This is a genomic window from Lysobacter sp. KACC 24251, assembly GCF_057747755.1.
This window is the reverse complement of the sequence record NZ_CM173222.1, coordinates 624,077-847,823: the sequence shown is the minus strand read 5'-3', so window position 1 is coordinate 847,823 and position 223,747 is coordinate 624,077. Positions and strand designations below refer to the sequence as shown.

At 67.7% G+C, this 223,747-nt stretch carries 215 protein-coding genes, 6 tRNA genes and 8 pseudogenes (2 of these 229 cut by a window edge); 75 read left to right on the top strand and 154 right to left on the bottom strand.

Annotated features, from left to right (window positions below; translation table 11 throughout):
• Positions 1-297, top strand: partial view of a 2-hydroxychromene-2-carboxylate isomerase gene (locus tag AC3ARF_RS04010; RefSeq protein WP_498930492.1) — the 3' portion only. It extends 336 nt beyond the left edge of the window; the window shows 297 of its 633 coding nt (coding positions 337-633); its start codon lies off the left edge, out of view; it ends in the stop codon at positions 295-297.
• 52 nt (positions 298-349) lie between these two features.
• Here the strand turns inward: AC3ARF_RS04010 and AC3ARF_RS04005 are convergent, their stop codons facing one another.
• Positions 350-1,438 carry a DNA topoisomerase IB gene (locus AC3ARF_RS04005; protein ID WP_498930490.1) on the bottom strand — a complete coding sequence of 363 codons (1,089 nt, stop codon included), beginning with the start codon at positions 1,436-1,438 and terminating at the stop codon, positions 350-352.
• Positions 1,435-1,734 (bottom strand): hypothetical protein, encoded by a 300-nt coding sequence (locus tag AC3ARF_RS04000; RefSeq protein WP_498930488.1) that lies wholly within the window; start codon positions 1,732-1,734, stop codon positions 1,435-1,437. The genes AC3ARF_RS04005 and AC3ARF_RS04000 overlap by 4 nt, the downstream gene beginning before the upstream one ends.
• Positions 1,735-1,954: 220 nt before the next feature.
• Between AC3ARF_RS04000 and AC3ARF_RS03995 the strand changes: the two genes are divergently transcribed.
• On the top strand, positions 1,955-2,914 hold the full coding sequence (locus tag AC3ARF_RS03995; RefSeq protein ID WP_498930486.1) for an SOS response-associated peptidase family protein: 960 nt from the start codon (positions 1,955-1,957) through the stop codon (positions 2,912-2,914).
• Positions 2,915-2,995: 81 nt separating this feature from the next.
• Positions 2,996-3,367, top strand: a complete 372-nt coding sequence (locus AC3ARF_RS03990) for a polyhydroxyalkanoate granule-associated phasin (protein ID WP_498930483.1) — start codon at positions 2,996-2,998, stop codon at positions 3,365-3,367.
• 23 nt (positions 3,368-3,390) lie between these two features.
• On the opposite strand, the gene AC3ARF_RS03985 is transcribed toward AC3ARF_RS03990, so the two are convergent.
• Positions 3,391-3,960: a cysteine hydrolase family protein gene (locus AC3ARF_RS03985; protein ID WP_498930481.1), complete on the bottom strand. Its 570-nt coding sequence runs from the start codon at positions 3,958-3,960 to the stop codon at positions 3,391-3,393.
• 218 nt (positions 3,961-4,178) lie between these two features.
• Here AC3ARF_RS03985 and AC3ARF_RS03980 point away from each other — a divergent pair, with 218 nt between their 5' ends.
• Positions 4,179-4,355: a hypothetical protein gene (locus AC3ARF_RS03980; RefSeq protein ID WP_498930479.1), complete on the top strand. Its 177-nt coding sequence runs from the start codon at positions 4,179-4,181 to the stop codon at positions 4,353-4,355.
• Between the two features lie 72 nt (positions 4,356-4,427).
• Here the strand turns inward: AC3ARF_RS03980 and AC3ARF_RS03975 are convergent, their stop codons facing one another.
• Together AC3ARF_RS03975 and AC3ARF_RS03970 are read right to left on the bottom strand one after the other, a co-directional pair.
• Entirely contained in the window at positions 4,428-4,715 is a 288-nt protein-coding gene (locus tag AC3ARF_RS03975) for a hypothetical protein (RefSeq protein WP_498930478.1), read from the bottom strand.
• Positions 4,716-4,802: 87 nt separating this feature from the next.
• Positions 4,803-5,825, bottom strand: a complete 1,023-nt coding sequence (locus AC3ARF_RS03970; protein ID WP_498930476.1) for a S41 family peptidase — start codon at positions 5,823-5,825, stop codon at positions 4,803-4,805.
• Positions 5,826-5,982: 157 nt separating this feature from the next.
• Here AC3ARF_RS03970 and AC3ARF_RS03965 point away from each other — a divergent pair, with 157 nt between their 5' ends.
• Positions 5,983-6,540 (top strand): hypothetical protein, encoded by a 558-nt coding sequence (locus AC3ARF_RS03965; protein ID WP_498930474.1) that lies wholly within the window; start codon positions 5,983-5,985, stop codon positions 6,538-6,540.
• A gap of 37 nt (positions 6,541-6,577) precedes the next feature.
• Here the strand turns inward: AC3ARF_RS03965 and AC3ARF_RS03960 are convergent, their stop codons facing one another.
• The 3 genes from AC3ARF_RS03960 to dbpA form a co-directional block, all read right to left on the bottom strand.
• Positions 6,578-7,051 (bottom strand): YaiI/YqxD family protein, encoded by a 474-nt coding sequence (locus AC3ARF_RS03960; RefSeq protein WP_498930472.1) that lies wholly within the window; start codon positions 7,049-7,051, stop codon positions 6,578-6,580.
• Positions 7,048-7,215, bottom strand: coding sequence for a hypothetical protein (locus AC3ARF_RS03955; RefSeq protein WP_498930471.1), 168 nt, complete (start codon positions 7,213-7,215; stop codon positions 7,048-7,050). The genes AC3ARF_RS03960 and AC3ARF_RS03955 overlap by 4 nt, the downstream gene beginning before the upstream one ends.
• Positions 7,216-7,319: 104 nt before the next feature.
• Complete coding sequence (gene dbpA, locus AC3ARF_RS03950; RefSeq protein ID WP_498930469.1) at positions 7,320-8,741, bottom strand: ATP-dependent RNA helicase DbpA; 1,422 nt, start codon at positions 8,739-8,741, stop codon at positions 7,320-7,322.
• A gap of 133 nt (positions 8,742-8,874) precedes the next feature.
• Between dbpA and AC3ARF_RS03945 the strand changes: the two genes are divergently transcribed.
• Both AC3ARF_RS03945 and AC3ARF_RS03940 read left to right on the top strand, forming a co-directional pair.
• Positions 8,875-9,165, top strand: coding sequence for a GIY-YIG nuclease family protein (locus AC3ARF_RS03945; RefSeq protein WP_498930467.1), 291 nt, complete (start codon positions 8,875-8,877; stop codon positions 9,163-9,165).
• Between the two features lie 107 nt (positions 9,166-9,272).
• Positions 9,273-9,491 (top strand): RNA-binding S4 domain-containing protein, encoded by a 219-nt coding sequence (locus tag AC3ARF_RS03940; RefSeq protein ID WP_498930465.1) that lies wholly within the window; start codon positions 9,273-9,275, stop codon positions 9,489-9,491.
• Position 9,492: 1 nt separating this feature from the next.
• Here AC3ARF_RS03940 and AC3ARF_RS03935 read toward each other — a convergent pair whose 3' ends face one another.
• Together AC3ARF_RS03935 and AC3ARF_RS03930 are read right to left on the bottom strand one after the other, a co-directional pair.
• Complete coding sequence (locus AC3ARF_RS03935) at positions 9,493-11,088, bottom strand: M20/M25/M40 family metallo-hydrolase (protein ID WP_498930463.1); 1,596 nt, start codon at positions 11,086-11,088, stop codon at positions 9,493-9,495.
• Positions 11,089-11,217: 129 nt separating this feature from the next.
• Positions 11,218-12,036, bottom strand: a complete 819-nt coding sequence (locus AC3ARF_RS03930) for a TrmH family RNA methyltransferase (protein WP_498930461.1) — start codon at positions 12,034-12,036, stop codon at positions 11,218-11,220.
• Between the two features lie 141 nt (positions 12,037-12,177).
• Between AC3ARF_RS03930 and AC3ARF_RS03925 the strand changes: the two genes are divergently transcribed.
• The gene (locus AC3ARF_RS03925; protein ID WP_498930459.1) at positions 12,178-12,600 is read left to right on the top strand and encodes a CBS domain-containing protein; all 423 of its coding nucleotides are present in this window, start codon (positions 12,178-12,180) and stop codon (positions 12,598-12,600) included.
• A 45-nt stretch (positions 12,601-12,645) separates the two neighbouring features.
• Here the strand turns inward: AC3ARF_RS03925 and AC3ARF_RS03920 are convergent, their stop codons facing one another.
• The 5 genes from AC3ARF_RS03920 to hutU all read right to left on the bottom strand — a co-directional run bounded on the left by AC3ARF_RS03920 (position 12,646) and on the right by hutU (position 17,763).
• Positions 12,646-13,323, bottom strand: a complete 678-nt coding sequence (locus tag AC3ARF_RS03920; protein WP_498930457.1) for a GNAT family N-acetyltransferase — start codon at positions 13,321-13,323, stop codon at positions 12,646-12,648.
• 91 nt (positions 13,324-13,414) lie between these two features.
• Complete coding sequence (locus AC3ARF_RS03915; protein ID WP_498930456.1) at positions 13,415-14,209, bottom strand: MOSC domain-containing protein; 795 nt, start codon at positions 14,207-14,209, stop codon at positions 13,415-13,417.
• A gap of 39 nt (positions 14,210-14,248) precedes the next feature.
• Positions 14,249-15,226 (bottom strand): hypothetical protein, encoded by a 978-nt coding sequence (locus AC3ARF_RS03910; RefSeq protein ID WP_498930454.1) that lies wholly within the window; start codon positions 15,224-15,226, stop codon positions 14,249-14,251.
• Between the two features lie 27 nt (positions 15,227-15,253).
• Positions 15,254-15,994 carry an energy transducer TonB gene (locus AC3ARF_RS03905; RefSeq protein ID WP_498930452.1) on the bottom strand — a complete coding sequence of 247 codons (741 nt, stop codon included), beginning with the start codon at positions 15,992-15,994 and terminating at the stop codon, positions 15,254-15,256.
• A 104-nt stretch (positions 15,995-16,098) separates the two neighbouring features.
• Positions 16,099-17,763: a urocanate hydratase gene (gene hutU, locus AC3ARF_RS03900; RefSeq protein ID WP_498930450.1), complete on the bottom strand. Its 1,665-nt coding sequence runs from the start codon at positions 17,761-17,763 to the stop codon at positions 16,099-16,101.
• Between the two features lie 183 nt (positions 17,764-17,946).
• On the opposite strand from hutU, the gene AC3ARF_RS03895 reads away from it, so the two are divergent.
• A complete protein-coding gene (locus AC3ARF_RS03895) occupies positions 17,947-18,531 on the top strand; it encodes a TetR/AcrR family transcriptional regulator (RefSeq protein ID WP_498930448.1) in 585 nt (194 codons plus the stop codon).
• A gap of 6 nt (positions 18,532-18,537) precedes the next feature.
• Here the strand turns inward: AC3ARF_RS03895 and AC3ARF_RS03890 are convergent, their stop codons facing one another.
• Positions 18,538-18,840, bottom strand: a complete 303-nt coding sequence (locus tag AC3ARF_RS03890; RefSeq protein ID WP_498930446.1) for a hypothetical protein — start codon at positions 18,838-18,840, stop codon at positions 18,538-18,540.
• Positions 18,841-19,068: 228 nt separating this feature from the next.
• On the opposite strand from AC3ARF_RS03890, the gene AC3ARF_RS03885 reads away from it, so the two are divergent.
• The gene (locus AC3ARF_RS03885; RefSeq protein WP_498930444.1) at positions 19,069-20,349 is read left to right on the top strand and encodes an alkaline phosphatase family protein; all 1,281 of its coding nucleotides are present in this window, start codon (positions 19,069-19,071) and stop codon (positions 20,347-20,349) included.
• 8 nt (positions 20,350-20,357) lie between these two features.
• Here AC3ARF_RS03885 and AC3ARF_RS03880 read toward each other — a convergent pair whose 3' ends face one another.
• The gene (locus AC3ARF_RS03880; protein WP_498930443.1) at positions 20,358-21,716 is read right to left on the bottom strand and encodes a formimidoylglutamate deiminase; all 1,359 of its coding nucleotides are present in this window, start codon (positions 21,714-21,716) and stop codon (positions 20,358-20,360) included.
• A 127-nt stretch (positions 21,717-21,843) separates the two neighbouring features.
• Here AC3ARF_RS03880 and AC3ARF_RS03875 point away from each other — a divergent pair, with 127 nt between their 5' ends.
• Genes AC3ARF_RS03875 through hutI form a run of 3 tightly spaced genes read left to right on the top strand, consistent with a single transcriptional unit; the run spans position 21,844 to position 25,166 of the window.
• The gene (locus tag AC3ARF_RS03875) at positions 21,844-23,424 is read left to right on the top strand and encodes an AlkA N-terminal domain-containing protein (RefSeq protein WP_498930441.1); all 1,581 of its coding nucleotides are present in this window, start codon (positions 21,844-21,846) and stop codon (positions 23,422-23,424) included.
• Complete coding sequence (locus AC3ARF_RS03870) at positions 23,421-23,927, top strand: methylated-DNA--[protein]-cysteine S-methyltransferase (RefSeq protein ID WP_498930439.1); 507 nt, start codon at positions 23,421-23,423, stop codon at positions 23,925-23,927. Before AC3ARF_RS03875 ends, AC3ARF_RS03870 begins: the two co-directional genes overlap by 4 nt.
• A 9-nt stretch (positions 23,928-23,936) precedes the next feature.
• Positions 23,937-25,166 (top strand): imidazolonepropionase, encoded by a 1,230-nt coding sequence (hutI, locus tag AC3ARF_RS03865; RefSeq protein WP_498930437.1) that lies wholly within the window; start codon positions 23,937-23,939, stop codon positions 25,164-25,166.
• Between the two features lie 65 nt (positions 25,167-25,231).
• On the opposite strand, the gene AC3ARF_RS03860 is transcribed toward hutI, so the two are convergent.
• The gene (locus tag AC3ARF_RS03860) at positions 25,232-25,423 is read right to left on the bottom strand and encodes a 30S ribosomal protein THX (protein ID WP_036137733.1); all 192 of its coding nucleotides are present in this window, start codon (positions 25,421-25,423) and stop codon (positions 25,232-25,234) included.
• 143 nt (positions 25,424-25,566) lie between these two features.
• Positions 25,567-25,977 (bottom strand): MerC domain-containing protein, encoded by a 411-nt coding sequence (locus AC3ARF_RS03855; protein WP_498930435.1) that lies wholly within the window; start codon positions 25,975-25,977, stop codon positions 25,567-25,569.
• Between the two features lie 84 nt (positions 25,978-26,061).
• Between AC3ARF_RS03855 and AC3ARF_RS03850 the strand changes: the two genes are divergently transcribed.
• Positions 26,062-28,242, top strand: a complete 2,181-nt coding sequence (locus AC3ARF_RS03850; protein ID WP_498930433.1) for a TonB-dependent receptor — start codon at positions 26,062-26,064, stop codon at positions 28,240-28,242.
• Positions 28,243-28,360: 118 nt separating this feature from the next.
• A complete protein-coding gene (locus AC3ARF_RS03845) occupies positions 28,361-28,915 on the top strand; it encodes a DUF1003 domain-containing protein (RefSeq protein WP_498930431.1) in 555 nt (184 codons plus the stop codon).
• Between the two features lie 80 nt (positions 28,916-28,995).
• On the opposite strand, the gene AC3ARF_RS03840 is transcribed toward AC3ARF_RS03845, so the two are convergent.
• Both AC3ARF_RS03840 and gltX read right to left on the bottom strand, forming a co-directional pair.
• Positions 28,996-29,493, bottom strand: coding sequence for a transcriptional repressor (locus tag AC3ARF_RS03840; protein ID WP_498930429.1), 498 nt, complete (start codon positions 29,491-29,493; stop codon positions 28,996-28,998).
• 9 nt (positions 29,494-29,502) lie between these two features.
• Positions 29,503-30,909, bottom strand: a complete 1,407-nt coding sequence (gene gltX, locus AC3ARF_RS03835; RefSeq protein ID WP_498930428.1) for a glutamate--tRNA ligase — start codon at positions 30,907-30,909, stop codon at positions 29,503-29,505.
• A 116-nt stretch (positions 30,910-31,025) separates the two neighbouring features.
• Between gltX and lpxH the strand changes: the two genes are divergently transcribed.
• Positions 31,026-31,754, top strand: coding sequence for a UDP-2,3-diacylglucosamine diphosphatase (lpxH, locus tag AC3ARF_RS03830; protein WP_498930426.1), 729 nt, complete (start codon positions 31,026-31,028; stop codon positions 31,752-31,754).
• Positions 31,755-31,802: 48 nt separating this feature from the next.
• Here the strand turns inward: lpxH and AC3ARF_RS03825 are convergent, their stop codons facing one another.
• From AC3ARF_RS03825 to AC3ARF_RS03785, 9 genes are all read right to left on the bottom strand, one after another.
• On the bottom strand, positions 31,803-32,309 hold the full coding sequence (locus AC3ARF_RS03825) for a COG3650 family protein (RefSeq protein WP_498930424.1): 507 nt from the start codon (positions 32,307-32,309) through the stop codon (positions 31,803-31,805).
• Positions 32,310-32,397: 88 nt separating this feature from the next.
• Positions 32,398-33,198 (bottom strand): ferritin-like domain-containing protein, encoded by an 801-nt coding sequence (locus AC3ARF_RS03820; RefSeq protein WP_498930422.1) that lies wholly within the window; start codon positions 33,196-33,198, stop codon positions 32,398-32,400.
• Positions 33,195-34,664, bottom strand: a complete 1,470-nt coding sequence (purF, locus tag AC3ARF_RS03815; RefSeq protein ID WP_498930420.1) for an amidophosphoribosyltransferase — start codon at positions 34,662-34,664, stop codon at positions 33,195-33,197. The genes AC3ARF_RS03820 and purF overlap by 4 nt, the downstream gene beginning before the upstream one ends.
• Positions 34,665-34,700: 36 nt before the next feature.
• On the bottom strand, positions 34,701-35,264 hold the full coding sequence (locus AC3ARF_RS03810; protein WP_498930418.1) for a CvpA family protein: 564 nt from the start codon (positions 35,262-35,264) through the stop codon (positions 34,701-34,703).
• 36 nt (positions 35,265-35,300) lie between these two features.
• On the bottom strand, positions 35,301-36,296 hold the full coding sequence (locus tag AC3ARF_RS03805; RefSeq protein WP_498930417.1) for an SPOR domain-containing protein: 996 nt from the start codon (positions 36,294-36,296) through the stop codon (positions 35,301-35,303).
• 81 nt (positions 36,297-36,377) lie between these two features.
• The gene (gene folC / locus AC3ARF_RS03800; RefSeq protein WP_498931745.1) at positions 36,378-37,640 is read right to left on the bottom strand and encodes a bifunctional tetrahydrofolate synthase/dihydrofolate synthase; all 1,263 of its coding nucleotides are present in this window, start codon (positions 37,638-37,640) and stop codon (positions 36,378-36,380) included.
• Positions 37,641-37,763: 123 nt separating this feature from the next.
• The gene (locus tag AC3ARF_RS03795; RefSeq protein WP_498930415.1) at positions 37,764-38,405 is read right to left on the bottom strand and encodes a histidine phosphatase family protein; all 642 of its coding nucleotides are present in this window, start codon (positions 38,403-38,405) and stop codon (positions 37,764-37,766) included.
• 150 nt (positions 38,406-38,555) lie between these two features.
• Positions 38,556-40,718, bottom strand: coding sequence for a S46 family peptidase (locus AC3ARF_RS03790; RefSeq protein WP_498930414.1), 2,163 nt, complete (start codon positions 40,716-40,718; stop codon positions 38,556-38,558).
• A gap of 769 nt (positions 40,719-41,487) precedes the next feature.
• Entirely contained in the window at positions 41,488-43,638 is a 2,151-nt protein-coding gene (locus AC3ARF_RS03785) for a S46 family peptidase (protein ID WP_498930412.1), read from the bottom strand.
• A gap of 278 nt (positions 43,639-43,916) precedes the next feature.
• Here AC3ARF_RS03785 and tdh point away from each other — a divergent pair, with 278 nt between their 5' ends.
• On the top strand, positions 43,917-44,954 hold the full coding sequence (gene tdh / locus AC3ARF_RS03780) for an L-threonine 3-dehydrogenase (RefSeq protein ID WP_498930410.1): 1,038 nt from the start codon (positions 43,917-43,919) through the stop codon (positions 44,952-44,954).
• A 149-nt stretch (positions 44,955-45,103) separates the two neighbouring features.
• The gene (gene kbl, locus AC3ARF_RS03775; RefSeq protein WP_498930408.1) at positions 45,104-46,312 is read left to right on the top strand and encodes a glycine C-acetyltransferase; all 1,209 of its coding nucleotides are present in this window, start codon (positions 45,104-45,106) and stop codon (positions 46,310-46,312) included.
• 78 nt (positions 46,313-46,390) lie between these two features.
• Here kbl and AC3ARF_RS03770 read toward each other — a convergent pair whose 3' ends face one another.
• From AC3ARF_RS03770 to AC3ARF_RS03755, 4 genes are all read right to left on the bottom strand, one after another.
• A complete protein-coding gene (locus AC3ARF_RS03770) occupies positions 46,391-46,642 on the bottom strand; it encodes a hypothetical protein (protein ID WP_498930406.1) in 252 nt (83 codons plus the stop codon).
• Between the two features lie 159 nt (positions 46,643-46,801).
• Positions 46,802-47,530, bottom strand: coding sequence for a pseudouridine synthase (locus AC3ARF_RS03765; RefSeq protein ID WP_498930404.1), 729 nt, complete (start codon positions 47,528-47,530; stop codon positions 46,802-46,804).
• 90 nt (positions 47,531-47,620) lie between these two features.
• Positions 47,621-48,136: a hypothetical protein gene (locus AC3ARF_RS03760; RefSeq protein WP_498930402.1), complete on the bottom strand. Its 516-nt coding sequence runs from the start codon at positions 48,134-48,136 to the stop codon at positions 47,621-47,623.
• A gap of 222 nt (positions 48,137-48,358) precedes the next feature.
• Positions 48,359-49,453, bottom strand: a complete 1,095-nt coding sequence (locus AC3ARF_RS03755; protein WP_498930400.1) for an OmpA family protein — start codon at positions 49,451-49,453, stop codon at positions 48,359-48,361.
• A gap of 339 nt (positions 49,454-49,792) precedes the next feature.
• On the opposite strand from AC3ARF_RS03755, the gene AC3ARF_RS03750 reads away from it, so the two are divergent.
• From AC3ARF_RS03750 to AC3ARF_RS03740, 3 genes are all read left to right on the top strand, one after another.
• Positions 49,793-51,823 (top strand): oxidoreductase, encoded by a 2,031-nt coding sequence (locus AC3ARF_RS03750; RefSeq protein ID WP_498930398.1) that lies wholly within the window; start codon positions 49,793-49,795, stop codon positions 51,821-51,823.
• A 333-nt stretch (positions 51,824-52,156) separates the two neighbouring features.
• Complete coding sequence (locus AC3ARF_RS03745) at positions 52,157-52,615, top strand: cell wall hydrolase (RefSeq protein ID WP_498930396.1); 459 nt, start codon at positions 52,157-52,159, stop codon at positions 52,613-52,615.
• 116 nt (positions 52,616-52,731) lie between these two features.
• Positions 52,732-53,349, top strand: a complete 618-nt coding sequence (locus tag AC3ARF_RS03740; protein ID WP_498930394.1) for a glutathione S-transferase family protein — start codon at positions 52,732-52,734, stop codon at positions 53,347-53,349.
• 277 nt (positions 53,350-53,626) lie between these two features.
• Here the strand turns inward: AC3ARF_RS03740 and prpC are convergent, their stop codons facing one another.
• The 3 genes from prpC to prpE form a co-directional block, all read right to left on the bottom strand.
• Complete coding sequence (prpC, locus tag AC3ARF_RS03735) at positions 53,627-54,778, bottom strand: bifunctional 2-methylcitrate synthase/citrate synthase (RefSeq protein ID WP_498930392.1); 1,152 nt, start codon at positions 54,776-54,778, stop codon at positions 53,627-53,629.
• A 248-nt stretch (positions 54,779-55,026) separates the two neighbouring features.
• Positions 55,027-55,911, bottom strand: coding sequence for a methylisocitrate lyase (gene prpB, locus AC3ARF_RS03730; RefSeq protein ID WP_498930391.1), 885 nt, complete (start codon positions 55,909-55,911; stop codon positions 55,027-55,029).
• A gap of 150 nt (positions 55,912-56,061) precedes the next feature.
• Positions 56,062-57,960 (bottom strand): propionate--CoA ligase, encoded by a 1,899-nt coding sequence (prpE, locus tag AC3ARF_RS03725; protein WP_498930389.1) that lies wholly within the window; start codon positions 57,958-57,960, stop codon positions 56,062-56,064.
• A gap of 287 nt (positions 57,961-58,247) precedes the next feature.
• Between prpE and AC3ARF_RS03720 the strand changes: the two genes are divergently transcribed.
• The 3 genes from AC3ARF_RS03720 (at position 58,248) to AC3ARF_RS03710 (ending at position 61,347) form a co-directional block, all read left to right on the top strand.
• A complete protein-coding gene (locus AC3ARF_RS03720) occupies positions 58,248-59,324 on the top strand; it encodes a sensor histidine kinase (RefSeq protein WP_498930387.1) in 1,077 nt (358 codons plus the stop codon).
• On the top strand, positions 59,321-60,094 hold the full coding sequence (locus AC3ARF_RS03715; protein ID WP_498930385.1) for a LytR/AlgR family response regulator transcription factor: 774 nt from the start codon (positions 59,321-59,323) through the stop codon (positions 60,092-60,094). The genes AC3ARF_RS03720 and AC3ARF_RS03715 overlap by 4 nt, the downstream gene beginning before the upstream one ends.
• A 194-nt stretch (positions 60,095-60,288) precedes the next feature.
• Positions 60,289-61,347: a DUF5694 domain-containing protein gene (locus AC3ARF_RS03710; RefSeq protein WP_498930383.1), complete on the top strand. Its 1,059-nt coding sequence runs from the start codon at positions 60,289-60,291 to the stop codon at positions 61,345-61,347.
• A 167-nt stretch (positions 61,348-61,514) separates the two neighbouring features.
• On the opposite strand, the gene AC3ARF_RS03705 is transcribed toward AC3ARF_RS03710, so the two are convergent.
• The 4 genes from AC3ARF_RS03705 to AC3ARF_RS03690 all read right to left on the bottom strand — a co-directional run bounded on the left by AC3ARF_RS03705 (position 61,515) and on the right by AC3ARF_RS03690 (position 64,861).
• Complete coding sequence (locus tag AC3ARF_RS03705; RefSeq protein ID WP_498930382.1) at positions 61,515-62,498, bottom strand: malate dehydrogenase; 984 nt, start codon at positions 62,496-62,498, stop codon at positions 61,515-61,517.
• A 60-nt stretch (positions 62,499-62,558) separates the two neighbouring features.
• Positions 62,559-62,915 (bottom strand): glutaredoxin family protein, encoded by a 357-nt coding sequence (locus AC3ARF_RS03700; protein ID WP_498930379.1) that lies wholly within the window; start codon positions 62,913-62,915, stop codon positions 62,559-62,561.
• Positions 62,916-62,930: 15 nt separating this feature from the next.
• Entirely contained in the window at positions 62,931-64,136 is a 1,206-nt protein-coding gene (locus tag AC3ARF_RS03695; protein ID WP_498930377.1) for a pyridoxal phosphate-dependent aminotransferase, read from the bottom strand.
• Between the two features lie 218 nt (positions 64,137-64,354).
• Entirely contained in the window at positions 64,355-64,861 is a 507-nt protein-coding gene (locus AC3ARF_RS03690; RefSeq protein WP_498930375.1) for a peptidylprolyl isomerase, read from the bottom strand.
• Positions 64,862-65,043: 182 nt separating this feature from the next.
• On the opposite strand from AC3ARF_RS03690, the gene typA reads away from it, so the two are divergent.
• From typA to AC3ARF_RS03675, 3 genes and pseudogenes are all read left to right on the top strand, one after another.
• Positions 65,044-66,891 (top strand): translational GTPase TypA, encoded by a 1,848-nt coding sequence (typA, locus tag AC3ARF_RS03685; RefSeq protein WP_498930373.1) that lies wholly within the window; start codon positions 65,044-65,046, stop codon positions 66,889-66,891.
• 68 nt (positions 66,892-66,959) lie between these two features.
• Positions 66,960-67,382, top strand: a complete 423-nt coding sequence (locus AC3ARF_RS03680; protein ID WP_498930371.1) for a DUF2127 domain-containing protein — start codon at positions 66,960-66,962, stop codon at positions 67,380-67,382.
• A 176-nt stretch (positions 67,383-67,558) separates the two neighbouring features.
• Positions 67,559-69,190 (top strand): annotated as a pseudogene (locus AC3ARF_RS03675) (amidase); the annotation flags it as partial.
• A gap of 336 nt (positions 69,191-69,526) precedes the next feature.
• Here the strand turns inward: AC3ARF_RS03675 and AC3ARF_RS03670 are convergent.
• The 54 genes from AC3ARF_RS03670 to AC3ARF_RS03405 all read right to left on the bottom strand — a co-directional run bounded on the left by AC3ARF_RS03670 (position 69,527) and on the right by AC3ARF_RS03405 (position 112,389).
• Positions 69,527-70,915 (bottom strand): class II 3-deoxy-7-phosphoheptulonate synthase, encoded by a 1,389-nt coding sequence (locus AC3ARF_RS03670; protein WP_498930369.1) that lies wholly within the window; start codon positions 70,913-70,915, stop codon positions 69,527-69,529.
• A gap of 92 nt (positions 70,916-71,007) precedes the next feature.
• Positions 71,008-71,508, bottom strand: coding sequence for a disulfide bond formation protein B (locus tag AC3ARF_RS03665; protein ID WP_498930367.1), 501 nt, complete (start codon positions 71,506-71,508; stop codon positions 71,008-71,010).
• 132 nt (positions 71,509-71,640) lie between these two features.
• Positions 71,641-72,012, bottom strand: coding sequence for a 50S ribosomal protein L17 (gene rplQ, locus AC3ARF_RS03660; RefSeq protein ID WP_498930365.1), 372 nt, complete (start codon positions 72,010-72,012; stop codon positions 71,641-71,643).
• A gap of 197 nt (positions 72,013-72,209) precedes the next feature.
• The gene (locus AC3ARF_RS03655) at positions 72,210-73,208 is read right to left on the bottom strand and encodes a DNA-directed RNA polymerase subunit alpha (RefSeq protein ID WP_498930363.1); all 999 of its coding nucleotides are present in this window, start codon (positions 73,206-73,208) and stop codon (positions 72,210-72,212) included.
• 52 nt (positions 73,209-73,260) lie between these two features.
• Positions 73,261-73,890 (bottom strand): 30S ribosomal protein S4, encoded by a 630-nt coding sequence (gene rpsD / locus AC3ARF_RS03650; protein WP_498930361.1) that lies wholly within the window; start codon positions 73,888-73,890, stop codon positions 73,261-73,263.
• 14 nt (positions 73,891-73,904) lie between these two features.
• Positions 73,905-74,297, bottom strand: coding sequence for a 30S ribosomal protein S11 (gene rpsK, locus AC3ARF_RS03645; protein ID WP_498930359.1), 393 nt, complete (start codon positions 74,295-74,297; stop codon positions 73,905-73,907).
• 12 nt (positions 74,298-74,309) lie between these two features.
• Positions 74,310-74,666, bottom strand: a complete 357-nt coding sequence (rpsM, locus tag AC3ARF_RS03640; protein ID WP_498930357.1) for a 30S ribosomal protein S13 — start codon at positions 74,664-74,666, stop codon at positions 74,310-74,312.
• Positions 74,667-74,981: 315 nt separating this feature from the next.
• Positions 74,982-76,340, bottom strand: coding sequence for a preprotein translocase subunit SecY (gene secY / locus AC3ARF_RS03635; RefSeq protein ID WP_498930355.1), 1,359 nt, complete (start codon positions 76,338-76,340; stop codon positions 74,982-74,984).
• A gap of 7 nt (positions 76,341-76,347) precedes the next feature.
• Positions 76,348-76,791 carry a 50S ribosomal protein L15 gene (gene rplO / locus AC3ARF_RS03630; protein ID WP_498931742.1) on the bottom strand — a complete coding sequence of 148 codons (444 nt, stop codon included), beginning with the start codon at positions 76,789-76,791 and terminating at the stop codon, positions 76,348-76,350.
• On the bottom strand, positions 76,791-76,988 hold the full coding sequence (rpmD, locus tag AC3ARF_RS03625; RefSeq protein ID WP_498930354.1) for a 50S ribosomal protein L30: 198 nt from the start codon (positions 76,986-76,988) through the stop codon (positions 76,791-76,793). Before rpmD ends, rplO begins: the two co-directional genes overlap by 1 nt.
• Positions 76,981-77,520, bottom strand: coding sequence for a 30S ribosomal protein S5 (gene rpsE / locus AC3ARF_RS03620; RefSeq protein ID WP_498930352.1), 540 nt, complete (start codon positions 77,518-77,520; stop codon positions 76,981-76,983). Before rpsE ends, rpmD begins: the two co-directional genes overlap by 8 nt.
• Positions 77,521-77,692: 172 nt before the next feature.
• Positions 77,693-78,046, bottom strand: coding sequence for a 50S ribosomal protein L18 (gene rplR / locus AC3ARF_RS03615; RefSeq protein ID WP_036137835.1), 354 nt, complete (start codon positions 78,044-78,046; stop codon positions 77,693-77,695).
• Between the two features lie 28 nt (positions 78,047-78,074).
• Positions 78,075-78,602 (bottom strand): 50S ribosomal protein L6, encoded by a 528-nt coding sequence (gene rplF / locus AC3ARF_RS03610; RefSeq protein ID WP_498930350.1) that lies wholly within the window; start codon positions 78,600-78,602, stop codon positions 78,075-78,077.
• A 14-nt stretch (positions 78,603-78,616) separates the two neighbouring features.
• Positions 78,617-79,012, bottom strand: coding sequence for a 30S ribosomal protein S8 (rpsH, locus tag AC3ARF_RS03605; RefSeq protein WP_498930348.1), 396 nt, complete (start codon positions 79,010-79,012; stop codon positions 78,617-78,619).
• Positions 79,013-79,123: 111 nt separating this feature from the next.
• Entirely contained in the window at positions 79,124-79,429 is a 306-nt protein-coding gene (rpsN, locus tag AC3ARF_RS03600; RefSeq protein ID WP_036137844.1) for a 30S ribosomal protein S14, read from the bottom strand.
• 18 nt (positions 79,430-79,447) lie between these two features.
• Positions 79,448-79,990 carry a 50S ribosomal protein L5 gene (gene rplE, locus AC3ARF_RS03595; protein WP_498930346.1) on the bottom strand — a complete coding sequence of 181 codons (543 nt, stop codon included), beginning with the start codon at positions 79,988-79,990 and terminating at the stop codon, positions 79,448-79,450.
• Between the two features lie 11 nt (positions 79,991-80,001).
• Entirely contained in the window at positions 80,002-80,316 is a 315-nt protein-coding gene (gene rplX / locus AC3ARF_RS03590; protein ID WP_036137850.1) for a 50S ribosomal protein L24, read from the bottom strand.
• Between the two features lie 15 nt (positions 80,317-80,331).
• A complete protein-coding gene (rplN, locus tag AC3ARF_RS03585) occupies positions 80,332-80,700 on the bottom strand; it encodes a 50S ribosomal protein L14 (protein WP_036137852.1) in 369 nt (122 codons plus the stop codon).
• 14 nt (positions 80,701-80,714) lie between these two features.
• Positions 80,715-80,984, bottom strand: coding sequence for a 30S ribosomal protein S17 (gene rpsQ, locus AC3ARF_RS03580; RefSeq protein WP_119719434.1), 270 nt, complete (start codon positions 80,982-80,984; stop codon positions 80,715-80,717).
• Positions 80,985-80,995: 11 nt separating this feature from the next.
• Positions 80,996-81,181 carry a 50S ribosomal protein L29 gene (rpmC, locus tag AC3ARF_RS03575; RefSeq protein ID WP_498930343.1) on the bottom strand — a complete coding sequence of 62 codons (186 nt, stop codon included), beginning with the start codon at positions 81,179-81,181 and terminating at the stop codon, positions 80,996-80,998.
• Positions 81,181-81,594, bottom strand: coding sequence for a 50S ribosomal protein L16 (rplP, locus tag AC3ARF_RS03570; protein WP_498930341.1), 414 nt, complete (start codon positions 81,592-81,594; stop codon positions 81,181-81,183). Before rplP ends, rpmC begins: the two co-directional genes overlap by 1 nt.
• Before the next feature lie 6 nt (positions 81,595-81,600).
• On the bottom strand, positions 81,601-82,347 hold the full coding sequence (rpsC, locus tag AC3ARF_RS03565; protein ID WP_498930339.1) for a 30S ribosomal protein S3: 747 nt from the start codon (positions 82,345-82,347) through the stop codon (positions 81,601-81,603).
• Positions 82,348-82,361: 14 nt separating this feature from the next.
• On the bottom strand, positions 82,362-82,697 hold the full coding sequence (gene rplV / locus AC3ARF_RS03560; RefSeq protein WP_036137913.1) for a 50S ribosomal protein L22: 336 nt from the start codon (positions 82,695-82,697) through the stop codon (positions 82,362-82,364).
• 10 nt (positions 82,698-82,707) lie between these two features.
• On the bottom strand, positions 82,708-82,974 hold the full coding sequence (rpsS, locus tag AC3ARF_RS03555; protein ID WP_036137865.1) for a 30S ribosomal protein S19: 267 nt from the start codon (positions 82,972-82,974) through the stop codon (positions 82,708-82,710).
• Positions 82,975-82,980: 6 nt separating this feature from the next.
• The gene (rplB, locus tag AC3ARF_RS03550) at positions 82,981-83,808 is read right to left on the bottom strand and encodes a 50S ribosomal protein L2 (protein ID WP_498930336.1); all 828 of its coding nucleotides are present in this window, start codon (positions 83,806-83,808) and stop codon (positions 82,981-82,983) included.
• A 12-nt stretch (positions 83,809-83,820) separates the two neighbouring features.
• Entirely contained in the window at positions 83,821-84,117 is a 297-nt protein-coding gene (gene rplW, locus AC3ARF_RS03545; protein WP_498930334.1) for a 50S ribosomal protein L23, read from the bottom strand.
• Entirely contained in the window at positions 84,114-84,719 is a 606-nt protein-coding gene (gene rplD / locus AC3ARF_RS03540; protein ID WP_498930332.1) for a 50S ribosomal protein L4, read from the bottom strand. The genes rplW and rplD overlap by 4 nt, the downstream gene beginning before the upstream one ends.
• A gap of 13 nt (positions 84,720-84,732) precedes the next feature.
• Entirely contained in the window at positions 84,733-85,386 is a 654-nt protein-coding gene (rplC, locus tag AC3ARF_RS03535; RefSeq protein ID WP_498930330.1) for a 50S ribosomal protein L3, read from the bottom strand.
• Positions 85,387-85,396: 10 nt separating this feature from the next.
• Positions 85,397-85,708, bottom strand: a complete 312-nt coding sequence (rpsJ, locus tag AC3ARF_RS03530) for a 30S ribosomal protein S10 (RefSeq protein WP_036137876.1) — start codon at positions 85,706-85,708, stop codon at positions 85,397-85,399.
• A gap of 467 nt (positions 85,709-86,175) precedes the next feature.
• On the bottom strand, positions 86,176-87,366 hold the full coding sequence (gene tuf / locus AC3ARF_RS03525) for an elongation factor Tu (RefSeq protein ID WP_498930309.1): 1,191 nt from the start codon (positions 87,364-87,366) through the stop codon (positions 86,176-86,178).
• Positions 87,367-87,437: 71 nt separating this feature from the next.
• Positions 87,438-89,555 (bottom strand): elongation factor G, encoded by a 2,118-nt coding sequence (gene fusA / locus AC3ARF_RS03520; RefSeq protein WP_498930327.1) that lies wholly within the window; start codon positions 89,553-89,555, stop codon positions 87,438-87,440.
• Positions 89,556-89,703: 148 nt separating this feature from the next.
• Complete coding sequence (gene rpsG, locus AC3ARF_RS03515) at positions 89,704-90,171, bottom strand: 30S ribosomal protein S7 (protein WP_036140071.1); 468 nt, start codon at positions 90,169-90,171, stop codon at positions 89,704-89,706.
• A gap of 69 nt (positions 90,172-90,240) precedes the next feature.
• The gene (gene rpsL / locus AC3ARF_RS03510) at positions 90,241-90,615 is read right to left on the bottom strand and encodes a 30S ribosomal protein S12 (RefSeq protein ID WP_036140069.1); all 375 of its coding nucleotides are present in this window, start codon (positions 90,613-90,615) and stop codon (positions 90,241-90,243) included.
• A gap of 287 nt (positions 90,616-90,902) precedes the next feature.
• Positions 90,903-95,141, bottom strand: a complete 4,239-nt coding sequence (gene rpoC / locus AC3ARF_RS03505; RefSeq protein WP_498930324.1) for a DNA-directed RNA polymerase subunit beta' — start codon at positions 95,139-95,141, stop codon at positions 90,903-90,905.
• 99 nt (positions 95,142-95,240) lie between these two features.
• Positions 95,241-99,392 carry a DNA-directed RNA polymerase subunit beta gene (gene rpoB / locus AC3ARF_RS03500; protein ID WP_498930322.1) on the bottom strand — a complete coding sequence of 1,384 codons (4,152 nt, stop codon included), beginning with the start codon at positions 99,390-99,392 and terminating at the stop codon, positions 95,241-95,243.
• A 284-nt stretch (positions 99,393-99,676) separates the two neighbouring features.
• Positions 99,677-100,048, bottom strand: coding sequence for a 50S ribosomal protein L7/L12 (gene rplL, locus AC3ARF_RS03495; protein WP_498930320.1), 372 nt, complete (start codon positions 100,046-100,048; stop codon positions 99,677-99,679).
• A 58-nt stretch (positions 100,049-100,106) separates the two neighbouring features.
• Positions 100,107-100,634 carry a 50S ribosomal protein L10 gene (gene rplJ / locus AC3ARF_RS03490; RefSeq protein ID WP_498930318.1) on the bottom strand — a complete coding sequence of 176 codons (528 nt, stop codon included), beginning with the start codon at positions 100,632-100,634 and terminating at the stop codon, positions 100,107-100,109.
• A 370-nt stretch (positions 100,635-101,004) separates the two neighbouring features.
• Positions 101,005-101,703 (bottom strand): 50S ribosomal protein L1, encoded by a 699-nt coding sequence (gene rplA, locus AC3ARF_RS03485; RefSeq protein WP_036140055.1) that lies wholly within the window; start codon positions 101,701-101,703, stop codon positions 101,005-101,007.
• Positions 101,704-101,706: 3 nt separating this feature from the next.
• The gene (gene rplK, locus AC3ARF_RS03480) at positions 101,707-102,135 is read right to left on the bottom strand and encodes a 50S ribosomal protein L11 (protein ID WP_498930315.1); all 429 of its coding nucleotides are present in this window, start codon (positions 102,133-102,135) and stop codon (positions 101,707-101,709) included.
• Positions 102,136-102,425: 290 nt separating this feature from the next.
• Positions 102,426-103,007, bottom strand: coding sequence for a transcription termination/antitermination protein NusG (nusG, locus tag AC3ARF_RS03475; protein WP_498930313.1), 582 nt, complete (start codon positions 103,005-103,007; stop codon positions 102,426-102,428).
• Between the two features lie 4 nt (positions 103,008-103,011).
• Positions 103,012-103,389, bottom strand: coding sequence for a preprotein translocase subunit SecE (secE, locus tag AC3ARF_RS03470; protein ID WP_498930311.1), 378 nt, complete (start codon positions 103,387-103,389; stop codon positions 103,012-103,014).
• Positions 103,390-103,482: 93 nt separating this feature from the next.
• Positions 103,483-103,558 (bottom strand) — tRNA-Trp (locus tag AC3ARF_RS03465).
• 136 nt (positions 103,559-103,694) lie between these two features.
• Complete coding sequence (tuf, locus tag AC3ARF_RS03460; protein WP_498930309.1) at positions 103,695-104,885, bottom strand: elongation factor Tu; 1,191 nt, start codon at positions 104,883-104,885, stop codon at positions 103,695-103,697.
• 38 nt (positions 104,886-104,923) lie between these two features.
• Positions 104,924-104,999 (bottom strand) — tRNA-Thr (locus tag AC3ARF_RS03455).
• Between the two features lie 40 nt (positions 105,000-105,039).
• Positions 105,040-105,113 (bottom strand) — tRNA-Gly (locus tag AC3ARF_RS03450).
• A gap of 91 nt (positions 105,114-105,204) precedes the next feature.
• Positions 105,205-105,290 (bottom strand) — tRNA-Tyr (locus AC3ARF_RS03445).
• A 137-nt stretch (positions 105,291-105,427) separates the two neighbouring features.
• Positions 105,428-106,519 (bottom strand): redox-regulated ATPase YchF, encoded by a 1,092-nt coding sequence (gene ychF, locus AC3ARF_RS03440; protein WP_498930307.1) that lies wholly within the window; start codon positions 106,517-106,519, stop codon positions 105,428-105,430.
• Positions 106,520-106,661: 142 nt separating this feature from the next.
• Entirely contained in the window at positions 106,662-107,243 is a 582-nt protein-coding gene (gene pth, locus AC3ARF_RS03435) for an aminoacyl-tRNA hydrolase (RefSeq protein WP_498930305.1), read from the bottom strand.
• A 54-nt stretch (positions 107,244-107,297) separates the two neighbouring features.
• Positions 107,298-107,915 (bottom strand): 50S ribosomal protein L25/general stress protein Ctc, encoded by a 618-nt coding sequence (locus AC3ARF_RS03430; RefSeq protein WP_498930303.1) that lies wholly within the window; start codon positions 107,913-107,915, stop codon positions 107,298-107,300.
• 127 nt (positions 107,916-108,042) lie between these two features.
• Positions 108,043-109,002 (bottom strand): ribose-phosphate diphosphokinase, encoded by a 960-nt coding sequence (locus AC3ARF_RS03425; RefSeq protein ID WP_498930302.1) that lies wholly within the window; start codon positions 109,000-109,002, stop codon positions 108,043-108,045.
• A 37-nt stretch (positions 109,003-109,039) separates the two neighbouring features.
• Positions 109,040-109,116, bottom strand: a tRNA-Gln gene (locus AC3ARF_RS03420).
• A gap of 14 nt (positions 109,117-109,130) precedes the next feature.
• On the bottom strand, positions 109,131-110,018 hold the full coding sequence (gene ispE, locus AC3ARF_RS03415) for a 4-(cytidine 5'-diphospho)-2-C-methyl-D-erythritol kinase (protein ID WP_498931740.1): 888 nt from the start codon (positions 110,016-110,018) through the stop codon (positions 109,131-109,133).
• 35 nt (positions 110,019-110,053) lie between these two features.
• Positions 110,054-110,710: a lipoprotein insertase outer membrane protein LolB gene (gene lolB, locus AC3ARF_RS03410; RefSeq protein WP_498930300.1), complete on the bottom strand. Its 657-nt coding sequence runs from the start codon at positions 110,708-110,710 to the stop codon at positions 110,054-110,056.
• Complete coding sequence (locus tag AC3ARF_RS03405; protein WP_498930298.1) at positions 110,707-112,389, bottom strand: tetratricopeptide repeat protein; 1,683 nt, start codon at positions 112,387-112,389, stop codon at positions 110,707-110,709. The genes lolB and AC3ARF_RS03405 overlap by 4 nt, the downstream gene beginning before the upstream one ends.
• An 83-nt stretch (positions 112,390-112,472) precedes the next feature.
• Here AC3ARF_RS03405 and hemA point away from each other — a divergent pair, with 83 nt between their 5' ends.
• From hemA to ppk2, 5 genes are all read left to right on the top strand, one after another.
• Positions 112,473-113,771, top strand: a complete 1,299-nt coding sequence (hemA, locus tag AC3ARF_RS03400; protein ID WP_498930296.1) for a glutamyl-tRNA reductase — start codon at positions 112,473-112,475, stop codon at positions 113,769-113,771.
• Positions 113,749-114,852 carry a peptide chain release factor 1 gene (gene prfA / locus AC3ARF_RS03395; RefSeq protein ID WP_498930294.1) on the top strand — a complete coding sequence of 368 codons (1,104 nt, stop codon included), beginning with the start codon at positions 113,749-113,751 and terminating at the stop codon, positions 114,850-114,852. Before hemA ends, prfA begins: the two co-directional genes overlap by 23 nt.
• Positions 114,849-116,579: an O-linked N-acetylglucosamine transferase, SPINDLY family protein gene (locus AC3ARF_RS03390; protein WP_498930292.1), complete on the top strand. Its 1,731-nt coding sequence runs from the start codon at positions 114,849-114,851 to the stop codon at positions 116,577-116,579. The genes prfA and AC3ARF_RS03390 overlap by 4 nt, the downstream gene beginning before the upstream one ends.
• A gap of 73 nt (positions 116,580-116,652) precedes the next feature.
• On the top strand, positions 116,653-117,081 hold the full coding sequence (locus tag AC3ARF_RS03385) for a helix-turn-helix domain-containing protein (RefSeq protein WP_498930289.1): 429 nt from the start codon (positions 116,653-116,655) through the stop codon (positions 117,079-117,081).
• A complete protein-coding gene (gene ppk2, locus AC3ARF_RS03380) occupies positions 117,078-117,857 on the top strand; it encodes a polyphosphate kinase 2 (RefSeq protein WP_498930288.1) in 780 nt (259 codons plus the stop codon). The genes AC3ARF_RS03385 and ppk2 overlap by 4 nt, the downstream gene beginning before the upstream one ends.
• Before the next feature lie 6 nt (positions 117,858-117,863).
• Here ppk2 and AC3ARF_RS03375 read toward each other — a convergent pair whose 3' ends face one another.
• Positions 117,864-118,475, bottom strand: coding sequence for a TlpA family protein disulfide reductase (locus tag AC3ARF_RS03375; RefSeq protein WP_498930286.1), 612 nt, complete (start codon positions 118,473-118,475; stop codon positions 117,864-117,866).
• Positions 118,476-118,478: 3 nt separating this feature from the next.
• Positions 118,479-119,747 carry a YihY family inner membrane protein gene (locus tag AC3ARF_RS03370; protein WP_498930284.1) on the bottom strand — a complete coding sequence of 423 codons (1,269 nt, stop codon included), beginning with the start codon at positions 119,745-119,747 and terminating at the stop codon, positions 118,479-118,481.
• Between the two features lie 58 nt (positions 119,748-119,805).
• Here AC3ARF_RS03370 and wrbA point away from each other — a divergent pair, with 58 nt between their 5' ends.
• The 3 genes from wrbA to AC3ARF_RS03355 all read left to right on the top strand — a co-directional run bounded on the left by wrbA (position 119,806) and on the right by AC3ARF_RS03355 (position 121,394).
• Positions 119,806-120,423 (top strand): NAD(P)H:quinone oxidoreductase, encoded by a 618-nt coding sequence (wrbA, locus tag AC3ARF_RS03365; RefSeq protein WP_498931738.1) that lies wholly within the window; start codon positions 119,806-119,808, stop codon positions 120,421-120,423.
• Entirely contained in the window at positions 120,420-120,779 is a 360-nt protein-coding gene (locus AC3ARF_RS03360; protein ID WP_498930282.1) for a DUF2069 domain-containing protein, read from the top strand. Before wrbA ends, AC3ARF_RS03360 begins: the two co-directional genes overlap by 4 nt.
• A 126-nt stretch (positions 120,780-120,905) precedes the next feature.
• Entirely contained in the window at positions 120,906-121,394 is a 489-nt protein-coding gene (locus tag AC3ARF_RS03355; protein ID WP_498930280.1) for an asparaginase domain-containing protein, read from the top strand.
• Positions 121,395-121,614: 220 nt separating this feature from the next.
• On the opposite strand, the pseudogene AC3ARF_RS03350 reads toward AC3ARF_RS03355, so the two are convergent.
• From AC3ARF_RS03350 to AC3ARF_RS03335, 4 pseudogenes are all read right to left on the bottom strand, one after another.
• Positions 121,615-121,845, bottom strand: a pseudogene (locus AC3ARF_RS03350) (proprotein convertase P-domain-containing protein); the annotation flags it as partial.
• A 132-nt stretch (positions 121,846-121,977) separates the two neighbouring features.
• Positions 121,978-123,687 (bottom strand): annotated as a pseudogene (locus AC3ARF_RS03345) (S8 family peptidase); the annotation flags it as partial.
• A 372-nt stretch (positions 123,688-124,059) separates the two neighbouring features.
• Positions 124,060-124,290: pseudogene (locus AC3ARF_RS03340) on the bottom strand (proprotein convertase P-domain-containing protein); the annotation flags it as partial.
• A 132-nt stretch (positions 124,291-124,422) separates the two neighbouring features.
• A pseudogene (locus tag AC3ARF_RS03335) lies at positions 124,423-126,132 on the bottom strand (S8 family peptidase); the annotation flags it as partial.
• Positions 126,133-126,573: 441 nt separating this feature from the next.
• Here AC3ARF_RS03335 and AC3ARF_RS03330 point away from each other — a divergent pair.
• Positions 126,574-129,519, top strand: coding sequence for a winged helix-turn-helix domain-containing protein (locus AC3ARF_RS03330; RefSeq protein WP_498930278.1), 2,946 nt, complete (start codon positions 126,574-126,576; stop codon positions 129,517-129,519).
• A gap of 11 nt (positions 129,520-129,530) precedes the next feature.
• On the opposite strand, the gene sufT is transcribed toward AC3ARF_RS03330, so the two are convergent.
• A complete protein-coding gene (gene sufT / locus AC3ARF_RS03325) occupies positions 129,531-130,082 on the bottom strand; it encodes a putative Fe-S cluster assembly protein SufT (protein ID WP_498930276.1) in 552 nt (183 codons plus the stop codon).
• Between the two features lie 101 nt (positions 130,083-130,183).
• Between sufT and AC3ARF_RS03320 the strand changes: the two genes are divergently transcribed.
• The gene (locus AC3ARF_RS03320; RefSeq protein ID WP_498930273.1) at positions 130,184-130,603 is read left to right on the top strand and encodes a hypothetical protein; all 420 of its coding nucleotides are present in this window, start codon (positions 130,184-130,186) and stop codon (positions 130,601-130,603) included.
• A gap of 18 nt (positions 130,604-130,621) precedes the next feature.
• Here the strand turns inward: AC3ARF_RS03320 and AC3ARF_RS03315 are convergent, their stop codons facing one another.
• Together AC3ARF_RS03315 and AC3ARF_RS03310 are read right to left on the bottom strand one after the other, a co-directional pair.
• Positions 130,622-132,097 carry an NAD(P)(+) transhydrogenase (Re/Si-specific) subunit beta gene (locus tag AC3ARF_RS03315; protein WP_498930271.1) on the bottom strand — a complete coding sequence of 492 codons (1,476 nt, stop codon included), beginning with the start codon at positions 132,095-132,097 and terminating at the stop codon, positions 130,622-130,624.
• Positions 132,094-132,393, bottom strand: coding sequence for an NAD(P) transhydrogenase subunit alpha part 2 (locus tag AC3ARF_RS03310; RefSeq protein ID WP_498930269.1), 300 nt, complete (start codon positions 132,391-132,393; stop codon positions 132,094-132,096). Before AC3ARF_RS03310 ends, AC3ARF_RS03315 begins: the two co-directional genes overlap by 4 nt.
• 202 nt (positions 132,394-132,595) lie before the next feature.
• On the opposite strand from AC3ARF_RS03310, the gene AC3ARF_RS03305 reads away from it, so the two are divergent.
• Genes AC3ARF_RS03305 through AC3ARF_RS03295 form a run of 3 tightly spaced genes read left to right on the top strand, consistent with a single transcriptional unit; the run spans position 132,596 to position 134,065 of the window.
• Positions 132,596-133,192, top strand: a complete 597-nt coding sequence (locus AC3ARF_RS03305; protein WP_498930267.1) for an RNA polymerase sigma factor — start codon at positions 132,596-132,598, stop codon at positions 133,190-133,192.
• Entirely contained in the window at positions 133,189-133,611 is a 423-nt protein-coding gene (locus tag AC3ARF_RS03300) for a hypothetical protein (protein ID WP_498930265.1), read from the top strand. Before AC3ARF_RS03305 ends, AC3ARF_RS03300 begins: the two co-directional genes overlap by 4 nt.
• A gap of 1 nt (position 133,612) precedes the next feature.
• On the top strand, positions 133,613-134,065 hold the full coding sequence (locus tag AC3ARF_RS03295) for a DUF3106 domain-containing protein (protein WP_498930263.1): 453 nt from the start codon (positions 133,613-133,615) through the stop codon (positions 134,063-134,065).
• Positions 134,066-134,080: 15 nt separating this feature from the next.
• Here AC3ARF_RS03295 and AC3ARF_RS03290 read toward each other — a convergent pair whose 3' ends face one another.
• Together AC3ARF_RS03290 and AC3ARF_RS03285 are read right to left on the bottom strand one after the other, a co-directional pair.
• Positions 134,081-135,193: an NAD(P) transhydrogenase subunit alpha gene (locus AC3ARF_RS03290; RefSeq protein ID WP_498930260.1), complete on the bottom strand. Its 1,113-nt coding sequence runs from the start codon at positions 135,191-135,193 to the stop codon at positions 134,081-134,083.
• Positions 135,194-135,268: 75 nt separating this feature from the next.
• Complete coding sequence (locus AC3ARF_RS03285; protein ID WP_498930258.1) at positions 135,269-137,419, bottom strand: DUF1631 family protein; 2,151 nt, start codon at positions 137,417-137,419, stop codon at positions 135,269-135,271.
• Positions 137,420-137,528: 109 nt separating this feature from the next.
• Here AC3ARF_RS03285 and AC3ARF_RS03280 point away from each other — a divergent pair, with 109 nt between their 5' ends.
• The 3 genes from AC3ARF_RS03280 to AC3ARF_RS03270 all read left to right on the top strand — a co-directional run bounded on the left by AC3ARF_RS03280 (position 137,529) and on the right by AC3ARF_RS03270 (position 139,774).
• Positions 137,529-138,116: a nitroreductase family protein gene (locus tag AC3ARF_RS03280; protein ID WP_498930256.1), complete on the top strand. Its 588-nt coding sequence runs from the start codon at positions 137,529-137,531 to the stop codon at positions 138,114-138,116.
• Positions 138,113-139,048 carry a 5'-3' exonuclease gene (locus AC3ARF_RS03275; protein ID WP_498930254.1) on the top strand — a complete coding sequence of 312 codons (936 nt, stop codon included), beginning with the start codon at positions 138,113-138,115 and terminating at the stop codon, positions 139,046-139,048. The genes AC3ARF_RS03280 and AC3ARF_RS03275 overlap by 4 nt, the downstream gene beginning before the upstream one ends.
• 231 nt (positions 139,049-139,279) lie before the next feature.
• Positions 139,280-139,774, top strand: coding sequence for an NUDIX hydrolase (locus tag AC3ARF_RS03270; RefSeq protein WP_498931736.1), 495 nt, complete (start codon positions 139,280-139,282; stop codon positions 139,772-139,774).
• A 105-nt stretch (positions 139,775-139,879) separates the two neighbouring features.
• On the opposite strand, the gene pip is transcribed toward AC3ARF_RS03270, so the two are convergent.
• Both pip and prmC read right to left on the bottom strand, forming a co-directional pair.
• Complete coding sequence (gene pip / locus AC3ARF_RS03265) at positions 139,880-140,821, bottom strand: prolyl aminopeptidase (protein WP_498930252.1); 942 nt, start codon at positions 140,819-140,821, stop codon at positions 139,880-139,882.
• 137 nt (positions 140,822-140,958) lie between these two features.
• Positions 140,959-141,789 carry a peptide chain release factor N(5)-glutamine methyltransferase gene (gene prmC, locus AC3ARF_RS03260; RefSeq protein ID WP_498930250.1) on the bottom strand — a complete coding sequence of 277 codons (831 nt, stop codon included), beginning with the start codon at positions 141,787-141,789 and terminating at the stop codon, positions 140,959-140,961.
• A 118-nt stretch (positions 141,790-141,907) separates the two neighbouring features.
• Between prmC and ahpC the strand changes: the two genes are divergently transcribed.
• From ahpC to oxyR, 3 genes are all read left to right on the top strand, one after another.
• Positions 141,908-142,471, top strand: coding sequence for an alkyl hydroperoxide reductase subunit C (gene ahpC / locus AC3ARF_RS03255; protein ID WP_498930248.1), 564 nt, complete (start codon positions 141,908-141,910; stop codon positions 142,469-142,471).
• 301 nt (positions 142,472-142,772) lie between these two features.
• A complete protein-coding gene (gene ahpF / locus AC3ARF_RS03250) occupies positions 142,773-144,356 on the top strand; it encodes an alkyl hydroperoxide reductase subunit F (protein ID WP_498930246.1) in 1,584 nt (527 codons plus the stop codon).
• 99 nt (positions 144,357-144,455) lie between these two features.
• Entirely contained in the window at positions 144,456-145,409 is a 954-nt protein-coding gene (gene oxyR / locus AC3ARF_RS03245) for a DNA-binding transcriptional regulator OxyR (RefSeq protein ID WP_498930244.1), read from the top strand.
• 86 nt (positions 145,410-145,495) lie between these two features.
• Here the strand turns inward: oxyR and msrA are convergent, their stop codons facing one another.
• The 3 genes from msrA to AC3ARF_RS03230 are packed head-to-tail and all read right to left on the bottom strand — an operon-like array spanning position 145,496 to position 147,036.
• Positions 145,496-146,152 (bottom strand): peptide-methionine (S)-S-oxide reductase MsrA, encoded by a 657-nt coding sequence (gene msrA, locus AC3ARF_RS03240; protein ID WP_498930242.1) that lies wholly within the window; start codon positions 146,150-146,152, stop codon positions 145,496-145,498.
• Positions 146,153-146,211: 59 nt separating this feature from the next.
• The gene (locus tag AC3ARF_RS03235; RefSeq protein ID WP_498930240.1) at positions 146,212-146,745 is read right to left on the bottom strand and encodes an adenine phosphoribosyltransferase; all 534 of its coding nucleotides are present in this window, start codon (positions 146,743-146,745) and stop codon (positions 146,212-146,214) included.
• Between the two features lie 21 nt (positions 146,746-146,766).
• Positions 146,767-147,036 (bottom strand): putative signal transducing protein, encoded by a 270-nt coding sequence (locus tag AC3ARF_RS03230; protein ID WP_498930238.1) that lies wholly within the window; start codon positions 147,034-147,036, stop codon positions 146,767-146,769.
• A 108-nt stretch (positions 147,037-147,144) separates the two neighbouring features.
• Here AC3ARF_RS03230 and AC3ARF_RS03225 point away from each other — a divergent pair, with 108 nt between their 5' ends.
• From AC3ARF_RS03225 to AC3ARF_RS03205, 5 genes are all read left to right on the top strand, one after another.
• Positions 147,145-148,905, top strand: a complete 1,761-nt coding sequence (locus tag AC3ARF_RS03225; RefSeq protein WP_498930236.1) for a glutamine--tRNA ligase/YqeY domain fusion protein — start codon at positions 147,145-147,147, stop codon at positions 148,903-148,905.
• An 88-nt stretch (positions 148,906-148,993) separates the two neighbouring features.
• A complete protein-coding gene (locus tag AC3ARF_RS03220) occupies positions 148,994-149,413 on the top strand; it encodes a hypothetical protein (protein ID WP_498931734.1) in 420 nt (139 codons plus the stop codon).
• Positions 149,413-149,988, top strand: a complete 576-nt coding sequence (locus AC3ARF_RS03215) for a nucleoside deaminase (RefSeq protein ID WP_498930234.1) — start codon at positions 149,413-149,415, stop codon at positions 149,986-149,988. The genes AC3ARF_RS03220 and AC3ARF_RS03215 overlap by 1 nt, the downstream gene beginning before the upstream one ends.
• Positions 149,989-150,004: 16 nt before the next feature.
• Positions 150,005-151,072: a 23S rRNA (cytidine(2498)-2'-O)-methyltransferase RlmM gene (gene rlmM, locus AC3ARF_RS03210; protein ID WP_498930232.1), complete on the top strand. Its 1,068-nt coding sequence runs from the start codon at positions 150,005-150,007 to the stop codon at positions 151,070-151,072.
• A gap of 92 nt (positions 151,073-151,164) precedes the next feature.
• Positions 151,165-151,917: an EF-hand domain-containing protein gene (locus AC3ARF_RS03205; RefSeq protein ID WP_498930230.1), complete on the top strand. Its 753-nt coding sequence runs from the start codon at positions 151,165-151,167 to the stop codon at positions 151,915-151,917.
• Between the two features lie 93 nt (positions 151,918-152,010).
• Here AC3ARF_RS03205 and AC3ARF_RS03200 read toward each other — a convergent pair whose 3' ends face one another.
• Positions 152,011-153,210 carry an FAD-dependent oxidoreductase gene (locus AC3ARF_RS03200; protein WP_498930228.1) on the bottom strand — a complete coding sequence of 400 codons (1,200 nt, stop codon included), beginning with the start codon at positions 153,208-153,210 and terminating at the stop codon, positions 152,011-152,013.
• Complete coding sequence (gene ubiH, locus AC3ARF_RS03195; protein ID WP_498930226.1) at positions 153,207-154,484, bottom strand: 2-octaprenyl-6-methoxyphenyl hydroxylase; 1,278 nt, start codon at positions 154,482-154,484, stop codon at positions 153,207-153,209. Before ubiH ends, AC3ARF_RS03200 begins: the two co-directional genes overlap by 4 nt.
• A gap of 43 nt (positions 154,485-154,527) precedes the next feature.
• Here ubiH and AC3ARF_RS03190 point away from each other — a divergent pair, with 43 nt between their 5' ends.
• Genes AC3ARF_RS03190 through AC3ARF_RS03180 form a run of 3 tightly spaced genes read left to right on the top strand, consistent with a single transcriptional unit; the run spans position 154,528 to position 156,609 of the window.
• Positions 154,528-155,118 (top strand): DUF6580 family putative transport protein, encoded by a 591-nt coding sequence (locus tag AC3ARF_RS03190; RefSeq protein WP_498930224.1) that lies wholly within the window; start codon positions 154,528-154,530, stop codon positions 155,116-155,118.
• 12 nt (positions 155,119-155,130) lie between these two features.
• On the top strand, positions 155,131-155,685 hold the full coding sequence (locus AC3ARF_RS03185; protein WP_498930222.1) for a cob(I)yrinic acid a,c-diamide adenosyltransferase: 555 nt from the start codon (positions 155,131-155,133) through the stop codon (positions 155,683-155,685).
• A 3-nt stretch (positions 155,686-155,688) separates the two neighbouring features.
• The gene (locus AC3ARF_RS03180) at positions 155,689-156,609 is read left to right on the top strand and encodes a histone deacetylase family protein (protein ID WP_498930221.1); all 921 of its coding nucleotides are present in this window, start codon (positions 155,689-155,691) and stop codon (positions 156,607-156,609) included.
• Here the strand turns inward: AC3ARF_RS03180 and msrB are convergent.
• Positions 156,590-157,003: a peptide-methionine (R)-S-oxide reductase MsrB gene (msrB, locus tag AC3ARF_RS03175; RefSeq protein ID WP_498930219.1), complete on the bottom strand. Its 414-nt coding sequence runs from the start codon at positions 157,001-157,003 to the stop codon at positions 156,590-156,592. The genes AC3ARF_RS03180 and msrB overlap by 20 nt on opposite strands.
• 116 nt (positions 157,004-157,119) lie before the next feature.
• On the opposite strand from msrB, the gene lptD reads away from it, so the two are divergent.
• The 7 genes from lptD to AC3ARF_RS03140 all read left to right on the top strand — a co-directional run bounded on the left by lptD (position 157,120) and on the right by AC3ARF_RS03140 (position 164,563).
• Complete coding sequence (lptD, locus tag AC3ARF_RS03170) at positions 157,120-159,507, top strand: LPS assembly protein LptD (protein WP_498930217.1); 2,388 nt, start codon at positions 157,120-157,122, stop codon at positions 159,505-159,507.
• Positions 159,504-160,826: a peptidylprolyl isomerase gene (locus AC3ARF_RS03165; RefSeq protein ID WP_498930215.1), complete on the top strand. Its 1,323-nt coding sequence runs from the start codon at positions 159,504-159,506 to the stop codon at positions 160,824-160,826. Before lptD ends, AC3ARF_RS03165 begins: the two co-directional genes overlap by 4 nt.
• Position 160,827: 1 nt before the next feature.
• Positions 160,828-161,862, top strand: a complete 1,035-nt coding sequence (pdxA, locus tag AC3ARF_RS03160; protein WP_498930213.1) for a 4-hydroxythreonine-4-phosphate dehydrogenase PdxA — start codon at positions 160,828-160,830, stop codon at positions 161,860-161,862.
• Between the two features lie 37 nt (positions 161,863-161,899).
• A complete protein-coding gene (gene rsmA, locus AC3ARF_RS03155) occupies positions 161,900-162,766 on the top strand; it encodes a 16S rRNA (adenine(1518)-N(6)/adenine(1519)-N(6))-dimethyltransferase RsmA (RefSeq protein WP_498930211.1) in 867 nt (288 codons plus the stop codon).
• A gap of 87 nt (positions 162,767-162,853) precedes the next feature.
• On the top strand, positions 162,854-163,237 hold the full coding sequence (gene apaG / locus AC3ARF_RS03150; protein ID WP_036138310.1) for a Co2+/Mg2+ efflux facilitator ApaG/CorD: 384 nt from the start codon (positions 162,854-162,856) through the stop codon (positions 163,235-163,237).
• A gap of 10 nt (positions 163,238-163,247) precedes the next feature.
• The gene (locus AC3ARF_RS03145) at positions 163,248-164,252 is read left to right on the top strand and encodes a symmetrical bis(5'-nucleosyl)-tetraphosphatase (RefSeq protein WP_498930208.1); all 1,005 of its coding nucleotides are present in this window, start codon (positions 163,248-163,250) and stop codon (positions 164,250-164,252) included.
• Positions 164,253-164,260: 8 nt separating this feature from the next.
• Positions 164,261-164,563 carry a hypothetical protein gene (locus AC3ARF_RS03140; protein ID WP_498930206.1) on the top strand — a complete coding sequence of 101 codons (303 nt, stop codon included), beginning with the start codon at positions 164,261-164,263 and terminating at the stop codon, positions 164,561-164,563.
• Between the two features lie 16 nt (positions 164,564-164,579).
• On the opposite strand, the gene AC3ARF_RS03135 is transcribed toward AC3ARF_RS03140, so the two are convergent.
• From AC3ARF_RS03135 to AC3ARF_RS03070, 14 genes are all read right to left on the bottom strand, one after another.
• Positions 164,580-165,074, bottom strand: a complete 495-nt coding sequence (locus AC3ARF_RS03135) for a dihydrofolate reductase (RefSeq protein ID WP_498931732.1) — start codon at positions 165,072-165,074, stop codon at positions 164,580-164,582.
• A 2-nt stretch (positions 165,075-165,076) separates the two neighbouring features.
• Complete coding sequence (locus AC3ARF_RS03130; protein ID WP_498930204.1) at positions 165,077-165,871, bottom strand: thymidylate synthase; 795 nt, start codon at positions 165,869-165,871, stop codon at positions 165,077-165,079.
• A gap of 66 nt (positions 165,872-165,937) precedes the next feature.
• Positions 165,938-166,798 (bottom strand): prolipoprotein diacylglyceryl transferase, encoded by an 861-nt coding sequence (gene lgt / locus AC3ARF_RS03125; RefSeq protein WP_498930202.1) that lies wholly within the window; start codon positions 166,796-166,798, stop codon positions 165,938-165,940.
• A 62-nt stretch (positions 166,799-166,860) separates the two neighbouring features.
• Entirely contained in the window at positions 166,861-167,349 is a 489-nt protein-coding gene (locus AC3ARF_RS03120) for a TPM domain-containing protein (protein WP_498930200.1), read from the bottom strand.
• Positions 167,350-167,362: 13 nt separating this feature from the next.
• Positions 167,363-168,277, bottom strand: a complete 915-nt coding sequence (locus AC3ARF_RS03115; protein WP_498930198.1) for a TPM domain-containing protein — start codon at positions 168,275-168,277, stop codon at positions 167,363-167,365.
• Positions 168,278-168,427: 150 nt separating this feature from the next.
• Entirely contained in the window at positions 168,428-169,072 is a 645-nt protein-coding gene (locus tag AC3ARF_RS03110; protein ID WP_498930196.1) for a LemA family protein, read from the bottom strand.
• A gap of 160 nt (positions 169,073-169,232) precedes the next feature.
• Entirely contained in the window at positions 169,233-169,967 is a 735-nt protein-coding gene (locus AC3ARF_RS03105; protein WP_498930194.1) for a TerC family protein, read from the bottom strand.
• A gap of 33 nt (positions 169,968-170,000) precedes the next feature.
• Positions 170,001-170,381: a diacylglycerol kinase gene (locus AC3ARF_RS03100; RefSeq protein ID WP_498930192.1), complete on the bottom strand. Its 381-nt coding sequence runs from the start codon at positions 170,379-170,381 to the stop codon at positions 170,001-170,003.
• 82 nt (positions 170,382-170,463) lie between these two features.
• The gene (locus AC3ARF_RS03095; protein ID WP_498930190.1) at positions 170,464-171,504 is read right to left on the bottom strand and encodes an isoaspartyl peptidase/L-asparaginase family protein; all 1,041 of its coding nucleotides are present in this window, start codon (positions 171,502-171,504) and stop codon (positions 170,464-170,466) included.
• A 90-nt stretch (positions 171,505-171,594) separates the two neighbouring features.
• A complete protein-coding gene (locus AC3ARF_RS03090; protein WP_498930187.1) occupies positions 171,595-172,827 on the bottom strand; it encodes an ABC transporter permease in 1,233 nt (410 codons plus the stop codon).
• A complete protein-coding gene (locus AC3ARF_RS03085; protein WP_498930185.1) occupies positions 172,824-173,531 on the bottom strand; it encodes an ABC transporter ATP-binding protein in 708 nt (235 codons plus the stop codon). The genes AC3ARF_RS03090 and AC3ARF_RS03085 overlap by 4 nt, the downstream gene beginning before the upstream one ends.
• A complete protein-coding gene (locus AC3ARF_RS03080; protein WP_498930183.1) occupies positions 173,531-175,054 on the bottom strand; it encodes an efflux RND transporter periplasmic adaptor subunit in 1,524 nt (507 codons plus the stop codon). Before AC3ARF_RS03080 ends, AC3ARF_RS03085 begins: the two co-directional genes overlap by 1 nt.
• A gap of 93 nt (positions 175,055-175,147) precedes the next feature.
• On the bottom strand, positions 175,148-176,437 hold the full coding sequence (locus AC3ARF_RS03075) for a sensor histidine kinase (RefSeq protein WP_498930181.1): 1,290 nt from the start codon (positions 176,435-176,437) through the stop codon (positions 175,148-175,150).
• Between the two features lie 14 nt (positions 176,438-176,451).
• Entirely contained in the window at positions 176,452-177,159 is a 708-nt protein-coding gene (locus tag AC3ARF_RS03070; RefSeq protein ID WP_036139238.1) for a response regulator transcription factor, read from the bottom strand.
• A gap of 124 nt (positions 177,160-177,283) precedes the next feature.
• Between AC3ARF_RS03070 and AC3ARF_RS03065 the strand changes: the two genes are divergently transcribed.
• A complete protein-coding gene (locus tag AC3ARF_RS03065) occupies positions 177,284-177,622 on the top strand; it encodes a DMT family protein (protein ID WP_498930179.1) in 339 nt (112 codons plus the stop codon).
• A gap of 36 nt (positions 177,623-177,658) precedes the next feature.
• On the opposite strand, the gene mazG is transcribed toward AC3ARF_RS03065, so the two are convergent.
• Genes mazG through nudE form a run of 3 tightly spaced genes read right to left on the bottom strand, consistent with a single transcriptional unit; the run spans position 177,659 to position 179,860 of the window.
• On the bottom strand, positions 177,659-178,489 hold the full coding sequence (gene mazG / locus AC3ARF_RS03060) for a nucleoside triphosphate pyrophosphohydrolase (protein WP_498930177.1): 831 nt from the start codon (positions 178,487-178,489) through the stop codon (positions 177,659-177,661).
• Complete coding sequence (gene cysQ, locus AC3ARF_RS03055; RefSeq protein ID WP_498930175.1) at positions 178,482-179,315, bottom strand: 3'(2'),5'-bisphosphate nucleotidase CysQ; 834 nt, start codon at positions 179,313-179,315, stop codon at positions 178,482-178,484. Before cysQ ends, mazG begins: the two co-directional genes overlap by 8 nt.
• Entirely contained in the window at positions 179,312-179,860 is a 549-nt protein-coding gene (nudE, locus tag AC3ARF_RS03050; protein ID WP_498930173.1) for an ADP compounds hydrolase NudE, read from the bottom strand. Before nudE ends, cysQ begins: the two co-directional genes overlap by 4 nt.
• Positions 179,861-179,934: 74 nt before the next feature.
• Here nudE and bioA point away from each other — a divergent pair, with 74 nt between their 5' ends.
• Together bioA and AC3ARF_RS03040 are read left to right on the top strand one after the other, a co-directional pair.
• Entirely contained in the window at positions 179,935-181,404 is a 1,470-nt protein-coding gene (gene bioA, locus AC3ARF_RS03045; protein WP_498930171.1) for an adenosylmethionine--8-amino-7-oxononanoate transaminase, read from the top strand.
• The gene (locus AC3ARF_RS03040; protein WP_498930170.1) at positions 181,395-182,132 is read left to right on the top strand and encodes a 16S rRNA (uracil(1498)-N(3))-methyltransferase; all 738 of its coding nucleotides are present in this window, start codon (positions 181,395-181,397) and stop codon (positions 182,130-182,132) included. Before bioA ends, AC3ARF_RS03040 begins: the two co-directional genes overlap by 10 nt.
• 21 nt (positions 182,133-182,153) lie before the next feature.
• Here AC3ARF_RS03040 and AC3ARF_RS03035 read toward each other — a convergent pair whose 3' ends face one another.
• The 3 genes and pseudogenes from AC3ARF_RS03035 to AC3ARF_RS03025 all read right to left on the bottom strand — a co-directional run.
• Positions 182,154-182,636 carry a chemotaxis protein CheW gene (locus tag AC3ARF_RS03035; protein ID WP_498930169.1) on the bottom strand — a complete coding sequence of 161 codons (483 nt, stop codon included), beginning with the start codon at positions 182,634-182,636 and terminating at the stop codon, positions 182,154-182,156.
• A 90-nt stretch (positions 182,637-182,726) separates the two neighbouring features.
• The gene (locus AC3ARF_RS03030) at positions 182,727-184,226 is read right to left on the bottom strand and encodes a chemotaxis protein CheB (protein WP_498930168.1); all 1,500 of its coding nucleotides are present in this window, start codon (positions 184,224-184,226) and stop codon (positions 182,727-182,729) included.
• A pseudogene (locus AC3ARF_RS03025) lies at positions 184,216-187,428 on the bottom strand (response regulator); the annotation flags it as partial. The pseudogene AC3ARF_RS03025 and the gene AC3ARF_RS03030, both read right to left, overlap by 11 nt.
• On the opposite strand from AC3ARF_RS03025, the pseudogene AC3ARF_RS03020 reads away from it, so the two are divergent.
• Positions 187,395-187,475: pseudogene (locus tag AC3ARF_RS03020) on the top strand (hypothetical protein); the annotation flags it as partial. The pseudogenes AC3ARF_RS03025 and AC3ARF_RS03020 sit on opposite strands and share 34 nt — an antisense overlap.
• Positions 187,476-188,229: 754 nt before the next feature.
• On the opposite strand, the pseudogene AC3ARF_RS03015 reads toward AC3ARF_RS03020, so the two are convergent.
• From AC3ARF_RS03015 to pilG, 5 genes and pseudogenes are all read right to left on the bottom strand, one after another.
• Positions 188,230-190,410: pseudogene (locus AC3ARF_RS03015) on the bottom strand (FimL-related protein); the annotation flags it as partial.
• 108 nt (positions 190,411-190,518) lie between these two features.
• Positions 190,519-192,540 (bottom strand): methyl-accepting chemotaxis protein, encoded by a 2,022-nt coding sequence (locus tag AC3ARF_RS03010; RefSeq protein ID WP_498930166.1) that lies wholly within the window; start codon positions 192,538-192,540, stop codon positions 190,519-190,521.
• A 29-nt stretch (positions 192,541-192,569) separates the two neighbouring features.
• On the bottom strand, positions 192,570-193,118 hold the full coding sequence (locus AC3ARF_RS03005) for a chemotaxis protein CheW (RefSeq protein ID WP_498930164.1): 549 nt from the start codon (positions 193,116-193,118) through the stop codon (positions 192,570-192,572).
• A 2-nt stretch (positions 193,119-193,120) separates the two neighbouring features.
• Positions 193,121-193,486, bottom strand: coding sequence for a response regulator transcription factor (locus AC3ARF_RS03000; RefSeq protein ID WP_498930162.1), 366 nt, complete (start codon positions 193,484-193,486; stop codon positions 193,121-193,123).
• An 18-nt stretch (positions 193,487-193,504) separates the two neighbouring features.
• On the bottom strand, positions 193,505-193,903 hold the full coding sequence (pilG, locus tag AC3ARF_RS02995) for a twitching motility response regulator PilG (RefSeq protein WP_498930160.1): 399 nt from the start codon (positions 193,901-193,903) through the stop codon (positions 193,505-193,507).
• 180 nt (positions 193,904-194,083) lie between these two features.
• Between pilG and gshB the strand changes: the two genes are divergently transcribed.
• Together gshB and AC3ARF_RS02985 are read left to right on the top strand one after the other, a co-directional pair.
• Positions 194,084-195,031: a glutathione synthase gene (gene gshB / locus AC3ARF_RS02990; RefSeq protein ID WP_498930158.1), complete on the top strand. Its 948-nt coding sequence runs from the start codon at positions 194,084-194,086 to the stop codon at positions 195,029-195,031.
• 31 nt (positions 195,032-195,062) lie between these two features.
• On the top strand, positions 195,063-195,941 hold the full coding sequence (locus AC3ARF_RS02985) for an energy transducer TonB (protein ID WP_498930156.1): 879 nt from the start codon (positions 195,063-195,065) through the stop codon (positions 195,939-195,941).
• A 68-nt stretch (positions 195,942-196,009) separates the two neighbouring features.
• On the opposite strand, the gene tsaB is transcribed toward AC3ARF_RS02985, so the two are convergent.
• From tsaB to mrcB, 3 genes are all read right to left on the bottom strand, one after another.
• Entirely contained in the window at positions 196,010-196,708 is a 699-nt protein-coding gene (gene tsaB, locus AC3ARF_RS02980) for a tRNA (adenosine(37)-N6)-threonylcarbamoyltransferase complex dimerization subunit type 1 TsaB (RefSeq protein WP_498930154.1), read from the bottom strand.
• A gap of 102 nt (positions 196,709-196,810) precedes the next feature.
• Positions 196,811-199,087: an ATP-dependent DNA helicase gene (locus AC3ARF_RS02975; RefSeq protein WP_498930152.1), complete on the bottom strand. Its 2,277-nt coding sequence runs from the start codon at positions 199,085-199,087 to the stop codon at positions 196,811-196,813.
• A gap of 40 nt (positions 199,088-199,127) precedes the next feature.
• Positions 199,128-201,536, bottom strand: coding sequence for a penicillin-binding protein 1B (mrcB, locus tag AC3ARF_RS02970; RefSeq protein ID WP_498930150.1), 2,409 nt, complete (start codon positions 201,534-201,536; stop codon positions 199,128-199,130).
• A 113-nt stretch (positions 201,537-201,649) separates the two neighbouring features.
• Between mrcB and AC3ARF_RS02965 the strand changes: the two genes are divergently transcribed.
• A complete protein-coding gene (locus tag AC3ARF_RS02965) occupies positions 201,650-203,764 on the top strand; it encodes a glycosyltransferase (RefSeq protein ID WP_498930148.1) in 2,115 nt (704 codons plus the stop codon).
• On the opposite strand, the gene AC3ARF_RS02960 is transcribed toward AC3ARF_RS02965, so the two are convergent.
• A complete protein-coding gene (locus AC3ARF_RS02960) occupies positions 203,740-205,251 on the bottom strand; it encodes a hypothetical protein (protein WP_498930146.1) in 1,512 nt (503 codons plus the stop codon). The two genes, AC3ARF_RS02965 and AC3ARF_RS02960, sit on opposite strands and share 25 nt — an antisense overlap.
• A complete protein-coding gene (locus AC3ARF_RS02955; protein WP_498930144.1) occupies positions 205,244-207,409 on the bottom strand; it encodes a bifunctional (p)ppGpp synthetase/guanosine-3',5'-bis(diphosphate) 3'-pyrophosphohydrolase in 2,166 nt (721 codons plus the stop codon). Before AC3ARF_RS02955 ends, AC3ARF_RS02960 begins: the two co-directional genes overlap by 8 nt.
• A gap of 75 nt (positions 207,410-207,484) precedes the next feature.
• Between AC3ARF_RS02955 and AC3ARF_RS02950 the strand changes: the two genes are divergently transcribed.
• On the top strand, positions 207,485-208,003 hold the full coding sequence (locus AC3ARF_RS02950) for a hypothetical protein (RefSeq protein WP_498931730.1): 519 nt from the start codon (positions 207,485-207,487) through the stop codon (positions 208,001-208,003).
• Positions 208,004-208,027: 24 nt separating this feature from the next.
• Positions 208,028-208,477 carry a hypothetical protein gene (locus AC3ARF_RS02945; RefSeq protein ID WP_498930142.1) on the top strand — a complete coding sequence of 150 codons (450 nt, stop codon included), beginning with the start codon at positions 208,028-208,030 and terminating at the stop codon, positions 208,475-208,477.
• Positions 208,478-208,491: 14 nt separating this feature from the next.
• On the opposite strand, the gene hrpA is transcribed toward AC3ARF_RS02945, so the two are convergent.
• The gene (hrpA, locus tag AC3ARF_RS02940; protein ID WP_498930140.1) at positions 208,492-212,559 is read right to left on the bottom strand and encodes an ATP-dependent RNA helicase HrpA; all 4,068 of its coding nucleotides are present in this window, start codon (positions 212,557-212,559) and stop codon (positions 208,492-208,494) included.
• An 86-nt stretch (positions 212,560-212,645) separates the two neighbouring features.
• Between hrpA and AC3ARF_RS02935 the strand changes: the two genes are divergently transcribed.
• From AC3ARF_RS02935 to AC3ARF_RS02915, 5 genes are all read left to right on the top strand, one after another.
• A complete protein-coding gene (locus AC3ARF_RS02935; RefSeq protein ID WP_498930138.1) occupies positions 212,646-213,197 on the top strand; it encodes a Dps family protein in 552 nt (183 codons plus the stop codon).
• Between the two features lie 259 nt (positions 213,198-213,456).
• Positions 213,457-215,268 carry a DNA helicase RecQ gene (gene recQ / locus AC3ARF_RS02930; RefSeq protein ID WP_498930136.1) on the top strand — a complete coding sequence of 604 codons (1,812 nt, stop codon included), beginning with the start codon at positions 213,457-213,459 and terminating at the stop codon, positions 215,266-215,268.
• A 55-nt stretch (positions 215,269-215,323) separates the two neighbouring features.
• Positions 215,324-215,902, top strand: coding sequence for an RNA polymerase sigma factor (locus AC3ARF_RS02925; RefSeq protein WP_498930134.1), 579 nt, complete (start codon positions 215,324-215,326; stop codon positions 215,900-215,902).
• Complete coding sequence (locus tag AC3ARF_RS02920; RefSeq protein WP_498930132.1) at positions 215,899-216,522, top strand: hypothetical protein; 624 nt, start codon at positions 215,899-215,901, stop codon at positions 216,520-216,522. Before AC3ARF_RS02925 ends, AC3ARF_RS02920 begins: the two co-directional genes overlap by 4 nt.
• A gap of 14 nt (positions 216,523-216,536) precedes the next feature.
• Complete coding sequence (locus AC3ARF_RS02915; protein ID WP_498930130.1) at positions 216,537-217,439, top strand: DUF4097 family beta strand repeat-containing protein; 903 nt, start codon at positions 216,537-216,539, stop codon at positions 217,437-217,439.
• 7 nt (positions 217,440-217,446) lie between these two features.
• On the opposite strand, the gene AC3ARF_RS02910 is transcribed toward AC3ARF_RS02915, so the two are convergent.
• The 9 genes from AC3ARF_RS02910 to tolQ all read right to left on the bottom strand — a co-directional run.
• A tRNA-Lys gene (locus AC3ARF_RS02910) sits at positions 217,447-217,522 on the bottom strand.
• Between the two features lie 43 nt (positions 217,523-217,565).
• A complete protein-coding gene (gene queC / locus AC3ARF_RS02905; protein ID WP_498930128.1) occupies positions 217,566-218,261 on the bottom strand; it encodes a 7-cyano-7-deazaguanine synthase QueC in 696 nt (231 codons plus the stop codon).
• 1 nt (position 218,262) lies between these two features.
• On the bottom strand, positions 218,263-218,940 hold the full coding sequence (gene queE, locus AC3ARF_RS02900; RefSeq protein WP_498930126.1) for a 7-carboxy-7-deazaguanine synthase QueE: 678 nt from the start codon (positions 218,938-218,940) through the stop codon (positions 218,263-218,265).
• A 9-nt stretch (positions 218,941-218,949) separates the two neighbouring features.
• On the bottom strand, positions 218,950-219,783 hold the full coding sequence (gene ybgF, locus AC3ARF_RS02895; protein ID WP_498930124.1) for a tol-pal system protein YbgF: 834 nt from the start codon (positions 219,781-219,783) through the stop codon (positions 218,950-218,952).
• A gap of 8 nt (positions 219,784-219,791) precedes the next feature.
• Positions 219,792-220,310: a peptidoglycan-associated lipoprotein Pal gene (pal, locus tag AC3ARF_RS02890; RefSeq protein ID WP_498930122.1), complete on the bottom strand. Its 519-nt coding sequence runs from the start codon at positions 220,308-220,310 to the stop codon at positions 219,792-219,794.
• 92 nt (positions 220,311-220,402) lie between these two features.
• Positions 220,403-221,728 carry a Tol-Pal system beta propeller repeat protein TolB gene (gene tolB, locus AC3ARF_RS02885; protein WP_498930120.1) on the bottom strand — a complete coding sequence of 442 codons (1,326 nt, stop codon included), beginning with the start codon at positions 221,726-221,728 and terminating at the stop codon, positions 220,403-220,405.
• 114 nt (positions 221,729-221,842) lie between these two features.
• Positions 221,843-222,814, bottom strand: a complete 972-nt coding sequence (gene tolA / locus AC3ARF_RS02880; protein ID WP_498930118.1) for a cell envelope integrity protein TolA — start codon at positions 222,812-222,814, stop codon at positions 221,843-221,845.
• On the bottom strand, positions 222,811-223,251 hold the full coding sequence (gene tolR / locus AC3ARF_RS02875; protein ID WP_498930116.1) for a protein TolR: 441 nt from the start codon (positions 223,249-223,251) through the stop codon (positions 222,811-222,813). Before tolR ends, tolA begins: the two co-directional genes overlap by 4 nt.
• A gap of 3 nt (positions 223,252-223,254) precedes the next feature.
• Positions 223,255-223,747: the 3' portion of a protein TolQ gene (tolQ, locus tag AC3ARF_RS02870; protein WP_498930114.1), read on the bottom strand. Its footprint extends 293 nt past the window's final position; 493 of the gene's 786 nt are visible here — the last part of the coding sequence; its start codon lies beyond the right edge, outside the window — the gene reads right to left on this strand; the stop codon is at positions 223,255-223,257.

Genomic DNA, 223,747 nt, shown 5'->3' with positions numbered 1-223,747 from the left:
TGGACGACGGGGGCCGACCCCGCCGACCCCAACGTGCTGGCGGCACTGGCTAGCGCCTTGGGCGTGGATCCCACGCAAGTCACGTCCGATGAAGTAAAGCAGCAGTTGCGGCACGAAACGGAGCACGCAGCGGAACGCGGCATGTTTGGCGTGCCCACGTACCTGGTCGACGGGCAACTGTTCTGGGGCGCGGACGCCACGGATTTCGTGAAGGCGTATCTGGTCGACCCGGGCGTGTTGGGCAGCGAGGAAATGCAACGCGTGTCCGCTTTGCCCGTTGGCGTCGTGAGGAAGTAAACGCCCTGGAACCCGACGGGGAAAAGGCGAGTTTGCGCGATACGCAACGCATTCAAATCTTGCGCTTCCCCGTCATCGAACGACGACGTTGCGCCTTCAGAAAACGCAGCGTCGCAGCCTCCCACTGGCGCGGGCCCGTGGCACCGCGGGCCGCATCCGCCAGCAGGCCTTCGCGCCAGGCCGGGAACAGCGACGGATCGATGTAGGACTTGCGGCAGACCGTAGGGGTGTTGCCCAACACCTCGGCGATCTGCTGGACAATGGACGCCTCCGCGGCGGCGATCGCGCGCTCCGGCCCCGGTGTCCCGTCCTTCTTCGTGGGCAAGGACGTAGACGCCAACGCCCTGAAGGCCATCTCCGTCGCGCCCCAGGTGCGGAAATCCTTCGCCGAGAAGTCGCTGCCCATGGTCGCGCGCAGCCAGTCATTCACGTCCGCTGAGCCGATGGGCTGACAGTGGCCCTCCTCATCCAGGTACTGGAACAGCGGCTGGCCGGGCAACTGCTGGCAACGTCGCACAAGGCGCGTGAGCCGCGCATCGGTCAACAGGACCTCGTGCTGCTTGCCGGACTTCCCCCGGAACTCGAACCTCAGGTGGCCGCCCCGCACGGCCTGCACGTGGCGGTTGCGCAGCGTGGTGAGCCCGTACGAGCGGTTCCCCGCGGCGTACTCCACGTTGCCGATGCGGATCATCGTCGACCCCATTACCGCCACTACCATCGCCACCACCTTCTCCTTGGGAAACCCGGGGATCGACAGGCTCTTGCGCAATGCCCGGCGAAGCGCGGGGAGCGCGGCCCCGAAGGCAATGCTGCGCTCGTGCTTGTCCTGGCTCCGTGTCCGCACCCACTCGGCGTGGTAGCGATACTGCTTGCGGCCGCGCGCATCGCGACCCGTGGCCTGTACGTGGCCGTTGGGAATGGAGCAGATCCACACTTCACGCCACGCAGGCGGGATGGCGAGGCCCCGGATACGCTCCAGTGTGGCCTTGTCGCGCACGTGGCGGCCATCCGCATCCACATACTGCGGGCGTGTACGAGGCCCGCGCCGCCGAATCCCGGGCATCGAGTCGTCGACATAGCGCAGGCCCGCAGCGCGGGCAGCGTTGCCGGCAGGAACGGAGAGTTCAGCGCCCGTGCTCATCCACCACCGAATGCGGCCCAGAGCAGCAACAACAGCCCGGTGGCAGCAAGCGAGGCGTGGGCGATGACCAGCCAGGCCGGCAACAGCCGCTGGCGCCACTTGTAGGCCAAGCTCATGACGGCGCCACCACCGGCGGCCAACAGGAACAGGATAAGCGCCAGCGTCGCGAGCGACCGTACGGCCGAGGTACACACCGCGTAGACCAGCAGCGTCAATCCTGATGCTGCCAGCAGGCCGTGGAGCATGGCCAACCACGCAGGCGGATTGTGCTGCGCGCTGAAACGGATGAACGCCATGAGCAGTCCGCCCAGCGCCGTAATCACAAGTAAGACTGCAGCTGTCTGGAGCATGTCGAAGACCTGCGCGTGGTGGGAACCTGAACGGTAATCGCGGCCCGGTGAGTGCCGTGTCTGGGTGGGCATGATGGCCGCGTGACGAGACTCCCGTGTGGCTTAGCGACGCTGTGGATTTGGCCACTGGCTACCCGACAGCCACGCGCCGGAGTAGGCTCGCAGCATGTGCTACTCCGCGCTCGTCGAGGCTGCCTACCAGGAGTACGTTCGCCGCTTCGGCGCGGACGTCAGCATCAAGGAGTTCGTGAAGCTCTATGCCGGCCGCCACGGTGGCGAGCCCATCCGCGTGCCCAAGGCCATGGATGCCGCGTTCGCCCACCCGCAGACCTCCGAGGAACGCGAGATCCACGCGCTGATCCAGTCGTATGACGCCACACAGGTCTCCACACTGGAGCAGACGTTGTTCAAGCAGAAGAAGCGTCTGGCCGACGCCGAACGCTCCTTGCAGACGAAGTCCACGAAGAAGGCGCTGGAGGACCAGCGGATCGCCACCACCAAGATCGGCGGGGCCAAGGGCAAGCTGGCTGACATCAAGCGCAGCGAACTGGAGGAGAAGGATCGGCGCATCTTCCCCGGCTGGTATGCGCCGGTGTTGATCATGGAAGACGGCCGCCGCGTGGTGAAGCCCATGCGCTACCAATGCCGGCCCGCGGGCAAGCCGGCCTTCTACGATCGCAAGTACCCCGGCACCTACAACGCGCGCCGCGACAATCTCGAGGGCTTCTGGAAGGGCCAGTTTGGCCACACCCACGGGATCATGGTTATCAGCGCCTTCTACGAGAACGTGGCCCGGCATGCGGTCGAAGGGCGTGCATTGGCGCAAGGAGAGGCCGAAGAGAACGTGGTGCTGGAATTCCGCCCGCACCCCGCGCACGAGATGCTGGTGGCATGCCTGTGGTCGCACTGGGAAGGGGACGATGGCGAGACCTTGTGGTCATTCGCCGCCATCACCGATGATCCGCCGCCGGAAGTTGCCGCCGCCGGACACGACCGCTGCATCATCCCAATCAAGCCCGAGTACGTGGACGCGTGGCTGAATCCGGATCCACGCGACCTGGGCGCGCTGTACGCCATCCTGGACGACCGCGACCGGCCGTACTACGAGCACCGGATGGCCGCCTGAGCGGGCCCGCCCGTCTCCTGCGTCACACGGGCGTACGCCCCAACACAGTAGCCTTGCAGTTCCCCACGCAGGACTCCGGACATGGCCCGTCGCAAAACCTCCACCCAGCGCCTGAGCCGCCAGGTCACCGAACTCGCGTGGGCCGCCCCACAAGTAGTGGCCCAGCGCGGCGCGCGCATGGCCAGTGCCGGCCCATGGCTGTCCACGCGCGACCAGGCTGAGTTCATGCGCATGGGCAGCGAGAAGGTTGAGGCGTTCCAGCAGTCCTGGGCCGGCATGTGGATGGCCGGATGGCGTGCCTGGTGGGAGATGAGCATGTCGATGGCGCAGTCGCCCATGAACATGCCGAACCACGCCACCCGTGCGGCGGTGGGCGTGCTCTCTGCCGGCGTGGCACCCGTGCACAAGCGCGCGGTCGCCAATGCACGTCGACTGGGACGACAGCGCACATAACACACGTCGTCCAGGAACCCCGGTTACGTTGCCTTCGGAAACAGCCCATGCACCGCAGGTGACGCTTGCACGTTCGCATGCATGCTACTGGCGAGCAGGGTCAGTGCATTGCGTGTGCGCACTTCTGTGATCGCCGCAACGCAATCACGCGGAATCCACAGCGGAAACTCGCGCATGTTGGCATCCTGCGCTGTCGCCACCACGCAAGCATCGGCAGCGACGCCCGTCAGCACCAGTCTCCGCACGCCCAGTTGGGGCAGCAGGATAGCCAAAGGCGTCCCCAAAAATGCCGAATGCTTGGGCTTGAGCACATGAAAATCGCGGGGACGGGGTGCCAGGTTCCCGGCGATAGACGCCGGCGGGCCGCCCGCGTCCAGGCAGCTGCCCACCAGGTCACTGAATTCACCCTGCCAATTTGCGAAATTGTCGTTGACATAAATGACCGGGGCCTTGGCGCGATCAAAACGCTCACGGAGCTGTGCGATGCGCGGCGCAATGGCCTGGGCCGCCCGGCCCAATCGCCGTCCGCCCTCGAAGTCGAACAGGTTGAACATGTCCAGCACAATCAGAGCCGTGTCGGGCGAACTCTTCATGGTTATTACGGGGCGCGAAAACCAGACCACAGATCTACACCGTTGCCATTCGTGTCGACGTGAACAGGCTGACGACGTTGCTGCGATCTGAACGAACCCAGCACGTGCACGTGATCACTCACGTCGTCCGTACAAATATTTCGCTGGATGCAAACGTCGTTCCGTCCATCCTTTGCGTGCAGTCACGAGGCTGCATTTCGCAGTAGAGGAGTTTGATGATGCCTACCCATCAGAACGACCGTAACCAGAATCAGAACCAGAAGCAGGACGAGAACCGCGGTTCGCAGAACATGAATCGGGATAAGGACGACAAGCGCCAGGTTGGAACCCGTGACCAGGACCAGGACCGCACCCGAAAGGATGCCCCGCGCCAGGACAGTGACCGCAATCACTGATGTTCCCCGTCCCAGACAAAAGGCGCGCATGGCGCGCCTTTTGTTTGCATGCATTGCCAGAGGTCCCGCCACCTAATCGGGTGGGCCATTCGACCTGCGCATGTTGCGATTGAGCCAACGTGTGGGCAGGAACAGTATCGGAAAACCCAGCACCATCAGGGAGACACCAAAGTAGATCCCGGTTCGCTTGCACTCGGGCGACGTGGTCTGCTGCTCCTGGCACGTCACGGCGATCTCCGGGCGCTGCAAAGCGGCCCAGCTCCAGGCGGCCAGCAGAGCGCCTAGCAATACGGCCAGGAGGCCGAAACTGCGAACTGCCCGCCGGGCGCGACGCTTCTCGAATTCGGAAAGTGCTTCCATGGCGATCTGTTGCCCCAAGTTGGTCGTCGGGAATGTATGGCGAGCCGAGGACTCAACAGAGTACCGCCCCGGCATCGGGACAAGTTCCTAGCGCACCACCCGCGCAGCCGCGCACTCCTCGGCCACCCACCGTTCCGCGGCCACGGCCGGCTCGGCGGTATCTTCGTCCGGCAGCAACGCGGAAGAGTAGCGGTTGCCAGCTCGATCCAACGTAACCGCGGTGGTCAGTGCAAGCATCCCGCCATTGGGAAGTGGGAACGTGCTGTTCGCCGTCGGAACACCTGCGGTGGGCTTGCCAAAGAAGCGGATATTGCCCTGGCCTTTGAACAACACTGCCGTGATCTCGCCCGAACTCGCTGTCCGTGGTCCGATGAGGATCGCGATCCTCGACGGAACGTGCTGGGGCGGAGGCAACGCCAGATCATTGAGAGCGTGCGCCCTCCCCGCGTGCAACACGCCGTTGCCGGTCGAGATGATGGCGGCGCGCTGACCATCGCGGTACTCGAAGGCACCCAATGGGCCGGTGGAGAGCAACGGGAGAATTCCGGCGACCATGGGCCACATATTGCCGCCGTGGTTCTTCGACAGGTCCAGGATGAGGCCGCAGGTTGGTCGCGCAAGCAGGTCGTTCAGGGCAGCGCGCGCTTGCGCTGCAGCGGCAGGCACTGCGCGTCCCGACCATGCGTTCACGGCAAGAAAAGGGGTGTTCGCTGGGCCACTGGTCGAGACTGCAATCAGTTCCGGTGTCCGCGCTGGCATCGAGGCGGCGGCAGCTTGCGGGAGAAGGGAGGCTGGCCACCGCTCCGCCCCGGCGGCGGACTCGGGGCGGGGCGGCAGGTACGAGGAGTGTCGGTCGCCCAGTTGCTTGAGGACGTAGCGCACGGACGCACTCAAGCCGGCATCGGTGTCGTCCCGTTGCAGCATCTGGCTGGCCACATGGCGGGTGTCGGTCCAGTCGAAGTGCGACGCATAGAGCGCCCGTTCCTGCGCCAGTTGCAGCACGCGGTCCAGCACGGCCCGCCTGTCCTGCGGGGCCGCCGCTTCCATCGCCACGGCAGGCGTGAAGCACAATGCAAATCCGCATGTCACCCAGAGTGATAGAGCCTTCATGCGCGTCCTTGTGCGGCATTGGTTTACGACAAAGCTTACATTCAACGGTGCGACCTCGGAGCCGCCGGCGGCGACTTCGCCCCGACTTCACACAGGCCCCATCATCGCCCCATCCCCGGGTGGGACGCTGCGGCCACGTCCACCCGGGAACCCAACCATGACCACTGATCTCGCGATCCAGCAAAGCCCCCTCTGGCGCCGCACGCGCTGGCTGGTCTGGGGCGGCGCCATATGCCTGCTGTTGTTGCCGCTGGTGGCCATGCAGTTCACGGCCGAAGTGGACTGGACCGGCGACGACTTCGCGGTGATGGGGGTGATGCTGGGCACGGTGTGCCTGGCGTTCGAGCTGGCGGTACGCGTGGCGCGCAGTCACGCCTACGTGGTGGGCGCTGGGGTGGCGGTGGTGACGGGGTTCCTGCTTACGTGGATCAACCTGGCCGTCGGCATCATCGGCAACGAGAACAATCCGGCCAACCAGATCTTCTTTGGGGTGCTGCTGGTGGCGATGTTCGGCGCGGTGTTATCGCGCCTACGGCCCTTGCGGCTGGCACGCGCCATGGAGGTGACAGCCGTGGCGCAGTTCGCGGCGGCGGTGGTCACATTCTTCCTTGAGCAGGCCCATGTGTGGGTCCTGACCGCAGTGTTCGCGGGGATGTGGCTGCTGTCTGCGCAGCTGTTCCACAAGGCGGCACGGGACCAGGCCGGCGCGGGCTGATTCGTGGCGGCCGCTGGCGCGGGTACTGCGCCTCGGACTAAGGCCCGCGCTGTGCCAGCCAGCGGTCCAGGCAACTGGCGAACGCCTGCCGGTCGCGTGCATGGAACGCGGCCGGGCCACCGGTTTGCACACCGGCGCCGCGCAACTCTTCCATGAAATTGCGCATCGACAGGCGCTCGGCCATGTTGTCGGCAGTGAACGGCTCGCCACGCGGGCTCACCGCCACGCCGCCCTTCTCGATCACGCGTGCGGCCAGCGGAATGTCCTGGGTGACGACCAGGTCACCGGCCCGCAGGCGCTCGACGATGGCGCTGTCGGCTTCGTCGTAGCCACCCTGCACCTGCAGCGCGCGAACAAAGCGCGACGGCGGGCAACGCAGCCATTGATTCGCCACCAAGGTCACCTGCACCCGGGCGCGTTCCGCGGCGCGGAACAGGATTTCCTTGACCACGCCCGGGCAGGCGTCGCCGTCGACCCAGATCTGCGGGTGGGCCGTATCCGGCTCGCTCAAGACTGGCCGGAGGCCGGGTCGCGTCCAGGCTGGGCCGGCTGAGGGGCCTCGGCAGGTTTGGCGTCGTCGCGCGCGGCGCGCTTCTTGGCCGCCTTTTCGTCCTGTTGCTTCTTCTTGGCGATCTCGCGCTGGCGCTTTTCGAATGAGTAATTGGGCTTGGCCAAGACGGTTCCTGGGGGAGTGAAGGGGGGCGTCGGTGCGTGCCGACCGTGTACAGGATCGCACGGACGGGGGTAATCGGCGTTTAACGGCGCCTCCCCCGGCAGTCTCACATCCGGCTGACCCGGAACTTGCGGCCCTTGATCTTGCCCTCGCGCAGGCGCGCCAAAGCCTTGTCGGCCTGGCCGCGGGCGATGGCCACGTACGAGCGGGTGGCGAACACGTCGATCTTGCCAACCGCGGCCACGGGCAGCCCAGCATCGCCGGTCAGGGCGCCGACGACGTCGCCCGGGCGCAGCTTGTCCGTCTTGCCGGCGTCGATGCGCAGGGTGACCATCGCCGCCACCGGGGCGCTCTTTGCCTTGCCGGCCAGCGGGGTGGCCTTGTCCCAGCGCAGCGGCTTGCCCTGCCGCGCCTGGATCGGTTCGGTGCGGTTGACCTCGCGCGGCGCCACCAGGCTCAGCGCCAGGCCGGCCTTGCCGGCACGGCCGGTGCGGCCGATTCGGTGCACGTACACGTCCGGGTCGGTGGGCAGCTCGTAGTTCACCACGGCGGCCAGGTCGTGCACGTCCAGCCCGCGCGCGGCCACGTCGCTGGCCACCAGCACGTTGCAGCTGCGGTTGGCGAAGCGCACCAGCACCTCGTCGCGGTCGCGCTGCTCCATGTCGCCGTGCAGCGCCAGCGCGGTGAAGCCGTAGTGGCTCAGCGAGCCGACCACTTCCTCGGTGTCGCGGCGCATGTTGCAGAACACGACGCACGACTCGGGGCGGTATTCCAGCAGCAGCGCGGCCAGCACCGGAGTCTTCTTCTCCGCATCCACTTCGAAGAAGCGCTGCTCGATGGCGGCGTGGGTGTCGCCGCCCTCCACCGTCACTTCCACCGGGTCGCGCAGCATGGCGGTGGCCATGGCGCGGATCGCGTCGGGGAAGGTCGCGGAAAACAGCAGGCTCTGCCGCTCCTTGGGCAGCTTGCCGACGATCTCCTTGATCGGCTCCTCGAAGCCCATGTCGAGCATGCGGTCGGCTTCGTCCAGCACCAGCGTGCGCACGCCGCGCAGGTGCAGCGCCTTCTTGCGCAGCAGCTCCTGCAGGCGGCCGGGGGTGCCGACCACGACCTGCGGGTCGTGGGTCTCCAGCGAGGCCAGCTGCGGGCCCAGCGGCATGCCGCCGCACAGCACGGAGACCTTCAGGTTGGGGATGCCGACGGCCAGCTTGCGCAGCTGCTTGCCGACCTGGTCGGCCAGCTCACGGGTGGGGCACAGCACCAGCGCCTGGGTCTGGATCTTGGCGGCGTCGATGGTGTGCAGCAGGCCCAGGCCGAAGGCGGCGGTCTTGCCGCTGCCGGTGGGCGCCTGCGCCAGCACGTCGCGGCGGTCGAGGATGGCCGGCAGGCTTTGGGCCTGCACCGGGGTCATGGCGCCGTAGCCCAGGGCGTCCACGCCCTGTAGGAGGGCGGGGCTCAACGTGAGGGAGGCGAAGTCGGTGGCGGCCGGGCCGGGGGTGGCGGCGGCAGCGGGAAGATTGTCGGTCATGCGGCATTTTCGCAGCTATTGGCCGAGCCTGCGCTCCAAGGGGGCTGGAGGCCGGGCAACCGCGCCTGTTTCACCGCGTGCGCCCCGACGCGGGCGCCGCCGCATGGGGGCTGTGAGCGGCTAGCATTCGCTCATGGCCGACTGGCACCTGTACATCCTCGAATGCCGCGACGGCAGCCTGTACACCGGCATCACCGTGGACGTGGAACGCCGCTTCGCCCAGCACGCGGCGGGCACGGGTGCGCGTTACACGCGGTCACGGCCGCCCCTGCGGGTGTTGGCCGCCTTCCCCTATCCCGACCGCGCCACCGCCAGCCGCGCCGAGCATGCGGTCAAGCGCTTGCCGCTGGCGCGCAAGCGGGCGCTGTGCGTGGACGGCGTGGCCTCGCCCGACCTGCCGCGGTTCGGACAGGCCACCGACTGACGTCTCCATGGCCCGTGGCAACGCGTGCTGCTGCGCGGCTATGGGCGTCCCTTGCGCGGCCCGGCGCGCACTGCCAACCTGACGGCCGTTTTCCGAGGCCCACCGCCATGCAGCAGATCGATTTCCCCCTCGACCGCGAGTTCGTCGAACTCAACCAGCTGCTCAAGCTGGTGGGCCTGTGCGACAGCGGTGGCGCGGGCAAGGCCATCGTGGCCAGCGGCGCGGTGGAGGTAGACGGCGTCACCGAGCTGCGCAAGACCTGCAAGATCCACGCCGGCCAGGTGGTGACGCTGGACGACGTGGAGATCCACGTCGTCGCGGGCTGAGTCACGGCTCGCGCACTGGCATGCGCGGCAGCTTCTCCTCGCGCATGGCCGCATGCCACGCAAAGGTGGCAACAACCGCGGCCGACTGCTTCAGGTCTTCGGGCACCACGTGGTCCAGCGTGTCCAAATGGCTGTGGTGAACGTTGCTGAAGTAGTCCAGCCGGTCCTGCACGAACTGGAAGCCCGGCAGACCGATGCGGTCGAACGGCACGTGGTCGGTGCTGCCGGTATTGCGATGGGTCACGGTGGTGGCGCCCACGTCATTGAGCGGCGCCAGCCACGCGCCGAAGATCGGCGCCACCGCGGTGTTTTCCTGGGTGTAGATGCCGCGGATGCGGCCCCCGCCGTTGTCGTAGTTGAAGTACGCGGCCACCGTGTCGTAACCGCGCTTGCGCTGCAGCGGGCCGGTCGGCTCGCGCAGTGACAGCGGCAGCTTCTTCTGCCGCGGGTCGGTGGGCTCCGGCCAGCCACCGTAGTGGCGGGTGACGTAGTCGCTGGAGCCCAGCAGGCCCTGCTCCTCACCGCCCCACAGGGCGATGCGGATGGTGCGGCGCGGCTTGGCGCCCGTGGCCTTGAGAATGCGCATGGCTTCCATCATCACCGCCACGCCCGCGCCGTTGTCGGCGGCGCCCGTGCCGGCGTGCCACGAGTCCAGGTGCGCCCCGATGATCACCACCTCATCCTTCAGCGAGCCGTGGCCGGGGATCTCGGCGAAAGTGCTGTAACCCATTTCGTCGGTGTCGCCGGTGAAGCGCGCATCCACGTTCACGCGCAGGCGCATGGCCTGCTTGCGCTCCAGCGCGCGCATCACGGTGTTGTAGTGCTCGGCCATCATGGTCAGCGCGGGCACGCCCACGGCCTCGCCAGCCTTGCGTGAGCCACCGCCGCCGAGGCGGATGATGCCGTTGTCCCAGCTGCTGATGGACACCGTGGCCAGCACGCCTTCCTCGGCGAGGAAGGCGTTGGTAGCGGCGGTCAGCGCGATTTCGTCCAACCGCTCCTTCGCGTCCTTGGCGCGCTTGGCGGGGTCGCGGTCCTTGGGGATGGTGAAGTCGCGCAGCTCGTCCAGCTCGTGACTGTCGTAGCGGTCGCTGTCGGGCTTGTCGCCGGGCTTGTACTCGCGGGCGGCGTCGAGGAACAGGATCTTGCCGCGCAGCTTGCCGCGGTGCTTGTCCAGGTCGGCCTGGGTCTTGAGCGTCACGGCCATCGCCTCGCCTTCCACCGGGCCGACCGTGCCCGGCGTCCACGCCTTGGGCAGCGCGTGCAGCGGAACCGGCCGCGGTGCGAGCACCTCCACGCTGGCAGTACGGAACTCCCAGCCGCGCCCGAACGGGCCGAAGGCCTCGTCATGCACGTTGGCCAGGCCCCAGCCCGACAGCCGCTCGCGTGCCCAGGCGTTGGCCTTGGCCATGCCGGGCGAGTTGGTCAGGCGCGGGCCCACGTCCTCGGTCAGCTGCGACAGGGTCTGCATGACCTGCGAGCGGTGGAAGGCTTCCTGGCGGATCTTGCCCACCATGGCGTGGTCGACGGCTTCGTTGGCGCGCGCGGCGCCAACCAGGCCCAGGCACGCGGCCAAGGCAATCAGGCAATGCTTCACGGAGGTCCCCTGTGGATCGAGCAGCACCCCGATTCTAGGCACCTTTCGCCCCGGGCCACGTGTGTCGATGGTTGGGATAATGCCGGGGGCGCGAAGTCAGGCCTTCGCGCCCGCGCGGATTGTGCGGAATCAGGCGGTCCGCAGCTGGCGCACGCGTTCGTACAGGCACACGGCCGTGGCCGCGCCCACGTTGAGTGACTCAACGGCCGGATTCATGGGGATGCGCAGGCGCACGTCCGCGCGCTGGAACACCGCGTCGGACACACCACCGCCCTCGCTGCCCATGGCCAGCACCAGGTCACCGCGCAGGTCGGTGTCGTACAGGTCCGTGGCCTGCGCGAGCGTGGTGATCGCCACGCGCCCCTTGAAGGCATCCAGCGCCTGCCCCGGATCCACCCGTTCGATCACCGGCACCACGAAGTGCGCGCCCATCGCCGCGCGCAGCACTTTCGGCGACCACGCGTCGGCCGCGCCCAGCGCCAGCCACACCTGGTCCACGCGTGCCGCCGCGGCGGTACGCAGGATCGAGCCGACGTTGCCCGGGTCTTGCACGCCATCCAGCAGCAGGCAGCAGCCATCGGTGCGCACGGGCGGCGGCTCGGGGATCGTGGTGAGGGCCAGCAGGCCGGTGGTGCTGGGCAACTGCTCGATCGCATCGAAGAGTTCGGGCGCCAGCACCGTGGCCGGCGCGAACTGCGCCGCCAGCAACTGCGCCACTTCCGCGCGGTGCTCGCTGCCTTCGCGCACGAACAGTCGTTGCAGCTTCCACCCGGCATCGCGTGCAGCGGCGATCAGGTGCGTGCCCACCAGCAACGTCTGTTGCGATGCGTGGCGTTCGCGGCGCTGTTCCGCCAGCTTGACCAGGTGCTTGACCACCGGATTCTGTCGGGAGCGGATGATGTCCAATGGGGCCTGCGCAAGGTGGGTTGGGCAAAGGTTGTTGTTCATTGTCGCCGCGTGGCCACGGCCCCGCCAGCCGCCTTGACCGTCACCTGAATGCAACTGCCATCGGACGTGGCCGCTTCACGCCCTCCCAACCGCCGGCGCGCCACGCTGTGGCCACCTCCCCCTTCCCCCAAGGAGCCCACGATGAACGTCCAATCGGTCATGACCGCCAACCCCGCCTGCTGCACGCCCAAGACCCCGCTGCGCGACGTGGCGCAGATGATGGTGCAGCATGACTGCGGCCAGATCCCGGTGGTCGATGAAGCAGGCGCGCCGTTGGGCGTGATCACCGACCGCGACATCACCGTGCGCATGGTGGCCTCCGGCCGCGACACGTTGCACGGCTGCGCAGCGGATGCGATGAGCAGCCCGGCGCAAACGGTGCGCTCGGACAGCCCGTTGAAGGATGCGGTGTGCCTGATGGAAGCCTCGAAGATCCGCCGGGTGCCGGTGGTAGACAGTCATGGACGCCTGTCGGGCATGCTGTCCATCGCGGACCTCGCCCTGCACGGCAAGGACGCGGCCACCGCGGAAGTGGTCAGGGAAGTGTCCGAGCCCAAGCACTGATTTCTTGATGCGGACCGGGTGCGCGTCGCCTGGCCCGTCGCCGCGTCAGGGACGACGCAGCCCGAAGAACGGCAACTCGGCGCGCAGACGATAGCCCAGATGCTCGTATAACGTCTTTGCCCGGGTGTTGGCCAGACTGACGTGCAGGAACGGCATGGCGCCGCGCGCCAGCGTGTCGTTGGTGAGGAAGGCTGTCAGCCGGCTTGCCAGTCCGCGCCCCAGATAGTCGGGATGGGTGCAGATCGCGCTCATCTCGACATGCTGGTCGGTGCCCAGCCGCTCGCCGATGATCGCGGCCAGCCGCAGGCCGTCGTAGATGCCAAAGTAGCGCCCCATCTCCATGGTGCGCGCGCGGAAAAAGTGCGGGTACACCAGTGCGGTCAGCGCCAGGACGTCCGCGCGATGCGTCTCGTCGAGCGGAACGATCTCCGGCCCGTCGACCACCTCGAGCGGTTCGTCGCACACCATCTGGGCCAGCGGGCCCAACGGCACCAACGTCCACCCCGCCGGCACCTGCGGGGTGACGCCGAGCAGATAGACGCTTTCGCCCGGGGCCACCAGCGTGCTCAACGCTTCGTCCACGGCGAGTCCGTCTTGGGCCACGCCCAGGAACGGCGCGTACTCGAGCGGATAACGCGCGACACCGTCGGCGCGCAGCGCGAGGTGCGCGTGCCGGGTCTGCAGGGAGGACCAGAACGGGTTGTCGAGTGGGGTATCGCCCATGGACGCGGCCTTTTTGCACAAGCGTAGCCGACGCACGAGCCGCCTCGTACAGCCCTGCGGCTAATGGACCACCTTCGCCCCGCGTCGTCGTCTACGCAAGCGGCTCGACGGCGTCACCCACCCGCACCACCCCCGGTGAACGCGGGATCAGGTGCTGGCCGAAGGTGACCCCTTCCTCGGTGCGGCGGTAGCGGGTGAGCGTGCGCAGCGGCTCGCCGTCGGGGTCGCGCTCGCCGCGCGTGGGATCAACGGTGGTGAACACGCACCGGGTGCAGGCCTTGGCCACGTCGAAGACCACTTCGCCGATACGCACACGGGTCCAGTCGTCCTCCGCATGCGCGAGCGCGCCGTCGACGACCAGGTTGGGCCTGAACTGCAGCATCGACACCGGCTTGGCCAGGCGGCCGTTCAATGCGTCCACGGCCGCCTGCGTGATCAGCATCACCGGATGGCCGTCGGCAAAGCTGACCTCGTCGCCGGGCCGGGCGCGGGCCGACTGCACGGGCCGGTGAACGTCGGCGTCCATGTACACCAGGCGCGCGGGGCGCTGCAGGTAGGTGCTGAGCCAGGCATCGGCCTCTGTTCCGGACAGATGCGCATCCACCACGCTTTTCCACACCGTAACCGGCAACGTGCCGCTGGCCTCGCCCAGGTTTACGCGTAGCCGTGGCATGCCGGGCGCCTCCAGCGTCAGGCCGCTGGAGTCGGGCGTGGCGCGCACCAGGGTCAGCCGCGGCAACTGCCGACCGGTCAGGAACTTGCCGGCTTCGTCCACCACCATCCAGCGGCGGTCGTACTGCAGGCCGCGCGGCTCGACCACGGCCTGTTCAACGGCCACCGGCGCGGCGGATTTGACCGGATAGAGGTAAAGACCCGACAGCTGCATGGGCAATCCATTCTGGGTGCAGGGGTAGCACGCATGCTATCAAGCCAGCGGCAAGCGCTCGTTGGCCCGGGACAGCGCGTCATGCAATTCAACGACAGGCGCCACCTGCGGATGGATGGCCCGATTGCCCACTACCTCGACGAACCGGCACGCTGCATGGCCGCGCGACGCGTACTGGTAATCGTCGATCCAATGCCTGCGCTCCGCGAGTTCGGCGTGGCTGGCATCCCATACGGCGTAGCGCGGCTTGATGTGCCGGCCCATGCCCACCCGCCACGGTTTTGGCGTGAGCCGCGCGCGGAAGCAATGCTGCAGCCGGCACATCCGGGCGTAGATGGTGTCAACCCCCAGGGCGGTGAAGCACTCGCCGACGCTGGCATCGTCAGCGGCGAAGGTAGCGTGCGTGGCCAACAGCCGCATGCCCGCGGGGGTGCGGTAGGTGCGCAGGCCCCAGGTGGGATTGCGGGCAATGAACGTGGCAATGCGACGGCGTGTGCGCGCCTCGTGGCCACCGGCCATGCCCACGAGAGCGCGGTGGATCGCCTTGGCCAGGGAATAGCCGAGGATCAGTGCCGCCACGCCGGCAACCAGACCTACCGCGAAGGATTGCCGCCAAACTCCCAGCGTCACGGCCGTCGCCACCAGCACCAGAAGCGTGCCCTTGACCAATGCTGCGGGCGGCGCGTCGCTGAAATCGATATCGGCGAACAGGACGTCTGGGGAGTTGAGGCACAGTGCGCCATAGCCGTTGCGGGTGATGACGGCCTCGCCGTGACGCTCGACGATCTCCTCGCGGATCGGCAGGCCCTCGGCCCCGTTGTATGCCACCCGGTGCTCGCGCCGGATCAGCGACTCACCGGCGAGGATGCGATCCATCGCCTCGCGCACGCGCGCATCGGCATGCGCCTGCGCGGCCTGCAGGCTGTCGTCCGACCAGCCAAAGCGACGCACCGTGACGGACTTGCCGCGCGCGCGGTGCTGCAACCGGGCCTCGGCCCAGTATTGCGGAACGATCATCGGCACCCCTTGCCTCCATGCACCGCGCTACTTGGCCCGCGCGAAGGGCAGGCCCTTCATCAGGAAATTCGACGCATTGGCGCACGCCTCGGGCTGGTCGTCGCAGGCAATGGACAGCACGACCGTGGGCTGGGTCCCGTCGTAGGTCAAACGATAACGTGCCGCCAGGTTGGGGGAGCGTCCCTTGTACAGGAACAACCAGTACTCGGGAACGGCACCGTCGCCGTGGCGGAAGAACTGGCTCTGGATGCCCGGATACGGCGGTTTGATGACCTTCTTGATCGGGACGCCGATCGCCTGGACGGCAGCGTCGGCTGAGCCGAACTCTGGCATGGGTTCCAGCCGGTACTGCGGGCGTTTGTGGCTCTTGGGCCAGCTCAGCTCGGCATAGGGGATGGCCTGATCGGGACTCATGCCAAACGACACCGGCAGTTCGACCGTTCCCGCCACGGCCTTCGCGCGTGCCACCGGGTCCAGGACCCACTGCGTCGTGGCAGTGACCGCAGCGTCATCCAATTGCTTCTGGCCGCTACTCTGCTTGACGACGACATGCTTCACCTTGCCGCAGGCATCAATGTCCAATGCAAGCAGCACGGTGCCGCCCTTGCCCCGGCGCATCATGTCTATCGGATATACCGGCGCATGCTTGACCGGCGGCGGGCAGGCCTCGCGAGCAACCGCTTCAACCGGCGGCGTCTGGGCACCAACCGGCAACAGGATGCTGGCGAGAGCCGTGGCACACGCAAAACCCAATCCCCACTTCCCCATGGCTTGCTCCTTGGCGTCTCTAGGCCTCGATCCATCGGCGCACCGCAGCCGCTGCGGTGCGCGTCGGGACAAAACCTACCATGCCAACCTGGGGCGCACGCGGCTTACAGCATCGGCAGTTTCAGCCCCTGCTCCTTCGCGCACTGCTTGGCGATCTCGTAACCCGCATCGGCATGGCGCATCACGCCGGTGCCAGGGTCATTCCACAGCACGCGGGCGAGGCGCTTGTCGGCGGCTTCGCTGCCATCGCACACGATCACCACGCCGCTGTGCTGGCTGTAGCCCATGCCCACGCCGCCACCGTGGTGCAGCGACACCCACGTCGCGCCACCGGCCACGTTGAGCATGGCGTTGAGCAGCGGCCAGTCGGACACGGCGTCGGAGCCGTCCATCATCGATTCGGTTTCGCGGTTGGGCGAGGCCACCGAGCCGCTGTCGAGGTGGTCGCGGCCGATCACCACCGGCGCCTTGAGCTCACCGTTGCGCACCATCTCGTTGAACGCCAGGCCCAGGCGGTGACGATCGCCCAGCCCGACCCAGCAGATGCGCGCCGGCAGGCCCTGGAAGCTGATGCGCTCGCGCGCCATGTCCAGCCACTTGTGCAGGTGCGGGTCGTTGGGGATTAACTCCTTCACCTTGGCATCGGTCTTGGCGATGTCCTCCGGGTCACCGCTCAGCGCCACCCAGCGGAACGGACCCACGCCGCGGCAGAACAGCGGACGCACGTACGCCGGCACGAAACCCGGGAAGTCGAACGCATCTTTGCAGCCCATGTCGAAGGCCATCTGGCGGATGTTGTTGCCGTAGTCGAAGGTGGGCACGCCCATGTCCTCGAAGTGCAGCATCGCCTCCACGTGCACCCGCATGGAGTGCTTGGCGGCCTCGACCACTTCCTGCGGCTCGGTCTTCTGCTTGTCCAGCCACTGCTCCAGCGTCCAGCCGGTCGGCAGGTAGCCGTGCAGCGGGTCGTGCGCACTGGTCTGGTCGGTGACCGCATCCGGACGCACGCCGCGGCGCACCAGCTCCGGCAGGATCTCGGCGGCATTGCCCAGCAGCGCGATCGACTTGGCCTCGCCGGCGGCGGTGTACTTCTCGATGCGCGCCAGCGCGTCGTCCAGGTCGGTGGCCTGCTCGTCCACGTACCGGGTGCGCAGGCGCATGTCGATGCTGCTCTGGCGGCATTCGATGGCCAGCATGCACGCGCCGGCCATGGTCGCGGCCAGCGGCTGCGCGCCGCCCATGCCGCCCAGGCCCGCGGTCAGGATCCACTTGCCGGTGAGGTCGCCGCCGTAGTGCTGGCGCCCCATCTCCACGAACGTCTCGTAGGTGCCCTGCACGATGCCCTGGCTGCCGATGTAGATCCACGAGCCGGCCGTCATCTGGCCGTACATCATCAGGCCCTTCTTATCGAGCTCGTTGAAGTGCTCCCAGGTGGCCCAGTGCGGCACCAGGTTGGAGTTGGCGATCAGCACGCGCGGCGCGTCCGGGTGCGTGGGGAACACGCCCACCGGCTTGCCCGACTGCACCAGCAGGGTCTCGTTGTCCTCCAGTTCGCGCAGCGACTTGAGGATGGCGTCGTAGCTTTCCCAGTCGCGCGCGGCGCGGCCGATGCCGCCGTACACCACCAGTTCGGCGGGGTTCTCGGCCACGTCCGGGTCGAGGTTGTTCTGGATCATGCGGTAGGCGGCTTCGCTCAGCCACGACTTGCAGGACTTCTCGGCGCCACGCGGGGCGCGGATGGTGCGGGACGGATCGCGACGGGTGGACATTGGGGGCCATTCCTGCGGCTGCGGTGATGGCTGAATTATTGCCCCCAGCCCACCAATGCGACAGCGCATGGCACCGCGCAAACGCGCTTATGGCAACGAATCGGCTGTCTTTCCGCCGGACGGCGCGGAATTGTCTACGCTGTATACAATCGACGTCGGTTTGTCGCCGCTGCCAGATCCTCCATGCCCGCCCCACTGACCACCGCAGACCGCCTGCTGCGTGCCGCCCGCGCTTTGTTCGAACGCGAGGGCGCGGAGGCGGTGAGCATGCGTCGGGTGGCGGCCAAGGCCGGCGTGACGCCGATGGCGATCTACCGCCACTTCGAAAGCCGTGATGCACTGCTGTGGCGGATCTGTGACGACAGCTTCGAGGAGATCACGCGGCACTGGCAGGCACGGGCGCAAGGCGGCGACGCGCTGCAACGCGTGCTGGCCACGCAGCGCATCTATCTGGATTTCGCGCTGGCACACCCGCACCTGTTCGACTACGCCTTCGGCATCCAGCGCGGGCAGGCGCGGCGCTTCCCCGAGGACTTCCGCGAACGGCGTTCGCCCACGCTTACCGTGGTGGCCGACGCGGTCGAAGACGCGATGCAGGCCGGGGCGCTGCGCCGCGACGACGCATGGGACGTGGCAATGACCCTGTGGGCACACACCCACGGGCTGGTGGCGCTGTTTCGCGCCGGGCGATTCAGCCTGGGCGAACGCGAGTTCCGCGACTTCTACGACGCCTCGCTGCAGCGACTGTTGTGTGGCCTGCAGCCCTGACGGGGATCAGTGCACCGCCGGGTCCAGCGTGCGCAGCGCGTCGGCGATGTTGATCTGCCCGGTGCGGTCGAGGTCCTCGCGGGTGTAGGCACGGCCCGACATGGCGTTGCAGCGCTTCTGGCCCTTGGCATTCTGGCGAGCGACGATCCGCGAGCCGGTTTCACGCAGGCAATAGCGGTCGGACAGGGGCTCCTGCGTCGCGTCGGCCACCTGGGTTGCAGTTGCCGCGGCGGGCTCCGCGGGAGTGGCCTGGGCAAAAGCGGCCGGAACCACACCGGCCAGCAGGGCAGTCAGCAACAGGCGTTTCATGGCGGCACCTCCAACGTGGGGTCGGCGGTCCGCGCCGCCCCTTCCGATCTAGGTATACGCCTGTCGGCGGACCTCGGCACGTGCCGACGGCATGGGCATTCAAGCAGCCGTCAGCCCTCCGGGCCGCGGGGACAGGCTGGGCGGTGAATCAAGGCCCCCTGGTCTTGGACCAAAGTCCAAGGGCGCGGGGCAGCCGGCTGCAACAAAGGGCTGGCTTACTATCGCCCCATGCCTTGTCGCACCCGTTTTGCCGCCCTTGCGGCCGTCCTCGCGCTCTGCGTCAGTGCCTGTGCCACCTCCGCGCGGGCGCCTTCCGCCACCGTTGGTGACCCGACCGCCGCCACGGCCGCGCGCAATGAGCCCGCACCGCTGCTGCTGGTCTCGATCGACGGCTTCCGCGCGGACTACCTCGACCGCGGTTACGCCCCGCACCTGGCCCGCTGGGCTGCCGAAGGCGTGCGCGCGCAGTGGATGACCCCGTCCTACCCGTCGCTGACCTTCCCCAACCACTACACGATGGTTACCGGGCTGCGGCCGGACCGCCACGGCATCGTCCACAACACCATGTGGGACGACGAACTGGGCGGTTTCGCCCTGTCGCGGCGAGAGGCCGTCGGCAACGCCGCCTGGTGGCAGGGCGAGCCGATCTGGGTGGGCGCGGAAAAGGCGGGGCTGCGCACCGCCACCATGTTCTGGCCGGGCAGCGAGGCGCCGATCCAGGGCGTCCGCCCGGGCCGCTGGCAGCCTTATGACGCCGCCGTGACCAACGAAGCCCGCGTGGACACGGTGCTGGGGTGGCTGTCCGAACCCGCGACCACGCGCCCGCATCTGGCCACGTTGTACTTCGACCGGTTGGACAAGGCCGGCCACGATCATGGACCGGACTCGCCGGAGGCGCGTCAGGCGCTGCGTGACATCGACGCGGCACTGGGTCGCCTGCGCGAGGGGCTCGCTGACCGCGGCCTGCTCGACCGGGTCAACGTAGTGGTGGTTTCAGACCACGGCATGGCGCCGCTGCCGCCCAGCCAGCTCCTCGACGCCGAATCCATGGTCGGGCCCGACGACGCGCGCCTGGTGGCTTCCGGCGAGTCCGTGGGCTTCGAACCGCTGCCCGGACGGCGCGAGGCCGCCGAGGCCCAATTGCTGGGGCGGCACCCGCACTACGAATGCTGGCGCAAGCAGGCACTGCCCGCGCGTTGGCACTACGGCCGGCACCCGCGCGTGCCGTCGATCGTGTGCCAGATGGACGAGGGTTGGGCGGCGCAGCCGCGCGCGCTGGCCGTGAAGCGCAGGCAGATGGGCACGCGTGGCGCCCACGGTTTCGACCCCGCCCTGCCTTCGATGCGCGCCGTGTTCGTGGCGCGTGGCCCGGCGTTCGCCCGGGGCCGCGTGCTTAGGCCGGTGGAGAACGTGGACGTGTACCCGCTGCTGGCGCGGCTGCTGGGCATTCCCCCGGCGCACCACGAGGGCCGCGCGGACACCTTCAACGCGGTGCTGGTAACGGAATAACCCGCCGCTCAGTCGGCCAGCAGTTCCGCCATCGTCGCCCGGTAGCGCGCTTCGATGGCGTCGCGCTGCACGTGGCGCCCGTCGGCCACCACGCGGCGCCCACCCACCCAAGTCTCACGCACCAGGTTGCGATTGCCGCTGAACAGCCAGCGGTCGATGGCGTCGCCATCGGTGGCACCCGCGAATGCCGGGGCATCGGTGTCCAGCACCAGCAGGTCGGCAAGGCGGTCGTCGTCCAGCAGGCCCACGGCGTGTCCGGTGGCGTCGGTTGCGCTGGCCATTACGCCATGCATCAGGGTCTCGCCGACGCTGGTCGAAGCGGCTCCCACCGCGATGTTGCGGCGGCGGGTCACAAGGCGCTGGCCGTATTCCAGCCAGCGCAGTTCTTCCACCGGCGACACCGAGACGTGCGAATCCGAACCGACGCCCCAGCGACCGCCGGCATCCAGGTAATCGCGCAGGGGGAACAGGCCGTCGCCGAGGTTGCCCTCGGTGGTGGTGCAGATGGCCACCGTGGCGCCGCTGCGCGCCACGTCCTGCACTTCCCCGGCATCCAGGTGGGTGGCGTGCACCAGCGTCCAACGGGAGTCGACCGTCGCATGGTCCAGCAGCCAGCGAACCGGGCGGGCGCCACGCACGGCCATGCATTCGTCCACTTCGACGGTCTGCTCGGCGATGTGGATATGGATGCGGCTGTCGCGCGGCAACGCGGCCAGCACCTCGCGCATGGCGTCAGGTTGCACCGCGCGCAGGCTGTGCAGGGCGCACCCCACGCGCAGCGTATCGCTTTCGTCCGCGCGCAGGATGTCCAGCAGGCGCAGGTACGCCTCCACGTCGTGGCCGAAGCGGCGCTGCCGCTCGGACAACGGACGTGCATCGAACCCCCCCGTCATGTACAGCACCGGCAGCAACGTCAGCCGGATGCCGGTCTCGCGCGCGGCGGCGACCAGCGCACGCGACATCGCGGCAGGATCGGCATAGGGCTGGCCATCCGGCGCGTGGTGCAGGTAGTGGAATTCGCAGGCGGTGGTGTAGCCAGCCTCCAGCATCTCGGCGTACAGCTGCGCGGCCACGGAATGCAGGCGCTCGGGGGTGAAGCGCGCGGCGAAGCGGTACATGGTCTCGCGCCAGGTCCAGAACGAATCGGCCGGATCGGTCTGGCGCTCCGCCATTCCCGCCATCGCGCGCTGGAAGGCGTGCGAGTGGAGGTTGGCAATGCCGGGGACGACCCTTGTCGCGGGTGCCCGGCCATCCCCCGCAGCACCGGCCAATGCCGGGCGCAGGCGCCCACCCGTTTCCGCCGCCAATGCCCGCGGCGCGCTCCAACCTGCCGCCGTCCATACCTTTGCTTTGGGAATCATCTGCATGGTGCGGATTGTCGCCGCTGCGACCTTGCTTGGCGACGCCTGTTGCCAGCGGGCAGCCGAAACTCCGGCGAGCATTGATGTCCGAATCCGGCGAGTCGGTGACCTCGCCCGGTGCTAGCCTGCATGCATGTCCCACGCCCCGCCCGTTGCCGCAGCCGGTTCCGCCCTCCCCTCGCCACAGGTCTGCGAGCAGGCGCGACTGAGCCGCGATGCGCGCTTTGACGGCTTGTTCTTCACCGCCGTGTCCAGCACGGGCATCTACTGCCGGCCGGTGTGCCCGGCGCCTGCGCCGAAGCGCGAGAACGTCAGCTACTACCCCAGCGCCGCCGCGGCCGAGGCCGCAGGTTACCGCCCCTGCCTGCGCTGCCGGCCGGAGCTGTCGCCGGGAGACGGCACCTGGCGGCGCGGTGATGCGGTCGTCGCACGCGCGCTCAAACTGATCGATGAGGGCGCGCTGGTGGAACAGCCGCTGGCGGTACTGGCCGAACGGGTCAACCTGGGCGAGCGGCAACTGCGGCGGCTGTTCGTCGAGCGCCTGGGCGCGGCGCCCATCGGCGTGCACGGCACGCGCCGGCTGCTGTTCGCCAAGCAGCTGCTGACCGAAACCGACCTGCCGATCACCGACGTGGCCATGGCCGCAGGATTCGGCAGCCTGCGCCGCTTCAACACCACGTTCCGCGAGGCGTACCGCATGGCCCCGCGCGACCTGCGCAAGCGCCCCGTCGCGCGCGCTGAAGACACACTGACACTGCGACTGGGTTACCGCCCCCCATACGACTTCGGCGCGATGCTCGACTTCCTTCGGGGGCGTGCCTTGCCGGGGGTGGAGTACGTCGATGCGCATGCGTACTCGCGCGTGGTCGCCACCGGCGCGGCGCCGGGGTGGGTGCGCGTGGGTGCATGGCCGGGGGACGAGCACGCGCTCAAGCTGGAACTGCACGGCGTTCCGGCGGCCGCGCTGCTGGACACGGTCAACCGCATCCGTCGCATGTTCGACGTCGACGCCGACCCACGCGCAATCGCCGACGCACTCGGCACCAGTCCCCGCCTGCGTCCGTTGCTGGCCCAACAGCCGGGCCTGCGGCTGCCCAGCGGCTGGGACGGCTTCGAAATCGCGGTGCGCGCCATCCTCGGCCAACAGGTCAGCGTGGCCGCCGCTCGCACGCTGGCCACCCGGCTGGCCCACCGCTACGGCCAACCGTTGCCCACGCCTTTGGGCGAAGGACTGGATGGCCAGTTCCCGACACCGGAGGCGCTGGCCGATGCGGATCTGGCCAGCATCGGACTCACCCGCAGTCGCGCCGACACCGTGCGCGGCGTGGCCCGGGCGCTGCTCGATGGCCGCGCCGACTTCCGTGCCGAACGCACCCTGGAAGACTTCGTCGCTCGCTGGGTGGCACTGCCCGGGATCGGCCCGTGGACGGCGCACTACATCGCCATGCGCGCACTGGGCCATCCCGACGCGTTCCCGACCGACGACCTGGTGTTGCGCCAGCAGGCAGGCGGCGAAGGCGACACGGTCACCGGCAAGGCGTTGGCCGCCCTTGCCGAACAGTGGCGGCCTTGGCGCGCCTACGCCGTGATCCACCTGTGGCGCGACGCGGCCCTGAAGGCGGACGCGCGCAGACCTGTTCAGCCCAGCCGCTCCCCCCGCCACGCACCCACCGCCCCTGCCGCACGCATCTCTCCGACCGGAGCCAAGTCATGATCCGATACGACACCATCGACAGCCCCGTCGGCCCGCTCCTGCTCGCTGCGGACGACGGCGGCCTGCACGCCATCGAGTTCCACGAGTCGCGGCATCGCGTGCGCCGTGGCGCGGACTGGCAGGAAGGGGACCACCCGATCCTGCGCGAGACCGCCCGCCAGCTCGCCGAATACTTCGCGGGCGCGCGCCGCGTCTTCGACCTGCCGTTGGCGCCACGCGGCACCGCGTTCCAGTGCGACGTGTGGACGACGCTGGCGACCATCCCCTTCGGCGAGACGATCAGCTACGCACAACTGGCCAGCCGCGTGGGCAAGCCGACCGCGATGCGGGCGGTGGGCGCGGCCAACGGCCGCAATCCGCTGCCGATCGTGCTGCCCTGCCACCGGGTGATCGGCGCGGACGGCAGCCTCACCGGCTTTGGCGGCGGGCTGCCGACCAAGCGCTTCCTGCTGCAACTGGAAGGCGCGCTGCCGCGCGAGGACCTGTTCGCGCCGGCCGCTTAGAATGCGCGGATGACCGATACCCCGATGCCTTCCTGGGATGGCCTGATCCTGGGCGCCGCGCTTGCCACGCTGGACAGCGATGCCGGCTACGGCGAAATCACCGACGGTGCACTGGGCTGGCGCGATGGCGTGCTCACCTTCGTCGGCCCGCGCGGCGCGTTGCCCGACCGCCCGGAACGCCTTGCCCGTGAGGTGATCGAGGCCCGTGGCTGGATCACGCCCGGCCTGGTCGACTGCCACACCCACCTGGTGTTCGCGGGCGACCGCGCGCGCGAGTTTGAATTGCGCCTGCAGGGCGCCAGCTATGAGGCCATTGCCCGCGCCGGCGGCGGCATCCTGTCCACCGTGCGCGCCACGCGGGAGGCCAGCGAGGACGAACTGCTGCGGCAGTCGCTGCCCCGCGCCGGCGCGCTGCTGGCCGATGGCGCCACCACGCTCGAGATCAAGTCCGGCTACGGCCTGGACTTCGACAACGAGCGCAAGATGCTGCGCGTGGCCCACCGCGTGGGCGAGGCGCTGGGCGTCACCGTGCGCACCACCTACCTCGCCGCGCACGCACTGCCCCCGGAATACCAGGGCCGTGCCGATGACTACATCGATGCCGCCTGCGACTGGCTGCCGCGCCTGCATGCCGAAGGCCTGGTCGATGCGGTCGACGCCTTCTGCGAGGGCATCGGCTTCACCCCGGCGCAGACCCGACGCATGTTCGAGGCGGCGCGCGCGCTGGGCCTGCCGGTCAAGCTGCATGCCGACCAGTTGAGCGACCTGGGCGGCGCCGCGTTGGCCGCGGAGTTCTCCGGGCTCTCGGCCGACCACGTGGAGCACACCAGCGAGGACTCAGTGCGCGCGATGGCGGCGCACGGCACCGTCGCGGTGTTGTTGCCTGGCGCCTTCCACGTGCTGCGCGAGACGAAGCTGCCGCCGTTGGAGGCATTCCGCGCCCACGGCGTGCCGATGGCCGTGGCCACCGATTGCAACCCGGGCACTTCACCGCTGCTGTCGATGCGCCAGGCCATGCAACTCGCCTGCACGCACTTCCGCCTTACGCCGGAGGAGGCCCTGCGCGGCGCCACCGTGCACGCCGCACAAGCGATGGGCTTGGCCAACCGCGGGGTGTTGCGCGTGGGCGCGCGCGCTGACTTCGCGCAGTGGCAGGTGGGGCATCCGGCCGAGCTGTGCTACTGGCTGGGTGGCCGCCTCGCGGCAGCCGTGTACGCGGGGGGCCGGCGCGTCACCTGAGGCCTCCAGAAGCCGCCCACAAAAAAGCCCCGCATGGCGGGGCTTTTCGTTACGCCGCGAGGCGCTTACTCCTTGGAGGCAGCCTTCTTGGCCACGACCTTCTTGGCCGGAGCCTTGGCCACGGTCTTGGTCGCCTTCTTCGCGACCGGCGAAGCGGCGCTGCCGGTCGCCTTGGTCACGGCCTTGGCCGCACGGGCGTTGCCGTAGCTGGAGTTGTAGCGCTTGCCCTTGGCGGTCTTGCGGTCGCCCTTACCCATGGTCGTGCTCCTGAACTAGTACAGATAAACAATGGAAATAGATGCCGCGCCCGGACGTCCTGCCCGGTCACCGGCACCGAATCGGGATCGCGGCGGTCGCGCGCGAGGCCGCAAAGCCTAGCACAAGCGGGCCATTGGCCGCCTCAATGCGCGCACTGGGCGTCGTGCACGTGCCCGTGGTTCAGCCGCAGGTTGGCCAGGTGCGCCAGCCCCACCAGCGTGCCGCCCAGCGTCATCGCCACCGCATGTGGCACCAGCGAATGATGCAACGGGGCGTACAGCACGCCTGTCCATAGTACGACCAGCCCAGGCGCCAGCAACGAGATCGCACGGATGGCGTGGTGCCGGCGGTAGCCCCAGACGATGCTGAAAAGCCCCAGCAGCGTGGCAAACACCACGAACGCCATCTCGAAGGCGTCGCTGTTGAGGCTGGCCAGACCCATCGACGGCAGCAGGGCGATGACCACCGGAATCAGCGCACAGTGCGCCGCGCACACCAGCGAACCCATGGCGCCGAGGCGGTCCAGCAGACGTCGAGTGGGGTGAACGGGCATGTCCGTGACTTCCGGGAGGGTGAATCCACAATTGCAATACTATAACATTCTGGCCATCTGGTCACATGGAACGCTACCGCCCGCATGAACCGCCTTCGCTTGCCCGCCCGCCTGCCGCTGGCCATCGCCCTCGCCCTGGCCCTGCCAGCGGTCAACGCCGCCCAGCCGCCGCAAACCCAGGCTGAGCACGAGCATGAACACGACGCCGTCGACCTGGACGCGGTGGTGGTGAAGGCCAACCCGCTGGCCGGCACCGCCGAGGACCTCACCCGCCCGGTCGAGGTGCTGACGGGGGAGAAGCTGGACGAAGCCAAGGCCAACTCGCTGGGCGAAACCGTCAACAAGCTGCCGGGCGTGCAGTCGTCCTACTTCGGTCCTGGCGTGGGCCGCCCGATCATCCGCGGCTTCGATGGCGCGCGCGTGCAGGTGGTCAGTGACGGCCTGGGCAGCGGCGACGTGTCCACGGTCAGCGTGGACCACGCGGTCAGCATTGAGCCGTTCCTGGCTGACCAGATCGAAGTACTCAAGGGCCCCGCCACCCTGTTGTACGGCAGCGGCGCGATCGGCGGGGCGGTCAACGTGATCGACGGCCGCGTCCCCGTGGCCGCCACCGCGCAGCCGCTGCAGGGTCGCGCCGAATTCCGCACCGGCAGCGTCAACGATGAGAAGACTGGCATGGTGCGCCTGGACGGCACCTCCGCCTCCGGCCACCTGGTCTTCCACTTCGATGCACTGCACCGCGAGACCGGCGATTACGACATTCCCGGCCACGCGGAAAGCGCCCGGCTGATGGCCGAACACGGCGAAGTGCCGGATCCCAGCGAAGAGGGAACGATGCCCAACAGCTTCGTGCGCACCGACAGTGGTGCGCTGGGCATGTCGTGGGTGGGCGATCGTGGCTTCGTGGGCGTGGGCTACAGCCTGTTCAACTCCCGGTACGGCATTCCGGGCGGCGGCCACGGCCATGAAGAAGAAGCGCCCGTCGGGGAGGAGGAGCCCGACGCCCACGGCGATGGCGTGTCGATCAACATGGACCAGCGCCGCACCGAGTTGCGCGCCGGCCTGAATGAGGTCGGCGTGTTCCAGTCGCTGCGCGCCAAGGTGGCCCGCACCGAATACACCCACACCGAATTCGAAGGCGAGGCGGTCGGTACCGTCTTCGACAACGACAGCACCGAGGCCCGCTTCGAGCTGGTCCACCAGCCGCTCGCCGGCTGGAACGGTGCCTTGGGCCTGCAATGGGCGCAGCGCGAGTTTGTCGCGGTCGGCGATGAAGCGTTCGTGCCGGGCTCCACCTCGCGCGATGCCGGCCTGTTCTGGATTGGCCAGCGCGACGTCGGCCCGCTCAAGCTGGAAGTCGGCGCCCGCCACGACCGCAGCCGCGTGGACGTGGACGATGCCGTGGCGATCGGCCCTGACCGGGAGTTCGACACCACCAGCCTGTCCGCTGGCCTCAAGTGGGAACCCATCGACCCGATCCACGTGATGTTCGGCCTCGATCGCGCGCAGCGCGCGCCCAGTGCCGAGGAGCTCTACTCCAACGGCCTGCACGTGGCCACCGCCAGCCTCGAGACGGGCTCGCCGACGCTGGACGTGGAAACCGCCAACCGCGCGGAACTGGGCATCCACTGGCACCAGGGCCCGTTCAAGGCCAGCGCCTCGGTGTACCACGTGCGCTTCGACGACTACATCTACCTCGCGGACACGGGTCTGGTGGAGCACGACGTTCCGGTTCGCCTGTGGACGCAGGGCGATGCCCGTTTCAACGGCGCCGAAGCCGAAGTGAGCTGGGCGTTTGCCGACAACGCCAGCGGGCAGTGGGACCTGCGCATGTTCGGCGACGTGGTCCGCGCCAAGCTGGCCGGCGACGGCACCGGCGCGGTGGCTTTCACCCTGGCACACGAAGGTGAAATCGAAGAGTTGGTGGCTGAACTGCCGCACGAGGGCAACCTGCCCCGCATTGCTCCGTCGCGTGTGGGCGCCGAATTGCGCTGGGAGTTGGGCCAGTGGCGCGCATCACTGGGCGCGGTGCGCTACGCCAAACAGGATCGCGTGGCCGCGCATGAGCTGCCCACCGACGGCTACACGCTGGTCGATGCACATGTGGCGTGGCACCTGGACACCGCGGCCGGCAACGGGCTGGAACTTTTCATCGACGGCAGCAACCTTCTCGACGAGGAAGCCCGTCCACACACCTCGTTCCTGAAGGAAATGGCACCGCTGCCGGGCCGCGGGGTGGTGGTGGGCGTACGGGCGTTCTTCTGACGACGCCACCGCTCTCGCCCGGGGACCTCGTGCTGGTCCCGGGCAAGGGTTGGAGGACCGGAGGCACACGAGGGTCCTTGCGTTCTAGACTGGGGTCAACCTGCAGAAGGACCCGGCCATGAGCGACCAGATCCGTCGACTTGCGCAATCGTTACTCGAGCACGGCCGCCACGACCTCACTGCCATCGAGCGCGGAGTGCTTGAGCGACTCTCCCGTCGCCCGCCCCTGTCCCGCGACCCGCATGCCGACTACGAACAGAAGCTGACCTTCGGCCAACGGCTTGCCGACCGGATCGCGAAGTTCGGCGGCTCGTGGGGTTTCATCATCCTGTTCATGCTGGTGCTGGTGGCTTGGGTGGTGATGAATACGGTGGTGCTGCTGCGCCACCCGTTCGACCCCTACCCCTTCATCTTCCTCAACCTGATCCTCTCGATGCTGGCGGCAGTGCAGGCGCCGGTCATCATGATGTCGCAGAACCGGCAGGCAGAAAAAGACCGCGTCACCGCCGCGCATGACTACGAGGTCAACCTGAAGGCGGAGCTGGAAATCATGTCGCTCCACGAGAAGCTGGATCGAATGCGCGATGAGCAACTGGCGGCAATGATGGCTGAGCAACAACGCCAGCTGGCGCTGATAGAACGGTTGCTGCAGGAGCGCGAAACGCGCGGCTAGCGCGGCGCGCCGGCACGATCGCGGCGGACGCACCGCTGGCAAACCCCGCCGTCCCGCGACCGCCACGCATACGTCGTGGATCAGTCGGTGGGCTTGCTGGCGGCGGCGCACTGGGCGCACGTGCCATGCACTTCCAGCGTCTGGCTGCGTGGTGTGAAACCCAATGCCCGCGCCCGGGTATCGAGCGTCTGCACGATGCGCTCGTCCTCCAGTTCCGTCGCGCTCTGGCACTGGTCGCAGATCAGGAACGGCACCGCGTGCGCGGGCGCCCCCGGATGGTGGCAGGCGACGAAGGCGTTGATCGAGGCGAGCTTGTGGATGAAGCCGTGTTCGAGGAGGAAGTCGAGCGCGCGGTACACCGTCGGCGGCGCCGCCGCGTCGTGGGTCTGCTTCATCAGGTCGAGCAGGTCGTACGCCTTCATCGGCCGACCAGAGTCGGCAATCAGGCGTAGTGCGCTGGCCCGCAGCGGCGTGAGCCGCAGCCCGCGCGCCCCGCACGCCCGTTCCACCTCGGCCACGAAGGCATTGCCGTCGTGGACGTGGTGTTTCGGGTCGGTGCAGGCGTGGGCGTGGCTCATGCCCTTGATTTAGGCGCTCGCCGGCAGCTTTGCAAGCGCGGCATCGATGCGCTTCACCGCCTCGGCCTGGCCCGCCAGGTACACGGTGTGCGAGATGTCCGGGCTGACCTGGGTGCCGGTGATGGCCACGCGCATCGGCTGCGCCACCTTGCCCATGCCCAGCCCGCAAGCTTCCGCGGTTTCGTGCAGCGCGGCGGACACCGCCTCGGCGGTCCACGCCGACAGCGCGGCCAGGCGCGTACGCGCATCGGCCAGGGGCGCCTGTGCGGCGGCGGTGAGGTGCTTGGCCACGGCTGCCTCGTCGTACTCGGTCAGCGGCTGGAACCACACCGCGGCGCGCTCGGCCATGTCCTTCAGCGTCTGCACGCGGTCACGCAGCGCGACGACGATGTCGGCCGGCTGGGGGCCATGCGCGAGGTCATAGCCCTGCGCCTTGAGGTGCCATTCCAGGTGCTTGGCCACGGCGCCGGGTTCGTCGGCCTTGAGGTACTGCTGGTTGAGCCAGCCCAGTTTGGCCGGGTCCAGGCGCGACGCCTTCGAGTTGACGTCCTTCAGGTCGAACAGGCGGGTCATCTCCTCGATGGAGAAGACTTCCTGATCGCCATGCGACCAGCCCAACCGCACCAGGTAGTTGAGCAGCGCATGCGGCAGGTAACCCATGTCGCGGTATTGCATGACGTCAGCAGCACCGGTGCGCTTGGACAGCTTGGCGCCTTCCGGGTCCAGGATCATCGGCAGGTGCGCGAAATGCGGCACTGGTGCACCCAGCGCTTCGTACAGGTTGATCTGGCGCGGGGTGTTGTTGATGTGGTCGTCGCCACGCACGACGTCGGTGATCTGCATGTCGAGATCGTCCACGACGACGGCGAAGTTGTAGGTCGGGTAGCCGTCCGGGCGGAAGATCACCAGGTCGTCGAGTTCGCTGTTGGCGATCTCGATGCGACCCTTCACCTTGTCGTCCCATGCCACCACGCCATCGAGCGGATTCTTGAAGCGGATGACGCGGTTCGGGTCGTCGCGGTACGGCGCATTCTGCTCGCGGTAGGCGCCGTTGTAACGGGGCTTGTCGCCCTTGGCCATTGCGGCCTCGCGCATCGCGTCCAGTTCGTCCTTGGACTCGTAGGCGTAGTAGGCCTTGCCGTCGGCGATCAGCTGCTCGGCCACTTCCTTGTAACGCGAGATGCGGTGGGTCTGGTAGATCGGGCCTTCGTCGTAGTCCAGGCCCAGCCAATCCATCGCCAGCAGGATGGCGTCGATGGCCTCCTGGGTGCTGCGCTCGCGGTCGGTGTCCTCGATGCGCAGGATGAACTGGCCGCCGCGGCGGCGCGCTTCCAGCCAGCAGTACAGCGCGGTGCGCGCGCCGCCGATGTGCAGGTATCCGGTGGGGCTGGGGGCGAAGCGGGTGCGGCAAGTCATGCGGGGGTGGCTCGGGCGGAAAGTGGGCATTTTACCGGACGTTCCCGATGCGTTCTTTGATCAGAATGACGAGCTTCGCGCAAGACGCGGCTGGTGGCAGCTTTTACAATTGGCGAATGACGACCTTGTTCATATCCGACCTGCACCTGGACGCCGAGCGTCCGGCCGTCACCGAGCTGTTCCTGCGCTTCCTGCGCGAGGAGGCAGTGCGGGCCGACGCGCTGTACATCCTGGGCGACCTGTTCGAGGCCTGGGTGGGCGATGACGATCCGTCCGAGGTCGGTGCCGCGGTGGCAGAGGGGACGCGCGCGGTGCGCGATGCCGGCGTGCCGGTCTACTTCATGCGCGGCAACCGTGATTTCCTGCTGGGCGCGGACTATGCACGCCGCGCCGGGATGACGCTGCTGCCCGACCCGGCGGTGGTGGTGCTGTACGGCAAGCCGACGCTACTGATGCACGGGGACCTGCTGTGCTCCGATGACACGGCCTACCAGGCGTTCCGCGCACAGACCCGCAATCCCGACTGGCAGCGGCAGTTCCTTTCCCAGCCGCTGGCGGCGCGCCTCGCATTCGCGCAGCAGGCTCGTGCCGCGAGCAAGGCCCACCAGGCCGGCATGCAGGGGCAGATGGAGACGATCACCGACGTGGCGCCGGCCACGGTGGATGGCACGCTGGCGCGCTACGGGGTGGAGACGTTGATCCATGGCCACACCCACCGCCCAGCCGTCCATGCCCTCGACGTCGGCGGACGGGCCTGTCGTCGCATCGTGCTGGGCGACTGGTACGACCAGGGCTCGGTGCTGCGGGTGGATGCCGGCGGGATGGATCTGGCGGCGCTGGGCTGATCCTGCGCTTGGCCGCCCGTTGGAATCGCGGCCCTATGCCAGCGGGATTCAGAGACCCCGGCGCGCGCAGCCGGTAAGCGTCTGTTCGCCGTACTTGAACGTGGCGGTGAACTCGAACGGCTCGCCGGACATCGTGTCCTGGCACGGCACGCCCTGGATATCCAGGGTGAAGGCCCGTCCCTCGTCATGACCGGTGAAGTACACGCCCTTCGCATGCGCCGTGCGCTGCGCCTGCATCACCCTACCGGGTTGCAGTTCCGGCGTGGCATACGTCAATGAACCGCCTTCGACCTGCACCGACCAGAACGGCTCATTGCCGCGCGCGGTGAACGTGGCGATCGCCTCGCCCGTGCCCGGCGTGACCATGGGGCCGGCGGCACCCTGCGGCACCACCTCGGGAACGGGCTGGGTTTGCCTGGCGGCCTCAGTACTTGCGGCAGCGCCCGCCGGAACGGCGGCTTTGTCTTGCGTTCCGGAGGGCGGGCGCTGGCACCCTGCAATCAGCAACGCGGCGCAGGCCACGCACACCGTGGTCAAAGCAGATTGACGTGACATGAGCGTGCTCCTGCGTTGGGGCGATGCCGCATCTTATGCCCGTCGGCGGCGGATCCCCAATGCACGGATCGCCGACGTGCCCGCGACGTCAGCCGGCGTACTGGCTTAGTGCGGCCAGCTCGTCCTCGTCAAAACCCGCAGCGCTGCGCGCCTCGATGTTGAACGGCCCATGCAGCACCGCGCGCGCGTATTCGCCCAGCAACGCCCGGAACGTGCTGCGCGGCTCCACGCCGGTGCGCTCGCAATACCAGCGGAACCAGCGCGAACCCGCGGCGACATGGCCCACTTCCTCACGCAGGATCACTTCAAGGATGGCCACCGTCGCGTCGTCACCCATCGACCGGAGTTTCACGATCATTCCCGGCGTCACGTCCAGCCCGCGCGCCTCCAGCACGCGCGGCACCAGCGCCATTCGCGCCAGCCCATCGTGTGCGGTTTTTTCCGCCATTTCCCACAAACCGTTGTGGGCGTCGAAGTCGCCGTAGTCGTGGCCCAGCTGCTGCAGCCGCGCGCGCAACAGTTCGAAGTGCCGCGCCTCGTCGCGTGCCACCCCTACCCAATCGGCGTAGAACTCCCGTGGCAAGCCACGGAAGCGGTACACCGCATCCCACGCCAGGTCGATGGCGTTGAACTCGATATGCGCGATGGCATGCACGAACGCCGCCCGCCCCTCCGGCGTGCCCAGCCCACGCTTCGGCAGATCGCGCAGATGCACCAGCAACGGCCGCTCCGGCCGCCCCGGCATGCGGATCGGCTCCGGTGCAGGTGCAACGTCCGGAATCGCCAACTCACCGCGATCGAACGCCCCGGCCGCCGCAAACGTGGCCGCCACCTTCTCCCCGGGAGAGGCGGCGTCCAGGCATGCGCGTGCGGCGTCAAACAGATTCAAGCCGAGCGCCGAACCTTCTTCGCCTCATCCGACCGCATCTGCTTGATGCGCTCGAAATACCCTTCCTCGATCCCGGTCACGTACTCACCGTTGAAGCAGGACGAGTCAAAACTCTCGATCCGGTGCTTCGGCCCCGACACCGAGGCCTCCAGCGCATCCAGGTCCTGGTAGATCAGCCAGTCGCAGCCCAGCAGCTTCTGCACCTCTTCCTCGGTGCGGTTGTGCGCCACCAGTTCCTCGGCCGACGGCATGTCGATGCCGTAGATGTTGGGATAGCGCACCGGCGGCGCGGCCGAGGCCAGGTACACCTTGCGCGCACCCGCGTCGCGCGCCATCTGCACGATCTGCTGCGACGTGGTGCCGCGCACGATCGAATCGTCCACCAGCAGCACCACGCGGTTGCGGAACTCCAGCGGGATCGGGTTGAGCTTGCGGCGCACCGACTTCGCGCGCTGGCCCTGCCCCGGCATGATGAAGGTGCGGCCCACGTAGCGGTTCTTGATGAAGCCCTCGCGGTACTTCACGCCGATCACGTTGGCGATCTCCAGCGCGGCATCGCGCGAGGTGTCCGGAATCGGGATCACTGTGTCGATGTCGTGGTCGGGCATCAGCCGAAGGATCTTCTCGCCGAGTGCCTGGCCCATGCGCATGCGCGCCTTGTGCACCGACACGTCGTCCATCATCGAGTCCGGGCGCGCGAAGTACACGTATTCGAAGATGCACGGCGCAAACTTGCCCGGCTCCACGCACTGACGGGTATGCAGCTGGCCGTCGGTGGTGATCACCACGCCCTCGCCCGGGCGCACGTCGCGCATGCGCTCGAAGCCGATCAGGTCCAGCGCCACCGACTCGGAGGCAACCGCGTACTCGTCGCGACCGTTGACCACGCGCTTGCCCAGCACCAGCGGGCGGATGCCGTTGGGGTCGCGGAACGCCACCAGGCCAAGGCCCAGCACCGTCAGCACCACCGCATAACCGCCCACGCAGCGCCGGGTCACGCCTTCCACCGCCTTGAATGCGGCCTCGGGCGTCAGCGCGTTCTGTCCGTCCAGTTCGTGGGCGAAGACGTTGAGCAGCACCTCCGAGTCGGACTCGGTGTTGACGTTGCGGCGGTCCTCTTCGAAGACCTCGCGACGCAGTTTGTCGGTGTTGATCAGGTTGCCGTTGTGCGCCAGGGCGATGCCGAACGGCGAGTTCACGTAGAACGGCTGCGCCTCGTCCGAGCCTTCGCTGCCCGCGGTGGGATAGCGGCAGTGGCCGATGCCCATGTGCCCCTGCAGCAGGCCCATGGCGTTCTCGTTGAATACATCGCTGACCAGACCATTGCCCTTGTGCACGCGCAGCTTGCGGCCGTCCGCGGTGGCAATGCCGGCCGCATCCTGGCCGCGGTGCTGCAGCACCGTCAGTCCGTCATAGAGCTGGGCCGCGACGTCGTTCTGGCCGACGATACCGATGATGCCGCACATGGGAAGTAATCCTGCTGATCTGGAATGAGTGCGGACTCAGCCGCCGATTGCGGGCGCCGGCAATGCCGCCGCCTTGTCCTGCGAATCCGGTGCCATCGCACCGACTTCGCCATTGAAATCCACCTGCGCCGCCACCCAGTCGGGTAGCCAGCCCTGTAGCCACTGCGCGCCGGGCACCAGCACCGGCACCACTGGTGAGGCGCGCCATTGCGGTTCGCGCGGTAGCGAGGTCAGCGCCAGCACCAGCACCAGCGCGCAGGCGATGAAACCGCCGCGCACCACGCCCAATGCCAGGCCCAGCGTCCGGTCCATGCCACCCAGGCCGGCCGACTGCACCAGTTTGCGCACCACCCAGCCCACCACGCCCACCACCACCATTACCGCGATGAAGGCCAGCGCGTGGCCGGCGAACAACTCGGTCGCGCCCCGCTCACCGTCGGAGGCGAGCAGCAGCGCAACGTCACCGCCGTAGCGGAATGCCACCCAGCCGCCCAGCAGCCACGCCAGCAGCGACACCACCACGCCGACAAACCCGCGCATCACGCCCAGCAGGGCCGACGCACCGATGATGGCCAGCAATACCCAGTCAACTGCACCCATCCGGTCGCGTGCCTCGAAAGCAGCAGTAACGCGACGTCAGGGATGCGGGCGGACGATGCCGCTCACGCCCAGTTTCGCCGCCACCTGCGCCCGCAGACGGTCGGCGTCGGCACGGTCGGCGACCGGACCCACGCGCACGCGGCTGAGCGTGCCCTTGTCGGTCCGCACGGATTCTACGAAGGCGCTGAAGCCGGCGGCACGCGCGCGGTCGCGCAGGCGCGTCGCTTCCTCGGCATTGCTGAACGCGCCCAGCTGCACGGCGAAGCCAACATTGGAAGCGGCCGGCTTGGGCGTCGGCACCGCCACGGGCGTCGCAGCGGTGGGCTTGGCCGTCGTCGCCGCAGGCTTGGGCGCGGCCTCCGGGAGACGCGCGCTCGCCGCAGGCTTGGCCTCGGCCAGTGCGACGGGCTTGGAGACGGACGCCGACGCCAGCGGGGCCGGCTGCGACACCGACGCGGTGGCCGGCGTGCCTGTGTCAGCCTCGGCATCCAGCACGATCACCTTCGAATCGACGTCGTCGCGCACGTGCGCGGCGCGCAGGCGCGCGGACTCGGCGATGGCCTGGGTGGAATAGGGTCCGATCAGCACGCGGTACAGGGTGCGGCCGCTGGCGGTCTTCACCGGTTCCTGGTAGCCGGGCAACTGGGAAGCGGTCAGGGCCCCCACCACGCGCTCGGCGTCGGCAGCGGTGGCGTAGCTGCCAAAGGTCACGGCATGGCTGCCGCCGGCGGTCGGCGCGGGCATCATCCCGCCCTCGGCCGGTGGCGCGATGGCGGCGTCCGCATCGACGGTGGGCAGCTTGTCCGGGGCGCCTTCCATGCCCAAGGCCCCTCCCGACGGGGTTGCGCCCGGCGTGACCAGCGGCAGCTCCCGGGTTTCGTAATCGCCTTCCGGCGTATCCGGCAGGGTCAGCGGAACGTCCGAGACGCCACTTTCCGGCGCGGGCCCCTTGATCAGCATCGGCAGGAAGATTACCGCGAGGGCGACGAGCACCGCCGCGCCGATCAGTCGCTGTTTCAGGGCAGGTTCCATCGGATCTCGCACGCCACGGGCGGAAATGCCGGGCGAATTATACCCGGGAGCAGACCGCGGGCCGGCCCGCCGGGTGGTGGTTCATTCAGCCGCCAACGCCGCAAGCGCATCCGCGGCGGTATGGAACGAGCCGAATACGAGGATCCGGTCGCCGGCATGGGCCTCGGCACGGGCGGCGGCCAGCGCCTGGCGCACGTCGGCGAATTGCGGCGCCGATGCGGCGGCGGTGTCCGCCAGGCGCGTGGCCAGCGCGCCCACGTCCGTGCCGCGCGGGCCGTGCTCGGCCAGCCCGGCGAGGTACCAGGCGTCCACTTGCCCGGCCAACGCGCCGACGACGCCGACAGCATCCTTGTCGGCGAGGGCGGCGTAGACCGCACGGGTCACCCCCGGCGCCTGCGGCGGCAGGGAAGGCTCGGGAGTCGAGGGCTCCGGATCCAACCACGTCGGAGTGCGCCGCGCCTGCCCCAGCCATGCGGCCAACTCGCCTGCGGCCTGCGGGTTGTGGGCCACGTCCACGACGATCTCCACCCCATCGCGCTCAAACCGTTGCAGCCGTCCCGCCAGCCGCGCGTTGGCGATACCGGCCGCCAGCGCCTGCCGCGACGGAGGCCTGGGCAGGGCGCGCAATGCCGCGATGGCGGTGGCCGCGTTGCGCAATTGCACGGGCGCCGCCAGATGGGGCCGCGGCAGCGTCGCGCTGAAGCCCACCTCGCGCCAGCGCCACGTATCGGCATCCAGCGGCTCGAAGAAGTAGTCGCAACCCGCACGCACGGCGGACGCGCCGATGGCGTAGGCATGACCGAGGACGCTCGACGGGGGCATGTCGTCGCCCAGCACCAGCGGCTTCCACGCCCGCGCGATGCCCGCTTTTTCCGCGCCGATGGCCTCTCGGTCGTCGCCCAGGTAGTCCTGGTGGTCGAGATCGACGGTGGTGATCACGGCCACATCGGGATCAACCACGTTGGTCGCGTCCAGCCGCCCGCCCAACCCCACCTCGAGCACCGCCAGGTCAAGTTTGGCGCGCTGGAACAGCCATAGGGCACACAGCGTGCCGTACTCGAAATAGGTCAGCGCGACGTCGCCGCGCGCGGCCTCCACCGCCTCGAAGCCGGCGACCAGCGACGCGTCATCGGCATCCTCGCCGTTGAGGCGCACGCGCTCGTTGTAGGCCAGCAGGTGCGGCGAGGTGTAGGCGCCGACCTTCCAGCCCGCCGCGCGGGCGATGGACTCGATGAAGGCCACCGTCGAGCCCTTGCCGTTGGTGCCGCCCACCGTGATCACCCGCTTGGCGGGGCGCTTGAGCCCCATGACGGTGGCGACGGCGCGCACGCGGTCCAGCCCCATGTCGATGGACTTGGGATGCTGGCGTTCGATGTGGTCCAGCCAGTCGGCCAGCGTGGTGAGCTTGCTCAAGGTCACGGGCCCACCCTTGGGGGGCGGGATGCAGCGTTGGGGGCGCCTATTGCATCACAACGCCCGGTGGACCGCTTCCCCGAACAGCGCGGTGTGGTGGCTGCAGTCGTTCAGGCGCACCACCTCGAGGTGGTCCACGTCGGGGCCTTCGAGCAGGTTGAGGGTGGTGGGGGCCTGGCGGAAACCCCACAACTGCGCCAGCGGGATGCCGAGGATTTTGCACAGCAGCACGCGGTTGACCGCGTCGTGGGCCACCACCAGCAGCGTGTCATCGTCGCCAAGACCCTCGGTGGCACGGGCGAAGGCCGGCCATGCACGGTCGAGCACGTGCTGCAGCGACTCGCCTTCGGGCATCAGCACCTCGTGCGGGGCTTCGCGCCACAGCCGCAGGCGCTCGGGGTCGGCCTCGCGGATTTCACTGGCCAGCAGGCCTTCCCAGGTGCCGTGGGCGATTTCCATCAGGCCCGGATCCAGGGTCAGCGGCAGGTCGCGCTGGCCCAGCGCCAGCTCGGCGGTATGGCGCGCGCGGCGCAGTGGCGAGGCCACCGCTCGGGTGATGGTCACCTCGCGCAGGCGTTCGCCCAGCGCGCGGGCCTGGCCCTCGCCCACCGGGGAGAGTGGGATGTCTTCCTGGCCCTGGTAGCGGCCCTCGGCGTTCCACGGGGTTTCGCCGTGGCGTGCAAGCAGGATGCGCATGGTGACTCTGGCGTGGGGATGTCGCGGGAGAACGGAGCCTAGCAGACCGCTTCAGGGCTGCAACGGTTGCGGTCGCAACCTTGCCGCCCAAAAAGAAGAACGCCGGCGCGGGGCCGGCGTTCTTCGCACTGCGCTGGTGATGGCGAAGGGTTACTTGCCCTTCGGCGCCACGTTCATTTCCTTCAACAGCGCCGGAGCCGGGAAAACCTCCTGCATGATCCAGCGCATGTAGCGCTGGTCGACGGCGATCATGCGGGTCATGACCGGGTCGAACACCCAGTTGGAGCTGACCGATTCCCAGTTGCCGTCAAACGCCAGGCCGACCAGCTTGCCGTGCGCGTCCAGCACCGGCGAGCCGGAGTTGCCACCGGTAATGTCCAGGTTGGACAGGAAGTTGACCGGCACCGTGCCCAGGCGCTTGTCGGCCAGGCCGCTGTAGCGCTTGGCGGCAATGGCGTCCAACTGCGCCTTCGGCGCGTCGAACGGGTCCACGCCGGTGTCCTTGGCCGGGATCTCTTCCAGCAGGGTGAAGGGCTTCTGCATGCTGCCGTCCAGCTTGGTGTAGCCGGTGACGTTGCCGAAGGTGATGCGCAGGCTGGAGTTGGCGTCCGGGTAGACGAACTCGCCCTTGCTCTTCTTGTAGTCGGCAATCGCCTGCAGGTAGGCAGGGCGCGCCAGCAGGGATTCGCCGGCGCGGGTCTTGGCGGTCTCTTCCAACTGCAGCGCCGTCGGCATCACCGCCACGGCGAACTGGATGGCCGGGTCCTTGCTCGCCTCGAACGTGGCGCGGTCGGCCCCGATCAGCGCCATGCGCTTGTCGGCGTTGCGCAGCTCGCTCTTGGCCAGGCTGTCCAGCGCGCGCTGGATGGCCTTCTCGTCGTTGCCGCCCAGCCACTTGTCCACGGCCGCCACGCGCTGCGACTGCGGCAGCTTCAGGTACTCGCGCAGCCAGTACTGCTGCAGTTCGCGATCCATGTCGGGGTGGTAGCGGCGCTCCATCTGCTTCATGCCGCCTTCCAGCGCCGGCATGTCGCGCTGCTGGTACCCCTGCTCGCGCTCGGCGTCGGGCTTGGCCTTCTCGATGGACAGGCGGTACAGCTGCGACGCAGCACCCAGCACGCCGGTGCTGCGCAGGTTGCCGAACACCAGGTCACGCTCACGGGTGGCGCGGGCGACGTCGCCCAGCTCGACGAGCTTGGCGTGCGCGGCCAGGCCGGCCTTGCCGGCGTCGCCCTGCGCACGCAGCCATGCCAGCACTTCGGCCTCTTCCTTGCGCTTGGTCTCGGCGGCGCCGATGCGCTTGAAGCCCTCGAGCTGGCCTTCGTAGTTCTTCATCGTGTTGTTGAGGCTGGCCAGCGTCGCGGCGTACTTGACCGCGATGTCCGGGTTCTTGGCGCCGGCGGCCTCGATCATCGCGATCGTGTTCTTGTAGTGCTGGCCCACGGTCGGGTAGGTCCAGCCGGCGGTGTCGTCGAATTCGGTGGCCAGCGCGTAGCGCGCGGTGCGGCCCGGGTAGCCGGCGACCATCACGAAGTCGCCCTCGCCGAGCGGCTTGTCGGCGAGCTTCAGCCAGTGCTTGGGCTGGTACGGCACGTTGTCCGGCGAGAACGCGGCCGGCTTGCCGTCCTTGCCCACGTAGGCGCGGTAGAACGAGAAGTCGCCGGTGTGGCGCGGCCACATCCAGTTGTCGACGTCGCCGCCGTACTTGCCCACGCTGCTCGGCGGCGCGTAGGACAGGCGCACGTCCTTGATCTCGAGGTTGCGGAACAGGCGGTAGACGTTGCCGCCGGAGAAGCTGTACACGCGGCAGCGGTAGCCGGCTTCGGCCTCGCACTCGGCCACCAGCTTCTTTTCCAGCGCGTCGGCGGCCTTGGTGCGGGCCAGCGCGTCCGGGGCGGCGGCGATGGTGGCCTTGAACTGGCCGGTGACGTCGGTGATCGCGTCGAGCACGTAGATGCGCGCGTTGGGGCCGGCGGACAGTTCTGCGCCCGGGGTGGCGGCGTAGAAGCCGTCGCGGATCAGGTTCTTCTCCGGGGTGGAGTTGAGCTGGATGGCGCCATACGCGCAGTGGTGGTTGGTCGCAACCAGGCCCTGCGGGGAGACGAAGCCGGCGGTGCAGCCGCCCAGCGAGACGACGGCGCCCAGCGGGTCACCGGTGAGGTCGGACAGCTGCTTGGGGCTCAGCTTGAGGCCGGCCTTCTTCAGCGGGCCGGCGATTTCCGGCAGCTGCTGCGGCACCCACATGCCCTCGCCCGCCACCGCGGTCCCCATTCCGGCCAGCGCGATCGCCGTGGCCAACACCGTATGACGCATGCACGTACTCCCATTGCGAAAATCGAATGGCCGAGTCTAGCGGGGAACGGGGGGCGTTAGCCTGTGACTTCTGGCAGGGGATTGGGCTGAATAGGGTTGGCTGTGGTCGCGGGGAGGGCGCCGGTGTGGAGACCGCGCCGACCCTCCGTCCGCCCAATCCTGCGCGGAGTCGGGCCGCCGGCCATCCATGGCCGGCTCTTGCGCGATCCCCACACCGACGCCCTCCCCCCCCCCAACCGGTGCAGGGGAATGAGGGAAAGCAAAGCAAAGGCAAGGCGCTACATGACGCATGGGCCTGACGGGATCGAAGCGTCGAGCTTCGAGGTCGGCGCTTGGACCTGTTGGGGTCAAAACATCGAGCGTCATGGTCGACCTCTGGAACCCCTCGGGGTCCACGGTTGCACCTGGTGAGGTGGAAGCGTCGGACTTTGAGCTCGACGCCTGGACTTGCGGGAGTCGAGATGTCGGGCTTCGAGGTCGACGCTTGCACCCTCGGGGTCCGCGGCCGGACCTGCTGGGGTCGGAGCGTCAGGCTTCGAGGTCGTACGCTTGACCCTTCGCGGTCCTGCACTGGACCCCTTGCCGTCGACGCGCCGAGCTTGAGGCTCGACACCCCACACGCGCCGACGAGGGCGGTGCCCTGAGCGGGTGTTGCGTAAAAGCGGGCCATGGATGGCCCGCGGCCCGACTCGCGGCAGGATGCCGCGACGGAGGGCTGGAGCAATACCCGCTCAGGGCACCGCCCGCCCCACCGAAGCGACGCCTCAAGTCACTCCGCCGGCAACCCCATCTCAGCCAGCAGGTGCGGCGCCGGATACACCTTCGCCATCAGCCAGCGCATGTAGCGCATGTCCACGTGGATTGCCCGCTTGTAGCGCGGATCGAACATCCAGCTGGCGCTCACCGCCTCCCAGTTGCTGTCGAAGTTCAGGCCGATCAGCCGCCCCTTCGCATCCAGCACCGGCGAACCGGAGTTGCCGCCGGTGGTGTCGAGGTTGGTGAGGAAGTTGACCGTCTGCGTCTTCAGGCTGGGCTCGGCGGTGGTGCCGAAGTCGCCCTTGGCAATCGCGTCCAGCAGCGGCTTGGGCGCGATGAACGGATCCACGCCGGTGTGCTTCTCGACGATGCCCTGCACCGTGGTCAGCGGCGTGTAATGGATGCCGTCGTGCGGGTCCATCGACTGGATCCGGCCGTAGCTGACGCGCAGGGTGGAGTTGGCGTCGGGGTACACCGCGCGCCCCTGCGACTTGCGGAAGCCGATCAGCGCGCGCATGTAGGCCGGGCGCAGGCGCAGCAGCTCGCCCGCACTGGTCTTGGACTCGTCATCGAGGCGAAGGACCGCCGGCAGCAGCGTCGCAGCAGCCTGCATGAGCGGGTCCTTGGACGCCTGCAGCGTGACAACGTCCGCCTGCATCGCCTGCAGGCGCGCGGCTTCCTCACCCAGGCCGGTGCCAGCGTAGAGCGCGTCCAGCTTCGCCTTCGCCTGTTCCGCCGTGGTACCGAACACCGCGTCGTACTCGGCCACGTGCTGGTCGGCCGGCAACGCCTGGTACTGGGCCAACAGGTGCGCCAGCAGGGCCTTCTCCACCGCTGGCGAATAGCGACGCTGCACCTGCTTCAGCTGACCGGTGATCAGCACTTCGTCGCGTTGCTGGTAGCCCGACTCGCGCTGGGCGTCGGGCTTGGTGCGTTCGTGCGCCAGGCGCTGCAGGGTGATCGCCGAACGCAGCAGCTGCGTCTGGTTGTTGATCGCGGCCAGCAGCTGGTCGCGCTCGCGGGTAGCCACCCCGCGGTCCAGGACTGCCTGAGCCGCGGCGATATCGGTGCGGATGGCCGCCGCATCGGACTGGCGCTCCAGCCACGCGTACATGGCGGTCTCGTCCTCGCGACGGACGCTCACGGCGTTGCTGCGACGCAGCCCATCCAACTCGCCCTGCGCGCGCTTGAGCGAATTCTTGAAGCTCTTCACCTGCGACGCGTAACGTACGCGCGCATCCTCGTCGTTCGCGCTGGCCGCTTCAATGGTCTTGATCATGCCGTCGAACAGGGCGACCCGCGACGGCAGCTGCCATTCGATCTGGTTGGCGAACTCCGACGCCATGCGGTGGCGGAACGTCACGCCCGGGTAGCCGGCCAGCATCGCGTAGTCGCCTTCCTTCACATTGCGCGTGGACACCTGCAGGTGCGACGGCGGCACGTAGGGCACGTTGTCCGGTGAGTAGTCGGCAGGCTTGCCATCCTTGCCCACGTAGGCACGCAGCAGGGTGAAGTCGCCGGTGTGGCGCGGCCACATGAAGTTGTCGATCTCGTCGCCGTAATTGCCAATGTCATTCGGCGGCGCGTACACCAGCCGCACGTCACGCAGCTCCAGCTGCTTGACCAGGTAGAAGTCGGTGCCGTAGTACATGTTGGCGACGCTGCAGCGGTAGCCCGCGTCGCGCTCGCACTCGGCCACGACGGCCTTGGTCGCGGTATCCACCGCGTCGAAGTAGGCGCGGCCCTGCTTGCCGCGCGCATCGGCGAGGATTCGGTCGGTCACCTTGTCGAAGCCGGTGGTAACGAGCACGCGGTAGTCGGGGTTGGCCGGCAGCTCGGCCGCGCGATCGGCGGCGATGTAGCCGTCCTGGATCAGGTCGCGGCCCGGCTTGCTGTTGTACTGGATCACGCCGAAGGCCACGTGGTGGTTGGTCAGCACCAGTCCGTCCTTGGACACGAACGCGCCGCTGGCGCCGCCGACCTTGACCACCGCGTTCATCGGCGGCTGGGCCAGGCCAGCAAGCTCGGCGGCCTTGCCCTGGAAGCCGGCCTGGCGCAGCTGCTTGGCGATGTCCGGCAGCTGGGACGGCATCCACATGCCCTCGTTGGCGACGGCGCCGGTGGCGGCCAGGGAAAGTGACAGGGCAAGCAGGCGGCGGCGCATGGTCGTTCCGGTGGAATGCGGGACTGGAACGATAGGCCAGCGTGCCACGGCGCGGCAAACCCGGAACGTCCGCCGGGCGCGGGCCGCTCGCCGCCCCGGGGCGCTTCCGCCAAGTGCGGCAAACCCGTGGGTGGAGCGTGCAACCGGCATGCCCCGCCGTGCTCCGCCACATGATCCAGCGCACCGCGCCGCCTCGTTCCGCCCCGGGCCGCCCGCAGGTACCCGCGTATAATTGCGGCCCCCGGCGTCCCCGAAGGATGCCCCCGAAGGACACCTCCATGACGCAGACGATGATGAAGGCGCTGGTCAAGCGCGAAGCGACCAAGGGCATCTGGATGGAGGAGGTGCCGATCCCCGCCCCCGGCCCCAACGAGGTGCTGGTGAAGCTGGAGAAGACCGCGATCTGCGGCACCGACCTGCACATCTACCTGTGGGACGAGTGGAGCCAGCGCACCATCAAGCCCGGCCTGGTCATCGGCCATGAGTTCGTCGGCCGCGTGGTCGAGCTAGGCGCCGGCGTCACCGGCTACAAGGTCGGCCAGCGCGTCTCGGCCGAAGGCCACATCGTCTGCGGCCACTGCCGCAACTGCCGTGCCGGCCGCCAGCACCTGTGCCCCAACACCGTGGGCATCGGCGTGAACCGCAACGGCGCCTTTGCGGAGTACATCGTGATGCCGGCCAGCAACCTGTGGCCGATCCCCGACCAGATCCCGTCGGAGCTGGCCGCCTTCTTCGACCCCTACGGCAATGCCGCGCACTGCTCGCTGGAGTTCGACGTGGTCGGCGAGGACGTGCTGATCACCGGCGCCGGTCCGATCGGCATCATCGCCGCCGGCATCTGCAAGCACATCGGCGCACGCAACGTGGTGGTCACCGACGTCAACGACTACCGCCTGAAACTGGCCGCCGACATGGGCGCCACCCGCGTGGTCAACGTCGCCAACACCTCGCTCAAGGACGTGATGGCCGACCTGCACATGGAAGGCTTCGACGTGGGCCTGGAGATGAGCGGCAACCCGCGCGCGTTCAACGACATGCTCGATTGCATGTACCACGGCGGCAAGATCGCCATGCTCGGCATCATGCCCAAGGGCGCCGGCGCGGACTGGGACAAGATCATCTTCAAGGGCCTGACCCTGCACGGCATCTACGGCCGCAAGATGTACGAGACCTGGTACAAGATGACGCAGCTCGTGCTGGGCGGTTTCCCGCTGGGCAAGGTGCTGACCCACCAGCTGCCGATCGATTCCTTCCAGGAAGGTTTCGAGCTGATGGAATCGGGCAAGGCCGGCAAGGTCGTGCTCAGCTGGAACTGAGGCCCCAATGACCGCCGCGGTGCTGGGTTCGGTGGTGGCCGTGCTGCTGCTCGGCCTGGTCGCCACCGTGGTCCGCGGTGCACGCAGCCGTCCCAAACGGCGCATTGACTAGAATGCGCCCCGCCCTCGCGCCCTCCACGGAATCCGCCATGTCCGATGCCAATGTCTCCCTGACCGCCCGCTACGCCGACGAACTCGACGCGATCCGCGCGCAGGGGCTGTTCAAGTCCGAACGCATCATCACCAGCCCGCAGTCGGCCGAGATCACCCTCGCCGACGGCCGCACGGTGCTGAACTTCTGCGCCAACAACTACCTGGGCCTGGCCGACCACCCGGACGTGATCGCCGCCGCGAAGGCGGCCTTGGATACCCACGGCTTCGGCATGGCCTCGGTGCGCTTCATCTGCGGCACCCAGGACCTGCACAAGCAGCTGGAAAAGACCATTGCCGACTTCTTCGGCACCGAGGACACCATCCTCTACGCCGCCTGCTTCGACGCCAATGGCGGCCTGTTCGAGCCGCTGCTGGGCGAGCAGGACGCGATCATCTCCGACGCGCTCAACCACGCCTCGATCATCGACGGCGTACGCCTGTGCAAGGCCAAGCGCTACCGCTACGCCAACTGCGACATGGCCGACCTGGAGAAGCAGCTGCAGCAGGCCAAGGCCGACGGTGCGCGCACCATCATGATCACCACCGATGGCGTGTTCTCGATGGACGGCTTCATCGCCCCGCTCGACGAGATCACCCGCCTGGCCAGGCAGTACGGCGCGCTGGTGCATATCGACGAGTGCCACGCCACCGGCTTCCTCGGCGCCACCGGCCGTGGTTCGGCCGAGGTCAAGGGCGTGATGGACAAGATCGACATCTTCACCGGCACCCTGGGCAAGGCCATGGGGGGTGCGTTGGGCGGCTTCACCACCGCCAGGCGCGAAGTGATCGAAATGCTGCGCCAGCGCTCGCGCCCCTACCTGTTCTCCAACTCGCTGCCGCCGCACGTGGTCGCCGCCGGCATCAAGGCGTTCGAGATGCTGTCCACCGCGGGCAACCTGCGTGAGCAGCTGGCGGAGAACACCGCCTATTTCCGCGAGAAGATGACCGTCGCGGGCTTCGACGTGAAGCCGGGGGTTCACCCGATCAGCCCGGTGATGCTGTACGACGCGCCCCTGGCGCAACGCTTCGCCGAGCGCCTGCTCGAGGAAGGCATCTACGCGATCGGCTTCTTCTTCCCGGTGGTGCCGCAGGGCCAGGCGCGCATCCGCACGCAGATGTCGGCTGCACATACGCGCGACCACCTGGACCGCGCGATCGATGCGTTCATCCGCATCGGCCACGAACTGGGGGTACTCAAGGGCTGATGACCGCCCTGACCAGCTGACCCTCGGGTCGGCTGGGCACGAGGCCGCGGCGAATGCGCCGCGGCCCCGGCAACTTCATTACTTCTTGTCGGACTCGGGCTTGTCAGCCGGCTTGGTCGGCTTGCCGGTCGCCACGCGAATGCCACGCGACTTCATCCAGGCATCGAACTCCTCGGCGCTCATCCGCTTGCCGTTCTGCTCCATGTAGAAGCGGTTGGCATCGGCCGGCTGCTGGGTGCGCGGCTTGTACTGGGTGGTCGGCGCAGGCTGGGCCGCCTGGGCGTTGGCCGCCACCATGGTCAGGACTGCCGTCAAAACGTACTTGTGCATTGCTCCCCTCCTCTTCGACTGTGGGCCGAAGTGTTAGGGAGTCGCTAATCGGAAAACTTGCCTGAGCGCACATTACGCGCGAGTGGCTCCCGCCGGATCCGCAAGCTGTGATGCCGTGCGTCTTTCACCCGGGTCCAAGGCACCGGAGGCCACGGGCGATCAGCGTGAGCCGAGCTCCGCCACTTCCCGCGGGTCCAGCTTGCGCCAGCTCCCCTTGGGCAGGTCGCCGATGGCCAGGTTGCCCACGCGTACCCGGACCAGTCGGAGGACGCTTACGTCGTGCGCAGCCAGCAAGCGCCGGATCTGTCGGTTGCGGCCTTCATCCAGCACGATCTCGAGCCAGGCGTTCTTGGCGCCTGTGCGCAGCAAGCTGACGCGCTTGGCGCCCAGCCATTCGCCATCGTCATCGACACCGGTCTCGAGCGCACGCAGCAGTTCAGGCGGGGGGATCGTGTCCACCTGGACATGGTAGGTCTTGTCCAGACCGTGCCTGGGGTCAGTGACACGTGCGGCCCATTCGGGATCGTTACTGAAAAGCAGCAGGCCTTCGCTCGCTTTGTCCAGGCGGCCAACGGGCGCCAACCAGGGCAGTGGGGCGCCGTCGAAGCACCGGTACACGGTGTCGCGGCCATGCTCATCCCTGGCGCTGGTTACCAGGCCGCGGGGCTTGTTGAGCATCACGTACAGGCGCTCAGCGCCGTCCAGTGGTTGGCCGTCGACTTCCACGCGATGTTGCCCTCGCACCACCGGGAATTCCGGATTGCGAATCACGCTGCCGTCCACTGAGACCCGTCCAGCCATGATCCATTGGGCCGCCTGGGTACGTGAACACACGCCGTGCTTGGAGAGCACGCGTGCCAAACCGTGTCTTGGTGCGTTGGTCATCATTGCTTAAAGGAACGGCCGCTTTCGCGGCCGTCGCTCCTGCGAGTCAGCAGGGAAACGCGACATCCGGCGGGCGCCGGACGCCGTTGCAAATCACTTCGCCTTGGGATCCTCGGCAGCCGGGGCCTCACCGGGCTTGGCTGCGGCCGGCGCGCCCTTGGCCACACGCACGCCGCGCGCCTTCATCCACGCGTCAAACTCCTCGGCCGTCATCCGCTTGCCGTTCTGGCTCATGTCGAAGCGCCACGGGGTGTTGTCGTCCTTGGTCTTCGGCTTGTAGGTAGCCGGGTCGACCGCAGCATCCGAAGCCGGCGTAACTGCAGCGGTCGAAGCCATGGTGGCCGCCGGCGCGCCGGAAGCCTTGGCGGCGACGCTACGGCATTCGCTAACGCGCATGCGGTTCAGCACGCTGTCCACCGACTGCGATTCGTCGTAGGCCTGGGCGAGAACGCCTGCCGGCGCGCCCAGCCGCGATGCGCGCACGGGCAATTCGGGCGCCACGGCAGTGGCAGCGGACTGCGACTGGGCAATGGCACCACATGCACCGTCCTGCGCGGCCACGAGACCGGACAGCATCATCATAGGTAGAGTAAGCAGTAGATGACGCATGGTGGGTTCCCCAAATGGCGTGGACAGACTGTAGCCCCGGGCGCGCGCTTTGCCCAGCGCAAAAACAGTGAAGGTGGCCACAGTCCCGGCGCGCGCCACCATGTTGCCCGAGCAACTCTGAACCAATGTCTCCAATTCCCAAGACGTAAACGACGAAGCCCGGCACGAGGCCGGGCTTCGAGGTACTGCGACGGGTGCGGATGCACCCGCCATTCACCCAGATCAGTTCTGGACGTTCAGCTCGGTGCGACGGTTCTTCGCACGGCCTTCCGGATTGTCCGAACCATCTTCGTTGGTGTTCGGCGCGATCGGACGGCTCTCGCCGTAGCCGTTCGGACCGGTCATGCGCGAGGCATCAATCCCGTTGCTGGTCAGGTAGTCGTACACAGCCTTGGCGCGACGCTCGGACAGCGACTGGTTGTAGGCATCGGTGCCCTTCGAGTCGGTGTGACCGGCAACCTCGACCTTCAGCTCGGGATAGCGCTTCAGGATCTCGACGGCCTCCGACAGGATGGCGACCGCATCCGGACGCAGGTTCGACTTGTCATAGTCGAAGTTCACGCCCTTCAGGTCGATCGACACCGGCACCGGGCAGCCATCCGGACCGATGGTCTGGCCAGCCTGCGAACCCGGGCACTTGTCGTCGCAGTTGTTGACGCCGTCGCCGTCGTCGTCGAGGTCGGCGCAGTTCGGCGCGGCCGGAGCCGGAGCCGCCGGAGCCGGGGCAGCAGCAGCGGCGCCCAGCGGGATGATCACGCCGACCGAGGCCAGCAGGTCACCAAAGCTGTCCTCTTCCGGAGCAGCAACGCTCGAATCATCCATGTCGAGGCGATAGGCCAGCTCGGTGCGGATCTTCACGCGATCACCACCGCCCTGGAGGCCCAGACCGACCTTGGCGGCCAGGTTACCGTCTTCGCGCTGACCGGGGGAATCCGGGCTCGGGAAGGCGTCAAACTCTTCTTCCGAACGCTGGTAGCCGAGGCCCATCAGCACGTACGGGTTCCAGTTGCGGCCTTCCTGCATGAAGTGGCGACGCAGGTCCAGCGAGATGCCGTACTGGCTCCACAGCATGTCCTGGTTGTCGTCGAACTTCGGGTTCTGGTAGTTCAGCTCACCATCGAGCGACCAGTTCGGGCTGATCATCTTGCCCAGGCCGAGACCCACGAACGGCGCATTGCGGGTGCCGCGCGCGTTGTCCTGGATGTTGAAGCCGGCCGAACCGGTGAGGTACCAGCGGTCATCAAACTCCTGCGCACCCGCGACTTGGGCGAGCGACAGACCACCCAACAGGGCGGCACAGAGAAGCTTCTTATTCATTCTCATCTCTCCTTGGATCAAAAATGGAAACCGCGTCTTCGAGGTTCCTTACCGTTCAGGACGGCGACCTGTGCGACGCCATCCCGGGCAGGTTAAGTTTACAGGTGTGAAAGCCGTGTTAACACGCGTCTAACAATCCGCCAAGTTCCCGGCATTCTCATCCGTACCTCAGCGTTGGTTCACATTGGACAGGAGGCCGGGTGGAAGGACGGTGAAAGCACCGAGGACCGGCCACTCGGCCGTTCAACGCGCCTCGCAGCCGGCCTTGGTACGGCCTCCCGCTTGCTCACTTCACAAATTCCCGGCATCGTGGCGCATTCCATACGCATGCGTACGCGAATGCTGCCTTCCCAACCTGACTACCCCCACCTCTTCAGCCCGCTCGACCTGGGCTTCTGCACCCTGCCCAATCGCGTCCTCATGGGTTCCATGCACACCGGGCTGGAGGACAAGGCCAAGGACTTCCCGCGGTTGGCGGCTTACTTCGCCGAGCGCGCCGCGGGCGGGGTCGGGCTGATCGTCACCGGCGGCTTCGCCCCCAACATTGCCGGCTGGCTCAAGCCGATGGGTGGCAAGCTCGGCTGGTCGTGGGAGGTGGGCAAGCACCGACAGGTCACCCGCGCCGTGCACGAGCACGGCAGTCGCATCTGCATGCAGATCCTCCACTCGGGGCGCTACGGCTATCACCCGCTGCAGGTGGCCCCCTCGCGGCTGAAGGCTCCGATCAACCCATTCACCCCACGGGCATTGTCCGCAACGGGCGTTGAACGGCAGATCCGCGCCTTCGTGCGCAGTGCGCGCCTGGCCCGCGAGGCCGGCTACGACGGTGTGGAAGTCATGGGCTCGGAGGGGTACCTGCTGAACCAGTTCACCGTTCCGCGCACCAACCGCCGCGAGGACCCCTGGGGTGGCGACACGGCCAGACGCATGCGCTTTGCGGTGGAGATCGTGCGCCGCATCCGCGAGGCCTGCGGTCCCGACTTCATCATCGTCTACCGCCTGTCCATGCTGGACCTGGTGGAAGACGGCAACTGCTGGGACGAAGTGGTCGCGCAGGCCCGGGCCGTGGAAGCCGCTGGCGCCACCCTCATCAATACCGGCATTGGCTGGCACGAGGCGCGCATACCCACGATCGCCACCTCGGTGCCCCGCGGGGCCTTCACCGGTATCACCGCCCGGCTCAAGCCGGAGGTCGGCGTTCCGCTGGTCACCACCAACCGCATCAACATGCCCGACGTGGCCGAAGGCATCCTCGCGCGGGGCGAGGCGGACATGGTGTCGATGGCGCGGCCGCTGTTGGCCGACCCGCAATGGGTGGCGAAAGCGAGATCCGGGCGTGCCGAAGACATCAATACATGTATAGCGTGCAACCAGGCATGCCTGGACCACGTCTTCGAAAACAAGACCGCGAGTTGCCTGGTCAACCCGCGCGCCTGCGCCGAGACCGAACTGGTATACCGGCCGACCACCCAACCCCGTCGGGTGGCGGTGGTCGGCGCCGGCCCGGCCGGCTTGGCGTGTGCGACGGTGGCAGCCGAGCGCGGCCACCACGTCACCCTGTTTGATTCGGGTGAGGAGATCGGCGGCCAGTTCAACCTGGCCAAGCGCATCCCGGGCAAGGAGGAGTTCCACGAAACCCTCCGCTATTTCCGGCGGAGGTTGCTGCAGACCGGCGTCGACCAGCGTCTGGGCGTACGGGTGACCGCGCCGGAGCTCACCGGCTTCGACGACGTGGTGCTGGCCACCGGCATCGCCCCGCGCCGCGTGGACTTCACGGGAGTGGACCACCCCAAGGTAGTGGGATACCTCCAGGTCCTGCGTGGCGAGGTGGTCCCGGGGGGACGGGTCGCCATCATCGGCGCGGGCGGCATCGGCTTCGACGTCGCCGAATTCCTGGTCCAGGAAGGGGCGTCGCCGAGCCTGGACCCCGCCCGCTGGCGGGCCGAATGGGGCGTGGACCTCGACTACGCGGCCAACCGCGGCGGTCTGGCGGCCCCTGCCCCCGAGCCCGCCGCACGCGAGGTGTGGCTGCTGCAGCGCAGTCCCGGCAAACCGGGCGCCCGCCTGGGCAAGACCACTGGCTGGATCCACCGGGCCACGTTGAAGGCCAAGGGCGTTCGAATGCTGGGAGGGGTCGAATACCTTGGCGTCGACGATGCCGGGCTGCGCATCCGTGTGGCCGACCAGGAGCAGGTTCTGCCGGTGGACCACGTGGTCATCTGCGCCGGTCAGGAGCCCTTCAAGCCCCTGCTGGAGGCCTTGCAGGGGGGCCCGGCGACCGTCCATGTGATTGGCGGAGCCGACGTGGCGGCGGAACTGGACGCAAAACGCGCCATCGCCCAAGGCAGCCGGCTGGCCGCAAATCTGTGACCACCGCCTCGCTCTTGACACCCCAAACCCTTGCGCCGCAAGGGCCCGCACCTCGTTGCCTGAGTAAAAACCCCAGATTTTTCCGCAGGTTATAATTTCACCATTCACGCGACGTTTATGTTGGCGACAGTACCTTGCGCCAACTTTTCCGCCCCCACTTGGCGGATCCCACACCGGCCGCGCACCCCGCGCGGTTTAGGTGAAGGGGCAAAGCGCGCCGAAGAGCCGCCGCCCTCCCCAGTACGCCATGCCGGTCCGAGCAGTGGCTTCCAGCAGATCCCCGAGGGGATGGAAGCCGCGAGACGAACGGGCGCAACGGAGCAAGGAGTTCGAATGAAGTTGGCCTGGATCCTGTGGTTGGCCTCTGTATTGCCGCCACAGACAGCAGACTCGCTGTGTCTGAGTACCACCGTTTATCTTGAGGCCCGCGACCAGTCCGTCCGTGGCCAGAAGGCTGTAGCGGAAGTGGCCCTGCGCCGTCGCGACAGCGGCTTGTGGGGCAATACGGTCTGCGACGTGGTGACCGCCAAGAAGCAGTTCGCCCCGACCCTGGTGTCACCGTCGACCCGCCTGAGCAACACCGAGGCGTGGGCGGAATCGGTGACCATCGCCCTGGAGGCCGAGCGCAACTGGGCCCTGCCGCCGGGCCAGCGCAAGGAGATCGTGCCGGGCGCGAGCCATTTCATGGCGCATGCCATTGCCAGCCCCAGCTGGCGCACCGCCTACCAGGTGGCCACGATCGGTGACCACACCTTCCTGAAGGTGCAGTCGCTCAAGCCTCGCCGCGGCTGAGGCCCCTATCCGCGGCGCGCAACCCGCGCGCCCGCGACGCAGCGTTGCACGCACGGCGTTGAGCCGCTCCGGTCGGGTCGTCCACCATGGACGGCCGCTTCCGTTCCGGAGACTGCATGAAGCTGTACACCAAGCCTGGCGCCTGCTCCACGGCCGTCCATATCGCCCTCCAGTGGAGCGGCCAGCCGTACGAGTTCGAGGTCCTGGCGGATTACGCCGCCCTCAAGTCGCCGGCCTTCCTGGCGGTCAACCCGGCCGGCGCGGTGCCCGCGGTGGTCGACGGCGACTTCGTGCTCACCCAGAACGCGGCGATCATGGGCTACGTGGCCGACCGCCAGCCAGCCGCGGGCCTTGCCGGCGACGGTAGCCCCCGCCAGCGCGCCGAGGCGACCCGCTGGCTGGCGTTCGTGAACTCCGATGTGCACCCGGCCTACCTGCCGCTCTTTGCCCCTGCCGCCTTCCACGGCGACGCCGACCAGCACGACGGCGTGCGCGACGCCGCCCGCAAGCGCCTCCGCGGCCTGTACGAGCGCGCCGACAAGCGGCTGGAAGCCCACGATTGGCTCGCCGGCTTCCGCAGCTTCGCCGACCCCTATCTATATGTGACGCTCGGCTGGGCCGCGCGCACCGGCGTGGACTTGTCCGGCCTGGAGCGCCTGCAGGCGTTCAAGGCGCGCATGGACCAGGATCCGGGCGTCCTAGCCACCCTCAAGGCCGAGGGCCTCGCGGCCTGATCCAGCCCCGCGGCTGGCCGTTGCCCGAGGGACACCCCAAACGGCGGGGCGGGCATGCCACCCCGGCGCTCCTCGCCCCCCATCCCCGTCCACATAGAAAGAGCCACGCGATTGCGTGGCTCTTCTGCTTTACCGGTGCCCTCTCAGGGCGGAGGAGTGCAGGGCGTCACAACCAAGCGGATAACGGGCCGCGACTTGTGGCGCCCTGCGCTCCTCCGCCCGCCCCAACCACCCCAAAAGCAGAAGGGCCACGCAACCGCGCGGCCCCTCCAACCCATCAACGCTTCTCGATCGGCACGTAAGCCTGATCCTCCGGCCCCGTGTAATTCGCACTCGGGCGGATGATCTTGCCGTCCTCGCGCTGCTCGATCACGTGCGCGCTCCAGCCGGTGGTGCGCGCGATCACGAACAGCGGCGTGAACATCGGCGTCGGAATCCCCATCATGTGGTACGCGCTGGCGCTGTACCAATCCAGGTTCGGGAACATCTTCTTGGTGTCCATCATCAGGTTCTCGATGCGCTCGGACACGTCGAACAGCGTCTGGTTGCCACCGTCCGCGCACAGCGTGCGCGAGATTTCCTTGATGATCGGATTGCGCGGGTCGCCGATGGTATACACCGGGTGGCCGAAGCCGATGACGATTTCCTTGCGCTCCATGCGCGCGCGGATGTCCGCCTCGGCGGCGTCGGCGTTGCCGTAGCGGCTGATGATGTCCATCGCCACTTCATTGGCGCCGCCGTGCTTGGGGCCGCGCAGTGCGCCGATGGCGCCGGTGATGCACGAGTGCAGGTCCGAACCGGTGCCGGCGATCACGCGCGCGGTGAACGTCGAAGCGTTGAACTCGTGCTCGGCGTACAGGATCAGCGACTTGTCCAGCGACTCGGCATGCAGCGCGCTGGGCGCCTCCCCGTGCAGCAGGTGCAGGAAGTGCGCGGCCGTGGTGTCGTCGTCGGTCTCGACGTCGATGCGGCGCCCGTTGCGGGTGAAGTGCCACCAGTACAGGAGCATCGAGCCGAAGCTGGCGATCAGCTTGTCGGCGATGTCGCGCGCCTCGGAAGCGGGGTGGCCTTCGCGCTCCGGCAGCACCGTGCCAAGCACCGAACAACCGGTGCGCAGCACGTCCATCGGATGCGCGTTGGCCGGGACCAGCTCCAGCGCCTCGGCGACGATGGCGGGCAGGCCGCGCAGGCGCTTGAGCTTGGTCCGGTACGCCTTGAGCTGCGACCCGGTCGGCAGCACGCCGTGCACGAGCAGGTGCGCCACTTCCTCGAACGAAGACTGGGTGGCCAGGTCGTGGATGTCGTAGCCGCGGTAATGCAGATCGTTGCCGCTGCGGCCTACGGTGCACAGCGCGGTATTGCCGGCGGCCGTGCCGCTCAGCGCGACGGACTTCTTGGCCTTGGGCAGCACCTGGGCGGATTCGGTCATGGGATCACTCCTGATGGATGTAGCGGGCAGTGGCCGGATTGTCCGGTCACCTTTGCGCGCAGCGTTATCAATCGCTAGGAAACGTGGAAAAAACGCCTGTTTTGCGACTGGCATGTCGCAGCGACCGTGGCGGGCCAGATCGAGCCCGCTGCGGTCGGGGGCGGATGGACGCGCCGGCGGAGGGGCACAGGGGAACCCAACCCGCGTGGGGGCCTGTACGCTCCGTCGGCCGACCTTTTCGCCATGAATTACTTTTCCCGGGCAAACAGCGCGTCGAGCTTGTCCTCGTACGCGTGGTAGCCCAGGTAGTCGTACAGTTCGGCGCGCGTCTGCAGCGTGTCGATGATGTTCTTCTGCGTGCCTTCGCGACGCACGGTCTCGTAGAAGTTCAGCGCCGCCTTGTTCATGGCGCGATAGGCGCCACAGCAGTACAGGGCAATGTCCACCCCGGCGCCGCGCAGGTCGTCGGTAGTGAAGAACGGCGTGCTGCCGAACTCCGTCAGGTTGGCCAGGATCGGCACCTTCACCGCCGCCTTGAACTTGCGGTAGTCGTCCAGCGTGTTCATGGCCTCCGGGAAGATCATGTCCGCACCGGCCTCGACGTAGGCCACGGCGCGCTCGATCGCGCTGTCGATGCCTTCCACCGCGGCGGCGTCGGTGCGCGCCATGATCACGAACCCGGCGTCGGTCCGCGCATCCACCGCCGCCTTGACCCGGTCGACCATCTCGTCCTTGGTCACCACTTCCTTGCCCGGACGGTGGCCGCAACGCTTCTGCCCGACCTGGTCCTCCATGTGCACGGCGGCAACGCCAATGCGCTCGAAGTTGCGGATGGTGCGGCCGATGTTGAAGGCACCGCCCCACCCGGTGTCGATGTCGACCAGTAGCGGCATGCCCGTGGCGTCGACGATCCGACGCGCGTCGGTAAGGACGTCTTCCATGGTGCTGATGCCGAGGTCGGGCATGCCCAGCGAGTTTGCGGCCACGCCGCCGCCCGACAGGTACAGGGCCTTATAACCCACGCGCTTGGCCATCAGGCCGGCATAGGCGGTGATGGCGCCCATCACCTGCAGCGGGGTTTCTTCGGAGAGGGCGGCGCGGAAGCGCGCGCCGGCGGACGGTGCAAGGGCCATGGTGTCTCCTCTGTTCAGCCCATCATTTTAGCCGAGTGGCGCGACCGGTATTCCGTGGCCGCAGCGGGACGTGATGGCGGGCGCCCTGCACGAAAGTGGCGCGACCGCCCGGGTATCCCCCCGCCCGCCTTGGCACCCTGGCCCGACGGCTCAACTGCCCGCGTCCGCATCGCGTCCCAGGGCGCGCCGCACTTCCTCCAACGCTCCCGGATCGTCCAGCGTGGACAGGTCCCCCGGGTCACGGGACTCGGCCAGCGCCTGGATCGATCGCCTCAGCAGCTTTCCGGAACGGGTCTTGGGCAGGGCGTTGACCACGTACACCCGCGACGGCCGCGCGACGGCACCCAGCTGCTCCACCACGCGCTTCTGCATCGCCATGGCGATTTCCACTGCGCTCAAGCCCTCCGCACCCTGCTTGAGCGTGGCAAATACCACTGGCACCTGTCCCTTGAGTTCATCGTGCACCCCCACCACCGCCGCCTCCGCGACTGAAGGATGGGTGGACACCGATTCCTCGATCTCGCGGGTCCCCAGGCGATGCCCGGCCACGTTGATCACGTCGTCGGTGCGGCCAAGGATGAAGGTATAGCCATCAGCGTCGCGAATCGCCCAATCCAGCGAGCTGTAGAGCAGCTCCTTGAAATGGCCGAAGTAGCTGGACTGGAAACGTGCGTCGTCGCGCCAGATCGTGGTCATGAACCCGGGCGGCAGCGGCGGGACCATGACCAGCACGCCCTTCTCGCCCGGCGCCACGTCTTCGCCGGTCACGTCGTTGATCACGCGCAGGTTGTAGCCGGGGGTCGGCAGCCCCGGCGAACCGAACTTCACCGCCTTCATGTCCAGCCCCGGCATCAGCGCCAGCACCGGCCACCCGGTCTCGGTCTGCCAGTAATTGTCGATAACGGTCTTGCCGATGCCATCTGTGATCCACTGCGCGGTTGGCTCGTCCAGCGGCTCCCCCGCCAGGAACAGGTACTTCAGCGCAGACAGGTCGTGCTGCGCAAGGTACGCCGCGTCCTGCTTCTTCAGCACGCGGATTGCGGTCGGCGAGGAGAACATCGTGCGCACGCCATAGCGTTCGCAGATCTGCCACCAGATGCCCGGATCAGGATTGATTGGCAGGCCTTCGTACAGGATCGAGGTCGCACCGGCGATCAACGGTCCGTATACGTTGTAACTGTGCCCCACCGCCCAGCCCACATCCGACGTGGAGAACATCACCTGGCCCGGCTGGATGTCGTAGATCGACCACATGGACATCGCCATCGCGACTGCATAACCGCCCACGTCGCGCTGCACACCCTTGGGCTTTCCTGTGGTTCCGGACGTGTAAAGCAGATAGCTGGGCTCATTGGACTCCAGCCAGACCACGTCCACCTCGGCGCCTTCGTGCTCGGCACGCAGGCTGGCGTAGTCCACGTCGCGGCCGGCCGTGTAGCTGAGCCCCGCATCGAGTCCGCGGTTGACGATCAACACGTGCCCCGGGGGCGATGCGGCCTCGGCGCAGGCCGCGTCCACCAGCGGTTTGTAGGGGATGACCTTGCCGCCGCGCATGCCGGCATCGGCGCAGATCAACAGCTTGGGTTCCGCGTCATCGATGCGCAGCGCGAGGTTGTGCGAGGCGAAGCCGCCGAATACCACCGAGTGCACGGCACCGATCCGCGCGCACGCCAGCATGGCGAATACCGCCTCGGCCATGTTCGGCATGTAAATGACGACACGGTCGCCCCGCTCCACCCCCAGCGCGCGGATGACTGCCGCGAAGGTGTTCACCTCGCGGTGCAACTCCCGGTAACTGATCTCGCGGGTCAGGCCGGTTTCGGTGGAAATTGCCACCAGCGCCAGCTGGTCGGCGCGCGACGCCTGGTGTCGATCGACGGCGTTGTAGCAGAGATTGGTCTGGCCCCCGACGAACCACTTGCGGAACGGCGGACGCGAATCGTCCAGGATCCTGTCCGGCGGGCGATGCCAGTGGATGGCCTGCGCCTGCTCGGCCCAGAAGGCTTCCGGCTGCTCGATCGAACGGCGATAGAAATCCTCGTACCGCATGCGTGCACCTCCACGACGATGCATCGAGGCTATCGCGGCGCAGCACGCAGCCGCGCTAAGACATTGGTCGAAAAATGGCGGAAGGCTTGTGGGACGCGGCTCCCGGCAGGCGACGGCAGACCCGGCGTCGGCGACGCACCGCAAAATGCTGCGTCGCGTCATTGAGCCCGTTACGGCAATGCGAATGGGATTCGTGCCGGCTCCGGAGACCGGGTTCGGCCGGCTGTAATCCGGCTTCGACAGGGAGAGGCTTGGCAAACGCCGCCCGGCCGTCGGACCATCGGTGGATGCGTACGTCGCCTCATTCCACCGCGCCCTTGCTGCCCATCGATGGGATCGCGCGGGTGCTGTATCCCGCTGCGGTGGCCGTCATCGTCTCCGCAACCCTCTGGGTGTCCAGCCTCTTCGACGAGCCACCCCGGTTGACGATCGGCGCCGCCCTGGGCTTCATCGCCTGGGTCGCGCTGCTCAGCGAAGCGATCCGGCACTATTCGCATGGACTGGAACACCGCTGGCCTTGGCACGCACACCCGGCACAACGCCTGGTTCTGCAGGTGGGAGGATCGACCCTCGCCGTCATTGCATTCAGCCTGCTGGTCTATATCCCGCTCAAACTGCACGAAATCCGCCACGGCGCCAACGACGTCATCGGCTGGCCACACCTGACGGTGACGGCGCTCATCGCCACGGTCTTCTCGCTGGCGTTGAACGCGCTGCATATCACGCTCGACTTCCATGCCAGCCTGCAGCGCGCACAACAGGACACGCGTGACATGCAGGCCGCGATGCTGCGCGCGGAACTGGATGCCCTGAAGGCACAGATCAATCCCCACTTCCTGTTCAACAGCCTCAACACCGTGCACGGACTGATCTCGCAGGATCCAACGCTCGCCCGCGGACTGTTGCTGGAACTGAGTGATGTCCTGCGTTACGCGCTCGGCCACTCGAACCACGACCTGGTGCCGCTGGCGCGGGAGCTGGAGTTCCTCCACGCCTATCGCGCCCTGCTGCAGGCACGGCACGGCGACGGCCTCCGCGTCGACATCCAGGCGATGGACAGTTCCGGCGATTTGATGATTCCACCGATGAGTCTCCAGGTCCTGGTGGAAAATGCGGTCCGCCACAACCGCACCCGGGAAGGCGACCCCCTGGTGGTGGACGTCCGTCTGGGCGATCGCAGCATCCTTGTGTCCAATCCACTCAAGCCACGACACAGCCCCAATCCCGGCGCAGGCACCGGACTGTCCAACATCGAGCAGCGCTATCGCCTGCTCGGCGCCGATGGCATCCGCGTGGTCCGGGGATACGATGCCTTCATCGTCGAACTCGGACTGTTGTCACGCCACAAGGCAACCTTCCCATGACCCTCCCCCTGCATGCACTGATCGTCGAAGACGAGCCGGTCGCGGGCGAAGCATTGCGCGCCCTGCTCACCGAGTTCGCGCCCGAATTGACTCTGGAGCCATCCATCGGCGCGGTTGCCCCGGCAATCGCACGGCTCGCGCAAACGCCTGCGCCAGCGTTGGTCTTCATGGATGTGCACCTGGCAGATGGACTGTGTTTCGAGATTTTTGATGCCCTGCCACCGACATCGCCAGTGATCTTCACCACGGCCTACGACCAGTTCGCGCTGCAGGCGTTTGAGGCCTTCGGCATTGACTACCTGCTCAAGCCGATCCGTCCGGCGCGCTTGGCCACGGCGCTGGCGAAGTGGCGCCGACTGCGCGAATCGAACATCGCGGCAGGCCCGCCGGCCGCCCCTGCTGCCGCTCGCCACTATTTCCAGGCATCCAGGCAATACCGCAGGCGCATCCTGGTGCAGTCGGGAGAGACCCTGGTTTCACTCGCACTTGAAGATGTCGCGTATTTCCACAAGGCCCTGGTCGTTCGCGTGGTGACCCACGGTGGACGCGCCTACCCGGTTTCGCAAAGCCTGGACGAACTCGAACAGACGCTGGACCCGACTGTCTTTTTCCGGGTCAATCGCCGGGTGATCGCCCGAGCGCAGGCCATCGCGAGGATCGACCGCGGCTTCAAGAGCAAACTCGAACTGACCCTCACCCCACCGCTGGCCGAAGCCTGCACCGTCAGCCAGGAGCGCGCCGGGGCGCTGCGCGACTGGCTGGATCGCTGAAGCCCCGGTCGCATCGCTGCCTCCGACTGTGGCTTTCGCGGGTTCACACCACGCATTTCCCGCTTCGCACCTCTTCCATGCGCCTCACTGCAGAGCTGCCGCCAATCTGACTTCGCCCTCAACAGGGCCGTGCGCCGCCCCCTGCCGCGCCCGCCACCCAGAACAGGCGTTCTCCGATGCGATATCCGTTGCCGTTGCTGCTCGCCGCCTTCGCCGCAATCCAGCCACTCCCCAGTCACGCGCAATTTGCCCCGCCCCTCGGCGACCGTCCTGAAGTCTCCGGCCCGCGCACGCAGATGATGACCCTCGCCACCATCCATCTCTCCAGCCACTCCAAGGACTGGCAGGCCACGTGGCTCACTCTCCTGCTCGCGCGAATCGCCAACTGGCGCCCGCAGGTGATCACGATCGAAAACCTGTCCGGGTCGCAATGCGAAATGATGCGCCACCTGTCGGGACGTTACGCCGAAACCTACGACACCTACTGCACGGACGCCACGCCGTTCCAGCGCAGCCTGAAACTGACCCAGATCGAAGCCGAGGCGCGCGCGGAGCAGCATCTGGCCAGCTGGCCGCGCACGCCAACGCCGGCCCAGCGCCGCGAACTGGCAATGCTGTTCCTGGCCGCCGGCGACTTCGGCTCTGCGATGGTCCAGTGGCTGCGCCTGCCTGCGGCAGAACGTCATGCGGGGGACACGCTCAGCGATCGCGCCGTGAAGCACCTGTCGCGCGCGTCGGGCGGCATGAACGAAAGCATCGACATCGCGGCGGAAGTCGCGGCGAGCGTCGGGCTGGATCGTCTCCATGCGGTCGACGACCACACCAGCGACGCCATCTTCAGCATGCAGGACCCGGCCTTCGAGCCGTGGCAGAAAGCGCGATACGAAGCCATCGTGCCGTCACCGCAGCTGGTCGAACAGGCTGAACTCGAAAAACGCGTGCGTGACGGTGAAAGCCTGCTCGCCTATTACCGTGTCATCAACGCCGCGCATGCCACCGACGACACAATCCAGCTGGATTTTGGCGGCGCGCTAGCCGACCCGCACCCCAAACGGTTCGGTCCTCAGTATGTCGGTTGGTGGGAAACCCGCAACCTGCGCATGGCCGCCAACATCCGAGCGGCCATCAGCCGCACGCCAGGCGTGCGAGTTCTCAACATCGTCGGCGCGTCGCACAAACCGTGGTACGACCAGTGGGCACGGCAGATGAGCGATGTCGAGGTCGTCGATGCCGCAGCCGTACTCGGGCAGTGAACTGTCGCGAACGCGCCAGTGGGGCGGGCGGCATTTGCCCCGCCAGCCTCGTGCTTGATCGATGTCCGTGCTGCGCGCCGCAACCCGGCAACCGGCATCTCCCCCCGGAAACAGAAGAGGCGGCCCAAGGCCGCCCCTTCATCAACCCTGTCGCGACGCGGCCGCGATCAGAGCAGGTGCGCCACGCCAGCGCGCTCCTCCTCGAGCTCGGCCAGGGTCTTGTCCATCGCCGCGCGGCTGAACTCGTCGACCGGCAGGCCTTCGACGCGGGTGTATTCGCCGTTGGCGCAGGTCACGGGCACGCCATAGATCACGCCTTCCGGGATGCCGTAGCTGCCGTCCGACGGCACGCCCATGGTCGCCCACTTGCCATTGGTACCCAGCACCCAGTCACGGATGTGGTCGATGGCGGCGTTGGCGGCCGACGCGGCCGAGGACAGGCCACGCGCTTCAATGATGGCCGCGCCGCGCTTGCCGACCTGCGGGATGAAGGTGTTGGCGTTCCAGTCGGCGTCGTTGATCTTGTCCTTCAGCGACTCGCCGTTGACCGTGGCGAAGCGGTAGTCGGGGTACATGGTCGGGCTGTGGTTGCCCCACACGACCAGCTTCTCGATGTCGGCGACGGCCACGCCGGCCTTGTTGGCCAGCTGCGACAGCGCGCGGTTGTGGTCCAGGCGCAGCATCGCGGTGAAGTTCTTGGCCGGCAGGTCCGGCGCCGACTTCATGGCGATGTAGGCGTTGGTGTTGGCCGGGTTGCCCACCACCAGCACCTTCACGTTGCGGCTGGCGACCTTGTTCAGCGCGGCGCCCTGGGCGGTGAAGATCTTGGCGTTCTCCAGCAGCAGGTCCTTGCGCTCCATGCCCGGGCCGCGCGGACGCGCGCCGACCAGCAAGGCGATGTCGGCGTCCTTGAATGCCACTTCCGCATCGTCGGTGCCGACCATGCCCGCCAGCAGCGGGAACGCGCAGTCTTCCAGTTCCATCATCACGCCCTTCAGCGCGGCCTGGGCCTTCTCCATCGGCAGCTCGAGCATCTGCAGGATGACGGGCTGGTCCTTGCCCAGCATCTCGCCAGAGGCGATGCGGAACAGCAGCGAGTAGCCGATCTGGCCGGCAGCACCGGTAACGGCAACGCGGACGGGGGTCTTCATGGAAGTTTCCTTGCGTAACGAAGTGAGGCGGGAAGGGTTGGGGTGGGGACGGCCAGCGCGTCAGAAAACGCGATAGCCCAAGGGGGCGAGTTTCTGTTTCAGTTCGGCGGTGTTGAATCCGTACACCACCTGCTGGCCGATGACGGTAGTGGGCACGCCGCGCGCACCCAAGGCCTGCATGGCGCGGTCGCCTTCCGGCGTATCAACGTCGAGGATGCGGTAACGCACGTTCGCAAGTTCGAATTCCTTCTGCTGCTTGCGGCAGTAACCACACCACTCGGCCGCCATCATGACGATGCGGTCATCGCCTGTCGCGATACGCGGATCGTCCGGGTGCAGGGTGGGCTCGGGATCGCCGTGGAAATGCATCCATCCGCCGATCGCCGCCAATACCACCAGCACCCAGACAATGCGCATGACCGACGCTCCGAATCAGACGAGTTCCGCGAAGAACTCCTGGAACCGCTGCAGGCCCGGCGCCAGCTGCGGCGTCGGACAGGTGTAGCTGATGCGCAGCGCGCGCGGCTCGCCGAACGCCGAGCCCGGCACGCAGGCCACGCCCTTGGCGTCCAGCAGCGCGTCGCAGAAGTCGACGTCGTTCTCGATCTTCTTGCCGGTCGGGCCGTGGGTCTTGCCGAACGCGCAGCTGATGTCCGGGAACACGTAGAACGCACCCTGCGGACGCGGGCACACCAGGCCGGGGATGGCGTTCATCACCGCCATCACCTGGTCACGCTTGCCCTGGAACTCGGCGCACTTCTGCGTCGGCACGTCCTGCGGACCGGTCAGGGCGGCGATGCCGGCGGCGTTGACCACTTCCGGCACGTTGGTGATGTGGTTGGAGTTGAGCGTGACCAGCGCCTTGGCCACGACTTCCGGCCCGACCATGAAGCCCAGGCGCCAGCCCGGCATGCCGTAGGTCTTGGACAACGAGTCGAGGAAGATCACGCGGTCGCGCAGCTCCGGACGGGCGAGCACGAAGTTGTAGTACTCCAGCCCGTCGAACAGCATGCGGTTGTAGATGTCGTCGGCGATGATCCAGGTGTCCGGATACTTCACCAGCACGTCGGACAGGGCGACGATCTCGTCCTTGGTGTACACCATGCCCGTCGGGTTGGACGGGTTGTTGAACAGGAACACCTTCGGCTTCTTCGCCATCGCCTCGTCAAGCTGCTGCGGGGTCAGCTTGTAGTTCTGGCTGGCTGGGCAAGGCAGCAGCTGGACCTTCGCGTTGACGATCTCGGCGATGTCCATGTAGCTGGTCCAGTACGGCACCGGGAAGGCGATGGTGTCGCCCTCGTCCAGCAACGCCTCGGCCAGGTTGTAGATCACGTGCTTGGCGCCGATGCCGGTCGCGCAGTTGGCGCGGGTGTAGCCGGTCAGGCCGATCTGCTCGATGTGCTTGAGCAGCGCGTCGAGCAGGGCGTCGGGACCGCGATTACTGCCGTACTGGCCGCTGTCCTTGTCGACCGCCTGGCGCGCGGCTTCGTACACATGCGGGCCGGGCAGGAAGTTCGGCACGCCGATGGAGAAGCTGATGATGTCGCGGCCTTCGGCCTTCAGGCGCTTGGCCTTCTCGGCAACGGCCATGATGGCGCTGGGCTTGGCACGTCCAATGCGCGCGGCGAGCTGGGGCATCGCGAGGAACCTCGTGGGAAGCGTGTGGGGAGGGCGGAAAGCCCGGTACAGAGCCCCGAAATGGTACCACGCGGGCCCCGCCCGGACCGGGCCGACGATGGTCTCACCCAGGGCCCGTTGCCGCTGCAACCGCCTCTCCACCCGGAGGTTGCGGGCAGATACGAAAACGCCCGCCCGGATTCGGGCGGGCGCTCGTCAGCTCGACGCTTGCCGGTGACTCAGGGGCGAGCGTTGGCGTCCAGCGTCTTGTTCCACTCGGCCACGCGATCGGCCTTGGCGGCGATCGCGGCGGCGGCATCACCTTCGATCTTCACCGAGTTGATCTTGTCGCCCTGCTTCACGCTGTCCACGATGTCCTGGCCTTCGATCACCTTGCCGAACACGGTGTGCTTGCCATCCAGCCACGGGCAGGCCACGTGGGTGATGAAGAACTGGCTGCCATTGGTCGACGGGCCGGCATTGGCCATCGACAGCACGCCACGCTCGTGGCTCAGGCCGTTGCGCGTCTCGTCCTCGAAGCGGTAGCCGGGACCGCCGCGTCCGCTGCCCTCCGGGCAACCGCCCTGAACCATGAAGTCCGCGATCACGCGGTGGAAATTCAGGCCATCGTAGTAGCCGCGCTGCGCGAGGTTGACGAAGTTGGCCACGGTCAGCGGGGCCTTATCCGCAGCCAGTTCAATGCGGATCGGGCCGCGCTCGGTGTCAAAGTGGGCAATCAGGCTCATGGCCGTCTCCTGTGGGTTGGGGTCGGGGCACTGGGCCCATCCGGCGCGAGATGGAGGCGCCGCCCCCGTCTCACAAGGGGTCGGGACCGTTCAGGTACCTACCCACGGTCGCGCCGGCGGTTCCGGTATACTGGTCCGCTTCCTTCCAAAAACAGGCGCCACCGACCGTGGTGCCCTTCCCGATGTCCATCGAACGCCTGCGCAATATCGCCATCGTCGCCCACGTCGACCACGGCAAGACCACCCTCGTCGACCAGCTGCTGAAGCAGTCGGGCACCCTGAACGAGCGCGCCATCGTCCCAGACCGCGTGATGGACAGCAATGACATCGAAAAGGAACGTGGCATCACGATCCTGTCCAAGAACACCGCGATCCGCTGGACCAACCCGAAGACGGGCGAGGACTGGCGCATCAACATCGTCGACACCCCGGGCCACGCCGACTTCGGCGGTGAGGTCGAACGCGTGCTGTCGATGGTCGACTCGGTGCTGATCCTGGTCGACGCGATGGACGGCCCGATGCCGCAGACCCGCTTCGTCACCCAGAAGGCCTTCGCGATGGGCTTCAAGCCGATCGTGGTGGTCAACAAGGTCGACCGCCCGGGCGCACGAGCGAGCTGGGTGCTGGACCAGACCTTCGACCTGTTCGACCGGCTGGGCGCCACTGACGACCAGCTCGACTTCACTACCGTCTACGCCTCGGGCCTGCAGGGCTACGCCGGCATGGACGAGAGCGTGCGCGAAGGCGACATGACCCCGCTTTTCGAAGCCATCTGCGAGCACGTGCCCGCGCCGCCAGTCGATCCGGATGGCCCGTTCCAGATGCGCGTCACCTCGCTGGACTACAACAATTACGTCGGCATCATCGGCGTGGGCCGCATCCAGCGCGGCAAGCTCAAGCCCAACCAGACCGTCACCGTGATCGACCGCGAAGGCAAGACCCGCAGCGGCAAGGTGCTGCAGGTGCTGGGCTTCATGGGCCTGGAGCGCGTCGAGGTGCAGGAAGCGCAGGCCGGCGACATCATCGCGTTCAGTGGCATCGAGGGCATCGGCATTTCCGACACGCTGTGCGATCCGGCAGCGGTGGAACAGTTGCCGGTGCTGGCCGTCGACGAGCCCACGATCTCGATGACCTTCCAGGTCAACGATTCGCCGTTCGCTGGCGTGAAGGATCGCAGCGGCGGCAAGTTCCTGACCTCGCGCCAGTTGCGTGACCGCCTGACCCGCGAGACCGCGCACAACGTGGCGCTGAAGGTCGAGGACACCCAGGACGCCGACAAGTTCAAGGTCTCCGGTCGCGGCGAGCTGCACCTGTCGATCCTGATCGAGAACATGCGCCGCGAGGGCTACGAGCTGGCCGTGTCGCGACCCGAGGTCATCATCAAGGAAATCGACGGCATCCTGCAGGAGCCGTACGAATCGCTGGTGGTCGACATGGACGAGCAGTACCAGGGCGGCGTCATGGGCCGGCTGGGCGAGCGCAAGGGCCTGCTGCAGAACATGGAGCCCGACGGCAAGGGCCGCGTGCGCCTGGACTACCTCATCCCGGCGCGGGGCCTGATCGGCTTCCAGACCGAATTCCGCACCCTCACGGCGGGCACCGGCCTGCTGTTCCACGTTTTCGACCACTACGGCCCGAAGTCCGAGGGCAGCATCGGCCAGCGCATCAACGGCGTGCTGATCTCAAATGGCACCGGTCCGTCGCCGGCCTACGCGCAGATCGCGATGCAGGAACGCGGCCGCCTCTTCATCGAGCCGGGCGAGGAGATTTACGAGGGCCAGATCGTCGGCATCAACGCCAAGGACAACGACCTCACGGTCAACGCCCTGCGCGGCAAGCAGCTGACCAACTTCCGCGCCTCGGGCAAGGACGATGACGAAGGCCTGATCCCGCCGATCAAGTTCTCGTTGGAGCAGGCGCTGGAATTCATCGACGACGACGAACTGGTCGAAGTCACGCCGAGGCAGATCCGCCTGCGCAAGAAGTTCCGCACCGAGAACGATCGCAAGCGCGCCTCGCGCGCTGCCTGAGTCCGGCACTCGTCCCCACGTTGGAGACGCAGTCGCACTACAACCCGGATCCGCATGCGCATCCGGGATTGCACGCCATCGCCGTCTTCGAGGCGGCCAAGGGCCTGATCGCCCTGCTGGCCGGCGCGGGCCTCGCCTGGGCCGGGCCGTCCGCGCTGCAACACGCCCTGGACGGCGCTGCAATCAAGCTGCACCTCAATCCCTCCCACGGACCGGTCGCCTCGCTGTTGCGAGGCATCAACCCCGAATCGCTGGGGGTGGCCATTGCCGTCACCCTCGCCTACGCCGTGATGCGCTTCATCGAGGCGTGGGGGCTGTGGCGGGCCAGGGCATGGGGCTCCTGGCTGGGCTGCCTCGGTGCTGCTGTCTACCTGCCCTTCGAGCTTTACGCGCTCCTTACCCACCCCGGCTGGCTGGAAGCCGGCGTGCTGGTCATCAACCTGCTGGTGGTCTGGGTACTGGGCCGCGATTTGGCCAAGCGCCATCGGTAACGGCACCGCCAACCCACACGTATCGGGTGCACCCCCTCAGCGGCCGACCCAGGCCCGCCGAGTGTGGACGCGTTCGCTCCGTCAGTTGACCGCGGTCGCACTCTGGACACGCACTCCTTCCCCGCCCCCCCGGTAACGCTATTCTCGGCGGGCAAATCTGCGAAAGGGGAATCGCAATGCGACTGCTCGTCCTGGCTGCGCTGGTCGCCGCCACGGTGGCCTGCGACCGCGCGTCCATGCCTAGCCTGTCCTTCAGCGACACTGACAAAGCCGATGCGGCCGTGCCGGCCGGCGACGACTTTGCCTACGCCGAGGCCGATGTCGCCAGCCTGCAGGCACGCATGTCGCGTGGCGAACTGAGCAGCCGGGCGCTGACCCAGGCCTACCTCGACCGTATTGCCGCGATCGACGATGCAGGCCCGAAGCTCAACGCCGTCATCGAGACCAACCCGCTCGCCTTGCAGGAGGCGGAGACACGCGATGCCGAACGCCGCGCCGGGCGCGTTCGCGGGCCGCTGCATGGCATCCCCGTGCTGGTCAAGGACAACATCGACGCCACGCCCATGGCCAACTCGGCCGGTTCCCTGGTACTGGCTGATCACCAGCCCAAGGCGGATGCGTACCTGGTGCGCCGCCTGCGCGATGCGGGTGCGGTGATCCTGGGCAAGACCAACCTCAGCGAGTGGGCCAACTTCCGCTCGAACCAGTCCACCTCCGGCTGGAGCAGCCGCGGCGGACTGACCCGCAACCCGTACGTCCTCGACCGTAATGCGTGCGGCTCCAGCTCCGGCACCGGCGTGGCAGTTGCTGCCAACTTGGCCGCGCTTGGCGTCGGCACCGAGACCGACGGCAGCATCATTTGTCCGTCAGCCGTGAACGGCTTGGTGGGCATCAAACCCACCGTGGGCCTGATCAGCCGCACCGGCATCATTCCGATCTCACGGACGCAGGATACGGCCGGGCCGATGGCACGCACGGTCGCCGATGCCGCCGCACTGCTGTCGGTTATGGTTGGCCGTGACGATCGCGATCCGATTACCGCCGACAGCGCCGGGCGTGCGGTCTTCGACTACGAGGCGCGGCTGCGGCCGGACGCGCTGCGGGGCGCGCGCCTTGGCGTGGTCCGCCAGGCCATGGGTTACCACGTCGCTACTGATGCCGCCATGGAGCGTGCGATCGCCAACATGCGCAAGGCCGGCGCCCAAGTGGTGGATGTGACCGTGCCGACCTGGGGCCAATGGAATGACGCCGAGCTCCAGGTTTTGCTCTATGAGTTCAAGGCAGGCGTGGAGCACTACCTGCTCAACAGTGGCGCGCCGGTAACCACGCTGACCCACGTCATCGACTACAACCAGCGGCACCACCAGACCACGATGCCCTACTTTGGCCAAGACCTGCTGCAGCAGGCGCAGGCCAAGGGCTCGCTCGGCGATCCGGCGTACCTGTCCGCAAGAGCGGACGCCCGCCGCCTGGCCCGCGTCGAAGGCCTCGACGCCACCCTGGCAGCCCATGGACTGGACGCGCTCATCGCTCCAGCCACATCGCCCGCCTGGCGCACCGATCTCGCCCAAGGGGATCGTTTCCTGGGGGCCGGCTACGGAATGGCGGCGGTGGCGGGTACGCCGAGCGTGACGGTGCCCATGGGCGACGTGAAAGGCCTGCCGGTCGGCGTCGTCTTCATGGGCCCGGCGTGGAGTGAGCCACGGCTTCTGGGGTTCGCCTATAGCTTCGAACAGGCCACCAAGGCCCGCAAAGCGCCGCGTTTCGTCGCCAGCATCGGGTCGGATCCCGCGCCTGCGCGGGCGGCCACGGCGGTCGACAATGGCGCAATCGCGAACATCGCCCCGATGGGCGTCGCCGCTGCAACAACCACTGCAGCGGGCGCAGCTCCCCGAGGTACCCAGTCCGCTGCGACCACCGCGCCGCAGACAAGCCCCGCGGCGGCGACTGCCAGCACGGCGGCTACGAAAACGCTACCGCCCGCGAGCCCCGTGCGTCCGCGCCCCCGGCCCACCACCCTGTCCGGCGCGTCCACCGACCAGCCCCGCTGATCCCGTACGCACACGGACAAAAGGCCGCGGGTCACCCGCGGCCTTTTTTGCTGGCACCGACCCGGACCCGTGCAGGTCCGCGTTCCCGGCAACTCACACCGGCGCGGAAATCTGCTCCTGCTTGCGCACGATCAGCATCGCCACTTCCAGTGCCTGCTCGTAGTTGAGGCGCGGGTCGACGGTCGAATGGTAGGCGCGCTCCAGGTCGCTCTCGGTCAACTCGCGGGCGCCACCCAGACACTCGGTGACATCTTCGCCCGTGAGCTCCAGATGTACACCGCCCAGACGCGTGCCAGCGGCCGCATGCAGGTCCAGCGACAGCTCCAGCTCACTGCGGATGTTGCGGAAGCGCCGGGTCTTGTATCCGTTGGTGGTGCTCTCGGTATTGCCGTGCATCGGATCGCAGATCCAGAGCACGCGGCGCCCGTCGCGGCGCATGGCCTCCAGCAGCGGCGGCAACTTCTCGGCGATCTGCGCCGCGCCCATCCGGTGGATGAAGGTCAAGCGACCCGGCTCGTCCTCCGGATTCAGCACGTCGATCGCGCGCAGCAGCTGGTCCGGCGTGACCGAAGGTCCAACCTTGATCGCAATCGGGTTGCGGATGCCGCGGAAGTACTCCACGTGCGCTCCGTCCACCGCCGCCGTGCGCATGCCGATCCACGGAAAATGCGTGCTGAGGTTGAACCAGCCCCAATGGCGCGGCACCTGCCGGGTCTGCGACTCCTCGTACGGGAGCAGCAACGCCTCGTGCGAGGTGTAGAAATCCACCCGGTTGAGGTTGTGCACCTGCGAACCGGACAGGGTCTCCATGAAGCGCACCGCGTCGCCGATGCCATTCACCATCCGACGGTACTCGTCGGCAAGCGGCGAGTGGCCGACCCAGCTCAGGTTCCAGTATTCAGGGTGGTGCAGGTCGGCGAAACCGCCGTCGATCAGCGACCGGACGAAGTTCATCGTCATCGCCGAACGCGCGTGGCCCTTGATCATCCGGCGCGGGTCCGGAACGCGGGCTTCAGCGGTGAACGCCGGCGCATTGACCAGGTCGCCACGGTAGCTGGGCAGGGTCACTCCATCGATGGTCTCGGTGTCCGACGAGCGCGGCTTGGCGTACTGGCCAGCGAACCGGCCCACGCGCACCACGGGCTTGCGCAGGCCGTGCACCAGCACCAGGCTCATCTGCAGCAACACCTTCAACCGGTTGGAGATGACCTCAGACGAGCACGAGGCAAACGTCTCGGCGCAATCGCCGCCCTGCAGCAGGAAACGTTTGCCTTCCTGCGCGTCGGCAATCTGCTGCTTCAGCGCCAGGATCTCCCATGAGGTCACCAGCGGCGGCAGCGTTCGCAACTCCACCAAGGCCTCCTCCAGCGCCTCCGCATCCGGATACTGCGGCAGCTGGAGCGCCGGATAGGCGCGCCAGGACGATGGCGTCCACTCGCTGGGCAGGTTCACGGATTGCAGGTTGCGGGGGGTATTGGACATGGCATTCACGACGGTTGTTGCGGAGCAGCAACCCATCATCCGCCCGGTCCCGATGGGCTGCAACCGTTACGTGGGCAACCTTGGACTGGAGTTCAACTGCGCCGGAACGCGGCGAACATGGCCCACGCCCCGAGCAGCACGAACCACACCAGACTCCACCAAGGCATCGACAGGCCCAAGAAGGTCCAGTCGATGTCGCCGCAATTGCCGGTCGCCGTCATCACCTTGCGGATGACGTCGGTGGTGGACATCGTCTCGCGCATGAACGACAGCGGCACGCCGCAACTCGCAGTGGGCGATGGGAACACCTGGATCCATACGTGCCGTGCGGCGATTGCAATGCCAACAAGGGCCGCGAGCCCCGCGAGTACGCCATAGGCGCGACGTCCACCAGCGCCTCGCGGCCCATGCAGGCCGCCCAGCAGGAACACCAGGCCCAGCCCGGCGAACGCCAGGCGTTGGAAGATGCAGAGATTGCAGGGCTCCAGCCCATCGTGGAGCTGCAGGTAGATCGCGTACGCGAGCAGACCCACACAGGCAACGAAACCGAGCAGGAATTGCGTGCGGAACGAGCCGCGCAGTAGGGCATTCATCATGACGATGAGCTTACCGGCTACGCCGGGCGCTGCGAAGTGCACAACGCCAAAACGCAGAAACCCCGGCGCAGGGCCGGGGCTTCGTGCGAGCCGGGGCGTCTCCGCCACCGGCACGAATCTGCAGCCGGATTACTCCGCTGCGGCCGGACGGTCGACCAGCTCGACGTAGGCCATCGGCGCATTGTCGCCGGCACGGAAGCCGCACTTCAGGATGCGGGTGTAGCCGCCGTTACGCTCGACGTAACGCGGGCCGAGCGTGGTGAACAGCGTGCCCACGGCTTCCTTGTCGCGCAGGCGCGAGAAGGCGAGGCGGCGATTGGCAACGCCGTCAACCTTGGCCAGGGTGATCAGCGGCTCGGCAACGCGGCGCAGTTCCTTGGCCTTCGGCAGGGTGGTGCGGATCAGGCCGTGCTTGATCAGCGAAGCGGCCATGTTGGTGAACATCGCATCGCGGTGGGCGCTGGTGCGGTTGAACTTGCGGCCCGACTTCTGGTGGCGCATGGGTAAGATTCCTTATCGAATGCTGTGACTGTTGAACTTCGCTGTCGCCATCCCGGCGTTGCTGCTTGGACTGCGGTTGGTCCGTGCCGGCCCTCCGTGACCGGACATGCCGCAGGCCTTTGGGCCCGTCGGCAGTGGTACTGCGGTGTTGCAATGCACCCCCGCCATGCTGGCGGGGGTGCACGTTACTGCTGTAATCAGCCCATCATCCCGTGCGAGGCAATGCCCGCCGGCGGCCAGTTCTCGAGCTTCATGCCGAGCGAAAGACCGCGCTGCGCGAGGACTTCCTTGATCTCCGTGAGCGACTTCTTGCCCAGGTTCGGGGTCTTGAGCAGCTCGACCTCGGTCTTCTGGATCAGATCGCCGACGTAGTAGATGCTCTCGGCCTTCAGGCAGTTGGCCGAACGCACGGTCAGCTCGAGGTCGTCGATCGGGCGCAGCAGGATCGGGTCGACACCGGCCGCGGCCGGCTTCTGGGTGCCCGGACCACGCTGGGTGAAATCACCGAACACGGACAGCTGGTCGGTGATGATCTCTGCGGCGGTGCGGATGGCTTCCTCGGCGTCGATCGTGCCGTTGGTCTCGATGTCGAGCACCAGCTTGTCGAGGTCGGTACGCTGCTCCACGCGGGCCGCTTCCACGGCATACGCGACGCGGCGGACCGGCGAGAAGCTGGCGTCCAGCATCAGGCGACCCAGGGTTCGGGTCTCCTCGTCCGGACGACGACGTGCGGCGGCCGGCTGGTAGCCGAACCCACGCTCGATCTTCAGGCGCATGTTGAGTGCCGTGTCCTTGGTCAGGTGGCAAATCACATGTTCCGGGTTGAGGATCTCGACGTTGTGGTCGGTCTTGATGTCACCGGCGGTGACGATGCCCGGGCCCTGCTTGGACAGGGACAGGGTCGACGCATCGCCCGTGTGCATGCGGATCGCGACGTCCTTGAGGTTCAGCAGAACCTCCAGCACGTCCTCTTCCAGACCTTCCACGGTGGTGTACTCGTGCAGCACGCCGTCGATCTCGACTTCGGTGATCGCGAAGCCCGGGATGGACGACAGCAGCACGCGGCGCAGCGCATTGCCGAGGGTGTGGCCGTAGCCACGCTCCAACGGCTCGATCACGACCTTGGCACGGTTGCCCGTGAGGCGTTCGATCTGGGGACCGCGGGGGCGCAGAACCTGGTTTGCGGTTACCGTCATTGGGTGGTGTCTCCTGCGGTTCCCCCGGCGGGGGCCGGGGGATTCAAAGTCATTACTTCGAGTACAGCTCGACGATCAGCGCTTCGTTGATGTCGGCCGGCAGGTCAGCGCGGTCCGGGACGGCCTTGAAGACGCCCGCGAACTTCTTGCTGTCCACCTCGACCCACGACGGCGACAGATCCATCTGCTGCGCCACGGCCAGGGATTCCTGCACGCGAAGCTGCTTCTGGGCGCGCTCGGAGAGCGCGATCGCGTCGCCGGCCTTGACCTGGTAAGACGGCAGGTTCACCGACTTGCCGTTGACCGTCACGCCACGGTGCGAGACCAGCTGGCGAGCGGCCGGACGGGTCACCGCGAAGCCCATGCGGTAAACGACGTTGTCCAGGCGGGTCTCGAGCATCTGCAACAGGTTTTCACCCGTGTTGCCCTTCTTGTTCGAGGCCTTCTTGTAGTAGTTGCGGAACTGGCGCTCCAGCAGACCGTAGATACGCTTGACCTTCTGCTTTTCACGCAGCTGGGTGGCGTAGTCCGACAGCTTGCCCTTGCGGGCAGTCGGACCGTGCTGGCCGGGCTTCTGCTCCAGCTTGCACTTCGAGTCCAGGGCGCGGACGGGCGACTTCAGCGAGAGGTCGGCGCCTTCGCGGCGGGAGAGCTTACACTTGGGACCAATATAACGTGCCATGTCTCTTCAGCTCCTCAGACGCGGCGCTTTTTCGGCGGACGGCAGCCGTTGTGCGGAATCGGCGTGACGTCGATGATGTTGGCGATCTTGTAGCCGACGTTGTTCAGCGAACGAACGGCGGACTCACGACCCGGACCCGGGCCCTTGATACGCACTTCAAGCGTCTTCAGGCCGTAGTCAAGGGCGGCACGACCGGCCTTCTCGGCAGCAACCTGGGCCGCGAACGGAGTCGACTTGCGGGAGCCGCGGAAACCGGCGCCACCCGAGGTCGCCCAGCTCAGCGCGTTGCCCTGGCGGTCGGTGATCGTGATGATGGTGTTGTTGAAAGAAGCGTGGACGTGGGCGATGCCGTCGGTGACGACGCGCTTGATCTTCTTCTTGGTCTTGGCAGCAGCAGGCTTGGCCATGATCTATACCCCTTACTTCTTGATGGCCTTGCGCGGACCCTTGCGGGTACGGGCATTGGTCCGGGTACGCTGGCCACGCAGCGGCAGGCCGCGGCGGTGACGCAGGCCGCGATAGCAACCCAGGTCCATCAGACGCTTGATGGCCATGCCGACTTCGCGGCGCAGGTCGCCTTCGACCACGAACTTGCCGACCTCGGCGCGCAGGCGCTCGACTTCGGGCTCGGACAGGTCACGGATCTTGGTGGTCGAAGTCACGCCTGCGGCATCGCAGAGCTGCTTCGAACGGGTACGGCCAATGCCGTAAATACTTTGCAGCCCGACCCAGACGTGCTTCTGGGCAGGCAGGTTGACGCCAGCAATACGCGCCATAACGCGATCTCCAACTTGGTTTGGCGGTCGGATGAGTCCATCCGACGGAGTGAATCGACAAGTTTATCAAGGTCTCGGGTCAATAGGAAGCCCTGCGGGGCCCAAGGGCACCGCAGGAACTCCGGCATGGGGAGTGTGCCCATGCTCCGGCGAAGAGGTGGAACTGTCTGGGAGAGGCTGTCTCACCCCTCTCCCGACCCCCCGCGCTACTCTGGCGCAGGGACCGGTTCCAACTCACTCGTGCGCGAGACCGCCGCCCGAGTCGCCCTTCTTGTCGTCAATCCGCCGCTGGTGCGGAGACGCCAAACAACTTTCTCAGCCGCGCGGTAAACCGCGCGAACCGCCCTTCAGGTTGGCCTTCTTCAACAGGCTCTCGTACTGGTGCGACATCAGGTGCGCCTGGATCTGCGCAATGAAGTCCATTACCACCACCACCACGATCAGCAGAGAGGTGCCGCCGAAGTAGAACGAGGTGCCCATCTGGCTGCGCATCACTTCCGGCAGCAGGCAGACTACCACCAGATAGATCGCACCGGCCGCGGTCAGGCGGGTCAGCACCCCATCGATGTAGTCCGCCGTCGCCTTGCCGGGACGGATGCCGGGGATCAGCGCGCCCGACTTCTTCAGGTTATCCGCGGTTTCCTGGGAATTGAACACCAGAGCGGTATAGAAGAAGGCAAAGCCGGTGATCAACGCGGCGTACAGCACCATGTGCAACGGCTCGCCCGGATTCAGCATGTTGCTGAGCTTGAGCAGCCATGCGTTGGAGCTCCCCTGGGCGAACCAGGTCGCGGCCGTCGCGGGGAACATCACGATGCTCGAGGCGAAGATGGCCGGGATGACACCCGACATGTTCAGCTTAAGCGGCAGGAACGACGACTGGTTCATGTACGCGTTGCGGCCACCCTGGCGGCGCGCGTAATTGACCGTGATTCGACGTTGGCCGCGCTCGACGAACACCACCAGATAGGTGAAGACCAGCACGATTGCAACCACCAGGATCGCGACCACCGGGCTCATGTCGCCGTTGCGGATCTGCTCGAACATGCCGATCAGCGCGGAGGGCAGGCCCGCCACGATGCCGGCGAAGATGATCAGCGATACACCGTTGCCGATGCCGCGCTCCGTCACCTGCTCACCCAACCACATCAGGAACATCGTGCCTGCAGTCAGCGCGATGACAGCCGTGAGGACGAAGCCCGGGCCGGGGTTGTACACCACCGGAATGCCCTGGCTCGCACCGCCGGCCTGTAGTGCGGTCGCGATACCCCACGCCTGGAACACGGCGAGCGGGATCGCACCCATGCGTGACCACTGGTTGATCCGCTTGCGGCCCGACTCGCCTTCCTTCTGGATGGCCTTCAGGCTCGGCACGATCTGGGTCAGAAGCTGGACGATGATCGACGCCGAGATGTACGGCATCACGTTCAACGCCAACAGGCTGAAACGCTCGAGCGCACCACCGGAGAACATGTTGAACATGTCCACGATGGTGCCCTGCTGGGTTTCCATCAGGCGAAGCATCGCCTCGGGATTGACGCCCGGCACCGGGATGTAGCAACCGATGCGGTAGACGATCAGAGCGCCGATTACAAACAACAGACGTTGGCGGAGCTCGGTGAACTTACCGAGCCCGCCACCCACGCCGGCCATCGCGTTGCCGCTCCGCGCCATGCGTCGCTTACTCCCCGACCTTGCCGCCAGCCGCTTCGACAGCGGCCTTGGCACCGGCGGTGGCCAGCAGACCCTTCAGCACGAAGGCCTTGGTCAGCTCACCCTTCTTCACGATCTTGGCCTGCTTGGCGGTGCTCGGCACCAGCTTGGCAGCGCGCAGCGCGGCGAAGTCGACCTCGCCGGCCTCCAGCTTGTCCAGCTGGTACAGCAGCACTTCGGCCGTGTCGTTCTTCAGCTTGGAGCGGAAGCCGACCTTCGGCAGGCGCATGTACATGGGCATCTGGCCGCCTTCGAAGCCAGCCTTGATCTTGCCCTTGCCCGCGCGAGCAAACGAACCCTTGTGGCCGCGGCCGGCAGTCTTGCCCAGGCCCGAACCGATACCGCGACCGACACGGGTGCGCTCCTTGCGGGCGCCGTCGGCGGGTTGCAGAGTGTTGAGACGCATGATGATTACTCCTCCACGCGAACGAGGTAGTGGAGCTGGTTGATCAGTCCGCGAACCTGCGGGCTGTCCTTGAGCTCACGGACGCTATTCAGCTTGCCGAGACCCAACGCCTTCACCGACAGGCGGTGACGCGACTGGGTACCACGCAGGCCCTTGACCAGGCGCACCTTGATGGTGCCGGTCGCTGCTTCGTTCTTAGCCATTGATCAGATCCTCCACCTTCTTGCCGCGCTTGGCCGCGATCTGCGACGGCGAGTGCATGTCGGTCAGGCCCTTGATGGTGGCGCGAACCAGGTTGATCGGGTTGCGCGAACCGACGGCCTTGGCCAGCACGTTCTTCACGCCAACCGCTTCCAGCACGGCGCGCATCGCACCGCCGGCGATCACGCCGGTACCTTCGGATGCCGGCTGCATGAACACGCGGGCCGCGCCGTGGCCGGACTTCACCGCATGCCACAGGGTGCCGTTGTTCAGATCGACATTGTTCATCGCCTTGCGGGCGTACTCCATCGACTTCTGGATGGCGACCGGCACTTCACGCGCCTTGCCGTAGCCAAAGCCGACCTTGCCGTTGCCATCGCCCACCACCGTCAGCGCGGTGAAGGTGAACTGGCGACCGCCCTTGACGGTCTTGCTGACGCGGTTGACCGCGATCAGCTTCTCGATCATGCCGTCGTCGATTTCTTCGCGGTTACGGTCGCGATCACGACCCCGCGGTGCACGCTCATCTGCCATTTCTGAATTCTCTGTAGTTGAAGGATTTGCGGCTTCGCCGCTTATGGTTGTGGGTACATCGGGCGTCCCACGCCACCGGCAATCCGGATGGCGCGTCCGACGGAAGGCCCCGTCGGCGGCAAATCTTGTCGCGTGCAGGAGGCGTGGGGGCGATGCCCCACGCCTTCAAGCATCAGAACTGCAGACCACCTTCACGGGCAGCATCGGCAAGCGCCTTGATGCGACCATGGTAACGGTAGCCCGAGCGGTCAAAGGCGACCTTCTCGATGCCTGCGGCCTTGGCACGCTCGGCAACCATGCGACCCACCTTGGCGGCGGCGTCGGCGTTCTTGCCGTTCTTCAGGCCTTCCTTGACGTCGGCTTGCACGGTCGAGGCCGAAGCCAGGACCTTGGAACCGTCGGCGGTGAAGACCTGGGCGTACAGGTGCTGGCCGGTGCGCAGCACCGACAGGCGCGGCACGCCGAGTTCGCGGATGTGTGCACGGGTCGACTTGGCGCGACGCAGGCGGGCAATGTTCTTGTTCATGCTCTTGTCTCCAGAAGCTGAAAGCCGATTAGGCCTTCTTGGCTTCCTTGCGGATGATGACTTCGCCGGCGTACTTCACGCCCTTGCCCTTGTACGGCTCCGGCGGACGGAAACCGCGGATCTTGGCGGCAACCTCGCCCACGCGCTGCTTGTCAGCGCCCGAGACCACGACTTCCGTCTGGGTCGGGGTGGCGATGGTGATGCCTTCCGGCGCCGGGAACAGGATCGGATGCGAGAAACCCAGCGACAGGTTCAGGTCCTTGCCCTGCATGGCGGCACGGTAACCGACGCCCACCAGCTCGAGCTTGCGCTCGAAGCCTTCAGACACGCCCTTCACCATGTTGGCGAGGATGGCGCGCAGGGTGCCGGTCAGCGGGATCAGCGCGGCATCCTCGGTCGTGAACACGGCGTGGCCGTCTTCAATCTTCAGCTCGATCGCGGCAGGCTTGGCGATCGACAGGGTGCCTTTCGGGCCCTTGGCGGCGATCGAATCGGCCTGGATGGTCAGTTCAACGCCCTTCGGCAGGGCGACGGGCTTCTTGGCAACGCGGGACATGGTTCAGTTCTCCCTTAAGCCACGAAGCACAGGACTTCACCGCCGACGCCCTGCTGGCGCGCCTGCGCATCGGTCATGATGCCCTTCGAGGTGGAAATGATGGCAACGCCGAGGCCGCCCAGGACCTTCGGCAGATCGCTCTTTCCGCGGTACTGACGCAGGCCCGAGCGGGAGTAGCGCTGGAGGCGCTCGATCACCGGCTTGCCTTCGAAGTACTTCAACACGACTTCCAGTTCGGCCTTGGCGCCGTCCTGGGTCACGCGGAAGTCGGCGATGTAGCCCTCGTTCTTCAGAACGGTGGCAATCGCGGCCTTGATCTTGGACGACGGCATCTTCACCGTCTGCTTCCGAACAGCGGCCGCATTCTTGATGCGAACCAGCATGTCGGCGATGGGATCAGTCATGCTCATGGATGTTTCCTTATGAGTGCACCGATATCCGCGGTATGCGAATTCAGTTGTAACAACGAGTTCCCCGCCCGGAGGCGGGGAACTCGCAATAGTACAAGAACCAGCCGGGGTTTACCAGCTGGCCTTGCGCAGGCCCGGGACGTCGCCACGCATGGTGGCTTCGCGGAGCTTGTTGCGGCCCAGGCCGAACTTGGAGTAGACGGCACGCGGGCGACCGGTCAGCGCACAACGGGTGCGCTGGCGGCACGGGGACGAATCGCGCGGCAGCTTCTGCAGCTTGGTCGCGGCGTCCATCTTGTCCTCGTAAGAGGCGGTCGGGCTGGAGATGATCTTCTTCAGCGCTTCGCGCTTCTCGCCGTGCTGCTTGGCAAGCTTGGCCCGCTTGATCTCGCGGTTGACCATGGAGGTCTTGGCCATTGTGTCAGTCCTCGAGTATCAGTTACGGAACGGGAAACGGAAGGCTTCGAGCAGCGCCTTTGCTTCGGCATCGGTCTTCGCGGTCGTGGTGATCGCGATGTCCATGCCGCGGATCGCGTCGACGGCGTCGAAGTCGATTTCCGGGAAGATGATCTGTTCCTTGACGCCCATGTTGTAGTTACCACGGCCGTCGAACGCGCGACCAGACACGCCGCGGAAGTCGCGGACGCGCGGCAGCGAGATGTTGATCAGGCGGTCGAGGAACTCGAACATCTTGGCGCGACGCAGGGTCACCTTGCAGCCGATCGGCCAACCGTCGCGGATCTTGAACGACGCGACCGAGACGCGGGTCTTGGTCACCAGCGGCTTCTGACCCGAAATCTTGGTCATGTCGGCCACGGCGTTCTCGAGCACCTTCTTGTTGGTCGCCGCTTCGCCCACGCCCATGTTGAGCGTGACCTTGACGAGGCGCGGCACTTCCATCGGGTTCTTGTAGCCGAACTTCTTCGTCAGCTGCGGAACCACTTCTTCCTGGTAGAACTTTTCAAGCCGGGTGATCATTTATGCATTCCTCAGGCGTCAACCGCCTCACCGCTGGAGCGGAACACACGCAGTTTGCGTCCATCCTCCAGCACCTTGAAACCGACGCGCTCACCCTTGCCAGTGGCAGGATTGAAGAGCATCACGTTGGAAATGTGGATCGGCGCTTCGCGCTCGACCACGCCGCCCGGCTGGCCAGCCTGCGGATTCGGCTTGGTGTGGCGCTTGATGATGTTGATGTTGGACACGACGACCTTGTCGCCGGCCACGCGCACCACATCACCCTTCTTGCCCTTGTCCTTGCCGGAGATGACGACGACCTGGTCGCCCTTGCGGATACGGTTCATTCTCTATTCCTCCGCTCAGAGCACTTCAGGTGCCAACGAGACGATCTTCATGAACTTCTCGGAGCGCAGCTCGCGTGTCACTGGCCCGAAGATACGGGTGCCGATCGGCTCCTGCTTGTTGTTCAGCAGCACGGCCGCGTTGCCATCGAAACGGATCAGCGAGCCGTCCGGACGACGCACGCCCTTGCGGGTGCGGACCACGACGGCGTCGTAGACGTCGCCCTTCTTGACCTTGCCGCGCGGGATCGCGTCCTTGACGGTGACCTTGATGATGTCGCCAATCGCGGCGTAACGGCGCTTGGAGCCGCCGAGCACCTTGATGCACATCACTTCCTTGGCACCGGAATTGTCGGCCACGTCGAGGTAGCTTTGCATCTGGATCATGGTTAGCTCTCCTCTTACTCGGCGGCGCGGCTGACGATCTCAACCACGCTCCAGTTCTTGGTCTTGGACATCGGCGCAATCTCCTTCACGCGCACGACATCGCCTTCCTTGCAGGCGTTGTCGGCGTCGTGGGCGTGGAGCTTGGTCGAGCGACGGATGTACTTGCCGTACAGCGCGTGCTTGACCTGGCGCTCGACGAGCACGGTGACGGTCTTGTCCATCTTGTTGCTGACAACCCGGCCTTCAACCGTGCGCAGCGCCTTCTCTGTATTGTTGTCGGTCATGGCTTGGGTCCTTACTTCTTATCGCCCAGCAGCATGTTCACGCGAGCGATCTCGCGGCGCACACGGCGGACGTCATGGGTCTTGGCGAGCTGGCCAGTCGCCTTCTGCATACGCAGGGCGAACTGCTCCTTCTGGAGGTCCAGCAGATGGGACTTCAGCTCGTCCGCCGACTTCACGCGCAATTGCTTGAGTTCCATTAGCGCACCGTACGGGTAACGAAAGTGGTGGTCACCGACAGCTTGGCAGCGGCCAGGCGGAACGCCTCGCGTGCCACTTCCTCGCTGACGCCCTCGATCTCATAGATCATGCGGCCGGGCTGGATGAGGGCCACCCAGTACTCGACGTTGCCCTTACCGGAGCCCATTCGGACTTCGATCGGCTTCTTGGTGATCGGCTTGTCGGGGAACACGCGGATCCACATCTTGCCGCCACGCTTGACGTAACGGCTGATGGAACGGCGTGCAGCCTCGATCTGGCGCGCGGTCAGCTGACCGTGCGCGGTCGCCTTCAGGCCGAACTCGCCGAAGCTGACGGCGTTACCGCTCCAGCTCAGGCCTTCGTTGCGGCCCTTGTGTACCTTGCGGTACTTGGTTCGCTTGGGTTGCAACATGATGGATTACCTCGCTTCGCGGGCCGGACGGGCCGGACGGTCGTTGCGATCACGACGGTCGCCACGGTCACCGCGCTCAGCGCGCGGAGCGGCGTCGTCCTGCTTTTCCTGGCCAACCTGGGAGAAATCGAAGATCTCGCCCTTGTAGACCCACGTCTTGATGCCGATGATGCCGTAGGTCGTCTTGGCTTCAGCGAAGCCATAGTCGATGTCGGCACGCAGGGTGTGCAGCGGCACGCGGCCTTCGCGGTACCACTCCGAACGGGCGATTTCCGCACCGTTGAGGCGGCCAGCGACGTTGACCTTGATGCCCAGCGCGCCCAGGCGCATCGCATTGCCGACCGCGCGCTTCATCGCGCGACGGAACATGATGCGACGCTCCAGCTGCTGCGCGATCGACTCCGAGACCAGCTGCGCGTCGAGCTCCGGCTTGCGGACCTCGGTCACGTTGATGTGCGCCGGAACGCCCATCACCTGCGACACTTCCTTGCGCAGCTTCTCGATGTCCTCGCCACGCTTGCCGATCACCACGCCCGGGCGGGCGGTGTGGATCGTGACGCGGGCGTTGTTGGCCGGACGCTCGATGAAGATCTTCGAGATGCCAGCCTGCGCCAGCTTCTTGCGAAGCATCTCGCGGACCTTCAGGTCAGCAGCCAGGAACTCGGCGTACTGCTTCTTGTTGGCAAACCACTTGGAATTCCAGTCCTTGGCAATGCCCAGGCGGATGCCAGTCGGATGAACTTTGTGACCCATTGTCTGACTCCGCCTTACTTGCCCGCGCCCACGACCACAGTAATGTGGCTGGTGCGCTTGAGGATGCGGGTGCCGCGGCCCTTCGCTCGCGCCATGAAGCGCTTAAGCGTCGGACCCTCGTCCACCATGATGGTCTTGACCTTGAGCTCGTCGATGTCAGCGCCCTGGTTGTTCTCGGCGTTGGCGATGGCGGACTCCACGACCTTGCGGATCATGTGGGCAGCCTTCTTGTCCGAGAACTTCAGCAGGTTGACGGCGCGTTCAGCCGACAGGCCACGAACCTGGTCAGCGACCAGACGGGCCTTCTGCGGGGAGATGCGCGCGGTGCGCAGGATGGCTTTCGCTTCCATGGTCATCTCCTTACCTCGACTTCTTGTCGCCGCCATGACCCTTGAACGTACGGGTCAGGGCGAACTCGCCGAGCTTGTGGCCAACCATGTTCTCGTTGACAAGCACGGGGATGTGGTTCTTGCCGTTGTGCACGGCAATCGTGAAACCGATCATCTCGGGGAGGATCGTCGAGCGACGCGACCAGGTCTTGATCGGCTTCTTGTTGTTGCCCGCGGTCTCCACCTTCTTGGCGAGGTGGTGATCGATGAACGGGCCCTTCTTGAGTGAACGTGCCATGGCCGATTAGCTCCTACGATCGCGCACGATGAACTGCTGGGTGCGCTTGTTCTTACGGGTCTTGTAACCCTTGGTCGGGACACCCCACGGGGTGACCGGGTGCGGGTTACCCTGACCGGCCTTGGCCTCACCACCGCCGTGCGGGTGATCGACCGGGTTCATGGCCGCACCGCGGACGGTCGGCTTGACGCCGCGCCAACGCTTCGCACCGGCCTTGCCCAGCTTCTCGAGGCTGTGCTCGTCGTTGCCGACTTCGCCGATGGTGGCGCAGCAGTCGACCGGCACCTTGCGCATTTCGCCGGAGCGGAGGCGCAGGGTGGCATAGCCGTGCTCGCGCGCGACCAGGTAGACGCCGGCACCGGCCGCACGGGCCAGCTGCGCGCCCTTGCCCGGCTTCATCTCGACGCAGTGCACCGTGGTGCCCACCGGGATGTTGCTCAGCGGCAGGGTGTTGCCGGTACGGATGGGAGCATCACGGCCCGCAATCACCTGGTCGCCGGCCTTCAGGCCCTTCGGCGAGATGATGTAACGACGCTCGCCGTCCACGTAGCACAGCAGTGCGATGTGCGCGGTGCGGTTCGGATCGTACTCGACGCGCTCGACGCGGGCGGGGATGCCGACCTTGTCGCGCTTGAAGTCGATGATGCGGTAGTGCTGCTTGCTGCCACCGCCGATGTGGCGGGTGGTGATGCGGCCATAGTTGTTGCGGCCACCGGTCTTGTTCTGCTTCTCAAGGAGCGGCGCGTGCGGCGCACCCTTGTGCAGGTCCGGCGTCACCACGCGGACCGCGCTGCGGCGGCCGGGCGAAGTGGGCTTGAAAGTCATCAATGCCATGGGTATCTATCCTCAGGCCTTGGCCATCACGTCGATCGACTGGCCTTCGGCCAGCGTCACGTACGCCTTGCGCCAGTCGTTGCGGCGACCTTCGCGGAACTTGAAGGACTTGGTCTTGCCCTTGACGTTCACGACGTTGACCGCTTCAACCTTGACGTCGAACAGCTTTTCCACGGCGACCTTGATGTCGGCCTTGGTAGCGTCCGTCGCGACTTCGAAGACGTATTGGTTGGAAACTTCCTGAACGCGCGCGGTCTTTTCGGACACGCGCGGCGCACGGATGACGTTGTAGAGCTTGGCGTCGTTCATGCCAGCCACTCCTCGATCTTCTTCACCGCGTCGGCGGTGACCACGACCGTATCCGCACCCACGAGGGAAACGGGATCCAGGCCCTGGACGTCACGCACTTGGACGTACGGCAGGTTGCGCGCCGAGAGGTAGAGGTTCTCGGTGGCGTCTTCGGTGACGATCAGCGGACGCTGGCCGACTTCCAGACCCTTGAGCTTGGCAATCAGGCCCGAGGTCTTCGGAGCGTCAAGCTCGAAGTTCTCGACGACCATGATGCGGCCCTGGCGGTTGAGCTCGGACAGGATCGCGGCGATCGCGGCGCGATACATCTTGCGGTTGACCTTCTGCGCGAAGCTGCGCGGCTTGGCCGCGAAGGTCACGCCGCCACCGACGAAGATCGGAGCCGTCAGCGCGCCATGACGCGCACCGCCGCCCTTCTGCTTCTTCGACTTCTTGGTCGTGCCGTTGACTTCCGCACGGGTCTTCTGCGCCTTGGTACCGGCGCGACCGGCGTTGCGGTAGGCAACGACCACCTGGTGGACCAGGTCTTCGCTGAATTCGCGGCCGAAGATCTCGTCGGAGACCGAGACGGTCTTGCTGCTGTTATTGATGGCGAGTTCCATCGTCATCGTCTCCTTATGCCTTGCTCGTCGGACGGACGATCACGTCGCCACCCGGAGCGCCCGGCACCGCGCCCTTGACGGCGATCAGGCCACGCTCGGCGTCGACCTTGACCACTTCCAGGCCCTGGGTGCTCTGCTGCACGGCGCCCATGTGACCGGCCATCTTCTTGCCCGGGAAAACGCGACCCGGGGTCTGGCGCTGACCAATGGAGCCCGGTGCGCGGTGCGACAGCGAGTTACCGTGGGTAGCGTCGCCCATGGTGAAGTTCCAGCGCTTGATGGTGCCCTGGAAGCCCTTGCCCTTGGTCACGCCCTGGACGTCGACGGTCTGGCCAACTTCGAAGATGTCGGCCTTGATCTCGCCGCCCACTTCGAAGCCACCGATCAGGTCGTCGGCCACGCGGAACTCCCACAGGCCACGACCGGCTTCGACCTTCGCCTTGGCGAGGTGGCCGGCTGCCGGCTTGTTGACGAGCGCGGCGCGCTTGACACCCACGGTCACCTGCACGGCGCTGTAGCCGTCGGTGTCCTGGGTCTTGATCTGGGTGATGCGGTTCGGGGTCGCCTCGATCAGGGTCACCGGAACCGACTTGCCGTCTTCAGTGAAGAAACGGCTCATGCCGGCCTTGCGACCGACGATGCCCAACGAATACTTCTTCGCGGTCATGGTGGTGGCCTCAGGTCAGCTTGATCTGGACGTCAACGCCCGCCGCGAGCTCGAGCTTCATCAGCGCGTCCACGGTCTTGTCGTTGGGGTCGACGATGTCGAGCACGCGCTTGTGCGTGCGGGTCTCGTACTGGTCGCGCGCATCCTTGTCGGCGTGCGGCGAAACGAGAATGGTGTAACGCTCGATCTTGGTCGGCAGCGGGATCGGGCCCTTGACCTGGGCACCGGTACGCTTGGCCGTCTCAACGATCTCGCTGGCCGAGCGATCGATCAGACGATGATCGTACGCCTTCAGCCGAATTCGGATCTTTTGGTCCGCCATGACGGTATTCCTTCGTTAAAGAGCGACAGGCCGGCCTCTGGGTGTGCCGAACCCCATGAAAACGCAAACACCCCGGGGCTACACCCTCGCCCCGGAGCCTCCTTGCTTGGAAAAACAAAGGCAGATCGGTTTCCCGACCCGCCCAGACTGAGCAGAACGCACGAATGGCCCCGTTTAGCGTTCCTTGGAAGCCCGAAGGCCCGGAACGTACGGAGCTCGCCGTGCGACATATCCCTGTCTGGCGAATACGAGGCGCGTCCTGCCCCTCATTTCGCTGGTTGCGGCGCTTCGCATGAGCGAAGTTCCGCGGTGGTCTTGCATTCTAACCGGATATCCACAGCCGGTGCAAGCACACCTGCCGCGGAAGTTTCAGGAACGCTGGAGGCCTGTTTCACCCAGGCAGCCCCGTTTGGGCGGGGTTGCCTGAAGTGGGACCGGGCGCACTCGCGCGCGCCCGGCCCCTTTTCTTACTTGAGGATCTTGGCGACGACGCCGGCGCCGACGGTGCGGCCGCCTTCGCGGATCGCGAAGCGCAGGCCTTCGTCCATTGCCACCGGGTTGATCAGCGTCACGACCATCTTGACGTTGTCGCCCGGCATCACCATCTCCACGCCTTCCGGCAGCTGGCAGGCGCCAGTGATGTCGGTGGTGCGGAAGTAGAACTGCGGACGGTAGCCCTTGAAGAACGGGGTGTGGCGGCCGCCCTCGTCCTTCGACAGCACGTACACCTCGGCCTCGAACTCGGTGTGCGGCTTGATCGAACCCGGCTTGCACAGCACCTGGCCGCGCTCGACGTCATCACGCTTGGTGCCGCGCAGCAGCAGACCGGCGTTGTCGCCTGCCTGGCCCTGGTCCAGCAGCTTGCGGAACATCTCGACGCCGGTCACCGTCGTCTTCTGGGTCGGACGGATACCGACGATTTCGATTTCGTCACCGACCTTGATGATGCCGCGCTCGATGCGACCGGTCACCACGGTGCCGCGGCCCGAGATCGAGAACACGTCCTCGACCGGCATCAGGAACGGCTTGTCGATGTCGCGCTCCGGCTCCGGAATGAAGGTATCCAGCGCCTCCACCAGCTTCAGGATCGACGGCACGCCGATCTCCGACTGGTCGCCTTCCAGCGCCAGGCGGGCCGAGCCGTGGATGATCGGGGTGTCGTCGCCCGGGAAGTCGTACTTGGTCAGCAGCTCGCGCACTTCCATCTCGACCAGTTCGAGCAGCTCGGCGTCGTCCACCATGTCGGCCTTGTTCAGGTACACGACGATGTACGGCACGCCGACCTGACGCGACAGCAGGATGTGCTCGCGGGTCTGCGGCATCGGGCCGTCAGCGGCCGAGCACACCAGGATCGCGCCGTCCATCTGGGCGGCACCGGTGATCATGTTCTTCACGTAGTCGGCGTGGCCCGGGCAATCCACGTGCGCGTAGTGACGGGTCGGGGACTCGTATTCCACGTGCGCGGTCGAGATCGTGATGCCGCGCGCCTTCTCTTCCGGCGCCGCGTCGATCGCGTCGTATGCCTTGAACTCACCACCAAAACGCTCCGCGCCCACCTTGGTCAGCGCCGCGGTCAGCGTGGTCTTGCCGTGGTCAACGTGACCGATGGTGCCCACGTTCACGTGCGGCTTGGTGCGCTCGAACTTACCCTTTGCCATTGTCCTATACCTCTAATTTTGGAAACTGTTGATTCTTGGTAGAGCCAGGGCCGGCCTCAGCCGGCCCGGTCTCAGCCCTTCTTGATGACCGCGTCGGCGATGTTGCTCGGAGCTTCGGCGTAGTGATCGAATTCCATCGTGAACGTCGCGCGGCCCTGCGACATCGAACGCAGCGACGTCGCGTAACCGAACATTTCGCCCAGCGGGACCATCGCGGCGATGATCTTGCCCGACGGGCTGTCGTCCTGGCCCTGCAGCAGGCCGCGACGGCGGCTCACGTCGCCCATGACGTCACCGACGTAGTCCTCGGGGGTGACGATCTCGACCTTCATCATCGGCTCGAGCAGCACGGGATCCGCCTTGGCGAAGCCCTGCTTGAACGCCATCGACGAGGCGAGCTTGAACGCCATTTCCGACGAGTCGACGTCATGGTACGAACCAAACACCAGCTTGCACTTGACGCCCACGACCGGGTAGCCGGCCAGCGGGCCGCTGGTGATGGTTTCGCGCAGGCCCTTCTCGACCGCAGGAATGAATTCCTTCGGAATCACGCCGCCGGTGATGTCGTTGACGAACAGGAAGTCGTTCTCGACATCGGGGTTGGCCTTGTCGGCTTCGGTCATCGGCGACAGCTCGATCACGACGTGACCGTACTGACCCTTACCACCGGACTGCTTGGAGTGCTTGTAATCCGACTTGACGTCCGACTTGCGGATCGTCTCGCGGTACGCCACCTGCGGCTTGCCGACGTTGGCCTCGACGTTGAACTCGCGCTTCATGCGGTCAACGAGGATATCCAGGTGCAGCTCGCCCATGCCGGCGATGATGGTCTGCCCCGATTCCTCGTCGGTGCGCACGCGGAACGAGGGGTCTTCTTGGGCCAGACGGCCGAGGGCGATACCCATCTTTTCCTGGTCCGACTTGGTCTTGGGCTCGACCGCCATGGAGATCACCGGCTCCGGGAACGTCATCCGCTCCAGGGTGATGATGTGGTCCTGGGCGCACAGGGTGTCACCGGTGGTGACGTCCTTCAGGCCCACGGCCGCGGCGATGTCGCCAGCGCGCACTTCCTTGATCTCGTCACGCTGGTTGGCGTGCATCTGCAGGATGCGGCCCACGCGCTCCTTCTTCGACTTGACCGGGTTGTACACCTGGTCGCCGGAGTTGAGCACGCCCGAGTAGACGCGGAAGAAGGTCAGCGAACCGACGAACGGGTCGGTCATGATCTTGAACGCCAGCGCCGAGAACGGCTCGGTGTCGGACGCCTTGCGGGTGTCTTCCTTATCGTCCTCGTCGATGCCCTGGACCGGCGGACGGTCGGCCGGCGACGGCAGCAGGTTGATCACGCCGTCGAGCATGGCCTGCACGCCCTTGTTCTTGAACGCGGTGCCGCAGAAGACCGGGACGATCTCAACGCGGAGGGTGCGCTCGCGCAGGCCGGCGATGATCTCGGCCTCGGACAGCTCGCCCTCGTTGAGGTACTTGTCCATCAGCTCTTCGGACGCCTCGGCGGCGGCCTCGACCATGAACGCACGCGCCTCGGCGGCCTTGTCAGCCAGGTTGGCCGGGACGTCGCGGTACTCGAAGGTGGTGCCCTGCGAGGCGACATCCCAGTGGATGGCCTTCATCTTCAGCAGGTCGACCACGCCTTCGAAGCCGTCTTCGGCGCCGATCGGCACCTGCATCGGCACGGCGTACGCGCCCAGGCGCGACTTCAGCTGCTCGACGACCTTGTCAAAGTTGGCGCCGGTGCGGTCCATCTTGTTGACGAACGCCATGCGCGGCACGGAGTACTTGTTGGCCTGACGCCACACGGTCTCCGACTGCGGCTGCACGCCACCCACGGCGCACAGCACGAACACCGCACCGTCAAGCACGCGCAGCGAACGCTCGACTTCGATGGTGAAGTCGACGTGGCCCGGGGTGTCGATGATGTTGAAGCGGTGCTCGGGCAGCGACTTGTCCATGCCCTTCCAGAACGCGGTGGTCGCGGCGGAGGTGATGGTGATGCCGCGCTCCTGCTCCTGCTCCATCCAGTCCATCGTCGCGGCACCTTCGTGCACTTCGCCGATCTTGTGGCTGACGCCGGTGTAGAACAGGATGCGTTCCGACGTGGTGGTCTTGCCGGCATCGATGTGGGCCATGATGCCGAAGTTGCGGTAACGCTCGATGGGAGTGGTGCGAGCCACGGGACCCTCTCGTAAGTTTTGTGAATTCCAGATGGCCGGACGCCGCCTTGTGGGCGGCCTCCGGTTCGCGTGACGGCGTATCGCCGCCGCGTCAGCGCTTGTCTGCGCCGTGGGCGCCCCGCGACCTCTCAGCCTGCGGGGCGGTCCATCACCAGCGGTAGTGCGCGAACGCCTTGTTCGCGTCCGCCATACGGTGGGTTTCTTCGCGCTTCTTGATCGCACCGCCACGGTTTTCCGAGGCGTCGATCAGTTCGGCAGCCAGCTTGCGCGGCATGCTGTTCTCGCCACGCTTGCGGGCCGACTCGATCAGCCAGCGCATCGCCAGCGCCATACGGCGCGACGAACGCACTTCGACCGGGACCTGGTAGGTCGCACCGCCGACGCGGCGGGACTTGACCTCGACCGACGGCGACACGTTGCCGAGCGCCTTCTCGACCAGCTCGAGCGCATTCGGGTTCTTCTCGCCGATCACGTCCATGGCGCCGTAGACGATCTTTTCAGCGATCGACTTCTTGCCGCTCTGCATGACCATGTTGATGAAGCGGGCGATCGTCTCGCTGCCGTGCTTGGGATCGGGCAGGACCGAACGCTGGGGGGTGGAGCCTTTACGCGACATGTTGCGTACCTTTCGTCAAATCTTGATCGGGCAGCCCGCCGGAGCGAGCCACGCTGTGAGAGCCGTCGCTTAGGACTTCGGACGCTTGGCGCCGTACTTGGAGCGACGCTGGCGGCGCTTGGCGACACCGGCGGCGTCGAGCGAGCCACGCACGGTGTGGTAACGCACGCCCGGCAGGTCCTTCACACGACCGCCGCGGATCAGCACCACCGAGTGCTCCTGCAGGTTGTGGCCTTCACCGCCGATGTACGAAATGACTTCGTAACCGTTGGTCAGGCGCACCTTGGCCACCTTGCGCATCGCCGAGTTCGGCTTCTTCGGGGTGGTGGTGTACACGCGGGTGCAAACGCCACGACGCTGCGGGCAGTTCGCCAGCGCCGGGGAAGCGCTCTTGTAGGTTTCAGGGTTGCGCGGCTTGCGCACCAGCTGATTGATAGTCGCCATCTGGAGCTCTTGTGGTGAGGGGGCCGGGAAGGCCTCCGCGGGAAAAACGAACGGCCAGCCGGATGCTTCCGGCCAACCGAGACGAAAAAGTATAGCCCGCGCCGGACGTTACCGTCAACGCGGACTAAACCAGTATCCGGACTCCGACCCCGAAAGGCCGGCCACCGGAAAATCTGCGATCCCGCCCGTCCTGGGCCCAACACGAGGCGCTTCCTGCGACCTCATTTGGTGATCTGGGGCGGTGCGTTACGGCACCGCCCGGGTTAACGCCGAGATTATACCCGGTTTTACTCGGTCGTGGAGTCCTCGCCCGCGACATCGGCGGCTTCGGCCACTTCGGTCACGGCCGGGCCGGCCAGCATCTCGAGCTCGGAGTCGGTCAGGCCCGAGGCGTTCTTGCGGCGCTGGCTATGGTACGCCAGGCCGGTACCCGCCGGGATCAGGCGACCGACGATCACGTTTTCCTTCAGGCCACGCAGGTTGTCGCGGGTGCCGCGGACGGCCGCCTCGGTCAAGACGCGGGTGGTTTCCTGGAAGGAGGCCGCCGAAATGAACGACTCGGTTGCCAGCGAGGCCTTGGTGATGCCCAGCAGGACCGGATCGAACTTCGCCGGCATCTCGTTGCGGGCCAGTACGCGGGCGTTCTCCTCGACCAGGCGCTGGCGCTCGACCTGCTCGCCGTGCAGGAACTTGCTGTCGCCCTGCTCGGTGATCTCGACCTTACGCAGCATCTGGCGAACGATCACCTCGATGTGCTTGTCGTTGATCTTCACGCCCTGCAGGCGGTAGACGTCCTGGATTTCCTTGGTCAGGTACACAGCCAGCGGCTCGACACCCAGCAGGCGCAGGATGTCCTGCGGGCTCGGCTCGCCGTCCACCACGGTCTCGCCCTTCTCCACGTGCTCGCCTTCGAACACGATGATCTGGCGGTACTTCGGGATCAGCTCTTCGTGCTCGTTCCCGTCGGTGTCGCGGATGATCAGGCGCTGCTTGCCCTTGGTGTCCTTGCCGAAGCTGACGATACCCGAACGCTCGGCGAGCACCGCCGGATCCTTCGGCTTGCGGGCCTCGAACAGGTCAGCCACTCGCGGCAGACCACCGGTGATGTCGCGGGTCTTCGACGCTTCCTGCGGGATCTTGGCGACCACGTCGCCCACGCCCACCGGGGCGCCGTCCTGCAGGTTGACGATCGAGCGCGGCGGCAGCAGGTACTGCGCCGGCAGGTCGGTACCCGGGATCTGCAGGTCCTTGCCGTTCTTGTCGACGATGCGGACGATCGGGCGCAGGTCCTTTGCAGCCGAGCCACGACGCTTCGGATCGGTGATCTCGCGCGAGGCCAAGCCGGTCAGTTCGTCGGTCTTCTCGATCACGGTCACGCCATCGACGAAGTCGATGAAGCGGATGAAACCGGCGACTTCCGACACGATCGGGTGGTTGTGCGGATCCCAGTTGGCCACGGTCTGGCCAGCCTTGATCTCGGCACCATCCTTGACGCTGACGGTGGCGCCGTACGGCAGCTTGTAGCGCTCGCGCTCACGGCCGTGCGGGTCGAGGACCGACAGTTCACCCGAGCGCGACACGGCCACGCGATGGCCCTGGTTGTGCTCGACGAACTTGAGGTTGTTGTACTTGATCGAACCGGTGGTCTTGACCGTCACGTTGTCGATCGCAGCCGCACGCGAAGCCGCACCACCGATGTGGAACGTACGCATGGTCAGCTGGGTACCCGGCTCACCGATCGACTGCGCGGCGACGACGCCGACCGCTTCGCCGTGGTTGACCAGGTGGCCGCGGCCGAGGTCGCGACCGTAGCAGTGCGAGCACACGCCAAACGAGCTTTCGCAGGTGATGGTCGAGCGGACCTTGATGGCCTGCACGCTGGCATCTTCCAGCTTCTGCACCCAGGCTTCGTCGAGCAGCGTGTTGCGGGTGACGATCGGGTCCTCGTCGTTGCCCGGCAGGAACACGTCCTCGGCCACGACGCGACCCAGCACGCGGTCGCGCAGCGGCTCGACCACGTCGCCGCCTTCGACGATCGGGGTCATCATCAGGCCTTCGACCGTGCCGCAATCGGTTTCGGTGATGACCACGTCCTGCGCCACGTCGACCAGGCGGCGGGTCAGGTAACCGGAGTTCGCGGTCTTCAGCGCGGTATCCGCCAGGCCCTTACGGGCGCCGTGGGTCGAGATGAAGTACTGCTGGACGTTCAGGCCTTCGCGGAAGTTCGAGGTGATCGGCGTTTCGATGATCGAGCCGTCCGGCTTGGCCATCAGGCCGCGCATGCCGGCCAGCTGGCGGATCTGCGCCTGCGAACCACGCGCGCCGGAGTCAGCCATGATGTAGATCGAGTTCATCGACTTCTGGTCGACGACCTCGCCCTTGGCGTTCTCGACCTTCTCGGTGCCGATGGTGTCCATCATCGCCTTGGCCACGCGCTCGTTGGTGCGCGACCAGATGTCGACCACCTTGTTGTAGCGCTCGCCGGCGGTGACCAGGCCGGACTGGTACTGCTCCTGGATTTCCAGCACTTCGGCTTCCGCCTCGGCCAGGATGTCCTTCTTCTCGTCCGGGATGGTCATGTCGTCGATGCCGATGGACACGCCGGCACGCGTCGCGAACGCGAAGCCGGTGTACATCAGCTTGTCGGCGAACACCACCGTGTCCTTCAGGCCGAGCATGCGGTAGCAGGAGTTGATCAGGCGGCTGATGTTCTTCTTGGTCAGCTCGACGTTGGCCAGCGCGAACGGCAGGCCTTCCGGCAGGATCTCGCGCAGCAGGGCCCGGCCCACGGTGGTGTCGACGATGGAGGTCTTCTGCTCGAAGGTGCCGTCCTCGTTCTTCACCTTCTCGGTGATGCGGACCTTGATGGCGGCGTGCAGTTCGACCACCCGCTTGCCGTCGTGGTCGTTGGTGTCGTACGCGCGCTTCACTTCGGCGACGTTGGCGAACACCATGCCCTCGCCCTTCTTGCCCACGAGCTGGCGGCTCATGTAGTACAGGCCCAGAACGACGTCCTGCGACGGCACGATGATCGGCTCGCCGTTGGCGGGCGACAGGATGTTGTTGGACGCCATCATCAGCGCGCGCGCTTCCAGCTGGGCTTCCAGCGAGAGCGGCACGTGGACGGCCATCTGGTCACCGTCGAAGTCGGCGTTGAAAGCCGTACAGACGAGCGGATGCAACTGGATCGCCTTGCCTTCGATCAACACCGGCTCGAACGCCTGGATGCCGAGGCGGTGCAGGGTCGGGGCGCGGTTCAGCAGCACCGGGTGCTCGCGGATCACCTCTTCGAGGATGTCCCACACCTCGGCCTCTTCGCGCTCGACCAGCTTCTTGGCGGCCTTGATCGTCGTGGCCAGGCCACGGCGCTGCAGCTTGGCGAAGATGAAGGGCTTGAACAGCTCCAGCGCCATCTTCTTCGGCAGGCCGCACTGGTGCAGCTTGAGGTAGGGACCGACCACGATGACCGAACGGCCCGAGTAGTCCACGCGCTTGCCGAGCAGGTTCTGGCGGAAACGGCCCTGCTTGCCCTTGATCATGTCGGCCAGCGACTTGAGCGGGCGCTTGTTGGTGCCGGTGATGGCGCGGCCGCGACGGCCGTTGTCCATCAGGGCGTCAACCGACTCCTGCAGCATGCGCTTCTCGTTGCGCACGATGATGTCGGGCGCGTTGAGCTCGAGCAGGCGGCGCAGGCGGTTGTTGCGGTTGATGACGCGGCGGTACAGGTCGTTCAGGTCGGAGGTCGCGAAGCGGCCGCCGTCCAGCGGGACCAGCGGACGCAGGTCCGGCGGCAGCACCGGCAGCACGGTCATGACCATCCACTCCGGGCGGTTGCCCGACTCGAGGAAGGCCTCGACCAGCTTGATGCGCTTGGTCAGGCGCTTGAGCTTGGTCTCCGAACCGGTGGAGGCGATCTCCTCCTTCAGGGTGACCATCTCCGACTGCAGGTCGATGGTGCGCAGCAGGTCATAGACCGCCTCGGCGCCCATCGCAGCCTCGAAGTCGTCGCCATGCTCCTGGCGGGCCTGCATGTACTGCTCTTCGGTCAGCAGGTTGCCGCGCTCGAGCGGGGTCAGGCCCGGCTCCGTCACCACGTAGGCTTCGAAGTACAGGATGCGCTCGATGTCGCGCAGGGTCATGTCCAGCATCAGGCCGATGCGCGACGGCAGCGACTTCAGGAACCAGATGTGCGCGACCGGCGACGCCAGGTCGATGTGGCCCATGCGCTCACGGCGCACCTTGGCCAGCGTGACCTCGGTGCCGCACTTCTCGCAGACCACGCCGCGGTGCTTCATGCGCTTGTACTTGCCGCACAGGCACTCGTAGTCCTTGATTGGGCCGAAGATCGCGGCGCAGAACAGGCCGTCACGCTCCGGCTTGAAGGTGCGGTAGTTGATGGTTTCCGGCTTCTTGACTTCGCCGAACGACCACGAACGGATCAGGTCGGGCGAGGCCAGTGCGATCTTGATGGCGTCGAAGTCGAGCGCCGGTCGCTGCTGGTTGAACAGGTTCAGCAAATCTTTCATTTCTTTTCTCCAGTCCGGAGGAATTCGTCGAGGGGCTGTGGATTACCGACTGCTTGGCGAGGGGAGCGCGCGTCACGCTGCACTCCCCTGCCCGTTGGATCAGGTCTCTTCCAGCTCCATGTTGATCGCGAGCGAGCGGATTTCCTTCACCAGAACGTTGAAGGACTCCGGCATGCCGGCCACCATCTCGTACTCGCCGTCGACGATGTTCTTGTACATCTGGTTGCGGCCCTGCACGTCGTCGGACTTCACCGTCAGCATTTCCTGCAGGGTGTAGGCCGCGCCGTAGGCTTCCAGCGCCCAGACTTCCATTTCACCGAAGCGCTGGCCGCCGAACTGCGCCTTGCCGCCCAGCGGCTGCTGGGTGACGAGCGAGTACGGACCGGTCGAGCGGGCGTGCATCTTGTCGTCGACCAGGTGGTTGAGCTTCAGCATGTGCATGTAGCCCACGGTCACCTTGCGGTCGAACGCCTCGCCAGTGCGACCGTCGTACAGCGTGGTCTGGCCGCTGGTCGGCAGGTCGGCGAGCTCCAGCATGCGCTTGATCTCGGCCTCGGCCGCACCGTCGAACACCGGGGTCGCCATCGGCACGCCGTCGGTGAGGTTGTTGGCCAGCACCAGCAGCTCGGCATCGGAGAACTGGGTCAGGTCAACGCGCTCGCCGTGCAGCTTGCGGTCGTGGTTGTAGATGTCGTCGAGGAACTTGCGCAGTTCCGTGACCTTGGCCTGAGCCTCGAGCATGCGCTGGATCTTCTGGCCCAGGCCCTTGGCGGCCCAGCCCAGGTGGACTTCCAGCACCTGGCCGATGTTCATGCGCGACGGCACGCCCAGCGGGTTCAGCACGATGTCCACCGTCTGGCCATCGGCCATGTACGGCATGTCCTGAACCGGCACGATGTTCGACACCACGCCCTTGTTGCCGTGGCGACCCGCCATCTTGTCGCCCGGCTGGATGCGGCGCTTCACGGCCAGGAACACCTTGACCATCTTCAGCACGCCCGGGGCGAGGTCGTCGCCCTGCATGATCTTGGCGCGCTTGTCGGCAAAACGCTTCTCGAACTCGTCCTTGTGGACGTCGATCTGCTTCTGCGCGCGCTCGATCGCCTCGATGGCGTCGTCGTCCTTCATGCGCAGGCCAAACCAGTCCTTCTTGGACAGGCCGTCGAGCACCAGCGAGGTGACGGTGTCGCCCTTCTTCAGGCCCGCGCCACCGTTGGCGACCTTGCCCACCAGCTGCGTGCGCAGGCGGTCGTAGATGGCGGCCTCGAGGATGCGGTACTGGTCGTCGAAGTCCTTCTTGACGCGCTTGATCTCGCTCTCTTCGATCTGGCGTGCGCGGGCGTCCTTCTCGATGCCGTCGCGGGTGAAGACCTGGACGTCGATGACCACGCCGTCCATGCCCGGGGGCACGCGCAGCGAGCTGTCCTTAACGTCGGAGGCCTTCTCGCCGAAGATCGCGCGCAGCAGCTTCTCTTCCGGGGTCAGCTGGCTCTCGCCCTTCGGCGTGACCTTGCCGACCAGGATGTCGCCGGCACGCACTTCCGCGCCGATGTACACCACGCCCGACTGGTCGAGGCGGTTCAGCGCCTGCTCGGACACGTTGGGGATGTCGGCGGAGATTTCCTCCGGCCCCAGCTTGGTGTCACGCGCCTGGACGGTGAGTTCTTCGATGTGGATCGTGGTGTAACGATCTTCCTTCACCACGCGCTCGGACAGCAGGATGGAGTCTTCGAAGTTGTAGCCATTCCACGGCATGAACGCGATCAGCATGTTCTGGCCCAGGGCCAGCTCGCCGATGTCGGTCGACGGGCCGTCGGCCAGCACGTCGCCTCGCGCCACCACGTCACCGACCTTCACCAGCGGGGTCTGGTTGATGCAGGTGTTCTGGTTGGAACGGGTGTACTTGATCAGGTTGTAGATGTCGACGCCGGCGTCGGTCTCGCCCGAGATCTCGCTTTCGTTGACCTTGACCACGATGCGGCCCGCGTCGATCTGCTCGATCACGCCGCCACGCTTGGCGTTCACGGTCACGCCCGAGTCACGCGCCACGGCGCGCTCGATGCCGGTACCGACCAGCGGCTTCTGCGACTTCAGCGTCGGCACGGCCTGGCGCTGCATGTTCGCGCCCATCAGCGCGCGGTTGGCGTCATCGTGCTCCAGGAACGGCACCAGCGCGGCCGCGACCGACACGGTCTGCATCGGCGAGACGTCCATGAAGTGGATCTCGCTCGGCGGCTTGAGCAGGTTTTCACCCTGGAAGCGGCAGTTCACGAACGGCGAGGTCATCAGTCCGTTCTCGTCCTGCGGCGCGTTGGCCTGGGCGATGACGTACTCATTCTCTTCGATGGCCGAGAGGTACTCGACGTCGTCGGTGACCTTGCCGTCCACGACCTTGCGGTACGGGGTTTCGAGGAAGCCGTAGCGGTTGGTGCGGGCGAACACGGCCAGCGAGTTGATCAGGCCGATGTTCGGGCCTTCCGGCGTCTCGATGGTGCACACGCGGCCGTAGTGGGTCGGGTGCACGTCGCGCACTTCGAAGCCGGCGCGTTCGCGGGTCAGGCCGCCCGGGCCGAGGGCCGACACGCGACGCTTGTGCGTGACTTCCGACAGCGGGTTGTTCTGGTCCATGAACTGCGACAGCTGCGAGGAACCGAAGAACTCCTTGATCGCGGCGGCCACCGGCTTGGCGTTGATCAGCTCCTGCGGCGTCAGGCCTTCGGACTCGGCCATCGACAGGCGCTCCTTGACCGCGCGCTCGACGCGGACCAGGCCGACGCGGAACACGTTCTCGGCCATTTCGCCGACCGAACGCACGCGGCGGTTGCCCAGGTGGTCGATGTCGTCCACCACGCCACGGCCGTTGCGGATCTCGGTCAGGACCTTGATCACGTCCAGGATGTCCGAACCGGTGCACTGCTCGCGCAGGCGCGCGGACTCCTCGTCCTTGCGCTCGGCGTAGTACTTGCTGTCGTACAGCACCGACGCGCCCTCGGTCTCCTTGCGACCCAGGCGGCGGTTGAACTTCATCCGGCCCACGCCCGACAGGTCGTAGCGCTCGAAGGTGAAGAACAGGTTGTGGAACAGGTTCTGGGCGGCGTCCTTGGTCGGCGGCTCGCCCGGACGCATCATGCGGTAGATCTCGACCAGCGCGTCGAGCTGCGTCTTGGTCGCGTCGATGCGCAGGGTGTTGGAGATGTACGGACCACGGTCGAGGTCGTTCACCCACAGGGTGCCGACCGACGCCACGCCGGCCTTGCGGAACTTGGCCAGCTGGTCCTCGGTGATCTCGTCGTTGGCGTTGGCCAGCAGCTCGCCGGTGTTGGCGTCGATCACGTCGTGCGACAGGATGCGGCCGACCAGGTAGCTGTCCGGCACGGCCAGCGCGGCAATGCCGGCGGCTTCCAGCTGCTTGGTGTGGCGCGCGGTGATGCGGCGGCCAGCCTCGACGATGACCTTGTCGCCATCGGCCAGGTCGAAGTCGAGCGTTTCGCCACGCAGGCGCTCCGGCACCAGCTCCAGCTGCACGCCTTCCTTCGGGTCGATGTGGAAGGTGTTGACCTCGAAGAACTCGCGCAGCATTTCCTCGTTGGTGTAGCCGAGGGCGCGCAGGAGCACGGTGACCGGCAGCTTGCGGCGACGGTCGATACGGGTGAACAGGCCATCCTTCGGGTCGAACTCGAAGTCCAGCCACGAGCCGCGGTAAGGAATGATGCGGGCGCTGTACAGCAGCTTGCCCGAGCTGTGGGTCTTGCCACGGTCGTGGTCGAAGAACACGCCCGGCGAGCGGTGCAGCTGCGAGACGATGACGCGCTCGGTGCCGTTGACGATGAAGGTGCCGTTGTCGGTCATGAGCGGAATTTCGCCCATGTAGACTTCCTGCTCCTTCACGTACTTGATGGCCTTGGTGCTCGACTCGCGGTCGTAGATCACCAGGCGCACGGTCACGCGCAGCGGGGCGCCGTACGACAGGCCGCGGTTACGGCACTCGCGCTCGTCGAAGGCGGGCTCGCCGAGCTTGTAGCCGACGTATTCCAGCGCGGCATTGCCGCTGTAGCTGGCGATCGGGAAAACGGACTTGAGGGCCGCGTGGAGGCCCTTGTCCTCACGCTTGGCCGGATCCTTGTTCTCCTGCAGGAACTCGCGGTACGAGTCGACCTGGATGGCCAGCAGGAAGGGCACTTCAAGGATGGAACGGCGCTTGCCGAAATCCTTGCGGATGCGCTTCTTTTCGGTGAACGAGTACGTCGTCATGGGGAGCTACCGCCTCGGTTTTGTTGTACGAGGGCCGCTGTCGCGAACCTCGGGCGGGCCGCGCGTCCGCGACCCTGGGGGAACGAAGAACTGTCAGTTGGAAGCCGCGGGTATTGCCGGCACCCGCACGCCTTCTGCTGCTGCTTCCAACTACCAACTCGGTTGGGTTTCCTGCCTGCCGCCGGGCACGCCCGATCGCAGGACTTCAACAACGGCCAAAGGCCGGGGCCTTACGGCCCCAGCCTTGGGTGGTCGCCAGTGGTGGCCGGCGACGCAAGTACTGCTTACTTCAGCTCGACGGTCGCGCCGGCGGCCTCGAGGTCCTTCTTGAACTTCTCGGCGTCTTCCTTCGAAGCGCCTTCCTTCACCACGCCACCGGCCTCGGCCAGGTCCTTGGCTTCCTTCAGGCCCAGGCCCGTGATGGCGCGAACGGCCTTGATGACCTCGACCTTCTTGGCGCCGGCATCCTTCAGGATGACGTTGAACTCGGTCTGCTCTTCGACCGGGGCAGCGGCAGCAGCCGGACCGGCGGCCATCATGACCGGGGCGGCGGCGGTGACGCCGAACTTCTCTTCGATGGCCTTCACCAGGTCCATCACTTCCATCAGCGACTTGGCGGCGATGGCGTCGACGATCTGCTCGTTGGACAGGGACATTGCATTTACCTCTGGAAAATTGATCTTACGAATCGGTTAGTAGAGTCGCTTGCGCGGATCAGGCTTCGGCAGCAGCTTCGGCGGGGGCTTCTTCGCCACCACCCTGCTTGTCGGCCACGGCCTTGACGACGCGGGCGAACATCGAGGCCGGCTCGGCCAGGACGCGGGCCAGCATGGCCAGGGCCTGTTCGCGGGTCGGCAGCGACGCCAGCACGTCGACGTGCTCGGCGGGCAGCAGCTTGCCTTCCACCGACACGAGGCGCGGCTTGAGCTTGTCGTTGCCCTTGGCGGCATCCTTGATCAGACGACCGGCAGCGCCGGGTTCTTCCAGCGAGAACGCGTACAGCAGCGGACCGGTCAGGGCGTCCTGGACGACCTCGAACTCGGTACCGGCCACGGCACGCGACGCCAGCGTGTTCTTGACAACCTTCAAGTACACGCCGGTTTCGCGGGCCTTCTTGCGCATCGCGGTCATCTGACTGACCGTGGTGCCCGCGTACTCGGCTGCGACCAAGGAGTGCGCCTTGGCGGCGATTTCAGCCACCTCTGCGACTACATCTTGCTTCTGGGACAGATTGAGAGCCATTGCACTCCTCCAATTGAATTCCGCTTACGGCTCCTGCCGCGTGCGGTCCTGGGCGACACCAATCCCTGGCATCGGGGACGCCTTTCGGCATCCCGGTGGTGGCCACTCCAGAAAAATTTTCCAGAAGGCACCATCTACGCAGGTCGACCCGGAGGTCCGGATTAAGCAGCCCCGCTTCCACCGACGGCGATTCCCTGCCATGTCGAGCTTCCGTGCCCGTCGCCGGTAGGCGCTGACCGCACCTGCGGTCTTTGACGGCGGCCGCCCCGACCGGAGCCGGAGCGGTGCCCTCAAAAACGTGGACCGGGGTTACCCCCGACCCGACCCGCCCCGCGAACGGAGCGGAACAACGTGTTGCCGTGAAGCCTAATTACTTCAGGTTCAGCGACGACTGGTCGACAGTGATGCCGGGACCCATGGTCGAGCTGATCGACACCTTCTGCAGGTACTGACCCTTCGAGGTCGCCGGCTTGGCCTTGATCAGGTCAGCCAGCAGAGCCTGCAGGTTGTCCTTCAGCTTGCCGTCTTCGAAGTCGGCCTTGCCGATGGTGCAGTGGATGATGCCGGCCTTGTCGGTGCGGTAACGGACCTGGCCGCCCTTGGCGTTCTTCACCGCTTCGCCCGGGTTCGGGGACACGGTGCCGACCTTCGGGTTCGGCATCAGGCCGCGCGGGCCCAGGACGGTACCGAGCTTACCGACGACGCGCATGGCGTCCGGGGTGGCGATGACCACGTCGTAGTTCAGGTCGCCGGCCTGCATCTTCTCGGCCAGGTCGTCCATACCGACGGCCTCGGCGCCAGCGGCCAGGGCTTCGTCAGCCTTGGCGCCCGCCGGGGCGAACACGGCCACACGCACCGACTTGCCGGTACCGGCGGGCAGCACGGTCGAACCGCGGACCTGCTGGTCGGACTTCTTGGCGTCCACGCCCAGGCGCACGGCAACGTCGACGGACTCGACGAACTTGGCCTTGGTGGCGGTCTTGATGATCTTGATCGCGTCCTCGAAGGCGTACGACTTGCCCGGGACAACAGCGGCCTTGATGGCCTTTTCGCGCTTGGTCATTGCCATGTCTTAACCCTCCACCACCAGACCCATGCTGCGGGCAGAACCCGCAATCGTCTTAACCGCCGCCTCGAGGTCAGCCGCCGTCAGGTCGGCTTCCTTCTGCTGGGCGATGGCTTCGAGCTGGGCGCGGGTGACCTTGCCCACCTTGTCGGTGTTCGGGCGCTTGGAGCCGGAAGTGATGCCGGCAGCCTTCTTCAGCAGAACCGTGGCCGGGGTCGACTTGGTGACGAAGGTGAAGGTACGGTCCGAGTAGGCCGTGATGATGACCGGAGTCGGCAGACCCGGCTCGAGCTTGGAGGTCGCGGCGTTGAACGCCTTGCAGAACTCCATGATGTTCAGGCCGCGCTGACCGAGCGCCGGACCGACCGGCGGCGACGGGTTGGCCTGACCAGCCTTGACCTGCAACTTGATGTAACCGACTACTTTCTTAGCCATTTCTCTGTCTCCGGGTGCGAACGCCTGGACGTCAGGCTCCCCATCGCGCCGGGAAAATCACGTGTCCCGACATCACGTTTTGCTTGCGCAGGCAGCCGCCCGAAGGCGGCCGCAACTCCCACGGCGACTTGCGCTGGAGAGCGAGCCGCACACTATAGCAGGGTTTTGGTGTCACTGCAGGGCATTACGCGACTGGATCGGCCAGCGCGATTTCCAAGGGACAACCAACTGGACCGCTGCCCCGAGGGGTTTCGACGGTCGCCGACAACCCCAGGGCGGCCCTCGAAGGGTCAGGCCTTCTCGACCTGCCCGAATTCCAGCTCGACCGGGGTGGAGCGGCCGAAGATCAGCACCGCGACACGCAGGCGGCTCTTCTCGTAGTTGATCTCTTCCACGACGCCATTGAAGTCGTTGAACGGGCCGTCGACGACGCGGACCATCTCACCGGGCTCGAACAGCACCTTCGGACGCGGCTTCTCCACGCCTTCCTGAACGCGGTTCAGGATGGTGGCGGCCTCATGGTCGGCGATCGGCAGCGGCTTGTCGGCGGTGCCGCCGATGAAGCCCAGCACCTTCGGCGTTTCCTTGATGAGGTGCCAGCTCTCGCTGTCCATGCGCGGAATGCCGTTCTCGTCATGCGTGGCGATCTGCACCAGCACGTAGCCCGGGAAGAACTTGCGCTCGGAACGGCGCTTCTGGCCGGAGCGCATCTCCACGATTTCCTCGGTCGGCACCAGCACGTCGCCGAACTTGTCCTGCATGTCGGCGCGCACGATGCGGTCGCGCAGTGCCTGCGCCACCGACTTCTCGAAGCCGGAATAGGCGTGGACCACGTACCAGCGCTTGTTGCCTTCGTTCGTCACGTCGCTCATCTCCTCAGCGTCCCAGCAGCCACTTGACCGCGGCCTGGATGACCACGTCGAAACCGGCCAGGATCAGGCTCAGCACGGCGACGGCGATCATCACCACCCACGTCGTCTGCATGGCTTCCTGGCGCGTGGGCCAGACGACCTTGCGCAGTTCGAACTTGGATTCCGAGAGGAACTCCCGGGTCTGGATGCCCTTGGCGGTCAGCATGAACACGCCGGCGCCGGCCACGAGGCCGGCCACAACGAGCAGCGCACGCAGGCTACCGGCCCAATCGCTGAACCAGCTGTAGCCAAACAGGCCAGCGGCAACCAGCAGGATCGCGACGACATACTTGACGATGTCACCGGCGTTGGCGGAATTGGGTTGTTGAACGTTGCTGTTCATCCGACTCGTCGCACGCCCGCCGTGGCGGGCGCGTTGTCTTGAGGGAAGTCCAGCCACTGGGGCCGGGCTCTTGCGGACAGGCCCGCTACCAGGTGGCACGCCAGGAGGGACTCGAACCCCCAACCTGCGGTTTTGGAGACCGCTGCTCTGCCAATTGAGCTACTGGCGTATCGACTGGTTCCGAAAACAGCGAAGGCGGCCAGTGCCGCCATCGCCCTTTCCTGCTTCCCGACTAGGTCCGACCCGCGAGGGCCGGATGATCGGCGGGAGTCAACCCGACAGCCAGGCTGCCGGGTCAACAGGTCTTACTTGAGGATCTTGGCGACGACGCCGGCGCCGACGGTGCGGCCGCCTTCGCGGATCGCGAAGCGCAGGCCTTCGTCCATCGCCACCGGGTTGATCAGCGTCACGACCATCTTGACGTTGTCGCCCGGCATCACCATCTCCACGCCTTCCGGCAGCTGGCAGGCGCCAGTGATGTCGGTGGTGCGGAAGTAGAACTGCGGACGGTAGCCCTTGAAGAACGGGGTGTGGCGGCCGCCCTCGTCCTTCGACAGCACGTACACCTCGGCCTCGAACTCGGTGTGCGGCTTGATCGAACCCGGCTTGCACAGCACCTGGCCGCGCTCGACGTCATCACGCTTGGTGCCGCGCAGCAGCAGACCGGCGTTGTCGCCTGCCTGGCCCTGGTCCAGCAGCTTGCGGAACATCTCGACGCCGGTCACCGTCGTCTTCTGGGTCGGACGGATACCGACGATTTCGATTTCGTCACCGACCTTGATGATGCCGCGCTCGATGCGACCGGTCACCACGGTGCCGCGGCCCGAGATCGAGAACACGTCCTCGACCGGCATCAGGAACGGCTTGTCGATGTCGCGCTCCGGCTCCGGAATGAAGGTGTCCAGCGCCTCCACCAGCTTCAGGATCGACGGCACGCCGATCTCCGACTGGTCGCCTTCCAGCGCCAGGCGGGCCGAACCGTGGATGATCGGGGTGTCGTCGCCCGGGAAGTCGTACTTGGTCAGCAGCTCGCGCACTTCCATCTCGACCAGCTCGAGGAGCTCGGCGTCGTCCACCATGTCAGCCTTGTTCAGGTACACGACGATGTACGGCACGCCGACCTGACGCGACAGCAGGATGTGCTCGCGGGTCTGCGGCATCGGGCCGTCAGCGGCCGAGCACACCAGGATCGCGCCGTCCATCTGGGCGGCACCGGTGATCATGTTCTTCACGTAGTCGGCGTGGCCCGGGCAATCCACGTGCGCGTAGTGACGGGTCGGGGACTCGTATTCCACGTGCGCGGTCGAGATCGTGATGCCGCGCGCCTTCTCTTCCGGCGCCGCGTCGATCGCGTCGTATGCCTTGAACTCACCACCAAAACGCTCCGCGCCCACCTTGGTCAGCGCCGCGGTCAGCGTGGTCTTGCCGTGGTCAACGTGACCGATGGTGCCCACGTTCACGTGCGGCTTGGTGCGCTCGAACTTACCCTTGGCCATGGCTGCTTCTCAATGGTTGTGCGGATGCGTTTGAAAGATGGTGCTCACGAAAGGAATCGAACCTTCGACCTCCTCCTTACCAAGGAGGTGCTCTACCGACTGAGCTACGTGAGCACGTTGTACAAGCAAGTCAAACTGTCGCGGCAATCAATGGTGGAGCGGGAGACGGGAATCGAACCCGCGCTAGTAGCTTGGAAGGCTACAGTTCTACCATTGAACTACTCCCGCGCCGGACTGACCTGCTTGGGTACTGCGCCGGTGACTGGTAAGGCCGCCGGTTTACTGCAATCTCCGCCAGGCCACGTGGACCGGGTGAAGCTGGTGGAGGGAGGTGGATTCGAACCACCGAAGGCGTAAGCCAGCAGATTTACAGTCTGCCCCCGTTGGCCGCTTGGGTATCCCTCCGAAGAGCCCGCAATTCTGGCGGTGTTGATCGTGGAAGTCAACGCCTGAATGGCGAAATTTTTCGTCGTGTTCCCGGGCGGCGGGAAGGGTCGTCAATTCTAGCGCGAATCCCCTGCCCCTGCCGACCCGCGCGGGCTTCAGACGTTGAAGCGGAAGTGCAGGACATCGCCTTCCTGCACGCGGTACTCCTTGCCTTCCAGGCGCATGCGCCCGGCTTCGCGCGCGCCGGTTTCACCCCGGTACTTCAGGTAGTCGTCGTAACCGATGGTCTCGGCGCGGATGAAGCCCTTCTCGAAGTCGGTGTGGATGACGGCGGCGGCCTGTGGCGCCGTGGCGCCGGCCTTGAACGTCCACGCACGCACTTCCTTGACGCCGGCGGTGAAGTAGGTCTGCAGGCCAAGCAGCTTGTACGCGGCGCGGATCACGCGGTTCAGCCCCGGCTCCTCGAGGCCAAGGTCGGCGAGGAACGCGTCCCGATCCTCGTCTTCCAGCTGGCTCATCTCTTCCTCGATGGCGGCGCAGACGGCCACGACCTCGGCGCCCTCGGTAACCGCGCGGGCGCGCACGGCGTCCAGGTGCGGGTTGTTGTCGAAACCGTCCTCAAGCACGTTGGCGATGTACAGCACCGGCTTCAGGGTCAACAGGAACAGGTCGCGCAACAGTGCCTTGTCCTCGTCGGACAGGCCCAGCGAGCGGGCGGCCTTGCCGGCATCCAGGCCGGCGCGGACCCGGCCGAGCACTTCGGCGCGGGCCTTGGCGTCCTTGTCCCCGGTCTTGGCCGAGCGCTCGGCGCGCTGCAGGGCCTTTTCCACCGAATCGAGGTCGGCCAGGGCCAGCTCGGTGTCGATGGTGTCGATGTCGGCCAGCGGGTCGACCTTGTTGTTGACGTGGATGACGTCATCGTTTTCGAAGCAGCGCACCACGTGGGTGATGGCATCCACTTCGCGGATGTGCGCGAGGAACTTGTTGCCCAGGCCTTCGCCGCTCGCGGCGCCGGCCACCAGGCCGGCGATGTCGACGAATTCAACGGCGGTGGGGATCACGCGCTCGGGCTTGACGATCTCGGCCAGCGCGTTGAGGCGCGGGTCCGGCACCGGCACGACACCCACGTTGGGTTCGATGGTGCAGAACGGGAAGTTGGCCGCGGCGATGCCGGCCTTGGTCAGGGCGTTGAAGAGGGTCGACTTGCCGACGTTGGGCAGACCGACGATGCCGCACTTGATACCCATGACGCGTGTTCTCGCTCTGTTGTGGGCCGGCGGAACCGGACCCGGGAAATTGCGCTTGCCAGGAGGCAGGCTCGATGTTGCAGGTGGCCGCTTCCGGCGGCCGGGCGACGGGATGGCGCAGTCGCGGCCGGTCCCGCCGGGGTCATGTCCGGGCGGTGTGCAGCCGTTTCATGGCCTCGTTGGTGTCGCCGGCAACGGCCAGCGGCATGACATCTATGGCGTCGTCGATGGCGCGCAGGATCGCGGCCTCGTCGCCCTGCCCCGGACGGCCGAGCACCCACGGGGTGACCTTGTCCTTGTGGCCGGGGTGGCCGATGCCTACGCGCAGGCGGTGGAACTTGCCGTGTCCGAGCAGGCGGATGGTGTCGCGCAGGCCGTTCTGGCCGCCGTGGCCGCCATCGAACTTGAGGCGCGCGGTGCCGGGCGGCAGGTCGAGCTCGTCGTGCGCCAGCAGCGCTTCCTCGGGCTCGATCTTCCAGTAGCGCAGGGCGGCCGTGACCGACTTGCCGGACAGGTTCATGAAAGTCGCGGGCTTGAGCAGCCACACGTTCTGGCCGGCGATCTCCACCTTGGCGGTCTCGCCGAACAGCTTGGACTCCAGCCCAAAGCGCCCGCCGAACTTCTCCGCGAGGGCGTCAACAAACCAGAACCCGGCGTTGTGCCGGGTCCGGGTGTGTTCGGGTCCGGGATTGCCCAGCCCGACGATGAGGCGCAAACCAGCCATCGGTCATTCGCACGCGACCCCGACCGGACTGCCGGCCGGGGTGCGGGAGTGCGATTACTCCGCGGCTTCGCCTTCGGCGGCGCCTTCGGCTTCGACGCGGCCCGGCTTGGCGATCACGACGGCAACGTCGTGTTCCTTGCCCAGCTTCAGTTCCGGCAGCTCGACGCCCTTCGGCAGCTTGATCTGCGACAGGTGGACCACGTCACCCGACTTGATCGCGCCCAGGTCAACCTCGATGAACTCCGGCAGGTCCTTCGGCAGGCAGCTGACGGTGACTTCGTTGAGCTCGTGGGTGATGACCACGTCGGCGGCCTTGCCGGCCGGCGAGCTGTCCTGGTTCAGGAAGTGCAGCGGCACCGCGGCCTTCAGGGCCTGGTTGGCGTCCACGCGCTGGAAGTCCAGGTGCATGATGATCTGCTTGTACGGGTGGCGCTGCATGTCACGCAGCAGCACGCTCTCGACCTTGCCGTCGATGTCCAGGTTCAGGATCGAGGAGTAGAACCACTCGTTCTGCTGGGCGAGCCAGATCTTCTCGTGGTCAAGCTGGATGGCCTGCGGCTCGGACTTGCCGCCGTAGACGATGGCCGGGATCGAAGCAGCGTGGCGCAGGCGGCGGCTCGCACCCTTCCCCTCGACAGCGCGGCTCGTGGCCTTGATGGTGTGTTCGGACATTTCAGTTACTCACTTTGCTTGCATTGGCCCCGCCTTGCGGCGGGAAGGAACGCTCACCCGCGACCAGATGAGCGGTTTGCGGTCACGGCCGGGGCCGTCACCGCGGGTTCTGTCGTGCCCGCTGGCGTCAGTCGACGTACAGCGAGCTCACCGACTCGCCGAAGGCGACGCGGCGGATGGTTTCGGCCAGCAGCTCGGCCACGCTGAGCTGGCGGATCTTGCCGCAGGCGCGGGCCGCATCGGACAGGCGGATGGTGTCGGTGACCACCAGCTCGTCCAACTGCGACTTCATCACGTTGTCCAGGGCCGCGCCCGACAGCACCGGGTGGGTGCAGTAGGCGGCAACCTTGCGCGCGCCACGCTCCTTCAGGGCATTGGCGGCGGCGCACAGGGTGCCCGCGGTGTCGACGATGTCGTCCACCAGCACGCAGGTCTTGCCGTCGACATCACCGATGATGTTCATCACGGTGGCGACGTTGGCGCGCGGGCGGCGCTTGTCGATGATGGCCAGGTCGGCGTCGTCCAGGCGCTTGGCGATGGCGCGGGCGCGGACCACGCCCCCCACGTCCGGCGAGACCACCACCATGTTGTCGGTGCCGTGCGCGCGCCAGATGTCGGCCAGCAGCAGCGGCGAGGCGTAGACGTTGTCGACCGGCATGTCGAAGAAGCCCTGGATCTGGTCGGCGTGCAGGTCCACGGTCAGCACGCGGTCCGTGCCGACGGCGCCGAACATCTTGGCCGCGACCTTGGCGGTGATTGGCACGCGCGAGGAGCGCGGGCGGCGATCCTGGCGGGCATAGCCAAAGTACGGCACCACCGCGGTCACGCTGGCGGCGGAGGCGCGCTTGAGCGCGTCCACCAGCACCAGCAGCTCCATGAAGTTCTCCGCAGTGGGGGCGTTGGTCGGCTGGATGACGAACACTTCCTGGCGGCGCACGTTCTCCTCGATCTCCACCTGGACTTCGCCATCGGAGAAGCGACTGACCAGGGCCTTGCCCGGACGCACGCCCAACTCCTTGCACACGGCGTCGGCAAGCGGGCGGTTGGCGTTGCCGCTGAACACCAGCAGGTTGCGATCGGAATGCACGGGAAAACTCCAGCGGTTGCGGGCGTGGAATGGGGATTGGCAGGGGCGGTAGGATTCGAACCTACGAATGCCAGGATCAAAACCTGGTGCCTTGGGCCTCTTGGCGACGCCCCTGCGGTAACTCGTTTTTAATGGCAGTCTTCGAGCGTGGCGTGCAGCGGCGAACGCGCAGCGCCCGCGGCAACCCAGGCCTGCAGGCCGGAGGGCAGCGCCGCCAGCGCCGCCTCGGCCGATTCGCGCGTGGCGAATTCGACGAAGACCACGCTGCCGGACCCGGTGAGGCGTGGCGTGCCGACGTGCGACAGGGCCCGGAACACGGCATCGACTGCCGGTTCCCGCCCGCGCAACACCGGCTCGAACGCATTGCCGAGCGGTACACCCGAAACGAAGTCCGACATTGTCGCGGGCGCGGCATTGCGCGTCAAATCAGGAGACCGGAAAAGTGCTGCGGTCGGCGCATGCACACCCGGGGCCACGAGCAGGTACCACGCCGGTGGCAGGACGACGGGGCTGAGTTGGTCCCCCACCCCTTCGGCCCAGGCATTGTCTCCGCGCACGAAGACGGGCACATCGGCACCCAGCTTCAGGCCGATTGCGGCGAGCCTGTCGATGTCGAACCCCACCCCCCAGAGGTGGTTGAGCGCGACCAGCACGGTCGCAGCATCCGATGAGCCGCCGCCCAGGCCGCCGCCGGCAGGAATGCGCTTTTCGACGACGATATCCGCTCCTTGCGTGCAGTTGGCTTCCATTTGCAGCAACTTCGCCGCCCTGACCGTAAGGTCATCGGCCTCAGCCACGCCCACGACCGAGCCGCCGTGGCGCACGATCCGCCCGTCGGTGCGCGCCCGCAAGCGCAGGGTGTCACCCCACTCGAGGATGCGGAACACGCTCTGCAGCAGGTGGTAGCCGTCGGGACGACGGCCCACGATGCGCAGGAACAGGTTGACCTTGGCCGGGGCGGGCCAGACCGACCATGTGGGGCGGCCGGGGTCGGGGCTGGGTGTCCCGGCGGCCAGGGTGGCCACAGGCGGCGAATCAGCAGGCGGCGAAGTCACGGGCTGGCCACGCCGTCCGCTTGGCCCCACTGGTCGACGATCAGCCGCACGCGCGCGTCGCCACGGCGGGCGTCGATCCGGGCCGGCAAGGCCGTGACCTCACCCCCGTCGGGCCAGGTGTAGGCGATATCCCAGCCGCCCTGGGCGATGCGGGCGGGGCGCAGGCCAGGATCGAACTGGATGACGGCGGCACCCAGCGAGGGCGAGCGCAGGCCGCGCACCCAGTCGCCGAGCGCGGCCACGGGAATGTCCCAGCCGGTGGCCTCGCGTAGCAACAGTGCGGCATCCGGGCCCGTGCGCGCACCACCATCCAGGCCCTCGAGGCGCGCGGCGCCGGTGGAGCGGTCGACGTTGAGTTGCCAGCTCTGGCGCGTCACGGGGGCGCTGAGCGCCACTCGATACCCGCCGGCGTCCTGCGACCAGTCAATGCGGCCGCTGCCGCCGTTGCTGCCATTGGACACCGCGATGCGGCCGGCCAATGACCATGCGGCCTGACGCCCCAGGTCCGCCTCACGCGCCGACTGCTGGCGTTCGGCTGCGGCCTGCTGGCCGGGCGAGAGCACGCTGGTCGAAGGCAATGTGGCGCAGCCGGCCACGGCCAGCACGACGATGGACAGCGCGACGCGCCAAGTGGAATTCAAGCCGGAAGTCATGCGCCAACGTTCTCCAGTGCGCGCTTGAGCGAGCGGTTGTCGGGATCGAGCTTGCGACCTTCTTCGAAATATTTGCGGGCCTCATCGGTCTTGCCGAGTTTCCACAGCACCTCGCCCAGGTGCGCGGCAATCTCCGGGTCCTTCTGCAGGGTGAAAGCGCGCCGCAACTCCACCAGCGCGTCCTGCAGGCGGCCCAGGCGGTAAAGCACCCACCCGTAGCTGTCGATGATGGCCGCGTTGTCCGGTTCGGCAGTGCGCGCGCGATCGATCAGCTCCAGCGCTTCCTGGTGGCGGTCGGTGCGATCGGCCAGGGTATAACCCAAGGCATTGAGGGCGGCCACGCTGTCGGGCTCGACCACGAGGATCTTGCGGAAGTCCGCTTCGGCGCGCGCGATGTCGTCGCGGCGCTCCCAGCCCAGGGCACGGGCGTAAAGGATCTCGAGGTCATCGGGGAACGCAGCCAGTCCGCGGGCGAAGGCATCCAGCTCCCCGGCGTCATTGCGGTCCTTGGCCAGCAGCGAGGCCTCCAGCAGGTAGGCGTCGCGACGCGCTTCGTCCGGGGCGGCGCCGTCGGCCTGCAGGTCGCGCAGGGCCTTGTAGCCTTCCGCGCCACGGCCAAGTTCGTGCAGCACGTTGGCGGTGCGCAGTCGCGCCAGCCAGCGCAGCGGGCCGCTGGGAACGCCGCTGTACCAGTCGATGGCCTGCTCGTGGCGGTCGAGGAATTCAGCGATCTGGCCCAGCAGCAGGCGGCGCTGCGGATCCGGGCGGGAGGCGCCGCGGGCCAGTTCGTCGTAGAGCCGACCCAGGCCTTCCTTGTCTTCGGCACGAGCCAGCAATGCCGCGCGATGGGCGTAGCTCTCGTCGTCCTGCGGGCCAGCGGCGAGGATGGTTTCAGCGCGGCGCGGATCGCCCAGTTGGGCATATTCCTGCGCCAGTGCGAGGCGCAGGCCGGCGTCGGACGCGGCACGGTCGACGACGGCGTCCAGCGCCGCCTTCGCTTCCTCGGTCTTGCCGGACTCACGCAACTGGCTGGCGCGCAACAGGGCCACGCGGGGTTCACCCGGGAAACGGCGCACCACCTCGGCGACGATGCGTTCGGCGAGCCCGGCCTGGTCGAGGCGCTGGGCCAGTCCACCGAAGGCGAGCCAGGCCTGCAAGTCATTGGGCAGCAACTTGCGATCAAGAATGTGAGTCAGCAGGCGGGACGACTGCGCCGGCTCACCGGCCCCACTGCCCAGCACGGAAAGTGCATGGCGCCAGCCTTCCTGGTCACCACTGTGCAGGAGCGATGTCAGGTGCTTGCGCGCTGCGCGCTCCTGGCCCTTGCGCAACGCCAGGGTGGCCTCGGCGGCGGTCAGACCGTGACCGCTTCCCCCCAGGCGGCGCCACAGCGCGAGTGCCTCGGCGGCACGGGCGTCGTCCTTGGCCAACAGTGCGATGCGCGTGGCGCGCTCGGCCAGGGCCCGATCCTGCGAGGTACGGGCGGCGTCGAGATACCACCGAGTCGCCTCATCGAGCTTGCCCGACTGCAGGGCGAATTCGCCGGCCAACAGCGGCTCGATTGCCTCCCCGACCGGGTCGGTCGCGGGCGCGGTCGGGGGGGGCGCAGCCTGGACGGCACCCGCCAGACTGAGCGCTACGAGAACGGCGACGGCAGTGGAACGCACGGTAACGGGCATGGGAGGGGTTCGGGCCGGTAGAATGGCGGCCCACGGTAGCCAGCAGCTTATCGCAAGCACCTGAACGGAAGTCCGACCGATCCATGAGCCTGTTCGTCCTCGGCCTCAACCACCAGACCGCGCCGGTGAGCCTGCGTGAGCGGGTGTCGTTTTCCGGCGACGGGGTGACCTCGGCGCTGGAGGCGCTGCGCGGGCTGCCCACGGTGCGGGAGGTGGCGTTGTTGTCCACCTGCAACCGCACCGAGCTGTATGCGGTGACCGACGATGACGGCGTGGCGCTGGCCGACTGGCTTTCGACCCACGGCACCGGCAACGCCGACCTGGACGCCTACCTGTACCGCCACCGCGACTCCGAAGCCGTGCGCCACCTGTTCCGCGTGGCCACCGGGCTGGATTCCCTGGTGCTGGGCGAGCCGCAGATCCTGGGCCAGGTGAAGGACGCATGGGCCGCCGCACGCAACGCCGGCAGCCTGGGGACGCAACTTGACCGGCTGTTCCAGCAGGCGTTCTCCACCGCCAAGCGCGCACGCACGGACACCCGCATCGGTGCCAATCCGGTGTCGGTGGCGTCGGCGGCGGTGCGGCTGGCGCAGGAATCGTTTGCGCGTATCGAGGACTCCACGGTGCTGCTGATCGGCGCCGGCGAAACCATCGAGTTGGCGGCGCGGCACCTCGTACAGGTCAAGCCCAAGCGCCTGCTGGTGGCCAACCGCACCCTCGCCCACGCCCAGGAGCTGGCCAGCCGTCACGGCGGCGTGGCGCTGCCGCTGACCGAACTGGAGCGCCACCTGGCCGAGGCCGACGTGGTGTTCTCCGCCACGGCGGCGCGCGACCCGATCCTGCACAAGCCGCATGTGGCGGCAGCGCTGTCGGCACGCAAGCATCGGCCGATGTTGCTGCTGGACCTGGCGGTACCGCGTGACATCGCCACCGACGTGGCCGACTTGCGTGACGTGTTCCTGTACACGGTTGACGACCTGGAGCGCGCGATCGAGGACAACCGTCGCGGGCGCCGCGAAGCGGCCGCCGAAGCCGAGGCCATCGTCGACCTGCAGGTGGCGCGCTTCGTCGAGACCATGGCGGCCAGCACGCGGACCGCGCCGCTCAAGCGCCTGCGCGCGCATGGCGAAGCGGCCAAGGCCGAGGCATTGTCGAAGGCGCGGCAGCAGCTCGCCTCCGGCCAGGACCCCTCGGAAGTGCTCGACTTCCTTGCCCACACGCTGACCAACCGGCTGCTGCATGCGCCGACGATTGCATTGCGCGAAGCCGCGCTGACCGGCAACCACGACCTGGCCCGCGCTGCCGATCGGATGTTCCCCGCCCCCACCCCATCCCAAGATCCCGGAACGAACCCGCCCGATGACGCCGACCCTGCGCCGTAAGCTCGAAGCACTCGCCGAGCGGCGCGAGGAACTGGAACGCATGCTGGCCGACCCTGCGGTGATCGGCGATGCGGCGCGCTTCCGCCGGTACTCGCGCGAGTTCGCGCAGTTGGAACCGGTGGCCACAGCGCTGGCCGCCGAGGCGCAGGCCAAGCGCGACCTGGAAGCTGCGCAGGCGATGCGCAACGACCCCGCACTGCGCGATGACGCCGCCATGCGCGAACTGGCCGACGAGGAAATGGCCAGCGCGAGCGCGCGGCTGGAAGCGCTGGACGCGGAGTTGCTCGCGCACCTGATCCCGCGCGATCCCCGCGACGACGGCGACATCTATCTCGAAGTACGCGCGGGGACCGGGGGTGACGAGGCGGCGATCTTCGCCGGCGACCTGTTCCGCATGTATGCCCGGTACGCCGAGCGACAGGGCTGGCGCGTCGAAGTGGAGTCGGCCAACCCCGGCGAACACGGGGGCTTCAAGGAAGTGATCGCGCTGGTGCAGGGCGCGGGGGCGTATTCAAAGCTCAAGTTCGAGTCCGGCACCCACCGCGTGCAACGCGTGCCGGCGACGGAATCGCAGGGCCGCATCCACACTTCAGCGGCAACGGTGGCGATCATTCCGGTCGAGCCGGAGGGCGAGCCGATCGAGCTCAACCCTGCCGACCTGAGGGTGGATACCTTCCGCTCCTCCGGCGCGGGCGGACAGCACGTCAACAAGACCGACTCGGCCATCCGCATCACCCACCTGCCCACCGGCGTGGTGGTGGAGAGCCAGACCGAGCGGAGCCAGCACGCCAACCGCGACAAGGCGATGAAGCGCCTCTCGGCCATGCTCGCCGAAGCCCAGGCCGCCAAAGCCGCCGCCGTCGTGGCCGAGACGCGCAAGCTGCAGGTCGGCAGCGGCGACCGCAGCCAGCGCATCCGCACGTACAACTTCCCGCAGGGGCGGATCACCGACCACCGTGTGGAGGGCCTGACCCTGTACGACCTGCCCAACGTGATGACGGGGGATCTCGATGCGTTGGTCAGCCGGCTGCAGCAGGAACACCAGGCCGACGAGCTGGCACGCCTGACGGCGAACGCATGAGCGGTACAGGCCGCGATCCAGTCGGTGAAGCGCGGCAAGCGGTGGAGCGTGAGCCCGGAAATGCCATCGCGTGGGTCCTGCTGGCCGACGAAGCCCTGGATGCCGGCGATGCGGGCACGGGCGAATCCGCGGCCCTTCGCGCGCTGGCATTGGCGCCCGGCCATCCCGAGGCACTGGCGCGGCTCGGACGCGCGCAGTGGGTGCAACGCCGCTTCGAGGAGGCCGCGCGGAGCTTGCGGGCTGCCATGGCCGCGGCGCCGAGGCATCCGGGCATCGCACTCTGGTTGGGGCACGTGCTGGAAGACACCGGCGAAGCCGAGTCGGCAGCCGAAGCGTATGCCCACGCCCACGCACTGGCGCCGGGACAGCCCCAACTGGCCGCTTACCGCCTGGCCTGGCAGCGCAAGCTGTGTGACTGGCGCGATCTCGAAGCGCTGTCCCAGCAGGTGCGAGACGCGGTGCGCGCCGGTTCCGCCGCTGTGGAGCCGTTCGCGTTTCTCAGCGAGGACGCTGGACCCGACGAGCAATTGCGCTGCGCCCAGTTGCGTGCGGCGCCGCTGGCACGCGCGACCGTGACGTTTCCCCCGTTGCCGCCGGCAGCGAAGGACGCTCCGGTGCGATTGGGCCTGCTGTCCAACGGGTTTGGCGCGCACCCCACCGGGCTGCTGACGGTGGCGATGCTGGAGGCGCTGCGCCCCGTGGCGGGGGTCGAAGTCCACGTGTTCGCGCTGAACGCCGACGACGGCAGCGCCGTGGGTTCGCGTTTGAGGGCGGCCGCGCACGAGTGGCACGAGGTACATGCGCTCGCCCACGCCCGCGTGGCATCGCGGATCCGCGCGGCCGGCATCGAGGTACTGGTGGACCTGCGCGGCTGGGGCGGCGGAGGCGCGCCGGAAGCGCTGGCGATGCGCCCAGCACCCGTCCAGGTAAGTTGGTTGGCCTATCCCGGCACCACCGGCGCGCCGTGGATCGACTATGTCATCGCAGACCGGTTCGTGCTGCCCCCGTCACTGGCCGCGCATTTCAGCGAACAGGTGGTGCGCCTGCCGCGCTGCTTCCAGCCTTCCGACAACCAACGGCCCATTCCAACCCCACCGGCGCGCGAGGCCTGCGGACTGCCGACCCAGGGCGTGGTGTTCTGCTGTTTCAACAACAGCTACAAGCTCAACCCGCGCAGCATCGGGCGCGCGCTCAAGGTGCTGGAGGGCGTTCCCGGCAGCGTGCTGTGGCTGCTCTCGGGGCCCGGTCGTGCCGACGCCCGGCTGCGCGCCATCGCCGCCGAGCACGGTGTCGCCCCGCAACGGCTGGTATTCATGCGCAAGCAACCGCACCCCGAGTACCTGGCGCGCCTGCGGCACGCAGACCTGTTCCTCGACACACACCCCTACAACGCGCATACGACGGCATCGGATGCGCTGTGGGCGGGCTGCCCGGTCCTTACGTGCCCTGGCGACACGTTCGCCTCCCGCGTGGCAGGCAGCCTCAACCACCACCTCGGCATGCACTCCATGAACGTCGAGGACGATGCGGCCTTCATCCGTACCGCGGTTGCCCTCGGCAACGCGCCGGAGCAACTGGCGGGGCTACGCACCACGCTCATGGAGCGGCGGACTTCATCGGGCCTGTTCGACATGCCCGGCTTCGCCGCCGACTTTGCGGCGACCGTTCGCTGGATGGCACACCGGCATCGGCAGGGTTTACGGCCGGAACCGCACGACTTCGGCTGAGCCAGTGCCACGGGCTGGACGCCCCCCGCCCCCCTCGGGTTAGGCTGCGTGCGTGCCAGGAAGGAGTCCGCCGATGCCTCTCGCCACCACCCTGCGCCTGCTGGCGCTTGCACGCGGCCTCAACGCCGCCGACATCGCCACGGCGATCCCGCGCGCGGGCGTGGAAACGGTCAGCGCCTGGTTGCGCGGCGAGAAGAGCCCCGGGCGCGACCAGCTGGACGCCCTGGCCCGCACGTTCGGTGTACCCGTCGGCGCGCTGCTGTCGGAACTGGCCAGCACCCTCGACCCGGCGCGAACCACCGGAGAACACGAACTGCTGGCTGCATACCGCGCCCTCGGCACGCGCCAGCAGGGTGCTTTGCTCGAGGTCGCCTGCGCGATGGCGGGCAATGCACGGCGCCGGCCGCGCGCCGATGATGCGCCCCTCCCCGCAGGCACCGCTCGCCAGACCGCGACGCGCGCCGCACCCGCCAAGCCACGCAAGCCGGCAACCCGCGCGTGAGTGGTCTCAAGCGCAAGGATTACGAAGCCGCCCTCGAGCCGATGAAGCTGGAGCTGGTGGCGATGGCGCACTGGGTGCAGCACACGGGCCAGCGGCTGGTGGTGCTGTTCGAGGGCCGGGACACCGCGGGCAAGGGTGGCGCGATCAACGCGATCGCCGACACCCTCAACCCCCGCCAATGCCACATCGCGGCGCTGCCCAAGCCCAGCGAACGCGAAGCCATGCAGTGGTACTTCCAGCGCTACTCGGCCCATCTGCCTGCGGCTGGCGAAATCACCCTGTTCGATCGCAGCTGGTACAACCGCGCCGGCGTGGAACAGGTGATGGGTTTCGCTACGCCCGCGCAGGTCAAGGCTTTCCTGAAGCAGGCGCCGGTATTCGAGAAACTGCTGGTGGACGACGGCATCCTGCTGTTCAAGTACTGGCTGTCCTGTGACCAGGCCGAGCAGGAAGAGCGGTTCGCCGAGCGGCGGCAGGACCCACTGAAGCGCTGGAAGTTGTCACCGATCGATGTGCAGGCGCGCGAGCGCTACGTCGAGTACACCCGGGCGCGCGAAGCGATGCTCAAGGCCACCCACACCGAGGATGCGCCTTGGACGCTGGTCGACTTCAACGACCAGCGTCGCGGCCGACTGACCCTGATCCGCAACCTGCTGGACCGCCTGCCCGACACCCGCGTGCCCCCGAATGGCATGGAACTGCCGCCGTTGCAGGGCAAGCCGCGCAAGGAGCGGTATGGGGTGCTCAAGCCGATTCCGGACTACCCGGTCGGCTGAGCCGCGTCAGCCGGCTTTGGGGCCGCCTGCCTTGGCAATGGCCGCCTCGATACTCTTGGCGGTGACCGGCCCCAGCACCTTGTCCACCACCTTGCCGTCGGGCCCGATCAGATAGGTCATCGGCAGCCCACGCGGCGTGTCGAAATCCTTGGGCGGATCGAAGGTGTCGACGATGGCGATCGGGTACACCACCGGGTGCTCCTTGAGGAACGCCTGCATCGCATCGGCATCGATTTCCTCGTAGGCCAGGCCGATCACCTCGATGTGGTCGCGCAGGGCATCCAGCGCGGACAATTCAGGCATTTCCTTCAGGCACGGGCCGCACCAGGTGGCCCAGAAGTTGACGACCACCCACTTGCCCCGGTGCGCGGCCAGGTCGTACGGCGTGCCGTCGACCAGGGGCAGCTTGAGCGTGGGCATGACGGGGGTTGCCGCTGCATCCGGAGAGGCGGCCGTCACCGCATCTCCTGCAGCGTCCGTCGCGGGGGACGCCTGTTGCGGCGCGGGCGACGCAGTCCCGGGCTTGGCCGCGGCCTGCTCAGGCGCCTGCTGACGCGGCCCGCAGGCCGCCAGCAGGCAGATGGATGCGGCCATCGCCGCAGCACGCAAATGCAACATCGGTTACTCCTTGGATTCGGGGTGGATGGAAGCCACCCGCCGCTTCAACAGTTCGCGCAGTGGGATGCGCAGTTCGTCCATCGCCGCCACGGCCGAGCGCCCCAGCGCATCGTCGCGGCACGGCAGGTGCGCTTCGGCGATGGGGATGCGCAGCTGGCAGGCCTCGTACAGCTCGGCCAGGGTCAGATCATCGAGGTCCCTGGACAACAACCATTCGCCATCCTCGGCGCGACGCACCACCCGGATGTCGTTGAGCTGGCCCAGCATCTCCTGCACCAGGCTGTCGGTTAGGATCGGCTCCATTTGCTGGATGGCATCGCTGTGCAGGCCGTGTCCCTGCGCACGCGCTTCATGGAAGCGGGCCAGCAGGCGCAACAGGCCATATATCTCATAGCCCAGGGGCAGTCGCATCGCCGCCGGCTGGTAGCGGAATGCGGACACGGACGACGCGAGCGACGCGCCGAGCAGGATGGACGCCCAGCCCACGTAGATCCACAACAGGAAGATCGGGACGAAGGCCAGCGTGCCGTAGATCTTCGAATAGGTGGTGAAGCTGCCCAGGTAGAGGCTCATTATCGACTTCACCGACTCCAGCAGCAGTGTCGCCAGCAACGCACCCGCCAAGGCGTGCCGCCACTTCACCGTGCGGTGCGGCACGACCCGGTAGATCGCGGCGAAGGCCAAGAGCTCGATGACCATCGGCGCCAGCCGCAGCATGGCGTTCTCCAGCAGGTGCCCCGCGTCGGTCTCGAACACCGCCATCGCGAAGAAGCGCGCCGACAATGCCAGGCTGGCGGCGGCCATGAGTGCGCCAAGCGTCAGCACCGTCCAGTACACCAGGAATCGTCCCAGCTGGGGCCGCGCGGCATGCACCCGCCAGATGCGGTTGAAGGTGGCTTCAACCCCGTTGAGCGTGATCAGCAGCGAGATGACCAATGCGATGACGCCCGCGCTGGTGAGTTGGCCGATGTTGCTGGACAGCTGCTTGAGGTAGGCCTCAACCGAGCGCGCCGACGATGGCACGAAATTCGAGAACACGTAGTCGCTGAGTTTGTCGCTCCACTCGGAAAACACCGGGAACGCCGACAGCACGCCAAACACGACCATCGACAGCGGCACCAGCGCGAACACGGTGGTGAACGACAGCGCACCCGCAGCCTGGAACAGGTTGTCGTCGAGGAAGCGACGGGCCAGGAAACGGAAGAAGGTGCCCACGCGCGCCCGGTCGCGTGCGCGCTCGCTCCAGCGATAAAGGGTGTTCAAGGGCTCCATTGTCGGCAGGGTAACCGATGGGCACCGCCGTCGGCATCGCCTATGCTTCACGCTTGCGCTGCCCGGCAGCGATGAGGACTCGACCCTGGAAATCCTGGTGCTCTATTACAGCCGCGGCGGCTCGGTGGCGAAACTCGCGCGACACATCGCGCGCGGCATCGACGAAGTCGCAGGCGTCAGCGCACGGCTGCGCACTGTCCCGCCGGTGGCGGCGGTGACCCAGGCGGCGGCCCCGCCCGTGCCCGAAGAGGGCGCCCCCTACGTGGAGCCGCGCGACCTCGTGGAATGCGCGGGCCTCGCGCTCGGCAGCCCCACCCGCTTTGGCAACATGGCCGCGCCGCTGAAGCACTGGATGGATGGACTGGGCAGTGAATGGGCCAGTGGCACGCTGGTCGGCAAGCCGGCAGCGGTGTTCACCTCCACCTCCACCCAGCACGGCGGGCAGGAAAGCACGTTGCTCTCGATGATGTTGCCGCTGCTTCACCACGGCTGCCTGATCACTGGCATTCCCTATACCGAGCCGGTGCTCAGCACCACGCGAAGCGGCGGTACGCCGTACGGCGCCAGTCACGTGGCCGGGGTGGAAGACGACCCGCGCACCACCGACGACGAAGCCGTGCTGGCGCGCGCACTGGGCCGCCGGCTGGCGCAGATCGCGGCGAGGCTCGCCCAATGAACGATCTGACCCCGTTGCGGGCGCGCGCCCGCGTAGTGTTGCTGGTCTCCCTGGTCGCGCTGGCCCTGCTTTACGTCGGCTGGTTCCTGCGCGACGCTGACCCATGGGCCGAGTGGCTGGTGTTTGCCCTGCCACCCGCACTGCTGGCGCTGGGGGTGTGGCGCGGTCGGCGCACAGCCGGTTTCTGGTCCGCGGTGCTGGCGCTGTTCTGGTTCAGCCATGGGGTGATGGTGGCGTGGAGCCGCCCGCCCGAACGTGGCTTCGCGCTCGTGGCGCTGACCTTGGCGGTGGTGGTGGTCTTTGCGGCCAGCCTCCCGGGGCTGCAGTCGCGCTTCGCCGGAAAGCGCAAAGCCTGACCGGCGAAGATCGCGGAAGGGTCGTCGGCACGCTTCGGTGCCATGCGCGCCCCGGACGGGGTCTCCTTCGGGACGGTGGCGCTGGGGGACTATAATTGCGCCCCCGAACCTGAAAGACCCTGCGCGATGGACCAGCTCTGCATCGTCACCACCGGCGGCACGATCGACAAGATCTACTTCGACGACAAGTCCGACTACCAGGTCGGCGAGCCGCAGATCGGCCACATCCTCGATGAGTTGGGCGTGGCTTTCCGCTACAACGTGATCCCGATCATCCGCAAGGATTCGCTGCACATCACCGACGAGGACCGCGAGCTGATCCGTGCCGCCATTGCCGCGCAGGAAGCCCGCCACGTGCTGGTGACGCATGGTACCGACAGCATGGTCGCCACGGCCAAGGTGCTGTCCAGCATCAAGGACAAGACCATCGTGCTGACGGGCGCGCTCAACCCGGCGCGATTCCGCGGCTCGGATGCGGAATTCAACATCGGCACTGCCGTGGGTGCGGTGCAGTCGCTGCCGCCGGGCGTCTACATCGCCATGAACGGGCGCATCTGGGACCCGGCGAAGGTGCGCAAGAACGTCGAGGCCAACCGGTTCGAATCGGCGGACTGAGCGCCTGCATGCGGTGGCGGTTGCGCGGTTGCGGTTGCGGTTGCGGATGTGGATGTGGATGCGGGCCGGGGTTGCCGGAAAGCTGATACCCCGTCCGAACTGGCGTTGACCCCCTCGTGGCGCGAAGCCTGACGGCCGCCAATGCCAACGTCCCGAAAAGAAAAAGCCCCGGGGATAACCCCGGGGCTTTTTTTTGTTTACCTCGATCCTGTGCCAGCGATCAGAAGTTGATGCTCCAGCTGTTGATGTAGCCGGTGTCGCCGGCCGCATTGTCGTTGACGCGCAGCTTCCACGTGCCGTTGAGGACTTCGCTGGTCAGGTTGAACGTCACGGTCTTGATGACGTTGTCGGTGCTGCTGCCGGTGCGGTTGTGGACGTTGTACAGGGTGCCATCCGGAGCCACCAGGTCCACCTTCAGGTCGCCCTGGTAGGTGTGGCGCACGTCCACCGAGACCGAGGCATCGGACGGACCGTTGCCGCTGCGGCCGGACACCGTGATCGGGCTGTCCACGGTCGCGTTGTCGGCGACGGTGTAGTCCGCCGTGTTGCTATAGGTCTGGCGGCTGCCACCACCACCGGTGGTGTAGTCACCAACCAGGCTCACGCCCGAGAACGACGAGTACGCCTTGATGTTGACGTAGTACTTGCCGGCCGACGGCGCAGCGAAGGTGCAGGTCTCGGCGTTGCCGGTCTTGTACGGACGGCAGTCGTACACGGTATCGGTCGGCTCGGCGCCGAACTTGACGTACATGTCACCGTCGCCGGTGCCCCCGGACATGGTGAAGGTCAGGTTGGTCGCGCCGGCCGGCACGTCCATCGTGTACTTCACGTAGGCGCCGGTCGCGGCCGACAGGTTGGTCGCGGCGACGCCCTTCGTCAGGGTGTTGCCGGTGGGCGGCGTGGTGCCGTTGACGGCGTCGACCACGGCCTTGGCATTCACGATGCCCGGGCCGATGGGCTGCGACGGGGTCGACGGGAACGCGGTGACGTTACCCTTGATCAGCGCCTCGACTTCAGCCGGGGTCTTCGGCGTGGTCGCCACCGACTGCAGCAGTGCCACTACGCCGGCCACGTGCGGGGTCGCCATCGAGGTGCCGTTGTACGAAGCATAGGACTCAGCACCCGGCGTGGTGGTGCCTGCGTTCAGCGTCGACATGATGCTGGAACCCGGTGCCGCGATGTCGATCAGCGAACCGTAGTTGGAGAAGCTCGAGCGCGCGCCGGTGCTGGTGATCGAAGCCACCGCGATGACGTTGTTGCAGTTGGCCGGCGAGGCGTTGGACACGTTGACGTTGTCGTTGCCCGCGGCGATGACCAGCGTGGTGCCACGGCCGACGGCGCTGTTGATCGCGTTCTGGGTGGTCGTGCCGCACGCGCCGGAGCCGCCGAGGCTCAGGTTGATGACTTCGGCCGGATTGGCGTTGGCCGGCACGCCGCTGACGGTGCCGCCCGAAGCCCAGATGATGGCGTCGGCGATGTCGGAGTCATAGCCGCCGCAGGTGCCAAGCACGCGCACCGGCACGACCCTGGCGCCGTACGCGGTACCGGCCACGCCCTTGGCGTTGTTGGTTACGGCGGCGATGGTGCCGGCCACGTGGGTACCGTGCCAGCTGGAGTTCTGCGCCGCGTGGGTCCCGCCGCACTGGTTCGCCGTCACCCAGTCGCCCGGGTCGCTGGCGTCGCTATCGCGGCCATTGCCGTCGTTCGCCACCGCGGTATCGATGATGAAGTCGTAGCCCGGCAGGATGTTGGCGTTGAGGTCGCTGTGGTTGGTGATGCCGGTGTCGAGCACGGCGACGACCGCACCGGTGCCGCTGGTGACGTCCCAAGCCTGCTGGGCCTTGATGCCGTAGGTGCCGCTGAAGCCCCACTGCTGCGAGTAGTTGGTGTCGTTGGGCACGAAGATCGGCTTGTTGATCTTGTCGACCTCGACGTACTCGACATTCGGGTCGGCGGCGATCTGGCGCATCAGTGACTCGGCCTCGGCGCGGTCCAGCTTGCGGCTGGCGCGCACGACCTCGGCACCGGTGGCGATGCGGCGCACGTGGCTCAGCCCAAGGCCCTTGCCGGCACTGGCCGCAGCGGACTGCAACGAACGCTGCATGGCCGAAGCGTTGGTGCTGCCGTCGCGGTACTTCACGATGAAGCGATCGTTCGGCTGGCCGGCCTGCAGGCCGCTCAGGTCCATGCGGCCTGCGGCGTGCGACGGCGCGAGGATGGACGACGACAGGACAAGCGCCGTGGCTGCAGCAAGCACGTGCACGCGGACAGGACGCGAAACTGACTTGGTCATTGCGATAAACCCCGAAATGGTTTGGATACACCGCGCATCCAGCGCGGTGGCGGTGGTGGCGTCGCGGCCACCGGATGACGTCGAGGCCCTGGGCCTTGGGTCAATCATGTGAACGGACGGAGGTGGCCAACTCCCCCCCTTGGGGTTGGCCGGATTGCGACGCTACACACGTTTTGTGGTCGGCTCACGCTGCACCTGCAGCAAATTTCACGGCCTGCCGCCCAGTTGCGACCGGCGATGGAAGGTTCGCCGCCCCCCCAAGACAAAAAGTCCCCGGCCGAAGCCGGGGACCAAGGGATCATCCGGATCCCGCAGTTCTCATTCCGTCGAAAGGTGCTGGATCATCCTGATCCACGACGCGGTAGCGTCACATCAGAAATTGATGCTCCAGCTGTTGATGTAGCCGGTGTCACCCGCGCCGGCGTCGTTGACGCGCAGCTTCCAGGTGCCGTTGAGCACTTCGGTGCCCAGGTTGAACGTCACGGTCTTGATGACGTTGTCGGTGCTGGTGCCCGTGCGGTTGTGGACGTTGTACAGCGAGCCATCCGGGGCCACCAGGTCGACCTTCAGGTCACCCTGGTAGGTGTGGCGGATGTCGACCGTCACCGAGGCATCGGACGGGCCGTAGCCAGTGCGGCCGGACACCGTGATCGGGCTGTCGACGGTGGCGTTGTCGCTGATGGTGTAGTCCAGCGAGTTGGTGTAGGTCTGGCGGCTGCCACCAGTTTCCGGCGTGTAGTTACCGACCAGGCTGACGCCCGAGAACGACGAGTACGCCTTGACGTTGATGTAGTACTTGCCGGCCGACGGCGCGGCAAAGGTGCAGGTCTCGGCGTTGCCGTTCTGGTAAGGACGGCAGTCATACACGGTATCGGTCGGCTCGGCGCCGAACTTGACGTACATGTCGCCGTCGCCGGTGCCGCCGGACATGGTGAAGGTCAGGTTGGTGGCGCCCGCCGGCACGTCCATCGTGAACTTCGCGTAGGTACCGGTGGCGGCCGAAATGGTCTGGGCCACGCCCTTGGTCAGCGTGCCGCTGCCGCCGCCGCAGTTGCTGGTGCAGATCGAATCCACCGCTGCCTTGGCATTCACGATGCCGCCACCGATGGTGCGGTCAGGGGTGGTCGGGAACGCGCGCAGGGTGCTCTTGAGCTTGCTCTCGATCTGCGCCGGGGTCAGCGTGCCGCCGGCCTTAGCCTGCATCAGTGCTGCCACGCCGGCGACGTGCGGTGCTGCCATCGAGGTGCCGGACATGCTGCTGTAGCCCTCGGTCGACGGGGTCGTGGTGCCACTGTTGACCGTCGAGTAGATGGAGCTGCCCGGCGCGGCCACGTCGATCAGGCTGCCGTAGTTGGAGAAGCTGGAGCGGGCACCGGTGCGCGTGGTCGAGGCCACCGCAATGACGTTATTACAGTTGCCCGGACGATAGCCAACGGTATCGGCATTGTCGTTGCCCGCCGCCACCACCACCGTGGTGCCACGGCTGACCGCGCCATCGATGGCCGCCTGGTAGGTCGTGCCGCAGGAGCCGCTGCCGCCCAGGCTCATGTTGATGACCTCGGCCGGGTTGGCGTTGGCCGGCACGCCGGAGACGGTGCCACCGGAGGCCCAGATGATCGCATCGGCGATGTCCGACAGCGAACCGCCGCACTTGCCCAGCACGCGCACCGGGACGACCTTGGCGCCGTAGGCGACGCCCGCAACGCCCTTGGCGTTGTTGGTCACCGCGGCGACAGTGCCGGTCACGTGCGAACCGTGCCAGCTGGAATTGGACGAATAGGTCGCGCCACACTCGCCGGCCGCGAACCAGTCGCCCTGGTCGGCCGGGTTGCTGTCGCGGCCGTCCCCGTCGCGCGACGTGGTGGTGTTGGAGATGAAGTCGTAGCCCGGCAGGATGTTGGCGTTGAGGTCGCTGTGGTTGGTGATACCGGTGTCAATGACCGCGACGACCGCGCCGCTGCCATTGGTGGCATCCCACGCCTGGTCGGCCTTGATGCCGCCGGTGGCCTCGAAGTAATGCCACTGGTTGCTGGTGTAGTAGGTGTCGTTGGGAGAAAGGGTCGGCTTCATGATGGCGTCGACCTCGATGTACTCCACGTTCGGGTCGGCGGCGATCTGGCGCATCAGGCTCTCGGCCTCGACGCGGTCCAGCTTGCGGTTGGCGAGGATGACGTCGGCGCCCACCGCCAGGCGGCGCTTGTGGGCCAGGCCAATGGCCTTGCCACCCACGCCAGCGGCGGCCATGCGGCCGAACGCGGCCTGGGCACGTGCCACGTCGGCGCGCTCCGCGCTGCCGGACTTGTAGCGGACGATGAACTGGTCGGTGCCGCCGTCAGCCAGACCGGACAGGTTCACCTGACCGGCAAACGCGGCCGGTGCGGCCAGGGCCAGGAGGGTCGCCACGGCCAGGGCGGAGCGGCGTGCTGGAGAATGCTTGGATTCCACTGCTGAAAAGTCCTCTGAAAGTTCTGTGGTTGCAGGCACCGGGGTGCCTGGGGTGGTACGTCCGATGTACACACGACAGTGGGGGCGTCGCGGTCCGGTACCCGAGGGTGATGCCGCCCGCCGGTCAGTACCGCCGGGCATCCGCCGGGTGCTGGGTTGGCGGACATGCCATTGGTAGGGCGCGGGGGCCGACACGGACCTCTTGCAAACGATCAATTTCTTCTCAGATGCGGATCTTTTGGTGATCAACATCACAATTGAGCGGCCAATTCGGTGACCACGTACGCATCCGTACGCGCATTTGGCATGCGAACATCGGTGTGAAGGGAAACTGGGATCGGGCTCACCAAACGGACGACGGCCAAGGAAGTGCCGACTGCCGTGGACGGAGTTCCGTGACGTCAACATGGACTAGTTGCAGCACGTGTTCGGGGCACTGCAGTGACGGAAACGACGCGCCAGACGTGGCCGGCCAATACCTGGCTACTCCAAATCGATGACCTGCGCGTGGACACGCGCTACCGGCGCCTGATCCGCCCGGACCACACGGTTGAACTGCCGCAGCGCACGTTCGACCTGCTGTTGCTGTTCCTGCGCGAGCCGCATGCCCTGCATACCCGCACGGATCTGTTCCAACGGGTCTGGCCAGGGGTGATCGTGGAGGACGCCAACCTGTCCCAGGCCGTCTGGGTGCTGCGCAAGGCCCTGGGGCCAGAGCGCAAGGACTGGATCCGTACCGTGGCGAAGGGCGGCTATGTGTTCGATCCGCCTGCGCCGATCACGGTCATCGAGGAGTCGCCCTCCTCCATCTCCCCTGCCAGCCCGCCGCTGGTCGACCCAGCGCCCGTGGCGCCGGACGAGGCATTGCCCCCGCCTTCGTCGACTGATACCCCGGCGCCGCTGGAGGCACTGCCCGCCCCGGAACCGGCAGGCCCGGCTTCGGTCGGAGCCACAACGCTGCCTCCCGCGCCACCGCCTTCACCCCTGCGCCGTTGGTGGATGGCCGCCGCGGCCCTGTGCCTGGTCTCTCTGGCCGCGGCTGCCAGCTGGTTCGGCAGCCAGCCCACCCAACGCACCGAAACCTCGATCAACGTGTTGCTGATCGAAGTACAGGGGCTGCCCACGGGCGGCAAGGACGACAACTGGCGCACCACCGTGCTGCATGCGTGGCTCGACTGGAAGCTGCGCTTGCTACCCAACGTCAATGTGCTGCGCGAGGAGAACCTCGCGGCCGAAGCCTCGCCCACGAAACCCAAGATGATCCTGCTGGCGACTGGGGCCTCGCCCGAGCGGCCGGGCGACATCTATGTGCGGGCCAGCTTCGACGGGGTGGCGGGAAGCGAAAACGTCCAGGTAAAGGGCCCGGCCCAAGAGCTGCCCAGGCTGGTCGACGAAGTCTCACGGCAGGTGATGCAGCGGCTCCTGCCCGCGCGCGCGGCCGATGCCTGGCCGCCTTTCGAACTGGATCTCCCCTCCGCGCGCCGCTTTGCCGACACCTTCAAGGCCATGGAGCGGCGTGACTGGAGGACGGCACAGGCGGCCGCGCAGGAAGTCATCCAACGCTCACCGCGGTTCCCCGTGGCCCGCCTGCAACTGGCCATGGCGCTGGGCCGGCTGGGCCAGGCCGGGCTGGCCATCGAGCAGTTCGCCATGGTGCGCGCCACCCTCAAGCCGCTGCCCGAGGATGCCGCCAAGGTCATCGATGTGCTGCAACTGGCCGCCGACCCGCGCCGCCTGGCCGAAGCGGCGGACGCCGCGGGCGCCCTCGCCAAGGCCTACCCCGAACGTCCCGGTTTCCTGCTCGACCAGGCCAAGCTGTTGACGCGTGCCGGCCAGGTGGACCAGGCGCGCGTAATCCTCACCCGACCGGACTGGCGGCAGCAGGCCGTCGGCATGCGCATCCCGCAACTGCTGGCCCTGGCCGACCTGTACCTGCAACTGGGTGACCCACAGCAGGCGCGGGTTCACGCCCGCCTCGCCGAGAAGCTGGCCACGAGCGCAGGCAGCGGCTGGCAGATCGAACACGCGACAGCCCTCGCCATCGAGGCGGAGTCCAACGTCATCCAGTACGAGAGCAAGGCCGACCTGAGCCTGTTCGAGCGCGCGGCGCGGGAATTCGAAGCCGCGGGCGACGAGATCGACGCGCTGTTCATGCGTGTCCTGGCCGAGTCCGCGCGCCCTGCAAATGCGCCGGGCACCACGGCCAAGCTGGAGGAACTGCTGCAGCGTGCCCGGGCCGGGGGATATCGGCGGCTCGAAATCGACATCCTGCGTCGTGTCGCTTTCCAGCATTACGTGGCCGGCAACATGGCCGAATACCGCAGCCGACTGTCGCAGGCCCTCAGCGTGGCCAACGCCGCCGGTGACACCACGGCGCAACAGCTCCTGGACCTGGACCTGTTGAACGAAGACATGGCCGTGGGCGACTTCGCCAGCGCGGAACAACGGGTGCAACGGCTGCGTGACAGCGGCCTGCGCGGCGACCGCGCGTTCTGGGTGGCCCAGTTCGACTCGCAACTGGAGTTCCTGCGCGGCCGGTACGACGCGGCATTGGCCGCCCTGGAGCGCGTGGCCACGATGCAGGCGGAGAAATCGCCGTTGCCGCCCATCCCCCGGGCACGCCTGGCTTGCAGCCAGGCAGACGTGCTGCTGGCTCAAGGGCATGCGGCGCGCGCGCGCGACCTGTATGCAACCTGCGGCAAGGTCGATCACGCACTGACCCAGTTGATGGCCGAGCTCGGCAAGTTGCTGGTGGACGCCTCTGCCCGTCCCGGCGGGGCCGACCCGGCAGCGCTCAAAGCCACCTTGGCCCGGATCAATGCCATGCCTGACGGGCCCGACCGCTGGTGGCCCGCCGTAGCGATGGCGACCGCGCTCACGCGCTCGGGTCGCGCGGACCAGATAGCCACGGCGGAAGCGGTGTATCGCTCGGTCGCGCCCGGCGCAGCCCACGCACGCTACGCGCACCTCACGCGCCTGGTGGAGTTGGGTTTGGCGGAAGTGGCAGCGGCACGCGGCGACTGGGCCACCAGCCGCAAGCACGCCGACCTCGCCCGCGCCAACCTGCCGCCGGACGACTGGTTCCTGTACAGCCGTTTGGCCGAACTCGACGTGGGCCATAACCTCGCGCGGGGCAACCGCGAAGCGGCCATGCGCCAACTGGCGCGACTGGATGCGCATGCCCACGCGTTGGGCGACGCCCTCGTGCAGCAGGAAGTCCACAGCCTGATGCCGCCCAACGTCGTCGTCGGCAAATGCACCGAGGCCACCCGCAAGGCCTTTGCCCAGCGCACCGGCCTGCACGGCGCCAACCTGGCGTGGATGACACCTCGGGCCGACCAGGCCACGGGCGCCATCAAGGTGGTCAACGCGCAAGCCGCGCGTTGACCCTCACCGGCTCAGAGCATGCCGGTTTCGAGCCGGGCAATCTCCGACATCATGTTGCGGTTCCATGGCGGGTCGAACACCAGTTCCACGTCCGCCTCGACCACGGTCGGGATCATCTCCACCTTGTCGCGCACGTCGGCAACGAGGATGTCGCCCATGCCACACGCCGGCGCGGTCAGCGTCATGCGAATGGCGACGTCGCGCTGGCCGTCCTCGCGGGACGTCACTGACGCCTCGTACACCAGCCCGAGGTCGACGATGTTGATCGGGATTTCCGGGTCGAAGCAGGTACGCAACTGGCTCCATACCATCTGCTCGACGGCTTCGTCGTCCGCGCCTTCGGGCAATTCCAGCGGTGGCACCGGTTCCTTGCCGATGGCGTCGGCGTCCCCGCCGGCCACGCGGAACAGGTTGCCTTCCACGAAGACGGTGTAACTGCCACCCAGTGCCTGGGTGATATAGCCGACGCTGCCGGCCGGCAGGGTGACCTTGTCACCCTGCGGGACCATGACGACGTCGCAATCGCGCTCGAATCTGACGGGCTCGCTGCTGCGGGAATACATGGGGGGACGTGGGGGCTGCAATCGAATGGGACCATTCTAGTCCAAATTGACCCGGGCCGGGCCCCCGCTATGCTGTGCGGCCTGCCCTCCCCCTCATCCCCATGCCCCACGCGCCCCGGACTTCCCACCGCATTCCCTGGTTGTCGCCACTGCTGCTGGCTCTGGCCACGTTCGGGTTTGCCGCGATCTGGACGCTGGTGGCGCTGTATGCGAACCGGCAGTTGAGCGGTCTGGCGGTTATCGGCGCACTGGACGTGGCGTGGATGCTGCGCCTGAGCGGCTGGCCCGCCGGTCGCAGCCGGGTCGTGGCGGCGGTGGGCGGCACTGCGGCCATGATCGCCATCGCCAACTGGGCGATCATCGCGGCCCAACTGGGCGGGATGATGGGCCTCAAGCCGTGGGAGTCGATCACCCGGCTGGGCCCTGACCACGCGTGGACGTTGGCGCAACTCGCCAACGGCCCGATGGACCTGGTGTGGATGGCCGCGGCACTGGTCGCCGCGGCCTGGGTGGCGCGCTGACCCTCGGTGTGCGACGGGTCAGTGCCCGCCGTCCAGCGCCTTCAGCTCGCTGACCAGAGCCGCCACCATGCTGGCCGCGTCGCCGTACAGCATGCGCGTGTTGTCGGCATAGAACAGCGCATTCTCGATGCCGGCGAAACCCGTGCCCTTGCCGCGCTTGATCACGATGGTGTTCTTCGACGCAACCACGTCCAGGATCGGCATGCCGAAGATGGGACTGGCCGGGTCGGTCTTGGCGACCGGGTTGACCACGTCGTTGGCGCCGATCACGAGGGACACGTCGGTGGTTGGGAATTCGGGGTTGATGTCGTCCATGTCGGCGATCAGATCGTAGGGCACGCCCGCCTCGGCCAGTAGCACGTTCATGTGCCCGGGCATGCGTCCGGCCACCGGATGGATCGCGAACTTCACCTTCACCCCGCGCTCCATCAACTTCTGCGTGAGCTCCCACACCTTGTGCTGCGCCTGCGCCACGGCCAGGCCGTAGCCGGGCACGATCACCACGCGCTCGGCGAACGCCATCATCGCCGCCACGTCGCCCGCCTCGATCGGCTTCTGGCTGCCGGCGATCTCTTGTGCCTGTCCGCCTCCTCCGAAGTTGGAGAACAGAACGTTGCGGATCGGCCGGTTCATGGCCTTGGCCATCAGCTGGGTCAGCAGCGTACCGGCCGCACCCACCATCATGCCGGCGATGATCAGTGCCTCGTTACCCAGCACATAACCCTCGAACGCCACCGCCAGGCCCGTCAGTGCGTTGTACAGCGAGATCACCACCGGCATGTCCGCGCCGCCAATGGGCAGCGTCATCAACACGCCCAGAGCCAGCGCCGCCACAAAGAACGCGATGATGTAGGGCATCGCGAGCGTCTTCACCACCAGCACGCCCAGCACCACCACCGCCACGAACACGGCGAGGTTGAACAACTGCTGGCCCGGAAACACCACGCGTTTGTCGAGTCGGCCATCAAGCTTGGCCCAGGCGATCACAGAACCCGACAGAGACACGGCACCGATCGCGGCCCCGACCACGCCGAGTACCAGTACCACCATCGAAGGCCATCCGACCGAGGCTGGACTGACCCCCTCCGGGCCCACGGCAGCGCTCGAGGCCGCAACCGCAGCAGTCACTCCCGGCGCCAGCGCAGAAAACCGCAACAACTCCACCGCGCCAATCGCGGCCGCGGAACCGCCACCCATGCCGTTGTAGAGCGCGACCATCTGCGGCATGTCGGTGATGGCAACCTTCTTGCCCGATACCCACGCCAACACCGTGCCCAGCACCAGGGCCGTCACGATCAGTGCAAGGTTGTGCAGGTCAGGCAGCAGGAAGGTCGCGGCGGTGGCGATCACCATGCCCAATCCCGCCCAGCGGATGCCGCTCCGGGCGGTAACCGGCGAAGCCATGCGCTGCAGGCCCAGCAGGAACAGCGTGGCGGCGATGAGGTAGCTGGTCGAAGCAAGGAGCGTGCGGGCATCCATGGCAGCCAGGCTCATGCCTTGCCCTCCGGCTTCTTCGAGGATTTGAACATGTCCAGCATGCGCTCGGTGACCACGTAGCCACCCGCGGCATTGCCCGCCCCCATCAGCACCGCCAGGAACCCGATCACCTTCTCCAGCGTGGTGTCGGCATGGCCCAGCACCACCATCGCGCCGATCAGCACGATGCCGTGGATGAAGTTGGAGCCTGACATCAGTGGCGTGTGCAGGATCACCGGCACCCGCGAGATGATCACGTTGCCGGCGATCGCCGCCAGCATGAAGATGTACAGCGCGACGAATCCATCACCCATCGGTCCAGCTCCCCATCCGGCCTGTGTCGGATCACATGAATCGGATCATAACCGCCCGGGATGGCGCTTTCGCGTCGCCGGCGGCTTCTGTCAACCCGGGACGCCCCTGGGCGTTATCGCTTGCATCCACGGCACTGTGCCACCCGACGAGGGTTGCCGCTGGAACCGTTCGCGACGTCCGACCCCGGTGGACCCATGCCCTATGCTGCTGCGCGTGACCCGTGATGCCGAAAACGCGACCGCGCCCGACGCTACCGGCAGTGGCGTGTCGACCGCGGAGGCCCCGCCCCCGACGAGCCTGGATGAGTTCCTGGCCAGCGTCGGCCCGCGTGCGTTCCGATTCGCCGAACTCGGCCTGCGCGACCGCGAGGATGCGCTGGATGCGGTGCAGGACGCGATGGCCAAGCTGCTGGCCTATGCGGAGCGCCCGTCCGGCGAATGGACGCCGTTGTTCTGGAGCATCCTGCGTCGCCGCGTGGTGGACCTGCAACGCCGCCGCACGTTCCGGCTGCGCTGGCTGCTGCCGGGCCAGCCGCAGGACGACGGCGCGATGCCGGACTGGGCGGACGATGGTCCAGACCCGTCACGTACGCACGACAGCCACGAGGCCTATGCACGCTTCGCCCGGGCCATGACCGCGCTACCGCGACGGCAACGCGAGGCCTTCCACCTGCGCGTTCTGGAGGAACTGGACGTGGCCACCACCGCCCAAGCGATGGGCTGCAGCGAAGGCTCGGTCAAGACACACCTTTCACGGGCGCGTGAGGCGCTTCAGCGACACCTGGAGGACTGGCGATGAACGCCGACCACACCCAAAAGTTGAACGAAGGCACCAATCGCATGCTCGGGGGCGGTCCGGACGCCGGGGTCGACGGCCGCTTTGACGCCGTCGCGCGTTCGCACCACGCCGCCTCGCTGGAGCGTCTTTCAGCCCGGGCGCAGGCGCGACTGACGCAGGCCCAACGCGCCGCAGCGCGACCTGTGTTTCCGCATCGGCCCGCGTGGCTCGTGCCGACGGTGTTCGCCGCTGTCGCGGTGCTCGCCATTGCGGTGCAACTGCGGCCCGAGCCCACCAGCGTGCCGGCAGACACCCCGGACGTCGCGCTGGCCACGGCCGATGCCGGCGCCGACCCCACCGCCCCGCTGGACGAGAACCCCGACTTCTACCTCTGGCTGGCGTCCACCGACGACGTCATGCCCGCCACCCCGGAGTACTGAGATGCAACGCCGCTTTCCTGCGATCCTGCTCGCGCTGGCCTGCCTCATGGCCACGCTCCCGCCTGTGCTGGCGGCCGATCAGCCGATGCCTGCGCCACTCCCCACATGGGACAAGCTGACGCCGGCCCAGCGTGAGACCCTGATCGCTCCCGTGCGCGAGCGCTGGAATGCCGAACCCGAGAGCCGCCAGCGCATGCTCAACCACGCCTCGCGCTGGCAGTCGATGACGCCCGAGCAGCGCAAGCGGGCGCGCCACGGCATGCACCGTTGGCAGGAAATGCGCCCGGAGCAGCGCGAGGAGATGCGGGCCCTCTTTGCCAGGATGCGTGCGCTGGACCCGGAAGGGCGCCAGGCGCTTAAGGCGAAATGGCGGCAGATGACGCCCGAGCAGCGTGCCGAATGGGTCAGGGACAATCCGCCGCCCGCACGGGAGCACCACCCGCACCACCCCTGAGTGCGAACGCGGGGGTTAGCCGACAGCGCGCTCGGGCCAGACCGTGCGGGCGAGCAGTTCGTCGCCCCAGTCGAACTGAAGCTGGCCATCCTTGAGCAGCAGACTGGCGAAGTTGAAAACGTTGCGCGCGTACATCTCGCTGGCGTGCACCGCGCCACTGCTGGCGAGGTTGAGCGGACCCGCCACGACGACGCCACCGGTCTCGATGGTTTCGCCAGGCTGGGTCAGCTCGCAGTTTCCGCCGGTTTCCGCCGCGAGGTCGACGATTACGCTGCCCGGCTTCATGCCCGCGACCATCGCTGCGGTGATGATCTTCGGCGCCGGGCGTCCGGGCACCGCTGCGGTGCACACCACCACGTCCACACCCTTGAGGTGCTCGCCCAGTCTGCGCTGCTGCTCGGCTCGCTCCTCGTCGCTGAGCTGGCGCGCATAACCGCCCTCGCCCGCCGCACTGACGCCCAGGTCGAGGAATTTGCCGCCCAGCGACTCGATCTGCTCGCGCGTTTCCGGCCTGACGTCGAAGCCTTCGACCTGCGCGCCTAGGCGCCGGGCCGTGGCGACGGCCTGCAAGCCCGCCACGCCCGCGCCCACGATCAGCACCTTGGAGGGGCGGATGGTGCCGGCGGCAGTGGTCAGCATCGGGAAGAACCGCGGCGCCAGCTGCGCGGCGATCAATACCGCCTTGTAGCCCGCCATGCCCGCCTGCGAACTGAGCACGTCCATGGCCTGGGCGCGCGTGGTGCGCGGCAGGCGTTCCAGAGGAAACGCCAGCAGCTTGCGCGCGGTGATGGCCGCGCCGCGCTCGGCATCGGCCTGCGGCGCCAGCAGGCCGATGACCGCCGCACCCTCGCGTAATCCGGCCAGCACCGCAGCGGGCGGGGATTGCACGCACAGCACCACGTCGGCATCGTTGAGTGCCGTCGCCGCGTCAGCAACGACGTGCCCCCCGACTTGGCGATAGGCCTCATCCGTCATTCCGGCACCGGTACCGGCACCGGCTTCAATGCGGACCTCGGCGCCAGCAGCTACGAGCTTCTTGCATGTTTCCGGGCTCAGCGCGACCCGACGCTCGCCGGGCGCTCTTTCCCGCGCCACACCCACCTTGACTCCCTGGCCCGCTGCCGACATGCCATCGCTCCGGATCTATGTCGCCGCATCCTAACCAAACGCGGCGTGGAGGGTGAACTGTTGCAGACGATAGTGTCAGGCGGTCGCGCGCCGCAGACGCTCGCCGACCTGGGCCAGCGCCTCGCCGAAGGCACGCGGTGCGGCGGCCGCGCCAAGCCGGCCTTGCGCCACGAGGGCCGCAAGTTCCTCCACGGACGCGACCAGCACGCGGGAACCGCGCTCGTTGACCAGCATGCGGCGGGAGGTCAGCGGGCTGATCCAGCCCACCTTGGCCTTGATGGCCTTGCCTTCGGCATCGGTGAGATGCAGCCACTCACCCACGGTCATGGCGCGCAGCGACTGGACCACATTGGGATCCTGTGGCGGCAGGGTGTCGGTCCCGCCGGCAAGCCACAACTTGCGGTCCTCGGCCTCATCTTCCGCGTCCGCGCGGGGCGGCAATGGATGCACGGCGCGTGCGGCATCCGGCCACGCCAGCCCGCGCACCAGCGCCACCAGTCCATGTTGCGCGGCGGTATCGTCCTGGCCCGAACTGCCCAGGCAGTCAACGATGGCCCGTTCCAGGGTCACCAGCCGCGTGGCCAGCGCACGGCCTTCGGCACGCGCCGCCAGTCCGTCGGCCTCGACCAGCGCGTCACCCAGCGCCACTGCCTCGGCGAAGCGTGCGCTGTCCACGCCATCACGCAGCAGCACCTGCAACAGGTGGTGGCGCCACGACGTGCCGAGGAAGCTGGCGATGGCCTCGCACAGCGGTTGCGCGGACAGGCGGCGACCGACCACCGCATCGGCGTGTTCGCGCGCGTGCTGCAGGCGCTCGCGCCCGTGCACGGCCTGCGCGGCACGCTCTTCCTGCAGGAATACGCGTTGGCGCTGCTGCAGCAGCAGCGCGTCGAGTTCGGCGAAGGCCTGCTCGAACACGGACATGTTCTCCCGGTATTCGACCGCCACGCGCTGCGCCACCAGGGCCGCGCGTTCGAACAATTCGCGCTCGAACTGGGTCTCGGCGTTGTTGCCGGCGCACGCTTCGGTGATCGCGTCCAGCAATTTGCGCGCCGGGTGCTCGGGCTGGTCGAAGAGCCCCCGATCACCGAGGGCGACCTTCACGTACGGCAGCACCAGCCGCGCGTAGAGGCGGCGGCAGCGCTCATGCAGGTCCTGGGTGGCGAACAGCGATTCAAACACCATCGCCACCAGGTCGATCGCATCCTCGCTGTCGCGGCCGATGGTGGTGTGGTCGGGGCTCAGCCCGAGCCGACGCGCGCCTTCGCCCAATCGCTCACGGATGGTCTTGCCCAGTTCGCCATTGCCCGCCAGCGCCCGTGCGAACGCATCGGTGGGCTCGGATTGCAGCAGGGACGCGACGCTCACCACCTCTTCCACTCGCAGGTCGCGCCGCCCCTGTAGCATGCGCTGCGGTGCGTGCGGCGCTGCGAAGAGTTCGGGGCGGATGGCCCCTTCGCGCCAGGCGTGCAGCAGGCCACGCAATTCCTCGAGGGTCACGCTCGGTGCTGCGCCCAGGCCAGGGGTGCCAGGCGCGGAACGCCCAACTGCCCCTGACGTATGGGCGGCACGCTCGACCGGCTCGCGCTCGATGCCGTAGCCGGCCTGTGCCAAGAGGTTGCTCGTCTGGCTGTACAGGTCATCCAGCACGCGGGCCAGGGCACTCTCGTAGAAACCGAACAGATGGCTCCGCAACTGCGCGGGAATGCGCACTCCGTCAAACGCTTCGACAAAGGCCGTCGCCAGGCGTCCGGGGCCAACCGGATTGACCATCGCCTGCAGGCCCAGCGTGCCGGCAAGGGTGCGCAGGCGCGCGTCGACCATCTCCAGCGGCTTCTGGTAGCGCTGGGCCAGCGCCTCGGCCATGCGCTCCCCGGCGATGTGCAGGTCCAGTTGCGATTCGTCCAACAGCCCCATCGTCAGGTAGTTGCGTCCCGGCGCGCGCAGCGTGCGGAACTCGTCAAAACCCTTGGCCAGTTGCTGGCGGAAGCGCATCACCTGAGCCGCCTGCTGGTGCCGCAGGCTCCACAGCGCCGCCTGGTCCTCGTACTGGAAGGCATCGCGATCGACGTGGAGGGCCGAGAGCGCGAGTGCGTCCTCGATGGGGCCGTACAATGTCCCAGGAAGCCCGCCGAGGCGCTCAAGCGTCAGGCGCTTGATCTCCTCAAGTACGCGGAACGGATCCGTTCTGGTGGCGCACACGGCGCCGAGCGGATGATTGGACACGTTGGCTCCCCGGCAAAAACTGACGCTCTGCGTCACATTACCCTATATGCGCGCAGGATAGTGGCAGGCTACGTCAGTTTGCACCCTCTCCCCCAAAATTCCGTGACCCATGCCCGATTCCACGATTGACGCCCGCCTTGCCTGCCTCGACCGCCGACGCTCCACCCCGGCGCGGCATCTGGCCGACCCGGCGCCCGACCACGCCACGTTGCTGCGCATGCTGGCCTCGGCGGTGCGCGTGCCCGATCACGGCAAGCGGGTGCCATTCCGTTTCGTCACCGTGCGCGGCAACGCGCGCGACGTCTTGGGCGAGCGGCTTGCCGTGCGCAGCCGCGAGCGCGACCCCGCGGTTGCGGAAGCCGTGGTCGAAAAGGACCGACTCCGGTTCTCGCTGGCCCCGTTGGTGGTGACCGTGGTGGCACGCCTGGGCCCCGACGAGAAAATTCCCGAGCAGGAGCGCCTGCTGTCGGCCGGCAGCGTGTGCTTCGCTCTGCTGCAGGCCGCGCAGGCGCTGGGCTTTGGCGCGGTATGGCTGACCGGCTGGCCGGCCTACGACCCGGTGGTGCACGACTGGCTGGGGCTCGGCGCCGACGAGCGCGTGGTGGGCTTCATCCACGTCGGCACGCCGACCCTGGAGGCGCCCGAGCGCGAGCGCCCCGATCCCACCGAGCTGCTGACCGAATGGGCGCCGGCATGACCGCCGCGCCCCGCGCGCGCCCGGCGCTGTACCTGGTAGATGCCAGCCTTTACGTGTTCCGCGCGTGGCATTCGATGCCCAACGAGTTCCATGACGACGAAGGCTGGCCGACCAACGCGGTGCATGGTTTTGCCCGCTTCCTGCTGGAGCTGGTGGAGCGGGAACGGCCGCAGCACATCGCGATCGCCTTCGACGAGGCCCTGGATTCGTGTTTCCGCAACGCGCTGTATCCGGCGTACAAGGCCAACCGCGAGCCCGCGCCGGAAGAGCTCAGGCGCCAGTTTGGCCACTGCAAGGCATTGTGCGAGGCGCTCGGACTGATCGTGCTGGCCCATCGCGAATACGAGGCCGACGACCTGATCGGCAGCGCGCTCGCGGCCATGCGCACCCATGGCTACCGCGGGGTCATCGTGTCCGCCGACAAGGACCTGTCGCAGTTGCTGGACGAAGACGACCAGCAGTGGGACTTCGCACGCGGCCAGCGTTGGGGCATGGATGACGTCCCGGAGCGGCACGGCGTGCAGGCGCGCCAGATCGCCGATTACCTGGCGCTGTGTGGCGACGCGGTGGACAACATCCCGGGCGTGCCGGGCATCGGCGCCAAGACCGCGGCGGCGCTGCTGGCGCATTTCGGCACGCTGGACGCCCTGCTGGAACGAGTCGAAGAGCTCCCGTTCCTGCGCCTGCGTGGTGCCGCGAGCACGGCCGCCAAACTGCGCGCACACCGCGAGCAGGCTTTGTTGTGCCGCCAACTGACCACCATTGCGCTGGACGCGCCACTCACCGGCCACGATGCACACTTCGCCCGTGACCGCGCAGACTCAGCCCGATTGGCGGCGCTATGCGAAACGCTGCGGTTCGGCCCGATGACCCGGCGCCGGCTCCACCAGGCGGCCGGCGTGGACTTCGCGACGTCAGCGGCCGCGCCGTAGCATCCGATTGGATGGGATCGGTTCGCGTATGTGCGCGGTTCGATGACCTGGCAAGAAAACGCTCACCAGCATTCTAGAAACGGGAAGGACATGCACGCCGACGAACACGACGCAGCGAACAGCCACCTGCACGCCACCGGCCGTCGCGGCGAAACGCACGCCACGGACCACCCGGACCATGCGGCCAGCGCAACTCCTGTCGAGACCCTCCATGAGGGCAAGTGGCTGCGCATGCTGCGTCGGGGCCGATGGGAATACGCCGAACGCACCCACGGCAACGGCATGGCGGTGATCATCATCGCGGTGACCCCGGATGACCGGATCATCTTCGTCGAGCAGTTCCGCATTCCGCTGCAGGCCCGCACCATCGAGATGCCGGCCGGACTGGTCGGTGACCAGGCCGGCGAAGACACGCTGGAAGACGCCGCGCGCCGCGAACTGGAAGAGGAAACTGGCTGGTACCCCGACCAGGTGCAGGTCCTGCTGGTGGGCCCGACTTCTTCCGGCATGAGCAACGAGCGCATCGCCTACGTGCGCGCCACCGGGCTGCGCAAGGTCGGCGAAGGCGGTGGTGTGGACGGCGAGGACATCATCGTCCACGAGGTGCCGGTCGCCGAGGCGCCGGCGTGGTTGATGCAGAAGCAGCGCGAAGGTTACGAGCTGGACCTCAAGCTGTGGGGCGGGCTGTGGATGGTGGATCGCAATCCGGATGGGACGCTGGCCTAGGGTGTCGGCCGTGGGCGCGGGACTTGGGGGCGCCACAAGTCGCGGCCCGTTATCGCGGATAACGGGCCCCGACTTTCGGCGGCCCCGACACCCGCCTGCCCGCCATCAGGCGAACCGGTCGGTTGCCGCCACCAGCGCGTCGATGTTCTCCGCTTCGAACGCCGAATGGCCCGAGGCAGGGGTGATCACCAGCTGGCCCTTCGGCCACACCTTGTGCAGGTCCCATGCATTGGCCACGGGGCATACCACGTCATAGCGACCGTGCACGATCACGCCCGGGATGTGCGCGATCTTGTGGGCGTCGCGCAGCAGCTGGTCGTCGACCTCGAAGAAGCCGCTGTTGACGAAGTAGTGGTTCTCGATCCGCGCGAAGGCCAGCGCGAACTGCGGATCCTCGTGGCTGTTGGCGAAGTCCTCGTCGACGTGCAGGAAACTGGTCGCACCCTCCCACACACTCCACGCCTTGGCGGCCGCCAGACGCACCGCCTCGTTGTCGCTGGTAAGTCGACGGTGGAAGGCGCTGATCAGGTCGTGGCGCTCGACCACCGGGATCGCGGCCAGGTAGTGCTCCCATGCGTCGGGGAACAGGCGGGAGGCGCCTTCCTGGTAGAACCACTCTAGTTCCCAACGGCGCAGCATGAAGATGCCGCGCAGCACCAACTCGGTGACGCGCTGCGGATGCGTCTGCGCGTAGGCCAGTGCGAGCGTCGAACCCCAGGAGCCGCCAAACACCTGCCAGGTGTCGATGCCCAGCGTTTCGCGCAGCTTCTCGATATCCGCGACCAGGTGCCAGGTGGTGTTGTCGACCAGGTCGGCGTGCGGCGTGGAGCGGCCGCTGCCGCGCTGGTCGAACAGGATGATCCGGTACTTGGCCGGGTCGTGGAATCGACGCATCTTGTCGCTGCAGCCGCCGCCCGGGCCGCCATGCAGCATCACCACCGGCTTGCCCTGCGGGTTGCCGCACTGTTCGTAGTACAGCGTGTGGCGGTCGTCGACCTTGAGCTGGCCTACGTCGTAGGGCTGGATCTCGGGGTACAGGGTGCGCATGGGAAGCCTCGGCTGCATTAACCGGGGAAGTGTAGCCTCGCGCGCGGCATACGCACGCGCGATTCGGGGCAGAGGGCGGCCAACGCGGGGGGCCTTCCTGCGCCGTACCCCGCTCCCGGGCCCCCACTCACGATTCTTCAGCCCGGCGAACGCCCCAGCGTGACCCGGTCTCGTTCTTCCAGATCGGACTCCGTGGCGACTTCGACGAACCCCGCCTGCTGGAACAACGCCCGCACAGCGGTGCCCTGATCCCATCCGTGCTCCACCAGCAGCCAGCCACCCGGCCGAAGGTGCAGCGGTGCCCCCGCCACGATGGCGCGCAGGTCATCGAGGCCATCGGCACCCGATGCCAGCGCGGTAAGGGGTTCATGGCGCAGGTCACCCTGGCCCAGATGGGGATCCTCATCGGCGATGTAAGGCGGGTTGCTCGCCACCAGGTCGAAGGCCCGGCCCGCGAGCGGGGCCCACCAGGATCCTTCATGGAACACCACCCGGCCCAGTCCCAGTTCCACAGCATTGGCCCGCGCCACGGCCAAGGCACCGGGACTGGCATCGACAGCGTGGACCTCGGCGCGGGGGCGCTCCAGCGCCAGCGCCAGCGCGATGGCGCCGCTGCCGGTGCCGAGGTCGGCCAGCCGCAGGTCGGCGTCCGTGGGGAGGCGGTCCAGCGCCAGTTCCACCAGCCGCTCGGTCTCAGCCCGCGGGATCAGGGTGTCCGGCCCCACCCGCAGGTCGAAGCGCCAGAAACCGCGACGCCCGGTGAGGTACGCCACCGGCTCGCCCGCTTCACGTCGGGCCACCAGCGCCTCGAACTCCTGCCGCTCCGCGTCGGCCGGGACGGCCTCGCCATGCGCGAACAGCCACGTCGGCCCCCTGCCGAGCACGTGCCCCAGCAGCAGTTCGGCCTCCCCCGGGGGGAGGCACAGGCGGGCGGCACGCAGCAGGGTGTCGACGCTTTCCATAGGCATGGTCTATCTATTTAATGATTAATATCGATTTGAATTATTTATTGAAGCCATCCAAGATGGCCCCACTGAAGTTTGACCCCTCCCCCAACCCTTTCCCAACCCACAAGGACGCAACCCCATGTCCCTGATCAACACCCAAGTGCAGCCGTTCAAGGCCAACGCCTACAAGAATGGCCAGTTCATCGAAGTCACCGAAAAGGACCTGCAGGGCAAATGGTCCGTGCTGATCTTCATGCCGGCTGCCTTCACCTTCAATTGCCCGACCGAGATCGAAGACGCGGCCGAGCACTACGAGGAGTTCCAGAAGGCCGGTGCCGAGGTGTACATCGTCACCACCGATACCCAGTTCTCGCACAAGGTGTGGCACGAGACCTCGCCCGCGGTGGGCAAGGCCAAGTTCGCCCTGGTTGGCGACCCGACCCACCAGCTGACCCGCGCGTTCGACGTGCACATCGACGCGGAAGGCCTGGCCCTGCGCGGCACCTTCGTGATCAACCCGGATGGCGTGATCAAGACGATGGAAGTGCATGACAACGCCATCGCCCGCGACGTCACCGAGACCGTGCGCAAGCTGAAGGCCGCCCAGTACGTCGCCAGCCACCCGAACGAAGTGTGCCCGGCCAAGTGGAAGGAAGGCGCCAAGACCATCGCCCCGTCGCTGGATCTGGTCGGCAAGATCTGATTCCGCAAGTCCCGGCCCCCACGGGTGGCCGGGGCCAGGAGCGCGGCAGGTGCCCGCCTGCCGCCTCCCGGCACCGACTCAAGACGTGGTGGACCCTCGAGTCACTGTCCGTCCTACCCGATCCACCCGCGGGATTGCACCGCTGACCTCCCGCCGGACGCTTGCAAAAGCGGCCTGGGCCTCCCCCGAAGGACAGCCCTCCCCTGCGCCGGTCCCTCCCCCGGCCATGTCCGAGGCCCCGGCCGCTCCTGCAAGCGCCCTTCCCCGCCTGTTTGCCCCCTCGTTCCGTTGGAGTCCCCCCATGCTCGACGCCGACCTGAAGACCCAGCTCAAGGCCTACCTCGAAAAGCTCGTGCAGCCGATCGAACTGGTCGCCTCGCTGGACGACAGCACCTCCTCCCAGGAGCTCGACGGCCTGCTGCAGGACATCGCCTCGCTGTCCGACAAGATCACCCTGCGCCGCGAAAGCGATGCGCGCACGCCTTCGTTCGCCATCAACCGCGTCGACAGCGACGTCGGCGTGCGTTTCGCCGGCATCCCCATGGGCCACGAGTTCACCTCGCTGGTGCTCGCGTTGCTGCAGGTGGGCGGCCACCCACCCAAGCTCGATGACGAGACCATCGCCCAGGTGCGCGCGCTGGATGGTGACTATGTCTTTGAGACGTACATGTCGCTTTCCTGCCAGAGCTGCCCGGACACCGTGCAGGCGCTGAACCTCATGAGCGTGCTGAACCCGCGCATCCGCCACGTGGCCATCGACGGCGCGCTGTTCCAGGACGAGGTCACCGCGCGCGAGATCATGTCGGTGCCGACCATCTTCCTCAATGGCCAGCCGTTCGACGCCGGCCGCATGACCATCGAGATGATTCTGGCCAAGCTGGACACCGGCGCCGCCGCGCGTGACGCGGAGAAGATCCGGTCCAAGGATGCCTTCGACGTGCTGGTGGTGGGTGGTGGCCCCGCCGGCGCGGCCGCCGCGGTGTATGCCGCGCGCAAGGGCATCCGCACCGGCATCGCCGCCGAGCGCTTCGGCGGGCAGGTGCTGGATACCATGGCCATCGAGAACTTCATTTCCATGCCCTACACCGAAGGCCCGAAGCTGGCCGCGGCGCTGGAACAGCACGTCAAGGAATACGACGTGGACGTGATGAACCTCCAGCGCGCGACGAAGCTGGTGCCCGCCGGTGATGACGGCCTGGTCGAGGTACAACTGGAAAACGGCGCTTCGCTGAAGTCGCGCACCGTCATCCTGTCCACCGGCGCGCGCTGGCGGCAGATGGGCGTGCCCGGCGAGGACCAGTACCGCAACAAGGGCGTGGCGTACTGCCCGCACTGCGATGGCCCGCTGTTCAAGGGCAAGCGCGTGGCGGTGATCGGCGGCGGCAACTCCGGCGTGGAAGCGGCGATCGACTTGGCGGGCATCGTCAGCCACGTGACCCTGATCGAATTCGACACCAAGCTGCGCGCCGACGAAGTGCTGCAGCGCAAGCTGCGCAGCCTGCCCAACGTCACGGTGGTGGTGAGCGCGCAGACCACCGAAGTGCTCGGCGACGGCCAGCGCGTCAACGGGCTGGTCTACAAGGACCGCGTGGGCGGCGACATTCATCGCGTGGAACTGGAGGGCATCTTCGTGCAGATCGGCCTGCTGCCCAACACCGAATGGCTGAAGGGCACCGTGGAACTGTCCCCGCGCGGCGAGATCGTCATCGACGACCGGGGCCAGACCTCGTTGCCGGGGGTGTTTGCCGCGGGCGACGCGACGACGGTGCCCTACAAGCAGATCGTGATCGCGATGGGCGCCGGCTCCACCGCCGCGCTCAGCGCGTTCGACCACCTGATCCGAACCTCGGCACCGGCCGCCGCGCCGGCGACCGCCGCGGCCTGACCGGTGGCAGCGGCGCCGCGCGACGTGGCGGCGGGCGCTACCATCGGCCACGGGTAACGACAGCGGGGCCGCGCCGGCCCCCGATGGGAGGCACCTCGCTTGAACCTGCGCGACCTCAAGTACCTGGTGGCCCTGGCCGACCACAAGCACTTCGGGCGAGCGGCCGCGGCCAGCTTCGTCAGCCAGCCCACGCTGTCGACCCAGATCAAGAAGCTGGAGGACGAACTGGGCGTGGCGCTGGTGGAGCGCGCACCGCGCAAGGTGATGCTCACCCCCGTGGGACGCGAGATCGTCGAGCGCGCGCGCAAGGTCATCGCCGAAGTCGAGCAGATGGCCGAGATCGCCCGGCGGAGCAAGGACCCGGAGGCCGGCACGGTGCGGTTGGGCATGTTCCCCACCCTGGGGCCATACCTGCTGCCGCACGTGCTGCCCGCCGTGCGCGAGCGCTTCCCGCGGCTTGAGCTGCTGCTGGTGGAGGAGAAGACCGACCAGCTGCTCACCCGTCTGCGCGAAGGACGGCTGGATGCGGCACTGCTGGCGCTGCCTGTCCACGACGACCAGTTGCACATCGAGCCGTTGTTCGACGAGCCGTTCCTGCTGGCCGTGCCGCAACGCCATGAACTTGCCGCGCAATCCTCGCTGCGCCTGCGCGACCTCGACGACCGTCACCTGCTTTTGCTGGAGGACGGCCACTGCCTGCGCGACCAGGCGCTGGAAGTCTGCCGCCTGGCCGGCGCCGACGAACGCGACGGCTTTCGCGCCACCAGCCTGGAAACGCTGCGGCAGATGGTGGCGGCCGGCGTCGGCATCACCCTCCTGCCGGCGTTGTCCGTACAGCCCCCGGTACCGCCTTCGCCCGATATCCACCTGTTGCCGTTCGAGGGCCAACCGCCGCACCGCCGCATCGCGATGCTGTGGCGCCGCAGTTCGGCCATGCATGGGTTCCTGATGCAACTGGCGGACGAGTTCCGCAAACTGCCGCATCGCTTGCTCGAGCCGCCCGAAGGCGTGGGAGTCCCCGCACGCGTGACTTCGGCCCACGCCGCGCATTGAGCCGCGGCGGTGGGCTGCAACCGGGTGCGGACCAACGCGTGCCTTGATTAGCCCAGCCCATTGCCACGTGGTTCGGTGCGGGTCCCTCAGTCGCTCGTGGGCACTCCGACCGGGCAGGACACCCCAGTTCCCCCCACCCCGCAATAACCGTCCGGATGCTTGGACAGGTACTGCTGGTGCTCGTCCTCCGCGTAGTAGAAGGCGGGTGCCGGGTAGTGGATCTCGGTCGTGATGTCGCCATAGCGCGCCGCATGCAGGCGCTGCTCGAAAGCGTCTCGGCTGGCCACCGCCGCCGCGTGCTGCGCCGGCTCGTAGCAGTAGATGGCGGAGCGGTACTGGGTGCCGACATCGTTGCCCTGGCGCATGCCCTGCGTGGGATCGTGGCCCTCCCAGAACGTGCGCAGCAACTCCGTGAAGGGCATCCGGGCCGGGTCGTAGACCACCAGCACCGTCTCGGCGTGGCCCGTCAGGCCGCTGCAGACCTCGCGATAGGTGGGGTTGGGAGTGATTCCGCCGGAATACCCCACGGCGGTGGTGTACACGCCCGGCATCGACCAGAACTTGCGCTCCGCGCCCCAGAAGCAGCCCATCCCGAACTGCACCTGCGCGAGCCCAGCGAAGGCGCCACGCAGGGGGCGGCCGTGCACGTGATGTTGATTGCCCAGCCGCATGGGCTCAGCCCGCCCCGGCAGCGCATCCTCCGCGCGAGGCAGTCGTTGTTTCCAGGCACCGATTCCCAGCATGGTCGCGTCCTCCTGCCCGACTAGATGCGGCCGCGGGCACGGCATTCAACGTTGCGGGCTCAATAACTCAGGGCCGCCTCGAGGGGCGCGCCCGCGCCCCAGCGCGCGCGGCCTGCCAGCGCGGTCAGTTCCACCAGCACCGCCGCGCCCACGAGGTGCGCACCGGCACGCTCAAGCAGGGAACGGGCCGCGAGCAGGGTCCCACCCGTGGCCAGCACGTCATCCACCAGCAGTACGCGCCTCGCCGGGCCGATGGCATCTTCGTGGATTTCCAGCCGGTCGCTGCCGTATTCGAGCGCGTACTCCTGTGCCATGACCCGCGCGGGCAGCTTGCCGGGTTTGCGCACGGGCACGAACCCCGCGCCCAGGGCATTGGCCAAGGCGGCACCGAGGATGAAGCCGCGGGCTTCGATGCCGACCACGCAATCCACCCCACTCCCGCGCCAGGGAACGGCCAACGTGTCCACCACCCAGGCGAAGCCCTCGGGGTCCGCCAGCAGCGGAGTGATGTCCTTGAAGCGGATACCCGGCTTGGGAAAGTCCGGCACATCGCGGATCAGCGCAGGAAAATCGCGCGAAGGCGTCTGGTTCATGGGGCGTCCGGCCTGATCGGGTTACGCGGGGTCGGGGAGCATACCCGCGTCGTCCGGGTCGGTCGCGCCCTCGCCGTCGGCCTTGTCCAGCGGCAGCGCCTCGACGATGCTTCGAGCCTCGGGCCAGGCCACATCCGGCACGCACACCGCGACTACCCCGAACAGGGGCAATTCGCCGATGCCACCGACCAGGGACTCGCCGCGCAGGAACACCGGGATGCCCTCCGCCTCCAGCGCATGGCGGACCAGGTGGGCGTCGATCACGTTGGCAGCTTCGTACACGACTCTCACGACGCACCCCCTTGGGGGAGTGGATTTCACGCCAGCATACCCCCGCAGGCGGCGCCATCGCCTGCCACCGGCTAAACTGCGCGATCACCCTCGCCTTACCGATCCCGAATGCCCCACGACCCTGCCCCGAACGCCGCCCCCGAGACTGCCGCCGAGGCGCCGGTCAAGAACGACTTCATCCGGCAGATCGTCCGCGACGACCTCGCCAGCGGCAAGCACGCGGCGATCAAGACCCGCTTTCCGCCCGAGCCCAACGGCTACCTGCACATCGGCCACGCCAAGGCGATCTGCCTGGACTTCGGGATTGCCCGCGAATTTGGCGGTGAGTGCAACCTGCGCCTGGACGATACCAATCCCGCCAAGGAAGACCCCGAGTACGTCCGCGCCATCCAGGACGACGTGCAGTGGCTCGGTTTCCACTGGCACGACCTGCGCCATGCCTCGGACTATTTCGAGGTGCTGTACCTGGCCGCCGAGAAGCTGATCCGCCAGGGGGATGCTTTCGTCTGCGACCTCAGCGCCGATGAGGTTCGCGCCTACCGCGGCAGCCTGACCGAACCGGGCCGCAATTCGCCCTACCGCGACCGCAGCGCCGAGGAGAACCTTGATCTGTTCCGCCGCATGCGCGCCGGCGAATTTCCCGATGGCGCCCGCACCCTGCGCGCCAGGATCGACATGGCCAGCGGCAACATCAACCTGCGCGACCCGGCGCTGTACCGCATCAAGCACGTCGAGCACCAGAACACCGGCAACGCGTGGCCGATCTACCCGATGTACGACTACGCGCACTCACTCAGCGATGCGGTCGAAGGCATTACCCACTCCCTGTGCACGCTGGAGTTCGAGGACCACCGTCCGTTGTATGACTGGTGCGTGGACAAGGTCGGCCTGGCGCATTCGCCGGAGCTGGTGAAGCCGCTGACCGACAAGGGCCTGCCGTTCGAAGCCGCCAAGCCGCGCCAGATCGAGTTCTCGCGCCTGAACTTCAACTACCTGGTGATGAGCAAGCGCAAGCTGATGGCACTGGTGCAGGAAGGGCTCGTCGACGGCTGGGACGACCCGCGCATGCCAACCCTGCAGGGCATCCGCCGCCGCGGCTACACGCCCAGCGCGCTGCGCCTGATGGTCGACCGGGTGGGCATCAGCAAGCAGAACTCGCTGCTGGATATCTCCATCCTCGAAGGTGCGCTGCGCGACGACCTTGATGCCGCTGCGCCGCGCCGCATGGCCGTCATCGACCCGCTCAGGCTGGTGCTGACCAACCTGCCCGAGTCGCACGAGGAGCAGCTGACCTTCAGCAACCACCCCAAGGATGAATCCCTCGGTGAGCGCAACGTGCCGTTCTCGCGCGAGCTGTGGATCGAGCGCGAGGACTTCGAGGAAGTACCGCCGAAGGGCTTCAAGCGCCTGACGCTGGGCGGGGACGTGCGCCTGCGCGGCGCCGGCATCATCCGCTGCGACGAGGTGGTGAAGGACGCAGAGGGCACCGTGGTGGAGTTGCGCTGCACCCTGGACCCCGAATCACGCCCGGGCATGGAAGGCGCCAACCGCAAGGTCAAGGGCACCATCCACTGGGTCAGCGCGAAGCACGGGGTGAAGGCGGAGGTCCGCCTGTACGACCGCCTGTTTACCGTACCGGACCCCGACAACGACGAAGGCGGCAAGAGCTACAAGGACTACCTCAACCCCGACTCGCGTCGCGTCGTCACCGGCTATGTCGAGCCGGCGGCCGCGTCCGCCGCGCCCGAGCAGACCTTCCAGTTCGAGCGCATGGGCTACTTCGTTGCTGACCGATATGACCACCGCGCCGACGCACCCGTGTTCAATCGCAGCGTGACCCTGCGCGACACATGGGCCACCAAGGCCTGAGGCACCCCTGATGACCCTGCTTGCCGCCATTCAACAACGACTCCGCCACACCGCGGCTGCCGCCATCGCAGCACTGCTCGTGGCGGGCCTGGTGGCATGTGCGGCGCCCGTGGGCACTCCAAACGGCAACGACGGCTCCGCGCCGACCGCCGCCACGCCTGCTCAGGGCGCGCCGAAGACAACGACACCGGCTCCGGCAGTTCCGACCACGCCAGCCGCCACGACACCACCTGAGGTGGCTCCCGGCACCGGATCGGCCATTGCCACTCCGGTCAAGATCGATACCACCTGCCGCACCCATACCGACTGCGCGGTGAAGAATGTCGGCAACTGTTGCGGTTATGCGCCGGCCTGCGTCAACGTCAACAGCCCCACCGACCCGCAAGGCGTCCAGGCCGAATGCGCGCGCAGCGGGCGGATGTCGGTCTGCGGCTTCCGGGAAATCAGCGCCTGCCAGTGCGTGAAGGGCCAGTGCGAGCCCGCCGCGGGCGGCCTGGACGTGCAGTAGTGCTCTACGCCCAGATCCACCTCACCTTGCCTGCCTGGGTGCACGAGCGCGTCGACACCGCGCGCTCCTACCCCGGGGATGACGCCAAGATCGCGCTGGCCATCGAGCTGTCGCGCCTCAACGTGGAGGCGGCGACTGGCGGCCCGTTCGGTGCGGCGGTGTTCGACGCCCAGGACCGCATCATCGCCGTAGGCGTGAACCGGGTGTTGCCGCACGCCTGCTCGCTGGCCCACGCCGAAACGATGGCCTACATGCTGGCGCAGGCACGCACCCAACGCCCCCGCCTCAACCAGACCCTCGAGGGCGCACCCTGCGGCCCGATCACCCTGGCCACCTCGTCGCAGCCCTGCTGCCAGTGCTACGGGGCCACCGTATGGGCCGGCATCGACCGCCTGCTGATCGGTGCCCGCAGCGACGACGTGGAAGCACTCACCGAGTTCGACGAAGGCCCGCTGCCCGCGGACTGGATCGGCGAACTTGAACGCCGCGGCATCACCGTGGTCCGCGACCTGCAGCGCGAGGCCGCGTGCGCGGTACTGCGCGCCTACGGCGAGCAGGGCGGCTTGAAGTACTGATGACCGGCCCACGCCCATGACCGCTGACGCCCTGTTGTGCTTCTGCCGCGCCGGCTTCGAACCCGAACTGGCTGCCGAACTCACCGAGCGCGCCGCCGATGCCGGTTTTGCCGGCTATGCGCGCACCCAGCGCGGGAGCGGCTACGTGGAGTTCGTCTGCGATGACGCGACGGCCCTGGACCGCGCCCTGCCCTTCAGCGACCTGATCTTCGCCCGCCAGAAGCTGCTGCGCCTGGCCGATCTGCGCGAACTGAACCCTACCGACCGCATCACGCCCATTCTCGCCGCGCTGGAGGCCAGTACAACGGGCGGCCCACGCACCACCTTCGGCGAGCTATGGGTCGAGCACCCGGACTCCGACGAGGGCAAGCCCCTGGCGGGCCTGGCCCGCGCTTTCGGGAATGCGCTGCGCCCGGCCCTGCGCGAAGCGGGCTGGCTGAGCCGTCAGGACGATGCCAGCCGGCCGCGCCTGCATGTGGTGTTTCTCAGCGGCCACCACGCAGTGATCGCGCGCAGCGACACCCGTGATGCCGCACCGTGGCCGCTCGGCATTCCGCGCCTGCGCATGCACCCCGACGCGCCCAGCCGCTCCGCACTGAAACTGGAGGAGGCGCTGCTGACCCTGCTCGACGACGGCGAGCGCAAGCGCCTGCTGCGCGAGGGCATGCGCGGCGCGGACCTCGGAGCGGCTCCCGGGGGATGGAGTTGGGTGCTGGTCCGCAATGGCCTCCAGGTGACCGCGGTGGACAACGGTCCGCTGCGCCCGCAGCTGCTGGACGGCGGCCGCGTGGAGCATCTGCGCGTCGATGGCTTCCACTGGCAGCCCAAGGCACCGCTGGACTGGATGGTGTGCGACATGGTCGAACAACCGCGCCGGGTCGCCGAGCGAATGGCCACGTGGGTTCGGGAAGGCTGGTGCAGGCACACCATCTTCAACCTCAAGCTGCCGATGAAGAAGCGCTGGGACGAAACTAGGCTGTGCCTGGATCTGTTCACCGCGCAGGCGGGCCGCCCGATGACCGTGCGGGCGCGCCAGCTGTACCACGACCGCGAGGAAATCACGGTTTTCGCGTCGGTACGCTGAGCGGCCCCTGTTCAGCCAGGGTTGGGCGCCTTTACGCCGGGTTGATGCGGGAAGGACTACGGTCCTCCCGTTCCCCACCGTGAGGTACCCCAATGAAATTCACCCATGCTCCGCTGTTCCTCGCGCTCGCCATGAGCCTCGGCGTGACCGCACCGGCCCTGGCTCAGACCCCATCCAAGACCGCGGCCAAGGTCCAGGCCTCTGCCGAGGCGGAGGTAGCCACCGAAGACGCCAAGGCGGCGCGCGAGCAGGCCGAGGCCGCCAAGGAGGCCGCGCAAACGGCCGCACAGACGCGTGACGCTGGCGCGGTGACGGCGCAGGGCGCAGCCAACGCCGCCCATAGCGCACACGCTGCGCATGAGGCGTCCATCGACGCCACCGCGGCCGCCAGCGAGGCGGTGGATGCGGCCCAGAAGGCACAGTCGGCGCGCACTGCCGCAGAACGAGGGGCCAACCCGGTTGCCGCCGCCGCCGAAGCCAGCGCCGCGGCGAACCAGGCGCGTGGCGCCGCATATAGCGCGATGGATGCCACCGAGGCCGCCCAGAACGCCGCCGTGAACGCCGAGGTTGCCGCCCAGACGCCGCCGCCGGCCCCGCCTGCCACGCCGCCAGCCTCTCCTTCCGCCCAGGGCGTCGCAAATGCCCAGGTCACGTTCACCAACAGCCCGGCCAACTCCGTGGTGGGGGACTACAAGATCGACTTCGACGCATTGGACGCGAACCGCAATGGCACGCTCAGTCGCGGTGAAGTCCGCTCAAATGCCACGCTGTCGGCGGAATTCCGTGCCGTGGACGTCAACCGCGACGGACGCCTCAGCAAGGACGAGTTGAAGGGCTGGATGTAAGCGCGCGGCGCTTAAGGGCGTTGCAGTGTGGACTGACTGAAACGCGCCACATTCGGGTGGCCAGACGCCCCGGCAATGCCGGGGCGCCTGCTTTTACAGGCCCGCCGCCCGGCGCCAGAAGAGGTGCGTAAGCGCGGGGACGCGTCCCACGAGTCCCATGAGGGGACCGCGGAGCAACGTCGGAAGCACGGCATCATTGGAAAAAAGCCGGTTGATGCCGTCGAAGGAATACGCAGCCACCGTGTTCTCGCTGCGCCTTTGGCGCGCCCAGCGCGCCAGCCGCTCGGGCGAACCGACATCGCCGCCAGTGGCCTCGCGCAGTGTTTCGCGCAACGCCGTTACGTCCCGCAAGCCAAGGTTCACGCCCTGCCCGGCCAAGGGGTGCACCGCGTGCGCCGCATCGCCAATGATCGCCACACGTCCCGCCACCGCCTGCCTGGCCAGTTGCAACCGCAACGGGAATCCCGCCCGGCGGGAGACCGCGCGCATCTGACCCAAGGGTCCATCGAAGGCACGCCCAAGGGCATCCAGGAAATCGGCGTCATCCAGCGCGAGGATGCGTTCGGCCTCGGCATTGGGCAGGGTCCAGACGATGGAACTGCGCCGCCCGTCAGGCCCGCTACCACCGGTGCCATCTGCAAACGGCAGGAACGCCAGCGGTCCCGTCGGCAGGAACCGCTGCCAGCACGTGGCTTGGTGGGGTCGCTCGGTGTCAACGAAGGCGACCACGCCCCGCTGGTGGTAGTCATGCCCACCTACGGTCACCCCCGCCAGTTCGCGCAGGCGCGACCCCGCGCCATCAGCCGCGACGACCAGCCGCGCCCGCAGGCGTTGGCCGCTTTCCAGTTCCACCGTCGCCGACATTTCATCCTGTTCCAGCGCCACCACATGGTCGGGGCAATGCACACGCACGCCCGCGGCCGCCTGCGGGGCCCACAGGCGGTCGACCAGCAGTCCATTTTCCACGATCCAGCCGAGTTCCTGGCGGGCGAAGGCATCCGCATCGAACTCGATGGGCGCGCCCCCCGCGGCGTCCCATACGCGCATGCGCCGGTATGGCTGCGCCCGAGCCTGCAGCACGGAGCCCCACACACCCACGCTGTCCAGCAGCGCGGCATTGTCGGGCGCGAAGGCATAGACGCGCAGATCCGGTTCGTCGGCACGCCAGGGCGACGGCTCGCGCGCTTCCACCAGCGCCACCTGCAGGCCATCGCGGGCGAACGCCAGGGCGGCAGACGCACCCACCACGCCGGCACCCACCACCACCACGTCCAGCATGTCCCGGCGGCTCATGCGCGTTCGCTCCGGCACAGCGCGGGAACGTCACCACGGTATCCCAATGCCCCGCCCACCAGCGCCGACTGCATGGAGGGCAAGCGGCCGATGGCGAACAACCCGAGGCTGCGCATCGGTCGCAGCAGCGGTGCAGGGTTGCTGGTCAGGCGAGCCAGGCCATCGGAGAACGCCAAGGTGCGCTCACGGTCCTCGCGGCGCCGCGCGATGTAGGCCTCCAGCAGTGGAGGCGCGCCGCAATCCGCGCCGGGGTCTGAGGCGCGCGCGGTTTCCATCAGTTCCGCCAGCGTCAGCGCATCGCGGAGGCCGAGGTTGAAGCCCTGCGCGCCAATCGGGTGGATGGTCTGCGCGGCATTGCCCACCAGCACCGCGCGCGGCGCGGCCAGCCGTTCGGCCACCACCCGCAGGGCGGGGTACACGGACGGCGTGCCGGCGGCGAGAAAGCGCCCCGCGCGCCAGCCAAACACACCCTGTACGCGCTCCAGGAACTCCGCGGGCGCCAGCGCCGAGACCGTCTCCACCTCGTCGTTGGCGACACCATGGATGAGCCCGTAGTGCCGGTCACCGCGTGGCAGCAGCGCGGTGGGGCCGGCATCGGTGAGCCGTTCGTAGGCCATACCGTCTACCGTGCGATCGGTGCGCAGCCGGGTGACGAACAGGTGGTGGCCGTAGTCATGCTCCACCGTCCCGATGCCCAGTGCCGCGCGTACGGCGCTGCGGGTGCCGTCGGCGGCGACGAGCAAGCGGGCGCGCACGGTGCGTTCACCGCCCTCATCAACCACGCGCAGGCTGCGCCACGGCGCGTCGGCGGCATCCTCGACCAGTCCCGCGAACCGCACCGGCCGGTAGCGCACCAGCCGCGGCAGTTCCGCGAGCCGCGCCTCCAGCGCCTCGCCGAAGTCACGCGCCACCACCACCTGGCCGAATGCCTCGCGCTGGTACTGGCGCGCATCCAGCAACACCCGGCCGAAATCGCCCTGGCGGCTGACGTGGATGCGCTGGATCGCGCCGGTCGGCGTGCGCAGCTTCTGCATCACGCCCAGCGCGGTCAGCGCGTTGACCGTGGCCTCGGCGAAGGACAGGTTGCGCTCGTCGAACACCGGCGGCAGGCCGCCCGGCGGCGAGGCCTCCACCAGGCCCACATCCAGACCGAGCCGGTCGAGGGCGATGGCCAGGCTGGAGCCAACCAGGCCGCCGCCGACGATCAGCACATCGTGCAGCGGGGATGAGGCGGGGGCGGGGACATGCCCCGTGGGGGAAGAGGTCTCGGGCATTGCGCTATGCTAACGGTTCCCGCCCCACCGCACTGCCGCTGCCATGAATGTCTCCGCTGACAACGCCTCTTCCGCCCACCGTACCTTCGCTCCGGGCCCGCTGTTGCTGGCGACGCTGATCTTCGTGGCCGCGCTGACCCGACTGCTGCCGCACCCGCCCAACTTCTCGCCGGTGGCGGCCATCGCCCTGTTCGGTGGCGCCTACTTCGCCGCGCGCCACTGGGCGCTGATCGTGCCGCTGCTCGCGCTGCTGGTTTCCGACATCGCGCTGGCCGCGATCAACGGCGGCGACTACGCATCCTGGTTCGGTGGCCTGTCGATGTGGCTGGTCTACGCCTGCACCGCGCTGACCACCGTGCTCGGCTTCGGCCTGCGCGGCAAGGTGGGCGGCGGCCGCGTGCTGGGCTACTCGCTGCTGGGCACCGCAATCTTCTTCCTGGTCACCAACTTCGGTGCCTGGCTGGGCTACCCGACCTACCCGCAGACGCTGGGTGGCCTTGGCATGGCCTACGTGGCCGGGATCCCGTTCCTCAAGTGGAGCGTGGCCAGCACCCTGTTCCATGCCGCGGTCCTGTTCGGTGGTTTCTCCCTGCTGCGCCAGTGGGCGCCGGCGCTGCGCGCGCAGACCGCCTGATCCCACGGCACCATGGGCAACCGCCTCTCGAAGATCTACACCCGTACCGGCGATGACGGCAGCACGGGCCTTGGCGATGGCAGCCGGATCGGCAAGGATTCGGCACGGGTGAACGCCTACGGCACGGTGGACGAGGCCAACTCGTGCATCGGCCTGGTGCTGGCCAGTGGGGTGTCGGATGAGGTGCGCACGCTGCTGACCGCGATCCAGCACCAGCTGTTCGACCTCGGCGGCGAACTGTGCATCCCCGGCCACGCGGCCATCTTCGACGCGGACATCGACCGCCTCGAAGCCCACATGGATGCGCTCAACGAAACCCTGCCGCCGCTCAAGGAATTCATCCTGCCCGGCGGCGGCGAAGCGGCAGCACGCTGCCACATCGCCCGCACCGTGGTGCGCCGCGCCGAGCGCGAAGCGGTGGCGTTGGCCCGCGTCGAGGCCGTGCGCCCGGAGGCGGTGCGCTACCTCAATCGTTTGTCCGACCTGCTGTTCGTGCTGGCACGCGTGCTGGCGCGGGCCAGCGGCCACGGCGAGGTGCTGTGGAACCACGAGCGGCGCAAAGCCTGAGCCGTGCGCGTCTACAGCCACCCCGCCTGCTCCCTCCATGACCCTGGCGAAGGCCACGCTGAACGCCCCGCACGCCTGACCGCCGTTACCGACGCCCTGCGCCAGGCGCTGCCGGCATTGGACTGGCATGAGGCGCCCCGCGCCAGTCGCGGACAACTGCTGCGGGTACACAGCGACGACCTGCTGGCACTGGTGCTCGACACCGACTTGCAGTTGCTGCTGGAGCCCATTGCGCTCGACCCGGATACCTTCCTGTCATCAGGCTCGGCGGAGGCAGCCTTGCGCGCCGCGGGCGCCGGCGTCGCCGCGGTCGATGCGGTCATGTCGGCCAAGATCCGCCGGGCTTTCTGCGCAGTGCGGCCGCCCGGCCACCACGCCACCGACTCGGTGGCGATGGGCTTCTGCCTGTTCAACAACATCGCCGTCGCCGCCGCCCATGCCTGCGACAAGCACGGACTGGGGCGGGTGGCCATCGTCGACTTCGACGTGCACCACGGCAACGGCACCCAGGCCATCTTCGACACCGACCCGCGGGTGATGTACCTGAGCAGCCATCAGCTGCCGCTGTACCCGGATTCGGGACACGCCAACGAGCGCGGCGTGGGCAACATCGTCAACATACCGCTGCCACCGGGCACCGGCGGCGCGGAATTCCGCCGGCACTGGAGCGAGCAACTGCTGCCCGCGCTGGACGCCTTCCGCCCGCAACTGCTGCTGATCTCCGCCGGCTTCGACGCCCATCGCCTGGACCCGCTCGCGCAGATGGAGCTGGAGGCCGACGACTTCCGCTGGGCCACCGAGCAACTGGTCGGTGTGGCCCTGCGCCACGCACAGGGTCGCGTGGTGTCGATGCTGGAAGGCGGCTACGACCTCACTGCATTGCGGGAGGCCGCGGTGGCCCACGTCACCGCGCTGCAGGAATAGCAGGCAGGAAATCCAGCGCTGCCGAGTTGATGCAGTACCGCAGGCCCGTCGGCCGCGGCCCGTCCGGGAATACGTGCCCCAGGTGGGAGCCACAGCGGGCGCATTTCACCTCCACCCGCTCCATGCCGTGGGCAGTGTCGGGGTGTTCGGTGATCGCCGCCGGCTCGATCGGCTGCCAATAGCTGGGCCAGCCGCTGCCGGAATCGTACTTCGCGGCCGAGGCGAACAAGGGTGCCGCGCACGCCGCACAGGTATAGGTGCCCGCCTCCTTGTGATTCCAGTAGCGGCCGGTGAAGGCGCGCTCGGTGGCCGAGCAACGGCAGACGGCGTACTGCTCCGGGGAGAGCCGGGCCTGCCATTCGGCGTCGGTCGTGGGCAAGGGGTCGGTCGACATGGGGGTCCTCGAAAGGGGGCAAGATGAATGCAACAGCGCCGCGCCAGACGCCTTCATTGCCCGGCAACGGGCGGATGGGGCAAGCTAGCAGCCGTTTTCGCACTATGGATGAACGCGTGCGCCCTAGCCTCCGCCTGCTGCCGTTATCGCTGTGTATTGCGATGGCCCTGCCGGCCCATGCCGCCGACGATCAGCAAGACTGGGGTCTGTGCCCCATCGAAGACGTCGTTCCCCCCTTCCCTGACGCCCCGTCGGCCCCCGGCCTGCCCGGCATTCGCATCCAGCAGCCCACCGACATCGAAGGCGATGCGCTGGCTGCGACCGAAGCGCAGGAGTCGATCTTCCAGGGCAACGTCGCGCTCAACCGCGGCGACCAGTTCCTGGGTACCGACAAGCTGACCTACAACAGCGAGACCGGCAACTACGTCGCCGAAGGCAGCGTGCGTTACCAGGACTCGGGGATGCGCATCGTCGCCGAACGCGCCGAGGGCAACCAGGACGCGGACACCCACACCATCCACGACCTGCGCTACCAGCTGACCCAGCGTCGCGGCAACGGCGGCGCCGAACGCATCGAGATGAAGGGTGCGCAGGGTGCGCTGGTCGGATCGACGTACTCCACCTGCCCGCCCTCGCAGCGGGCCTGGGAGCTGCGCGCCCGGCGCATCGACGTGGATACCGACGAGGGCATGGCCGTGGCCCGCGGCGCCACGCTGCGCATCGGCCGGGTGCCGGTGCTGCACGTCCCGTGGTTCATGTTCCCGGTGGATGATCGTCGCCGGACCGGCCTGCTGTACCCGTCGGTGTCGATGTCCGGCCGCAACGGCTTTGACTGGAAGCAGCCGATCTACCTCAACCTCGCGCCGAATTACGACGCCACCATCACTCCGCGGATCATGACCAAGCGCGGCGTGACATTGGGCGGCGAGTTCCGCTGGCTCTACCCGGAGGGACGCGGGCAGGTGTCGGGCAACTGGATGCCGGATGATGCGTTGCCGCGCAACGAGCCGTCGCGCTACAAGACCGATCTGGCGGGCAATGAGATCGAGGGTGCCACGCTACCCGACAAGAACCGCGGCCAGTTCCTCTTCTCCGCCCTGCACGGTTTCGGCCCGACCTGGCATTCCCGTGCCGACGTTGGCTGGGTCAGCGACACGCATTACCTGGAGGACTTCAGCAACTCCTCGCTGGGCGTGTCGTCGTATTTCCTGCAGAGCACGGCGGGCCTGTACGGTCGTGGTCGCTATTGGGATGCCGAATTCAGCTCCAGCCATGCGCAACTGGCCGACTACACCCTGAGCGAAAACATCCTGCCCTACGATCGCCTTCCGCGCGTGGCGGTCAACTGGGCGCAGCCCTTCGGCCGTTGGTTCCAGGCCGGGGTGAACGCCGAAGCCGTGCGGTTCCAGCACGAAGTGTTCGATGCGGGCAGCCGTCTGGATATAAAGCCGTTTGTCAGCATGCCGCTGGAAGGTGCCAGCTGGTTCCTGACGCCGAAGGTGGCGTGGCGCTACACCGGATACCAACTGGATGACGGACTCGCCGCCACATTGGGTGACAAGTCGCCCAGCCGCAGTCTGCCGGTCTACTCGCTCGATGCCGGCCTGTTCTTCGACCGCCACACCGAGATACAGGGCGACGCCTACCTGCACACCCTCGAACCGCGCATCTACTACCTCAACGTTCCCTACCGGGACCAGAGCGGGCTGCCACAGTTCGACACCAACCCGATGACTTTCAGCTGGGGCCAGCTGTTCCGCGACAACCGCTACACCGGCGCGGACCGCCAGACCGATGCCAACCAGCTGACCGTGGCCGTCACCAGCCGGCTGATCTCCGAGGACGACGGTCGCGAACGCCTGACCGCGAGCCTCGGCCAGATCCAGTATTTCGACGAAAGCCGCGTCACCACGCCGGGCGAAATCCCGGTGGCCCGCGGCAAGTCCGCTTGGGTAGCCGATATCGGCGTCTCGCCCGGCGATCGCTGGAGCGTCAACGCCGCGTACCAGTGGGATCCCAAGTTGCGGGGCCAAGACCTGGCCAGCCTGCGCGCCCGCTACCTGTTCGGCGAGAACGGCGTGGTCAACCTCGGCTACCGCTACCGCCGCAACACCGCCTACCCGGTCAGTGGCGAGAAGGACCTGCTCGAACAGGCCGACTTCTCCTTCCTGTACCCGGTAACTCCCAACTGGAGCCTGGTCGGCCGTTACTACTACTCGATCCTGGACCGCAAGGAACTCGAGACCATCGCCGGTGTCCAATGGGAAAGCTGCTGCCTGGCCGTGCGCCTGATCGGCCGCCGCTACGTCCGCAACCGCACCGGTGACCTGAACAATTCCCTGATGTTGGAGTTCGAGCTGAAGGGCCTGGGATCGGCCGGCCAGGACACGGAGCGTGTCCTGCGCCGTGGTATCCTCGGCTACGAACGCGACGACCTCTACCTCGTGCCGCCATCCCAAGCGATCCGCGGCAACGTCGACCACTCCCCCGACCCGAGCCCATGAAGAAACTACTCGCGCCCGTCCTCGCCGCCGCGCTCCTTGCCGCGTCCGTCCATGCCCAGGAAGTGCAGCCGCTGGACGGCATCGCCGCCGTGGTCGATGAGGACGTGATCCTGCGCAGCGAGCTTCAGCGCGCCGTCGCCAACATCCGCCAGCAATACGCCGGCCGCGAGGCCCAGCTGCCGCCGCCGGAGGTGCTGGAACGCCAGGTGATGGAGCGTCTGGTGCTGATGAAGCTTCAGGTCGCCCGCGCGCAGACCACCGGCGTGCGCGTGTCCGACCCGGAAATCGATCGCGCCATCGCCGGCATCGCCCAGCAGAACGGCGCCACGCCCGACCAGTTGCGCGCGCAGCTGGCACGCGAGGGCATCGCCTACAGCGACTTCCGCAACTCCATCCGCGACGAACTGATCGTGCAGCGCCTGCGCCAGCGGTTCGCACAGAGCCGCATCACGGTCAGCGACGCCGAGGTCGACAACGCACTCGCAGCGCAGGGCGCGGGTGGTACCCAGTACCGCCTCGCCCACATCCTGGTCGGGATGCCGGAGGCGGCCACCGCGGAGCAGATCGCCACCGCGCAGAAGAAGATCGATGGCGTGAAGGCGCTGCTCGACAAGGGCGAGCTGGATTTCGCCGCTGCGGCCGTGCGCTACTCCGACAGCCCGAACGCGCTGGAAGGCGGCGACCTGGGCTGGCGCGGCAACGACGAGATTCCCGCCGCATTTGCCCGCCTGATCGGCACCATGAAGCCCGGCGACGTGACCGCGCCGATCCGCGGCCCGAGCGGCTTCCAGTTGCTCAAGCTGGTCGAGGTGCGTGACGCCTCCGCCGCCGCGCCGGCGCTGGTCACCCAGTATCGCGCGCGCCACATCCTGGTCCGCGTCGACGAGGACACCACCGAAGCCCAGGCCAAGTCGAAGATCGAGACGCTTCGTGCGCGCATTGCCGGCGGCGCAGACTTCGCACAGGTGGCCCGCGACAGTTCGGAGGATCCGTCCTCCAAGCCGAACGGCGGCGACCTGGGCTGGTTCACCGAAGACCAGTTCGGCCCGGATTTCGGCCAGCCGGTTGCGGCCTTGGCCGACGGCCAGCTGTCGCAGCCAGTGCGCACGCAGGCCGGGTGGCACTTGATCGAACGCCTGGAATCGCGCCAGTCCGATGTCGGCGACGAGAATCGTCGCGCGCAGATGCGCGAGACCATCGGCCGCCGCAAGCTCGAAGACGAGTGGAACCGCTACCTGCGCGAAATGCGCGGCGAAGCCTTTGTCGACGTCCGCACCGGCAAGCAGGTCGAGGCCAGCGCTCCGGCCCCGGGCGGCTGAAATGTCCATGCCCCGGCTCGCGCTGGTTCCGGGTGAGCCGGCCGGCGTCGGGCCGGAGTTGTGCGTGCGGCTGGCGCAACAGCCACGTGATTACACCCTGACCGTCTTTGGCGATGCCGGCACTCTGCAGGCCGCCGCCAATCTGCTGGCGCTTCCGCTGCGACTGGTGCCAGCCGACCAGGCTGGTGCCGAACCGGGCACCCTGGCCCTGGTCGATTGGCCCAATGCCGCCGCGATCGAGTTCGGTCAACCTGACCCCCGCAATGCACCTGCCGTGATCGGCGCCTTGCGCGCTGCGGCCGGCGGCTGCCTGCGTGGCGAGTTCGATGGCGTGGTCACCGGCCCGGTCAACAAGGCGACCATCAACCAGGGCGGCATTCCCTACACCGGCACCACTGAGCTGCTGGCCGAGCAGGCCGGATGCGAAGTAGTGATGATGCTGGCCAACGACATCGTGCGGGTTGCGCTCGCCACCACCCACCTTCCGCTGCGCGCGGTCGCCGATGCGATCACCCGTTCCGTGCTGGAGCGGGTGCTGCGCATCACCCACGCCGCGATGCGCCGCGACTTCGGTCTGGCCGATCCGGTCATCGCCGTGCTGGGCCTCAACCCGCATGCGGGCGAGGCGGGGCATCTTGGGCGCGAGGAGATCGACGTGATCCAGCCGGTCGTGGCCGCGCTGCGCGCCGAAGGCATGCAACTGGTCGGCCCCCTGCCCGCCGACACCGCGTTCCTGCCCGGCAAGCTGCGGGGCTTCGACGCGGTCCTGGCGATGTACCACGACCAGGGCCTGCCCGTGCTCAAGTACAGCGGCTTCGAGCGTGCAGTGAACCTGACCCTCGGCCTGCCGTATCCGCGGGTGGCGGTGGACCATGGCACGGCGTTCGACTTGGCCGGCACCGGCCGGGCAGACCCATCGAGCCTGTTCGCCGCGGCACAGACCTGTGCCGCAATCGCGCGCAGCCGAATGCAGCTGCCGGCTGCGGCGCCGCCGTCCCCCGGGTGTGCCGCGTATCATGGCCACCTTTCCCGCTGAGACCGGCGGCGCCCGCGCCCCGACACTGGATCCCCTCATGAGCGGCCCGCATAAGCCCGCGCATCCCCATTCCACCCGGAAGGGCTTCACCGAGCCGGCCAAGAAGAGCCTGGGCCAGCACTTCCTGGTCGACCGGACCGTCATCGAGAAGATCGTGCAAGCGGTGAACCCGAAGGACGACGACCGCTTGGTCGAGATCGGCCCGGGCCAGGGTGCGATCACCTTCCCGTTGCTCGACCGCCATGGCCGCCTGACCGTCATCGAGTTCGACCGCGACCTGATCTTCCCGCTTACCGAGGCGGCACAGGCCCACGGCACCCTGCGCGTCATCCACCGCGACGTGCTGCAGGTGGATTTCACCGCGCTGGCGCAGGACGAAGGCCACCATGCCGATCCGCGCCTTCGGCTGGTGGGCAACCTGCCCTACAACCTGTCTTCGCCGATCCTGTTCCACGCAATGGAGCACGCCGCGTCCATCCGCGACATGGTCTTCATGCTGCAGAAGGAAGTCGTGGACCGGATGGCGGCCGAGCCAGGCAGCAAGGTCTACGGGCGCCTCAGCGTGATGCTGCAGGCCTATTGCCACGTCACGCCGCTGTTCGACGTGCCACCGGCTGCGTTCCGGCCGCCGCCGAAGGTGGATTCGGCCGTCGTCAAGCTGGTGCCGCGCGCGCCGGAGAGCATCGGCATCCGCGACCACGCGCTGTTCTCGCGCGTGGTCCGCGACGCCTTCGGCCAGCGCCGCAAGACCCTGCGCAATGCGCTGTCGCAGGTCTGCGACAGCGCCGCCATCGAAGCCGCGGGCGTGCGCCCCGATGCGCGCGCCGAGCAGTTGCCGGTGTCCGACTTCGTGCGCCTGGCCAACCTGCTCGCCGAACGCGGGGACGTCTCTTCGGCCGAATGACCGCGTGCGGGTGATCGCAATCGCATGACGCGTGGTTGAAATGGCGCAAATGCGCACGTTTCACGGCACATTGCTTACACTGTGCCCATGGAACGCTCCACTCCCTACGCGCTGGACATTGACGTCATCACCCGCTACCTCGACGAACAGTCGGAGCCGGACGAGGATCGTTACGTCTTCGCCTACACCATCCACATCCGCAACAGCGGCAGCGTGCCCGCGCGACTGCTGACCCGCCACTGGGTCATCACCGATGCCAACGGCAAGGTGCAGGAAGTCGAAGGCGAAGGCGTCGTCGGCGAGCAGCCGTGGCTGCGTCCCGGCGAGGATTTCGAGTACACCTCCGGCGCCGTGCTGGAAACCGACCTGGGCACGATGCATGGCAGCTACCACCTGGTCGCCGACGACGGCACGCGCTTCGACGCGCCGATTCCGGCTTTCACCCTGACCGTGCCGCGCACGCTGCACTGAGGCCCTCGCCATGACCACCTGGGCCATCGGCGACCTGCAGGGCTGCTACGACGCCACCCAACGCCTGCTCGAAGCCATCCGCTTCGACCCGGCGCAAGACCGGTTGTGGTTCTGCGGCGACCTGGTCAACCGTGGCGGGCAATCGCTGGAAACACTGCGCCTGGTGCATTCGCTGCGCGAGAGCAGCACCGTCGTGCTCGGCAACCACGACCTCTCCCTGCTGGCCATCGGCGAGCGGCGCGAGGAGGAGCAGCGCAAGGTCAACCCGGACCTGCAGCGCATCGTGCTGGCCGAGGACCGCGACACCCTGCTTGGCTGGCTGCGCCTGCAGAAACTGGTGCACGTCGACCGCGAACTGGGCTGGATGATGGTGCATGCCGGGCTGGCGGCCCAGTGGACCACGCAGCAGGCCGAACGGCACGCGCGCGAGGTTGAAGAAAAGCTGCACGGCCCGCAGTTCCAGCGCCTGCTGAAGAACATGTACGGGGACAAGCCGGCGTGGCACCCGAAGCTCGCGGGGATGGACCGCTATCGGGCCATCATCAACATCATGACCCGGTTGCGGTATTGCTCGCCTCGCGGGCGCATCGCATTCGAGGACAAAGGCGCACCGGGCACGCAGCCGGCCGGCCTGTACCCCTGGTACGAAGTGCCTGGGCGCGTGGAGCGCGACCTCAAGGTGGTGTGCGGCCACTGGTCGACCTTGGGGCTCTTCATTGGCCACGGCGTGCATGCCATCGACACAGGCGCGGTGTGGGGCGGCAAGCTCACAGCGCTACAACTGGACACGCAGGAGTTGCGGATCGTGCAGGTGCCGGGTCGGGACGTACCCGCGACGCCGCCACGACCACGGCCGCCATATCACCCGGGCGGGCAGCAGCAGCGTCAGGGCCAGCGACCTAACAACCCGCGTGATCGCCGTGGCGGGCGCAATGGACGCACTGGCACTGAACGTCGCGATGGCCGGGACAACGCGCCGCGCCCCGCGCCAGCCGAACCGGAAAGCAGGAGCTAGCCAGCGGCATGAAAAGGATTTCTCCCCTCATCGTTACGCTGCTCGTGGCCGCATGCGCCCACGAGAGTCCGCTTGCCAGCCGCTTCCCCGGTTTGCCGCGCGACGCCGCCAAAGTCGTGGACCGGATCGCCATGTGCCAGCACTTTGGCGGTGAAATCAACGGCGACGGCTCCGAGCGTGACCAGGAGGTTTTCAAGGCCATGGCGAGCCTGCGTTGCCAGACGATCGACCACGACGAGTCCGCCATCCGCAGGAAGTACGCGGACAACGATCAGGTGCTTGCGGCGTTGGCCGCTGCCACGGAGCTGTAACGGGGCATCGCCCCGCTCAAGCGCGCTCGTAGTCGACAAACTCGAACGCGTGGGCGTGCCTGGCATCTGCGTCGTGCGCCTCGCGCCAAGTCGTGCGCCACTGCGCCGCGTCGAACTGCGGGAAGAAGGCGTCAGCGCCCTCGACCACGGTATCGACGTGGGTCAGGTGCATGCGCGTGGCGTGTGGCATGCACAGCGCATACACCTCGCCGCCACCGATCACGCACAGCTCATCCACGCCTTCGAGCTCGGCAATGAACCGCGCCTCCTCGACCGATGCGACCGCCTGCATGCCTGCGAATGGCACGGCGTCACCGCGCGTCAGCACCAGGTTGAGCCGCCCCGGCAAGGCGCGACCCAGCGATTCCGCCGTCTTGCGCCCCATCAGCACGGGCTTGCCCAGGGTCAGCGCCTTGAAGCGCTTGAGGTCATCCGGGAGCCGCCAGGGCAGTTCGTTTCCGCGCCCAATGGCATGGCGGCGGTCCAGCGCCGCAGTCAGCACCAACGGCAGGCTCACACCGCCACCGGCGCCCTGATCGCGGGGTGCGGATCGTAGCCTTCGATGGCGATGTCATCCCAGGTGAAGTCCAGGATGTCCTTCACCTCGGGGTTGAGCTTCAGCGTCGGCAACGCGCGCGGCTCACGCGCCAGTTGCTCGCGCGCCTGGTCGTAATGGTTGGCGTACAGGTGCGCGTCGCCCAGCGTATGCACGAAATCGCCCACGCCCAGCCCGCACACCTGCGCCACCATGTGCGTCAGCAGTGCGTAGCTGGCGATGTTGAATGGCACGCCGAGGAAGATATCGCCGCTGCGCTGGTACAGCTGGCAGCTGAGCTTGTTGTCCACCACGTAGAACTGGAAGAACGCGTGGCACGGCATCAGCGCCATCTGGGGCAGGTCGGCCACGTTCCAGGCCGACACGATCAGGCGGCGCGAGTCGGGGTTGCGCTTGATCTCGTCGATCACCCAGCGGATCTGGTCGATCTCCTGGCCATCCGCGCTGGCCCAACGGCGCCACTGCTTGCCGTACACCGGCCCCAGCTCGCCATCGGCATCGGCCCATTCGTCCCAGATGCTGACCTTGTTGTCCTTCAGGTACGCGATGTTGGTCTCGCCCTTCAGGAACCACAGCAGCTCGTGCACGATCGAACGCAGGTGCAGCTTCTTGGTGGTGACCAGCGGGAACCCAGCATTGAGGTCGAAGCGCATCTGCCAGCCGAACACACTGCGCGTGCCGGTGCCGGTGCGGTCGGACTTTTCGGCGCCGTGCTCGAGCACGTGCCGGAGCAATTCAAGGTACTGGTGCATTGCGTGTCCCCGGCCTTTCCAACCCTGTCCGCTTGTCCTGCCAACGGACCACCTTATGGTATCCGCTCAGCGCGCCGCGGCGACTGTCGGCGAACGCCGTGACAGCCACAGCCAGAACAGGCCAAGGGCAATGAGCGGCAGGCTCAGCACCTGGCCCATGGTCAGCCAGTCGAACGCCAGGTAGCCGATCTGCTGGTCGGGCACGCGCACGAACTCGACCAGGAAACGGAAGCAGCCGTAGAGCAGTGCAAACATGCCCGAAACTGCGTAGCGCGGGCGCGGCCGGCTGGAGAACCACCACAGCACCACGAACATCACCAGCCCTTCCAGCACCGCCTGGTACAGCTGCGACGGGTGCCGCGCGAACTTGTCCAGCGCGCCGGTGGCGAATTCCGCATTGACCTGCTGCATGCTCCAGCCGGAGAACTCCGGTGCCCGCGGGAACACCACGCCCCAGCCGGCCTCGGTCGGCTTGCCGAACAACTCGCCGCCGATGTAATTGCCCAACCGGCCGAAGCCCAGTCCCGGCGGCACCAGCGGCGCGATGAAGTCGACCGTGTCGAACAGGTGCAGGCGGTGCTTGCGCGACCACCACCACGCCGCCGCCACCACGCCGATCAAGCCGCCGTGGAAGCTCATGCCGCCTTCCCAGATGCGGAACAGCATCAGCGGATCCTTCAGCAGGTCGCCGAAGGAATAGAAGAACAGGTAGCCCAGGCGTCCGCCGAGGACAACGCCCAGCATCCCGTAGAACAGCAGGTCGCCGTAAGCCTGTTCGTTGACCCCGGGCAGGCGCCCCGCGCGCACCCGGCGGTTGCCCAGCCACCATGCCAGGCCGAAGCCCAGCAGGTACATGATCCCGTACCAGTGCACCTGCAGCGGACCGAGGCCGAATGCGATGGGATCGATATCGTGCAGGAGGATCATGGGCGCTCGTGCGGTGGGCAATGCGGTCTATTGTGCCCGACCCGCACCCCGGGGTGGACGACCTAAAGCAGGTGCGGCAAGTCTGGCAGTTCGTTGTGGTCCACCTCGCCGCCCACGCGCGGGAAGTGCCGGGCAACCAGGTCCGAAATGGCGGCTACGGCCTGCTCGACCGCCTGCTCGGACTCTCCCGCGCGCAGCCGTTCTTCCATCAACTGGCACACCCCCCGCCATTGTTCGGGGCTGACCAGGCCATCGAAGCCGCGATCGGCGACGATCTCGATGCGGTGGTCGGCCAGCAGCAGGTACAGCAGCACGCCGTTGTTGGCCCGGGTGTCCCACACCCCGAGCCGTGCGAAGACTTCGCGCGCGCGCTGGTGCGCCGTCATCCCGGCGAGGACCGCGCGCGGGTGCAGGTTGGGCTCCACCGCAAAGCAGATTTCGCCAGTGTGGACAGCTTCGCTCGTGGCGATCAGCGCCGCGATGCGCTGCAGGGCATCCGTCGGGAACAGCCGCTTGGCGGAAGGCGCGAACAGGTGTTTGAGCACTCTCATCATCCGCCCCCGATTACCAGCTGCCGGAGGCGCCACCGCCCCCGCTCATGCCGCCGCCACCAGACCAGCCGCCACCACCGCCAAAGCCGCCTCCGCCACCCCAACCGCCTCCACCGCCGCCCCAGCCACCGCCTCCACCGCCGCCCCAGCCACCGCCGCCAAACCCGCCCCAGCCACTGTCGCGGGCGTAGCGGCCGGTCGGCGCACTGGCGAGCCCCATGAAGAACCCGACGAGGGCACCGATGCCGCCAATCAGCAGCAAGGACGACATCAGCCACGCCACGCCACCCGCGGCGCCGGCACCCACCACCCCGCGCACGAAGCGCGGTGCCCGGCCGAACAATGCCCGCGCCACCTGCGCCACGATGAACGCAACAAACAGGGCGAAGATCCAGTCACCGCCGCCTTTGCCACCTTCGGACTTTGCGTCCACCATCGGGGCCGGCAGGGACTCGCCGTCAATGAGCTTGATCAGCACCGCCGTCGCATCGGTGATGCCGCCGGGGTAATCGCCCGCACGGAATTTCGGCACCAGGTATTCCTGGATCACCCGCGCCGAGGTCGCGTCGGGTATTGCACCCTCCAGGCCATAGCCCACCTCGATGCGCACGCGCCGGTCATCCTTGGCGACGACCAGCAGCACGCCGTCGTCCACCTTTTCCCGCCCGAGTTTCCATTGGTCGAACACGCGGACGGTGTACTGGGCGATGTCCTCCGGCTGCGTGGTGGGCACCACCAGCACCTGCAACTGGCTGCCTTTGCGCTGCTGCAGTGCACGCGCCTGGGCTTCCAGCGACTGCCGGGTCGCGGCGTCGAGCGTGCCCGTGGTGTCCACCACCGGCGAATCAAGGGCCGGAATCGGCGCGAGTTGCTGGGACCACGCTGCGGCCGGCGCCAGTAGCGAAAGCAGCAGCAGGAGGGCAAGCACGTGGCGTGGGGAGTGCGTCCCGAGGAACCAGTTGCCCCATGCCGCCCGTCCCCGGAACCCGGTCGACAACGCGGCCCGCAAGCCACGCGCGGATCTTGCGCATCGCTCCGGCATTGCGCCGACCATGCCCCTGGCCATCGTGGCAGTCACTTAGCCGTTGGTCGGGGCAGGCTGAGTGGGCTGCTGCTGTTGCTGTTGCGGCTGCGGTGCCGGCTGGCCGAAATCCACCTTCGGTGCCTCCTGGATCTGGGCCTCGTTCTCGACGGTGAAGTTGGGCTTGACCTTGTAGCCGAACATCATCGCCACGAGGTTCTGCGGGAAGGAGCGGATGTAGGTGTTGTAGTCCTGAACCGTCTCGATGTAGCGCTGGCGCTCGACGGTGATTCGGTTCTCGGTGCCTTCCAGCTGCGCCTGCAATTGCAGGAAGTTCTGGTCGGCCTTCAGCTGCGGGTAGTTCTCGCTGACCATCAGCAGGCGGCCGATAGCGCTCTGCAGGCCGGCCTGGGCTTCCTGGAACTGCTGCAGCGACGCCGGGTCGTCGGCATTGACGTTGATGCTGCCTACCTTGGCGCGGGCCTCGGTCACCTGGGTCAGCACCTGCGCCTCGTGGGAGGCATAGCCCCTCACCGTGGCGACCAGGTTGGGCACCAGGTCCGCACGACGCTTGTATACGTTCAGAACCTGCGACCAGGCCGCCTTCACCGCCTCGTCCTTCTGCTGGATGGTGTTGTAGCCACAGCCGCTGAGCATCAAGGTCAGTGACATGACCGCCAGGGCCATCAGGATCCTGCGCATGGGTCGACTCCGTTCAGGGTAATGAAGCGCATTCCAGCACCGGCGGTGTTGGCATGCAATGAAGGCGAGGCAAAGAAAAAGGGGCCAGCCATAGGCCGACCCCTTTCCTTCGACGTGCGACGGGAGCGGCAATCGCCTGGCCACCGGCGCCACCGCGACCTCACTCCGGCAGCAGGCGGCGCTGCGCGCGGCGTCGGGCCCACAGGTTGAGCACCTCGACCAGCGCGGAGAAGCCCATCGCGCCATAGATGTAGCCCTTGCCGATGTGGACTTCAAAGCCGTCCAGCACCAGATAGGCGCCTACCAGCACGATGAAGGCCAGTGCCAGCATCTTGATGGTCGGGTTGTTGTCGATGAAGTGCCCCAACGGCTTGGCCGCCAGCAGCATCACGGCCACCGCCGCCAGGATCGCCGCCACCATCACCGCCGTCTGGTTGGCCATGCCGACCGCGGCGATCACCGAATCCAGCGAGAACACGATGTCGATCACCGCGATCTGCGCGATCACCATCCCGAACGAGGCCAGCGGCTTGGTATGGATGTCCTCGGACTCGTCCTCGCCGATGATCAGGTCCTTGATCTCCATGCTGCCCTTCACCAGCAGGAACAGGCCGCCGAGGATAAGCACCAGGTCGCGGACTGAAATGCCCTGCCCGAACAGGCGGAACAGGTCGCTGGTAAGCCCTGCGAGCCAGGCCAGGGTCAGCAGCAGTGCGATGCGGGTGATGCACGCCACCGCGATGCCGAACTTTCGGGCCTTCTCGCGCTGGTGCGGCGGCAGCTTGCTGACCGCGATGGAGATGAAGACCAGGTTGTCGATACCAAGCACGATCTCGATCGCGCTCAGGGTGATCAGGGTGATCCAGGTTTGCGGATCGGAAAGCAGTTCAATCACGGGGGAAATTCCAGCCAATCAATAATCAGGAAGTCACAGCACGCGCGGCAGCAGGATCAGGCTCCAGGTCAGCAGCACGTTCATCATCACCACGAACACCGCCGCCGAGCCCATGTCCTTGGCACGCCCGGCCAGTTCGTGGAACTCAGGACCGTAGCGCTCGATCACCGCCTCGACGGCGGAATTCAGCAGCTCGACGCTCAGCACCACCAGCATCGAGCCGATCAGCAGCACGCGCTCCACCGGCGTCTGCCCCAGCCACAGGGCCATCGGCGCCAGGAGCACGAACAGGTAGACCTCCAGCCGGAACGAGGACTCATGCAGCCAGGCCGCGCCCAAGCCCTGCATGGACCACTTGGCCGCCTTCAGGATGCGATCCGGGCGTCGGGGAAGGTGTCCGAACTCGTCTGCCATCGGGTCTGGGGCGGTGCGCCGTCGGGTCGTAAGCCGCCAATTTTGCCACAAGGCCGTGACGGGCGCCGTCAGAGGGCCCGGTTCAGTCCTCGTGGACCGCCGTGCCGCGACTACCGTCCGGGCGAATCCAGCCGCGGAACATGGACCCGCTGTTGAACGGCATGGCGATGTTGCCCTCCCGGTCCAGCGCGATGGCACCGCCGTCGCCCCCCTGTGCCGGCACGATCCGGTTGATCACTTCCTCCGCCGCCGCCTGCAGGCTGTCGCCGCGGTAGGCCACGCGTGCGCAGATGTCATGCGCCACCGCATTGCGGATGTAGAACTCGCCCCAACCCGTGCCCGACACGCCGCAGCGCTCGTCCGCCCAGGTGCCGGCGCCGATGATCGGCGAATCACCCACGCGGCCATAGCGCTTGTTGGTCATGCCGCCCGTGCTGGTCGCCGCGGCGATATGGCCGCGCTGGTCCAGCGCGACGGCGCCGACGGTGCCGAAGTACTTGGGGGCGTCGTATTCCAGCGGACGGTAGGCTTGCGGGTCCTGGCCGCGCCGGGCCTTCTCCGCTTCGTCGCGCTGCGCCTTTTCCAGGGCGCGACGCCGGTGCTCGGTGTCGAACCAGCTGTTGGGCACGCGTTCCAGTTCCGGGCGACTGTCGGCAAAAGCCTCGGCGCCAGCCCCGGCCAGCATCACGTGGGGGCTGTGCTCCATCACCGCACGGGCCAGCTTGATCGGGCTGCGCACGGTGGTCACGCCGGCCACGGCGCCGGCACGCCGGGTATGGCCTTCCATGATCGAGGCGTCCAGCTCGTGCCCACCCACCGCGTTGAAGACCGCACCCTTGCCGGCATTGAAGCGCGGAGATTCCTCCAGCACCCGGACGGCGGCCTCGACCGCGTCCAGCGCGCTGCCGCCGCCGGCCAACACCTTGTTGCCGGCGTCCAGCGCCTGGTTCAGCGTCGCGTGGATGTCCTTCAGGTCGGCTGGGCTCAGCGAATCCTTCGGCACGAAGCCTGCACCGCCGTGGATGACCAGCGCGGTCTTTGGCGCGGAGGGACGGGGTGTGGGCTCGGCGGCTTGGGCGGTCACGGCGGCGAGGGTCAGGGCAAGGGCAGGCAGCAGGCGCATGATGGGGGCCGAAGTGGCGTCAGCCCCACTTTACCGCGGTTCCCAGCGGGTCCACCCGCCGTCGACCGGAATCCTGCGACCCGTTCCCCACTACTGCTGGCGCAATGCTTCGATTGGATCCAGCAACGAGGCCTTGCGCGCAGGGTAATAGCCGAAGAACAGGCCCGTGGCGATGGAGAACCCGGCAGCGAGCCCGATCACCTGGGCATTCAAGGCCACCGGCAGTGAGCCGAATTTGCCGACCAGCAGGGCGCCACCGATGCCAATGACGATGCCCAGCGCGCCGCCAATCAGCGAGATGAGCATGGCCTCTGCCAGGAACTGGCGGCGAATGTCGGACGGTCCGGCGCCGACCGCCATGCGCAGGCCGATTTCGCGGATGCGCTCGGTGACCGAGACCAGCATGATGTTCATGATCCCGATGCCGCCCACGATCAGCGAGATCGTCGCAACCGCGCCCAGCAGCAGTGACATAAGGCGCGTGGTCTGCGTGCGCGTGGCCACCACCTCGGCGATGTTGCGCACGCTGAAGTCATCGTCTTCGCCTGGCTGGATGCGGTGGCGCTGGCGCAGCAGCGCTTCCACTTCGCCTTGCGCGTAGTTCACGTCTTCGGCGCGCTCGACGCCAATGGCGATGTCACGCACGGCACCGGCCGGTGCGCCGCTGGCGCCCATCAACCGCCGACGCGCGGTTTCCAGCGGCACCAGGATCACGTCGTCCTGGTCCTGCCCGAAACCGCCCTGTCCCTTCGGCGCCAACGTGCCGACCACGGTGAACGGCACCCGGCCCAGGCGCACGGTCTGGCCCAGCGCGTCCTCATCGCCGAACAGCTCGCGGCGCACGGTCTCACCCAGGATCACCGATTTGCCACCGTTGTAATCGCGCTGCTCGAACCCGTCGCCGTTGGCCAGCGTCCAGGCATTGATCGCGAAGTAGTCCGGCTGCACGCCCAGCCACTGCGTGGACCAGTTGCTTTCCGCATACACCACCTGGGTGCCGCCGCGCAGCGACGCCGCCACGTACTGAACCTCAGGCACCTCCTCGCGGATGGCCTTGGCGTCCTCTTCGCTGAGCGTGAAGCGGCTGCCCGCGGCCATGCGCGCGCCGCCGCCGCCAAAGCCACCGGCACCAAACACGTCCAGCCGGTTGGAGCCCAGCCCCGAGACGAGCTTGTCGATCTCGCGCTGCGTGCCCTGCCCCACCGAGACCATCACGATGACCGCGGCGATGCCAATGATCACGCCGAGCGAGGTGAGCGCGCTGCGCATCCAGTTGCCGCGCAGGGCATGGATGGCGGTGCGAACCACTTCCAGCCCGTTCACAGCGAACCTCCTTCGCTCAGCACACCATCGCGGATGACGAAGGTGCGGTTGGCGGCAGCGGCCACGTCGGGGTCATGGGTGATGAGCACCACGGTGTGCCCGTCGTGCTGCAGTTGCTTGAACAGGCGCAGGATCTCGTCGCCGGTGTGGGTGTCGAGCGCACCGGTCGGCTCGTCGGCGAGGAGGATCGGTGGACGGTTGATCAGCGCGCGGGCGATGGCCACGCGTTGCTGTTGGCCACCGGACAGTTCGCTGGGTCGGTGGCCCGTTCTTCCGCCAAGTCCGACCGCCTCCAGTGCAGCCTGCGCGCGACGCAGGCGCTCGGCGCGCGGCACGTTGGCATAGCCCATCGGCATGGCCACGTTCTCCAGCGCGCTCAATCGCGGCAGCAGGTTGAAGCCCTGGAAGACGAAGCCGATCTTGTCCCGGCGCAGGATGGCGCGCTCTTCGGCATCCAGGGTGGCCACGTCCACGCCGTCGCACAGGTAGGTGCCAGCACTTGGCTTGTCCAAGCAGCCGATGAGGTTCATCAGCGTGGACTTGCCCGAGCCCGACGGCCCGATGATCGCGACGAACTCGCCACGGCGGATTGCCATGTCCGCGTCGCTGAGCGCGACCACCTCGGCTTCGGTGCCGGGGGCGTAAACCTTGCGCAGGTTGTGGGTGCGGATGACGACGTCATCGGCCGGCGCGGTGGCAGGCATCACTTCGCCGACCGCCCACTGCCGGTGACCACGGTGTCGCCCTCGGCGATGTCGCCCGACACCTCGGTAAAGCTGCCATCGCTGGCGCCCACACGCACCGTCACCGGCTGCGGCTTGCCGTCCGCCAAGCGGTACAGCGGGGCCCGGCGGGCCGACACCAGCGCATTGATCTCGGCGTCCCACTGCGCCTGCTGGGCGGGGCTCAGCAGGGCGCGGAAGCTCGCGAACTGCTGGCGGAACCGTTCCTGCATGCGCTGGCGCATCTGTCCGCTGTTTCCGCCTCCCGAAGCACCGCCACCGCCGCCGCCCATGCGCATGCCGCCGCCGAACAGCGTGCTGCGCCCGCCATTGGGCTGCTGCGGTGCGGCCGCGCGCGAGGCCATGCGTTCGCGCATCTGGCCCAGCGCGTCGTCGAAGGCCTGCTGTTGCGCCGCATCCAGCTTGAGCGTTGCAGCCACGCGCGGCAGGTCGTTTGCCACCCCGCCACGCCCGGCGGCACCCGGGGCCTGTGTGGCGGCCGCAGCGTCTTCCTCGGAAGGTTTGAAGCGCAGCGCCGCATTGGGCACGCGTAGCACGTCGTCGCGGCGGCTGACTTCGATCTCGGCGTTGGCGGTCATGCCGGGCAACAGGGACTGGTCGGCATTGTCCACCGCCACCACCACCGGGTAGGTGATCACGTTGCTGGTGTTGGTCGCCGACAGGCGAACCTGCTGCACCTTGCCGCGGAACTGGCGATCAGGAAAGGCATCGACGGTGAACCCCACATCCAGTCCTGGCTTGACCTGGCCGATGTCGGCTTCGTCGATGGCCAGCACGATTTCCATCTTCGACAGGTCTTCGGCGATCTGGAACAGCACCGGCGCCTGCAGGCTGGCGGCGACGGTCTGACCCGGCTCGATCGAGCGGGTCAGCACCACGCCATCCACGGGCGAGCGGATCACCGCGCGCTGCAGGTTCAGGCGTGCGGTCTGGGTGGATGCCACCTGCTGGTGGATCTGCGCCTGCGCCTGGGCTACCTGTGCGCGGGCCTGGTCGAGCGTGGCGCGCGCCTGGTCCACGTCACCGCGGGAAACCAGCTGCTGCTTGCCCAGGCTCGCCTTGCGCCGGTAGTCCACTTCCGCGTTGCGCAGCACCGCCTGCGCGGTGGCCAGGCCGGCGCGTGCGCTGTTGGCCGCAGCGTCGCCCTGAGCGATCTGCGCCTCGTAGGTACTGGGATCGATGCGGGCAATCACCTGCCCCTGCGTGACTCGGTCGTTGTAGTCGACCAGCACGTCGGTGACCTGGCCCGAGATCTGGCTGCCCACGTCCACGGTGGAGATGGCCGCGAGCGTGCCCGTTGCCGAAATCGCCACGCGGATGTCGCCCTTTTCCACTTTCGCCGTGCGCCAGCCCGCTTCTTCCTGCGTGCCCCGGCCGCGCCAGGCGACGATGGCGGCGGCGCCGACAGCCAGCACGACAACAGCGACCAGACCACGTCGGAGCCACGGAGACGAGGAGATGCGGGACGACTTGGGCTGGGCCACGGGGGATCCGGATTCGACAGGGGTTGACTGCGGAAACGCGTCGGCGGGCGACGCGTTGACAAGTCGCATCAGCTTACCGCCTGCCCTCGCGGATCACGCCCTGTCCACGTGGCCCAGGTGGATCGTCGCGGTGGTTCCCTTGCCCGGCTCGCTGACCAGCGTTACCGGCCATCCCATCCGCTCACCCAACCGGCGCACGATGGACAGGCCCACACCCTTGCCCTCGCCCTCCCCGAGGTTCGCCTTGTAGAACGGGTTGAATACCTGCGACAGGACCTCGGGTGTCATGCCGATGCCGGTGTCGATGATGTCGATGCGATCGTGCGCCACCACCACGCGGATCGCGCCAGCGCCGGTGAACTGCACCGCGTTGCCCAAGAGGTTGCGCAGCATCAGTGCCAACGCGCTGGCCGGCGCGTGCAGGCGCGGACCACCCTCGTCGTCGAAGGTCACGGTCACGGGCCGATCGCGCAGTAGCGGGCGGATCAGCGCAACTTCCTCGGCGACCACGTCGGCCACGTCGAAGTCCTCGCTCTGTGCTTCGATCTCCGTCTCACGCGCCAGCAGCATGAATGCGTCGATCGCCGCCTCCATGTCGCGGCCGGCGGCCTGCACGCGGGTCAGCGAGCGCCGCAGCGGCACATCGAGGTCTTCCCGGGCGAGCATCATGTCGGTGGACAGGCGCACCACCGTGAGGGGCGTGCGCAGTTCATGGCTGGCATCGCGGGTGAAGTCGCGCTCGCGGCGTACGAAGTCGTGGACGCGACGATTGAGATCCATCAGCGCTCCCGACAGGCGACGCACTTCCACCCCCGCGTCCATGGGCACACTCCCGACGTCCGCGACAAAGGTGTCGGAATCGCGCGGATCCCAGGTCCGCACGCGCTCGGCCAGCCACGTCACGGGCACCACCAGCCGCTTCGAGATGCGGTAGGTGAGCCAGGACATCAGCCACATCGTCACCAGGGCCAGCGCCAGCGCGGGCCCCGCGACCAGCTTGATCGCCCGGTTGAAGTACAGGGAACTGGAGGTGAGGTAGAGGGTGCCCTCCGGCCCCCTCTCGACCCGTGCCGCCCCGCCGGGAATGTCATGCACCCCGGCCGGGAGTCCCCTGAGGGCGTCTGGCAAGGGCTCCGCGGGCGTGCCCGAGTCGGGAACGAAATAGCCGCGCAGCGTGCTCGCATAGGGCAAGCGCGCGCGCGCGGGATCCTGGGCATGCGCCTGCCAGAAGCGCTCGGCCTCCCGCGCCAACCGCTGCTGTTGCAGGCGCTGCGTGCCCCACACCGCCGCAATCATGATGCCCGCGGCCAGCACCACGCTTCCCAGCACCGCCTGCGCGATGAAGGCACGCTTGATCCTGCGTGGCAGCCCCTGTGTGCTCACTCGCCCTCCGGCGCTCAGGCGGGCTGCGATACGTCCGCCACGCGGTACCCGGCTGACTGCACGGTATGCAGCAAAGGATTGTCGAACGGCTTGTCGATGGTCTTGCGCAGGTTGTACAGGTGGCTGCGCAGGGTATCGGAGTCAGGCAGGCTGTTGCCCCAGATCTCGCGCTCGATCTCCTGGCGGCTCACCACGCGCGGTGACTCGCGCATCAGGATGGTCAGCAGCTTGAGGCCGATCGGCGACAGCTGCAGCTCGATTCCCCCGCGCGTCACCCGCAGCGAGGTCGGATCGAGTACCAGGTCCCCCACCTTCAGCACCTCGCCACCCACCTGGCGGCGCTCGCGGCGGATGAGGGCACGCAGTCGCGCCTCGAGTTCCTGCACAGCGAACGGCTTGGTCAGGTAATCGTCGGCACCCGCCGACAGCCCGGTGAGCTTCTCTTCGAGCGTGTCGCGCGAGGTCAGCATCAGCACCGGCGTCGACTTGCGTGCTTCCTCGCGCAGTCGCTTGCAAACCTCCACGCCATCCAAGCGCGGCAGCATCAGGTCCAGCACGATCACGTCGTAGCTGTTTTCCGATGCCAAGCGATAGCCGTCCAGGCCGTCCTGGGCGTAATCGACCTCGAAACCGCGACCTTCCAGATACTCACCGACCATCTCGGAGATGTTGCGGTTGTCCTCGACGATCAGCACCAGGCCCCCGTCCTTCGTGTTCTGCATGTATCACCCCAATTCTTCAGGTTTGTGAAGGGTGCCGGGGCCGGTGTTGAGGCGATGTGAAGCCCGCCACTGAAAACCTGACCGGCGATTAAACTTCCGCTCATCCCCATCACTGACACGGCCCATGCTCGAGCGATTCCTGCCGGTCCTGCTGCTCATAGGCTCCAATGTGTTCATGACGTTCGCCTGGTACGGACACCTGCGCTACAAGTCCTCTCCCCTGCTGTTGGCCATCGCGGCCAGCTGGGGCATTGCCCTGTTCGAATACTGCCTGATGGTGCCGGCCAACCGGATGGGCTCGGCGGTCTATTCCGCGCCGCAGCTCAAGGGCATGCAGGAGGTGATCACCCTGCTGGTATTCGCGGGTTTCTCCTCGTGGTACCTGGAACAGCCGCTGAAGTGGAACCACTGGGCCGGCTTTGGCCTGATCGTGGTGGCGGCGTGGCTGATATTCCTCGAGTGAGCCGGGCGGGGCGGCCATTGCCGCCCGCCTGCCCCGTCATTCGTTGCGCTTGACGCGTTCCCAGTAGGCGTCCTGCTCTTCCAGCGACAGGCCGGACAGGCTGCCAACTTCGGCCCCAGCCAAGGCCTCCATCGCGCGGAAGCGGCGCTCGAACTTGAGGTTGGCACGGCGCAGCGCCGCACCCACGTCCACCTTGCCGTGGCGGGCCACGTTGGCGGCGACGAACAACAGGTCGCCGATCTCCTCTTCCAGCCGCGCATGCGCGCCGGGCTCGCCGTTGGCCACGGCGGTGAACTCCGCACGCACCTCGTCGATCTCCTCGTGCAACTTGGCCAGCACCGGGTCGATGCCGGGCCAGTCGAAACCGACGCTGGCCGCGCGCTTCTGCAGCTTCACCGCGCGCTGCCACTCGGGCAGGCCGCGGGCGATGCCAGCCAGGGCGGAATCGTCGCTCTCTCCGCGCGCGGCGCGCTCCTGGCGCTTCTGCGCCTCCCACGCCGCGGTCTGCGCTTCGGCATCCTCGACACTCGCGCCAGCGAATACGTGCGGGTGGCGACGCACCATCTTGTCGTTGATCGCGGCCACCACATCGGCAAAGGCAAAGGCGCCCTGCTCCTGCGCCATGCGCGCGTGGAACACGACCTGCAGCAGCAGGTCGCCCAACTCGTCGCGCAGTTCGGCCAGGTCGTTGCGGTCGATCGCGTCGGCCACCTCGTACGCCTCCTCGACCGTGTAGGGCGCGATCGTGGCGAACGTCTGCTTCACGTCCCAGGGGCAGCCGCGCTCGGGATCGCGCAGGCGCGCCATGATCGCCAGCAGCCCGTCGATGCCGTCGGGCAGGTCGTGCGCGGGGTCCTGCTCAGCCATCCAGCCACTCCCGCCATGGCAGCGAGAGATCGCCGATGGCGACGAAATCGCCGTTGAGCAGGGTGTCGCGCTGGTTGTAGCGGAAGGGACGGCCCTGTGGATCGAGGACCGCGCCGCCCGCGCCCTCCAGCACGCATTGCGCCGCCGCGGTGTCCCATTCACTGGTGGGGCCGAAGCGCGGGTAGATATCCAGGCCGCCTTCCGCAACCCGGCAGAACTTCAGAGACGAGCCAAGGCCAATCGGTTCGACCGCGCCATCGACACTGGCGGACATGCGCGCCATGAACGATTCGGTGCGGGCGTCGCGGTGCGAACGGCTGGCGGCCACCCGCAACGGTGCGTGGGCCGGCGCGCGCACGCGCAGGGCCGTGTCGCGGTCACCCTCACGGCGGAAAGCGCCTGTCGCGGCGCTGCCGTGCCACAGGTCGCCGGTCACCGGTGCCTGCACCACGCCAAACACGGCCTCGCCTTCATCAACCAGCGCGATGTTGACGGTGAACTCGCCGTTGCGCTTGATGAATTCGCGGGTGCCGTCCAGCGGATCCACCACCCACAGCCGGGACCAGCTGCGACGGGTGGCAGTGGGCACTTCGTGCGCCGACTCCTCCGAAAGCACCGGGATGTCAGGGGTCAGTGCGGCCAGGCCGGCGAGGATGCAGCGATGCGCGGCAAGGTCGGCCGCGGTCAGTGGCGAGCGATCTTCCTTGTGCTGGATGGCGAACTCACTGTCATACACGGCGAGGATGGCGGCCGCCGCCTCGCGCGCGATGGCGATCACGCCTTCGCGCACCTCGGCAGCAAGGCCACCCTGGACAGATGTCGTCATTGATGGTGCCTCAGCCACTCGCGGGCGATGAACAGCGCCGCGATGCTGCGGCCTTCGGAAAAATCCTCGCGCAGGATCAACTCATGCAGCGCGTCCAGTTTCCATGGCACCTGCTCGAGCTCTTCCGGCTCGTCGCCGGGCAGGCGCTCGGGGTAGAGGTCACGGGCCAGCACCAGGTGCGCCTCGTGGCTCATGTAAGTGGGTGCCAAGGTGAGCGCGCGCAGCTGGACCAGCGAGCGGGCACCGTAGCCAACCTCCTCCTTCAGTTCGCGGTCGGCAGCCTGCTCGGGGTTTTCGCCTTCGTCGATGCGACCCTTCACCAGCCCCAACTCATAGCGGTGCATGCCCGCCGCATATTCGCGCACCAGCAGGACGGTTTCGTCGTCCAGCATTGGCACCACCACCACTGCGCCGTGGCCCCGCCCATGCAGGCGCTGGAACTGGCGGCGTTCGCCGTTGCTGAACTCCAGGTCCATGCGTTCCAGCCGATACGGGCCGGCGTCGACTTCGGTGATGCCGTGGATGGTGGGCAGGCGGCGCGTCATGCGAGCCTCGACTGCGAGGTGCGACCGGCCGACGCAGTGCAGCGCGCCGCGGCGTCAGGGCCGATAATGTGGGGATGAGCAGGACGAATCACGATACCCAGATGCTAGCAGACCCGATTGCCGCAGCCGCGCTGGAAGCCGATGCCGCACGCTGGCGCGAGCGGGACCTGGCGGTGCTGTGGCACCCCTGCACGCAGATGCGCGAGCACCCCGGCACCCTGCCCCTGCTGCCCATCGCCCGCGGCGAAGGCGCGTGGCTGGTGGGTCGCGACGGCCGCCGATACCTGGACGCCATCTCCAGCTGGTGGACCAACCTGTTCGGCCACGCGGAACCGCGGCTGGCGGCCGCGATCGCCACCCAGGCGCAGACGCTGGAGCACGTGATCCTGGCGGGCTGCTCGCACGCACCCGCGGTGGAACTGGCCGAGCGCCTGCTGGCGGTCGCACCCCGCCAGGCCGGACGGCAACCGCTGGCCAAGGTGTTCTATGCCGACAACGGCTCTGCCGGGGTCGAGGTGGCGCTGAAGATGGCCTTCCACTGGTTCCGCAACCGCGGCGACCAGCGACGCACCAAGTTCATCGCACTGGAAAACGGCTACCACGGCGAGACCATCGGCGCGTTGTCGGTGGGCGATATCCCCCTGTACCGACGGGTGTACGCACCGCTGCTCACCGAGGCGCTGTTCGCGCCCTCCCCGGATGCGTATCTGTGCGAGCCCGGCGAAACTCCGGCGGACCGCGCGCGGCGTGCCGCCGAGGCACTGCGCCGCATCCTTGAGAGTCACGCCGGCGAGGTTTGCGCACTCATCCTTGAACCGCGCCTGCAGTGCGCCGGCGGCATGCGCATGCATGATCCGCTGTACCTGACACTGGCCCGGGCGCTGTGCGACGAGTTCGGCGTGTTCCTGATCGCCGACGAGATCGCGGTTGGCTTCGGCCGCACCGGCACGCTGTTCGCGTGTGAGCAGGCTCCGGCGCCGGATGGCACGGCCGCTGCGGGAATCCAACCGGATTTCATGTGCCTGTCCAAGGGCCTGACCGGCGGCGCCCTGCCGCTGGCCGCGGTGCTGACCACCGACGCCGTGTACGAAGGTTTCCTCGACGATTCGCGCGAGCGCGCGTTCCTGCACTCGCACAGCTACACCGGCAACCCGTTGGCCTGCGCGGCGGCGCTCGCCTCGCTCGACATCTTCGAACGCGATGACGTGATCGCCCGCAACCGCGCCACCTCCGCCACGATGGCGCGGCACGCGACGGCGTTCGCGGACCACCCGCATGTGGCCGACGTGCGCCAGGCCGGCATGGTCGTGGCCTTCGAGCTGACCCGCGACGGCAATCGGGCCACGCCATTCGACCCGGCCGCGCGCGTGGGCCTGCACGCGTATCGCACCGCGCTGGAACACGGCGTGTTGCTGCGCCCCCTGGGCGACGTGCTGTACTGGATGCCGCCCTACTGCGTGGACGACGAAGCCCTGGCGCACCTGGCCACCACCACGCGCACGGCCATCGACCGTGCCATCCAGGAGTCCCGCGCATGCGCCTGACCCGTGTCCACGTCGAGCTGCCACTGGTCGAAGGCCAGGAACTGGACCTCCCCGAAGGGCCCGCCGCCCACCTGGGGCGCGTGTTGCGCCTGGGCGTGGGGGACGCCTGCGTGCTGTTCAACGGCGATGGCCACGACCATGACGCACGCGTGGTCGCCGCGGGCAAGCGCGACGTGCGTGTCGCCATCGGCGCCGCACGGCCGGTGGCGAATGAATCCCCGCTGGCGATCACGCTGCTGCAGGGCATCGCCCGCGGCGAGAAGATGGACCTGATCCTGCAGAAGGCCACCGAGCTGGGTGTAGCCGCGGTCAGGCCAGTGCATTCGCAACGCAGCGAGGTGAAGCTGGACGAGGCGCGCGGGGCCAAGCGGTTGGCGCATTGGCAGTCGGTGGTGACCTCCGCGTGCGAACAAAGCGGGCGGGCGGTGGTGCCGCACGTGGCGCCACCGGAACCGCTGGCGGCGGCAATTCGCGGTCTGCCGGAGGGCGGTTTGCGCTTGATCCTGGACCCCGAGGCCACCGAGACCTGCGCCACGCTGGCTTGGTCTCCGGGCACGCAGGTCGTATTGGCGGTGGGCCCGGAGGGTGGCTGGTCACCCTTGGACCGCGAGCAACTGGCAGCCGGCGGTTTCCACGGGGTGCGGCTGGGCCCGCGCATCCTGCGCACCGAAACGGCGGGTTTGGCCGCCATTGCTGCCTTGCAGGCGCGGTTCGGCGATCTCGCCTGAGGCTGGTGGTCGTGCCGCGGCTCAGGCCGCGGCCGCGAGCGCCTGGTTGATCAGGTGCTCGATACCCTCGAGATCGGGGACGAGGGCGGCATCCTCGTTGAGGTGCACGCGGGCCTGGACGCCTGCGGGCAGGCCTTCCTGGTCGGCATCGGCGACCAGTGCGGCCGCGGACACCGTCACCAGGCGCGGAAAGCCCTGGGTCAGCAGTGCGAAGTACGGTGCGCGCGGATTGCCGCCCATCGCCTTCAGCACCACGACTTTGGCGCCCAGCTCGGCGCTTTCGCGGGCGATTCCCGCCATATCGGCGAATGCCACCAGCGGGAGTTGCCAGCCGCGCCAGCGCATGCGCCCGAGCAGCCAGCCGGGCGCCCCTTCCACCGGATCGGGCTGCGCGTACGACAGCACCTCGGCAATGGTGGCGTTGGGAAGCAACAGGCGGCCGCCTGCAGTCTGGATCAGCACGCCGCGGATGTCGTTTTGCGGGGAGGTCTGGGCTTCGCTCATGTCAGGCTCCGCCACGCGCGGCAGTGGCCGGGCGGGGATGGGTGCGGGCGACGGGCGCCCGCCGGAAATCATGGGTCGGGGACGTCACGCTCAGCCCCCGCGTTGCCAGTGGGCGATCAGTCGCGCACCCATTTCGGCCGGCTTGGCGACAGCGCCGCCGCGTGCGGCCAAATCGGTGACCGCGGCCGCGTCGTAGCAGCCGTCGCTGTTCTGGCCAACGACCAGACCACCATTCCAACCGAAGCTCAGCGCGGCGTCGACGCGGGCGGGGTCGCTGCCGCTCAGCATCAACACGGCACTGTCGCCTGCCGGGAGGGCAGCCAGCATGTCGTTACCACCTTCCTCGAACACCAGTCCGGTGCCGGAATCACGGACGCCCAGCGTGTCCGGCACGATGTAGACCGTACCCAACTCCGCGGGTTGCCCGGCCTCGGCCAACTTGACGGGCAAGGTGGTGGCGCGCTGCATCTGCGCCACCAGCCGGTCGTAACGCGCGCCATCCAGTCGTTGCTGCACGAGCACGGGTCGGACGAAGTCGGCCGGCAGGCTGCCCAGGAACTGGCGCACCGCGTCCGGGCCACCGATCCCTGCCATCACCAGCACCGCGCCGCGCACCTTCTCGGAGCCACGGACGGGCGACTCGTCGACCAGACTCATGGACGCGATGCGCAGTTCGAGCGAGGCGAGATCGTTGCTGAAGCGATCGTCCGCCGAGGCAGCCGTCGACTCCGGCTCAGTCACGAACGCCTGCCCGGCCCAGCGCTCGGTGAGCGTCGGCATGGGGGACGCGTCGGAGGCCTCCGCCGCAACCGGGTCGAAGGGGTTGAATTCCGGCGCCGAGGCGCGGGATTCGGCGACGACGGGGGGCTCGGCGACGGGCGCCGGGACGGCGGTGTCGAGGGCAGGCACCAGGTCGTTTGCTTCGACCTCGTCCACCACGAGGTTGGTCGCGACGGGCGTCTCGAGGGAGGCGTCGGCCGGGCCCGGGTCGAGCGTCCATGCCATGGACGACGAAAACGTGATGTGCGCGGGTTCGGCCGCCGGCGTTGCCGCAGGCTCTTCCGGAACCGGTTCCAGCACAGGCTCGGCGACCACGTCGAAGGTCTGGCTGATGGAGAACGAGGTGATGGGCTGTTCCGGCTGGGCAACCGGTGCCGGTGCCGGTATCGGTGCCGCTGTCGGCAGCGGCTCGGTCGGCGCCACGGCGGTGACCTGAGGCTCGTGGGCCTCGGCAGCCTGTGCCGGCGGCAGCACGTTGCCGTGTCCCTGCAGCTTGGCGAGCAGGTGGCGGCGCCAGCGTGCGGCGTCCCAACCCTCACGCGCGACCACGAGGGCAGCTTCTTCGTAGATCACGTCGACCGAAGGCGCATTGAGCGCCGCCTCGAGCTGCTCGAGCGCATCCTCGGTCGGAGCATCCAGGGCGACCAGCAGCGTGTCGGGCTGCGAGCCGAGCACGGTGGCTGCATCCACCTGCGTGGGGTCGGCTTGCAGCACGACCTCGACGCCCGCATCGCCCAGCACTTCGACCAGCCGTTCACCGGCCGCTCCGGGCCGCGCCAGCAGGGCAACGCGTTTGGCCTTACTGCTCATGGCGCGGGCTTACCCCCAGCAGTTCGTACACGTTGCGCAGCAACTCCGGCTCCTGGTACGGCTTGCCAAGGTAGCGGTTGACGCCAATCTCGAAGGCCCGCTCGCGGTGCTTCTCGCCGGTACGCGACGTGATCATGATGATCGGCACGTTGCGCAGGCGTGGGTCGGCCTTCATCGCCGTGGCGAGTTCATAACCGTCCATGCGCGGCATCTCGATGTCGAGCAGCATCAGGTCGGGCACGATTTCCGCCATGCGCTCCAGCGCGTCCAGGCCGTCCTTCGCGGTGGCGACTTCGAAGTTGGCGCGCTCCAGCACGCGGCCGGTGACCTTGCGCATGGTGATGGAGTCGTCGACCACCATGACCAGCGGCACGCGGCGATGTTCGATCACCGGCACCACCGTCTCCACATCGCGCGGCAGCACCGCCTGGCGGCGTACCAGCGGGGCGACGTCGAGGATCACGACCACGCTGCCGTCACCCATGATGGTCGCGCCGAAGATGCCCGGGATGGACGCAACCTGCGGCCCCACCGGCTTCACCACGATCTCGCGGTTGCCCACGATCTGGTCGACGGTCACTGCGGCGCGCAGGTCGCCGGAGCGGACCAGCAGCAGCGGCATCTGCAGGTGGCCTTCGGCCTTGGCGGGCGCGTGGCCCACCAGTTGGCCCAGGTCGTGGATGTCGTAGTCCTCGCCGCCGTAGCGGTAGGTCACGTCCTCACTGGCCAGCTGTTCGCGGGACACGCGGCCGACGCCGCGCACCGATGCGATCGGCACGGCGAAGGTCGTTTCGCCGATCTTGACGAATACCGCCTGGGTGACCGCCAACGTCTGCGGTAGGCGCAGGGTGAAGTGGGTGCCCTGGCCAGGAACCGAAAGGATGTCCAGCGTGCCGCCCAGCTGGCGCACTTCGCTGGCCACCACGTCCATGCCGACACCACGTCCGGCCAGCTTGCTGACCTCGGTGGCGGTGGAGAAACCCGGCTCCAGGATCAACTGGTCGAGTACGGCGTCCGCCAGCACCGCGTCAGGACGAACCAGGCCACGCTCTTCGCCGCGGCGGCGGATGGCCGCCCGGTCGAGGCCGCGGCCGTCGTCGGAGACCTCGATCACCACTTCCGAGCCTTCGCGGTGCAGCGCGATGCGGATCGCGCCTTCCTCCGGCTTGCCTGCCTTGCGGCGTTCGTCGGCCTTCTCCAGACCGTGCGCGACCGAGTTGCGGAGCATGTGCTCCAGGGGCGCGGTCATGCGCTCCAACACGTTGCGGTCGAGTTCGCCCTGGGTGCCTTCCAGCTTGAGCTGGACCTGCTTGCCCAACTCGCCCGCCGCCTGTCGGACCACGCGGCGCAGGCGCGGCAGCAGGCCATCGAACGGCACCATGCGGGTGCGCATCAGGCCTTCCTGCAACTCCGAGCTCACGCGCGACTGCTGCAGCAGCAGGGTTTCGTACTGACGCGTCAGGTCGTCGAGCGTGCCCTGCAGGCTGGTCTGGTCGGCAGCCGACTCGGCGAGTGCACGCGACAGCTGCTGCAGGGTGGAGAAGCGGTCCAGTTCCAGCGGGTCGAACGTGGCGTCGACGGTGTCCTCGCGCTGGTAACGCGCGACGATCTGGGCTTCAGTCTCGATTTCCAGGCGGCGCAACTGGTCGCGCACGCGCAGGTTGGTCTGATCCATTTCCGCGATCGCGGTGCGGAACGCGCCCAGCTGCTGCTCCAGGCGAGCGCGGTAGATCGCGACCTCGCCGGCGTAGTTGACCAGTCGGTCCAGCAGGTCGGCGCGGATGCGCACCTGCTCCTGCGGCGCGCGAACCCCGATGTCTTCGTCGTCCAGCGCCGTGGCTTCGACCAGCGGCGCCGACAGCGGCTTCAGTTCGGCGGAGACGTGCCCAGGCACCTCCATCGTGGAGTCGTTGGCGCTGGCGGAAGCTTCTGCTTCCATAGCCACTGCAACCGGCACGGACGCCAGCGCGGCGCCGGCGCCCGAAGCGAACACCGGCTCTTCTCCGCGCGCCCGGGCTTCGAACTCGGCAATCAAGGCGACGGGCATCGCTACCGCAAGGCGTTCGCCGACGCGGGTGAGCATGGTATGCAGGCGGTCGAAACCACGTTCGAGCAGCGGCACGCCTTCGCGTCCCAGCTCGCGGCGGTTCTCCACCACCGCTTCCAGCAACGACTCCATCACGTGGCCGAGGTCGCCCACGGACATGATGCCGGCCATGCGCGCACCACCCTTGAGGGTATGCAGGTCGCGCTGCAGGCCGGCGAGGGTTTCGCGATCGGTCGGAGTCTCGCGAAGCTGGGCAAGCAGGCGGTCGGAGTGGTCGAGCAGGTCCACACCTTCTTCGACGAAGATGTCGACCAGTTCCGGGTCCAGGTCGGTGAGGTCGAGCGGCAGTTCCGGGTCGGGGCTTTCGACCATCGCATTGGCCAACAACGCGGCCACGGCGGGGTGCTGCTCGTGCTCGTGTGCGACGGGTGCTGGGGCTGCGACTTCGGTTGCTGTCTCGGGTTCCGCCGGCTCTGCCACACCGTTGTCGAGCGTAACCGCGTCTTCGTGGACCGCTTCGGCGTCCGCTTCTGGCGCCGTAAGACGGTCGAGTTCCTCGAACTCCAGGCGTTCGGCTTCGAGACGCTCAGCCTCAAGGCGGTCGGCTTCGAGACGCTCGGCCTCGAGACGTTCGGCTTCGATACGCTCGGCCTCGAGACGCTCGGCTTCGAGGCGTTCGGCCTCGAGGCGTTCGGCTTCGAGGCGTTCGGCTTCGAGGCGTTCGGCCTCGAGACGCTCGGCTTCGAGACGCTCGGCCTCGAGACGCTCGGCTTCGAGACGCTCGGCCTCGAGACGCTCGGCTTCGAGACGCTCGGCCTCGAGACGTTCGGCTTCGAGACGTTCGGCTTCGAGACGCTCGGCCTCGAGACGCTCGGCCTCGAGACGCTCGGCCTCGAGACGCTCGGCTTCCAGACGCTCGGCTTCCAGACGCTCGGCCTCGAGACGCTCGGCTTCGAGACGCTCGGCCTCGAGACGCTCGGCTTCGAGACGCTCGGCCTCGAGACGCTCAGCCTCGAGACGCTCAGCCTCGAGACGTTCGGCTTCGAGACGTTCGGCCTCGAGACGTTCGGCCTCGAGACGTTCGGTTTCGAGGCGCTCGGTTTCGAGACGTTCGGCTTCGAGACGTTCGGCTTCGAGACGTTCGGTTTCGAGGCGCTCGGCTTCGAAACGTTCGGCGGTCTCGGCAGGTACGTTGTCGCTGATGAACTCGGAGAGGTCCATCGGCACGACCGGGGCCGTGGTCTCTGGAACGGGTGCCTCGATCGCGTCGAGGTCCATCTCCAGGTCGTCGTCCACCAGCGCAAGCTGGGCTTCCGGCAGGCTGTCACGCAGCATGGCGATGCGCTCGGCGAGGCCTTCGAACAGCGGCACCCGCGGAGTCTCGGTCTGCAGCGACGCCATGGTGCGCTCGATGGCCTCGGCCACCTCGCCCATCACGGCGACTCCCTGCTCGGTGGGCGCAAGGCGCGCGGCAAGCAGGCGCTTGACGTAGACCTCGGCCGGCCCGGTGATGGCGGTGATGACCGGCACTTCGGTCATCGCGAACGCGCCATTCAGCGTGTGGATCGCGCGCTGAAGCACGTCGTCGGCCGTGGTCCGGTCCGGCGTCTGCGCCGCCAACCATTGGCGGATGGTGGCCAAGTGGCCCCCCACCTCGATCCCCAGGATCTCAAGCAGCACCGCGTCGACCGAAGCCGGAATGCTCGGCTCGACATCGGGTGCCGGCGCCACGGGTTCGGCCTCTGCGGTGGAGACCTCCGTGGCAGCCTCGGGTGCCGCCACCAACGTGGGCGTGGCCTCCTCGGGTGCCGCCACTGCCGGCGCCGGCGCGCGTTCGCGCTCGACGTAGAACGCTTCTTCACCGCTGGCAAGCAGGTCGGCGTGTGCTTCCATGCCGGCCAGGTCGGCGGTGATGGCGCCCGTACCGGCCAGCGCTGCGTGCAACTGGGGCAGCGCCGTGTGGGCGCGACTGACCAGGTCGATCACTGGCGGGGTGGCCGGCCGCGTGCCATCCAGCACGCGGTTCAGCATGTTTTCGATCTTCCAGCTGAACTCGCCGAGGGTCTTGGCGCCTACCAGGCGACCACTGCCCTTGAGCGTGTGGAACACGCGTCGAATGGGACGCAGATGCTCGGCGTCGTCCGGCATCGCGCGCCACGCAGGCAGCAGCGAATCGAGGTTGTCGATCTCCTCGCTCAGCTCCTCGAGGAAGACCTCGCGGATGTCGTCGTCGATGTCGTCGCTGTGCTCGAAGCCGTCCGCGACGCCCGTCGGTGCCGGCGCCACGGGGACAATCGGCGTCGACGGTACCGGGGTCGCCACGGTGTCGTTCGACACCGGCGCCGAGGGTTCGGACGCCGCCGCGGGGACCGTCGCGCTGGGCGCGGTGTCCGCAAGGGTCAGGGCCGGCTCGGGGATGGCGAGGTCCGCCAATGCCGGCGCCGACTCAAGTGCACCGGCAGGAATGGGCCAATAGCCCAATGTCTCCAGGCTCAGGCGCGCAATATCGAGGATGCGCTCGCGGTTGGGGCGTTGCTCGCGCAATGCCTCGAGGTAGTACTCGACGCTGGCAAGCGCATCGGCCAGCGTGTCGAGTTGCTGGCCGTTGGGCACGCGGCGGCGGCCGAGCAGTTCGGCCTGCGTGTAGGCGCGGATTGACTGCAGGTAATCGGCCGGCTGGGCCAGGTCGAGCATGCGCAGCGCGCCGCCCACCTCGTCCAGCAGGCGTGGCACGTCAACCAGTTCGGCGTGGTCCCAGTTGGTTTCGACGAACGCGACAAACGCCTGGCGGGCGTCGCCGAAATTGGCGATCGCCTCGCGCACGACCACCTCGAGCACGCGCTGTGCTTCGCCCGCCAGCAGGTCCTCGTCGCTGGGGTTCTCGGCCATCCCCAGTCGGCTGACCTGGTCGTCCAGCGAGGCATCCACATAGAGCAACGCGCCGGCAACATCCAGCAGCGCGGACTCGTCCGCGGCACGCTGGCCGGACACGATCTCGTGCATCGCATCGCGTTGCTGCTGCACGACGCTGCGCGCGACACCCAGGCCCATCATGCCCAGCGTATCGCTGACCCGGCCAAGCGCTTCGACCTGCGGCCGCAGTTCACTGATATCGGTCTTGCCGGTACGCAGGTGCAGGTCAAGGGCATCCTTGACCCGCATCAGGTCTTCCTTGATCGCGGCCGACACGGTGTCCAGCAGCGCCCGGTTGCGACCGCTGAGACTGCCGCGCGCGTGCTCGATCTCGCTTTCGCTCGGCAGCTGGGTGTTCAGGTCGAAGGTGCTGCGCAGGTCGTCCAGCGCCGGGTGCGCGGCGCCATGGTGGGCCACGTGGTACAGCAGCTGGCGGGTCGGCTCGGCGGCGGCCTCGTCACGTGGACCGCTGAAGCCATCGCCTTCCAGCATCAGGCGCACTTCGCGTTCAACGCCAGCGAACGCCTGGCGCAGGGTCCGGGTGGGTTGGAGGGCGCCGTCGCGCAGGGCCTGCGCCACCGAGGACGCGACCCACAGCATGCGACGCAGCGGTTCGACCACCACGTCGGCCAGCAGCCCTTCCACCGCACGGACCAGTTGGCCGGCATCGGCGGGCGCGCCCTCTTCGGGCCAGCGCGCCAGTGCCTCGCGCAGCGCGCCCAGTTGTGGGCGACCGGCCTGCGAGGACGGCAGTGCGGCATTGGGCGCGGGCACGCTCTCGGGCAGCGGACGGTCCAGGTCGGGCGAGAACAGCACGCTCTCGTTGAGACCCGGCTCGCCGCGCGTGGCGCGCAGTTCGTTGAGCAGCGGCAGCAGCACGATCGGGATGTCCCGATGGCCGCCCTGCAGGCGCTCCAGGTAGTCAGGCAACTGCACGGCCCCGCGCATCAGCACGGCGCAGGCTTCGTCGCGGTCGGCCACGTCGCCGCGCATCAGCGCCAGCGACAGCCGTTCCATTTCTTCGGCCACCATCGCCGGCGCATACAGTTCGACCATGCGCAACGTGCCGTGCACCTGGTGCAGGTGCGCCGCGCATTCCTTCATCCGGCTGGCGTCACCCGGCGACTCGGCGAAGGCCTCGATGGCCTGGCGCGCATAGCGCATGGTTTCGTCCAGCTCGGGTTTGATCCAACCCAGCGTGGTGGTGTCGATCGCGTCACGCATCACGGTCATCGCACCCCCAACGTGCGGCCGGGGCCGTGCCACGAGGGGCAACGGCAGTCCGGACTAATCATCCTCGGCCTCGACATGAGTACTGCTGCCCTTCTCTGGTCAGGCCGGCAGCTTGAAGTCGGCGACCGAGCGGCGCAGGTCGGCGGCGAGCTGCGCAAGGTTTCCAATCGACTGCGCCGTCTGGCTCGCACCCTGCGAGGTCTGCGCCGTAATCGACTGGATCGTGTTCATCGTCGCGGTGATGTTGGTCGCCGCGCTGGACTGCTGCTGCGCCGCGCTGGAGATGCCCTGGATGAGGCCCGACAGGTCGGACGACACCTTTTCGATCTCACCCAGCGCGGTACCCGCGTCCTCGGCCAGCCGCGCACCAGCGACCACTTCCGAAGTCGTCTGTTCCATCGACGAGACCGCTTCGTTGGTATCGCTCTGAATGGTCTGCACCAGCGTTTCGATTCGCTTGGTCGCGTTGGACGCGCGCTCTGCCAGTCGCTGCACTTCGTCGGCCACGACCGCGAACCCGCGGCCCGCTTCACCGGCCGAGGCCGCCTGGATGGCGGCGTTCAGCGCCAGGATGTTGGTCTGTTCCGAGATGTCGTTGATCAGTTCCACGATCGAGCCGATTTCCTGGGAGCTTTCGCCCAGTCGCTTGATTCGCTTCGAGGTTTCCTGGATCTGGTCGCGGATGCTGTCCATGCCGGCGATCGTCTGGCGCACCACGCCCGCACCCTTGGTGGCGATCTGCACCGAGCGCTGCGCCACTTCCGCCGATTCGGAGGAGTTGCGCGACACCTGGTTGATGCTGGCCGCGATTTCGTTGATGCGGTCCGAGGCCGAGCTGATTTCCTGCGCCTGGTGCTCCGCGGCTTCGGCCAGGTGCATGGCCGTGGCCTGCGTTTCCTGTGCGCTGGACGCCACCTGCACCGAGGTGTCGGTAATCGTCTGCACCAGGCTGCGCAGCTGCTCCACGGCGAAGTTGATCGAGTCCGCGATCGCGCCGGTCATGTCCTCGGTCACGGTCGCCTTCACGGTCAGGTCGCCTTCTGCGAGCGAACCCATTTCGTCCAGCAGGCGCATGATCGCCTCCTGGTTGCGGTCGTTGAGCTCCTTGGTGGACTCATAACGCTGCTTCTGCGCGCTGTTGAGCGACCACAGCAAGCCGGCGATGGCGACCAGCGCGGCCAGGCCCGACAGGATCGACAGCCAGATGTTGCCGAGGATGCTGGTGTCCTTCAGCGAACCGAACGCGGTGAAGGCGTCGAACAGGTTGCGGCTGTCGTTGAGCAGCTTGTCCGAACCGGCAGTCAGGGAGGCAGCGGACGACTGCGCGGCAAACAGGTTCTTGGAGTTGCCCAGGATCGCGTCGACGTCCGTCTTCATCTTCTTCCAGCGCGTCTCGGTGCGCGTCAGCGCAGCCAGTGCGCCGCTGTTGGACAGCGCGGTGACGCCGGCAGCCGGGTCGCCCTTGCGCAGGCCCGCGAGCACGTTGTCGAACACGGTGGCGTTGCGGCCAAGCGCGTCACCCGCGCGGGCGGCGCTGGTGCCGCCGGCGCGGATTTCGGTGATCGAACCGGCCATCGCCGAGGACAGCACCACCTGGCGCAGCGCCAGGTAGACCTGCGACGACGGCGAGCCACTGGCTGACATCGCGCGGACCAGCTCGTCCAGCTCGGCCTGCAGCGACGACACTTCGCTGGCGAAGCTGTTGGCGTTGCCCGCGAGGCCCAGCAGTGCCTTCTCCGAGGCGATCACCTGGTCGGCGCTCTTGCCCAGCGGCGCCCAGGTGTCGCTGACGTTCTTGATCGGACCTGCCACGCCCGCCGTGGCGCCGAAGTTGGCGTTGAGCTGCCTGATGTCATCGTCGATCTTGGCCTTGGTGTCCTTGAACGCCGCGAACGCCGTCGAGTCGCCGCTGACCGCCTCGCGGCCCTGGTTGGCCAACTGCTGCGACAGCACCTGCAGGTTCGAAGCCGCGGAGCTGGCACCGCCGAGGCGGGCCGCCTTCCAGGTCGCATAACCGGTGTTCGCGCCGAAGATCAGCAGCGATACGCCCAGCACGGTCAGCCAGGTGTTGACGCCCAGGCTGCGGGCCTTGCCGGCGACAGTGTTCATGTTAGTGCTCATGGTTCAACCTCGAAAAATCGCGGATGCGGTCAGACCGCGGCTTGTCTGAATTCGGGCGTGCGCGCCAGCCGGTCCAGGCTGAAGACGCCCCATGCGTGATGGTCCAACCGGTAGGTGCGGTCGACGAAGTGGCCGTAGCGGCCTTCGGCCAGTTGCCCGGCCACCGCGTCGTCGGCGGGGAGCTCCTGCTCCTCCACGAAGCTTCTCTGTCCGTACAATTCGTCGATCAGCACCGCGACGTCGCCGCCGGTCTGGCGGACCAGCAGGATGCGCTGGCTCTCGTGCAATACCGTCCGCTCGCCCTCCAGGAACTGCTTGAGGTCGACGATCGGCAGCAGGCTGCCACGCACGTTGGCCACCCCCAGCATCCAAGGTTGCGCGCCGGGCACCGGGGTCACCTGCGGCAGGGGCAGGATCTCACGCACCTCGTCGAAGCCGGCCGCCAGCCGGCGCGAACCGATCCGGAAGCCCACGCCGCGCCACAGGCCGGGCGCGTCGAGCTGCTCGGGCAAACCGACCACGTGCGCCAGACTGCGCTGCTCGTAGCTGGCCAGAAGATCAAAGGGAGCAAGGCCCATGGTCACCCCCCCAGCAGGGCGTTGATCCGGGCCACCAGTTCGTCCTCGCGCGGGGGCTTGACGATGTAGTCCTTGGCACCTTGGCGAAGGCCCCAGGCCTTGTCCGTCTCCATGCCCTTGGTGCTGACGATCAGCACCGGGATGGCCTTGGTGATGGCATCGCGCGACAGCGCGCGCGTGGCCTGGAACCCGTTCATGCCCGGCAGGACCACGTCCATGAGCACCAGGTCGGGCTTCTCGCGGCGGCACACCTCGATGCCGTCCTCGGCGCTGCCGGAAGACAGCACGTCGTGGCCGTTGCGCTCCAGGAGCTGGGTGAGGACCGCCGTATCGGTCGGCGAGTCCTCGATCAGAAGAATTCGTGCCATTGGTGCCTTACCCCCCGGTCAGGCGTTGACGTGCGTGCGGATCGCGCCGAGGAGTTCCTCGCGCGTGAATGGCTTGGTCAGGTACTGCTCGGAGCCGACGATGCGGCCCCGGGCCTTGTCGAAGAGGCCGTCCTTGGACGACAGCATGATCACCGGCGTCGACTTGAACAGCTGGTTGTTCTTGATCAACGCGCAGGTCTGATAGCCGTCCAGTCGCGGCATCATGATGTCCACGAAGATGATCTGCGGCTGCTGGTCGGCGATCTTGGCCAGCGCCTCGAAACCGTCGGTCGCGGTCACCACCTCACAGCCTTCGCGCTTGAGCAAAGTCTCGGCAGTGCGCCGGATGGTCTTGGAGTCATCGATCACCATGACCCGCAGACCATCGAGGCTGCCGTTGCGCTCGTCGTCTTGCATTCTCTTTCCCCAGACGTGGGCGCCATTATGCGTCGGCACCTCACCAGGCTCCCTTTATTCCAAGCCGGACGCGCACTGTCAAGCGCGTTTTTCCCGGGGTTTGGCTGAATGCCGCCCACCGACACAGTTGCGGGCCCCCTGCCTGTTACCATCGCTGTCGTCTCCCCGCGCACGCTGACCATGCCGCTCGACATCGTTGTGGTGATGGACCCGATCGGCTCCATCAAGATCGCCAAGGATTCCACCTTCGCCATGCTGCTGGAGGCCCAGCGACGTGGCCACCGGCTGCATTACGTCATCCCGGGCGGCCTGTTCCTGCGGGACGGGGTTGCGCATGCCCACACCGCGGCCCTGACCGTGGAGGACGATCCGCGCGGGTGGTTCGAACTGGGACGTCCGTCACATCTTGAGTTGGGCCGCGGCCACGTCCTGCTGATGCGCAAGGACCCACCGGTGGATGCGTCGTACCTGCATGACACCCAGATCCTGGGCCTGGCGCAGCGCGCCGGCGCGCTGGTGGTGAACGACCCGCAGGGCCTGCGGGACATGAACGAGAAGCTGACCGCGCTGGAGTTCCCGCAGTGCTGCCCACCCACCCTGGTCAGCCGGGACGCCGCCGCCATCAAGGCCTTCATCGCCGAGCACGGCGACGCGGTGCTCAAGACCCTGGACGGCATGGGCGGGCGTTCGATCTTCCGCGCCCGCGCCGGCGATCCCAACACCAACGTGATCCTGGAAACGCTGACCGAAGGCGGCCGCCACCTGGCCATGGCCCAGCGCTACATCCCCGAGATCACCGCCGGCGACAAGCGCATCCTGCTGGTCGATGGGCTGCCGGTGGACTTCTGCCTGGCGCGCATCCCGCAGGGGGACGAGTTCCGCGGCAACCTGGCCGCCGGCGGCCGTGGCGAAGGCCGCCCACTGACCGACCGCGACCGCTGGATCGCGGCGCAGGTGGGCCCGGAGATGAAGCGCCGCGGCATGCTGTTCGTGGGTTTGGACGTGATTGGCGACTACCTGACCGAGGTGAACGTCACCAGCCCGACCTGCATCCGCGAGCTGGACGCCCAGTTCGGGCTGAACATCGCCGGGCAGCTGTTCGACGCCATCGAGTCGCGCCTGGCATGAGCCGGCGCGGTCGCGACCGCTCCCTGCGGGGGTGGGCATGGCTGCCGTGATGCCCACGCCGGGCGTCGGCGAGAACCAGCGCCTGGGCGCGACGATGACCCTGTCGCTGCTGGTGCACGGGCTGGTGGTGCTGGGCTTCGGCTTCGCGCTGGAAAGCGCCGCGCCGGTGGTGCCGACGCTGGACGTGATCCTGACCCAGACCACCTCGGCGCTGACGCCCAAGCAGGCGGACTTCCTGGCCCAGGCCAGCAACCAGGGCGGCGGCGAGCACGACAAGGCCAGCCGCCCGCGCGACAACCAGACCGGGCCCATCGCGCAGGTGCAACCCGGCGTGGCGCCACGTCCGCTGCGCGCACAGGCCCCCACCCCGCAGCCCGCGCCACGCGAGCGCGTGGTGAGCAGCAGCGCGGGCGAGGCGGCCACGCCCACCCCGCGCACCACCCCGACGCCGACGACCACCCCGTTGCCGCGCGGCCCGGAGAAGGTCGAACGCGACATGGCGATGGCGCGGTTGGCCGCGGAAATCCACCTGCGCTCGGAGCGCTACGCCAAGCGGCCCAAGCGCAAGTTCGTCTCGGCCAGCACCCAGGAATTCGCCTGGGCGGGCTACCTGAGCGAATGGGTCAAGCGCGTCGAGCGCGTGGGCAACCTCAATTACCCGGACGAGGCCCGTCGCCGCCGGTTGTCGGGCCAGGTGGTGATCAGCGTGGCCATCCGCCGCAACGGCACCGTGGAGCGCGCCGAGATCGTGCAGAGCAGCGGCGTGCCGCTGCTGGACGCCTCCGCGCTGCGCATCGCCCGGCTGGCAGAGCCCTACCCGCCCCTGCCGAAAACCGAGGAAGACCCCGACATCCTGCATGTCACCCGCACCTGGCTGTTCCTGCCGGGTGGCGAGTTGATCGACGACTGACGCTGCGGCGGGCACAGGGGCGGTGGGTCAAGGACGCACTGCCCCGGCTTGCAGCGGTGGCAAGCGCGTCACTTCCTCGCTTGGCGTAATGCCTGCTGCTCGGCGATGGTCAGGGCGACGTTGTTGCGCAGATAGGCCGGCTCCACCCGTTCGGGTGCTACCGCCTCACCGCGAGCGCAGGCCAGCACCGCCAGCCGTGCGACGTCGCCGGCCCTTGGCAGCGCGGCCGCATCGACACTGATCAGGCGCCCGGCCAGACGCTGGCGCAGGGCGCCGTCCGCGGCCGCGAAACCGGTGCCGACCCCTTGCCAGTCCATCGCGTCGCCCTCCAACTCGAAGGCGGCCGGGTCACCGACCGCTTCGGCCGAACAGGCCACGGCATCGCCATCGCGGCGCTCGAACGCACCGCTGTAGACCTCGCCCATGCGCGCGTCGATGGCGGCCAGCACGCGTGGGCCCGCGGCCTGCATCGCCAGGGCGGCGAGGGTCGACACCGGGACGATGGGCCGGTCCAGTGCCAACGCCACCCCCTGCGCGATCGCGATGGCGAGGCGTACGCCGGTGAAGGCCCCGGGACCGCGGCCCAAGGCGATTGCGTCGAGCTGGGTGCGGGCGAGTCCCGCGTCGGCCAGCAGTTGGCCCGCCCAGGGCAGCGCCAGTTCGGCATGGCGGCGCGGCGCGACCTCGAAGCGCTCGCGCACTTCGCCGTCCACCCACAGCGCCACCGAGCAGGCCTCGGTGGCCAGTTCGAAGGCAAGCAGCTTCATGCGGGGGCTGCGGCTTCGCGCCGCATTCTGAGGGAGTGAGGGCAGGTGCCGGTCATGGCGGCATTCTACCCGCGCCCGCCGCGGGCCCGTGGGGGGCGCCCCCTACTCCACCGCGAATATCAGCGGCTCGGGCTGGGCGAAGAAGGCCGCCACGTCCTCGGCGCTACGGGTGCGTGGCAGCGGCGGCAAGGAGTCGAGGAACAGCCGACCGTAACTCCGTCCCAGAATGCGCGGGTCACACAACACCAGCACGCCGCGGTCGGTTTCGCTGCGGATCAGGCGGCCCGCGCCCTGCTTGAGCGCGATCACCGCCTGCGGCAACTGCTCGTCGCGGAAGGGATTGCCGCCGCGACGGCGCACCGCCTCCAGCCGCGCCTCGAACACAGGGTCATCGGGCGCGCCGAACGGCAACTTGTCGATCACCACCACGCTGAGCGCATCGCCGGCGACGTCCACGCCCTCGCGGAAACTGGCGGCACCGAGCAGCACGCCATTGCCCGATTCACGGAACCGTTCCAGCAGGACGCCGCGCGGCGCCTCGCCCTGCACGAACAGCGGCCACGGGCCATCGCGCAGCAGTTCGGCGACCTCCCGGAGGGCGCGGTGCGAGGCGAAGAGCACGAATGCGCGCCCATTCGATGCCTCCAACACCGGCCGGATAGCCGCGACGACCGCCTCGCTGTAGTTGCGCGCCATCGGGTCGGGCAGGCCCCGCGGCAGGTAGCACAGTGCCTGCTCGGGCCAGTCGAACGGGCTGGGTGCGAGCAGCGTCGGCGTACGCGACGCGCTCAGGCCGAGCTTGATGGCGAAGTGCTCGAAGCGGCCACCGATCGCCAGGGTGGCGGACGTGAATACCCATGCGGCCTGCGACTGGGCGCGGTGCTTGGCCAGCGGACCGGCGACATCCAGCGGGGTGCGGGTCAGCCGGAAACCCTTGGCGGTGAGTTCGTACCAGCGGACGCTGTCAGCGTCAGCGTCCGCGTCCGCGTCCGCGTCCGCGTCGGTGTCGGCGTCCCCGCCGGCCTCGCCAGGTGCTGCCGCGGGGGCTTCGGCGCCCATGGAAGGCGCGACCGGGCCACCCGCCGAATCAGCAGGGGCTGCAACGGCGCATGCCGGCGACGCTGCGTCCGCGTAGTTGACCGCCGCGGAGGCCACGCGCTCGCTGCCGGATGACCCGGAGCCCGCACCTGCCCCGCGCTCCGCATCGAGGTCGGAAAAATCCGCGGCAAAGGGGTCGGCTTCCTCCTCCACGTCGGAAGGGAGCGCACGCCAGCGCTGCAGCCGCAGCTCGAATTCCCTGGCGCGCGCAGTGCAGCTGTCCAGACCCGGTGCGCTCTCGCGCACCGGCAACAACGCGGCGTGCAAAGTGGCCAGCGCATGCTCCAGCGCCGCCAGCGCCTCTTCGACCGCGGGCAGCTCGGCCGCGCGACGGCGGGTGGCACGGACCGGCAGGTCATCCATGGCGGCGCGCAGCCCGCGCACCGCATGTTCCAGCGCCCGTGCTGGCTCCTGCACCACGGCGAGGGCGCCCGGCGAAGTCTTGCACTCACTGACCGCGTCACGCGCAAGCTCCACCAGCGGCCGCGCGCTCAGCGATTCACCGAAGAACTGCGCTGCAAGGTCGGGCAACTGGTGCGCCTCGTCCACGACAAAGGCCTGGGCCCCGGGGAGGATCTCGCCAAAGCCCTCCTGCTTCAGCGCCAGGTCGGCCAGCAGCAGGTGGTGGTTCACCACCACGATATCGGCGGCCTGCGCCCGCTGGCGCGCCTGCACGACGAAACATTCCGAAAAGAACGGACATTCGCTGCCGAGGCAGTTTTCGGCGGTGCTGGTGACCATCGGCCACAGCAGCGAGTCCTCGGCGATACCGTCCATCTCGGCGAGGTCGCCCATGCGTGTGCGCCCGGCCCAGGCGACGATGCGCTGGAACTGCGCGGCATGCTCGCGCGTGGCGAAGCGCCCCTCGCCCTTGGCCTGCTGCAACCGGTAATGGCACAGGTAATTGGCGCGGCCCTTGAGCAACGCGGTCTTCAGCCCTTTGCCCAGCGCGTCGCGCACCCGCGGCAGGTCGCGGTGGTACAGCTGGTCCTGCAGGGCGCGGGTGCCGGTGGAAATGATGGTCTTGTGGCCCGACAGGATCGCGGGGACCAGATAGGCGAAGGTCTTGCCGGTTCCCGTGCCCGCTTCAGCCAGCAGCACGCCGCGGCCTTCGAAGGCATCGGCAATGGCCGCCGACAGGTCCTGCTGCGCTGGGCGCGGCGCGAAAGCGGGCAGCGCACGCGCAAGATCGCCGCCCTCGCTCAGGGCCGCGCGGCTGGCCACGCCCAATCGACTGCTGTTCATCGGTGCCTTGTCCTTGGCGCAGAACGGGCGACCCATGGCCGTCCCGCCCCGGTGATGCGATTACCGTACGTCTGCCTCATTGCCCTTCAACGGGTGCCTCCGGCACGCGCTTGGCGGGATCGGGTTCCTCGCGGCGTTCGCCGATGCCGAACCACTCGCGCCAGCCGCCGCCGGTGTCCTCGCCTTCGGCGCCTTCTTCCGGCAGTGCGGGCTGCGGCGCGGGGCACGGGGCGTAGGCGGGAGCGAAGCCGGCGACGAAGGCGAAACGGCGGGCACCCGCGCACCCCGCATCCGTCGTGTTGGAGTCGATCACCCACTGCCAGTCCAGGCCCTTGTCGCCCACTTCCAGCGGAGCGGTGGGCAGGCGCGCGAACAGCGACGACCACACGCGCATCGCGCCGGTGGCGCCGTACAGGCCGGTGGTCTTGTTCTGATCGTTGCCCACCCAGATCACCGCCAGGTGGTCGCCCGTCCAGCCGGCGAACCAGCTGTCGCGGCCGTCGTTGCTGGTGCCGGTCTTGCCCGCGGGCGAAAGGCGGCCGAGACCGTCGTTCATCAACTGGCGGCCGGTGCCGCTGGACACGGCCTGTTGCAGCGCGATCGTGATCAGGCGTGCGGCGATCGCGTCGCCCTCCTGCGCGGGGGCCGGCTCCTTGTCGTAGCGGTTGAGGGCCTTGCCGTTTGCGTCCAGCACGCCCCGCACGGCATGCAGGGGCTGGATCTCACCACCGGATGCCAGGAACTGGTACAGCTGCGCCATCGCGTACGGGCTCTGGTCCACCGCACCGAGGATCAGCGCGGGGTTCGGCTCGGCCTCGATGCCGGCGAGCGTGCGGATCAGGTCGGCGATGCGCTCGGGCGCCACTTGCATGCCCACGCGCACCATGGCCTGGTTGTACGACTGCGCCAGCGCATCGATCAGTCGCACGGAGCCGTGACTGCGGCCATCGGAGTTGCCGGGGTTCCAGTTCTTTCCTTTGCCCAGGTTGACCGTCACCGGGGAGTCGTCGACCCAGCTGGCCAGCGAGAAGCGCTCTGGCTGCGCCAGCGCCAGCAGGTACACGAACGGCTTGAGCAGCGAGCCCACCGGGCGCTGTGCCTCGACCGCCCGGTTGAAGCCATGTTCGGAGAATTCGCGCGCGCCGACCACGGCCACCACTTCGCCGTTGTGCACGTCGGTCACCACCACGCCGGCTTCCAGCGTCGGGCGCGTGCGGTGGGTCAGGCTCTTGAGCGTGCGCGCCACTGCGCCTTCGGCATTGGCCTGCGCCGACGGTGCCATGCCGCTCATCACACTCAGGCCGGCACCGGCGAGCGCGTCCTCTGGATAGTCGCGGGCGAGCTGGCGGCGCACCAGGTCGACGTAGGCCGGGAACCGATTGGCGGCGATCGCGCGCGGGTTGGTGGTCACGCCCAGCGGCGCCTTCAGCGCACGCTGGTATTCGGCATCGTCGATGAGCCCGGTTTCGTGGAACTCGCCGAGCGCGAAATTGCGGCGCTTGAGCGCGGCTTCCGGATTGCGCCGCGGGTCATAGGCCGAGGGGCCCTTGACGATGCCCACCAGCAACGCGATCTGTTCGGTGCTGAGGTCACGCAGGTCGCGGCCGAACCAGAACTCGGCGGCCGCCGCGACGCCATGTATGGCCTGGCTGCCGCGTTGGCCGAGGTAGACCTGGTTGAGGTAGGCCTCGAGGATGGTGCGCTTGTCGTAGCGCGCTTCGATCAGCAAGGCGTACAGGATTTCCTTGCCCTTGCGCTGCAGGGTCTGCTCGCGGCCGATGCCGAGCAGGCCGCTGCGGGCCAGCTGCTGGGTCAGGGTGCTGGCGCCCTGCGTGCGGCCGGTGGCGGTCTTGAACACCGCGCGCAGCATGCCGCTGAAGTCGATGCCGATGTGGTGGTTGAAGTCGCGGTCTTCCACCGCCTGCAGGCCCGTCACCAGCAGTTCCGGCACCTCGTCGATGCGGACAAGGCGGCGCTCTTCCTGCTTCTGGCCGTAAAGCGTGGCGATCCGCGCCGGATCCAGCCGCGCGCGGCGCAGGGCCTTCTTGCTGGCCGCGTCGCGGACGCTGGCCACGCGCCCACCGGACAGCACGACTTCCAGGCGGCGCGCGGGGACGGCGCCATCCACGTCATTGAAACCGCGGCTGGAGATGCGCCAGCGGCCACCGTCGCGGCGATAGCTGCCCTCGCGCGTACCATCGCCTTCACGATACGCAGCGGAATCCAGCTCGGTCTTCAGGGTGCTGGCATCCAGGGCCAGGCCGGGGGCGAGTTCCAGCGGCCGGGCGTATACGCGCGTCGGGATCTGCCAGCGCAACTGGCCGAAGCGCTGCCCCACCTCATGGTTGAGGTAAAGCGAATAGGGAATCAGGAACCCCAGACCGAGGCCGATGGCCGCCAGAATCCAGATGACGATGCGGCGGCGCCACTGCGGAGACGCGGAATCGTCGAGGGTGTCATCTTCGTCGTAATCGATCTGGGCCACGGCATGGGAGAATGGAGGGCGTCGCCCTGGTGGCGTCGAGTCTAACCCAGCCGCCGACCCGCCCCCGCGGCGTGCGGTGGTCGCAGCAACCGTACGGTGGGAGTCCCTTCAGCATGCCGATGTCGCCGGCCGAACTCCGGTTCCTGTTCAACCGGGCGACGGGCCTGTTCCACCGCGGATTGACCAGCCTGCGGACCCGGGGCCTGCAGGCGTCCTGGCGCCGGGTGCTGAGGCAGTTCCAGCGGGTGCCGGTGTCGCAGCGGCCCGCCCTGTACCTGCCGGCCCCGACGGCGTTCGCGCCCTTTGCCGTGCCATACGATCCCGCACCCCGGGCCAGCCTCGTCATTCCGGTGTTCAACCAGTTCGAGCACACGCTGCGATGCCTGCGTGCCCTGGCCGAGCATCCGCCGGCGATGGCGATCGAGGTGATCGTGGTGGACGATGGCTCATCCGACGAGACCGAGGCGATGCTGCCGCGAGTGCAGGGACTGCGCTACCACCGCCGCGCGGCCAATGGCGGCTTTATCGCCGCTTGCAACGACGGCGCGCGTTTGGCGCGGGGCGAGATGCTGGTGTTCCTGAACAACGACACCGTGCCACAGCCGGGGTGGCTGGAAGCGTTGCTGGGCACCTTTTCGCAGCATGCCAATGTCGGCCTGGCAGGCGCGAAGCTGGTGTACCCCAACGGTCTCCTGCAGGAAGCGGGCGGGTGGGTCTTTTCAGACGGCAGCGCCGCCAATCGCGGTCGCTTCGAGTCGCCCGAGGACCCGCGGTTCAATTACGTGCTGGACGTGGACTACTGCTCCGGTGCCGCGATAGCGCTGCCGAGGCGATTGTTCGAAACACTGGGCGGGTTTGGCGATGAATTCCGACCCGCCTACTACGAAGACACCGACCTCGCCTTCAAGGTCCGTGCCGCCGGCCAACGGGTGCTATACCAGCCGCAATCCGTGGTGGTGCACATGGAGGGTGTCACCTCCGGCACCGATACCCGCACGGGGCCGAAGGCCTACCAGGTGCGCAACCAGCAGGCGTTTGCGGAAAAATGGCGGGGCGTCCTGGCGCATCACCCGGAGGCCAACACGTCGCAAGGTCGCATCCGCCAGGCGGGCCAGCGTCGCGTCCTGGTCATTGACGACCATGTGCCGCAGCCGGACCGGGATTCCGCGTCGCTGCGCCTGGTCAACATGATGCGGCTGTTCATGGGCGAAGGTGCCCACGTCACCTTCGTGCCTGCCGGACTGGATCACGGCGGCAACCACACCCGATCACTGCAGGCCCTTGGTATCGAGGCCTGGCACGCGCCATTCGCGCAGTCCCTGCCCGCATGGCTGGCGTCGCACGGCGGCGGCTTCGATGTGATCGTGGTTTGCCGGCACCATCTGCTGCAATCGCTCCTACCCTTGCTGCGCAAGTGGGCACCCCGGGCGAAGATCGTGTTTGACACGGTCGACCTGCACTACCTGCGCGAGCGCCGCGGCGCCCAGATGCGAGGCGACGCCGCCCTGCTCAAGGCGGCCGAACGTACCCGCCGCAGCGAGCTCGACCTGATCCACCGCAGCGACGTGACGCTGGTGGTGAGCGAGGCGGAGCGTGCGCTGCTGGCCGAGGAGGCGCCGCAGGCGCGCGTGGAGGTACTTTCCAACCTGCACGAACTCAAGGATCCGGGGTTGCCTTTCGAGCAGCGCAAGGACCTGGTGTTCGTCGGTGGCTTCCGCCATCCGCCGAATGTCGATGCGGTGCGGTGGTTCACGGAGGAGGTCTGGCCGCGGCTGCATGCCGCCGAGCCGGACATGGTCTTCCACTGCATCGGCGGCGATGTGCCGCCGGACATCCGGGCTCTCGCCGAGCGGGCGGGCGTCCGGGTGCATGGCCACGTGCCCGATATCGAGCCGTACATGGTGGGAGCACGGCTTGCGGTGGCGCCGCTGCGCTTCGGCGCCGGCGTGAAGGGGAAGGTCAACCTGAGCATGGCGCACGGCCAGCCCGTGGTGGCAACCTCGTGTGCCGTCGAAGGCATGCACCTGCACGACGGCGAAGACGTGCTCGTGGCCGACACGCCGGAGGATTTCGCCGCGGCCGTTTTGCAGGCCTACCGCGACCCGGCCCTGTGGTCACAGCTGGCGGCGAACGGTCGAGACAACGTGACCCGACATTTCTCGTTCGATGCAGGGCGCGCCGTGGTGCAGGGCCTGCTGCGGGCTCAGGGCTCTACGGCCGAGGCCTGACGCAGGCGCGCCGAGAGTTCGGCTGCACCGCCCACACTGGGGTCCAAGGTCTTGGCCGCGTCGAGCGCGCGGCGGGCGGCCTCCAGTTCCCCGGCGCCCAACCGCTCGTTGCCCACCGCGATCCAGCGCTGGGCCAGGCGGGTGCGCGCTGCTGACAGTCCCTGCCCGCCCGGCTCGAGCACGCCGCTGGCATCCAGACAGGCTGAGGCCGTGACCAACCGGTTCTCGCGCATGGCGTTGTCGAAGCAGCGTCGGGCCGCGGGTACCAGGCGCGCCGATGCCGCCCTGACCCGGCGGTCGTTGGGTGCGATCGCGCGGGCCGCGCGCAACTTGTCGAAAGCGCTCTCCCCTGGCGGCAGCAGGAGGTTGCCGCTTGACTCGGCGGTGGCGGCCTCCGCGAGCAGCTGTTGCAGACGACGCTGGCGCTGCGGGGTCAGTGCGCCGGTTGTGAGCTGCGCCTGCGACCGGCGCGCACGGGCGATGTGCGCGCGCACCTCGGCCACATCGCCATCGGCGCCCAATACGTCGGCGGCAACGGCCAGTGCCGCCTCGGCCTCGGCGAAGCGGAAGTCGGCCGCGAAGCGCTCGCTGCGCTGCAGTAGTCGCGCGCCCACTTCGCGGCGCCCCGCGCGGGCGCCTTCGTCATCGGGCTGCACCGCCAGCACCCGGTCGAAACCCGCCAGGGCACGTGTCAGGCGGGTGCTGCGCAGGTCGCGCTCCGCGCGCTCGCGGGTCGTTTCCAACGTCTGGTTCAAGGCCCCCAGCGCGGCCGGCAGGTCCGCATGCGCCGGATCGAACTCGCGCGACTCGCGGATCAGGGCAGCGGCAGCCTCGAGTTCGCCGGCCTCCAGCTTGTGCCGCGCGTCGGCCAGCATGTCGGCGATGACATCATCCCGGCCTTCCAGCGCCTCCGTATTGCCCGGTTGCAGCTCCAGCACAGCGGCATAGTGCGCCAACGCGGAATCAGGCCCGCCATGCAGTCGCCCGGCTGTTCGCGCCGCGCCGGCGGCCTGCAGGCGCGGGCCGATGTCGGCCGCGGCGATCTCGCGCTGGCGCAAGGCGCGTTCGATCACTTCAACCCGTGCCTTGGGCAAGCCCAGGCTCCGGGCCAAGGCAATATGTTCCCGTGCCGCAGGGTATTGCCCTGCGCGAACCGCTGCGTCTGCCCGTGCCAGCGCGGCGGCACCGACCCGGGCCAGGCCCTCCCGTGCGGCGGGACGATCGGGGTCCAAGGCCAAGGCGGCTTCGAACAGTTCACGCGCACCGCTCCCGTCCGGCGCCGTGAGCCGGCCCTGGGCGAGGGCCTGCTCGGCACTTGTACGCAGGGACTGGATGCGTGTTTCCGGCCACAGCCAGTCCGACAGCGGCTGCCGCACCAGCAAGAGCGCCACCAGAAGCGCGGTCGCCAATGCCCCCCACTTCACCGCCGGGTGCGCAAGCCACCAACGATGAGGCAGGTTGCGCCAGGGGGTGCGGGCGTCAGCCACGCCGCGCATGCTCCACGCCCGGCAGCGCCGCCAGCTTGCCCAGCACCGTGGACAGCTGCCCATAGTCACGTACCCGCAGGCGCAACAGCAGGCGTACGCGCGCGCCATTGCGCTCGTGCTCGCTGTTGATGCTGGTCACATGCGCGTCCTCCTGCGCGATGACGTTGCTGACTTCCTTCAGCAGCCATTTCCGATCCAGCGCGGCCACCTCGACATCCACTTCGTACTGGCTGCCCGCCCGCCCCCATTCCACCGGCAGCACGCGTTGCGGCTCCCGGCTGGCCAATCGGTGGAAGGCGTTGCAATCCGGGCGGTGCACGCTGACGCCACGACCCCGGGTCAGATAGCCTGCAATCGGCTCGCCGGGCACCGGCTGGCAGCACCGTGCAAGCTGCACCAGCAGGTTGCCCACGCCCTCGACGGTGAAGTCGCTGCGGCTTGGCGCGACCTTGCGACGCGACACCATCACCGTCGGTGCTGGCGCCGCCGGTTGAGCGGCCGCTCGCTCGTGTTCCAGCAGAATTCGGCCGACCTGGTGCGGCCCAAGGTCGCCTAGCGCCACCTGCACCAGCAACTCGCTGTCGCTGGCCAGGTTGAAGCGCTCGCGGGCGGGTGCCAGATCGGCACCCAGCAGGCCCAGCCGGCGCAGCTCCTTGTCCAGCAGTTCGCGACCCGCCTGCTCGTTGCGGGCCTTGTCCAGCTTGTGGAACCAGCTCCGCACCTTCTCGCGCGAGCGCCCGCTGGCGAGGAACCCATTCGACGCCACCAGCCAGTCACGCCGCGGCTCGGCCACCTTGCCAGTGAGGATCTCCACGCGATCACCACTGCGCAGCACGTGGTCCAGCGGCACGATGCGCCCGTCCACCTTGGCCCCCCGACAGCGGTGACCCACTTCGGTGTGCACGTGGTAGGCGAAATCCAGCGGCGTGGCGCCCGACGGCAGGTCGATCACCTCACCCTTGGGCGTGATCACGTACACGCGGTCCTCGACCAGTTCGGTATCGAGTGCGCCGGCCAACTGGGCATCGCCGTCGCGACCGTTGTCGCCCGAGGCATCCAGCAGGCGCCGCATCCACGCGATCTTGCGGTCGAACGCCGCGTCGGCCGCCTGGCTGCCGGCCTCCTTGTACTTCCAATGCGCGGCCACGCCCAGTTCGGCCTGCCGGTGCATGTCGTAGGTGCGGATCTGCACCTCCAGCGTCTTGCCTTCCGGGCCGATGACCGCAGTATGCAGCGACCGGTAGTCATTGCTCTTGGGCCGCGCGACGTAATCGTCGAACTCGCTGGGAATCGGCGTCCAGGTCGCATGCACCACGCCCAGGGCCGCGTAACAGGCCGCCACGTCATCGACCATCACCCGCACCGCGCGCAGGTCGTACAGTTCGCCGATGGGAACGTCCTTGCGCTGCATCTTCTTCCAGATGCTGTAGATGTGCTTCGGCCGGCCCGCGACGTCGGCGCGCACACCCTGCGCGGCCATCGCTTCGCGCAGGGTGCGGATCACGCCCTCGATGTAGCGCTCGCGGTCGGTGCGCTTCTCGTCGAGCAGGCGCGCGATGCGCTGGTAGGTCTGTGGCTCAAGATGGCGGAACGCGAGGTCCTCGAGTTCCCACTTGAGCTGCCAGATGCCCAGGCGGTTGGCCAACGGCGCATGGATGTCGCGGGTCAGCGCGGCCAGTGCGCGGCGCTCGTCCTCGGGCAGGCGGTCAGCGAAGCGCATGCGGGCCAGCTGGCGCGCAAGCAGGATCGACACCACCCGCAGGTCACGGACGATGGCCAGCAGCAGGCGACGGAGGCCCTCGCTGCCACCGCCACCGCCCCGGGCGCGCTCGGCGTGAAGGGCGCGGACGTGGGCGGCGGCCGCCTGCCCTTCCAGCAGCACGGCGATGGCCGGGTGCGCGGCCGCGAAGCCCGGCCCCAGCGCCGCCAGCAGGCCCGGGTAGTTGCGCAACAACGCCGCCGCGACGGTGTCGCCGTCCGCGTCGAGCTTGGCAAGCGCATCGAGCATCGCCGCGACGGTATCGATTGGATCCCGTGCACCGCCCTCTACCCCAGGCCGCGTTGCGGCTTCACGCAGCGCGGCGCGCAACGCAGGCGCCAGCGCCGAAGCCGCAGCGGAGGCGAGGAGCTGGTCGAGGGTGAGAGGTACAGCGTTCATCGCGTCGCGGTTCAAACTTCGGGCTCAAGCTTTACTACACTAGCCCGCAACCGACCGGAGGAACAGCCGATGCCCGTGATGAACGCACTGCGCGCACCCATCGTTGTGTTTGCGACGCTGCTGGGATTGGGCCTCGCATGGCCGCTGACCGCCGACGCACAGGCAGCATCGACCCAGCCGCCCATCGAGCAGCAGATGACGCCCGAACAATTTCGGGCCGCCGGCCTTGATCGCCTGACGCCAGAACAACTGGCGAATCTCAACGCCTGGCTCAACCGCACCTTGGTGGTGGAAACCCAGAAGGCCGCCGCGCAGGCCAAGCAGAAGGTCGAGGACGACAGTCGCGGCTTCCTGAGCTTTGGTTCCAGCGAGCCCATTTCCAGCCGGGTCGCGGGCGAATTCCGGGGTTTCGCCCAAGGCCGCCGCTACGTTCTGGCGAACGGTCAGGAGTGGGAGCAGATGGATGCGGCCACGTTGGCCGGCGTGCGCCTGGCCGAGCCCGAAGTGAAGATCACCCCGAGCGTGGTCGGCAACGCGTGGTACATGCAGGTAGGCAAGTACGGAACGCGCGCCAAGGTCCGCCGCATCAAGTAACTCCCGATGGCCATTGGATCCCACATGCCCCTGCATCGCACCCTCGCCGCACTGGCGCTGGCCGCTCTGGTCACCGCATTTCCCACCCGAGCGCAGAGCACTTATCTGCCGCTGGAAACCCGCCTCAGTGCCGAGCAGTTCCAGTCCGCGGGCCTGCACCGGCTCAACCCGGAGGAACTCGCCACCCTCAACCGCCTTCTGCGCGACGACCAGGCCAGCGTCGTGCGCCGCGCCACCGCGCCCGACCGCGAGCAGGAACCGGTGCGCTCCAGCATTGCCGGCGAGTTCCGCGGCTGGAGCAACGGCACCGTGTTCGCCCTCGCCAACGGCGAGAGTTGGCGGGTGACGGAAGGGAGCTACAGCGCGCGCCCGGTCAGCAACCCGGGGGTCACCATCCGACCTGGGATGATCAGTGGCTGGTACATGGAAGTGGACGGCCACCCGGTCAAGGCCAAGGTCCGACGTTTGAAGTAGCCCGCGGGCTGGGCTCACCCAGCCAGTTGCGCCAGCCGCGTCGCGAGTTTCTTCGGCGATACCCCGCCCTTTGCCCCGAGTTCCTGTGCGAACAGGGACACGCGCAGTTCTTCCAGCTCCCAGCGCAGCGCTTGCCAGCCCGGATCCCCGGCACGACCCTGCGCCACCGCGTGGGCCAGCGCATCGGCGAACGGCTTGAGCTCCAGCATGCGCGCCTGGTCACGGGTGGGGTCACGCAGCGCACGCTCGCCGCGCAGGGCGAGCGCCTTCAGGTAGCGCGGGTACTCGCGCAGGACGTCCGCCGGAACGTCACGCAGGAAGCCTGGGGGCGTCAGCGAGGCAAGGTGCGCCCGCATGTCATCCAGGTTGCCGCTGGCCCACCCCATCAGTGGGGATTCGAGCTTGGCCCGCGCTTCGGCCACGGCGGAGAGAATGGCTTCCGCCTGGCGCAGGCGCTCCATCGCTTCGGCGAACAATTGCTTGCCGATGCGCTCGCGCAGCGCGACGAAGGCGGCCTCATCCCGGATGTCGCCCGCGCCATCCGCCATCAGGGAAGCCAGCGCGCCGTCGACCAGATCCATCCGCAGGCGGTCCCCCTCGCGCTTGGCATCGCCCAGGGGCTTGATGCCTGACGATTCGATCGCGGCGTACAACAGGCCCGTCTTGGGCGACACCGGCAGTTGCTTGCGCGCCTGCTTGACCTTGTCGGCGAGGGCGATCGACAGCAGCCGGCGCACCCCCATTGGGTGCAGGCGACGTGCCACGGCCTGCTCGGCATGCACGCGCAGCGACACGGTCTCACCATCGTCCTGCAGCGCCGGGTAGGCCGGCACACCGCCGGCACCCGCCACCGATTCGGGAATCGGCGCCTCCGGGAAGGTGGTCAAGCCCTGTTGCGCGAGCCCTTCGGCCGCACGCGCGGCAAAGGCCGCAGCCGCCCGCTCGCCGAAGCGCTGGCGCAGGTCCGCGAGGTCACGCGACTCGGCCAGCACCTTGCGGCCGTCCTGATCGAGCAGGCGCAGGTTGGCGTGCAGGTGCGGTTCCAACGAGGCCTCGTCAAAGTCCAGCGCCGCCACCTCCGCACCGGTCAGGCGCTTCAGGAAACGGGCCATCGCGCCGGGCAGCGCGTCGGCCTCGGGCGGCACGCCCTGCTTCCACTCCGCATGCGCCTCGTGGAAGGCCTTGGCGAAATCCGGTGCCGGCACGAAGTTGCGGCGCAGCACCTTGGGCAGCGATTTGATCAGCGCCGTGGCCTTGTCGGCGACGAAGCCGGGGGCCAGCCAAGACAGCCGGGCGGGATCGAGTGCGTTGAGCAGGTGCAGGGGCACCGCCACGGTCATGCCGTCGTCGGGCGCGCCGGGCTCGAACCGATAGGTGATGGCCAGCCGCGAGCCACCGAGCGGCAGGTACGGCGGGAAGCGTGAGGCCTCGCTTTCGTCGCCCACCAGGAGGTCCGCACGCGACCACTCCATCGCCGCCTTCTCTGCCGGCGCCAGCTTGCCGTACCACGCGTCCAGCGCCTGCGCGTTGTGCACGTGCGCTGGCAGACGGTCCAGGTACCAGCGCACCATCCAATCGTCATCGACGACCAGTCCGGTTCGGCGTTGCTTGGCCTCTTCCTCCTGCGCCTTGGCCAGCACGGCCAGGTTGCGCGGCAGGAACGCGCAGCGGGTATTGATCTCGCCGGTGACCAGCGCATCGCGGGCGAAGATCTCGCGGCTCTCTTCCGGGTAGAGCGCGCCGTAGTGCACGGGGCGCTTGGGCGCCAGCACCAGCCCGAACAGGCTCACCTGTTCGCTGCCGACCACACGCCCCTGCGAACGCGCCCAGCGCGGATCGTGGTGGCGGCGCGAGAGCAGGTGCGGCAGCTCCTGGATGGCCCAGTCCGGCTCGATGGCGGCATTGGTCAGCGACCAAACGCGCTCGGTGTCGAGCAGCGTGGCCGACAGCACCCACGGCGGCGGCTTGCGCGCCAGTGGCGACCCCGGGAACAACTGAAACTTGCGGCCGCGCGGACCGTCGTAAAGCCCCTTGTCGCCGCGCTGGCCGATCTGCGTGGGCAGGCCAGCGATAAGCGCGCGATGCAGCGTGGCGTAACCGGCCAGGTTGAGTTGACCGTTATCGGCGTCAACGTCAGTGGCAGCCAGGCCCCGCACCGGCCAAGCCAGTTCCTCGCACATCAGCTTGAGCTGCCGATGTAGCTCGCGCCACTCGCGCATGCGCAGGAAACCGAGGAAGTGCTTGTCGCACCAGGCGCGCAGTTTGGACTGGGTCAGCTCTTCGTGCGCGGCCTGGTAGGCATCCCACAATTTGAGGATACCGACGAACTCCGAGCGCGGGTCGGCGAACTCGGCATGCGCGTTGTCCGCCGCAGCGCGCTGGTCGGCCGGCCGCTCGCGCGGGTCCTGGATGCCGAGGAAGGACGTGATCGCGAGCATCTCGCGCAGGCAGCCGTGGGTGTTGGCCGCGACCAGCATGCGCGACAGCTTCACGTCCACCGGCAGGCGCGCCATCAGCTTGCCGATGGGGGTGAGCTTGCGCTCCTCATCCACGGCACCCAGCTCCGAGAGCTGCTGCCAGCCATCAGCGACTGCGCGCGAATCGGGCGGTTCGAGGAACGGGAAGTCCTCGACCCGGCCCAGCCCCAGCGACAGCATGCGCAGGATCACGCCGGCCAGCGCGGCGCGACGGATTTCCGGGTCAGTGAAGCGCGGGCGCGAGGCAAAGTCCGCTTCCGAGTACAGGCGGTAGCAGGTGCCCTCGGCGATACGGCCGCAGCGGCCCTTGCGCTGGTCCGCGCTGGCCTGGCTGATGTCCTCGACGTGCAGGCGGTCCAGCTTGTTTCGCGGGCTGTAACGCTTCACCCGCGCCAGGCCCGGATCGACCACGTAGCGGATGCGCGGCACCGTCAGCGAGGTCTCGGCCACGTTGGTGGCCAGCACGATGCGCCGCTTCACCCCGGGGTTGAATACCCGGTCCTGGTCGCGCACCGAAAGCCGCGCGTACAGCGGCAGCACTTCGGTCTCGCGGTACTTGCGCCGCTCCAGGGCCTGGTGCGCGTCGCGGATCTCGCGCTCGCCGGCCAGGAACACCAGCACGTCGCCACGCGGATCCTCGCGGGTGATCTCGTCGCAGGCGGCCACGATGCCGTCGGTGACGGTCAGCGCGCCATCGTGCCCGTCGTCGCCCTGGGTGCGCCTGCGCATCTGGGCGCGGGCTCCAGCGCCTGCACCTGCGGTCGTTGAAGGCGAACGGTCGGGGCGATCAGCTGGATCACCACCTGATTCGCCTTCCAGCGGCCTGTAGCGCACCGACACTGGATAGCCGCGGCCTTCGACGTTCACCACCGGCGCCCCACCGAAATGCGCGGCGAAGCGCTCGGTGTCGATGGTGGCGGAGGTGACGATGATCTTCAGGTCACGGCGCTTCTGCAGCAGCTGCTTCAGGTAGCCCAGCAGGAAATCGATGTTGAGGCTGCGTTCGTGTGCTTCGTCGATCAGCAACGTGTCGTAGCGCGACAGCCAGCGGTCGGACTGAATCTCGGCCAGCAGGATGCCGTCGGTCATGAACTTGACCGCGGTGTTCTCGCCCACGTTCTCGTTGAAGCGCACCTGGTAGCCCACCGCGCCGCCCAGCGGCACCTGCAGTTCTTCGGCCACGCGGCGGGCCACGGCACGTGCGGCGATGCGGCGGGGCTGGGTGCAGCCGATCATGCCTGCCTGGCCGCGGCCGGCAGCCAGGCACAATTTCGGCAACTGTGTGGTCTTGCCCGAACCGGTCTCACCCGCGATGACCACCACTGGATGCTCACGGATCAGTTCAACAATCCGCTCGGCTTCGCCGGCAATCGGCAGATTGGGGTCGACCGGAGCGTTGGGCAGCGCGGCAGCACGCCACTCGCGCTGCGCGACCGAGGCCGCCAGGGCCTGGGCGAATGCCTCCCGCGCCTTGTTATCCGCGGGCTTGCCGCTCCAGCGCGACCAGAGCCCGTGCAGGCGCCCACGGTCACGACTCAGCGCGCCGTCGATGGCGTGCCGGGCCTGGCGTAACGCGGCGCTAGCGTTCGGGTCGATAGGATTCATTGATACAAACGAGAGAAAAGAAGCATTTCACTGCGCGAAGCCAAGCGCCTATTGTCACCGTATCCGCCCTGGAAAGGAGAACCGCGATGTCCAAGACCAAGACCAAACCGGACAAGTCCAAGACCACGCCCGCCGCCTCGCCGGCGCCCGGCTCCAGCGCGCCGGCCATCGATATCGGGATCGGCGCGGGCGATCGCAAGAAGATCGCCGAGGGCCTGGCGGCGTTCCTGTCGGATGCGTTCACGTTGTACCTGAAGACCCACAACTTCCACTGGAACGTCACCGGGCCGATGTTCAACGCCCTGCACGTGATGTTCGAGACCCAGTACACCGAACAGTGGACCGCGCTGGACGACGTCGCCGAGCGCATCCGGGCACTGGGTTTCAACGCGCCGGGCTCGTATCACGAGTTCATCCGGCTGAGTTCGATCCCGGAGGAGCCGGGGTTGTCGGATGCCGCGGACTGGCGCGAAATGGTGCGCCAGTTGGTCGTGGGCAACGAGGCGGTGTGCCGTACGGCGCGCAAGGTGCTCAAGGGGGCTGACGACGCGGGCGATGACCCGACGGTGGACCTGATGACGCAGCGGCTGCAGACGCATGAGAAGTATGCGTGGATGTTGCGGTCGTTGTTGCAGTGATTTTTGGCGTTGTGGCACGGAGGGTGGCGGCGGCTGGGTTGCTGCTCCCCTCCGTCCGCGCATCCTGCGCGGAGTCGGGGCCGCGGGCCATCCATGGCCCGCTTTCCGCAACCCAGCCACCGCCACCCTCCTGAACCCACGCTGGGGGGGTTGGGAAGAAGAAGCACCGGCACGGTGGATTCCCCGCCGAGGCCGATTCCTACACAGCGTGAGGCCATTCACCGATAGCCCCGCTTGACCCGCTTGGTACCCTGTACGCATGAACGTCGATCGTGCGCTGCAGACCCTCAACACCGTATTCGGCTATCCCGCCTTCCGCGGGGAGCAGGGCGACATCGTGCGCCACGTCGCCGAGGGCGGGGATGCGCTGGTGCTGATGCCCACCGGCGGCGGCAAGTCACTGTGCTACCAGATCCCCTCGCTGCTGCGTGAGGGCTGCGGGATCGTCGTCTCGCCGCTGATCGCGCTGATGCAGGACCAGGTGGAGTCTCTACGTCAGCTGGGCGTGAAGGCGGCCGTACTCAATTCCACCCTGGATGCGGCCACGTCGGCCGAGGTCGAGCGCCAGTTGCTGGCAGGCGAGCTGGACATGCTTTACGTAGCTCCCGAGCGGCTGCTTACGCCACGCTGCCAGGCCTTGCTGGACCGCGCCCGGATCGCCCTGTTCGCCATCGACGAAGCCCACTGCGTGTCGCAATGGGGCCACGACTTCCGCCCCGAGTACCGCCAGCTGACTGTGCTGCACGAGCGCTGGCCGGACGTGCCACGCATCGCGCTGACTGCCACCGCCGACGCGCCCACCCGCCGCGAGATCGTCGAGCGGCTGGCACTGGAGGATGCACGCACCTTCGTCAGCTCCTTCGACCGGCCCAACATCCGCTACCGGGTGGTGACCAAGGACGACGGCCGCCGCCAGTTGCTGGATTTCCTGGCCGAGCACCGCGGCGAAAGCGGGGTGATCTACGCCTTCTCGCGCAAGCGCGTGGAGCAGGTGGCCGAGCAACTGGTCATCGCCGGGATCAATGCCCTGCCCTACCACGCCGGCATGGACGCAGCCACGCGCGCGGCCAACCAGCGGCGGTTCCTGCAGGAAGACGGCATCGTGATGGTGGCGACGATCGCCTTCGGCATGGGCATCGACAAGCCGGACGTGCGCTTCGTGGCCCACGTGGACCTGCCGAAATCGATCGAGGGCTACTACCAGGAGACCGGCCGTGCCGGTCGCGACGGTGGGCCATCGGAGGCGTGGCTGTGCTACGGGCTGGGTGACATGGTCAGCCTGCGCCAGCTGATCGTGCAGTCCGAGGCCAGCGAGGAGCGCAAGCGGCTGGAGCTGGGCAAGCTGGACGCGCTGCTGGGCTATTGCGAGTCCACCGCATGCCGCCACCAGGCGCTGGTCGGCTGGTTCGGCGAGGTGCACCCGGGCCAATGCGGCAACTGCGACAACTGCCTGAACCCGCCGCAGAGCTGGGATGGCACCGAGGCCGCGCGCAAGGCGCTTTCGAGCGTGTACCGCACGGGCCAGCGCTTCGGCGTCGCGCACCTGATCGACGTGCTGCGCGGCGAGGGGTCCGACAAGGTGCGCCAGCACGGCCACGACAGTCTCAGCGTGTTCGGCGTGGGCGCCGACATCGACGAGCGTACCTGGCGCAGCGTGTTTCGCCAGCTGGTGGCCCACGGCATCCTCGAAGCGGACGTAGAGCGCTTTGGCGCCCTGTGCTTCACCGCCGCCAGCGGCCCCGTGCTCAGGGGCGAGCGCGAGGTGCGCCTGCGCAGCGAGCCGCCGCGCCCCAACCGGCGCCGGCGCACCGGCGATGCGGTGGCCGCCTCGCTGGCCGACATGCCACCGGATGCCCTGGTGCGCTTCAACTCCCTGCGCGAATGGCGCGCGTCCACCGCCCGCGAGCAGAACGTGCCGGCCTACGTGATCTTCCACGACAGCACCCTGCGCGCGATTGCCGAGGCCGATCCGGGCGACCTGGACGAACTGTCCACCATCGCCGGGGTGGGCACCAGCAAGCTCGACCGCTACGGCGAGGCCGTCCTGCAGCAATTGTTCGACGCGGCCTGAGCCTGGCTTAAACCCCGGAGCGCCTGGGCGCATCCATGCTGGCATGCTGAATGCCATGAGCACCCATTCGCCCGACGCCACTCCGGTCCCCACCGTGGCGGAAGACGACCGCCCGCTGGTCGAGGCCGCGGCGCGGGGCGAGACCGGTGCCTTCGAAACCCTGTACCGCCGCCACGTCGGCCGGGTGCACGGCGTGATCATCCGGTTGGTCGGCGGCCATGGCGCCCGCGCCGACGACCTGACCCAGGAAGCCTTCGTCCGCGCCTGGCAGGCCTTGCCCGCGTTCCGCTTCGAGGCCGCCTTCACCACCTGGCTGCACCGCCTGGCGGTCAACACCGCGCTGATGGAACTGCGCAGCCGCCGCAGCCGTCCGCTCGAGGACGACGACGAGGAGGCCCTGGACACCTTCGGCCACCCCGACTCGGCCGGCCACGTGACCGCGCTGTCCATGGACCTCGGCCGCGCGGTGGCCAGCCTGCCGCCGCGCGCCCGCGCGGTGCTGGTGCTGTACGACATCGAAGGCTGGAAACACGAGGAAATCGCCGTCGAGTTGGGCATGGCCGTCGGCAGCTCCAAGGCCCAGCTGCACCGCGCGCGCGGACTGCTCCGCGCGCGTTTGGGAGAACCCGCATGAACCACGACATCCGCAACGACACCCACGACCTTCCCGATGCACTGCGCTGGCAGCTGCGTGGCTTGCGACAGGACGAAGCGCCCGCCGCCGACCTGTGGCCCGGGATTGCCAAGCGGCTGACGCCGAACGCCAGCAACGCCTTCCCCACGCCCTCGGGCGCCCGGTCCCCGGCCACCGCGGCGACATGGCGCTGGCGCATGCCGGTCGCGCTGGCCGCCAGCGTACTGGTGGCGGTTGGCACGCTGGGCCTCCTGCGCTACGGCGGCCCATCACCGGGGCAATCCTCATCGTTCTCCGACGACGTCGGGTTTGCGGCGGCCACCGTTACCGCACCCTCCGCTGGCACGGCGCACGCAGCGCACAGCGCGCCCATCACCGCTGACACGCCGCTGGCACTGGCTGAAGCCCAGGCATTGCGAATGCAGTACCAAGGCGCCATCCGCGAACTTGAAACCCGCCCCGGTGCCACCGCTGCCAACCCCACCCTGCGCACGCTGGACCAGAGCGCCGAACTGATCCTGGCCGCCCTGCGCCAGGCCCCGGATTCCACGCGGCTGCTGGAGCAACTGCGCCGCACCTACCAACGCCGCCTCGACCTGATGCGGCTCCCGCTTGCCTGACGGAGGAACCTCCCATGTCCCGCCTCGCCCTCACCACTCTCGTCCTGGCCCTGTCGCTGCCCCTGGCCGCGCTGGCCGCCATCCCCATCAATGAAACGCGCCCGCTCTCGCCCACCGGCGAGGTCGAGATCGAGAACCTCAAGGGCCGCATCGACGTGCGCGTCTGGGACCGCCCCGAAGTGAAGATCGAAGGCAGCCTCGGGGACGGCGTCGAGCGCCTGGCCATCGAAGGCACTCGCGACCGGTTGGCCGTGCGCGTGAAGTACCCCAAGCGCTTCGGCATGACCAGCGACCGCACCGAGCCCACCACGCTGCGCCTGACCGTGCCGCGCCGCGCCAGCCTGGACATCGACGCGGTCTCGGCCGACGTCGACGTGCAGGGCACCGCCGCCACCAAACTGTCTGTGGATGCAGTGAGCGGTGACGTGGTGGTGATCGGCGCGCCGCAGAAGGCCGGCATAAACACCGTCAGCGGCAACCAGCAGCTCACCATCAACAGCAACGATGCATCCGTGGACACGGTGAGCGGCGACGTCAACCTGCGCGGCCGCTTCGGCGGCGAGGTGGAGTTCAACAGCGTGTCCGGCGACATCGCCATCACCAACAACCGCGAGAACCCGGTGCGCAAGCTCAGTGGCTCGTCGGTGTCCGGCGACCTGATCGTCAACACCGCACTGGCACGCGGCGGCGAGATCGCGATGGACACGGTGAGCGGCGCGGTGAAGCTCAGCCTGCCGCGGAATGTGTCGGCCACCGTCACGGGTGAGAGCTTCAGTGGTGACCTCAGCGCGACCGCTGCCCAGGTGCAGCGGCCCAAGCACGGGCCGGGCGCCAGCTTCACCCAGCGCTATGGCGCAGGCGAAGGCCGCGTCAACGTGGAGAGCTTCTCGGGCGACACCACGGTGATCGTGGAGTGAGGAGGGATGGTGGGTCGTGATGGATTCGAACCATCGACCAGCGGATTAAAAGTCCGATGCTCTACCGACTGAGCTAACGACCCATCGCGGCCCGGCCTTGCGCCGGGTCGGCCATTCTAGCGCAGATCAAACGTACCGCGTCGGATCCGCCACACCCGCCGCCGCAAAGCCCTCTGCCCGCAACCGGCACGCATCGCAATGCCCGCAGGCGCGGCCGGCTTCGTCGGCCTTGTAGCACGATACGGTCTGCGCGAAGTCCACGCCCAGGCGCACGCCCTCGCGCACGATGTCGGCCTTGCTCATGAACTGCAGCGGCGCGTGCACGCGCAGCCCCGCGCCTTCCACGCCGGCCTTGGTGGCCAGGTTGGCGAGTTGTTCGAAGGCGGCCACGAACTCGGGGCGGCAATCGGGGTAACCGGAGTAATCCACCGCGTTGACGCCACAGAAGATGTCGTTGGCGCCCAGCACCTCGGCCCAACCAAGCGCGATGGACAGCATGATGGTGTTGCGCGCCGGAACGTAGGTCACCGGGATGGCGTCCTTGGCCGCCGCCTGCCCCACCGGGTGGCCGTCGGTGTCCAGCGGCACCTCGATGTCGTCGGTCAGTGCGGAGCCCCCAATGCTGCGCAGGTCCACGTTGACGGTCTTGTGCGCCACGGCGCCCAGCGCCGTGGACACGCGGTCGGCGGCATCCAGCTCGGAGGTGTGGCGCTGGCCGTAGCTCACGCTCAACGCGTGCACGGCAAAACCCTGCTCGCGCGCGATGGCGATGACGACGGCGGAGTCCATGCCTCCGGAAACCAGGACGACGGCTTTCTTCATCTCAACGCCCCGGCTCGTCATTCCACAGAATCTTGTGCAGCTGCAACTGGAAGCGCACCGGCAGGCGATCGGCCACGATCCAGTCGGCCAGTGCGCTCGGGTCCACCTGGCTGAAGCTGGGCGAGAACAGCACGTCGCAGGTCTGCGTCAGCTTGTGCTCGGCAACGATGGCCTTGGCCCAGTCGTAGTCCTCACGGCTGCAGATCACGAACTTGACCTGATCGTGCGCGGTCAGCAGCGGCAGGTTGGACCACAGGTTGCGCGCAACCTCGCCGGAGCCGGGCGTCTTGATGTCCAGCACGCGCGACACACGCTGGTCGACCGGGCCGATGTCGATTGCGCCGGAGGTCTCCAGCGAGACCTCATAGCCTGCGTCGCACAGGCGCCGCAGCAGTTCCACGCAGCGCTTCTGCGCCAGCGGTTCGCCGCCGGTCACGCACACGTGGCGCGCGCCGTGCTTGGCCACTTCGGCCAAAATGGCGTCGAAGTCCCACCACTCGCCGCCGTGGAAGGCGTACGCGGTGTCGCAGTACTGGCAGCGCAGCGGGCAGCCGGTCAGGCGCACGAAGACGGTCGGCCAGCCGATGCTGCGCGACTCGCCCTGCAGGGACAGGAAGATTTCGGTCAACCGCAGCCGCTCGGGCGACGCCGCGGCCGCCTCGGGGGAAACGGTGCTCATCCGGGTATTTTAGCGCGTGCGGCTGATCCGGCCGAGTTCCAGCGCCCGCAGGCGGTCACTGGCGGTGCGCGCCGCGTCGGTATTGGGGTACTTGGCCACCACCGCCGCGAAGGTGCGCTCGGCGGCGTCCAGCTGCTTCAGGCCCTGCTGGGCCAGGCCCAGCTTGAGCAGTGCGCCCGGTGCTTTGTCATGGGTCGGATAGCGGTTCACCATTGCCTGGAACTGCTCCCGCGCCGGCTCGTAATTCTGGGTGACGTAATAGCTCTCGCCCAGCCAATAAAGGGCGTTGGGGGTGTAGACCCCGTTGGGGTGCTGCTGCAGGAAGGCCAGGAACTGGCTGGACGCGTCCGCATAGCGGCCGGCCTTGAGCGTGGCGAAGGCCGCGTCATAGGCCGCGCGCTCGCCGGCGCCTTCGCGCAGCTTGCCTGCATCGCCGTAAACGGCCGGCGCGGCTTCAGCCGGCGCCGGCTTGCTGGTGGCCGATACCGGCTTCGCGGCCGGCTTGGGCGCGGGTGCGCTGGCCTTGGGCGGCGTGGCCGGCACGGCCGGAACGGCCCCGCCTTCCAGCCGGTTCAACCGGTCATCGAGGTCCAGGTACTGGCGCTTGCCCGACTCCTGCAATTGCTGGGTCAGCTGCTGTAGTTCCTCGACCTGTGCCCGCAGTGCCTGGACCTCGGCCTTGAGCTGGTTCACTTCGTTGAGCAACTGCACGTTGGCCTGGTTGTCACCGGCCCGCTGCTCCAGGATCGCCACGCGGTCGGCCAGGCTTGCGCGCTGCGCCGACGCGGGGGTGGCGGCCACGAAGGCCGCCACCAGGGTTGCACTGACAAGAAGTCCGCGCATTCCTTTCATCACTTCGCCGTGTAGATGATCTCAACGCGACGGTTCTTGGCCCAGCAGTCCTCGCTCGAGTCCTGGCAGGTCGGGCGCTCTTCACCGTAGCTGGTCACCATCTGCTGGCCGGCCGAACCACCGTTGGCCTGCATGGCCGACGACACGGCATTGCCGCGACGCTCGCCCAGGCCCAGGTTGTACTCGCGGCTGCCGCGTTCGTCAGCGTGGCCTTCCAGGGTGATACGGGCGGTCGGGCGGTCACGCAGGTACTTGGCGTGGCAGCCGACGGCGGCCTGGAACTCCGGACGCAGAACGTCCTGGTCGAAGTCGAAGTAGATCACGCGCTGGCGCAGGCAAGCGTCGGTGTCCAGGTCGGCGGGGCCGTACATGCCAGCGGACGGGGCCGGGGTGGTCTCGGTCGGGACCTCGGCCGGGGCCGGTTCGGCTGCGGGGGCTTCTTCCTTGACCTTCTTCGAGCAGGCGACGGCGGCCGTGCAGAGCACGGCGAGAAGGGCGATACGGACGGTGCTATTCATGATGACTCCTCGTCAAAACATGGTGCGGGGTGAATTGAGCCGGGCACTCTGGCCCAACCGGTTAGAACTTGGGTGCCTCGCTTCCATGCGACTCATTGCGCGGCCTGGGCACGGTACGGGCCCCAGGCGGGCTCGCGGACGTCACCGCCCGTGAGGACCAAACGCTGGCGGACGCGCGCATCGGCCGAGACGGCATACAGCACGCCGCGGTGCCCTTCGCGGGCCGCGTACAGCACCATCGACGCGTTGGGCGCGAAGCTGGGCGACTCGTCCAGCGAACCGGGCGAGAGCGTGCTCCAGCGCGGCGTGCCGAAGCTCGCGTCCATCAGGGCCACGCGGTAGTTGTTGCCGGTGCCCTGGGCGGTGGCGACCTTCTTGCCATCGGCCGAGACGGTGGCGCTGGCGTTGTAACTACCTTGGAAGGTGACGCGGCTGGCGCTGCCGCCACTCGCGGAAACCTTGTAGATCTGCGGTCGACCACCACGGTCGGAGGTGAAGTACACGCTGCCGCCGTCGGCGCTCCAAACCGGCTCGGTGTCGATGCCGAAATGGTTGGTCAGCTGGGTCAGCGCGCGGCTGCCCAGGTCCATGACGTAAATCTCCGGATTGCCGCTGCGCGAAAGCGTCATCGCCATGCGACGGCCGTCGGGCGAGAACGCGGGCGCGCCATTGATGCCGCGGTAGCGGGCAATGGACTCGCGATGGCCGGTATTGATGTCCTGGACAAAGATGGTTGAGCTTCCGTTCTCGAAGGTGACGTAGGCCAGGCGGTTGCCGTCCGGGCTCCACGAGGGCGAAAGGATGGGCTCGGACGAATTGACCACCGCCTGCGGGTTGTAGCCGTCGCTGTCGGCCACCATCAGCGCGTAGCGCGCGCCCTTGCCCACGCCCGCGGCGGTGACGTAGGCGATGCGGGTGAAGAACGCGCCGCGGATCCCGAGGATCTTCTCGTAAACCGCGTCGGCAATCTGGTGCGCCACGTCACGCATCGCGTTGCTGCGTGCGGTCATCGCGAAGCCGAGCAGGCGCTGCTGCTTGGCCACGTCGAACAGTTCGTACTCCACGCGGTAGTTGCCCATGCCGCCATCGAGCACGCGACCCACCAGCAGGTAATCCTGGTTGAGGGCGCGCCAGGTGGGGTAGTTGACCTCGCTGCCCCGCGACGGGCGCTCGACCAGGTCGGCGTCCGGCAGGCCGCGGAACTGTCCGGAGCGCTCCAGGTCGGCCCTGACGATCTGGCTGACATCGACCGAAGGGGCGCCGGCGCTGCCCTGGTAAGGCATGGGCACCACGGCGATGGGCAGCGCGGCGGCGTTGCCGCCGACCACGTCGATTTCCAGGCCTTCCTGCTGCGCAGCCGCGGCAAAGGGCAGCAGCAAGGCGAGCAAGGCGGCCCACCAGGGCGTCTTTCGGTTCATCGGCAGTCCATCCGGGGGAATCTGAACAGTCTTAACAGCTTGGCCGTGAAAAGGGTCTCAAAGCTGAACGAAACCCGAACCCGGCCCTTCCGGGCGGGCCGATCGGGACTCTGGTCACCGATCCTGGGCGCGGAAGTTGATGGTCAGGTTACGGCTGAAGACCTCTTCGAAACCGGCGTATGGCAACGGGTCGGCCTTGAGCACGGCACGCTTGATCGATTCCTGCCCCGCCTCGTCGTAGGCGCATGGCGAGGCCACCTGCACGTCCATGACGTTGCCACCGGGCAACTGACGGATCACCAGGCGGCAGGGCGCGCCGGCGGCTACCGACTCGGGTCGGGTCCACTTGGCGTTGATCGCCGCCTGCAGCGCCGCGACGTATTGCGCGAGGAGGCCCTGGTCGACCCCGCCACTGCCGGCACGGGCGCCGCTCGCCACCGCATCGGCGCGGGCGGCCTCTTCCGATGCCCCGGCGGCGCGTGCGTCGGCGATACGTCGCAGCTCAGCCTGCGCCACCTTCGCGTCGCGGGCTGCCAGCGCGCGCAGACGCTTGATCTCCGCGATCTGCTTTTGCCGCTCTTCTTCCTGCTTGGCAAGGCGTTGCTTGCGTTCGGCCTCTTCCTGGCGCTTCTGCTCGGTCAGGTCCACCTGCTCCTGGCGGCGTTTGGCCTCCTGCACCTGGGTCTCGGTGGTCGGGTTCGGCGTCGGCCGGTCCACCACGGCGTCCTGGTTGCGGTCATCCGGGTTGGCCAGCAGCTCCTGCGGCGCGGTCTGCTGCGGCGCGACCTCTTCCTGCGGCACGGGTTCGGGCAGCGGCTGCGGCAGAGGCACCGCCTCTTCCTCGACCGGCTCAGGCATGGGCTCGGGCGCGGTCACCGGCTCGGGCCGATTGGCCAACGTGCGCTGCATGGCCTGCGACAGGTCGCCGGCATCCACCAGCTCCGCCGAGACCGGCGAGCCTGCGGCGGAGGCGGGGCGCTGCGTCTTCGTCCACCACAGCCCGGCGAACATCGCCAGGAAAACCAGCGCGTGAAGCAGCAACGCCAGCCCGATCGCGCGCGAGGTATCGGCGCGGGATTCCCTCATCGTGCGCCGTCCTGCTTGGGCTGGCTCATCAGCCCGACCTTTTCCACGCCGGCGCGCTGCAGCAGCACCATCGCATCCATCACCCGCTGGTAGTTGGCGGTGGCGTCACCCGCCACGTACACCGCAGCCTTGGCGTCCTGGTTGACGATGGCACGCAGCTTGGCCTCCAGCGCCTGCGCGGTGACGGCCTCGTTGCTGCCCGCCTCCACCGCAAGGAACAGGTTGCCGGCCGCGTCCACGCTGACCACGATCGGGTCCTTCTTCTCCTGGATCGACTTGGCGTCCGATTGCGGCAGTTCGATATCGACGCCCAGGTTGAGCAGTGGCGCGGTGACCATGAAGATGATCAGCAGCACCAGCATCACGTCGATGTAGGGAACGACGTTGATCTCGGCCTTGAGCTTGCGCTTGCGGCGGCGCCCGGTTGTGCCAGCCATCGATCAGGCCTCGTCGAGGTGTGACTGGCGCTGCAGGATCGAGGAGAACTCCTCGGAGAAGGCGTCGTAGCGCACCGCGATGCGCTCGACCTTGGTGGCGTAGCGGTTGTACGCCCACACCGCCGGGATCGCGGCAAACAGGCCCATGGCGGTGGCCACCAGCGCCTCGGAGATACCCGGCGCCACGGTGGCGATGGTCGCCTCCTTCAGCTGGGCCAGGCCCTGGAACGAGATCATGATGCCCCACACCGTGCCGAACAGGCCGATGTACGGGCTGATGGAGCCGACGTTGGCGAGGAACTCCAGGTTGTGCTCCAGCCCGTCGATCTCGCGCGAGGTGGTGGCGCGCATGGCGCGCTGGGCGCCCTCCAGCTGGGTGCGCGGGTCCGCGCCCCGGCGCTGGCGCACGCGGTTGAACTCGCGGAAGCCGGCTTCGAAGATCGCCTCCATGCCGCCGACGCCGCGGTTGCGCTCGGTGGCACCGGCATAGAGCTTG

Coding starts and splice junctions, on each gene's coding strand:
- pdxA (WP_498930213.1), top strand. CDS start 160,828: ATGTCCATGCCCCGGCTCGCGCTGGTTCCGGGTGAGCCGGCCGGCGTC.
- tuf (WP_498930309.1), bottom strand. CDS start 104,885: ATGGCCAAGGGTAAGTTCGAGCGCACCAAGCCGCACGTGAACGTGGGC.
- rplA (WP_036140055.1), bottom strand. CDS start 101,703: ATGGCAATGACCAAGCGCGAAAAGGCCATCAAGGCCGCTGTTGTCCCG.
- rplC (WP_498930330.1), bottom strand. CDS start 85,386: ATGACCGCGAAGAAGTATTCGTTGGGCATCGTCGGTCGCAAGGCCGGC.
- ahpF (WP_498930246.1), top strand. CDS start 142,773: ATGCTCGACGCCGACCTGAAGACCCAGCTCAAGGCCTACCTCGAAAAG.
- prpB (WP_498930391.1), bottom strand. CDS start 55,911: ATGGCCCTTGCACCGTCCGCCGGCGCGCGCTTCCGCGCCGCCCTCTCC.
- apaG (WP_036138310.1), top strand. CDS start 162,854: ATGGAACGCTCCACTCCCTACGCGCTGGACATTGACGTCATCACCCGC.
- AC3ARF_RS03300 (WP_498930265.1), top strand. CDS start 133,189: ATGAACGCCGACCACACCCAAAAGTTGAACGAAGGCACCAATCGCATG.
- mazG (WP_498930177.1), bottom strand. CDS start 178,489: ATGGCTGAGCAGGACCCCGCGCACGACCTGCCCGACGGCATCGACGGG.
- AC3ARF_RS03940 (WP_498930465.1), top strand. CDS start 9,273: ATGCAGCAGATCGATTTCCCCCTCGACCGCGAGTTCGTCGAACTCAAC.
- AC3ARF_RS03295 (WP_498930263.1), top strand. CDS start 133,613: ATGCAACGCCGCTTTCCTGCGATCCTGCTCGCGCTGGCCTGCCTCATG.
- AC3ARF_RS03315 (WP_498930271.1), bottom strand. CDS start 132,097: ATGAGCCTGGCTGCCATGGATGCCCGCACGCTCCTTGCTTCGACCAGC.
- AC3ARF_RS03005 (WP_498930164.1), bottom strand. CDS start 193,118: ATGGGCCTTGCTCCCTTTGATCTTCTGGCCAGCTACGAGCAGCGCAGT.
- AC3ARF_RS03280 (WP_498930256.1), top strand. CDS start 137,529: ATGCCCGATTCCACGATTGACGCCCGCCTTGCCTGCCTCGACCGCCGA.
- AC3ARF_RS02925 (WP_498930134.1), top strand. CDS start 215,324: ATGAGCACCCATTCGCCCGACGCCACTCCGGTCCCCACCGTGGCGGAA.
- AC3ARF_RS03760 (WP_498930402.1), bottom strand. CDS start 48,136: ATGCGTCATCTACTGCTTACTCTACCTATGATGATGCTGTCCGGTCTC.
- msrB (WP_498930219.1), bottom strand. CDS start 157,003: ATGTCGACCGACCCCTTGCCCACGACCGACGCCGAATGGCAGGCCCGG.
- AC3ARF_RS03970 (WP_498930476.1), bottom strand. CDS start 5,825: ATGAAGGCTCTATCACTCTGGGTGACATGCGGATTTGCATTGTGCTTC.
- AC3ARF_RS03140 (WP_498930206.1), top strand. CDS start 164,261: ATGAAAAGGATTTCTCCCCTCATCGTTACGCTGCTCGTGGCCGCATGC.
- AC3ARF_RS03305 (WP_498930267.1), top strand. CDS start 132,596: ATGCTGCTGCGCGTGACCCGTGATGCCGAAAACGCGACCGCGCCCGAC.
- AC3ARF_RS03825 (WP_498930424.1), bottom strand. CDS start 32,309: ATGTCACGTCAATCTGCTTTGACCACGGTGTGCGTGGCCTGCGCCGCG.
- AC3ARF_RS04000 (WP_498930488.1), bottom strand. CDS start 1,734: ATGGCGTTCATCCGTTTCAGCGCGCAGCACAATCCGCCTGCGTGGTTG.
- pip (WP_498930252.1), bottom strand. CDS start 140,821: ATGCGCACCCTGTACCCCGAGATCCAGCCCTACGACGTAGGCCAGCTC.
- AC3ARF_RS03010 (WP_498930166.1), bottom strand. CDS start 192,540: ATGAGCACTAACATGAACACTGTCGCCGGCAAGGCCCGCAGCCTGGGC.
- AC3ARF_RS03930 (WP_498930461.1), bottom strand. CDS start 12,036: ATGAACAACAACCTTTGCCCAACCCACCTTGCGCAGGCCCCATTGGAC.
- bioA (WP_498930171.1), top strand. CDS start 179,935: ATGAGCAGGACGAATCACGATACCCAGATGCTAGCAGACCCGATTGCC.
- nusG (WP_498930313.1), bottom strand. CDS start 103,007: ATGAGCGACGTGACGAACGAAGGCAACAAGCGCTGGTACGTGGTCCAC.
- AC3ARF_RS03190 (WP_498930224.1), top strand. CDS start 154,528: ATGAATGTCTCCGCTGACAACGCCTCTTCCGCCCACCGTACCTTCGCT.
- AC3ARF_RS03995 (WP_498930486.1), top strand. CDS start 1,955: ATGTGCTACTCCGCGCTCGTCGAGGCTGCCTACCAGGAGTACGTTCGC.
- AC3ARF_RS03095 (WP_498930190.1), bottom strand. CDS start 171,504: ATGCGCCTGCTGCCTGCCCTTGCCCTGACCCTCGCCGCCGTGACCGCC.
- AC3ARF_RS03980 (WP_498930479.1), top strand. CDS start 4,179: ATGCCTACCCATCAGAACGACCGTAACCAGAATCAGAACCAGAAGCAG.
- AC3ARF_RS03785 (WP_498930412.1), bottom strand. CDS start 43,638: ATGCGCCGCCGCCTGCTTGCCCTGTCACTTTCCCTGGCCGCCACCGGC.
- AC3ARF_RS03790 (WP_498930414.1), bottom strand. CDS start 40,718: ATGCGTCATACGGTGTTGGCCACGGCGATCGCGCTGGCCGGAATGGGG.
- rpmC (WP_498930343.1), bottom strand. CDS start 81,181: ATGGAACTCAAGCAATTGCGCGTGAAGTCGGCGGACGAGCTGAAGTCC.
- rpsS (WP_036137865.1), bottom strand. CDS start 82,974: ATGGCACGTTCACTCAAGAAGGGCCCGTTCATCGATCACCACCTCGCC.
- ahpC (WP_498930248.1), top strand. CDS start 141,908: ATGTCCCTGATCAACACCCAAGTGCAGCCGTTCAAGGCCAACGCCTAC.
- AC3ARF_RS03705 (WP_498930382.1), bottom strand. CDS start 62,498: ATGAAGACCCCCGTCCGCGTTGCCGTTACCGGTGCTGCCGGCCAGATC.
- msrA (WP_498930242.1), bottom strand. CDS start 146,152: ATGCTGGGAATCGGTGCCTGGAAACAACGACTGCCTCGCGCGGAGGAT.
- AC3ARF_RS03850 (WP_498930433.1), top strand. CDS start 26,062: ATGAACCGCCTTCGCTTGCCCGCCCGCCTGCCGCTGGCCATCGCCCTC.
- secY (WP_498930355.1), bottom strand. CDS start 76,340: ATGGCGCGGAGCGGCAACGCGATGGCCGGCGTGGGTGGCGGGCTCGGT.
- AC3ARF_RS03985 (WP_498930481.1), bottom strand. CDS start 3,960: ATGAAGAGTTCGCCCGACACGGCTCTGATTGTGCTGGACATGTTCAAC.
- AC3ARF_RS03910 (WP_498930454.1), bottom strand. CDS start 15,226: ATGATCGTTCCGCAATACTGGGCCGAGGCCCGGTTGCAGCACCGCGCG.
- AC3ARF_RS03720 (WP_498930387.1), top strand. CDS start 58,248: ATGCGTACGTCGCCTCATTCCACCGCGCCCTTGCTGCCCATCGATGGG.
- rplK (WP_498930315.1), bottom strand. CDS start 102,135: ATGGCTAAGAAAGTAGTCGGTTACATCAAGTTGCAGGTCAAGGCTGGT.
- tolA (WP_498930118.1), bottom strand. CDS start 222,814: ATGAGGGAATCCCGCGCCGATACCTCGCGCGCGATCGGGCTGGCGTTG.
- lpxH (WP_498930426.1), top strand. CDS start 31,026: ATGACGACCTTGTTCATATCCGACCTGCACCTGGACGCCGAGCGTCCG.
- tolR (WP_498930116.1), bottom strand. CDS start 223,251: ATGGCTGGCACAACCGGGCGCCGCCGCAAGCGCAAGCTCAAGGCCGAG.
- tdh (WP_498930410.1), top strand. CDS start 43,917: ATGACGCAGACGATGATGAAGGCGCTGGTCAAGCGCGAAGCGACCAAG.
- AC3ARF_RS03870 (WP_498930439.1), top strand. CDS start 23,421: ATGATCCGATACGACACCATCGACAGCCCCGTCGGCCCGCTCCTGCTC.
- AC3ARF_RS03875 (WP_498930441.1), top strand. CDS start 21,844: ATGTCCCACGCCCCGCCCGTTGCCGCAGCCGGTTCCGCCCTCCCCTCG.
- AC3ARF_RS03120 (WP_498930200.1), bottom strand. CDS start 167,349: ATGAGAGTGCTCAAACACCTGTTCGCGCCTTCCGCCAAGCGGCTGTTC.
- AC3ARF_RS03130 (WP_498930204.1), bottom strand. CDS start 165,871: ATGCACCAGTACCTTGAATTGCTCCGGCACGTGCTCGAGCACGGCGCC.
- AC3ARF_RS03040 (WP_498930170.1), top strand. CDS start 181,395: ATGCGCCTGACCCGTGTCCACGTCGAGCTGCCACTGGTCGAAGGCCAG.
- AC3ARF_RS03355 (WP_498930280.1), top strand. CDS start 120,906: ATGGACCAGCTCTGCATCGTCACCACCGGCGGCACGATCGACAAGATC.
- rplQ (WP_498930365.1), bottom strand. CDS start 72,012: ATGCGCCACCAGAAGTCGGGCCGCAAGTTCAACCGCACCAGCGCCCAC.
- AC3ARF_RS03840 (WP_498930429.1), bottom strand. CDS start 29,493: ATGAGCCACGCCCACGCCTGCACCGACCCGAAACACCACGTCCACGAC.
- kbl (WP_498930408.1), top strand. CDS start 45,104: ATGTCCGATGCCAATGTCTCCCTGACCGCCCGCTACGCCGACGAACTC.
- AC3ARF_RS02920 (WP_498930132.1), top strand. CDS start 215,899: ATGAACCACGACATCCGCAACGACACCCACGACCTTCCCGATGCACTG.
- rsmA (WP_498930211.1), top strand. CDS start 161,900: ATGAGCGGCCCGCATAAGCCCGCGCATCCCCATTCCACCCGGAAGGGC.
- dbpA (WP_498930469.1), bottom strand. CDS start 8,741: ATGACCGACAATCTTCCCGCTGCCGCCGCCACCCCCGGCCCGGCCGCC.
- rlmM (WP_498930232.1), top strand. CDS start 150,005: ATGACCGCTGACGCCCTGTTGTGCTTCTGCCGCGCCGGCTTCGAACCC.
- AC3ARF_RS03030 (WP_498930168.1), bottom strand. CDS start 184,226: ATGAGCAGTAAGGCCAAACGCGTTGCCCTGCTGGCGCGGCCCGGAGCG.
- AC3ARF_RS02975 (WP_498930152.1), bottom strand. CDS start 199,087: ATGGGTCGCCCGTTCTGCGCCAAGGACAAGGCACCGATGAACAGCAGT.
- hutI (WP_498930437.1), top strand. CDS start 23,937: ATGACCGATACCCCGATGCCTTCCTGGGATGGCCTGATCCTGGGCGCC.
- AC3ARF_RS03920 (WP_498930457.1), bottom strand. CDS start 13,323: ATGGGCGATACCCCACTCGACAACCCGTTCTGGTCCTCCCTGCAGACC.
- rpsH (WP_498930348.1), bottom strand. CDS start 79,012: ATGAGCATGACTGATCCCATCGCCGACATGCTGGTTCGCATCAAGAAT.
- rpoB (WP_498930322.1), bottom strand. CDS start 99,392: ATGACGACGTACTCGTTCACCGAAAAGAAGCGCATCCGCAAGGATTTC.
- rplW (WP_498930334.1), bottom strand. CDS start 84,117: ATGAACGACGCCAAGCTCTACAACGTCATCCGTGCGCCGCGCGTGTCC.
- rplJ (WP_498930318.1), bottom strand. CDS start 100,634: ATGGCTCTCAATCTGTCCCAGAAGCAAGATGTAGTCGCAGAGGTGGCT.
- AC3ARF_RS03805 (WP_498930417.1), bottom strand. CDS start 36,296: ATGGAACCTGCCCTGAAACAGCGACTGATCGGCGCGGCGGTGCTCGTC.
- pth (WP_498930305.1), bottom strand. CDS start 107,243: ATGGCTGGTTTGCGCCTCATCGTCGGGCTGGGCAATCCCGGACCCGAA.
- AC3ARF_RS02935 (WP_498930138.1), top strand. CDS start 212,646: ATGTCCAAGACCAAGACCAAACCGGACAAGTCCAAGACCACGCCCGCC.
- AC3ARF_RS03390 (WP_498930292.1), top strand. CDS start 114,849: ATGAGCGGTACAGGCCGCGATCCAGTCGGTGAAGCGCGGCAAGCGGTG.
- rpsM (WP_498930357.1), bottom strand. CDS start 74,666: ATGGCGCGTATTGCTGGCGTCAACCTGCCTGCCCAGAAGCACGTCTGG.
- ychF (WP_498930307.1), bottom strand. CDS start 106,519: ATGGGTATCAAGTGCGGCATCGTCGGTCTGCCCAACGTCGGCAAGTCG.
- AC3ARF_RS03145 (WP_498930208.1), top strand. CDS start 163,248: ATGACCACCTGGGCCATCGGCGACCTGCAGGGCTGCTACGACGCCACC.
- cysQ (WP_498930175.1), bottom strand. CDS start 179,315: ATGACGACATCTGTCCAGGGTGGCCTTGCTGCCGAGGTGCGCGAAGGC.
- AC3ARF_RS03375 (WP_498930286.1), bottom strand. CDS start 118,475: ATGTTGCATTTGCGTGCTGCGGCGATGGCCGCATCCATCTGCCTGCTG.
- rpmD (WP_498930354.1), bottom strand. CDS start 76,988: ATGGCTAAGAACGAAGCAGCGACCGGCACCATCAAGGTGCGCCTGGTC.
- rplX (WP_036137850.1), bottom strand. CDS start 80,316: ATGAACCGTATCCGCAAGGGCGACCAGGTCGTCGTCATCTCCGGCAAG.
- rpsE (WP_498930352.1), bottom strand. CDS start 77,520: ATGGCAGATGAGCGTGCACCGCGGGGTCGTGATCGCGACCGTAACCGC.
- AC3ARF_RS03925 (WP_498930459.1), top strand. CDS start 12,178: ATGAACGTCCAATCGGTCATGACCGCCAACCCCGCCTGCTGCACGCCC.
- AC3ARF_RS03290 (WP_498930260.1), bottom strand. CDS start 135,193: ATGTCGGCAGCGGGCCAGGGAGTCAAGGTGGGTGTGGCGCGGGAAAGA.
- AC3ARF_RS03275 (WP_498930254.1), top strand. CDS start 138,113: ATGACCGCCGCGCCCCGCGCGCGCCCGGCGCTGTACCTGGTAGATGCC.
- rplD (WP_498930332.1), bottom strand. CDS start 84,719: ATGGAACTCGCCATCAATAACAGCAGCAAGACCGTCTCGGTCTCCGAC.
- queE (WP_498930126.1), bottom strand. CDS start 218,940: ATGAGCACCGTTTCCCCCGAGGCGGCCGCGGCGTCGCCCGAGCGGCTG.
- rplN (WP_036137852.1), bottom strand. CDS start 80,700: ATGATCCAGATGCAAAGCTACCTCGACGTGGCCGACAATTCCGGTGCC.
- AC3ARF_RS03895 (WP_498930448.1), top strand. CDS start 17,947: ATGCCCGCCCCACTGACCACCGCAGACCGCCTGCTGCGTGCCGCCCGC.
- AC3ARF_RS03000 (WP_498930162.1), bottom strand. CDS start 193,486: ATGGCACGAATTCTTCTGATCGAGGACTCGCCGACCGATACGGCGGTC.
- tsaB (WP_498930154.1), bottom strand. CDS start 196,708: ATGAAGCTGCTTGCCTTCGAACTGGCCACCGAGGCCTGCTCGGTGGCG.
- hemA (WP_498930296.1), top strand. CDS start 112,473: ATGAGCCTGTTCGTCCTCGGCCTCAACCACCAGACCGCGCCGGTGAGC.
- pilG (WP_498930160.1), bottom strand. CDS start 193,903: ATGCAAGACGACGAGCGCAACGGCAGCCTCGATGGTCTGCGGGTCATG.
- AC3ARF_RS03270 (WP_498931736.1), top strand. CDS start 139,280: ATGCTGCGTCGGGGCCGATGGGAATACGCCGAACGCACCCACGGCAAC.
- rplP (WP_498930341.1), bottom strand. CDS start 81,594: ATGTTGCAACCCAAGCGAACCAAGTACCGCAAGGTACACAAGGGCCGC.
- rpsK (WP_498930359.1), bottom strand. CDS start 74,297: ATGGCCAAGCCTGCTGCTGCCAAGACCAAGAAGAAGATCAAGCGCGTC.
- rpsL (WP_036140069.1), bottom strand. CDS start 90,615: ATGGCGACTATCAATCAGCTGGTGCGCAAGCCGCGCAACCCTGAAACC.
- rplV (WP_036137913.1), bottom strand. CDS start 82,697: ATGGAAGCGAAAGCCATCCTGCGCACCGCGCGCATCTCCCCGCAGAAG.
- prpE (WP_498930389.1), bottom strand. CDS start 57,960: ATGCGGTACGAGGATTTCTATCGCCGTTCGATCGAGCAGCCGGAAGCC.
- recQ (WP_498930136.1), top strand. CDS start 213,457: ATGAACGTCGATCGTGCGCTGCAGACCCTCAACACCGTATTCGGCTAT.
- AC3ARF_RS03165 (WP_498930215.1), top strand. CDS start 159,504: ATGAAGAAACTACTCGCGCCCGTCCTCGCCGCCGCGCTCCTTGCCGCG.
- hrpA (WP_498930140.1), bottom strand. CDS start 212,559: ATGAATCCTATCGACCCGAACGCTAGCGCCGCGTTACGCCAGGCCCGG.
- AC3ARF_RS03225 (WP_498930236.1), top strand. CDS start 147,145: ATGCCCCACGACCCTGCCCCGAACGCCGCCCCCGAGACTGCCGCCGAG.
- sufT (WP_498930276.1), bottom strand. CDS start 130,082: ATGTATTCCCGCAGCAGCGAGCCCGTCAGATTCGAGCGCGATTGCGAC.
- AC3ARF_RS03860 (WP_036137733.1), bottom strand. CDS start 25,423: ATGGGTAAGGGCGACCGCAAGACCGCCAAGGGCAAGCGCTACAACTCC.
- AC3ARF_RS03665 (WP_498930367.1), bottom strand. CDS start 71,508: ATGAATGCCCTACTGCGCGGCTCGTTCCGCACGCAATTCCTGCTCGGT.
- AC3ARF_RS02945 (WP_498930142.1), top strand. CDS start 208,028: ATGCCCCTGCATCGCACCCTCGCCGCACTGGCGCTGGCCGCTCTGGTC.
- AC3ARF_RS03770 (WP_498930406.1), bottom strand. CDS start 46,642: ATGCACAAGTACGTTTTGACGGCAGTCCTGACCATGGTGGCGGCCAAC.
- AC3ARF_RS03855 (WP_498930435.1), bottom strand. CDS start 25,977: ATGCCCGTTCACCCCACTCGACGTCTGCTGGACCGCCTCGGCGCCATG.
- AC3ARF_RS03915 (WP_498930456.1), bottom strand. CDS start 14,209: ATGCAGCTGTCGGGTCTTTACCTCTATCCGGTCAAATCCGCCGCGCCG.
- rplL (WP_498930320.1), bottom strand. CDS start 100,048: ATGTCCCTGTCCAACGAGCAGATCGTCGACGCCATCGCCGCCAAGTCG.
- rplE (WP_498930346.1), bottom strand. CDS start 79,990: ATGATCACCCGGCTTGAAAAGTTCTACCAGGAAGAAGTGGTTCCGCAG.
- AC3ARF_RS03975 (WP_498930478.1), bottom strand. CDS start 4,715: ATGGAAGCACTTTCCGAATTCGAGAAGCGTCGCGCCCGGCGGGCAGTT.
- AC3ARF_RS03845 (WP_498930431.1), top strand. CDS start 28,361: ATGAGCGACCAGATCCGTCGACTTGCGCAATCGTTACTCGAGCACGGC.
- hutU (WP_498930450.1), bottom strand. CDS start 17,763: ATGTCCACCCGTCGCGATCCGTCCCGCACCATCCGCGCCCCGCGTGGC.
- ybgF (WP_498930124.1), bottom strand. CDS start 219,783: ATGCGCGGACTTCTTGTCAGTGCAACCCTGGTGGCGGCCTTCGTGGCC.
- rpsD (WP_498930361.1), bottom strand. CDS start 73,890: ATGGCACGTTATATTGGTCCCAAGTGTAAGCTCTCCCGCCGCGAAGGC.
- AC3ARF_RS03890 (WP_498930446.1), bottom strand. CDS start 18,840: ATGAAACGCCTGTTGCTGACTGCCCTGCTGGCCGGTGTGGTTCCGGCC.
- typA (WP_498930373.1), top strand. CDS start 65,044: ATGTCCATCGAACGCCTGCGCAATATCGCCATCGTCGCCCACGTCGAC.
- rpsC (WP_498930339.1), bottom strand. CDS start 82,347: ATGGGTCACAAAGTTCATCCGACTGGCATCCGCCTGGGCATTGCCAAG.
- nudE (WP_498930173.1), bottom strand. CDS start 179,860: ATGACGCGCCGCCTGCCCACCATCCACGGCATCACCGAAGTCGACGCC.
- AC3ARF_RS03965 (WP_498930474.1), top strand. CDS start 5,983: ATGACCACTGATCTCGCGATCCAGCAAAGCCCCCTCTGGCGCCGCACG.
- rpsJ (WP_036137876.1), bottom strand. CDS start 85,708: ATGGCGGACCAAAAGATCCGAATTCGGCTGAAGGCGTACGATCATCGT.
- AC3ARF_RS03795 (WP_498930415.1), bottom strand. CDS start 38,405: ATGCGCATCCTGCTTGCACGCCACGGCGAAACCCCGTGGAACGCCGAG.
- AC3ARF_RS03740 (WP_498930394.1), top strand. CDS start 52,732: ATGAAGCTGTACACCAAGCCTGGCGCCTGCTCCACGGCCGTCCATATC.
- queC (WP_498930128.1), bottom strand. CDS start 218,261: ATGAAGAAAGCCGTCGTCCTGGTTTCCGGAGGCATGGACTCCGCCGTC.
- prmC (WP_498930250.1), bottom strand. CDS start 141,789: ATGCCTATGGAAAGCGTCGACACCCTGCTGCGTGCCGCCCGCCTGTGC.
- ubiH (WP_498930226.1), bottom strand. CDS start 154,484: ATGCCCGAGACCTCTTCCCCCACGGGGCATGTCCCCGCCCCCGCCTCA.
- secE (WP_498930311.1), bottom strand. CDS start 103,389: ATGAACAGCAACGTTCAACAACCCAATTCCGCCAACGCCGGTGACATC.
- rpsQ (WP_119719434.1), bottom strand. CDS start 80,984: ATGACCGACAACAATACAGAGAAGGCGCTGCGCACGGTTGAAGGCCGG.
- AC3ARF_RS03670 (WP_498930369.1), bottom strand. CDS start 70,915: ATGTCCAATACCCCCCGCAACCTGCAATCCGTGAACCTGCCCAGCGAG.
- AC3ARF_RS03690 (WP_498930375.1), bottom strand. CDS start 64,861: ATGAGCCTGATTGCCCACTTTGACACCGAGCGCGGCCCGATCCGCATT.
- AC3ARF_RS03715 (WP_498930385.1), top strand. CDS start 59,321: ATGACCCTCCCCCTGCATGCACTGATCGTCGAAGACGAGCCGGTCGCG.
- AC3ARF_RS03750 (WP_498930398.1), top strand. CDS start 49,793: ATGCTGCCTTCCCAACCTGACTACCCCCACCTCTTCAGCCCGCTCGAC.
- tolB (WP_498930120.1), bottom strand. CDS start 221,728: ATGAACCGAAAGACGCCCTGGTGGGCCGCCTTGCTCGCCTTGCTGCTG.
- lgt (WP_498930202.1), bottom strand. CDS start 166,798: ATGATCCTCCTGCACGATATCGATCCCATCGCATTCGGCCTCGGTCCG.
- rplB (WP_498930336.1), bottom strand. CDS start 83,808: ATGGCATTGATGACTTTCAAGCCCACTTCGCCCGGCCGCCGCAGCGCG.
- AC3ARF_RS03885 (WP_498930444.1), top strand. CDS start 19,069: ATGCCTTGTCGCACCCGTTTTGCCGCCCTTGCGGCCGTCCTCGCGCTC.
- gshB (WP_498930158.1), top strand. CDS start 194,084: ATGCCGCTCGACATCGTTGTGGTGATGGACCCGATCGGCTCCATCAAG.
- AC3ARF_RS03235 (WP_498930240.1), bottom strand. CDS start 146,745: ATGAACCAGACGCCTTCGCGCGATTTTCCTGCGCTGATCCGCGATGTG.
- AC3ARF_RS03755 (WP_498930400.1), bottom strand. CDS start 49,453: ATGAATAAGAAGCTTCTCTGTGCCGCCCTGTTGGGTGGTCTGTCGCTC.
- AC3ARF_RS03205 (WP_498930230.1), top strand. CDS start 151,165: ATGAAATTCACCCATGCTCCGCTGTTCCTCGCGCTCGCCATGAGCCTC.
- AC3ARF_RS03990 (WP_498930483.1), top strand. CDS start 2,996: ATGGCCCGTCGCAAAACCTCCACCCAGCGCCTGAGCCGCCAGGTCACC.
- prfA (WP_498930294.1), top strand. CDS start 113,749: ATGACGCCGACCCTGCGCCGTAAGCTCGAAGCACTCGCCGAGCGGCGC.
- AC3ARF_RS03065 (WP_498930179.1), top strand. CDS start 177,284: ATGCTCGAGCGATTCCTGCCGGTCCTGCTGCTCATAGGCTCCAATGTG.
- AC3ARF_RS03035 (WP_498930169.1), bottom strand. CDS start 182,636: ATGAGCGAAGCCCAGACCTCCCCGCAAAACGACATCCGCGGCGTGCTG.
- AC3ARF_RS03200 (WP_498930228.1), bottom strand. CDS start 153,210: ATGAGCCGCCGGGACATGCTGGACGTGGTGGTGGTGGGTGCCGGCGTG.
- AC3ARF_RS02955 (WP_498930144.1), bottom strand. CDS start 207,409: ATGAACGCTGTACCTCTCACCCTCGACCAGCTCCTCGCCTCCGCTGCG.
- lolB (WP_498930300.1), bottom strand. CDS start 110,710: ATGACTTCCGGCTTGAATTCCACTTGGCGCGTCGCGCTGTCCATCGTC.
- folC (WP_498931745.1), bottom strand. CDS start 37,640: ATGGGGCTGGACCGCGTGCGCGCCGTCGCCACCGTCATGGGGCTCAAG.
- AC3ARF_RS02965 (WP_498930148.1), top strand. CDS start 201,650: ATGCCGATGTCGCCGGCCGAACTCCGGTTCCTGTTCAACCGGGCGACG.
- AC3ARF_RS03945 (WP_498930467.1), top strand. CDS start 8,875: ATGGCCGACTGGCACCTGTACATCCTCGAATGCCGCGACGGCAGCCTG.
- AC3ARF_RS03880 (WP_498930443.1), bottom strand. CDS start 21,716: ATGCAGATGATTCCCAAAGCAAAGGTATGGACGGCGGCAGGTTGGAGC.
- gltX (WP_498930428.1), bottom strand. CDS start 30,909: ATGACTTGCCGCACCCGCTTCGCCCCCAGCCCCACCGGATACCTGCAC.
- rplF (WP_498930350.1), bottom strand. CDS start 78,602: ATGTCCCGCGTTGCCAAGAAGCCCGTCGCCCTGCCGAAGGGCGTTGAA.
- AC3ARF_RS03110 (WP_498930196.1), bottom strand. CDS start 169,072: ATGCGCAGGATCCTGATGGCCCTGGCGGTCATGTCACTGACCTTGATG.
- AC3ARF_RS03310 (WP_498930269.1), bottom strand. CDS start 132,393: ATGGGTGATGGATTCGTCGCGCTGTACATCTTCATGCTGGCGGCGATC.
- pal (WP_498930122.1), bottom strand. CDS start 220,310: ATGAATAGCACCGTCCGTATCGCCCTTCTCGCCGTGCTCTGCACGGCC.
- AC3ARF_RS03370 (WP_498930284.1), bottom strand. CDS start 119,747: ATGGAGCCCTTGAACACCCTTTATCGCTGGAGCGAGCGCGCACGCGAC.
- AC3ARF_RS03745 (WP_498930396.1), top strand. CDS start 52,157: ATGAAGTTGGCCTGGATCCTGTGGTTGGCCTCTGTATTGCCGCCACAG.
- prpC (WP_498930392.1), bottom strand. CDS start 54,778: ATGACCGAATCCGCCCAGGTGCTGCCCAAGGCCAAGAAGTCCGTCGCG.
- AC3ARF_RS03085 (WP_498930185.1), bottom strand. CDS start 173,531: ATGCCTGCCACCGCGCCGGCCGATGACGTCGTCATCCGCACCCACAAC.
- rpoC (WP_498930324.1), bottom strand. CDS start 95,141: ATGAAAGATTTGCTGAACCTGTTCAACCAGCAGCGACCGGCGCTCGAC.
- AC3ARF_RS03695 (WP_498930377.1), bottom strand. CDS start 64,136: ATGCCCCAGCTCGCCGCGCGCATTGGACGTGCCAAGCCCAGCGCCATC.
- AC3ARF_RS03405 (WP_498930298.1), bottom strand. CDS start 112,389: ATGCCCGTTACCGTGCGTTCCACTGCCGTCGCCGTTCTCGTAGCGCTC.
- AC3ARF_RS03070 (WP_036139238.1), bottom strand. CDS start 177,159: ATGCAGAACACGAAGGACGGGGGCCTGGTGCTGATCGTCGAGGACAAC.
- AC3ARF_RS03100 (WP_498930192.1), bottom strand. CDS start 170,381: ATGGCAGACGAGTTCGGACACCTTCCCCGACGCCCGGATCGCATCCTG.
- purF (WP_498930420.1), bottom strand. CDS start 34,664: ATGTGCGGCATCATCGGTATCGTCGGCCAGAACGACGTCGCGGCCCAG.
- rpsG (WP_036140071.1), bottom strand. CDS start 90,171: ATGTCGCGTAAAGGCTCCACCCCCCAGCGTTCGGTCCTGCCCGATCCC.
- AC3ARF_RS03430 (WP_498930303.1), bottom strand. CDS start 107,915: ATGTCCGAACACACCATCAAGGCCACGAGCCGCGCTGTCGAGGGGAAG.
- AC3ARF_RS02915 (WP_498930130.1), top strand. CDS start 216,537: ATGTCCCGCCTCGCCCTCACCACTCTCGTCCTGGCCCTGTCGCTGCCC.
- rpsN (WP_036137844.1), bottom strand. CDS start 79,429: ATGGCCAAGACCTCCATGGTCAACCGCGAGATCAAGCGGGCCAAGCTT.
- AC3ARF_RS03655 (WP_498930363.1), bottom strand. CDS start 73,208: ATGACGGTAACCGCAAACCAGGTTCTGCGCCCCCGCGGTCCCCAGATC.
- AC3ARF_RS03360 (WP_498930282.1), top strand. CDS start 120,420: ATGAACGATCTGACCCCGTTGCGGGCGCGCGCCCGCGTAGTGTTGCTG.
- AC3ARF_RS03810 (WP_498930418.1), bottom strand. CDS start 35,264: ATGGGTGCAGTTGACTGGGTATTGCTGGCCATCATCGGTGCGTCGGCC.
- AC3ARF_RS03385 (WP_498930289.1), top strand. CDS start 116,653: ATGCCTCTCGCCACCACCCTGCGCCTGCTGGCGCTTGCACGCGGCCTC.
- tuf (WP_498930309.1), bottom strand. CDS start 87,366: ATGGCAAAGGGTAAGTTCGAGCGCACCAAGCCGCACGTGAACGTGGGC.
- AC3ARF_RS03765 (WP_498930404.1), bottom strand. CDS start 47,530: ATGATGACCAACGCACCAAGACACGGTTTGGCACGCGTGCTCTCCAAG.
- AC3ARF_RS04005 (WP_498930490.1), bottom strand. CDS start 1,438: ATGAGCACGGGCGCTGAACTCTCCGTTCCTGCCGGCAACGCTGCCCGC.
- AC3ARF_RS03905 (WP_498930452.1), bottom strand. CDS start 15,994: ATGGGGAAGTGGGGATTGGGTTTTGCGTGTGCCACGGCTCTCGCCAGC.
- AC3ARF_RS03320 (WP_498930273.1), top strand. CDS start 130,184: ATGCCCCACGCGCCCCGGACTTCCCACCGCATTCCCTGGTTGTCGCCA.
- AC3ARF_RS03185 (WP_498930222.1), top strand. CDS start 155,131: ATGGGCAACCGCCTCTCGAAGATCTACACCCGTACCGGCGATGACGGC.
- rplR (WP_036137835.1), bottom strand. CDS start 78,046: ATGAACAAGAACATTGCCCGCCTGCGTCGCGCCAAGTCGACCCGTGCA.
- AC3ARF_RS03700 (WP_498930379.1), bottom strand. CDS start 62,915: ATGCGCATTGTCTGGGTGCTGGTGGTATTGGCGGCGATCGGCGGATGG.